225 protein-coding genes and 2 riboswitches (1 of these 227 only partly in view) are annotated in these 225,768 nt (G+C 68.7%); of the genes, 128 read left to right on the forward strand and 97 right to left on the reverse strand.

Annotated elements, in window-relative coordinates:
- Positions 1 to 326 precede the first annotated feature (326 nt).
- Together DL990_RS23755 and eccCa are read right to left on the reverse strand one after the other, a co-directional pair.
- On the reverse strand, positions 327 to 923 hold the full coding sequence (locus DL990_RS23755) for a serine hydrolase (protein ID WP_233620547.1): 597 nt from the start codon (positions 921 to 923) through the stop codon (positions 327 to 329).
- 166 nt (positions 924 to 1,089) lie between these two features.
- The gene (gene eccCa / locus DL990_RS23760) at positions 1,090 to 5,031 is read right to left on the reverse strand and encodes a type VII secretion protein EccCa (protein ID WP_125799950.1); all 3,942 of its coding nucleotides are present in this window, start codon (positions 5,029 to 5,031) and stop codon (positions 1,090 to 1,092) included.
- 156 nt (positions 5,032 to 5,187) lie between these two features.
- Between eccCa and DL990_RS23765 the strand changes: the two genes are divergently transcribed.
- The 6 genes from DL990_RS23765 to eccD are packed head-to-tail and all read left to right on the forward strand — an operon-like array spanning position 5,188 to position 10,613.
- Positions 5,188 to 5,967, forward strand: coding sequence for a WXG100 family type VII secretion target (locus DL990_RS23765; protein ID WP_125799951.1), 780 nt, complete (start codon positions 5,188 to 5,190; stop codon positions 5,965 to 5,967).
- Between the two features lie 21 nt (positions 5,968 to 5,988).
- Positions 5,989 to 7,032 (forward strand): hypothetical protein, encoded by a 1,044-nt coding sequence (locus tag DL990_RS23770; protein ID WP_125789669.1) that lies wholly within the window; start codon positions 5,989 to 5,991, stop codon positions 7,030 to 7,032.
- Between the two features lie 17 nt (positions 7,033 to 7,049).
- On the forward strand, positions 7,050 to 8,399 hold the full coding sequence (locus tag DL990_RS23775) for a WXG100 family type VII secretion target (RefSeq protein ID WP_125799952.1): 1,350 nt from the start codon (positions 7,050 to 7,052) through the stop codon (positions 8,397 to 8,399).
- A gap of 5 nt (positions 8,400 to 8,404) precedes the next feature.
- Positions 8,405 to 8,914, forward strand: a complete 510-nt coding sequence (locus DL990_RS23780) for a hypothetical protein (RefSeq protein ID WP_125789667.1) — start codon at positions 8,405 to 8,407, stop codon at positions 8,912 to 8,914.
- On the forward strand, positions 8,911 to 9,240 hold the full coding sequence (locus tag DL990_RS23785) for a YbaB/EbfC family nucleoid-associated protein (RefSeq protein ID WP_199746568.1): 330 nt from the start codon (positions 8,911 to 8,913) through the stop codon (positions 9,238 to 9,240). Before DL990_RS23780 ends, DL990_RS23785 begins: the two co-directional genes overlap by 4 nt.
- Positions 9,237 to 10,613 carry a type VII secretion integral membrane protein EccD gene (gene eccD / locus DL990_RS23790; protein ID WP_125799953.1) on the forward strand — a complete coding sequence of 459 codons (1,377 nt, stop codon included), beginning with the start codon at positions 9,237 to 9,239 and terminating at the stop codon, positions 10,611 to 10,613. Before DL990_RS23785 ends, eccD begins: the two co-directional genes overlap by 4 nt.
- Positions 10,614 to 10,759: 146 nt before the next feature.
- Here eccD and DL990_RS23795 read toward each other — a convergent pair whose 3' ends face one another.
- Positions 10,760 to 11,833: a type VII secretion protein EccE gene (locus DL990_RS23795; protein ID WP_125799954.1), complete on the reverse strand. Its 1,074-nt coding sequence runs from the start codon at positions 11,831 to 11,833 to the stop codon at positions 10,760 to 10,762.
- A gap of 147 nt (positions 11,834 to 11,980) precedes the next feature.
- Here DL990_RS23795 and eccB point away from each other — a divergent pair, with 147 nt between their 5' ends.
- From eccB to DL990_RS23810, 3 genes are read left to right on the forward strand one after another with little or no spacing between them, the layout of a single operon-like run.
- Complete coding sequence (gene eccB, locus DL990_RS23800; protein WP_125799955.1) at positions 11,981 to 13,405, forward strand: type VII secretion protein EccB; 1,425 nt, start codon at positions 11,981 to 11,983, stop codon at positions 13,403 to 13,405.
- Between the two features lie 14 nt (positions 13,406 to 13,419).
- Positions 13,420 to 14,142 carry a response regulator transcription factor gene (locus tag DL990_RS23805; RefSeq protein ID WP_233611672.1) on the forward strand — a complete coding sequence of 241 codons (723 nt, stop codon included), beginning with the start codon at positions 13,420 to 13,422 and terminating at the stop codon, positions 14,140 to 14,142.
- Between the two features lie 29 nt (positions 14,143 to 14,171).
- Positions 14,172 to 14,795 (forward strand): response regulator transcription factor, encoded by a 624-nt coding sequence (locus DL990_RS23810; RefSeq protein ID WP_125789682.1) that lies wholly within the window; start codon positions 14,172 to 14,174, stop codon positions 14,793 to 14,795.
- Between the two features lie 81 nt (positions 14,796 to 14,876).
- Here the strand turns inward: DL990_RS23810 and DL990_RS23815 are convergent, their stop codons facing one another.
- A complete protein-coding gene (locus DL990_RS23815) occupies positions 14,877 to 15,773 on the reverse strand; it encodes an SMP-30/gluconolactonase/LRE family protein (protein ID WP_125789662.1) in 897 nt (298 codons plus the stop codon).
- A gap of 68 nt (positions 15,774 to 15,841) precedes the next feature.
- On the opposite strand from DL990_RS23815, the gene DL990_RS23820 reads away from it, so the two are divergent.
- Positions 15,842 to 16,330, forward strand: coding sequence for an Lrp/AsnC family transcriptional regulator (locus DL990_RS23820; RefSeq protein WP_125799956.1), 489 nt, complete (start codon positions 15,842 to 15,844; stop codon positions 16,328 to 16,330).
- On the opposite strand, the gene DL990_RS23825 is transcribed toward DL990_RS23820, so the two are convergent.
- Positions 16,278 to 17,072, reverse strand: a complete 795-nt coding sequence (locus tag DL990_RS23825; protein WP_125800232.1) for a carbon-nitrogen hydrolase family protein — start codon at positions 17,070 to 17,072, stop codon at positions 16,278 to 16,280. The genes DL990_RS23820 and DL990_RS23825 overlap by 53 nt on opposite strands.
- A gap of 84 nt (positions 17,073 to 17,156) precedes the next feature.
- Between DL990_RS23825 and hisD the strand changes: the two genes are divergently transcribed.
- From hisD to hisB, 3 genes are read left to right on the forward strand one after another with little or no spacing between them, the layout of a single operon-like run.
- Positions 17,157 to 18,482, forward strand: coding sequence for a histidinol dehydrogenase (gene hisD / locus DL990_RS23830; RefSeq protein WP_125799957.1), 1,326 nt, complete (start codon positions 17,157 to 17,159; stop codon positions 18,480 to 18,482).
- Positions 18,479 to 19,579, forward strand: a complete 1,101-nt coding sequence (locus DL990_RS23835) for a histidinol-phosphate transaminase (protein ID WP_125799958.1) — start codon at positions 18,479 to 18,481, stop codon at positions 19,577 to 19,579. The genes hisD and DL990_RS23835 overlap by 4 nt, the downstream gene beginning before the upstream one ends.
- The gene (hisB, locus tag DL990_RS23840; RefSeq protein WP_007029930.1) at positions 19,576 to 20,175 is read left to right on the forward strand and encodes an imidazoleglycerol-phosphate dehydratase HisB; all 600 of its coding nucleotides are present in this window, start codon (positions 19,576 to 19,578) and stop codon (positions 20,173 to 20,175) included. Before DL990_RS23835 ends, hisB begins: the two co-directional genes overlap by 4 nt.
- Here the strand turns inward: hisB and DL990_RS23845 are convergent.
- From DL990_RS23845 to DL990_RS23855, 3 genes are read right to left on the reverse strand one after another with little or no spacing between them, the layout of a single operon-like run.
- Positions 20,172 to 20,786, reverse strand: coding sequence for a dihydrofolate reductase family protein (locus DL990_RS23845; RefSeq protein WP_125789658.1), 615 nt, complete (start codon positions 20,784 to 20,786; stop codon positions 20,172 to 20,174). The genes hisB and DL990_RS23845 overlap by 4 nt on opposite strands.
- Positions 20,786 to 21,256 (reverse strand): SRPBCC domain-containing protein, encoded by a 471-nt coding sequence (locus tag DL990_RS23850; protein WP_233620548.1) that lies wholly within the window; start codon positions 21,254 to 21,256, stop codon positions 20,786 to 20,788. The genes DL990_RS23845 and DL990_RS23850 overlap by 1 nt, the downstream gene beginning before the upstream one ends.
- A 2-nt stretch (positions 21,257 to 21,258) precedes the next feature.
- Positions 21,259 to 21,597 (reverse strand): helix-turn-helix transcriptional regulator, encoded by a 339-nt coding sequence (locus DL990_RS23855; protein ID WP_125799959.1) that lies wholly within the window; start codon positions 21,595 to 21,597, stop codon positions 21,259 to 21,261.
- An 87-nt stretch (positions 21,598 to 21,684) separates the two neighbouring features.
- Here DL990_RS23855 and DL990_RS41525 point away from each other — a divergent pair, with 87 nt between their 5' ends.
- A complete protein-coding gene (locus tag DL990_RS41525) occupies positions 21,685 to 21,840 on the forward strand; it encodes a hypothetical protein (RefSeq protein ID WP_016335988.1) in 156 nt (51 codons plus the stop codon).
- Positions 21,841 to 21,895: 55 nt separating this feature from the next.
- A complete protein-coding gene (locus DL990_RS23860) occupies positions 21,896 to 22,450 on the forward strand; it encodes an NADAR family protein (RefSeq protein ID WP_233599298.1) in 555 nt (184 codons plus the stop codon).
- A gap of 118 nt (positions 22,451 to 22,568) precedes the next feature.
- On the opposite strand, the gene DL990_RS23865 is transcribed toward DL990_RS23860, so the two are convergent.
- Positions 22,569 to 24,749: an MMPL family transporter gene (locus tag DL990_RS23865; RefSeq protein ID WP_125799960.1), complete on the reverse strand. Its 2,181-nt coding sequence runs from the start codon at positions 24,747 to 24,749 to the stop codon at positions 22,569 to 22,571.
- Between the two features lie 160 nt (positions 24,750 to 24,909).
- On the opposite strand from DL990_RS23865, the gene DL990_RS23870 reads away from it, so the two are divergent.
- Positions 24,910 to 25,479 (forward strand): TetR/AcrR family transcriptional regulator, encoded by a 570-nt coding sequence (locus DL990_RS23870; RefSeq protein WP_125799961.1) that lies wholly within the window; start codon positions 24,910 to 24,912, stop codon positions 25,477 to 25,479.
- Positions 25,480 to 25,525: 46 nt separating this feature from the next.
- Positions 25,526 to 26,398, forward strand: coding sequence for a hypothetical protein (locus tag DL990_RS23875; protein ID WP_125789653.1), 873 nt, complete (start codon positions 25,526 to 25,528; stop codon positions 26,396 to 26,398).
- On the opposite strand, the gene DL990_RS23880 is transcribed toward DL990_RS23875, so the two are convergent.
- Positions 26,395 to 26,943 carry an RNA 2'-phosphotransferase gene (locus tag DL990_RS23880; protein ID WP_125799962.1) on the reverse strand — a complete coding sequence of 183 codons (549 nt, stop codon included), beginning with the start codon at positions 26,941 to 26,943 and terminating at the stop codon, positions 26,395 to 26,397. The genes DL990_RS23875 and DL990_RS23880 overlap by 4 nt on opposite strands.
- A gap of 46 nt (positions 26,944 to 26,989) precedes the next feature.
- A complete protein-coding gene (soxR, locus tag DL990_RS23885; protein ID WP_125789651.1) occupies positions 26,990 to 27,451 on the reverse strand; it encodes a redox-sensitive transcriptional activator SoxR in 462 nt (153 codons plus the stop codon).
- A 52-nt stretch (positions 27,452 to 27,503) separates the two neighbouring features.
- Here soxR and DL990_RS23890 point away from each other — a divergent pair, with 52 nt between their 5' ends.
- The 3 genes from DL990_RS23890 to DL990_RS23900 are packed head-to-tail and all read left to right on the forward strand — an operon-like array spanning position 27,504 to position 29,518.
- On the forward strand, positions 27,504 to 28,196 hold the full coding sequence (locus DL990_RS23890; protein ID WP_125789650.1) for a transketolase: 693 nt from the start codon (positions 27,504 to 27,506) through the stop codon (positions 28,194 to 28,196).
- A gap of 4 nt (positions 28,197 to 28,200) precedes the next feature.
- A complete protein-coding gene (locus DL990_RS23895; protein ID WP_125799963.1) occupies positions 28,201 to 29,091 on the forward strand; it encodes a transketolase family protein in 891 nt (296 codons plus the stop codon).
- A 10-nt stretch (positions 29,092 to 29,101) separates the two neighbouring features.
- Positions 29,102 to 29,518, forward strand: a complete 417-nt coding sequence (locus DL990_RS23900) for an NUDIX hydrolase (protein WP_125789648.1) — start codon at positions 29,102 to 29,104, stop codon at positions 29,516 to 29,518.
- Positions 29,519 to 29,531: 13 nt separating this feature from the next.
- Here DL990_RS23900 and DL990_RS23905 read toward each other — a convergent pair whose 3' ends face one another.
- Together DL990_RS23905 and DL990_RS23910 are read right to left on the reverse strand one after the other, a co-directional pair.
- Positions 29,532 to 30,704 carry an acyl-CoA dehydrogenase family protein gene (locus DL990_RS23905; protein ID WP_125799964.1) on the reverse strand — a complete coding sequence of 391 codons (1,173 nt, stop codon included), beginning with the start codon at positions 30,702 to 30,704 and terminating at the stop codon, positions 29,532 to 29,534.
- Positions 30,705 to 30,776: 72 nt separating this feature from the next.
- Complete coding sequence (locus DL990_RS23910) at positions 30,777 to 30,956, reverse strand: hypothetical protein (protein WP_125789646.1); 180 nt, start codon at positions 30,954 to 30,956, stop codon at positions 30,777 to 30,779.
- A 135-nt stretch (positions 30,957 to 31,091) separates the two neighbouring features.
- Between DL990_RS23910 and hisH the strand changes: the two genes are divergently transcribed.
- The 3 genes from hisH to DL990_RS23925 all read left to right on the forward strand — a co-directional run bounded on the left by hisH (position 31,092) and on the right by DL990_RS23925 (position 32,894).
- On the forward strand, positions 31,092 to 31,715 hold the full coding sequence (gene hisH / locus DL990_RS23915; RefSeq protein ID WP_125789679.1) for an imidazole glycerol phosphate synthase subunit HisH: 624 nt from the start codon (positions 31,092 to 31,094) through the stop codon (positions 31,713 to 31,715).
- A 9-nt stretch (positions 31,716 to 31,724) separates the two neighbouring features.
- A complete protein-coding gene (priA, locus tag DL990_RS23920) occupies positions 31,725 to 32,462 on the forward strand; it encodes a bifunctional 1-(5-phosphoribosyl)-5-((5-phosphoribosylamino)methylideneamino)imidazole-4-carboxamide isomerase/phosphoribosylanthranilate isomerase PriA (protein WP_007029948.1) in 738 nt (245 codons plus the stop codon).
- A 78-nt stretch (positions 32,463 to 32,540) separates the two neighbouring features.
- Positions 32,541 to 32,894 carry a DUF1330 domain-containing protein gene (locus DL990_RS23925; protein WP_125789645.1) on the forward strand — a complete coding sequence of 118 codons (354 nt, stop codon included), beginning with the start codon at positions 32,541 to 32,543 and terminating at the stop codon, positions 32,892 to 32,894.
- A 195-nt stretch (positions 32,895 to 33,089) separates the two neighbouring features.
- Here DL990_RS23925 and DL990_RS23930 read toward each other — a convergent pair whose 3' ends face one another.
- From DL990_RS23930 to DL990_RS23965, 8 genes are read right to left on the reverse strand one after another with little or no spacing between them, the layout of a single operon-like run.
- On the reverse strand, positions 33,090 to 33,476 hold the full coding sequence (locus tag DL990_RS23930) for a PPOX class F420-dependent oxidoreductase (protein WP_125799965.1): 387 nt from the start codon (positions 33,474 to 33,476) through the stop codon (positions 33,090 to 33,092).
- A gap of 9 nt (positions 33,477 to 33,485) precedes the next feature.
- The gene (locus tag DL990_RS23935; protein ID WP_125799966.1) at positions 33,486 to 34,220 is read right to left on the reverse strand and encodes an ABC transporter permease; all 735 of its coding nucleotides are present in this window, start codon (positions 34,218 to 34,220) and stop codon (positions 33,486 to 33,488) included.
- Positions 34,217 to 34,939, reverse strand: coding sequence for an ABC transporter ATP-binding protein (locus DL990_RS23940; protein ID WP_125789642.1), 723 nt, complete (start codon positions 34,937 to 34,939; stop codon positions 34,217 to 34,219). Before DL990_RS23940 ends, DL990_RS23935 begins: the two co-directional genes overlap by 4 nt.
- Positions 34,940 to 34,988: 49 nt before the next feature.
- Entirely contained in the window at positions 34,989 to 35,549 is a 561-nt protein-coding gene (locus tag DL990_RS23945; RefSeq protein ID WP_125799967.1) for a putative glycolipid-binding domain-containing protein, read from the reverse strand.
- Positions 35,546 to 36,469, reverse strand: coding sequence for an NADP-dependent oxidoreductase (locus DL990_RS23950; protein WP_125789640.1), 924 nt, complete (start codon positions 36,467 to 36,469; stop codon positions 35,546 to 35,548). Before DL990_RS23950 ends, DL990_RS23945 begins: the two co-directional genes overlap by 4 nt.
- Positions 36,470 to 36,497: 28 nt before the next feature.
- Positions 36,498 to 37,496, reverse strand: a complete 999-nt coding sequence (locus DL990_RS23955) for a hypothetical protein (protein WP_125799968.1) — start codon at positions 37,494 to 37,496, stop codon at positions 36,498 to 36,500.
- The gene (locus tag DL990_RS23960) at positions 37,493 to 38,002 is read right to left on the reverse strand and encodes an RNA polymerase sigma factor (protein WP_125799969.1); all 510 of its coding nucleotides are present in this window, start codon (positions 38,000 to 38,002) and stop codon (positions 37,493 to 37,495) included. Before DL990_RS23960 ends, DL990_RS23955 begins: the two co-directional genes overlap by 4 nt.
- A 27-nt stretch (positions 38,003 to 38,029) precedes the next feature.
- On the reverse strand, positions 38,030 to 38,656 hold the full coding sequence (locus DL990_RS23965; protein ID WP_125789637.1) for a TetR family transcriptional regulator: 627 nt from the start codon (positions 38,654 to 38,656) through the stop codon (positions 38,030 to 38,032).
- 39 nt (positions 38,657 to 38,695) lie between these two features.
- Here DL990_RS23965 and hisF point away from each other — a divergent pair, with 39 nt between their 5' ends.
- The 5 genes from hisF to DL990_RS23990 all read left to right on the forward strand — a co-directional run bounded on the left by hisF (position 38,696) and on the right by DL990_RS23990 (position 41,951).
- Positions 38,696 to 39,469 (forward strand): imidazole glycerol phosphate synthase subunit HisF, encoded by a 774-nt coding sequence (gene hisF / locus DL990_RS23970; RefSeq protein ID WP_125789636.1) that lies wholly within the window; start codon positions 38,696 to 38,698, stop codon positions 39,467 to 39,469.
- Entirely contained in the window at positions 39,466 to 39,855 is a 390-nt protein-coding gene (locus DL990_RS23975; RefSeq protein ID WP_125789635.1) for a hypothetical protein, read from the forward strand. Before hisF ends, DL990_RS23975 begins: the two co-directional genes overlap by 4 nt.
- Positions 39,845 to 40,201: a phosphoribosyl-AMP cyclohydrolase gene (hisI, locus tag DL990_RS23980; RefSeq protein ID WP_125799970.1), complete on the forward strand. Its 357-nt coding sequence runs from the start codon at positions 39,845 to 39,847 to the stop codon at positions 40,199 to 40,201. Before DL990_RS23975 ends, hisI begins: the two co-directional genes overlap by 11 nt.
- A gap of 139 nt (positions 40,202 to 40,340) precedes the next feature.
- A complete protein-coding gene (locus DL990_RS23985) occupies positions 40,341 to 40,991 on the forward strand; it encodes a hypothetical protein (protein WP_125799971.1) in 651 nt (216 codons plus the stop codon).
- A gap of 93 nt (positions 40,992 to 41,084) precedes the next feature.
- Entirely contained in the window at positions 41,085 to 41,951 is an 867-nt protein-coding gene (locus tag DL990_RS23990; RefSeq protein WP_125799972.1) for a DUF3592 domain-containing protein, read from the forward strand.
- A gap of 85 nt (positions 41,952 to 42,036) precedes the next feature.
- Here the strand turns inward: DL990_RS23990 and DL990_RS23995 are convergent, their stop codons facing one another.
- Positions 42,037 to 42,642 carry a TetR family transcriptional regulator gene (locus tag DL990_RS23995; protein WP_125789631.1) on the reverse strand — a complete coding sequence of 202 codons (606 nt, stop codon included), beginning with the start codon at positions 42,640 to 42,642 and terminating at the stop codon, positions 42,037 to 42,039.
- A 95-nt stretch (positions 42,643 to 42,737) separates the two neighbouring features.
- On the opposite strand from DL990_RS23995, the gene DL990_RS24000 reads away from it, so the two are divergent.
- The 5 genes from DL990_RS24000 (at position 42,738) to trpA (ending at position 47,884) form a co-directional block, all read left to right on the forward strand.
- Entirely contained in the window at positions 42,738 to 44,300 is a 1,563-nt protein-coding gene (locus DL990_RS24000; RefSeq protein ID WP_125789630.1) for an anthranilate synthase component I, read from the forward strand.
- Positions 44,293 to 44,868 (forward strand): Trp biosynthesis-associated membrane protein, encoded by a 576-nt coding sequence (locus tag DL990_RS24005; protein ID WP_125799973.1) that lies wholly within the window; start codon positions 44,293 to 44,295, stop codon positions 44,866 to 44,868. Before DL990_RS24000 ends, DL990_RS24005 begins: the two co-directional genes overlap by 8 nt.
- A gap of 192 nt (positions 44,869 to 45,060) precedes the next feature.
- Complete coding sequence (gene trpC, locus DL990_RS24010; RefSeq protein WP_020630310.1) at positions 45,061 to 45,870, forward strand: indole-3-glycerol phosphate synthase TrpC; 810 nt, start codon at positions 45,061 to 45,063, stop codon at positions 45,868 to 45,870.
- A complete protein-coding gene (gene trpB / locus DL990_RS24015) occupies positions 45,867 to 47,096 on the forward strand; it encodes a tryptophan synthase subunit beta (RefSeq protein ID WP_125789628.1) in 1,230 nt (409 codons plus the stop codon). The genes trpC and trpB overlap by 4 nt, the downstream gene beginning before the upstream one ends.
- On the forward strand, positions 47,093 to 47,884 hold the full coding sequence (gene trpA, locus DL990_RS24020) for a tryptophan synthase subunit alpha (RefSeq protein ID WP_125789627.1): 792 nt from the start codon (positions 47,093 to 47,095) through the stop codon (positions 47,882 to 47,884). Before trpB ends, trpA begins: the two co-directional genes overlap by 4 nt.
- Positions 47,885 to 48,118: 234 nt before the next feature.
- On the opposite strand, the gene DL990_RS24025 is transcribed toward trpA, so the two are convergent.
- Entirely contained in the window at positions 48,119 to 49,492 is a 1,374-nt protein-coding gene (locus tag DL990_RS24025) for a glutamine synthetase family protein (protein ID WP_125799974.1), read from the reverse strand.
- A gap of 96 nt (positions 49,493 to 49,588) precedes the next feature.
- On the opposite strand from DL990_RS24025, the gene DL990_RS24030 reads away from it, so the two are divergent.
- The 3 genes from DL990_RS24030 to lgt are packed head-to-tail and all read left to right on the forward strand — an operon-like array spanning position 49,589 to position 52,949.
- Positions 49,589 to 50,731, forward strand: coding sequence for an amidohydrolase family protein (locus tag DL990_RS24030; protein WP_125799975.1), 1,143 nt, complete (start codon positions 49,589 to 49,591; stop codon positions 50,729 to 50,731).
- The gene (locus DL990_RS24035; protein ID WP_199746570.1) at positions 50,728 to 51,897 is read left to right on the forward strand and encodes a M20 family metallopeptidase; all 1,170 of its coding nucleotides are present in this window, start codon (positions 50,728 to 50,730) and stop codon (positions 51,895 to 51,897) included. The genes DL990_RS24030 and DL990_RS24035 overlap by 4 nt, the downstream gene beginning before the upstream one ends.
- A 29-nt stretch (positions 51,898 to 51,926) precedes the next feature.
- A complete protein-coding gene (gene lgt / locus DL990_RS24040) occupies positions 51,927 to 52,949 on the forward strand; it encodes a prolipoprotein diacylglyceryl transferase (RefSeq protein WP_199746571.1) in 1,023 nt (340 codons plus the stop codon).
- 147 nt (positions 52,950 to 53,096) lie between these two features.
- Here the strand turns inward: lgt and DL990_RS24045 are convergent, their stop codons facing one another.
- From DL990_RS24045 to DL990_RS24055, 3 genes are all read right to left on the reverse strand, one after another.
- Positions 53,097 to 54,161 (reverse strand): diacylglycerol kinase, encoded by a 1,065-nt coding sequence (locus tag DL990_RS24045; protein WP_125799977.1) that lies wholly within the window; start codon positions 54,159 to 54,161, stop codon positions 53,097 to 53,099.
- An 11-nt stretch (positions 54,162 to 54,172) separates the two neighbouring features.
- Positions 54,173 to 54,958, reverse strand: a complete 786-nt coding sequence (locus DL990_RS24050; protein ID WP_125799978.1) for an SDR family oxidoreductase — start codon at positions 54,956 to 54,958, stop codon at positions 54,173 to 54,175.
- 66 nt (positions 54,959 to 55,024) lie between these two features.
- The gene (locus tag DL990_RS24055) at positions 55,025 to 56,788 is read right to left on the reverse strand and encodes a hypothetical protein (protein WP_125799979.1); all 1,764 of its coding nucleotides are present in this window, start codon (positions 56,786 to 56,788) and stop codon (positions 55,025 to 55,027) included.
- 392 nt (positions 56,789 to 57,180) lie between these two features.
- Between DL990_RS24055 and gltB the strand changes: the two genes are divergently transcribed.
- The 5 genes from gltB to DL990_RS24080 all read left to right on the forward strand — a co-directional run bounded on the left by gltB (position 57,181) and on the right by DL990_RS24080 (position 67,654).
- A complete protein-coding gene (gene gltB, locus DL990_RS24060; RefSeq protein WP_125799980.1) occupies positions 57,181 to 61,749 on the forward strand; it encodes a glutamate synthase large subunit in 4,569 nt (1,522 codons plus the stop codon).
- On the forward strand, positions 61,742 to 63,250 hold the full coding sequence (locus DL990_RS24065) for a glutamate synthase subunit beta (protein ID WP_125799981.1): 1,509 nt from the start codon (positions 61,742 to 61,744) through the stop codon (positions 63,248 to 63,250). The genes gltB and DL990_RS24065 overlap by 8 nt, the downstream gene beginning before the upstream one ends.
- A 481-nt stretch (positions 63,251 to 63,731) precedes the next feature.
- Complete coding sequence (locus DL990_RS24070) at positions 63,732 to 65,123, forward strand: alpha/beta hydrolase (protein ID WP_199746572.1); 1,392 nt, start codon at positions 63,732 to 63,734, stop codon at positions 65,121 to 65,123.
- 128 nt (positions 65,124 to 65,251) lie between these two features.
- Entirely contained in the window at positions 65,252 to 66,184 is a 933-nt protein-coding gene (locus tag DL990_RS24075) for a serine protease (protein ID WP_125789618.1), read from the forward strand.
- A 78-nt stretch (positions 66,185 to 66,262) separates the two neighbouring features.
- Positions 66,263 to 67,654, forward strand: coding sequence for a class II 3-deoxy-7-phosphoheptulonate synthase (locus DL990_RS24080; RefSeq protein ID WP_199746573.1), 1,392 nt, complete (start codon positions 66,263 to 66,265; stop codon positions 67,652 to 67,654).
- Positions 67,655 to 67,726: 72 nt separating this feature from the next.
- Here the strand turns inward: DL990_RS24080 and DL990_RS24085 are convergent, their stop codons facing one another.
- The gene (locus DL990_RS24085) at positions 67,727 to 69,031 is read right to left on the reverse strand and encodes a wax ester/triacylglycerol synthase family O-acyltransferase (RefSeq protein WP_199746574.1); all 1,305 of its coding nucleotides are present in this window, start codon (positions 69,029 to 69,031) and stop codon (positions 67,727 to 67,729) included.
- 221 nt (positions 69,032 to 69,252) lie between these two features.
- Between DL990_RS24085 and DL990_RS24090 the strand changes: the two genes are divergently transcribed.
- Complete coding sequence (locus DL990_RS24090) at positions 69,253 to 69,762, forward strand: DinB family protein (protein ID WP_125789617.1); 510 nt, start codon at positions 69,253 to 69,255, stop codon at positions 69,760 to 69,762.
- On the opposite strand, the gene DL990_RS24095 is transcribed toward DL990_RS24090, so the two are convergent.
- Entirely contained in the window at positions 69,749 to 70,534 is a 786-nt protein-coding gene (locus DL990_RS24095) for a DUF1295 domain-containing protein (RefSeq protein ID WP_125789616.1), read from the reverse strand. The two genes, DL990_RS24090 and DL990_RS24095, sit on opposite strands and share 14 nt — an antisense overlap.
- Positions 70,534 to 71,805: a cyclopropane-fatty-acyl-phospholipid synthase family protein gene (locus DL990_RS24100; protein WP_125789615.1), complete on the reverse strand. Its 1,272-nt coding sequence runs from the start codon at positions 71,803 to 71,805 to the stop codon at positions 70,534 to 70,536. Before DL990_RS24100 ends, DL990_RS24095 begins: the two co-directional genes overlap by 1 nt.
- Positions 71,806 to 71,892: 87 nt before the next feature.
- On the opposite strand from DL990_RS24100, the gene DL990_RS24105 reads away from it, so the two are divergent.
- The 11 genes from DL990_RS24105 to DL990_RS24155 all read left to right on the forward strand — a co-directional run bounded on the left by DL990_RS24105 (position 71,893) and on the right by DL990_RS24155 (position 81,020).
- Positions 71,893 to 73,170, forward strand: coding sequence for an NAD(P)/FAD-dependent oxidoreductase (locus tag DL990_RS24105; RefSeq protein ID WP_233599296.1), 1,278 nt, complete (start codon positions 71,893 to 71,895; stop codon positions 73,168 to 73,170).
- A gap of 5 nt (positions 73,171 to 73,175) precedes the next feature.
- Positions 73,176 to 73,904 (forward strand): DUF1365 domain-containing protein, encoded by a 729-nt coding sequence (locus tag DL990_RS24110; RefSeq protein ID WP_199746599.1) that lies wholly within the window; start codon positions 73,176 to 73,178, stop codon positions 73,902 to 73,904.
- Positions 73,897 to 74,505 carry an ECF RNA polymerase sigma factor SigK gene (gene sigK / locus DL990_RS24115; protein ID WP_125789613.1) on the forward strand — a complete coding sequence of 203 codons (609 nt, stop codon included), beginning with the start codon at positions 73,897 to 73,899 and terminating at the stop codon, positions 74,503 to 74,505. The genes DL990_RS24110 and sigK (DL990_RS24115) overlap by 8 nt, the downstream gene beginning before the upstream one ends.
- On the forward strand, positions 74,502 to 75,272 hold the full coding sequence (locus DL990_RS24120; RefSeq protein WP_125799982.1) for an anti-sigma factor domain-containing protein: 771 nt from the start codon (positions 74,502 to 74,504) through the stop codon (positions 75,270 to 75,272). Before sigK (DL990_RS24115) ends, DL990_RS24120 begins: the two co-directional genes overlap by 4 nt.
- Positions 75,273 to 75,522: 250 nt before the next feature.
- A complete protein-coding gene (gene ftsZ / locus DL990_RS24125; RefSeq protein ID WP_125789611.1) occupies positions 75,523 to 76,848 on the forward strand; it encodes a cell division protein FtsZ in 1,326 nt (441 codons plus the stop codon).
- A gap of 74 nt (positions 76,849 to 76,922) precedes the next feature.
- Positions 76,923 to 77,630 carry a peptidoglycan editing factor PgeF gene (gene pgeF / locus DL990_RS24130; RefSeq protein ID WP_125799983.1) on the forward strand — a complete coding sequence of 236 codons (708 nt, stop codon included), beginning with the start codon at positions 76,923 to 76,925 and terminating at the stop codon, positions 77,628 to 77,630.
- Positions 77,627 to 78,358: a YggS family pyridoxal phosphate-dependent enzyme gene (locus DL990_RS24135; RefSeq protein WP_125799984.1), complete on the forward strand. Its 732-nt coding sequence runs from the start codon at positions 77,627 to 77,629 to the stop codon at positions 78,356 to 78,358. Before pgeF ends, DL990_RS24135 begins: the two co-directional genes overlap by 4 nt.
- A gap of 82 nt (positions 78,359 to 78,440) precedes the next feature.
- On the forward strand, positions 78,441 to 79,055 hold the full coding sequence (locus tag DL990_RS24140; RefSeq protein WP_125789608.1) for a cell division protein SepF: 615 nt from the start codon (positions 78,441 to 78,443) through the stop codon (positions 79,053 to 79,055).
- Positions 79,056 to 79,169: 114 nt separating this feature from the next.
- Positions 79,170 to 79,445, forward strand: a complete 276-nt coding sequence (locus DL990_RS24145) for a YggT family protein (protein WP_005155180.1) — start codon at positions 79,170 to 79,172, stop codon at positions 79,443 to 79,445.
- Between the two features lie 54 nt (positions 79,446 to 79,499).
- The gene (locus DL990_RS24150; protein WP_034319194.1) at positions 79,500 to 80,360 is read left to right on the forward strand and encodes a DivIVA domain-containing protein; all 861 of its coding nucleotides are present in this window, start codon (positions 79,500 to 79,502) and stop codon (positions 80,358 to 80,360) included.
- Between the two features lie 93 nt (positions 80,361 to 80,453).
- Complete coding sequence (locus DL990_RS24155; RefSeq protein ID WP_125799985.1) at positions 80,454 to 81,020, forward strand: hypothetical protein; 567 nt, start codon at positions 80,454 to 80,456, stop codon at positions 81,018 to 81,020.
- Here DL990_RS24155 and DL990_RS24160 read toward each other — a convergent pair.
- Positions 81,017 to 82,825 (reverse strand): FUSC family protein, encoded by a 1,809-nt coding sequence (locus DL990_RS24160; protein WP_125799986.1) that lies wholly within the window; start codon positions 82,823 to 82,825, stop codon positions 81,017 to 81,019. The genes DL990_RS24155 and DL990_RS24160 overlap by 4 nt on opposite strands.
- A 248-nt stretch (positions 82,826 to 83,073) precedes the next feature.
- On the opposite strand from DL990_RS24160, the gene DL990_RS24165 reads away from it, so the two are divergent.
- Entirely contained in the window at positions 83,074 to 84,330 is a 1,257-nt protein-coding gene (locus DL990_RS24165) for an HNH endonuclease signature motif containing protein (RefSeq protein ID WP_125799987.1), read from the forward strand.
- Positions 84,331 to 84,371: 41 nt separating this feature from the next.
- On the opposite strand, the gene DL990_RS24170 is transcribed toward DL990_RS24165, so the two are convergent.
- The gene (locus DL990_RS24170; RefSeq protein ID WP_199746576.1) at positions 84,372 to 84,923 is read right to left on the reverse strand and encodes a hypothetical protein; all 552 of its coding nucleotides are present in this window, start codon (positions 84,921 to 84,923) and stop codon (positions 84,372 to 84,374) included.
- A gap of 292 nt (positions 84,924 to 85,215) precedes the next feature.
- Here DL990_RS24170 and ileS point away from each other — a divergent pair, with 292 nt between their 5' ends.
- From ileS to DL990_RS24215, 9 genes are all read left to right on the forward strand, one after another.
- On the forward strand, positions 85,216 to 88,377 hold the full coding sequence (gene ileS / locus DL990_RS24175) for an isoleucine--tRNA ligase (RefSeq protein WP_125788620.1): 3,162 nt from the start codon (positions 85,216 to 85,218) through the stop codon (positions 88,375 to 88,377).
- A gap of 207 nt (positions 88,378 to 88,584) precedes the next feature.
- Positions 88,585 to 90,189 carry a penicillin-binding transpeptidase domain-containing protein gene (locus DL990_RS24180; protein WP_125799988.1) on the forward strand — a complete coding sequence of 535 codons (1,605 nt, stop codon included), beginning with the start codon at positions 88,585 to 88,587 and terminating at the stop codon, positions 90,187 to 90,189.
- 43 nt (positions 90,190 to 90,232) lie between these two features.
- Positions 90,233 to 90,916 carry a helix-turn-helix transcriptional regulator gene (locus DL990_RS24185; RefSeq protein ID WP_125788618.1) on the forward strand — a complete coding sequence of 228 codons (684 nt, stop codon included), beginning with the start codon at positions 90,233 to 90,235 and terminating at the stop codon, positions 90,914 to 90,916.
- A gap of 111 nt (positions 90,917 to 91,027) precedes the next feature.
- A complete protein-coding gene (locus tag DL990_RS24190; protein WP_125799989.1) occupies positions 91,028 to 92,506 on the forward strand; it encodes a potassium/proton antiporter in 1,479 nt (492 codons plus the stop codon).
- 131 nt (positions 92,507 to 92,637) lie between these two features.
- Positions 92,638 to 93,321 (forward strand): M23 family metallopeptidase, encoded by a 684-nt coding sequence (locus DL990_RS24195; RefSeq protein WP_125799990.1) that lies wholly within the window; start codon positions 92,638 to 92,640, stop codon positions 93,319 to 93,321.
- A 161-nt stretch (positions 93,322 to 93,482) separates the two neighbouring features.
- A riboswitch (SAM riboswitch) is annotated at positions 93,483 to 93,597 on the forward strand.
- 32 nt (positions 93,598 to 93,629) lie between these two features.
- Positions 93,630 to 95,003, forward strand: coding sequence for an aminotransferase class V-fold PLP-dependent enzyme (locus tag DL990_RS24200; RefSeq protein WP_125799991.1), 1,374 nt, complete (start codon positions 93,630 to 93,632; stop codon positions 95,001 to 95,003).
- 19 nt (positions 95,004 to 95,022) lie between these two features.
- Positions 95,023 to 95,619 carry a hypothetical protein gene (locus tag DL990_RS24205; RefSeq protein WP_125788614.1) on the forward strand — a complete coding sequence of 199 codons (597 nt, stop codon included), beginning with the start codon at positions 95,023 to 95,025 and terminating at the stop codon, positions 95,617 to 95,619.
- 24 nt (positions 95,620 to 95,643) lie between these two features.
- Positions 95,644 to 96,207: a signal peptidase II gene (lspA, locus tag DL990_RS24210; RefSeq protein ID WP_034319164.1), complete on the forward strand. Its 564-nt coding sequence runs from the start codon at positions 95,644 to 95,646 to the stop codon at positions 96,205 to 96,207.
- Complete coding sequence (locus DL990_RS24215; RefSeq protein WP_125788613.1) at positions 96,204 to 97,130, forward strand: RluA family pseudouridine synthase; 927 nt, start codon at positions 96,204 to 96,206, stop codon at positions 97,128 to 97,130. Before lspA ends, DL990_RS24215 begins: the two co-directional genes overlap by 4 nt.
- A gap of 123 nt (positions 97,131 to 97,253) precedes the next feature.
- Here DL990_RS24215 and DL990_RS24220 read toward each other — a convergent pair whose 3' ends face one another.
- Positions 97,254 to 98,282 (reverse strand): AsnC family protein, encoded by a 1,029-nt coding sequence (locus DL990_RS24220; protein WP_125799992.1) that lies wholly within the window; start codon positions 98,280 to 98,282, stop codon positions 97,254 to 97,256.
- Positions 98,283 to 98,416: 134 nt separating this feature from the next.
- Here DL990_RS24220 and DL990_RS24225 point away from each other — a divergent pair, with 134 nt between their 5' ends.
- The 4 genes from DL990_RS24225 (at position 98,417) to DL990_RS24240 (ending at position 104,196) form a co-directional block, all read left to right on the forward strand.
- Positions 98,417 to 101,740 (forward strand): DUF885 family protein, encoded by a 3,324-nt coding sequence (locus DL990_RS24225; RefSeq protein ID WP_125799993.1) that lies wholly within the window; start codon positions 98,417 to 98,419, stop codon positions 101,738 to 101,740.
- Positions 101,741 to 101,777: 37 nt separating this feature from the next.
- On the forward strand, positions 101,778 to 102,818 hold the full coding sequence (locus DL990_RS24230) for an LLM class F420-dependent oxidoreductase (protein WP_125788610.1): 1,041 nt from the start codon (positions 101,778 to 101,780) through the stop codon (positions 102,816 to 102,818).
- 202 nt (positions 102,819 to 103,020) lie between these two features.
- The gene (locus DL990_RS24235; RefSeq protein WP_125788609.1) at positions 103,021 to 103,977 is read left to right on the forward strand and encodes a Ppx/GppA phosphatase family protein; all 957 of its coding nucleotides are present in this window, start codon (positions 103,021 to 103,023) and stop codon (positions 103,975 to 103,977) included.
- Between the two features lie 39 nt (positions 103,978 to 104,016).
- Positions 104,017 to 104,196: a hypothetical protein gene (locus DL990_RS24240; RefSeq protein ID WP_125788608.1), complete on the forward strand. Its 180-nt coding sequence runs from the start codon at positions 104,017 to 104,019 to the stop codon at positions 104,194 to 104,196.
- A 94-nt stretch (positions 104,197 to 104,290) separates the two neighbouring features.
- Here the strand turns inward: DL990_RS24240 and DL990_RS24245 are convergent, their stop codons facing one another.
- Genes DL990_RS24245 through DL990_RS24255 form a run of 3 tightly spaced genes read right to left on the reverse strand, consistent with a single transcriptional unit; the run spans position 104,291 to position 107,990 of the window.
- On the reverse strand, positions 104,291 to 106,651 hold the full coding sequence (locus DL990_RS24245; protein WP_199746577.1) for a glycoside hydrolase family 65 protein: 2,361 nt from the start codon (positions 106,649 to 106,651) through the stop codon (positions 104,291 to 104,293).
- Positions 106,648 to 107,382 carry an HAD family phosphatase gene (locus DL990_RS24250; protein WP_125799994.1) on the reverse strand — a complete coding sequence of 245 codons (735 nt, stop codon included), beginning with the start codon at positions 107,380 to 107,382 and terminating at the stop codon, positions 106,648 to 106,650. The genes DL990_RS24245 and DL990_RS24250 overlap by 4 nt, the downstream gene beginning before the upstream one ends.
- A 44-nt stretch (positions 107,383 to 107,426) precedes the next feature.
- Entirely contained in the window at positions 107,427 to 107,990 is a 564-nt protein-coding gene (locus DL990_RS24255) for a TetR/AcrR family transcriptional regulator (protein ID WP_233599176.1), read from the reverse strand.
- A 71-nt stretch (positions 107,991 to 108,061) separates the two neighbouring features.
- Between DL990_RS24255 and DL990_RS24260 the strand changes: the two genes are divergently transcribed.
- On the forward strand, positions 108,062 to 108,568 hold the full coding sequence (locus tag DL990_RS24260) for a PaaI family thioesterase (protein ID WP_125799995.1): 507 nt from the start codon (positions 108,062 to 108,064) through the stop codon (positions 108,566 to 108,568).
- On the opposite strand, the gene DL990_RS24265 is transcribed toward DL990_RS24260, so the two are convergent.
- The 3 genes from DL990_RS24265 to DL990_RS24275 all read right to left on the reverse strand — a co-directional run bounded on the left by DL990_RS24265 (position 108,565) and on the right by DL990_RS24275 (position 111,111).
- A complete protein-coding gene (locus DL990_RS24265; protein ID WP_125788604.1) occupies positions 108,565 to 108,918 on the reverse strand; it encodes a nuclear transport factor 2 family protein in 354 nt (117 codons plus the stop codon). The genes DL990_RS24260 and DL990_RS24265 overlap by 4 nt on opposite strands.
- 53 nt (positions 108,919 to 108,971) lie before the next feature.
- Positions 108,972 to 110,174: an ROK family protein gene (locus DL990_RS24270; protein WP_125788603.1), complete on the reverse strand. Its 1,203-nt coding sequence runs from the start codon at positions 110,172 to 110,174 to the stop codon at positions 108,972 to 108,974.
- 208 nt (positions 110,175 to 110,382) lie between these two features.
- A complete protein-coding gene (locus DL990_RS24275) occupies positions 110,383 to 111,111 on the reverse strand; it encodes a zf-HC2 domain-containing protein (RefSeq protein WP_125788602.1) in 729 nt (242 codons plus the stop codon).
- A 58-nt stretch (positions 111,112 to 111,169) separates the two neighbouring features.
- Between DL990_RS24275 and sigC the strand changes: the two genes are divergently transcribed.
- From sigC to DL990_RS24300, 5 genes are all read left to right on the forward strand, one after another.
- Positions 111,170 to 111,739, forward strand: a complete 570-nt coding sequence (sigC, locus tag DL990_RS24280) for an RNA polymerase sigma factor SigC (protein WP_125788601.1) — start codon at positions 111,170 to 111,172, stop codon at positions 111,737 to 111,739.
- A gap of 179 nt (positions 111,740 to 111,918) precedes the next feature.
- The gene (locus DL990_RS24285) at positions 111,919 to 114,165 is read left to right on the forward strand and encodes a xanthine dehydrogenase family protein molybdopterin-binding subunit (RefSeq protein ID WP_125799996.1); all 2,247 of its coding nucleotides are present in this window, start codon (positions 111,919 to 111,921) and stop codon (positions 114,163 to 114,165) included.
- 26 nt (positions 114,166 to 114,191) lie between these two features.
- Positions 114,192 to 114,647, forward strand: a complete 456-nt coding sequence (locus tag DL990_RS24290) for a (2Fe-2S)-binding protein (protein WP_016335901.1) — start codon at positions 114,192 to 114,194, stop codon at positions 114,645 to 114,647.
- 140 nt (positions 114,648 to 114,787) lie between these two features.
- Entirely contained in the window at positions 114,788 to 116,029 is a 1,242-nt protein-coding gene (locus DL990_RS24295) for a CdaR family transcriptional regulator (protein WP_125799997.1), read from the forward strand.
- A gap of 9 nt (positions 116,030 to 116,038) precedes the next feature.
- Positions 116,039 to 116,851, forward strand: a complete 813-nt coding sequence (locus tag DL990_RS24300) for an aldo/keto reductase (RefSeq protein ID WP_125799998.1) — start codon at positions 116,039 to 116,041, stop codon at positions 116,849 to 116,851.
- On the opposite strand, the gene DL990_RS24305 is transcribed toward DL990_RS24300, so the two are convergent.
- The 5 genes from DL990_RS24305 to DL990_RS24325 all read right to left on the reverse strand — a co-directional run bounded on the left by DL990_RS24305 (position 116,811) and on the right by DL990_RS24325 (position 121,579).
- Entirely contained in the window at positions 116,811 to 117,734 is a 924-nt protein-coding gene (locus tag DL990_RS24305) for a TIGR03564 family F420-dependent LLM class oxidoreductase (protein ID WP_125788596.1), read from the reverse strand. The genes DL990_RS24300 and DL990_RS24305 overlap by 41 nt on opposite strands.
- Before the next feature lie 12 nt (positions 117,735 to 117,746).
- Complete coding sequence (locus DL990_RS24310; RefSeq protein WP_125788595.1) at positions 117,747 to 118,418, reverse strand: TetR/AcrR family transcriptional regulator; 672 nt, start codon at positions 118,416 to 118,418, stop codon at positions 117,747 to 117,749.
- A 57-nt stretch (positions 118,419 to 118,475) separates the two neighbouring features.
- A complete protein-coding gene (locus tag DL990_RS24315) occupies positions 118,476 to 119,234 on the reverse strand; it encodes a class I SAM-dependent methyltransferase (RefSeq protein WP_125799999.1) in 759 nt (252 codons plus the stop codon).
- A 343-nt stretch (positions 119,235 to 119,577) separates the two neighbouring features.
- Positions 119,578 to 120,612 (reverse strand): L-glyceraldehyde 3-phosphate reductase, encoded by a 1,035-nt coding sequence (gene mgrA, locus DL990_RS24320; RefSeq protein ID WP_125800000.1) that lies wholly within the window; start codon positions 120,610 to 120,612, stop codon positions 119,578 to 119,580.
- Positions 120,613 to 120,622: 10 nt separating this feature from the next.
- Positions 120,623 to 121,579, reverse strand: coding sequence for a YafY family protein (locus tag DL990_RS24325; RefSeq protein WP_233599174.1), 957 nt, complete (start codon positions 121,577 to 121,579; stop codon positions 120,623 to 120,625).
- A 62-nt stretch (positions 121,580 to 121,641) separates the two neighbouring features.
- Between DL990_RS24325 and DL990_RS24330 the strand changes: the two genes are divergently transcribed.
- The 3 genes from DL990_RS24330 to DL990_RS24340 are packed head-to-tail and all read left to right on the forward strand — an operon-like array spanning position 121,642 to position 125,330.
- A complete protein-coding gene (locus DL990_RS24330) occupies positions 121,642 to 123,081 on the forward strand; it encodes an MFS transporter (RefSeq protein WP_125800001.1) in 1,440 nt (479 codons plus the stop codon).
- Between the two features lie 21 nt (positions 123,082 to 123,102).
- Complete coding sequence (locus DL990_RS24335) at positions 123,103 to 123,984, forward strand: MoxR family ATPase (RefSeq protein ID WP_125788591.1); 882 nt, start codon at positions 123,103 to 123,105, stop codon at positions 123,982 to 123,984.
- Positions 123,981 to 125,330 (forward strand): VWA domain-containing protein, encoded by a 1,350-nt coding sequence (locus DL990_RS24340; RefSeq protein WP_125800002.1) that lies wholly within the window; start codon positions 123,981 to 123,983, stop codon positions 125,328 to 125,330. Before DL990_RS24335 ends, DL990_RS24340 begins: the two co-directional genes overlap by 4 nt.
- 20 nt (positions 125,331 to 125,350) lie before the next feature.
- Here the strand turns inward: DL990_RS24340 and DL990_RS24345 are convergent, their stop codons facing one another.
- Positions 125,351 to 126,178 (reverse strand): lytic transglycosylase domain-containing protein, encoded by an 828-nt coding sequence (locus tag DL990_RS24345; RefSeq protein WP_125788589.1) that lies wholly within the window; start codon positions 126,176 to 126,178, stop codon positions 125,351 to 125,353.
- Between the two features lie 275 nt (positions 126,179 to 126,453).
- Here DL990_RS24345 and DL990_RS41295 point away from each other — a divergent pair, with 275 nt between their 5' ends.
- Both DL990_RS41295 and DL990_RS24360 read left to right on the forward strand, forming a co-directional pair.
- A complete protein-coding gene (locus tag DL990_RS41295) occupies positions 126,454 to 128,157 on the forward strand; it encodes a cellulase family glycosylhydrolase (protein WP_158632651.1) in 1,704 nt (567 codons plus the stop codon).
- A gap of 13 nt (positions 128,158 to 128,170) precedes the next feature.
- Positions 128,171 to 128,743, forward strand: coding sequence for a hypothetical protein (locus tag DL990_RS24360; protein WP_233620549.1), 573 nt, complete (start codon positions 128,171 to 128,173; stop codon positions 128,741 to 128,743).
- On the opposite strand, the gene add is transcribed toward DL990_RS24360, so the two are convergent.
- Positions 128,700 to 129,674, reverse strand: coding sequence for an adenosine deaminase (gene add / locus DL990_RS24365; protein ID WP_125800003.1), 975 nt, complete (start codon positions 129,672 to 129,674; stop codon positions 128,700 to 128,702). The two genes, DL990_RS24360 and add, sit on opposite strands and share 44 nt — an antisense overlap.
- A gap of 162 nt (positions 129,675 to 129,836) precedes the next feature.
- On the opposite strand from add, the gene DL990_RS24370 reads away from it, so the two are divergent.
- The gene (locus DL990_RS24370) at positions 129,837 to 130,055 is read left to right on the forward strand and encodes an antitoxin (RefSeq protein ID WP_125788586.1); all 219 of its coding nucleotides are present in this window, start codon (positions 129,837 to 129,839) and stop codon (positions 130,053 to 130,055) included.
- On the opposite strand, the gene recQ is transcribed toward DL990_RS24370, so the two are convergent.
- The 3 genes from recQ to DL990_RS24385 are packed head-to-tail and all read right to left on the reverse strand — an operon-like array spanning position 130,052 to position 133,109.
- The gene (recQ, locus tag DL990_RS24375; RefSeq protein WP_125800004.1) at positions 130,052 to 131,884 is read right to left on the reverse strand and encodes a DNA helicase RecQ; all 1,833 of its coding nucleotides are present in this window, start codon (positions 131,882 to 131,884) and stop codon (positions 130,052 to 130,054) included. The genes DL990_RS24370 and recQ overlap by 4 nt on opposite strands.
- Before the next feature lie 48 nt (positions 131,885 to 131,932).
- A complete protein-coding gene (locus tag DL990_RS24380) occupies positions 131,933 to 132,730 on the reverse strand; it encodes an SMI1/KNR4 family protein (RefSeq protein WP_233620550.1) in 798 nt (265 codons plus the stop codon).
- A 31-nt stretch (positions 132,731 to 132,761) separates the two neighbouring features.
- On the reverse strand, positions 132,762 to 133,109 hold the full coding sequence (locus DL990_RS24385; protein WP_125788583.1) for a helix-turn-helix transcriptional regulator: 348 nt from the start codon (positions 133,107 to 133,109) through the stop codon (positions 132,762 to 132,764).
- Between the two features lie 98 nt (positions 133,110 to 133,207).
- Here DL990_RS24385 and DL990_RS24390 point away from each other — a divergent pair, with 98 nt between their 5' ends.
- Entirely contained in the window at positions 133,208 to 133,720 is a 513-nt protein-coding gene (locus DL990_RS24390) for a DUF664 domain-containing protein (protein WP_125788582.1), read from the forward strand.
- Positions 133,721 to 133,777: 57 nt separating this feature from the next.
- The gene (locus DL990_RS24395) at positions 133,778 to 134,341 is read left to right on the forward strand and encodes a hypothetical protein (protein WP_233620551.1); all 564 of its coding nucleotides are present in this window, start codon (positions 133,778 to 133,780) and stop codon (positions 134,339 to 134,341) included.
- A gap of 112 nt (positions 134,342 to 134,453) precedes the next feature.
- On the opposite strand, the gene DL990_RS24400 is transcribed toward DL990_RS24395, so the two are convergent.
- A complete protein-coding gene (locus tag DL990_RS24400; protein ID WP_125800239.1) occupies positions 134,454 to 135,326 on the reverse strand; it encodes a hypothetical protein in 873 nt (290 codons plus the stop codon).
- Positions 135,327 to 135,589: 263 nt separating this feature from the next.
- On the opposite strand from DL990_RS24400, the gene DL990_RS24405 reads away from it, so the two are divergent.
- The gene (locus DL990_RS24405; RefSeq protein ID WP_125788581.1) at positions 135,590 to 136,540 is read left to right on the forward strand and encodes a hypothetical protein; all 951 of its coding nucleotides are present in this window, start codon (positions 135,590 to 135,592) and stop codon (positions 136,538 to 136,540) included.
- On the opposite strand, the gene DL990_RS24410 is transcribed toward DL990_RS24405, so the two are convergent.
- The 5 genes from DL990_RS24410 to DL990_RS24430 form a co-directional block, all read right to left on the reverse strand.
- Positions 136,530 to 137,156 carry a TetR/AcrR family transcriptional regulator gene (locus tag DL990_RS24410; protein ID WP_125788580.1) on the reverse strand — a complete coding sequence of 209 codons (627 nt, stop codon included), beginning with the start codon at positions 137,154 to 137,156 and terminating at the stop codon, positions 136,530 to 136,532. The two genes, DL990_RS24405 and DL990_RS24410, sit on opposite strands and share 11 nt — an antisense overlap.
- A gap of 93 nt (positions 137,157 to 137,249) precedes the next feature.
- A complete protein-coding gene (locus DL990_RS24415) occupies positions 137,250 to 137,558 on the reverse strand; it encodes a cupin domain-containing protein (protein WP_125800006.1) in 309 nt (102 codons plus the stop codon).
- 36 nt (positions 137,559 to 137,594) lie between these two features.
- Positions 137,595 to 138,623 (reverse strand): polyprenyl synthetase family protein, encoded by a 1,029-nt coding sequence (locus DL990_RS24420; RefSeq protein WP_233620553.1) that lies wholly within the window; start codon positions 138,621 to 138,623, stop codon positions 137,595 to 137,597.
- Positions 138,624 to 138,707: 84 nt separating this feature from the next.
- Positions 138,708 to 139,151, reverse strand: a complete 444-nt coding sequence (locus tag DL990_RS24425; protein WP_125800008.1) for a single-stranded DNA-binding protein — start codon at positions 139,149 to 139,151, stop codon at positions 138,708 to 138,710.
- 188 nt (positions 139,152 to 139,339) lie between these two features.
- On the reverse strand, positions 139,340 to 139,732 hold the full coding sequence (locus DL990_RS24430; RefSeq protein WP_125800009.1) for an NUDIX domain-containing protein: 393 nt from the start codon (positions 139,730 to 139,732) through the stop codon (positions 139,340 to 139,342).
- 79 nt (positions 139,733 to 139,811) lie between these two features.
- Between DL990_RS24430 and DL990_RS24435 the strand changes: the two genes are divergently transcribed.
- Positions 139,812 to 140,969: an epoxide hydrolase family protein gene (locus DL990_RS24435; RefSeq protein WP_125788575.1), complete on the forward strand. Its 1,158-nt coding sequence runs from the start codon at positions 139,812 to 139,814 to the stop codon at positions 140,967 to 140,969.
- Here the strand turns inward: DL990_RS24435 and DL990_RS24440 are convergent.
- Entirely contained in the window at positions 140,962 to 142,008 is a 1,047-nt protein-coding gene (locus DL990_RS24440; RefSeq protein ID WP_125800010.1) for a winged helix DNA-binding domain-containing protein, read from the reverse strand. The two genes, DL990_RS24435 and DL990_RS24440, sit on opposite strands and share 8 nt — an antisense overlap.
- Positions 142,005 to 142,991 carry a cation diffusion facilitator family transporter gene (locus DL990_RS24445; protein WP_199746578.1) on the reverse strand — a complete coding sequence of 329 codons (987 nt, stop codon included), beginning with the start codon at positions 142,989 to 142,991 and terminating at the stop codon, positions 142,005 to 142,007. The genes DL990_RS24440 and DL990_RS24445 overlap by 4 nt, the downstream gene beginning before the upstream one ends.
- A gap of 75 nt (positions 142,992 to 143,066) precedes the next feature.
- On the opposite strand from DL990_RS24445, the gene DL990_RS24450 reads away from it, so the two are divergent.
- The 3 genes from DL990_RS24450 to DL990_RS24460 are packed head-to-tail and all read left to right on the forward strand — an operon-like array spanning position 143,067 to position 144,468.
- Entirely contained in the window at positions 143,067 to 143,438 is a 372-nt protein-coding gene (locus tag DL990_RS24450; RefSeq protein WP_007030039.1) for a metalloregulator ArsR/SmtB family transcription factor, read from the forward strand.
- 19 nt (positions 143,439 to 143,457) lie between these two features.
- Entirely contained in the window at positions 143,458 to 143,832 is a 375-nt protein-coding gene (locus DL990_RS24455; protein ID WP_125800011.1) for a DUF6153 family protein, read from the forward strand.
- 48 nt (positions 143,833 to 143,880) lie between these two features.
- Positions 143,881 to 144,468 (forward strand): DUF305 domain-containing protein, encoded by a 588-nt coding sequence (locus tag DL990_RS24460; protein ID WP_125800012.1) that lies wholly within the window; start codon positions 143,881 to 143,883, stop codon positions 144,466 to 144,468.
- Between the two features lie 19 nt (positions 144,469 to 144,487).
- Here DL990_RS24460 and DL990_RS24465 read toward each other — a convergent pair whose 3' ends face one another.
- Positions 144,488 to 144,868, reverse strand: coding sequence for a MerR family transcriptional regulator (locus tag DL990_RS24465; RefSeq protein WP_125800013.1), 381 nt, complete (start codon positions 144,866 to 144,868; stop codon positions 144,488 to 144,490).
- A gap of 28 nt (positions 144,869 to 144,896) precedes the next feature.
- Here DL990_RS24465 and DL990_RS24470 point away from each other — a divergent pair, with 28 nt between their 5' ends.
- Both DL990_RS24470 and DL990_RS24475 read left to right on the forward strand, forming a co-directional pair.
- Positions 144,897 to 145,610, forward strand: a complete 714-nt coding sequence (locus DL990_RS24470; protein WP_125800014.1) for a methyltransferase domain-containing protein — start codon at positions 144,897 to 144,899, stop codon at positions 145,608 to 145,610.
- Positions 145,611 to 146,221: 611 nt separating this feature from the next.
- Complete coding sequence (locus DL990_RS24475) at positions 146,222 to 147,442, forward strand: DUF222 domain-containing protein (RefSeq protein WP_370451374.1); 1,221 nt, start codon at positions 146,222 to 146,224, stop codon at positions 147,440 to 147,442.
- 600 nt (positions 147,443 to 148,042) lie between these two features.
- Here the strand turns inward: DL990_RS24475 and DL990_RS24480 are convergent.
- The 3 genes from DL990_RS24480 to DL990_RS24485 form a co-directional block, all read right to left on the reverse strand.
- Positions 148,043 to 149,116 (reverse strand): SagB/ThcOx family dehydrogenase, encoded by a 1,074-nt coding sequence (locus tag DL990_RS24480; RefSeq protein ID WP_125788569.1) that lies wholly within the window; start codon positions 149,114 to 149,116, stop codon positions 148,043 to 148,045.
- A 53-nt stretch (positions 149,117 to 149,169) separates the two neighbouring features.
- Entirely contained in the window at positions 149,170 to 149,292 is a 123-nt protein-coding gene (locus DL990_RS42195; RefSeq protein ID WP_255431388.1) for a hypothetical protein, read from the reverse strand.
- Positions 149,293 to 149,373: 81 nt separating this feature from the next.
- Positions 149,374 to 152,286 (reverse strand): BTAD domain-containing putative transcriptional regulator, encoded by a 2,913-nt coding sequence (locus tag DL990_RS24485; protein WP_125800015.1) that lies wholly within the window; start codon positions 152,284 to 152,286, stop codon positions 149,374 to 149,376.
- Positions 152,287 to 152,716: 430 nt separating this feature from the next.
- Here DL990_RS24485 and DL990_RS24490 point away from each other — a divergent pair, with 430 nt between their 5' ends.
- Both DL990_RS24490 and DL990_RS24495 read left to right on the forward strand, forming a co-directional pair.
- Positions 152,717 to 152,995 (forward strand): YggT family protein, encoded by a 279-nt coding sequence (locus DL990_RS24490; protein WP_125788567.1) that lies wholly within the window; start codon positions 152,717 to 152,719, stop codon positions 152,993 to 152,995.
- Between the two features lie 58 nt (positions 152,996 to 153,053).
- A complete protein-coding gene (locus tag DL990_RS24495; RefSeq protein WP_125788566.1) occupies positions 153,054 to 153,983 on the forward strand; it encodes a Ku protein in 930 nt (309 codons plus the stop codon).
- Here DL990_RS24495 and DL990_RS24500 read toward each other — a convergent pair.
- Both DL990_RS24500 and DL990_RS24505 read right to left on the reverse strand, forming a co-directional pair.
- On the reverse strand, positions 153,970 to 154,617 hold the full coding sequence (locus tag DL990_RS24500) for a B3/4 domain-containing protein (RefSeq protein ID WP_125800016.1): 648 nt from the start codon (positions 154,615 to 154,617) through the stop codon (positions 153,970 to 153,972). The two genes, DL990_RS24495 and DL990_RS24500, sit on opposite strands and share 14 nt — an antisense overlap.
- 11 nt (positions 154,618 to 154,628) lie before the next feature.
- Entirely contained in the window at positions 154,629 to 155,240 is a 612-nt protein-coding gene (locus tag DL990_RS24505; RefSeq protein ID WP_125800017.1) for a LysE family translocator, read from the reverse strand.
- Positions 155,241 to 155,389: 149 nt separating this feature from the next.
- Here DL990_RS24505 and DL990_RS24510 point away from each other — a divergent pair, with 149 nt between their 5' ends.
- Complete coding sequence (locus DL990_RS24510; RefSeq protein ID WP_125788623.1) at positions 155,390 to 155,890, forward strand: ATP-binding protein; 501 nt, start codon at positions 155,390 to 155,392, stop codon at positions 155,888 to 155,890.
- 178 nt (positions 155,891 to 156,068) lie between these two features.
- Complete coding sequence (locus DL990_RS24515) at positions 156,069 to 156,275, forward strand: CsbD family protein (protein ID WP_125800018.1); 207 nt, start codon at positions 156,069 to 156,071, stop codon at positions 156,273 to 156,275.
- Between the two features lie 48 nt (positions 156,276 to 156,323).
- Here DL990_RS24515 and DL990_RS24520 read toward each other — a convergent pair whose 3' ends face one another.
- Positions 156,324 to 157,430 carry a cytochrome P450 gene (locus DL990_RS24520; protein WP_125800019.1) on the reverse strand — a complete coding sequence of 369 codons (1,107 nt, stop codon included), beginning with the start codon at positions 157,428 to 157,430 and terminating at the stop codon, positions 156,324 to 156,326.
- Positions 157,431 to 157,517: 87 nt separating this feature from the next.
- On the opposite strand from DL990_RS24520, the gene DL990_RS24525 reads away from it, so the two are divergent.
- The 3 genes from DL990_RS24525 (at position 157,518) to DL990_RS24535 (ending at position 159,399) form a co-directional block, all read left to right on the forward strand.
- Positions 157,518 to 157,973, forward strand: coding sequence for a MarR family winged helix-turn-helix transcriptional regulator (locus DL990_RS24525; protein WP_125788561.1), 456 nt, complete (start codon positions 157,518 to 157,520; stop codon positions 157,971 to 157,973).
- Between the two features lie 116 nt (positions 157,974 to 158,089).
- Positions 158,090 to 158,686 (forward strand): ECF RNA polymerase sigma factor SigK, encoded by a 597-nt coding sequence (gene sigK, locus DL990_RS24530; protein WP_125788560.1) that lies wholly within the window; start codon positions 158,090 to 158,092, stop codon positions 158,684 to 158,686.
- The gene (locus DL990_RS24535) at positions 158,683 to 159,399 is read left to right on the forward strand and encodes an anti-sigma factor domain-containing protein (RefSeq protein WP_125800020.1); all 717 of its coding nucleotides are present in this window, start codon (positions 158,683 to 158,685) and stop codon (positions 159,397 to 159,399) included. The genes sigK (DL990_RS24530) and DL990_RS24535 overlap by 4 nt, the downstream gene beginning before the upstream one ends.
- A 74-nt stretch (positions 159,400 to 159,473) precedes the next feature.
- Here the strand turns inward: DL990_RS24535 and DL990_RS24540 are convergent, their stop codons facing one another.
- From DL990_RS24540 to DL990_RS24555, 5 genes are read right to left on the reverse strand one after another with little or no spacing between them, the layout of a single operon-like run.
- The gene (locus DL990_RS24540) at positions 159,474 to 160,040 is read right to left on the reverse strand and encodes an alkaline shock response membrane anchor protein AmaP (protein WP_125800021.1); all 567 of its coding nucleotides are present in this window, start codon (positions 160,038 to 160,040) and stop codon (positions 159,474 to 159,476) included.
- Positions 160,037 to 160,564: a DUF6286 domain-containing protein gene (locus tag DL990_RS24545; RefSeq protein ID WP_125800022.1), complete on the reverse strand. Its 528-nt coding sequence runs from the start codon at positions 160,562 to 160,564 to the stop codon at positions 160,037 to 160,039. Before DL990_RS24545 ends, DL990_RS24540 begins: the two co-directional genes overlap by 4 nt.
- On the reverse strand, positions 160,561 to 160,947 hold the full coding sequence (locus DL990_RS24550) for an Asp23/Gls24 family envelope stress response protein (RefSeq protein WP_125800023.1): 387 nt from the start codon (positions 160,945 to 160,947) through the stop codon (positions 160,561 to 160,563). Before DL990_RS24550 ends, DL990_RS24545 begins: the two co-directional genes overlap by 4 nt.
- A 5-nt stretch (positions 160,948 to 160,952) precedes the next feature.
- The gene (locus DL990_RS41530; RefSeq protein WP_037321503.1) at positions 160,953 to 161,129 is read right to left on the reverse strand and encodes a hypothetical protein; all 177 of its coding nucleotides are present in this window, start codon (positions 161,127 to 161,129) and stop codon (positions 160,953 to 160,955) included.
- Positions 161,130 to 161,169: 40 nt separating this feature from the next.
- Positions 161,170 to 161,634: an Asp23/Gls24 family envelope stress response protein gene (locus tag DL990_RS24555; RefSeq protein ID WP_125788555.1), complete on the reverse strand. Its 465-nt coding sequence runs from the start codon at positions 161,632 to 161,634 to the stop codon at positions 161,170 to 161,172.
- 211 nt (positions 161,635 to 161,845) lie between these two features.
- On the opposite strand from DL990_RS24555, the gene DL990_RS24560 reads away from it, so the two are divergent.
- Positions 161,846 to 163,051 carry an alkaline phosphatase gene (locus tag DL990_RS24560; RefSeq protein WP_125800024.1) on the forward strand — a complete coding sequence of 402 codons (1,206 nt, stop codon included), beginning with the start codon at positions 161,846 to 161,848 and terminating at the stop codon, positions 163,049 to 163,051.
- 17 nt (positions 163,052 to 163,068) lie between these two features.
- Here the strand turns inward: DL990_RS24560 and DL990_RS24565 are convergent, their stop codons facing one another.
- Entirely contained in the window at positions 163,069 to 164,628 is a 1,560-nt protein-coding gene (locus DL990_RS24565) for an MFS transporter (RefSeq protein WP_233620554.1), read from the reverse strand.
- Positions 164,629 to 165,078: 450 nt separating this feature from the next.
- The gene (locus DL990_RS24570; RefSeq protein WP_125800025.1) at positions 165,079 to 165,441 is read right to left on the reverse strand and encodes a hypothetical protein; all 363 of its coding nucleotides are present in this window, start codon (positions 165,439 to 165,441) and stop codon (positions 165,079 to 165,081) included.
- A 155-nt stretch (positions 165,442 to 165,596) separates the two neighbouring features.
- Between DL990_RS24570 and DL990_RS24575 the strand changes: the two genes are divergently transcribed.
- Positions 165,597 to 166,001: a hypothetical protein gene (locus DL990_RS24575; RefSeq protein ID WP_125800026.1), complete on the forward strand. Its 405-nt coding sequence runs from the start codon at positions 165,597 to 165,599 to the stop codon at positions 165,999 to 166,001.
- Positions 166,002 to 166,016: 15 nt separating this feature from the next.
- Here the strand turns inward: DL990_RS24575 and DL990_RS24580 are convergent, their stop codons facing one another.
- Entirely contained in the window at positions 166,017 to 166,640 is a 624-nt protein-coding gene (locus DL990_RS24580) for a TMEM175 family protein (RefSeq protein WP_125800027.1), read from the reverse strand.
- A gap of 17 nt (positions 166,641 to 166,657) precedes the next feature.
- Positions 166,658 to 167,182 (reverse strand): DUF6790 family protein, encoded by a 525-nt coding sequence (locus DL990_RS24585; protein WP_125800028.1) that lies wholly within the window; start codon positions 167,180 to 167,182, stop codon positions 166,658 to 166,660.
- A 56-nt stretch (positions 167,183 to 167,238) separates the two neighbouring features.
- On the opposite strand from DL990_RS24585, the gene DL990_RS24590 reads away from it, so the two are divergent.
- Positions 167,239 to 167,658, forward strand: a complete 420-nt coding sequence (locus tag DL990_RS24590) for a MarR family winged helix-turn-helix transcriptional regulator (protein WP_125800029.1) — start codon at positions 167,239 to 167,241, stop codon at positions 167,656 to 167,658.
- A gap of 11 nt (positions 167,659 to 167,669) precedes the next feature.
- On the opposite strand, the gene DL990_RS24595 is transcribed toward DL990_RS24590, so the two are convergent.
- A complete protein-coding gene (locus tag DL990_RS24595) occupies positions 167,670 to 168,920 on the reverse strand; it encodes a LuxR C-terminal-related transcriptional regulator (protein WP_125800030.1) in 1,251 nt (416 codons plus the stop codon).
- A gap of 151 nt (positions 168,921 to 169,071) precedes the next feature.
- Here DL990_RS24595 and DL990_RS24600 point away from each other — a divergent pair, with 151 nt between their 5' ends.
- Together DL990_RS24600 and DL990_RS24605 are read left to right on the forward strand one after the other, a co-directional pair.
- The gene (locus DL990_RS24600) at positions 169,072 to 170,157 is read left to right on the forward strand and encodes an S-(hydroxymethyl)mycothiol dehydrogenase (protein WP_125800031.1); all 1,086 of its coding nucleotides are present in this window, start codon (positions 169,072 to 169,074) and stop codon (positions 170,155 to 170,157) included.
- A complete protein-coding gene (locus tag DL990_RS24605) occupies positions 170,154 to 170,786 on the forward strand; it encodes an MBL fold metallo-hydrolase (RefSeq protein WP_125800032.1) in 633 nt (210 codons plus the stop codon). The genes DL990_RS24600 and DL990_RS24605 overlap by 4 nt, the downstream gene beginning before the upstream one ends.
- Positions 170,787 to 170,795: 9 nt before the next feature.
- Here DL990_RS24605 and DL990_RS24610 read toward each other — a convergent pair whose 3' ends face one another.
- The 4 genes from DL990_RS24610 to DL990_RS24625 form a co-directional block, all read right to left on the reverse strand.
- Entirely contained in the window at positions 170,796 to 171,773 is a 978-nt protein-coding gene (locus tag DL990_RS24610) for a teichoic acid biosynthesis protein C (protein WP_125788545.1), read from the reverse strand.
- Positions 171,774 to 171,871: 98 nt separating this feature from the next.
- Positions 171,872 to 173,590, reverse strand: coding sequence for an ABC transporter ATP-binding protein (locus DL990_RS24615; RefSeq protein WP_125788544.1), 1,719 nt, complete (start codon positions 173,588 to 173,590; stop codon positions 171,872 to 171,874).
- A complete protein-coding gene (locus DL990_RS24620; RefSeq protein ID WP_199746579.1) occupies positions 173,587 to 175,329 on the reverse strand; it encodes an ABC transporter ATP-binding protein in 1,743 nt (580 codons plus the stop codon). The genes DL990_RS24615 and DL990_RS24620 overlap by 4 nt, the downstream gene beginning before the upstream one ends.
- A gap of 27 nt (positions 175,330 to 175,356) precedes the next feature.
- Positions 175,357 to 176,472: a serine hydrolase gene (locus DL990_RS24625; protein ID WP_233599167.1), complete on the reverse strand. Its 1,116-nt coding sequence runs from the start codon at positions 176,470 to 176,472 to the stop codon at positions 175,357 to 175,359.
- Between the two features lie 109 nt (positions 176,473 to 176,581).
- Between DL990_RS24625 and DL990_RS24630 the strand changes: the two genes are divergently transcribed.
- The 5 genes from DL990_RS24630 (at position 176,582) to DL990_RS24650 (ending at position 182,783) form a co-directional block, all read left to right on the forward strand.
- Positions 176,582 to 177,235: a TetR/AcrR family transcriptional regulator gene (locus DL990_RS24630; protein WP_125788542.1), complete on the forward strand. Its 654-nt coding sequence runs from the start codon at positions 176,582 to 176,584 to the stop codon at positions 177,233 to 177,235.
- A 239-nt stretch (positions 177,236 to 177,474) separates the two neighbouring features.
- Positions 177,475 to 178,632 carry an oxygenase MpaB family protein gene (locus DL990_RS24635; RefSeq protein ID WP_125800033.1) on the forward strand — a complete coding sequence of 386 codons (1,158 nt, stop codon included), beginning with the start codon at positions 177,475 to 177,477 and terminating at the stop codon, positions 178,630 to 178,632.
- A gap of 129 nt (positions 178,633 to 178,761) precedes the next feature.
- Positions 178,762 to 180,798 carry a DNA ligase D gene (gene ligD, locus DL990_RS24640; protein WP_125800034.1) on the forward strand — a complete coding sequence of 679 codons (2,037 nt, stop codon included), beginning with the start codon at positions 178,762 to 178,764 and terminating at the stop codon, positions 180,796 to 180,798.
- Between the two features lie 140 nt (positions 180,799 to 180,938).
- Complete coding sequence (locus DL990_RS24645) at positions 180,939 to 181,940, forward strand: ferritin-like domain-containing protein (RefSeq protein WP_125800035.1); 1,002 nt, start codon at positions 180,939 to 180,941, stop codon at positions 181,938 to 181,940.
- 171 nt (positions 181,941 to 182,111) lie between these two features.
- On the forward strand, positions 182,112 to 182,783 hold the full coding sequence (locus DL990_RS24650) for a fasciclin domain-containing protein (protein WP_125800036.1): 672 nt from the start codon (positions 182,112 to 182,114) through the stop codon (positions 182,781 to 182,783).
- A gap of 208 nt (positions 182,784 to 182,991) precedes the next feature.
- Here the strand turns inward: DL990_RS24650 and DL990_RS24655 are convergent, their stop codons facing one another.
- From DL990_RS24655 to DL990_RS24675, 5 genes are read right to left on the reverse strand one after another with little or no spacing between them, the layout of a single operon-like run.
- Complete coding sequence (locus DL990_RS24655; protein WP_125789103.1) at positions 182,992 to 183,213, reverse strand: hypothetical protein; 222 nt, start codon at positions 183,211 to 183,213, stop codon at positions 182,992 to 182,994.
- 58 nt (positions 183,214 to 183,271) lie between these two features.
- Positions 183,272 to 184,690 carry an ABC transporter ATP-binding protein gene (locus tag DL990_RS24660; protein ID WP_125800037.1) on the reverse strand — a complete coding sequence of 473 codons (1,419 nt, stop codon included), beginning with the start codon at positions 184,688 to 184,690 and terminating at the stop codon, positions 183,272 to 183,274.
- Positions 184,687 to 185,472, reverse strand: coding sequence for an ABC transporter permease (locus DL990_RS24665; protein ID WP_125800038.1), 786 nt, complete (start codon positions 185,470 to 185,472; stop codon positions 184,687 to 184,689). Before DL990_RS24665 ends, DL990_RS24660 begins: the two co-directional genes overlap by 4 nt.
- Positions 185,466 to 186,407 (reverse strand): ABC transporter permease, encoded by a 942-nt coding sequence (locus tag DL990_RS24670; protein ID WP_125800039.1) that lies wholly within the window; start codon positions 186,405 to 186,407, stop codon positions 185,466 to 185,468. Before DL990_RS24670 ends, DL990_RS24665 begins: the two co-directional genes overlap by 7 nt.
- A gap of 1 nt (position 186,408) precedes the next feature.
- Complete coding sequence (locus DL990_RS24675) at positions 186,409 to 187,917, reverse strand: ABC transporter substrate-binding protein (protein WP_125800040.1); 1,509 nt, start codon at positions 187,915 to 187,917, stop codon at positions 186,409 to 186,411.
- Positions 187,918 to 188,000: 83 nt separating this feature from the next.
- Positions 188,001 to 188,115: riboswitch (cobalamin riboswitch) on the reverse strand.
- A gap of 57 nt (positions 188,116 to 188,172) precedes the next feature.
- Between DL990_RS24675 and DL990_RS24680 the strand changes: the two genes are divergently transcribed.
- From DL990_RS24680 to DL990_RS24710, 7 genes are all read left to right on the forward strand, one after another.
- Positions 188,173 to 188,916, forward strand: coding sequence for a trans-aconitate 2-methyltransferase (locus DL990_RS24680; protein WP_125800041.1), 744 nt, complete (start codon positions 188,173 to 188,175; stop codon positions 188,914 to 188,916).
- A 292-nt stretch (positions 188,917 to 189,208) separates the two neighbouring features.
- On the forward strand, positions 189,209 to 189,691 hold the full coding sequence (locus DL990_RS41300; protein ID WP_158632652.1) for a hypothetical protein: 483 nt from the start codon (positions 189,209 to 189,211) through the stop codon (positions 189,689 to 189,691).
- A gap of 519 nt (positions 189,692 to 190,210) precedes the next feature.
- A complete protein-coding gene (locus tag DL990_RS24690) occupies positions 190,211 to 190,411 on the forward strand; it encodes a hypothetical protein (protein WP_125800042.1) in 201 nt (66 codons plus the stop codon).
- Positions 190,412 to 190,586: 175 nt separating this feature from the next.
- Entirely contained in the window at positions 190,587 to 191,228 is a 642-nt protein-coding gene (locus DL990_RS24695) for a hypothetical protein (RefSeq protein WP_125789109.1), read from the forward strand.
- A complete protein-coding gene (locus tag DL990_RS24700; protein WP_125800043.1) occupies positions 191,225 to 192,427 on the forward strand; it encodes a hypothetical protein in 1,203 nt (400 codons plus the stop codon). Before DL990_RS24695 ends, DL990_RS24700 begins: the two co-directional genes overlap by 4 nt.
- A gap of 75 nt (positions 192,428 to 192,502) precedes the next feature.
- Positions 192,503 to 193,192: a Crp/Fnr family transcriptional regulator gene (locus tag DL990_RS24705; RefSeq protein ID WP_125789111.1), complete on the forward strand. Its 690-nt coding sequence runs from the start codon at positions 192,503 to 192,505 to the stop codon at positions 193,190 to 193,192.
- A 129-nt stretch (positions 193,193 to 193,321) separates the two neighbouring features.
- A complete protein-coding gene (locus DL990_RS24710) occupies positions 193,322 to 193,624 on the forward strand; it encodes a hypothetical protein (RefSeq protein WP_125789112.1) in 303 nt (100 codons plus the stop codon).
- Positions 193,625 to 193,757: 133 nt separating this feature from the next.
- Here the strand turns inward: DL990_RS24710 and DL990_RS41920 are convergent, their stop codons facing one another.
- The 3 genes from DL990_RS41920 to DL990_RS24725 are packed head-to-tail and all read right to left on the reverse strand — an operon-like array spanning position 193,758 to position 195,565.
- Positions 193,758 to 194,105, reverse strand: a complete 348-nt coding sequence (locus DL990_RS41920; protein ID WP_233620555.1) for a hypothetical protein — start codon at positions 194,103 to 194,105, stop codon at positions 193,758 to 193,760.
- A gap of 13 nt (positions 194,106 to 194,118) precedes the next feature.
- Positions 194,119 to 194,700: a dihydrofolate reductase family protein gene (locus DL990_RS24720; RefSeq protein ID WP_125789114.1), complete on the reverse strand. Its 582-nt coding sequence runs from the start codon at positions 194,698 to 194,700 to the stop codon at positions 194,119 to 194,121.
- Between the two features lie 40 nt (positions 194,701 to 194,740).
- Complete coding sequence (locus DL990_RS24725) at positions 194,741 to 195,565, reverse strand: MBL fold metallo-hydrolase (protein ID WP_125800044.1); 825 nt, start codon at positions 195,563 to 195,565, stop codon at positions 194,741 to 194,743.
- A gap of 160 nt (positions 195,566 to 195,725) precedes the next feature.
- Between DL990_RS24725 and DL990_RS24730 the strand changes: the two genes are divergently transcribed.
- Positions 195,726 to 196,310 (forward strand): dihydrofolate reductase family protein, encoded by a 585-nt coding sequence (locus DL990_RS24730; RefSeq protein ID WP_125789115.1) that lies wholly within the window; start codon positions 195,726 to 195,728, stop codon positions 196,308 to 196,310.
- 15 nt (positions 196,311 to 196,325) lie between these two features.
- On the opposite strand, the gene DL990_RS24735 is transcribed toward DL990_RS24730, so the two are convergent.
- The 4 genes from DL990_RS24735 to DL990_RS24750 all read right to left on the reverse strand — a co-directional run bounded on the left by DL990_RS24735 (position 196,326) and on the right by DL990_RS24750 (position 200,079).
- Positions 196,326 to 197,333 carry an RNA polymerase subunit sigma-70 gene (locus tag DL990_RS24735; protein WP_125800045.1) on the reverse strand — a complete coding sequence of 336 codons (1,008 nt, stop codon included), beginning with the start codon at positions 197,331 to 197,333 and terminating at the stop codon, positions 196,326 to 196,328.
- Between the two features lie 173 nt (positions 197,334 to 197,506).
- Positions 197,507 to 197,926 (reverse strand): Lsr2 family protein, encoded by a 420-nt coding sequence (locus DL990_RS24740; RefSeq protein ID WP_125789117.1) that lies wholly within the window; start codon positions 197,924 to 197,926, stop codon positions 197,507 to 197,509.
- A gap of 129 nt (positions 197,927 to 198,055) precedes the next feature.
- Positions 198,056 to 199,345 (reverse strand): hypothetical protein, encoded by a 1,290-nt coding sequence (locus DL990_RS24745; protein WP_125789118.1) that lies wholly within the window; start codon positions 199,343 to 199,345, stop codon positions 198,056 to 198,058.
- Between the two features lie 287 nt (positions 199,346 to 199,632).
- Entirely contained in the window at positions 199,633 to 200,079 is a 447-nt protein-coding gene (locus DL990_RS24750) for an STAS domain-containing protein (protein WP_233599231.1), read from the reverse strand.
- Between the two features lie 498 nt (positions 200,080 to 200,577).
- On the opposite strand from DL990_RS24750, the gene DL990_RS24755 reads away from it, so the two are divergent.
- From DL990_RS24755 to DL990_RS42320, 3 genes are all read left to right on the forward strand, one after another.
- A complete protein-coding gene (locus DL990_RS24755; protein WP_125789119.1) occupies positions 200,578 to 201,060 on the forward strand; it encodes a DUF5994 family protein in 483 nt (160 codons plus the stop codon).
- A gap of 91 nt (positions 201,061 to 201,151) precedes the next feature.
- On the forward strand, positions 201,152 to 202,063 hold the full coding sequence (locus tag DL990_RS24760; RefSeq protein ID WP_125789120.1) for a universal stress protein: 912 nt from the start codon (positions 201,152 to 201,154) through the stop codon (positions 202,061 to 202,063).
- A 216-nt stretch (positions 202,064 to 202,279) separates the two neighbouring features.
- Positions 202,280 to 203,605: a hypothetical protein gene (locus DL990_RS42320; protein WP_125789121.1), complete on the forward strand. Its 1,326-nt coding sequence runs from the start codon at positions 202,280 to 202,282 to the stop codon at positions 203,603 to 203,605.
- A gap of 877 nt (positions 203,606 to 204,482) precedes the next feature.
- Here the strand turns inward: DL990_RS42320 and DL990_RS24770 are convergent.
- Positions 204,483 to 205,331, reverse strand: coding sequence for a hypothetical protein (locus DL990_RS24770; RefSeq protein ID WP_125800046.1), 849 nt, complete (start codon positions 205,329 to 205,331; stop codon positions 204,483 to 204,485).
- 53 nt (positions 205,332 to 205,384) lie between these two features.
- Positions 205,385 to 206,146 (reverse strand): hypothetical protein, encoded by a 762-nt coding sequence (locus DL990_RS24775; protein WP_233620556.1) that lies wholly within the window; start codon positions 206,144 to 206,146, stop codon positions 205,385 to 205,387.
- A 798-nt stretch (positions 206,147 to 206,944) separates the two neighbouring features.
- On the opposite strand from DL990_RS24775, the gene DL990_RS24780 reads away from it, so the two are divergent.
- The 5 genes from DL990_RS24780 (at position 206,945) to DL990_RS24800 (ending at position 213,544) form a co-directional block, all read left to right on the forward strand.
- Entirely contained in the window at positions 206,945 to 208,114 is a 1,170-nt protein-coding gene (locus tag DL990_RS24780; protein WP_125800047.1) for a DUF418 domain-containing protein, read from the forward strand.
- A 13-nt stretch (positions 208,115 to 208,127) separates the two neighbouring features.
- Positions 208,128 to 209,321 carry a sensor histidine kinase gene (locus tag DL990_RS24785; RefSeq protein ID WP_158632653.1) on the forward strand — a complete coding sequence of 398 codons (1,194 nt, stop codon included), beginning with the start codon at positions 208,128 to 208,130 and terminating at the stop codon, positions 209,319 to 209,321.
- Complete coding sequence (locus DL990_RS24790; RefSeq protein ID WP_125800049.1) at positions 209,318 to 209,968, forward strand: response regulator transcription factor; 651 nt, start codon at positions 209,318 to 209,320, stop codon at positions 209,966 to 209,968. The genes DL990_RS24785 and DL990_RS24790 overlap by 4 nt, the downstream gene beginning before the upstream one ends.
- A 104-nt stretch (positions 209,969 to 210,072) precedes the next feature.
- On the forward strand, positions 210,073 to 212,541 hold the full coding sequence (locus tag DL990_RS24795; RefSeq protein WP_125800050.1) for an ABC transporter permease subunit: 2,469 nt from the start codon (positions 210,073 to 210,075) through the stop codon (positions 212,539 to 212,541).
- Positions 212,542 to 212,569: 28 nt separating this feature from the next.
- Entirely contained in the window at positions 212,570 to 213,544 is a 975-nt protein-coding gene (locus DL990_RS24800; RefSeq protein WP_125800051.1) for a glycine betaine ABC transporter substrate-binding protein, read from the forward strand.
- A 301-nt stretch (positions 213,545 to 213,845) separates the two neighbouring features.
- Here the strand turns inward: DL990_RS24800 and DL990_RS24805 are convergent, their stop codons facing one another.
- Positions 213,846 to 215,183, reverse strand: a complete 1,338-nt coding sequence (locus DL990_RS24805) for a serine hydrolase (protein ID WP_125800052.1) — start codon at positions 215,181 to 215,183, stop codon at positions 213,846 to 213,848.
- A gap of 494 nt (positions 215,184 to 215,677) precedes the next feature.
- Here DL990_RS24805 and DL990_RS24810 point away from each other — a divergent pair, with 494 nt between their 5' ends.
- From DL990_RS24810 to DL990_RS24820, 3 genes are read left to right on the forward strand one after another with little or no spacing between them, the layout of a single operon-like run.
- Positions 215,678 to 216,004 (forward strand): PadR family transcriptional regulator, encoded by a 327-nt coding sequence (locus tag DL990_RS24810; protein WP_125789131.1) that lies wholly within the window; start codon positions 215,678 to 215,680, stop codon positions 216,002 to 216,004.
- Positions 216,001 to 216,357 carry a DUF1048 domain-containing protein gene (locus DL990_RS24815; RefSeq protein WP_125800053.1) on the forward strand — a complete coding sequence of 119 codons (357 nt, stop codon included), beginning with the start codon at positions 216,001 to 216,003 and terminating at the stop codon, positions 216,355 to 216,357. Before DL990_RS24810 ends, DL990_RS24815 begins: the two co-directional genes overlap by 4 nt.
- A 1-nt stretch (position 216,358) precedes the next feature.
- Positions 216,359 to 216,673 carry a DUF1048 domain-containing protein gene (locus DL990_RS24820; protein WP_125789133.1) on the forward strand — a complete coding sequence of 105 codons (315 nt, stop codon included), beginning with the start codon at positions 216,359 to 216,361 and terminating at the stop codon, positions 216,671 to 216,673.
- On the opposite strand, the gene DL990_RS42450 is transcribed toward DL990_RS24820, so the two are convergent.
- The 3 genes from DL990_RS42450 to DL990_RS24835 are packed head-to-tail and all read right to left on the reverse strand — an operon-like array spanning position 216,612 to position 218,731.
- Positions 216,612 to 216,803: a DUF6653 family protein gene (locus tag DL990_RS42450; protein WP_125800054.1), complete on the reverse strand. Its 192-nt coding sequence runs from the start codon at positions 216,801 to 216,803 to the stop codon at positions 216,612 to 216,614. The two genes, DL990_RS24820 and DL990_RS42450, sit on opposite strands and share 62 nt — an antisense overlap.
- 51 nt (positions 216,804 to 216,854) lie before the next feature.
- Positions 216,855 to 218,123: a glycosyltransferase gene (locus DL990_RS24830; protein WP_125800055.1), complete on the reverse strand. Its 1,269-nt coding sequence runs from the start codon at positions 218,121 to 218,123 to the stop codon at positions 216,855 to 216,857.
- Positions 218,120 to 218,731, reverse strand: coding sequence for a TetR/AcrR family transcriptional regulator (locus tag DL990_RS24835; RefSeq protein WP_125800056.1), 612 nt, complete (start codon positions 218,729 to 218,731; stop codon positions 218,120 to 218,122). Before DL990_RS24835 ends, DL990_RS24830 begins: the two co-directional genes overlap by 4 nt.
- Before the next feature lie 714 nt (positions 218,732 to 219,445).
- Between DL990_RS24835 and DL990_RS24840 the strand changes: the two genes are divergently transcribed.
- The gene (locus DL990_RS24840; RefSeq protein WP_125789137.1) at positions 219,446 to 221,425 is read left to right on the forward strand and encodes an amino acid transporter; all 1,980 of its coding nucleotides are present in this window, start codon (positions 219,446 to 219,448) and stop codon (positions 221,423 to 221,425) included.
- Positions 221,426 to 221,533: 108 nt separating this feature from the next.
- The gene (phoU, locus tag DL990_RS24845) at positions 221,534 to 222,217 is read left to right on the forward strand and encodes a phosphate signaling complex protein PhoU (RefSeq protein ID WP_125800057.1); all 684 of its coding nucleotides are present in this window, start codon (positions 221,534 to 221,536) and stop codon (positions 222,215 to 222,217) included.
- Positions 222,218 to 222,470: 253 nt separating this feature from the next.
- Here the strand turns inward: phoU and DL990_RS24850 are convergent, their stop codons facing one another.
- Both DL990_RS24850 and DL990_RS24855 read right to left on the reverse strand, forming a co-directional pair.
- Complete coding sequence (locus tag DL990_RS24850; RefSeq protein WP_199746581.1) at positions 222,471 to 224,270, reverse strand: APC family permease; 1,800 nt, start codon at positions 224,268 to 224,270, stop codon at positions 222,471 to 222,473.
- A complete protein-coding gene (locus DL990_RS24855) occupies positions 224,267 to 224,695 on the reverse strand; it encodes a hypothetical protein (protein WP_125800059.1) in 429 nt (142 codons plus the stop codon). The genes DL990_RS24850 and DL990_RS24855 overlap by 4 nt, the downstream gene beginning before the upstream one ends.
- 289 nt (positions 224,696 to 224,984) lie before the next feature.
- Between DL990_RS24855 and DL990_RS42200 the strand changes: the two genes are divergently transcribed.
- Both DL990_RS42200 and DL990_RS24860 read left to right on the forward strand, forming a co-directional pair.
- Positions 224,985 to 225,107 (forward strand): hypothetical protein, encoded by a 123-nt coding sequence (locus tag DL990_RS42200; protein WP_255431389.1) that lies wholly within the window; start codon positions 224,985 to 224,987, stop codon positions 225,105 to 225,107.
- Positions 225,107 to 225,768: the 5' portion of an ABC transporter ATP-binding protein gene (locus DL990_RS24860; RefSeq protein WP_125800060.1), read on the forward strand. The gene runs 100 nt beyond the window's last position; the window shows 662 of its 762 coding nt (coding positions 1–662); its start codon is at positions 225,107 to 225,109; the stop codon falls past the right edge of the window. The genes DL990_RS42200 and DL990_RS24860 overlap by 1 nt, the downstream gene beginning before the upstream one ends.

The raw sequence follows: 225,768 nt of genomic DNA on the forward strand, positions 1-225,768 counted from the left end.
ATCGCACGCACCTGACGCCCCTGCGCCCGCCGGAGCACGACTTCCTCGTCGTAAGCGGCATCGAGAAGACGAGCGGCTTTCGGATTGAAAGCAAAGGATGTGGTCATGACCAAGATCATACTCGAACACAAGTTCGAATTCCACTGGTTGATGACTCAGGGATGGAGTGCGTCAAATATATTGGGAGATAAGGAAAAATGACGCTCCGGACTTGGTTCGTCTTAGCTCTCAAGCTAAGCAGAAGTCACCTCGCCACAGGAACGGCATCCGAAACAGCGCGCACGAGTTCCTCGACCCGTTGTCCCCAACGGGAAACGATGACGAGATCACGATCGGGGTCGATCCAGAGCAGATGCTGATCGGCGTTGCCGCGGGCGAACCGGCCGGTCGCCGGCGGAGATCCGGAGTCCGCCTCCCCAGTGGGCACCACCGCTGACCACCGGGACGGTCTCGCCGTCGATGGTCGTCATCGAGTCGCGGTAGCCGTGCCAGGACCACGTACTGGACGCGCCGAGCGGGCCGAGGACGTGCTCGTCGAGCACCGCGGGCAGCGGGCGGGCGAAAAGGTGGGTGAGGGCCAAACAGAGCAGGTTGACACGAACGTCGTTGTACTCCCAGCGCGAACCCGGCGTGCCTCCGCGGCGACGACCGTCCAGCCAGGCTGGTTTGCCCCAGAGCTCACCGTCCCATTCACTGGTCTGTTGCAGCAGGTGATGCCAGGTGATCGTGCTCTCGGCCAGCTCCGGCAGGTCGAGAGTGTCGGCCACGGGCCGGTGCGGGTCGGAGATCAGCCCCTTGTCGAAGGCGATCCCGGCGACGGTCGATACGACGCTTTTGGTGATGCTGAAGGCCATTTCCGGCGTGTCGGAGGCGCCCCAGGCGGCGATGCGCTCGATCGCTCCACTGGTCCGGATGCCGGCCACAGCGGCCCCAGCACCTCACGGTGTGAACGCTCCTTCACCTGGCTCGCCCGGTACGCGCGCATGTCGTCGATGCCCGGCGTGACGCGCTCGCGCTGGGCCGCGGCGGCGGCGTGGACAGCGGACAGATCCAGTGCCATGGGCCCAACCATCCCGACAGGCGGACCCCTTAGTCCTCCACAGGCTTCGTCCAGGCCACCTGAACCAGCCCCGTCCCATGCCGCCGCGAGACCAGCACACCCCGCCCGGCAGGCTGCGGCCCCGGTTTGACCTCTCCGAGCAGCGCCCCTTCGTCCCGCGACCCGGACATCACCAAGCCTGGGGAGCCCAGCTCACGGATCCGTTGCAGCACAGGCTCGAACAGCGAACGCCCGGCCCCGCCGCTCCCGCGCGCGATGACGAGGTGGAGCCCGATGTCCCGTGCCTGCGGCAGGAATTCCAGGAGCGGCAGCAACGGGTTCCGGCCCACGGTGGCGACCATTTCATAGTCGTCGACGAGCACGAACAGCTCCGGGCCCCGCCACCAAGACCGGTTTCGCAGCTGTTCCGGCGTGACGTCCGCGCCGGGGAGCCGGTTTCGCATGGCCTGCTGACACTGCTCGATCAGCCCGGTCAGCACGGTTTCGGAGCCCGCGTAGCCGAGCAGGTGCGACTCCGGCACCGCACCCAGCATCCCTCGCCGATAATCGGCGACGACGATCGCGGCCTCGTCCGCCGAGTACTTCGACACGATGCCCTGCGCGATCGCGCGCAGGAGCGAGCTCTTGCCGGATTCCACGTCACCGAAGGCCAGGAAGTGCGGTTCGGTGGCGAAGTCGAGGTACACCGGCCGCAGATTCGATTCCGCGATGCCGAGCGTGACCTGCTTGCGTGGCCCGGCCTCGAGCGAGTCGAGCGGGACCTCCGGGGGCAGCAGTCGTACGGACGGCGCCGGTTTTCCCTTCCAGGCGGCGGAAATCCGGCGGTTCAGATCCAGGCCACCGGCACCGACGGTATCCGGCCGCTGATCCGAGTCGATCCGCGGCAGTGCCGCGAGGAAATGCAGTTTGTCCGCGGTCAGCCCGCGCCCCGGCCGGTCGGCGGGGACGTTCTGCGCGATCTTGCGGTCGATCAGCGAGTCCGCGGGTTCGCCGAGCCGCAGTTCGAATTTGGTGCCGATCGCGTCGCGCAGGGGCGCCCGCATGCCCATCCACTGGTTGATCGAGACGACGACGTGGATGCCGAAGCCGAGCCCGCGCGACGCCAGGCTGGTGATCTGTTCCTCCAGCTGTTCGTATTCCTGGCGGATCGTGGTCCAGTTGTCCACGAACAGGAAGACGTCGCCGAATTCGCGGCCTTCCGTGCTCTCCCGGAACTCCGAACGCCGCTGGCGGAACGTCGTGATCGACTCGATCCCGTTGGCGGAGAAGAACTCCTCGCGCTGTTCGAGCAGGGTCGTCAGTTCCGCCACCACGCGGCGGCAACGCTGGGCGTCGCGCCTGGTCGCGTAGCCGGACACGTGGGGCAGCCCGGCGATCGGCGCCAGCGCGCCACCGCCCATGTCCAGCACGAACAGCTGGACCTCTTCCGGAGTATGGGTGAGCGCGAGCATCGCGGCGATGTCACGCATCAGCGTGCTCTTGCCGCTCTGCGGTGCCCCGACGATCAGCGCGTGCCCGGCGGCACCGGAGAAATCTGCCCACAGCATGTCGCGCCGCTGTTCGAAGGGCTTGTCCACCAAGGCGACCGGGATCATCAGCTTGCCGTTGCCGCCCCAGCCCAGCGGGCACAGACCGCGTGCCGGATCTTCGCCGAGCGGCGGCAGCAGCTGATCCAAGGTCGGCGGTTCGGCCAGCGGCGGAAGCCAGATCTGGTGTGCCTCCGGGCCTTTGCCTTCGAGCCGCGAGATCATCGCGCCGATGATCGTCTCGCCGGTGCCCTTTTCGACCGGCTCCTCGGCCTCGACGGTCACCGGGATCTCCACCGGCGCCAGCGTGAACGGCATCAGGCCGAGACTCTGGCCGTCCTTGCGCACGATCTTGCTGCGCGGCGGCAGTTCCCCCGAGACGTACGCGGCCTTGAGCCGGATGAGGGTGTCGTTGTCGGACTTCAGATACGCCGAACCCGGCACGGGCGGCAGCTGATAGGCGTCCGCGACGCCCAGCACCGCGCGGCTTTCCGACGCGGAGAAGGTCCGCAGACCGATCCGGTACGACAGATGCGAATCGAGCCCGCGAAGCCGTCCCTCCTCCAGCCGCTGCGAAGCCAGCAGCAGGTGGATCCCGAGACTCCGCCCCAGCCGTCCGATCGCGACGAACAGGTCGATGAACTCCGGCCGCGAAGACAGCAGCTCGCTGAATTCGTCGATGATCACCAGCAGCGACGGCAGCGGCCGCAGGTTGGCACCGGATTCCCTGGCCTTTTCGTAGTCCCGCACCGACGCGTAGTTCCCGGCCGCGTGCAGGAGTTCCTGACGCCGCAACAGTTCGCCGTTCAGCGCGTCCGCCATGCGGTCGACCAGCGCGAGATCGTCGGACAGGTTGGTGATGACGGCACAGGTGTGCGGCAGCCCGGTCATCCCGGCGAAGGTCGCGCCACCCTTGAAGTCGATCAGCGCGAGGTTCAGCTTCTCCGACGAATGCGTGACGGCGAGCGCGGTGACCAGTGTCCGCAGAAGCTCGCTCTTGCCGGATCCGGTCGCGCCGATGACCAGCCCGTGCGGCCCCATCCCGCCTTCTGCCGATTCCTTCAGGTCGAGGTCGACCGGCCTGCCATCGGGGTTGACGCCCAGCGGGATCCGCAGCCGGTCGCGCGCGGATCGCGGCGCCCAGGTGACGGCCGTGTCGGTGTCGCGCGGGTCGCCGATGCCGAGCAGCCCGGCCAGCCCGAACGTCGCCGACATCGGCGCCTCGCTGACCACCGCCGCCCCTTGGAACAGCGGAGTCAGCATCCGTGCCAGCGCCTCGGCGGCCCCGCGGTCCAAGGTGTCCGGCATGCCGAGGAAACCGAGCCGCTGCTCCGTGCCGTCACCGACGACCATCCCGAGCTGCTCCGGGCTCATGTGCAGGCTCAGCAGCCGTTCCGACGACACGGATCGCGGCTGCTCGGTGCCGATGTCCACCACGGTGACGCCGAGCCTGCCCTCTTCGGCGACGAGCCGCGAGTCGCCGAGGGTGTGCCCGCCGTCCACGATGACGACGATCTGGGGCAGGTCCAGCCGGGAATCCGGCCGCCGGGTGAACGCGGGCCGGTCGCCGAGGTCGGGGCCGAGGAGGTCGGCGAGTTTTCCGGAGTCGGCGTCGACGAGCCGTCGCGGACCGGCGGCGTCGGCGGCGGTGGAGGCCACGTGCGGCAGCCACTTCGCCCATTCCCAGTCGTGCAGCCGGTCGTCGTTGACGCAGAGCGCGATCCGCAGGTCGCCGGGAGAGTGGAAGGTCGCGAGCTGGGTCAGCAGCGCCCGCGCGGTCCCGAGCGTGTCCGGCCGGCGGCCGGACAGGCTGACCTGCGCGAACGACCGCAGCGAGACCGCGACCGGGAGTCCGTCGACCGTCGAATAGGTCCGGATGAAGTGCTTGAGGTTCGTCGAGCACACCGGGTCGAGGTCTTCCAGCGGCACGGTCTGCGGCGCCTTCAACGGCGTCGCGAGCCGCTGCGGGCCCGTCCCGACGCGCACCTGCCCGAACTGCGGGTCGGACCGGCGGCGATCCCACAGCTTCCCCGTCTCGATGTACGCCCACAGATCGGCGGGGTCGGGCTGCAACGCCGCCATCGCCGCACGCTGGTTGTCCGCGATCTCCCGCACCTGGCCGCGAAGGCCGGTCAGATACCGCTGGTAGTCCCGGCGTTCCTCGTTGATCTGCGCCTTCTTCTGCGCACCGCCGCGGCCGAGCGACATCACGACCATGCCCACCATCGCGGTGAGGAACAAGGCGCCGAAGATGTAGGTCATCACCCCGCCGTCGCGTCCGATGTAGACGAACGACATGGCGCCCATGCCCAGCATCATCGGCATGAACATCAGCAGCTGCATGGCTCCGCCGGACGAGCCCTTCGGCAGCATCGGCGGGGACTGCAGGACGATTTCACCGGGCTGCTCGCCCAGGGCCGGCAGGCGGTCGCGAGTGGCGCTCATCAGGGTCTTTCTGGCCGCTTGTGGGTAATCCTGCCGATCATTCTGGCCACTCGTGCCGCCCTCGCGGTGGGTACTTTTGCCGTCCGCTCGCGTCTGGTGGCGAACTTACGCTGCTCGAACAGTCGCAGACGTGGGGGAAACGAGAGAAGGAGAGCCATGGTCGGCACGGGCGAGTACCGGGCGGAGCCCGAGGCCATGCGCTCGGCGGTCGGGAACCTCGGCGGCATCATCATGCAGGGCATCAATGTCGTCGGCGACCTCGAACGCACCGTCCTGCAGCCGATGTCGTTCGCCACCTTCGGCAGCGCGGTGGCCGCGGCCAACACGGCCATGCAGAGCCAGCAGGTGGTCGCGGTCCGCACCCTCCTGCAACTGCTGCAGCAGATCAACGGCTTCATCAAGAGCAGTGCCGACGCCTACCAGGCCGCGGACGAGGCGGTCGCGGGCGGCTACGGCGGCCGTCCCGGCGGCGGCGCCGGATCGACGTCGTCGTCGATCTGGGGGAATTCGCACGCCTCCGAACTGGCGACGCTGGCCATCAACGACAGCGCCGGCGGCGAGGGCGAGCCGTCTTCGGTCGGCAACGTGCTGCGCTACCTGGGGGACGCGCGGCTGGGGCAGCTCGGCGACCACCCGATCACCGACACGCGGTTCCACGGCGTCTCGGACTTCAACGACTGGCTGGCCGGCGACGCCGACAACCAGGCACGGGTCGGGGTCATCGAGGTCTACGCCGGTACGGCGCGCAACTTCGGCGACGTACCCGGCGGGGTGCACAGCGGTGACGTCGTCGTGGTCGAACCGCTCCTGTTCTCCGATCGCAAGCCGATCATCGCCATCGCCGGAGAGGGCGGGCTGCTCTACAACCACGGAATCGTCGAAGCGGACATCAACGGCCTGGCGAAGGTCAGTGTCTACCGCCCGGCTTCCGTCTGACTTCCGGCCTGAGGAGCGACCATGCTGACTTATCCGAATTCCAGCGCGATGGACGCCACGGCGTCCTCGGGCGGGCCGATCACCATCCTGCCGCAGATCCTCACCGGGCAGCCGGAGCAGATCGCCAAGCACGTACTCGAGGTGCTCAAGAAGGCCAACGAGTTCCTCACCATGTACAACGAGGTGACGAAGGCCGCCGAGCAGCTGGGCAAGATCTGGTCCGGCGGCGCGTCGGACTCCGCGCTGAAGAAGATCACCGACTCCCTGAACTCGCTGACCAAGATCATCCAGGTCGTGCAGAAGGGCGCCGAACTGCTCGGCGTCGCCGGGACGCTGATCAAGACCGCGCAGACCGCCTACAAAGCGGTGGTGTCGGCGGTGAACCCGACGGTCGCCGGTCTGATGTCGAATCCGTGGACCTACGGCGCCGCTGTCGCGCTTTCCACCGCCACCAGTGCTTCGCTGCGCGCGTTCATCACCGCGATCGGCGCGCTGCTGAAGGCGCTCGGCGTGGTCGACCTCGCCAACCAGATCACCCAGATCGCCACCATCATCGGCGAAGTCCAGAAGCTGTTCGGGCACAACGACGCCGGTGACAACGGCGCCGCGGGCAACTCGGCGGTCTCGGGCACCCCGATCACCAACCCGCAGGCACCGGGCTCGGTCGCCAGCGGTTCGGGACAGGCCGCCGTCGGTGGCTCCGGCGGAGGCGCTTCCGGCGGTGGCACGACGCCGGGCGAGACGCCGCCGTTCACCCAGTACCGGCCGCCCGCGCTGGGCGGCAACGGTTCCCAGGGCAACTGGCCGGGTGGCGCGGACGCCTGGATCCCGGTGGACAGACCCTCCGGTGGGGGCGCGGGTTCCGGAGGCTCGTACCCGGGGGCGGGCGCGGGCTCTGGGAACACGGTCACCATCACCACCGACCTGAGCACCGGCAAGTCCACCGTGCAGGCGCCGGGCGGGCAGGACATCGATATCGACATCGACATGAACTACGGCGGCAAGCACTTCGAGCAGCACATCGATATCGATGCGGGAGCTGACTCACCGGCGAAGGGCAGGTAGCCGTGTGGGGGAGCGGTGTGGTCGACGCGTCGGGCGTCGTCAGCTCGATCCTGTCGAATTACCGGCGGCTCGTGGTCGAGTACCAGCGGCGGGTCACCGGTGATCCCGCCGCGCTGAACGCGGCGAGCCAGCGGTGCGGCGAGCGGGCGTCGACGGTTTCGGGCCGGGCGGAGGAGATCGGCAAGGCGGCCAAGGCGCTCAACGCGTCCTGGGAAGGTGACGCGTACGTCGCGTTCTCCACCTCCGCCGCGAACTTGAGCCAGGAACTCGGCGAGCTCGGCACGAAACTGGGCGACCAGTCGAACCGGCTGCGGGGAGGCGCGCAGGCCCTGCAGGGCGCGAAGTCCTGTGTGGACTCGATCCTCGCGCAGTTCGACCAGTACGCCGCGCAGCTCACCAGTCAGGCGCGGACGGCGAACGCGAACGCGGTCAACGCGTTCATCTCCGCCGCCCGGCAGCTCGGCGAACGCGCCGCGCAGGCGGCACAGGAGATCGCGGACGAACTGAGCGAGGAACTCGCGCGGCTGTTCCCGCCGGAGGGCACCGGCCGGATCGAGCACGAACTGGGCAAATGGGGCCGCGGCCCGTTGTACTGGCTCAACGGAGACGCGCTCGACGGCCGCAGGCGCCCGCGCTCGCATCCGTCGTGGTTCGGCAATTCCGGCTGGAAGAAGCTCACCTGGGACGGTCTCGAAGGCACGCGCGCCCCGCGCGCGGGTGACACGCCCTTCGGCAGGCCGAAGCCGGAAGGCCTGCGCGACAAGGCTTGGGGCAACACCGAGATCACCTACGCCAAGTGGAAGCAGGAGCAGGACGGCTTCACGCCGGGGTGGGACGCCAAGGTCTCCTCGCAGGGCTGGGACTTCAAGGCGTCCGGGCACGCCGAATTGGCCGCGTTCAAGGAAGAACTCGAACGCAAGGGTGAATGGGGCGTCGCTTCGGGCAGCGCCAAGGGGACCGCGTTCGTCGGCGGTGAGGTGAACGGTTCCCTCCAGGCGGGCGCGCACGGTGTCGGCGTGCACGCCAACGCTTTCGTCGGCGGCAAGATCGAAGGCGAGCTCGCGGCCGACGTGGCCGGGGTGGGCGTCGGCGCGAGCGGCACCCTCCAATATGGACTCGGCGCGCAGCTCGACGGCCAGGCCGTTTACGACGCGGGACACATCAAGGTCGACTTCAAGGCCGGTGTCGCGCTCGGTCTCGGCGCCGGGATCGGCGCGAAGATCGACATCGACCTGCCGAAGATCGCGGACACCGTCGGCGAGTACGGCGGCGCGGCCGTCGACGCGGTGAGCGGCGCGGCGGGCGAGGCGGCGGACGCCGTCGGCGAGGCATGGGACGACGCGATCACCTACGTGGGCACGTGGTGAGCGGGATGAGCACGGAGGAACGGGTTTCCCTCCCGCTCGGCTTCGACATCCCCGAGGGCTGGGTGCCCGTCGAGCCGGCGTCCGTCGGCGCCGACGGCGCGGTCTTCGTGGCGGTGCACTCCGCGACGGACGGCGAGTTCACCCCCAACATCACCCTGAGCGTCGGGCAACGGCCGGACCAGGCGCGGATCACCGACATCGCCGACGAGGCCGTCGAACGCCTCGGCCGGTCGATGGCCGCCCTCGAAGTGGTGCGGCGCAAGGAGATCGGCACTCCGGTCGCGCCGGGGGTGACGCAGGTGCTGCGCATCCGCACCGGCGAAGGACAGGATCTAGTACAGACGCAGGTGCAGCTGACCGTGCCGGGGGCGAGCCCGGCCGAGCGGCTGATCCTCCAGATCGCCTGCACCGCGACACCCGAGGCGGCCCGCGGCCTCGGCGACGACTTCCGGCGGTTCGTGGGCAGCGTCCACGTCCGGCGGGATTCCACCGCAGATGAAGGAGAAGACTCGTGACCACCGACCCCTACGCCATGCCGGACATGGACGAGTTGCTGGACCAGGTCCGCAAGCAGACCGAAGAGGTGCAGCGCATCCAGCGTTCGGTCGAGGCGATGGAGGTCAAGGCGCACTCGCGGCAGAACGAAGTCACCGTCGTGCTGCGCGGAGACGGCCGCTTCACCTCGATCGACATCGACCCGCGCGCACTGCGTCAGTACGACGCGCGCAACATCTCGGAGATCGTGCTGGAGGCGGTCAACAACGGGCTCCAGAAGCTGGCCGAGGCCAGCAACGCCAAATTCGCGCCCGTCATCGAGTCCGCCAAGTCGATCGAAGCATGACGGCCGCGATCGCGGGCTCCACCCGGCGCGTCACGGTGGTGACACCGCGGGCGCGTGTCGACGTGGCGCTGCCGCAGCAGAGCACGTTCGCCGAACTCGTCCCGCAGCTCGTGCGGCTCGCGGGTGCTTCGGGGCAGGCGTCGGCCGAGCATCCCGGATGGGTGCTCTCCCGGCTCGGCGGCGCTCCGCTCGCGCTCGGGCTCACGGTCGCCGCGGCGCAAGTGCGCGACGGGGAAGTCCTCCACCTGACCCCGCGGGAACGCCCGCGGGGTCCGCTGCTGTTCGACGACGTCGTCGATTCGATCGCCGGCGTCGCCGAGTCGGGTACCGGGCGGTGGGGTCCCTCGGTGGCGCGCAAGGCGGGCATCGTCGCGTCCGTGGTGCTGCTGCTCGCCGGTGGACTGCTGGTGCAGGCGGCGGCGTCCGGCAGTGTGCTGGCGCCGATCGGCACCGGACTGCTCGCGCTGGTACTGGTGCTGGGCGGGGGCGCGTTGAGCCGAGCGTACGGCGACGCGGAGGCCGGCGCGGCCGGCGCGCTCGCCGGGGTCGGCGCGGCGTTGCTGGCCGGGATGTCGATCCTGCCGCCGCATCCGCTGTTCTCGCTGTCGGCCGGACCGCTGGCGGCCGGGCTCGCGGTGGTGACCGTCTATGGCGTGATCGCGGCCGTTTCGGTGGCGGACCGGCTGCCGTGGTTCGTCGCGGTGACCGTGTCGGCCGGGCTCGGCGCGATCACCACAGCCATCGTCCTGCTGGCCGACGTCCGCCCGGTTTCGGCGGCCGCCGTGGTCGCCGTCGTGGCGACGGCGCCGGCCGCGGTCGCGCCGATGATGGCGCTGCGGCTCGGCAGGCTGCCGCTGCCCAGGGTGCCCGACGACATGGACGCGTTCCGTGCCGACGAGGACCCTTCGCTCGGCGAGGACATGGTCGGCGGGACGACTTACGCGCAGGCGCTGCTGACTGGGCTGCTCGTCGCGCTCGGACTCGTCGTGGTCTCGGCTTCGGTGGTCCTGTCGTCTTCCGGCGGGGCTTGGGAAGCGGGCTTGTGCGCGCTGCTGGGTCTGGCGCTGATGCTGCGCTCGCGCGCCTTCGCTGGCCGTTCGCAGCGGGTGGTGCTCATCGGATTCGGCGCGGCGGCCTTGGCGGCGGCCGGTTTCTGGCTCGCCGCGAGCGGGCCGCGTTCGTTCGTCTTCGCCGCGGGCTGTGCCGTCGTCGTCGCGGCGGGCGTCTGTCTCACCTACGCGACGCGTGTCGCGAAGGGACGTCGTTCTCCTTACTGGGCAAGGACTCTCGACATCGTGGAGTTCCTGGTGCTGCTCTCGCTGATCCCGTTCGTCGGCATGATCGCGGGCGTCTACGAGGCCGTACGAGGCTGATCTCTTCTCCGCATTTCGGCACCTGGTTGCGATCCTTGCGCGCGCAAGGATCGCAACCAGGTGCCGAAATGCGGTGTGCGCGTTACGTCCGTGGGGACTCCTTCCCTACCCTCAGAGAAGAAAGGAGTCCTCCACGGACCGTCCCCTCAGTTCTCCAGCGCCAGCGGCAGGGTCCGCCGGACCGCCGCCGCGTGCCGTCCGTGCAGCGGGATCACCGCGACCCCGCTCGGCCGCACGGTCTCCGCCCCCGGTCGTCCGCCGACCCGGATGGTCACTTCGGACTTCTCCCGTCCGCCAGGTGTCCGGTGGAGCGTGTACGAAGTCGCGGTGAACGCCGATCCGGGGACGTGAAGATCCAGCGTCCGCGCGAGATTCCGCTCGGACCGTGGCCGGTAACAGACCTGCGACGCGCCGCCCCAGTCCCAGGAACGCCAGCCGTTCACCGGCGCGCCCTGGCCGTGGCCGAGCGCGACGCGCAGTTCTTCCGCCACTTCACCGGCTTCGAGCACGGTGCTCTCGAATCCGGCTTCGGCCAGCGCGCCCATCAGTCTCAACGCCGCGCAGGCGGTGCTCCGCAGTGCGCCGAGTTCCCCGCCGCCGCGGGCGAGCGCCGCGATCGGCGCGTTCTCGGGCCGGTACCGGACGGTGAGCCAGCGGACGCGGAGCACGGACTGTCCATTGGGGACGGTCCAGGTCAGCAGTTGCGCGCTGGACAAAGGGATCCCGGTCCCCGCGAAGGCCTCGCGCAGGATGGCGACGAGGGTGTCCGGCCCGGGTGCCATGGCGCCGGGGGTGAGCCGCACGATGGCGCTCCAGCCGTCGCTGACCTCGGCGACACCGAAGCGGTTGCCCGCGCGGTCGACGTGCTGGCGTACCCGGGCGGGACCGGCGAGCCGGTGCAGCGGATCGGGGATCTCGTTCTTGTCCCGGCGTTTCAGCCGGTAGCCGGCCCAGGTGAGCAGCCAGCCCGCGAGGTGACGTCCGGCGAAGCGGACTGACGTCGCCAGCACGAGGAGGCCGGCGACGGAGGTGATGCTGATCTGTGCCGCCGGGAGGATCCCGTCCATGGTGAAGGCCAGGAGGATCGCGATCCCGGCGATCTCCCAGAGCGCCGCCTGCAGCGGGCGGATCGGCAGCAGCCAGGGCAGCGGCGCCGCGCCCGCGACACCGCGCGCTGGAGCCTGGTCCGGGACCGGGCGGGCCGGGGCTTCAACCGACAAGGAATTCCCCTCCTCCGTGCACGCGCCCGACGGTAGCCGCGCCCCGCGCGGGGGAGGGGCGTAAAAAATACCCTCACCGCGAACCGGGCCCAGACCTAACGTGAGCACCCTCGAACGGGTGGGCACGAACGGCGGGGGACGGGGAGCGTGTGGACGCAGCGGGACCAGATCCAGGCCTACCAATTCCTCCGCAGGAGACTGGTTTCGGCACTCGTCTCGGCTGACGCCAACCATCCGGTCGCCCCGAGCCGCAGGCTGGTCATCGGAACCCTGTGCGGCCTCGGCGTCGCGCTGCTGGTCACCGCGGTGTTCGGCGTGATCGGCCTGCTGAACCCCTCCGGCGGCAAGGACTGGCTGGCGGGCGGCAAGGTGATCGTCGAGGAGAGCACCGGCGCGCGCTACATCCTCGGCCAGGACGGCGCGCTGCATCCAGTGCTCAATTACGCCTCCGCGCGGTTGATGGCCGGCGGCAACGGCGAGGCCACCGTGACCGTCCCTTCCGACAAGCTCGCGAAGGCACCGCGCGGTTCGCAGATCGGCATTCCGGGCGCGCCCGATTCGCTGCCCGCGGCGGCCGCGCTGGTGAACACCCCGTGGACGAGCTGCACGCGGACCACCCAGGACGCGCCGGCGTCGGCCGAACCGGAGACGACGGTGCTCCTCGGCGCGCCCGCCGCCGGGGTCGACCTGCCGAGGGACCAGGCCGTCGTGGTCCGCGTCCCCGAGGGGGAGCGTTACCTCGTGACGGCGGGACGCCGCTACAAGCTCACCCCGGAAGCCGCCACGGCGTTGCAGTTCGACACCTACCCGGCGATCGCGGTGTCGTCCCGGTGGATCGGCACCGTCGCCGCCGGACGCGATCTGGCCTACCGCGCGGTCGAAGACGCCGGACGGCCCGGCCCGAAGGTCGGCGGCACCGAGACGAAGGTCGGTTCGGTACTCGGCGTCGTCGACGCGATGGCGACACCGGGCGACGCGACGTCGTACTACGTCGTCCACGCCGAAGGACTCGAACCGATCGGCCAGACCCAGGCGAGCCTGCTGATCAACACGCCGCAGAACGCGGACGCCTACACCGGCGTCCCGGCGCCCGTCGCGGTGCGCGCGGCCGACGTCGCCTCGGTGCCGAAGGTCGGCACGGCGAGGGCCGGCGGGGCCGATCCCGCGGAGTATCCGGACCGGATCCCGCGAAAAGCGCCCGTTACCGGACAGTCCGTGACGTTATGCGCGCAGGGTTCTCGAATCGTTATCTCCGCACAGGTCCCGTTGCCGCAAGGTGCGAAGGCGATCCCGGTGACGGCGCGGACGGACGCGTTGGTCGCCGACGCGGTTTTCGTGCCTCCGTCGGGAGGCGCGGTGGTGGCGGAATCCGGTTCCGGCACGGTTTACGTCGTGACCGACACGGGCTTGAAGTACCCGGTGGCGAGCAGTGAGGCACTCGCTTCCCTCGGATACGGCCAGGCCGAACGGCAGCCGGTTCCGAATGGATTACTGGCGCTGGTGCCACGCGGACCCGCGCTGGATCCGGCGCAGGCGGGCCGTGCGGTGTCCGCGGCAGGTGGGACGGGGTGAGCGGGAACGTGCAGATGACTGAAGACAGGCCGGAGACCGACCGGGTCGACGTCGCGGTGATCGAAGACCATCCGTTGTACCGGCACGCCGTGGTCCGGGTCCTCACCGAAGCCGAAGGGATCGAACTGGGCGCGGTGGTCGATTCGGTCGCCAGGTTCCACGTCCATCCGCAGCCGCCAGGCAGCGTGGTGCTGCTCGACCTCGGCCTGCCGGGGATCGCCGGCGCGGCGGCCGTGCTCCAGGTGTGCGAACTGGGGCATCACGTGCTCGTGGTGTCCGCGCAGGCGGAACCCGAGCAGGTGCTCGGCGCGATCGCCGCCGGTGCCAAGGGATTCCTGTCCAAGGACGTCGACGTCGACGAGCTGCTGATCGCGATCAGGACGGTCGCGCAGGGCCGTGCCTACGTTTCCGCGGTGGTGGCCGGAATGATCATCAAGGACAACGCCGACCGTCCCGTGCCTGCTCCGGACGTCGCGCTTTCCGCGCGCGAGAAGCAGGTCCTGCGGCTGGTCGCGGCGGGCGAACGCGACGTCGACATCGCCCGCATCCTCGGTATCGGAGTCCGGACGGTTCGCGGTTATCTGGACCGGATCCGTGACAAACTCGGAGAGAGAAGGCGGGCCGGTCTGGTCCGCAAGGCCATCCAGCTCGGGCTCGCGTCTCCGCCGGAGGTGCCCGGCCCGTCTCGGCCGGTCGTGCCCCGCGCCGACGCGGGCGGATTCGAAGGACGCCGGTGAACGCAGACGAGCAGCAGCCGAAACGCATCATGCCGATCAACGTCGGGGTGATCGAAGATCATCCGCTGTACCGGGACGCCGTCGCGCGTGTCCTCACCGAAGCGCCCGACATCGAGCTGGGCGCCGTCGCCGACTCCGTCGCGCGGTTCGCCGTCCAGGAGCAGGCTCCCGGCAGCGTCGTCGTCCTCGACCTCAAGCTGCGCGGTGTCCAGGACGCCGCCGCGGTACTCGAGGTGGGACAGATGGGGCACAAGGTGCTCGTGGTGTCCGCACACGCCGAGCAGCCCGAGGTGCTGGGCGCGATGCAGGCCGGTGCCAAGGGCTTCCTGTCCAAGGACGTCGACGGCGACGAACTCCTGCGCGCCATCCGCACCATCGCCGACGACAACGCGTACGTGTCGCCGACGCTGGCCGGAATGATCATCCAGGACAGCGAGGACCGCCACGCCGGGCCCAAGATCGTCCTGTCCGAACGGGAGAAGCAGGTCCTGCGGCTGGTCGCGGCCGGCGAACGGGACGTCGACGTGGCCGAGATCCTGAACATCAGCGTGCGGACGGTGCGGTCCTACCTCGACCGGATCCGGGACAAGACCGGGGAACGACGGCGGGCCGGGTTCGTGCGGGTGGCGATCCGGGAAGGGCTGCTGCGGTAGGTGGCCGGTCCAGTGGGTCGTGAGTGGCGATTCGGGTTCTAACCCGAATCGCCACTCACGACCCACTGGACCACACGGCCACTAGAGCCGCGGGCCGGAGAAGTTCACCCGCAGCGTGTAGACCGAACTGGACGCGGTGATGAACAGATCGTTCCGCCGCGGTCCGCCGAAGGTCAGATTCGAACAGACCTCCGGCACCCGCAGCTTCCCGATCCGCGTGCCGTCGGGCGCGAAGCAGTGCAGGCCGTCGTGCGCGGCGGCCCAGACCCGGCCCGCGGCGTCCAGGCGCACGCCGTCGAAACCACCGGCGTCGCAGGTCGCGAAGACCTCGCCGCCGGAGAGCCGCCCGTCTGCCACCGAGAAAACCCTGATGTGGCTGGGGTTCTGGCGCGTGTCCACGATGTAGAGCCGCGATTCGTCCCACGAGAACGCGAGCCCGTTCGGACGCGAGAAATCGTCCGCGACGATCCGCACGGAACCGTCCACCGGGTCGGCGCGGTAGACGTGGCAGGCGCCGATCTCGCTTTCCGCCTGATGGCCTTCGTAGTCGCTGTCGATCCCGTAACTGGGGTCGGTGAACCAGATCGCGCCGTCGGAGGACTCGACGACGTCGTTCGGGCTGTTGAACCTCTTGCCCTGATAGGTCTCCGCGAGGACGGTGGTCGTGCCGTCGTGTTCGGTGCGTGTCACCCGGCGGTTGCCCTGTTCACAGCTGACGAGCCTGCCCTGGCGGTCGACGGTGTGCCCGTTGTGGAATCCGGCGGGCTCCCGGAACACGCCGACCGCACCCGTGGTCTCGTCCCATCGGAGGACGCGGTCGTTCGGGATGTCGCTGAACACCAGGTACCGGCCCGCCGGGAAGTAGGCGGGCCCCTCGGTCCACCGGCAGCCCGTGTGCAGACGCCGCATCCACTCGTCGCCGTTGACGCGGGCGAACCGCTCGTCGAGGACTTCGAAGTGTGCCTTGACCATGTCCATGAAAACCCCAGTACTCCGAATGAGATATCGCGGTCATCATGAACCGCTGAACCTGATACGGTCAACCCATGGATGACGTGGATCGCATACTGCTCACGGAGTTGCAGCAGGACGCGACTCAGGCGTACGCCGCGCTCGGCAAGGCGGTCGGGCTGTCGGCGGGCGCCGCGCACGAGCGGGTCCGCAAACTACGCGAACAGGGCGTCATCCGGCGCACGACCGTCGACGTCGATCCGGCGGCGGTCGGTCGCGGGGTGATGGCGTTCGTGCTGATCGAGGCGGGCTCGTGGATGGGCGACTCGCCGACCAAGGCCGCGCTGGAGGCGTTGCCGGAGGTCGTGGAGGCGCACATCATCGCGGGCCCGGCCTCGCTGCTGGTGAAGGTGCGCACGCCGACCACGGAGGAACTCCAGGCATCACTACGCAGGCTGTACGCCATCGAGGGCGTCACCGGGACGCAGACGATCGTCGTGCTCGAATCCTTCTTCGAACGCTCCGTGAACGCTAGAGGCGACGGTTCGCCAGAACGCCCGTCGCCGCCCGCGCCTTCCCGCTGACCGCGGGATCCAGTTCGACGACCACCAGTTCCGGCCCGGGGCCCAGCTGCGTGTGGACGCGGCCGAACCCGTCGGACACGGTGGAGTAGCCGATGCCGGTCGGCGCCTTCGGGTTCACCGGCGTGGAGGTCGTGGCCGGATCGGCCTGCCCGCAGCCGAGGACCCAGCAGCCGGAGTCGAGCGCGCGGGCGCGCACCAGCACTTCCCACTGCTCGCGTTTGCCCTCGCCCGCGCCCCAGGACGTCGGCACGAGGACGATGTCGGCGCCGTCGTCGGCCAGCTTCCGGAACAGCTCCGGGAAGCGGATGTCGTAACAGGTCGCGAGGCCGAACGTGACCCCGTCGACCTCGAAGGTGGCGGGCGCGGTGCCGGGGACGACCGTGTCGGATTCGGCGAACCCGAAGGCGTCGTACAGATGGATCTTGTCGTAACCGAAGTGCTGTCCGGCGCCGGTGACCAGCAGGGTGTTGCTCACGCGCCCGTCGGGCGACGGCGTGAACATGCCCGCGACGACCACCACACCGTGCTCGTCGGCGATGGACGCCACAGTGGACGCCCACGGTCCGTCCAAAGGTTGCGCCACCGGTCCGAGCGGGATACCGAAGCGCGCCATCGCCGCTTCGGGGAACACCACGATCCGCGCGCCGTCGGCCGCCGCGGCCGCCACGCCTTCGCGAATCGGCTTCAGGTTCGTTTCGGGATCCTCGGCGGCCGTGAGCTGGCACAACCCGATTCGCGGCACGGCCGCCTCCCTCATCGTGGGATCGCTGGTCACCACCCCAGTGTGCCTGCTCGCGGCGATCGGGCCACCTCGTACCCTTGACCCATGCTGAACCGTACCGACCTGCGTGGACAGGTCCCGTCCGTTGCCGAACTCAGGAGCACGCTCCCGCGTGCCGAGTACGACGTGGACGCGGCGCTGCATCACGTACGGCCGGTGGTCGAGGCGGTCCGCGATCGCGGCGTCGAGGCGGTTCTCGAGTACACCGAGAAGTTCGACAAGGTCCGTCCCGGCGGTGTGCGTGTCGCCGCCGCGGAGCTCACCAGCGCGCTCGAGAACCTGGATCCGGCGGTCCGGGAGGCGCTGGAGGAGTCGATCGTCCGCGCACGGAAGGTCCACGGTGATCAGCGCCGTCAGGACGTCACGACCGAGGTCGTCGACGGCGGCACCGTCACCGAGCGCTGGATCCCGGTGGAGCGCGTCGGGCTGTACGCGCCGGGCGGGCTGGCCGTGTACCCCTCGACCGTGGTGATGAACGTCGTCCCGGCGCAGATCGCCGGCGTCGGCACGCTCGTGCTGTGCTCGCCGCCGCAGGCCGCGTTCGGCGGGCTCCCGCACCCGACGATCCTGGCCGCGGCCGAGCTGCTCGGCGTCGACGAGGTGTGGGCCGTCGGTGGCGCGCAGGCCGTCGCGTTGCTCGCGTACGGCGGCACCGACACCGACGGCACGACGCTGGAGCCGGTCGACATCGTCACCGGGCCGGGCAACATCTACCTCACCGCGGCGAAGCGCATGCTGCGCGGCATCATCGGCATCGACTCGGAGGCAGGCCCGACCGAGATCGCGATCCCCGCCGACGAGACCGCCGACCCGGTGCACGTCGCCGCCGACCTGATCAGCCAGGCCGAGCACGACCCGCTCGCCGCGAGCGTGCTGGTCACCACGTCCGAGGGGCTCGCGGACGCCGTCGACAAGGAACTGACCGGCCGCGTGGCCGCGACCAAGCACTCCGAGCGGGTGACTGAGGCCTTGAGCGGCAAGCAGTCCGGCATCATCCTCGTGTCCACCATGGACGACGGGATCCGCGTCGTCGACGCGTATGCCGCGGAACACCTGGAGATCCAGACCGCGGACGCGCGTTCGGTGGCGGCCCGCGTGCGCAACGCGGGCGCGATCTTCGTCGGTGCGTACGCGCCCGTCTCGCTCGGCGACTACTGCGCCGGGTCGAACCACGTCCTGCCCACCGGTGGGTTCGCGCGGCACTCGTCCGGCCTTTCGGTGCAGAGCTTCCTCAAGGGCGTGCACGTCGTCGACTACAGCCAGGACGCGCTGCGCGAGATCGCCGGTCGCGTCGTCGCGCTGGCGAACGCCGAAGACCTGCCCGCGCACGGCGAGGCCATCACGGCGCGGTTCGAAGGGGAGCGGGCATGAGCATCGGCGAGGAGATCACGCTCGACGCGCTCCCGTTGCGGGAGGACCTGCGGGGCAAGACCCCGTACGGCGCGCCGCAGCTCGACGTGCCGATCCGGCTCAACACCAACGAAAACCCGTACCCGCCGCCGGACGCGCTGGTGGCCGACGTCGCCGAGGTCGTCCGCGCCGAAGCCGCTTCGCTGCACCGTTACCCGGATCGCGACGCCGTCGCGCTGCGCCAGGACCTCGCGGACTACCTCGCGGTGTCCACCGGCGTGCTGGTGTCGGAGTCGAACGTGTGGGCCGCCAACGGATCCAACGAGATCCTCCAGCAGATCCTGCAGGCCTTCGGCGGCCCCGGCCGCTCGGCGCTGGGCTTCGAACCCTCGTACTCGATGCACCCGATCATCTCGGCAGGCACCCGCACCGACTGGCTGCCGGTGCCGCGCCGCGACGATTTCACGCTCGACACCGAGAAGGCGGCCGCGCTGGTGCGGGAACGCCGTCCGGACATCGTCTTCGTGACCAGCCCGAACAACCCGACCGGCGGGTCGATCCCGTTCGGGGAGCTGCGCGGCCTGCTCGAAGCGGCGCCGGGCATCGTGGTGGTCGACGAGGCGTACGCGGAGTTCTCGTCGCAGCCGAGCGCCATCGAGCTTCTCGAGGAGTACCCGGCGAAGCTGATCGTGTCGCGCACGATGAGCAAGGCGTTCGCCTTCGCGGGCGGACGGCTCGGGTATCTCGCGGCCGCGCCCGCGATCGTCGACGCGCTGCAGCTGGTGCGGCTGCCGTACCACCTCTCGAAGCTCACGCAGGCCGCCGCACGGGCCGCGCTGCGGCACGCGGACGCCACGCTCGCCTCGGTCGCCAAACTCGCGGCCGAACGCGACCGGGTGGTGGAAGCGTTGCTGGGCTTGGGATTCACGCCGGTCCCGAGCGACGCGAACTTCGTCCTCTTCGGACGGTTCACGGACGCGCCCGCGACCTGGAAGTCCTATTTGGACAACGGCGTGCTGATCAGGGACGTCGGCATCGAGGGGCACCTGCGGGTGACCATCGGGACGCCGGAAGAGAACGACGCCTTTCTCGAGGCCAGCAAGGAGGTGCCGCGATGAGTCGCGTCGGCAAGGTGGATCGCACCACCAAGGAATCGTCCATTTCGGTCCAGCTCGACCTGGACGGCACGGGACAGGTGGAGATCGACACCGGTGTCCCGTTCTACGACCACATGCTCACCGCGTTCGGCGTGCACGGCTCGCTCGACCTCAAGGTGCAGGCGACCGGTGACGTACACATCGACGCGCACCACACCGTCGAGGACACCGCGATCGTGCTCGGCCAGGCGCTGCGGCAGGCGCTCGGCGACAAGAGCGGGATCCGCCGCTTCGGCGACGCGTGGATCCCGATGGACGAAACCCTCGCGCACGCCGCGATCGACGTCTCCGGACGCCCGTACTGCGTGCACCTCGGCGAGCCGGAGCAGTTCAACAGCTTCACCATCGGCGGGAACTACCCGTTCGTGCTGACGCGGCACGTGTTCGACTCGCTGTCGTTCCACGCGCAGATCGCGTTGCACGTGCGGGTGCTGCACGGCCGCGACCCGCACCACATCGCGGAGGCCGAGTACAAGGCCGTCGCGCGTGCACTGCGTGCCGCCACCGAGCCGGACCCGCGGGCGGGCGGCATCCCGTCCACGAAGGGCGTCCTCTAGTCCTGTCGCAATTCGTCACCTGGATGCGCGAATGTCGCATTCAGGTGACGAATTGCGTTGTAGGTGTTGAGGAGTACGCCGGACGGGGTCGCGGTGGTGCCGGCGAACTCCAAGGTCTGTGCCGGGGTTCCGGCCGCGAAGAAGCGCTTGCCCGTGCCCAAAAGGAGCGGGTAGACGGCCAGCACGACTTCGTCCGCGAGGCCGTGTTCGAGCAGTATCGACGTCAGCGTGGAGCTGCCCGAGAGGACGAGGTCCGGGCCGTCTTGAGCCTTGATCCGGTGGACGTCCTCGGCGATGTCCGGGCCGAGCCCTTCGAACGGCCCCCATTTCAGGCTTTCCGGCCGGTGGGTGACGACGTACTTCGTCGCCGCCTTGAGCCGGTCCGCGAGCGGATCGCTCGGCGCATCCGGCCAGTACTCCGACCAGAGGTCGTAGGTGCGACGGCCGAGCAGCAGGTCGAAGCTTTCGGTGTGCGCGGCCATGATGGCTTCGCGGCCTTCGGGCGTCCGATACGGCATGTTCCAGCCGCTGTACGGGAAGTCGTTCTCGTCGGCGGAGTGCTGGATCACGCCGTCGAGCGTGACGTGTTCGATGATCTTGAGCTTTCTCATCACGCCTCCAGTAGTGCGTCGAGCTGGGGCATCGCGGCGCGGAAGCCTTCTTCCATCCCCGGGATCGTCTTCTCCATGGCTTCGACGCTGGAAAACCGGGTCACGTGGATCAGGCGTGATCCGGTCGGCGTCGTCTCGAAAGTGAACGTCATCGAGGACGGCATGTCCTCGTCCGCGGCGTTGTCTTCACCGTCTTCCGCCTCGAACGAGTCGATGGGGTGCACCGCGGTGAACTTCCACGAGTTGGCCCATTTCTCCCCGTTCGGCCCGGACAGGAAGTACTCGGCGCGGCCGCCGACCCGGAAATCGTGATGGGTGAAGGTGGCGGGCGCGAAAGGTGGCCCCCAAAAACGCTCGAGTTGCCGTGGATCGGCCCAAGCCTCCCAAAGGCGTTTTCGGGGAACGGGGAAGTCCGCCACGAGGGTGAGGCTGAGCTGTTCGGGATCTTTGGTGACCGAGGTGATCGGCATCGTCAGTTTCCTTCCCGCAGGACATCGTCGAGCTGCGCCACACGCCGGCGCCAAAGGACTTCGTAGGAGTCGAGAAGTTCACCGGCGCGCTGGAGCCGCGTGCGGTCGGTCGAGACCAGCTGCTCACGACCGTTGGCACGTTTGCGCACGAGACCCGCGCGCTCCAGTACCGCGACGTGCTTTTGCACGGCGGCGAAACTCATCTCGTACCGCGCGGCGAGATCGGACACCGACGGCGCCTCCGCGATCGCCCGCGCCAGGATGTCGCGGCGCGTGCCGTCGGCCAAGGCGCGGAAGAGCTGGTTGAGCGACTCCTCGCTCTCCTTCAGAAGTACAACCATGTGGTTGTACGTTAGCCGCGTCCGGTCGTGAGGGCAAGGCCCGGCCCGGCGCGGTCGCGGTGGCGGACGTGTGGCAGGGTGGCGGTCGTGAGTAACACGACCATCGCTGTGCTGCTGTTCGCGCTCGGCGGCTTCCTGATCGGCGGCGTCTACGCGACCTGGAAGAGCGTCAAGTTCATGGCCGTCGTGCTGGGGATCGGCGCGCTGCTGGCCATCGGCGGCGCCATCGCCTGGCTCGCCTGAGCTCGGCCCGGTAATTCGGCTGCGCGCCGCGACGACGGCGAGCATGCTGTCCGGCATGTCCGGAAACCCGCGCTCGGTCGCCGAGGTCGTCCGGCTCCAGCGATCGGGGAGCCGCGTCAAGTTCCTGTTCTTCTGGGGCCATCGGCCCCGGCGTCACGGCACGATCGGGCCGGAATGCTTCAGCCAGTGGTGGCCCGCCCGGTTCACCGCCGACGGCGAAACCTTCTCGACGGCCGAGCATTACATGATGTGGCGCAAAGCCGTTCTGTTCGACGACGCCGAGGGCGCGGCGCGAATCCTCGGCGCCCGGCATCCGCGTGAGGCCAAGGCGCTGGGCCGCGAAGTGCGGGGATTCGTGCAGGGCCGCTGGGAAGACGAACGCTACGGCATCGTCCTCGACGGAACGATCGCGAAGTTCGGGCAGCACCCGGACCTGCGCGACTTCCTGCTGGGAACCAAGAACCGTGTGCTGGTCGAGGCCAGTCCGCTCGACGCCATCTGGGGGATCGGGCTCGCCACTGACCATCCGCAGGTCGAGAACGCGGAACGCTGGCGCGGCCTGAACCTGCTCGGCTTCGCGCTGGGAGAGGCCCGCGCGGCGCTCGCTTGAGTTCGTGAAGGGGGCCTTCACGTACTTATTGAGGGGTAAGGCGAAGGTGGCAGGTTGCGAAAGCCACTTTCGCAACGTTGAAGGTTGCGAAAGTGGCTTTCGCAACCTTCAACGGCGGCTACTTCGAGGCGTCGACCAGCTCTCGCTCGTCAGGAGCGTCCAGCTGCTTCGCGAGCTTCTCGCCTTCGACGTCGACGTCCGGCAGCACCCGGTCCAGCCACTTCGGCAGCCACCAGGCACCGCGTCCGAGCAGGGACATCAGCGCCGGCACGATGGTCATCCGGATCACGAACGCGTCGACGAGGACCCCGAAGGCCAGCGCGAACCCGATCGACTGGATCAGCGAAGACTCCGCGAGGACGAATCCGGCGAACACGCTGATCATGATCAGCGCGGCGGCGACCACGACGCGGGAGCCGTGCCGGAAGCCGGTGACCATCGCCTGCTGCGGGTCGGCGCCGTGGACGTATTCCTCCCGCATCCGCGTCACCAGGAATACCTGGTAGTCCATCGCGAGCCCGAACAGCACACCGATCAGCAGGATCGGCAGCATGCTCATGATCGGCCCGGTCGTCTTCACCCCGAGCAGGTCGGTGAGCCAGCCCCACTGGAACACCGCCACCACGGCACCGAACGTCGCGACCACGGAGCCGAGGAAGCCCAGCGTCGCCTTCAGCGGGACCACGATCGACCGGAACACCAGCATCAGCAACAGGAACGCGAGTCCGACGATCAGCGCGAGATAGGGCAGCATCGCGTCGGCGAGTTTCTCCGAGACGTCGATGTTGGCCGCGGTCTGGCCGGTCACCGCCAGCGACGCGCCGGTGGCCGTGCCCAGTTTCGGGTTCAGGCCGCGGATGTCGCTGACGAGGTCTTCGGTCGCGGTGCTGCTCGGGCCGCTCTTCGGGATGACGGTCAGCAGCGCCAGGTCACCGGCTCGGTTGACCTTCGGCGGCGTGACGATCGGGCGTTCGGGGAGGCCGCCGATATCCGCGGCCGCCTGCTGGAGCGCGGCCTGGCGGTCGGTGCTGCCCGCGAGGTCGACGACGATCACGAGCGGCCCGTTCGCGCCTTCGCCGAAGCTACGGGCGACGGTGTCGTAGGCCTTGCGCTGGGTGGTGTCCGGCGCGGCGGTGCTGTCGTTCGGCAGGCCGAGCTGCATGCTCGCGGCCGGGACGGCGACGATCGCGAGCCCGGCGATCGCGGCGATCAGCACCGGGATCCGGTGCCGGGCCACGAAACGTGCCCAGCGCTCGCCGTGTGTCGTCGCGTTTTCCTTGCGGCGCAAGCGGATCTTGCCGCCCGCCAGTTTGCCGCCCGCGAAGCCGAGGATGGCGGGCAGCAGGGTCAGCGCGATGACGACCGCGATGGCGACGGTGATCGCCGCGGCGATGCCCATCTCGCCGAGGAACGGGATGCCGACGACGGTCAGGCCCGCCAGCGCGATGATCACGGTCAGCCCGGCGAACACCACCGCGGAGCCCGCCGTACCGGTGGCGCGTCCGGCGGCTTCCTCCGGATCTCGGCCGATCGTCAGTTCGTGCCGATAACGGGAAACGATGAAGAGCGCGTAGTCGATGCCGACGGCGAGGCCGATCATCAGCGCGAGCACCGGCGTGTTCGTGTTCAGTTCGAGGAAACCGGACGCCGTCGTGATACCCGCCATGCCGATGCCGACGCTGATCAGCGCGGTCAGCAGCGGGATCCCGGCCGCGAGCAGCGAGCCGAAGGTGATGATCAGGACGACGGCGGCGACCGCGACACCGAGGCCTTCGGTGGCGTTCGTGGCGGGCATCGCCTGGACGGCGTCACCGCCGAACTCCACCGTGTACCCGGCGGCCTTGGCGGAATCCGCCGCGGCCATCAGGCCGTCGCGGTCGGCGTCGGTGAGCTCGAAGCCCGGCACGCGGTAGCTGACCTGGGCCAGTGCCACGTGCTTGTCGGGCGAAATCGCCTGCTGCTGCAGCGGGTCGATCACGCCGGCGACCTTCGGCGCGTCCTTGAGTCCGGTGACGAGACGCGCGATCGCCGCCTGTCCGCCGGCGTCGGTGATGTCACCGGGCGTCGAGATGACGACACGTGCGGTCGCGCCGCCGGCGGCGGCTTCGGGGAATCGGTCGGCGAGCTGGTCGATCGCCTTCTGCGACTCGGTGCCGGGGATGGTCACCGAGTTCGAAAGCTGGCCGGACAGGGTCAGCGCACCCGCGCCGAGGGCCACCAGGAGGACGGCCCACACCGCCGTCACCAGTGCCCGGCGCCGGAACGAGAACCGGCCCAGTCGGTACAGGAAGCTGGCCACGAAAGTCTCCCGTTCACTCGTTCAGGTTCATTCCAAGCTAGCCGATCGGCTAGGGCGCTACAAGCCGATCGGCAAGTGTGTGACTAGCCGCACGGCTAGTACTCGTTTGGCTCGGCGGGCTCGCTTGACGTAACCTCCGACGGCTGAACGAGGAGGGAACATGGACGTCGTCCAGGCGGAGGACACCCGCACGCGGCTACTGCGCACGGCGTTGGGGTTGTTCACCGAACACGGCGTGGAAGGCACCTCGCTGCAGATGATCGCGGACGCCCTGGGGGTCACCAAGGCGGCCGTCTACTACCACTTCAAGACGAAGGCGGAGATCACCGAATCCGTCGCCGAACCCGTGCTGCGCGAGCTGGAGGGCATCGTCGACGACGCCCGCGCCCAGCGCACGCGCGGCGCGCAGATCGACCATCTGCTGGACGGCTTCGTCGACCTCGTGGTGCGCCACCGGGCGTTGGTCGCCCTGTTCTCCAGCGACCCCGGCATCGCGCGGGCGATCGAAAAATCCGTCCACCGCTCGGAAAGCTTCAAGAACCGGCTGCTGGAGATCCTGGTCGGCCCGGAGCCGGACGTGCTGGGGATGGTCACGGCGCAGGTGCTCCTTGCCGGTATCGCCCTCGCCGGCGGCTCGCCGGAGGTCGCCTCCCTCGACGACGAGACGCTGCGCGAAACGCTCCTCAGCGTCGGCCGCAAGCTCTACAACCGCCCGCGCCGCCGCTCGTGACCGATGTGTTCAAGACAGCAGCCGCGATCCGCGCGACGCTGTCGGCATGAACATCGATCTGAAGACGGCGGCCACGTTCATGGCCACCCAGGCGCGGCTGCTGGACAGGCGGCGTTTCGAGGTCCTCTTCCGCGATGGCGACCCGGCGGCGGCGCTCGCCGCGCTGGAGGGGTACCGCAATCCCGACGGCGGCTACGGCCACGGGCTCGAACCCGACTGCCGCTCGGCGACCAGCCAGCCCGGTGGCGCGCTGCACGCTTTCGAAGTCTTCGCCGACATCGGCCCGGCGACCAGTCCGCGCGCGGCCGAACTCTGCGACTGGCTCGCCTCGATCTCCCTGCCCGACGGCGGGATCCCGTTCGCGTTGCCGATGCCGGATCCCTTCGGCAGCGCGCCGTTCTGGGCGAGCGCGGATCCGTCGGTCTCCTCGCTGCAGATCACCGCGATCGTCGCGGTCACCGCGCTGCGCGTCGCGGCGCACGATCCCGCGGTCGCCGCGCATCCCTGGCTCGCGAAGGCCACGCGCTACTGCATCGAGGAGATCGAGAAGCTTGACGAGGCGCCGCACGCGCTCGTGCTCGCCTTCGCGATGAAGCTGGTGGACGCGCTCGGCGACACGCGACTGGTCGGGAAACTCGGCCGGTTCGTCCCGGACGACGGCGTGCTCGCCGTCGGCGGCGGGATCGAGGGTGAGGCCATGCGCCCGCTCGACTTCGCGCCGGAACCCGGCAGCCTGGCGCGGAAGCTCTTCCGGTCCGACGTCGTCGAAGCGGACCTGCGGCGGGTGGCGGGCGGGCAGCACGACGACGGCGGCTGGCGGGTCGACTACACGAGCTATTCGCCCGCCGCCGCGCTGGAGTGGAACGGGATGTTCACCGTGGGCACGCTGGGGCTCCTGCGGGCCAACGGCCTGGTCTAGGGGAGACGGCGCAGGAACTCCGGCGGAACGGCGGCGGTGAGCCAGACGCCGTTCGCGCTCACCTGGAATTCGTGTCCGGCGGCGGACATCCGCCGTGCGTCCACGGCGAGCAGGACCGGGGCGCCGCGCCGCGCCCCGACGGTCCGCGCGGTGTCCACGGTCGCCGAGAGGTGCACGGCATGCCGCTTCATCGGCCGGAGTCCCTCGTACATGATCGCGTCGAGGAACCGGGAAACCGTGCCGTGATAGAGCACGTCCGGCGGGATGGCGGCGGGCAGCGCGAGGTCGACGGCGACGCTGTGCCCCTGGCTGGCGCGGATCCGCAGGCCGTCGTCATCGAAGGCGAAGCGTCGTTTGTCGTTGCCCTCGACCACTTCGTCGAGCTCGGCGCGGGTGAGGTTCAAGCCGTTGCGCCGCAAGGCGGCCAAGAGCGTGTCGACTTCGACCCAGCCGTCGGGGGTCAGGGTGATCCCGATGTCGCCGGGAGCGTGCCGAAGATGCCGTGAGAGCCGTTTCGAGGCTCGGATGAGGTGTTTCTTGTCCATTTCGCGTCCCAGTGACGCATATCCGGCCCCCGCGTGGCAACGGAATTCAGATGCCGCCCTCGGAGGCCGGGCGCAGTTTCCCCGCGCCGGGGCCGAATCGGGACATCTGGTCGTCGGCGTTGTACAGCCCGCAGCTGCGCAGGGAAAGGCACCCACAGCCGACGCAACCGGTCAGCCTGTCGCGCAGGCGCTGCAAAGCGTCGATCCGCGCGTCGAGTTCGTCCTGCCATCCTCGCGAGAGGCGGGCCCAGTCGGCTTTGGTGGGGGCGTGGTCCCTGGGTAGGGTCTCCAGTGCCGCGCTGATGTCGTCCAGGCTGAGGCCGACCCGCTGCGCGGCACGGATGAAGGCGATCCGGCGCAGTACCGAACGCGGATACCGTCGTTGGTTGCCCGCCGAACGCTCCGAGCTGATCAGCCCTTTGTCCTCGTAGAAACGCAAAGCCGTATGGGGCACGCCGCTGCGGTCGGCGACCTGCCCGATGCTCAGGTGTTCAGCCAGTCTCGTCACGTCGCCAGGCTAGCCTTGACTTCGACCTAAGTCGAGGTTGCAACCTCGGTTCATGACCACTGACACCAAGACCGGCTACGAGGATCTGCCGAGGCTGATCTCGTTGATGACCGGGGACGAGAAGCACCAGGCGGCCGCGGAGTCCACTGTGGACGTCTTGTGGGTGCTCTACGACCGTGTGCTCGACATCACCCCGGAGACCCTCCGTGACCCGGGCCGGGACCGCTTCCTGCTGTCGAAGGGGCACGGCCCGATGGCCTACTACGCCGTGCTGACGAAGAAGGGCTTCATCCGGGAGGACGAACTCGCCGACTGGACTTCGGCCGAGTCCCGGCTCGGCCACCATCCCGATCGGGCGCGGCTTCCCGGAGCCGAGATCTCCAGCGGTTCGCTCGGACACGGGCTCCCGCTGGCCATCGGTACCGTGTTCGGCCTGCGCGCCAAGGGATTCCGCGACGCCAAGGTCGTCACCCTCGTCGGCGACGCGGAACTCGACGAGGGCTCCAACGCCGAGGCCATCGCGATCGCGGGCCGCATCGGCATGCCACAGCTGACCGCCGTCGTCATCGACAACTCCTCGGCCACGCACGGCTGGCCCGGCGGGCTCGCGCGCCGGTTCGAGGTCGAGGGCTGGACCACCCGTACCGTCGACGGCCGCGATCACGAAGCGCTCTACGAAGCCTTCACCACACCCCATCCGGACCGGCCGCTCGCCGTGGTCGCGACCGTCGAGCGAAAGGCCTGAACCCGTGGACATGCGCGAAACGTTCCTCCACGCCACCGCCGAGGTCCTCGACACCGATCCGAACGTCGCTGTCGTGCTCGCCGACATCTCCGCGGCGCAACTCGCCTTCGCCGCCCGGAAACATCCCGACCGGGTGCTCAACGTCGGCATCCGCGAACAGCTGATGATGAGCACCGCGGGCGGGCTGGCGCTGGCCGGGATGCGCCCGATCGTCCACACCTTCTCGTCCTTCCTCGTCGAGCGGGCGTTCGAACAGGTCAAACTGGACCTCGGGCATCAGGACGTCGGCGCCGTGCTTGTGTCCTCGGGCGCGTCCTACGACATGCCGACCGCCGGGCGGACGCATCAGGCGCCCGGCGACGTCGCCCTCATCGACACGCTGCCTGGCTGGACCGTGCACGTGCCGGGGCATCCCGAGGAAGCCCGGCGGCTGCTGCTCGAGTCCATCCCCGGCAACGGGCGGGTGTACCTCCGGCTTTCCGCGCAGGAGAACGAGAAACCGCATCTGGGCGCGGGCATGCAAACGCTGCGGGAAGGCGGCCGGGGTGTGGTGGTGGCCGTCGGGCCGATGCTCGACAGGGCACTGGAAGCGACCGCCGATCTCGACCTGACCGTGCTCTACACCTCGACCGTCCGGCCGTTCGACGCCGCCGGGCTGCGCTCGGCCGTCGAGGCCACGGGGAGCACCGACATCGTGCTGATCGAGCCGTACCTCGCGGGGACATCGGCGCACGCGGTGTCGGACGCTTTGCCCGAAACGTCGCATCGGCTGCTCTCACTCGGCGTCCGGCGCGACGCGGAGGTGCGGATCTACGGCGAAATGGCCGATCACGACCTCGCGCACGGCCTCGACGCCGGCTCGATCACCTTGTCCGTCAAGGAATTCCTCCGCTAGCGTCAGCAGGATGACGAAGATCCGCGCGCTCGCGCTCGGGGTGATCCGCCGCGGCGAAGACCTTCTCGTGTTCGAAGGCCGCGACCACGCCAAAGGCGAGACCTACCACCGCCCGCTCGGCGGCGGGATCGAGTTCGGGGAGACCGCCGCCGAGGCGCTGCACCGCGAATTCCAGGAGGAACTCGCGGCGGAGCTGACCTCGGTCGAGCAGATCGCCGTGCTGGAGAACGTGCACGTCTACGAAGGCAGGCCAGGGCACGAGATCGTGTTCCTGTTCACCGCCGACTTGACGGACAAGGCGTTCTACGAGCGCGACGAAGTCGGCGTGGTGCTCGACGACGGCGCGCGCGTGCACTGGCTGCCGATGGCCGACGTGGCGAGCGGCAAGGCGATCCTGTACCCGGCCGGACTCGCGGAACTCCTCTGAACAGGCGCGGAGGTCAGCGGAAGGCGGCGAGCCCGGTGACCGACTGGCCGAGCGAGAGCGCGTGCATCTCTTCGGTGCCCTCGTAGGTCAGCACGGTTTCGAGGTTCGACATATGCCGCATCACCGGGTACTCCAGCGAGATCCCGTTGGCGCCGAGCATGGCGCGCGCGGTCCTCGCGACCTCCAAGGCGGAGCGGACGTTGGCGAGCTTGCCGAAGCTGACGTGGTTGTGGTGCAGCGTGCCGGCGTCCTTGAGCCGCCCGATCCGCAGCGCGACCAGTCCGGCGCGGTTGACCTCGACGACGAGGTCGGCGAGCTTGCGCTGGGTGAGCTGGAACCCGGCCAGCGGCTTGCCGAACTGTTCCCGGCTCAGCGTGTACTCCAGCGCGGATTCGTAGCAGGAACGAGCGGCGCCGACGACACCGAACAGGATCCCGTAGCGCGCTTCGTTCAGACAGGACAGCGGCCCGCGCAGCCCCCGGACCTCGGGGAACGCCGCCGACTCCGGCAGGCGGACGCCGTCGAGCACGAGCTCCGCGGTCAGCGAGGCCCGCAACGACAGCTTGTGCTTGACCTCGTTCGCGGTGAAGCCCGGCGTGTCCGTGGGGACGACGAAACCGCGCACGCCTTCGTCGGTCTGCGCCCAGACGACCGCGACGTCGGCCACGGTCCCGTTGGTGATCCACATCTTCGTACCGCTCAGCATCCAGTCCGAGCCGTCGCGCACGGCGCGCGTCCGCATGCTGCCGGGGTCGCTGCCCGCGTCCGGCTCGGTCAGGCCGAAGCAGCCGAGCGCCTCGCCCGCGGCCATCCGCGGCAGCCATTCCTGCCTGTGCTCCTCGGTGCCCCATTTGTGGATCGCGTACATCGCCAGCGAACCCTGCACCGAGACGAAGCTGCGCAGCCCGGAGTCGACGGCCTCCAGTTCGCGGCAGGCGATGCCGTAGGCGACGGCGCTGGTCCCGGCGCAGCCGTAACCCTCCAGATGCATGCCGAGCAGCCCGAGCTGCCCGAATCCCTTGGCGAGGTCGGCGGCGGGCAGGGCGCCCGTCTCGTACCACTCGGCGACGTTCGGCAAGAGCTGGTCCTGCGCGTAGGCGCGCACGGCGTCACGCATGGCCCGGTCCTCGGCGGAGAGCTCGGCGTCGAGATCGAGGAAGTCGCGCGGATCCGGGCTGCTGCTCATGCGGTCACTCCTGGTCGGCTCGGTGGGGCGTCTTCTCAAAAAGAAAACCACACACCTGACCGGAGTCGAGTGTCAGCGATCCCGCCATCCGGTGGTCTTCGTCACCTGAACCGATGCGGTGACCGTCCGGGTGGGGGCGGAGCGCCGCTTCTGCGCCGGGATCAGCAGCTCCGCGAAGGTAGGAAAAGGCACACTTTCGATGTCTTCGCGCCAAGCGCGAAGCAGGCAGGTCAGGTCGTCGGCGTCCTGCATCGTTCCTCCATCCGTGCAGGGCGGTCCAGCGCCGACCCTTCACTCGGAGTCGCTATTACCCAGAAGAGTGAAGGTCGAAACGGGGAATCCGCGGAAAAACCGGTCCGCTAACCTGGACGGGTGGCTAATCCTCGCGTGGTGATCCTGGACTACGGGTCCGGCAACCTCCGGTCCGCCGAACGCGCCGTCCAGCGCGCCGGCGCCGACGTCGAGGTCACCGCCGACCCCCATGCCGCGCTCGAGGCCGACGGCCTGGTCGTTCCCGGTGTCGGCGCCTTCTCCGCCTGCATGGAGGGGCTTCGCTCGGTGTCGGGGGAGAAGATCATCGGCAAGCGCCTCGCCGGCGGCCGTCCGGTGCTGGGCATCTGCGTCGGCATGCAGATCCTGTTCGAACGCGGGGTCGAACACGGCGTCGAGGCCGAGGGTGCCGGTGAGTGGCCGGGCACGGTCGACAAACTGGAGGCCGACGTCCTGCCGCATATGGGCTGGAACACCGTCCGCGCCCCGGAGGACTCGCAACTGTTCGCCGGTCTCGACGCGGACACGCGCTTCTACTTCGTGCACTCCTACGCCGCGCGGACCTGGGAACTGGACTCCGGCCTCGCCGGGCAGCAACCCAAGGTGACCTGGGCGAACCACGGTCAGGACTTCGTCGCCGCGGTCGAGAACGGGCCGCTGTGGGCGACGCAGTTCCACCCGGAGAAGTCCGGGGACGCCGGGGCGCACCTGCTGCGCAACTGGCTGAACGCCCTCGCTTAGAGTGGGCGCGTGACTTTCACGCTCCTTCCCGCCGTTGATGTGGCCGATGGCCAGGCCGTGCGACTCGTCCAGGGCGAGGCCGGCACCGAAACCTCCTATGGCAGCCCGCTGGAGGCGGCGCTCGCCTGGCAGCGTGACGGTGCGGAGTGGATCCATCTGGTGGACCTCGACGCCGCCTTCGGCAAGGGCTCCAACCGTGAACTGCTCGCCGACGTCGTGGCGAAGCTGGACGTCCAGGTGGAGCTGTCCGGGGGCATCCGCGACGACGCCTCGCTGGAGGCCGCGCTGGCCACCGGCGCCCGCCGGGTCAACCTCGGCACCGCGGCGCTCGAGGACCCGGAGTGGACCGCGAAGGTCGTCTCCTCCTACGGCGACCGCGTCGCCATCGGGCTGGACGTGCGGATCACCGAGGCCGGGCACCGGCTGTCCGCCCGCGGCTGGACGCAGGACGGCGGCGACCTCTGGGAGGTCCTCGACCGGCTCGACCGCGACGGCGCGCAGCGCTACGTCGTCACCGACGTGAGCAAGGACGGCACCCTCCAGGGCCCGAACATCGACCTGCTCCGCGAAGTCGCCGCCCGCACCGACGCGCCGGTCATCGCCTCCGGCGGCGTGTCCAGTGTGGACGATCTCCGCGCGCTGGCCGCGCTGGCCCGCGACGGTGTCGAGGGCTCCATCGTCGGCAAGGCGCTCTACGCCGGCGCCTTCACGCTGCCCGAGGCGCTCGCCGCCGTCGCGGAGTTCTGAGCTTTACCTCCCGGGTAATCGACGCCACCCGCTCGTTCGGTCAGGATTCCTTCCAAGACACCAAACCTGGAGGGAATCATGACCGCCTACGGACTCGCCCACCTGCGCCCCGCCGCCGTGCTGGCCGAAGAGGTCTTCGAGTACATGGAACGGATCCAGGCCACGCTCGATCCTTTCGGCGGCCGGTTCCTCGTGCACGGAGCCGAGGTGCAGGTCGTCGAGGGGGAGTGGCCCGGGGCGTTGGTGATGATCGAGTTCCCGAGCCTCGACGCCGCTCGGGAGTGGTACGACTCGCCCGCGTACCGGGAGATCCTGCACCTGCGCGCGGACCACATCCCCGGCGACCTGATCCTGGTGGAGGGGTGCGGACCGGACCACGACTCGGCGGCGATGGCGGCGGGACTGCGGGCGTTGCAGGCGCAGGCCTCGTGAGCCACAACGATGCCGCGTGAAGGCCCCCTTCCCTCGACCCAGCCGAGGAAACTCGACCTTCACACCTTCCCCACGTACGTGAAGGGCCCCTTTGAGGCGTTGAAGGTCTCAAAGGGGCCCTTCACGACACAAGAGCTCGACGCCAGGCCCATCGAAAGACCGAAGGAGCCGTCCTTACCACTCACGAAACCGAGGTCATTCCGCCAGCTTGATCGCGATTCCCACGGTCCGGTCCTTCGGCCCCCGCAGCCTGCTGAAGAACATCGTCACCCGCCCGGTGATGCCGTACTTGCGTGCGATCACCTTGCGCACGCGTTCGGTTTCGTCGAGGTCCAGCAGCCGCGCCTCGCCCGGGACGATGTCGCCGTGGGTGTTGTTGCCGCGGAAGTCGCAGGCCTGGATCTCGACGCGGCCACTGTTGCGGATGCGCTTGACCTTGCCCGCTTTCCGCTCGGACCAGAGCACCAGTTCGCCGCTGTCGCCCGCCGCCCAGACCGGGGTCGGTACCGGGGTGCCGTTCTTGCGGAAGGTGGTCAGGACGACGTACTTCTCGGCGGCGATCCGCTCGAACTCCGATCCCATGCGGGAAGTCTAGGGCGTCCGGCGTCGCAACGTCGCCGCGCCGAGGACCAGCGCGGCCAGGGCGCACGCCCCGACGATGATCAGGTTCCGGATCAGCGTCGCGTCCACGGTGCCCGAGGTGGTGACCCGCGTCAGCGCTTCGACGGCGTACGAAAGCGGCATGACGTCCGAGAGCCAGTTCAGCAGCCGGCCCATCTGGCCGCGCGGCACGAACAGTCCGCACAGCAGGATCTGCGGCAGGACGAACAGCGGCATGAACTGCACCGCCTGGAATTCCGTCCGCGCGAACGCGCTCACGAACAGGCCGAGCGCCATCCCGAGGAGCGCGTCGAGGACGGCGATGAGCAGCAGCATCCCGATCGACCCCGCGATGTCGAGGCCCAGCCAGGCGAGCGAGATCCCGGCCGCGAGGCCGACTTGGACGATCGCGATCGAACCGAACGCGATCGCGTAGCCGAAAAGCAGGTCCAGCCTGCCGATCGGCAGAGTCATCAGCCGTTCCAGGGTGGCCGTGGTGCGCTCGCGCAGGGTGGTGATCGAGGTGATCAGGAACATGATCAGGAACGGGAAGACGCCGAGCAGCGCCGGGGCGACGCGGCTGAACACCGCTTCGGAGTTGAAGACGAACCGCAGCAGCACCATCAGCAGCGACGGGACGACGATCAACATCGCGACGGTGCGCGGATCGTGCCGTAGCTGCAGGAGGATGCGGCGGGCCGTGGCGAGCGTCAGCGTGGGGCTCACGAGGTCATCTCCGTCTCCCGGACGAGCCGCAGGAACGCCTGCTCCAGATCGGTCGTCCTGGTGCGTTCGCGCAGGCCGGCCGGGGTGTCGTCGGCGAGGATCCGGCCTTCGCGCATGAGCAGCAGACGGTCGCATCGCGCCGCCTCGTCCATGACGTGGCTGGACACGAGAAGTGTCGCCCCGCCGTCGGCGAGACGGCGGAAGAGCGCCCAGAGTTCGTCGCGGAGCACGGGATCGAGGCCGACGGTGGGTTCGTCGAGGACGAGCAGTTCGGGTTTCCCGAGCAGTGCGACGGCGAGGTTGGCGCGGTTGTGCTGGCCGCCCGACAGTGAGCCGACCAGCTTGCCCGCGTGGTCGGCCAGTCCGACTTCGGCGATCACCCTGTCCACATCGGACATCGGCGCGCGAAGGACGGATGCGAAGTAGCGCAACGCTTCCGCGATGGTGAGGTCGGCGTAGATGGCCGGGTTCTGGGTGGCGTAGCCGATGAGCCGCCGTAGCGGCGGGCTGCCCGCGGGATGGCCGAGCACGGTGACCTCGCCGCCGTCGACGATCTGCACGCCGACGATCGAACGCATCAGCGTCGTCTTGCCGCAGCCGCTCGGCCCCAGTAAGCCGGTGATGCGGCCACGCGGCGTCTGGAACGCGATGTCCTTGACGACCTCGCGGCCGCCGCGGACGACCCTCAGTCCCGTCACGGAGATCGCTGAATTAGCCATGTGATTAATTCTGCGCCCGTTGAGAAGCGCGAGTCAAGGGGCGCGTGTTTCAGGACTGCCTGACGGCGATGCCCGGGTAGTCGACGACGAGCAGGTGTTCGTCGTAGCGCAGTACGCAGGAGAAATCGAAAACCGGTGCCGTATAGGCGAATTCGCGGTCGGCGATCCGCTCGTAGCGCTGTTCGAGCCGTTCCACGGCGAGGTCGTCCGCCCGGACGTACACGGCGGGTGCCTCGGCGGCGGCGTGCGGCGCGAGGCCGAGCCGGTGCACCGGCAGCGTGTTCGTCATCGACGAGGACTCGAGGTCCACGTCGAAACAGCCGTCGAGACGTGGGTCCGGGACGCCGTCCACCCGCCATCGCCCGTCGCCGCCGGATTCGAGCACCGTGCGCCGGCTGCCGGTCGCCGACCGGCCCGAGATCTCGGCTCGCCGGGTGTGCCAAGCGGTGTCGACGGCGATCGAGTACTCGACGAACCAGGATTTCCCGTCCTCGACCGCCGTCGTCGCCCCGCCGATTCTCCAGCCGCCTTCGTGTCCCTGGAAGAACGAGACCTCGAAGCCGGTCCTCGAATCCCGGTGCAGCCAGCTCGCCGCCGCGGGAAGGCTCACGGCACCAGGACGAGCTTGCCCCGGACGTGCCCCGCTTCGCTCTCGTCCTGGGCCGCGGCCGCTTCGGCGAGCGGGTAGACCCTGGCGATCGGCAGGTCGAGCTTGCCTTCGGCGGCCAGCGCTGCCCCTTCGTCCAGCGCGCCGGGGACCTGCTCGGCCGGGGAACCGGAGGTGAAGCGGACGCCGTGGTCGGCCGCGTCCGGCGCGGCGATGGTGACGACGCGCTTCGGGCCGCCGGTCAGTTCGACGAGGGTGGCGAGCGAGCCGCGTCCGGAGGCGTCGAGGGACGCGTCGATGCCCTGTGGCGCGACGTCGCGTACGCGTTCTGCGAGCCCTTCGCCGTACTGCACCGGGACGGCGCCCAGCGAACGCAGGTAGTCGTGGTTCGCTTCGCTCGCGGTGCCGACGACAGTGAGCCCGCGCGCGACCGCGAGCTGGACGGCGATGGTGCCGACACCGCCCGCCGCGCCGTCGATGAGCAGCGTCTCGCCCTCCTGGAGATCCAGCAGGTTGAGGGCGCGATAAGCGGTACCGACGACCACGGGCAACGCCGCGGCGAGTTCCCAGGACAGCGCCTCCGGCTTGCGGGTCAGGCCCGCCGGATCCGCGAGGACGTACTCCGCGTACCCGCCGATACCCCTGCCGAGGACCTCGTCACCGGCCGCGAAATCGGAAACCCCCTCGCCGACCGCGTCGATCACGCCCGAGATGTCCCCGCCGGGGACGGCGGGGAACTTCGCGGGATACAACTCGGCCATCAGCCCTGACCGGATCTTCCAGTCCATCGGGTTCACGCCCGCGGCCCGGACGGCGACCCTGACCTGGCCGGGGCCGGGTTCGGGAAGCTCACGTTCGAGGACGCGCAGGACCCCGGAGTCGCCGTATTCGGTGAACGCGATGGAGCGGTAGGTGTCCGTCATGCCGTCGACAACCGCCGCCCGCCCGTCACTATTCCGGCGGCTTCCCGAACCAGCTGTAGTCGCCGGGGATGATCTGCAGGCCCTCGGCGATGTCGGCCAGCGTGGCCCGGTCCCGTTTGCCCGACACGGTGAGCCAGCGCCCGCCTTCGACCTGGAGGGCAACCGTTTCGTCCAGTTGCTCGAGCCGCCCGTTCCGCGCGGGGAGGGCGAAACCGTCGAGGCCCCGGATCTTGAGCGGCACGGGCGCGGCGTCGCCCACGTCCGGTCGTTCGCCGCCGAGCCTCGCCGTGACGATCGCCGGAGCGGTGGGCTGCCCGGCACGGGTGGCTTCGAGTTCGGTGATGCCACCGTCGACCATCATGGGCAGGTTCACCCCGGACAGCTCCAGATCGGCGGGCAACCTGCCGAACCGCAGTTCGCCCGAAACCCGGGCACGGCCGTCCCTGACCATCTCGTCCGCGATCCGCTGACCGACGCCGCGTGGGTCCCGCACATCGTGCAGGGTCAGGTTCAGCACGTACGCGTTGTCGGGTGACCAGGTCAGCATCGTCGCGTCGCCGTCGACCTCCGAGACCATGCCGACCCGGCCGTGCACGATGATCTGGTTCGGGGCGGGGGCGATCGTCCACGGCCCGCGCCGCTCGTCCAGCGGAGTGGTGGTCAGCTTGATCTGGCCTGCCTCGCCGCCGTTCCACATCCTGGTCTGAGGCGCGGGATAGGGCTTCGCGGAGCGGCTCATCTCCGTGAAACCGCCGGGCAGCCAACCCGGTCTGTACGGCAGCACCGACCAGTCCGCGTCGCGCGGCGAGGCGGGTGTGACCGCGGTGTAGGCCCGCAGGCTCAACGGCACGCCGAGCGCGATGATCGCGACCGCGGCCGCGACCAGTGCCAAGGCCATCTTCGGCCTGCTTCGCGGCCGTTGGGCCAGCACCTCGCGGATCTCGGCCCCGTCGGGCGCCCGCGCCGCCAGCTGTTCGAGGCTCTCCCGGACCAGATCTTCGGTGCGTTCTTCACTCAGTCGGGTCATTTGCGGGCTCCCGTGGGCTGAACGGACGAGGACGGACCGGTTTCCCGCAGCGTCGCGAGCGCGCGCGAAATCTGGCTGCGCACGGTCGACGTCGTGCAGCGGAGTACCGCGCCGATCTCCTCGTCGGAATAGTTCTCGTAGTAGCGGAGCACGATCGCGGCGCGTTGTTTGCGCGGGAGCTTCGCGAGCCTGTCCAGCATCGCGTCGCGTTCGTCGTACATGACGGCGTGATCGGAGACCGGCGGGCTGACGAGGTCGAGGACCTCGGGTGACGACGGCACCACCCGGCGGACCGCCAGCCGCCTCCGCCACGAGAGGTACTCGTTGGTCACCATCCGGCGGACGTACGTCGGCGGCGAGTCGATCTTCGGCCAGCGTTGCTGGGCGCGCAGCAGTACCTCCTGCACGATGTCCTGCGCCAGGTACGGATCGTCGGTCAGGACGGTCGCGTAGCGCAGGAGCCCGTCCAGGCGATCCGCGACGAACTCGTCGAAGGTCGCAGGCACATGTCCCCCTCAGCCGGTGGTCTCCCTCTAGTGACGCGCGAGACCACCTGGCTGATGCATCGGGGGCCGAACTTTCTCGGCGCCGGGGGTCAGGTAGTACTGCGCGACCGGCGCCAGCATCGCGACGACCTCATCCTCCGACGCGGCGACCAGCGGCGGGAGCCCGATGACGTAACGCAGCAGCGCGAAGCCGATCATCTGCGAGGCGATCCCGGCGACCCGGACTTTCGGCACGCCGCGCGCCTCGGCGACCCGCGCGAGCACCGCCCGCTCCAGGAACTGCCGCATCATGGTCGCGACCTGTTCGTTGGTGGTCGCGGACCGGATCATCGCCAGGAACGGCGCGCGGCCCTCCGGCGCCTGCCAGAGGCCGAGGAACGCGCGGACGAGACGCTCACCGATCTCGTCTTCGGGGCCGTCGAGGATCCGGGGGACCAGTTCGCCGGGGTCGACCGGCAGGTTCATCGACGCGGCGAAGAGCCGTTGCTTGGTACCGAAGAAGTGGTGCAGCAGCGCCGCGTTGACCCCGGCGTCGGCCGCGATGCCGCGGACGGTCGCCCCGTCGTAGCCCAGTTCGGCGAACCTGCGCCGTGCCGCGTCGAGGATCTCCTCCCGCGTCTCGGTCTGTCCCGGCCGCCGCCCCGCTTGTGCCATCCCGCGAGCTTAGAACGGCTCTTGACTACGCTTGTCCCCATGTCAGTCGCAGTCAGGGTCATCCCGTGTCTCGACGTCGACGCGGGCCGTGTGGTGAAGGGCGTCAACTTCGCCGACCTGCGCGACGCCGGCGACCCCGTCGAACTCGCCCGTCTGTACGACGCCGAGGGCGCGGACGAGCTCACGTTCCTCGACGTCACGGCGTCCTCCGGGGACCGTGAGACCACCTTCGACGTCGTCCGCCGGACCGCGGAGCAGGTGTTCATCCCGCTCACCGTCGGTGGCGGCGTGCGCACGAACGACGACGTCAACCGGCTGCTGCGCACCGGCGCGGACAAGGTGAGCATCAACACCGCCGCCATCGCGCGGCCGGAGTTCCTGCGCGAGGCGTCCCGCCGGTTCGGCGCGCAGTGCGTCGTGCTGTCGGTGGACGCGCGCCGGGTGCCCGAGGGCACCGAGCCGACACCGTCCGGATTCGAGGTGACCACGCACGGCGGGCGCCGCGGCACCGGGATCGACGCCGTCGAGTGGGCCGCGCGCGGGGAAGAACTGGGCGTCGGCGAGATCCTGCTCAACTCGATGGACGCCGACGGCACCAAGAACGGTTTCGATCTCGAACTCCTGCGCCAGGTGCGCCGCGCGGTCCGCGTCCCGGTGATCGCCAGCGGCGGCGCCGGCGCGCTCGAGCACTTCCTGCCCGCCGTCGAGGCCGGTGCGGACGCGGTGCTCGCGGCCAGCGTGTTCCACTTCGGACAGTTGAAGATCGGCGAGGTCAAGGGCGCGCTGCGCGCCGGGGGAGTCGTGGTCCGGTGATGCCGACCAAGTGGAAGGCCGCCACCGAGGTCAAGGTCGTCTGCGCGCTGCTGATCGGGCTCGCTCTCGCCTACCTCGCGATGGCCGGGATCCTCATGTTCGCGCCGTACTCGTCCGCGCGGACGTTCCTGCTGCCGGGGACGTCGCTGGTCCTCGGCGGGCTCGTCGTGGCGGGGCTCGTGCTGAGGATGTCTTCGGCGCGGTTCGCCGGTTTCGGCGTCAGCTTCCTGTTCGCGTTGCTGCACGCGCTTTCCATGCTGGCGGCGGAGCTCTCCTGGGTGAAGATAGTGTCCGGGATCCTCTTCGCCGGTTACGTCTACTCGGCGGTCCTGCTCAACTCGATGCCGGTGAAACGGCACCTTCTCGGAGCCACGAATGACGCTTGACCCCGCCCTCTCCGACCGCTTGAAGCGCAACGCCGACGGGCTGATCGCCGCCGTCGTCGTCGAACACTCCACATCGGACGTGCTGATGCTGGCGTGGATGAACGACGAGGCGCTGGAACGCACTCTCACGACGCGGCGCGGAACCTACTACTCGCGCAGCCGCAACGAACTGTGGGCCAAGGGCGAGACCTCCGGCCACATCCAGCACGTGCGCGAGGTGCGGATCGACTGCGACGGCGATACCGTCCTCCTGCGCGTCGACCAGACCGGCCCGGCCTGTCACACCGGCACGCACACCTGCTTCGACACCGACGAACGGCTGCTGCTGGCCGACGAGAGCGAGTAGAGGCCGTCGCGCTGATCGCGGGCCGACCTCCTGCTCACTTGCACGCTTCGCGCGGCCTTTCGGTTGCCTCTTTCTGCAGTGGTCATGGTCGCGCTTTCCGAGTTGGTGAATGCCGCTTTCCTGGCCATACACTCGGCAGATGGAACTGGGGCGTGAAGAAGACGACCGCCGTGACCGAACCGGTTTGAGACGGTGGCGCGGATCGCGCTCCCACGGAGTGACGCTGTGGTCCTCCTCTTCGGCCACGTCCGGCGAGGTGGACGCCGAAGAGGCGTTCCCGGTCCGAGATCCGTTCACCGCGCTGCAGGCGCGGTCGGCTCGTGCCGCCGCGGTCGGTTTCGCCGGAGTCGTTCTGCTCGGTGTCGGAGTCTTCGTGCAGAGTCTGCTCCCCGTTCTCACTGATGAGGCGTACACGATCTTCGATTTCCCCAGCGTGTTGGCGCTCCTCGCCGGCGGGAGTTCGATCGTGTACGCCTTTTGTTCCTTGATCATCTGGCGAAGTCGGTATCGGGCTGTGCGGTCGACGGGGTGGAGAGACGGCATGGGGACCGTCGCGGGCCTGGCCGGCGGCCTTTACCTGGTGGCCGCACTGCCCGACGGAGCCAGGGCCCTATTACAGGTCCGCACTTCGCCGAAACGGGTGGCCGAGTACCAGGGCCTCGCCGCGAAACCGATCAAGGTCGGCGGTTCCGGGAACCGGTTGATCGTGCTGCTGCCAGCCGGCTACTGGGACTACAAGGATCGCGTGATCCGGGTCTTGGCCGTCCGGGGCGGCGCTTCCGGGCCCTGATGACTCGCACGCTCGGCCGAGGTCCGCGGTTGCCTCGATGCGACAGTGAACTCGTTATCCGGGAAAGCCGCTGTTCCCGGCTATTCTCACCGGATGAAACCGGGGGCAGGGAAGAGAAGATCGGTCAAGGGCGACCGCCCGAGAAGACGCCCGCGCGTCGCCGGGCGGCCTCGGTCCACTTCGGACGATGATGTCGCCGAAGACTTCGCCGCGCCGACGATCCACGACGACGTGGCCGTCCCCCTGATCGGGAAACTGTCGCACTTCAAGGTGCGCGCGCTGGCGTTCACCGTGCTGTGGCTGGCTTTCTTCGTCGCCTGCCAGATGGGTACCGACCAGCTACGGCAGGAATCCGTGAAGCTGGCGAGTACCGGCATCCACGTGAAGGGCACGGTACAAAAGGTCGAGGGGTACACCGAACCGGACAGCGTCAAGATCACGCTCACCTATCCCGCCGGTTCGGAGCCGCGCACGATCGCGATGCCTGTCTCGGCGAAGCACGGGTACAAGATCGGGGACAAGGTCTCGTTGGCCTACGCGTCAGGGGATCCCAAGAAGGTCGTCGTGTTCGAAGGGCGGGTGGTCTTCAACAATCCGTTCGAGTTGCTGACGCCGCTGTCCTTCTCTGCCTTTTTGGGCATTCCGACTTGCCTGTACGCCGCCTGGCTCTGGCGGAGCCGGTATCGCTCGGCCTTGAAGACCGGCTTGCGCGAGGCCGCGGCGACCGTGCGGCCCGGCTGGCTGTTCCCCAAGATCGACGTCTATCTCGAGCACGACTACAAGCTGCTCCAGACACGACGGTCCCTGCGGATCGCGCCCCGATTCACGGGGCTCGAGAAGGTGCCCGTCTTCATCGGCGGCGAGGAAACGGACATGATCGTGATCTTCCCGCGCGGACGGTTCTTCAAGGACCGGCTCCACACCGTCCCCGCCAAGGAGATCGAGCCGGACACGGACTGATCGGTCCGCGAGTTCCGCCTCCGACTCACGCGTGACTGGATGGCCGACACGCGTGATCCGGCGGCCGGCACGCGCTCGGCAGGGCTCAGTCGATCTTCCCGGTCAGGTAGCGCTGCATCGTCGGCGCGATCGCGGTCACCAGCGGCTCGATCTCGCTCGAAGCCATCGGCTCGAACTTCGCGACGTACCGGACCATGCCCATGCCGACCAGCTGGGACGCGCACAGGGTCGTCCGCAGTTCGATGTCGCCCGAGCCGATGTCGCCGATCACCTTGGTGAAGAAGTTCTGGAAGAACCCGCGCAGCACCTGTGCCGCCTGCTCGTGTCCGGCGACGCTGCGGACGAGGGCCTGGAACACGTCGCCGCCCGCGCCGTCCCATCGGGTGAGGAAGGTCCGCACGATCCGCTGCCCGAACTCCTCGTCGGGGCCGTCGGTCAGTTCGGCGAGCAGTTCGCGCGGGTCGAAGGGGAGCTCCAGGATGGCTTGCCCGAAGAGGCCTTCCTTGCTGCCGAACCAGTGGTTGACCATCGCCGCGTCCACCCCGGCCCGGGTCGCGATCGCGCGTACGGTCGCGCCGTCGAAGCCGCTCTCCCCGAACACCACACGCGCCGCCTCGATCAGCGCGGTGCGGGTGTCCTGTCCGCCGGGCCGCCGTCCCCGGCGTCGAGCGGTAGTGTCTTCTCCAGCCATGGCGTCATCATGAACGGACCCGCCGCAAAATTCAACAATACTTGAATTTTGCCCCCGGTCCAGGACCCGCCGACCGTTGCAGCACAATGAGCGGCATGGTCAGCGCCGCAAACGCCAGCCCGTCGGGGCTCGGCTCGGTCAGCCCTTCGCGCGACGAGTTCCGCGCACTCGCCGAGGGCCGTCGCGTCATCCCCGTTGTCCGCCGCGTGCTCGCCGACGGTGAGACCCCCATCGGGGTCTACCGCAAGCTCGCCGCCGACCGGCCGGGGACGTTCCTCTTCGAATCGGCGGAGAACGGCGCTTCCTGGAGCCGATGGTCGTTCATCGGCGTCGACAGCCCCGCCGCGCTGACCGTGCGTGACGGCAAGGCGGTCTGGACGGGCACCCCGCCGGTCGGCCTGCCGACCGAAGGCGACCCGCTCACCGTGCTGCGCGAGACCGTCGCCGCGCTCCACACCGAGCAGCTGCCCGGGATGCCGCCGCTCACCGGCGGCATGGTCGGCTACATCGGCTATGACGCCGTCCGCTGGCTCGAACGGCTCCCCGAACTCGCCGAGCGCGACCTCGACATCCCCGAGCTCACCATGCTCCTGGCGACCGACCTGGCCGCCTTCGACCATCACGAGGGCACCGTCACGCTGATCGCCAACGCGGTCAACTGGGACGACTCGCCCGAGCGTGTCGACGCGGCGTACGACGACGCCGTCGCGCGTTTGAACGCGATGACCAAGCAGTTGCACGTCGCGGCCCCGGCCACAGCCGCCGTCTTCGACCGGCCCGCGCCCGAATTCACGCGCCGCCGCTCCAAGCCGGACTTCCACGCGGCCGTCGAGAAGGCCGTCGAGGCGATCAAGGCGGGCGAAGCGTTCCAAATCGTGCCGTCGCAACGATTCGAGATCGAGACCCAGGCCGACGCGCTCGACGTCTACCGCGTCCTGCGCACGTCCAATCCGAGCCCGTACATGTACCTGCTGCGCCTCGACGGGTTCGACATCGTCGGGTCCAGCCCGGAGTCGCTGGTCACCGTCCGGGACGGCCGGGCGACCACGCATCCGATCGCGGGCACCCGCTGGCGCGGCGCCGACCCGGAGGAGGACGCGCAGCTGGCCAAGGACCTGCTGGCGGATGAGAAGGAACGCGCCGAGCATCTGATGCTCGTCGATCTCGGCCGCAACGACCTCGGCAAGGTCTGCAAGCCCGGCACCGTGCGCGTCGTCGACTTCTTCGACGTCGAGCGCTACAGCCACGTCATGCACATCGTCTCCACGGTCACCGGCGAACTCCTCGACGACAAGACGGCCTTCGACGCGGTCACCGCCTGTTTCCCGGCAGGGACGCTCTCGGGCGCGCCGAAGGTCCGCGCGATGCAGCTGATCGAGGAGCTGGAGCCGACCCGCAGGGCGCTCTACGGCGGCGTCGTCGGGTATCTCGACTTCGCCGGGGATGCCGACACCGCGATCGCGATCCGTACCGCGCTGATGAAGGACGGCACCGCGTACGTCCAGGCGGGCGGGGGAGTCGTCGCGGACTCGGTGGCCGACTACGAGGACAACGAGTCGCTCAACAAGGCCCGCACCGTGCTCTCCGCCGTCGCGGCGGCGCAGACGATGATCGCCGCGGACGAACTCGACCCGGCGGGTGACAGCACTCGTGTCTGAGGCCCCGGAAGGCACCGTTCTGCCGTCGAAGAAGGCCAAGCGTCCACTGTGGATCGCCGTGGTGGGCCTGCTGCTGGGCGCGGTCGCGCTGTGGGGTTCTTCGCAGCTCGTGTGGTTCGCGGAGTTCCGCGACGGCGCCGTGCGCGGCACGGTGCTGTACACGGAAACCGGTTCACAACGTGCGGTCGCGCTGATTCCGCTCGCATTGCTGGCGCTCGCCGGCACGGCGGGGCTGATCGCCACCGGCGGCTGGCCACGCCGGGTGCTCGGAGTGGTACTCGCCGTGGCCGGTGTCGCCGCGGTGTGGATCGGCGTGGTGGGCGGTTCCTTCAGCGGATTCGCCGACGGCCTCCCGGTCGCCCAGCTGCTGGGAGCCCGCGGTCTCGCGATCCTGGGGGGAATTCTCGTGACGGCGGGCGGGTTGGCAGCCATCAAGGGCGCGGGCCGGATGCCTCGCCTCGGCGCGAAGTACTCGGCGCCGGGGGCGAAGAAGAAGGCCGCCAAGGATCCGGAGACCGAGCTGTGGGAGGCGCTGTCCGAAGGCGAAGATCCCACCGCGACCCGGTGATGGCCGCGGAAAACGCGAGTTTTCGAGATCTACGCCGCGAAAGATGACACGGTTGGCATTCGGAGCAACGGACATACCCGGAACCAGGCCGTATCCGTGCGGGGGTTAGCATCGTTTCGGCGGGAAGGGGAAGGTTTTTGTGAGCGACCTTGCGAAGGAATCCGTGAGTACGACGGCCGGTGAGGGACTCCGGTGAGCGTGCTCGAAGACATCGTCGCCGGCGTCCGTGCCGATCTCGCCGAGCGCGAGGCGGTTCTGCCGTTCGACGAACTGAAGAAGCGCGCGACCCAGGTCGCGCCCCCACGTGACGTGCTCGCGGCCCTGCGCGAGTCCGGTATCGGCGTCATCGCCGAGGTGAAGCGGCGCAGCCCGTCCAAGGGCGATCTGGCCGAGATCCCGGATCCGGCCGCGCTGGCGAAGGACTACGCCGACGGCGGCGCCCGGGTGATCAGCGTGCTGACCGAGCAGCGGCGGTTCGGCGGTTCGCTCGCCGACCTCGACGCGGTCCGCGCGGCGGTGGACATCCCGGTGCTGCGCAAGGACTTCATCGTCAGCCCGTACCAGGTCCACGAGGCGCGGCTGCACGGCGCGGACATGGTCCTGCTGATCGTGGCGGCGCTGGAGCAGAACGCCTTGATCGCGTTGCTGGACCGGGTGGAATCCCTCGGGATGACCGCGCTGGTCGAGATCCACAACGCCGAAGAGGCCGACAAGGCCCTCGAAGCCGGCGCGAAGGTGATCGGCGTCAACGCCCGCAACCTGCACACCCTCGAGGTCGATCGTGACGTCTTCTCGCGGCTGGCCCCCGGCCTGCCGATGGACGTCTTCAAGATCGCCGAGTCGGGTGTCCGCGGTCCCGGCGACCTGATGTCCTACGCGGGTCACGGCGCCGACGCCGTCCTCGTGGGCGAAGGGCTCGTCGCTTCGGGCGACCCGAAGGGCGCGCTGGTCAAGCTCGTCACCGCCGGATCGCACCCTGCCTGCCCGAGGCCTTCTCGATGACCACTGAGTACCACGAAGAACCCCACGGCAAGCACGATCCGGACGACCGGGGCTACTACGGCCCGTACGGCGGCCGGTTCATGCCAGAGGCTCTCATCGGCGTCGTCGACGAGGTCGCTGCCGAGTACGACAAGGCGCGGAACGACCCGGACTTCGTCAACGAGTTCCGGCGTCTGCTGCGTGATTACGCCGGTCGTCCGTCGCTGCTCACCGAGGCCAAGCGCTTCGGTGAGCACGCCGGCGGCGCCCGGATCTTCCTCAAGCGCGAGGATCTGAACCACACCGGTTCGCACAAGATCAACAACGTGCTCGGCCAGGCGCTGCTCACCAAGCGGATGGGCAAGAAGCGGGTCATCGCCGAGACCGGGGCCGGTCAGCACGGCGTGGCCACCGCCACCGCCTGCGCGCTGCTGGACCTGGAATGCATCGTCTACATGGGCGAGGTCGACACCGAGCGGCAGGCGCTGAACGTCGCCCGCATGAAGCTGCTCGGCGCCGAGGTCATCCCGGTGAAGACCGGTTCGCGCACGCTCAAGGACGCGATCAACGAGGCGCTGCGCGACTGGGTCGCCAACGCCGACACCACGCATTACCTGTTCGGCACTGCGGCGGGCCCGTACCCGTTCCCGATGATGGTGCGGAACTTCCACAAGATCATCGGCGAGGAGGCCCGCGTCCAGATCCTGGAGCAGGCCGGACGCCTGCCGGACGCCGTCGCGGCCTGCGTCGGCGGCGGATCCAACGCGATCGGCATCTTCCACGGCTTCATCGACGACCCGGCAGTCCGGCTCGTCGGCCTCGAGCCCGGCGGTGAGGGCATCGAGGGCAACCGCCACGGCGCCACCCTGACCAAGGGCACACCGGGCAGCCTGCACGGCGCGATGACGTACCTGCTGCAGGACGAAGACGGCCAGACCGTCGAGTCGCACTCGATCTCCGCGGGCCTCGACTACCCGGGCGTCGGCCCGGAGCACTCGTGGCTCAAGGACAGCGGCCGCGCCGAGTACCGGCCGGTGACCGACGCCGAGGCGATGGACGCCTTCAAGCTGCTTTCGCGCACCGAGGGCATCATCCCGGCGATCGAGTCGGCGCACGCGCTGGCGGGTGCGCTGGTGCTCGGCCGCGAACTCGGCCCCGAGGGCTTGATCATCGTGAACCTGTCCGGTCGTGGCGACAAGGACATGGACACGGCCGCGAAGTACTTCGGCCTGGTGGAGAACGCATGAGCGGGTTGTCCGAACTCTTCGCGGCGACGCGCGCGGAGGGGCGTGGAGCGCTGATCGGGTACCTCCCGGCGGGCTTCCCGACGGTCGACGGGTCGAAGGACCTGCTGGCCGCGGTGGTCGACGGCGGTGCCGACCTGGTCGAGGTGGGCGTGCCCTACTCGGACCCGGTCATGGACGGCCCGACCATCCAGGCCGCGTCGGTGAGCGCCCTTTCCGGCGGCTTCAAGCTCAAGCACCTGTTCGAGGTCGTCGAGTCGGTGTCGTCGCGCGGCGGCAAGGCCGTCGTGATGACGTACTGGAACCCGGTGCACCGCTACGGCGTCGACCGCTTCGCGCGGGACCTCGCCGCCGCGGGCGGGCTCGGCATGATCACCCCGGACCTGATCCCGGACGAGGCCGACGAGTGGATGGCCGCCTCCGAGCAGCATGGGCTGGACCGCATCTTCCTGGTCGCGCCGTCCTCCTCGGAGGAGCGGATCGCGAAGACCGTCGAGGCCGCTTCGGGCTTCGTGTACGCCACCGCGGTGATGGGCGTGACAGGCGCCCGTGACCAGGTCGGCGTGCACGCCGAGGACCTGGTCGCGCGGACTCGCGCGCATACGGACCTGCCGATCGGTGTCGGGCTCGGCGTCCGTTCCGGCGAGCAGGCGGCGCAGGTCGCCGGTTTCGCCGACGGTGTCATCGTCGGCTCGGCGCTGGTGACCGCCGCCGCGAGCGGACTGGACGCGGTTCGCGAGCTTTCGGCCGAACTGGCCGCGGGTGTACGGAAGACCGTCACCCCCGCTTAAGTCCTCACGGTCGTCGTGAGCGGCGATTCGGGTTCTCTTGAGGGGTGACGCAAAGGTGCCGGGTCGCGGGGATTCGCTCGCGGCCGTGGGACACCCGACGTTGCGAAAGCCACTTTCGCAACGTTGAACGTTGCGAAAGTGGCTTTCGCAACCCGCCACCTTTGCCTTACCCCTCAATAACCCGAATCGCCACTCACGACCGCCTGGACCGGCCGCTCACCGGAATTCCCCGGTTCAGTGCCGCCAGCGCTGCGCTGAGGTGATCTCCTCCGGGGTCGCGAGCGCGAACCGCTCGATCTCCGCCCGCCGCACGTCCACGAGCGTCGTCGCGAGCGGCGCGCCGAACGCGGCCGCCAGCTTCTTGTCCGCCTCGAAGGCCATGACGGCTTCCTCCAACCGCTGAGGCAGCCGCTCGATCCCGCGCGCGGCGCGTTCGGCCTCGGTCAGCGTTCCCGGATCGACGTCCACCGGCTCCGGCAGTGCCGCCTCCTCGTCGACGCCCGCCAGCCCGGCGAACAGCAGGGCGGCCGCCAGCAGATACGGATTCGCGGTCAGATCGAAGCATTTGATCTCGAGGTTCGCCGCCGAGTCCCGGTTCCCGGCGACCCCGCGCACGAGCCGCAGCGGTGTCTCCCGGTTTTCCAGTCCCCACGCGGTGTACACGCCCGCCCAGTGATGCGGCTCCAGCCTCAGATAGCTGACGACCGACGGTGCCCCGATCGCGAGCAGCGCGGGCAGCCGCCGCAGGATGCCCGCGCTGAACGACTCCGCGACCGGTGTCAGCCCGAAAACCCTTTCCCCGCCGGAGAAAAGGTTCCGTGCGCCGTCCAAGACGCTCAGATGCACGTGGCCGCCGTTGCCGACGCCGGCGGGCGCGAACTTCGGGGTGAAGGACGCCTTCAGCCCGTGCCGGTGGCTGAGCGCGCGGATCGTTTCCTTCGTCAGGACGGCGATGTCGGCCGCGCGTACCGGATCGGCCGCGGCGACGGACAGTTCGAACTGGCCGTCGGCGTATTCGGGGTGGATCTGTTCCACCCCGGCGCCCTGCTGGTCCAAAGTGGACACCAGGGCGCGGAGATAGTCCGCGTGCTCGGAAAGCCTCGCGTAGCCGTACGCCGGGCCCGCGGTGGCCGACGTCGGATCGTCCGTGGCGTCGGCGCCGGTGATCACCCATTCGATCTCGAAACTCATCCGTGCCCGATACCCGCGTGCGGCGAGCCGGTCCACCGCCGTCGTCAGCAGGGCACGAGGATCCTGCGGATGTGGCTCGCCCTCCTGGTCGAGTTTCGTCACCGGCGCCCAGGCCCAGCCGGGTTGCCCGGCGAGCACGGTCAGCGCGTCGAGGTCCGGATGCAGCCGCAGGTCACCGACCGGGCCGAGGGAAGGCTCACCGCCGATGATGACGTCGTCCGAGCCGAAGAAGTCGAAGGACTTCGAAGCGCCGACACCCCACGCGGCCGCCGACGGCAGTTTCCGCAACGGGACCGCCTTGACCCGCGCGATCCCGGCGTTGTCCACGAAGGTCAGCGCCACGAGTTCGACACCTCGCGACCGGAGCTCCGCGGTGAGGGCGGTCGCGCGGGCGGTCAGTGCTTCCCGGTTCACCATGGTTCCTCATCCTGGCCCCATTCCGGGCCCCTTGCCACGCCCGGATCCGGTCATAGGGTGGGGCCGCACTCGCCGACCACGAGAAGGGACGCGCTCATGCCGGGAACCCCGATCCTGCCGTTCGTCGCCCGGACGACGCTGGTGGACCACCACTGCCACGGCGTCGTCACCGGCGATCTCGGCCGGATCGAGTTCGAACAACTGCTCACCGAGGCCGACACCGTCTCGTCGCTGGGCACGACGTTGTTCGACTCGCTGATCGGGCTCGCGGTCCGGGCCCGCTGCGCGCCCGTGCTCGACCTGCCGCCGCACGTCCCGGCCGAGGTCTATCTGGCCCGCCGCGCCGAACTGGGCGCCACCGAGGTCAACGCGCGGTTCCTGCGCGCCACCGGCACGACCGAATTCCTGCTCGACGGCGGCTTCCTGCCGGACACGCTGACCACGACCGAGCAGTTCGCGGCCCTGTCCGGCGCCCGCGCGCGGGACATCGTCCGGCTCGAACAGGTCGCCGAAGCGGTGATCGGATCCACCACCGCGGCCGGATTCGCCTCGGCCTTCGCCGGGGAACTGGCGAAACGCGCCACGACGGCCGTCGGGTTCAAGTCCATTGCCGCCTACCGGGTCGGCCTCGACCTGTCGGGGGAGCGGCCGACGGACACCGAAGTCGCCGAAGCGGCCGGCCGCTGGCTCGCGCGGATCGAGGCGGGCGAACCGGTCCGGCTCGCGGACGAGGTGCTGCACCGGTTCCTGATCTGGACCGGCGTCGACCTGGCCCTGCCGATCCAGTTCCACGTGGGCTTCGGCGACTCCGATGTCGACCTGCACCGCTGCGATCCGCTGCTGCTCACCGGGCTGCTGCGGGCCACCCGGTCACGCGGGGTGCCGATCATGCTGCTGCACAACTATCCCTTCCACCGGAACGCCGCGTATCTGGCGCAGGTGTTCGAGCACGTGTTCATCGACGTGGGACTCGCGACGCACAACGCCGGTCATCGTGCGCCCGCGATCATCGCGGAGACAATGGAGATCGTGCCGTTCGGGAAGCTGCTGTTCTCCACGGACGCGTTCGGGCTGGCCGAGCTGTACCACCTCGGCACCGCGCTGTTCCGGCAGGGACTGTCGGATTTCCTGTACGCGGGGCTCACCGCGGACGTACTGTCCGAAGTGGACGCGCATCGGATAGCGGCGCTGGTGGGGCACCGCAACGCCGAACGGGTTTACGGGCTGGAGGGGACATGACGGAACTGGACGAACTGCAGGACCGCTGGGAGGCCGCCGTCGAGGCGGAGCTGCCCTCCGCGATCGAGCTGCGGCACCGGGTGCACGCCGATCCCCGCGCGTCGGGGGACGAAGAAGACACCGCACGGATGCTCGTCGAGGCGCTCGGTGCCGACGAAGGAGTCCGGGTCGCCAAGACCGGACGCGCGGTGCTGTTCCCGGGCACCGGGCCGGGACCGGCCGTGGCGCTGCGTACCGAACTGGACGCGCTGCCGGTCACCGAGCGCACCGGGGTCCCGTGGGCTTCGGAGACGCCGTTGATGCACGCGTGCGGGCACGACGTGCACATGGCCGCGCTCGTCGCCACTTGCCGCGCGGCGGCCGTCGTCGGGGTACCTCGGCCGCTGCTGGCGCTCCTGCAGCCGCGTGAGGAGACGTCGCCGTCCGGCGCGCTGGACATCGTCGAATCCGGCGTGCTCACCGAGTACGGCGTCGAGGCCGTCATCGGCGCGCACGTCCAGCCCCGGCTCGCGGCGGGAGTGGTGTCGGTGGTGCCGGGGCCGGTCAACGCCTCCACCGACGAGTTCGAGGTCGTCGTCCGCGGCCAGGGCGGGCACGCCGGATACCCGCACCTCCTGCGGGATCCGATCCTCGCGCTCAGCCAGATCGTGGTGAGCCTGCAGCAGCTCGCGAGCCGCCGGGTCGACCCGGTGTTCGGCGCGGTCTGCTCGGTCGGCCGGATCGCGGCGGGGGCGACCGCGAACGTCGTGCCGAACGAGGCCCGCCTGTCCGGTTCGCTGCGGCTGATGCGCACCGACGACCGCGATCTCGCGCTGGAGGGGCTCGCCGAGGTCGTCCACGGCACCGCGAAGGCACACGGTTGCCGGGCGGAGCTCGAAATCAGCCCGTGCGAACCCGTACTGCACAACGACGCCGGGCTCACCCAGCACGCGCACCGTCGGCTCGTCCGCGCCGGGGCGGGCGTCGACACCGATTTCCGGTCGTTCGGCGCCGACGACTTCGCGCACTACTGCGGGACGACGCGCGGGCTGATGATGTTCGTCGGCCTCGGCGACACCGCGGGCGCGCCGAGCCTGCACGACGAACTGTTCCTGCCGCCGGACACCGCGGTCGGCCACGTCGCGTCCGCGCTGATCGCGGGCTATTTGGCCGCCGTCGAGGGCTGACGCCCCCAAGAAGTCGATGAAGCGCTACGGTGGCCGACGTGAATACCGCCTCGGCAGCGTTCCTCGCGACCATCCCCAGTCCCGACCAGGGCGTCTGGCATATCGGGCCGGTCCCGATCCGTGCCTACGCGCTCTGCATCATCGCCGGCATCATCGTGGCGATCTGGCTGGGCGAGCGGCGCTGGGTGAACCGCGGCGGCACGAAGGGCACCGTCATCGACGTCGCCGTCTTCGCCGTGCCGTTCGGCCTGGTCGGCGGGCGGTTGTACCACGTCATCACCGACAACCAGCTGTACTTCGGCGAGGGCAAGAACCCGATCAACGCGCTGAAGATCTGGGACGGCGGCCTCGGCATCTGGGGCGCCATCGCGACCGGCGTCGTCGGCGCGCTGATCGCCTGCCGCCGACGGGGCATCCCGCTGCCCGCGATGGCCGACGCGCTCGCGCCCGGGATCGTGATCGCACAGGCCATCGGGCGGCTCGGCAACTACTTCAACCAGGAACTCTACGGCGCGCACACCGATCTGCCGTGGGGACTGGAGATCTACCAGCGCTACAACCCGACCAACCCGGACGACTTCCTGAACGGCATCGCGATCGGGCACGTCCCGCTGCCGGACAGCCCGGTGCACCCGACGTTCCTCTACGAACTGATCTGGAACCTCGGTGTCGCGCTGCTGATCATCTGGGCGGACAAGAAGTTCCGCCTCGGCCACGGCCGCGTGTTCGCGCTCTACGTCGCCGGGTACACCGCCGGCCGGTTCTGGATCGAGATGATGCGGACCGACACCGCGAACCACATCCTCGGCCTGCGGGTGAACGTGTGGACCTCGATCCTGCTGTTCGTCGCGGCGGTCGCGTACTTCGTCCTGGCCGCCAAGCGAGGGCCGAGGGAGGCGCCGGAAACGCTGTGGAGCAAGGACGTGCCACGGGAAGAGGCTTCTCCGGAGCCTTCCGAAGAACATGCCGACGTGGCCGCGGCTCCGGACACCGTCCGGGACTCGGCCGCCGACAAGGCGACCGAGGATCCGAAGCCCGAGGCGGAGAAGTAGCGCTCCGCTCTCGCCGTCGAAGTACGTGAAGGCCCCCTTCCCTCGGCTCAGCCGAGGAAACTCGACCTTCACGCCTCGCCCGACCAGCCCCAGCCCCAGCCCCCAAGTCCGTGAAGGCCCCCTTCACGGACCTCACGGCCCAGCACGTCAGGGGGAGACCAGGCCCCGTCCCGTCACCAAGGGCAGGTCCAGCGCCGTCAGCAGCCCCGGCGGAGCCGCCACCACCGCCGGGATCGCGTTCACCAGCCGCATCGCGGTCGCCTTCAGCCCGGCCGTGTTGTGGTCGCCGTCGGTGCCGACCAGGCGCAGGTCCACCACGTAGTTCGGCTCTCCGGTCACCTGGACGCGGTAGCAGCCCTGCCCGGTCGGCTGCGGCCAGTCCGGCCCGAGGTCGCCGCGCAGGCGCGTGACGTGCTCCAGCACGCACACCGCCCGCCCGCCGCGCATGCCGCGCACTTCGAACCGCAGCGCCGCCGCAGTCCCCTCTTTGATCGTCCCCGAAGCGATCTCGAACGTCTCCGGGGCCGGAAGTCGGTCGTAGACCTCCTCGACGGAGTCGAGTTCGACGTCGAGTCCCGCCGCGAGCTGCCGCACGACACTGCCCCAGGCCAGCGACAGCACGCCGGGCTGCAACAACAGCGGCAGGTCGTCCATCTCGCGGCCGAAGCCCATGATGTCGAACAGAACCTTGCCGTTGTCGTACGTGGAGTAGTCGAGGATCTCCAGGCAGCGCACCTCGTCGATCCGTTCGCACACGCCGGTGAGCACGAGCGGTAGCCAGTCGTTGGCGAAACCTGGGTCGACACCGTTGACCCACAGCGAAGCGCCGCCTTCGCGGGCTGCCTCCCGGATCGGCTCGATCATCTCCGGGGGGACGACGCCTTCGGGGTACTGGAGGAACACCGGGCTGCTGGACACCACGTTGATACCCGCGCGCAGGAAGCGTTTCAGGTCCTCGACGGCCTCTACGAGCCGGTCGTCGGCCATCGCCGTGTAGACGACACAGTCCGGCTTCAGCGCGATGAGCGCGTCCGCGTCGGTCGTCGCGGAGACACCGAGCGGGCGGTCGAGTCCGGCCAGCTCCCCGGCGTCCACGCCGGCCTTGTCCTCGCTCGAGACCCAGACCCCGGCGAGTTCGAGGTCGGGGCGGGCGTCGATCCCGGCCAGCGCGTGGCGGCCGACGTTCCCGGTACTCCACTGGACCACGCGCACGGCGTCGCCTCCTACAGATCGGGCAAGCCCAGTTCCAGGTTCGGGGCCTGCAATCCACCATCGACTTCGATGATCTTGCCGGTGACGTACCGGCCCGCCCGCGACGCCAGGAACACGACGGTGGCCGCGATGTCCTCGGCCTCGCCGATCCGGCGCAGGGGAGTGGCGGCCTCCATCCGGCCACGGAGTTCGTCGTTGCCCACCACCACTTCGAGCGCGGAGGTGGCCACCGAGCCGACCGAGATCCCGTTCACCCGCACCTTCGGCGCGAGGTCGGCCGCCGCGAGGCGGGTGTAGTGCGCCAGCGCGGCCTTCGCCGTCCCGTACGCGGCGAAGCCCCGGCCGGTCACGCGGCCCATGACCGACGAGATGTTGACGACCGATCCGCCCGACTCCAGTAAGGACGGTGCCGCCGCGACGGTCAGCGCGTGCGCGGTGGAGACGTTGAAGCGAAAGGCTTCTTCGAGGAACTCGGCGGTGGTTTCCAGCAGTGGCCGGGGATAAGTGCCACCGACGTTGTTGACCACCAGGTCGAGCCGCCCGAACTCCGCCGTCGCGATCCTCGCCAGTTCGCCCGCGGCGGCCGGGTCGCTCAGGTCGGCGGGCGCCACGTGGGCGCGTCGGCCGGTGGCGGCGACCAGGGCCGCGACGTCGTCGAGCTGGGTTTCGGTGCGGGACGAGATCACTACGTCGGCGCCGGCTTCGGCGAGCGCCACGGCCGTCGCCGCGCCGATCCCGCGGCCGGCGCCGGTGACCACGGCGACCTGGTCGGTGAGCCGGAAACGGTCCAGGATCATGCGCGGAACTGTAACACGTTCTAGTGTGTCGGGCCCTGCTTCGCCGGGAAGAGGGCCCGACGCGAGCTAGCCGTTCACGATGAACACGTGCCGTCGCGGAGTGCTGGCACTGCCGTCCGCGTTGGTCGAGGTCACCTCGATGTTGTGGTAGCCGGCCTTGTCCGGAGTGAGCGAAATCGTCGCCGTCCCGTTCTGCGCGAGTACCGGGACGGCCTCGCCGTAGTCCACTGTGTACACGAAGCCCGTGACGCCCGGCCGCGTCGACGTGAAGGTGAAGTCGCCGGGCACGCCGACGCCGCCGCCCGGCCGGTCCGCCGGATACGTGGAGCTGGAGACGGTCGGTGTGCCGTTCCCGAGTTCCACCATTCCGTCCCAGCGCTCGGACGTCCAGCCTTCACGGGTCCGGCCCGAAACGGTCAGAGAGGCCCAAGGCCGGGCCGGGGTGACCGTGACCGTCGCCGCGCCGTCCGGTCCGGCGGGAACGACGACATCACCGGCCGCGCCGAAGTTGTAGACGTACTCGACGACGCCGGGCATCGCGCCGGGGGTGAAGTCGAGCCGCACCGGTTCGCCCGCGTTGACGTCGACGACATCGAATCGGACACCCGGCTTCGAAGACCGGGCCGAGAAGCCGTAGTGCGTGCCCGGGCCGAAGTTGCTCGCCCGGTCGACCGGCCACACCCTGAAGGCGTCGAACGGCTCCGCCGGCGTGTACTGGACGGTGGCCACGCCGCCGGGGCGGTCCGCCGGGACGTAACCGTTGCCGGTGGCGAAGCCGATGACGTCCTGATCGCCCTTGGCGTCGATCGTGAACTTGCCGGGGACCCCCACGAAGCCGTGGGGCGCGCCGTCGTTCGGGTAGTCCGTGGACGTCACGACCGGTCCGGTGGAGGGGGCCACCCGGTCCGCGATGAAGGAACAGGGCGCACTGGCGGGGCCGGTCAGCCCACTGTCGACACTGTCGACACCCTGCATCGTCCATTGGTACACGCGGCCGTCGGTGACGAAATCGGCAGGGAGCCGGAACAAGGCGTGGTGCGGTGCCGTGGTGGCGGAGTCCGGACCCAGTTCCCGCCGGTTCGCGGGATCGTCGACGGGCCAGATCGTCACCTTGGCGGCGACCGGGGACCGGTCCGGATCGTCCACTACGCCGGTGATCTGGACGGGGTTGTCCGGCGTGTACACCGGGTCCGTGCCACAGGGTCGGTGGCCGACCATCAGGTTCGCCGGGGCCGACGGAGGCCGGTTGTAGTCGAGGTGGAGCTGTAGACGGTTCGCGACGCGCCTGCCGTAGGACGGGTCGAACCGGCGATCGTCCGGCATCCGCAGGGTGAAGGTCACCGACTCCGCGCCCGCGGCGAGCGCGGCCGAGACGGCCTGCGCCGCGTCCCATTCGACGCGGTCACTCAGGCAGCCTGCCGGTGCGCCGGGCCCTGGGAGCTTGACGCGTTCCTTCGGCTGACGCAACCAGGTCGGTGCCGTCGCCGGGTCGGTGACCCACATTTCGGTCGCGCGCGGCTTGGCGCAGTCGTTGGCGGCGGTCTCGGTCGCGTAGGCCTCCGCGTGTCCGACAACGGCGCCCCGGTACGGGCGTAGGTCGAAGGTGAAGTACGCCTTCGAAGCGTGGAACCCGCGGTCCTGCCACGCGCCCACCGGAACGTCCTTCCCGGTGGTGGTGAAGGTCTTCGTCGGCGACGACACGTCTGTGTGGACACCCTGAGACGACTCGGAGGTCTCGGTGGTGGCCGATGCGGGCATGGCCGTGAGCAGTGCGGAGAACGCCACTGTGGCGGCTCCGAGCAGGACGGGTCTTCGAGCGATTTTGATCAACGATCCCCCTGGTGAAGTGATGATTCCACCGGCTTGTCGATCAAGGGGGCGGGCAAGTTACCGCGACGGGCGGAATTGGGCCGGACGGCTCAGCCGGGCTCCAGGATGCGGAAGCCGTCCGGAGTGACTAGGGTCGCGTCACCGCGTCTCGTGACATCCCGGAACAAGACATATACTTAGCGGAACGAACTACTGTGACCTCATCAGGAACTGTGTCGTTCCGGGCGTCCATATCGTTACCCATCGAGGGGCTTTCGCGCCCACCGAACTGATGCCGACGTGTTTCACAGGTGTTAAAGTCGCGCTAACGAACGGGCCATCGTCGTCCCGTGCGCATTCCCCCGGCCGGCCCCGTCCGGCCGCTGAGCACAGACGACGAAGGAGGTCCCTTCATGATCTTCTCCGCCATTCCAGGCAAACAGGGCCTTTACGATCCCGAATCCGAACAGGACTCCTGCGGTGTGGCCATGGTGGCCGACGTCCGCGGGCGGCGCTCGCACGGCATCGTCACCGACGGCCTGTCCGCGCTGACGAACCTCGACCACCGTGGTGCCGCCGGCGCGGAGCCGACCAGTGGCGACGGCGCGGGCATCCTGGTGCAGCTCCCCGACGAGCTGCTGCGCGCGGAAGTGGACTTCATCCTGCCCGAGGCGGACGCCGACGGTCACCAGACCTACGCGACCGGGATCGGTTTCCTGCCCTCGGACGGCGAGGAGCGGAACAAGGCCGTCGCCCTGATCGAGCGGATCGCCACCGAAGAGGGCCTCGACGTCCTCGGCTGGCGCGAGGTCCCGGTGTACGCCGATCGTGCCGACATCGGCCCGACGGCGCGTTCGGTGATGCCGCATTTCACGATGCTGTTCGTCGCCGCCCACGAGACCGGCGGCCGACACCCCGGCGGCCTCGAACTGGACCGCCTCGCCTTCTGTCTCCGCAAACGCGTCGAGAACGAGAGCGTGACCGCGGGCTGCGGCACCTACTTCCCGTCGCTGTCCTCGCGGACCATCGTCTACAAGGGAATGCTGACCCCCGAGCAGCTCCCGCTCTTCTTCGCCGACCTGACCGACACCCGGCTCACCAGCGCGATCGCGCTCGTGCACTCCCGGTTCTCCACCAACACCTTCCCGTCGTGGCCGCTGGCGCATCCGTTCCGGTTCGTCGCGCACAACGGCGAGATCAACACCATCCGGGGCAACCGCAACCGCATGCGCGCCCGTGAGGCGCTGCTCGAATCGGACCTCATCCCCGGCGATCTGACCAGGCTGTACCCGATCTGCTCGGCCGACGCGTCGGACTCCGCCTCGTTCGACGAGGTGCTGGAGCTGCTGCACCTCGGCGGGCGGTCGCTGCCGCACGCGGTGCTGATGATGATCCCCGAGGCGTGGGAGAACCACACAGGGATGGACGCACAGCGTCGTGCGTTCTACCGGTTCCACGCGAGCCTCATGGAGCCGTGGGACGGACCGGCCTGCGTCACCTTCACCGACGGCACGCTCGTCGGCGCGGTGCTCGACCGCAACGGCCTGCGTCCCGCCCGCTGGTGGCGCACCGCCGACGACCGTGTCGTCCTGGCCAGTGAGGCCGGGGTGCTCGACGTGGCCCCCGAGGACGTCGTGGCCAAGGGGCGTCTCAAGCCCGGCCGCATGTTCCTGGTGGACACCGAGGCGGGCCGGATCGTCGACGACGAAGAGGTCAAGTCGGAGCTGGCGAAGCAACTCCCGTACGAGGGCTGGCTGCACGCCGGTCTGCTGCAGATCGCCGACCTGCCCGACCGCGACCACATCGTGCAGAGCCACGATTCCGTGCTGCGGCGCCAGCTTTCCTTCGGCTACACCGAAGAAGAGCTGAAGATCCTGCTCGCGCCGATGGTGGTCAAGGCGGCCGAGCCGATCGGTTCGATGGGGTCCGACACCCCGCCCGCCGTGCTGTCGCAGCGTTCGCGGCTGCTCTACGACTACTTCAAGCAGAACTTCGCGCAGGTCACCAACCCGCCGCTGGACGCGATCCGCGAAGAGCTCGTCACCTCGATGAGCCGGATCATGGGCCCCGAGCGGAACCTGCTCGCCCCCGGTCCGGCCTCCTGCCGTCACGTGCAGCTGCCGTATCCGGTGATCGACAACGACGAACTCGCCAAGCTGATCCACATCAACGACGACGGCGACCTCCCCGGCTTCGCGTGCAGTGTCCTTTCCGGACTGTACGAAGTGGACGGTGGGGCCGACGCGCTGGCGTCCGCGATCGAACGGGTCCGGCGTGAGGCCTCCGAAGCGATCGCGGCGGGCGCGCGCACGCTCGTGCTGTCCGACCGTGACTCCGACCATCGCATGGCGCCGATCCCGTCGCTGCTGCTGGTCTCCGCGGTCCACCATCATCTGGTGCGTACCAAGGAAAGGCTCCGCGTCGCGTTGGTCGTCGAGACCGGCGATGCCCGCGAGGTTCACCACATCGCGTTGCTGCTCGGATACGGCGCCGCCGCGGTGAACCCGTACCTGGCCTTCGAGACCATCGAGGACATGATCTCGACCGGCGGCATCACCGGGATCGAGCCCGCCACCGCGCTCCGCAACTACGTCAAGGCGCTCGTGAAGGGCGTCCTGAAGATCATGTCCAAGATGGGCATCTCGACCGTCGGCGCGTACACCGCGGCGCAGGTCTTCGAATCCTTCGGCCTCGCCCAGGATCTTCTCGACGAGTACTTCACCGGGACGTCGTCGAAGCTCGGCGGTGTCGGCCTGAGCGTGCTTGCCGAAGAGGTCGCCGTCCGTCATCGCCGCGCGTACCCGGACAACCCGACCGACCGGGTCCACCGCGGACTCGAGACCGGCGGCGAGTACGCGTACCGCCGCGAGGGCGAGCTGCACCTGTTCACCCCCGAGACCGTCTTCCTGTTGCAGCACGCGACGAAGACCGGCCGGGAAGAGGTGTACAAGCAGTATTCCGACGAGGTGCACCGTCTCTACCGCGAGGGCGGCGCGCTGCGCGGGCTGTTCTCTTTCCGCGCGGGTACCCGCGAACCCGTCCCGCTGGACGAGGTCGAGCCCGTCGAGGCGATCTTCAAACGTTTCAACACCGGCGCGATGTCCTACGGCTCGATTTCGGCCGAGGCACACGAAACGCTCGCCATCGCGATGAACCGCATCGGCGGCCGCTCCAACACCGGTGAGGGCGGGGAAGACCCCGAACGGCTCTACGATCCGGCGCGGCGCAGCGCGATCAAGCAGGTCGCGAGCGGCCGGTTCGGTGTCACGAGCGAGTACCTTGTCAACGCCGACGACATCCAGATCAAGATGGCGCAGGGCGCGAAGCCGGGTGAGGGCGGGCAGTTGCCGCCGAACAAGGTCTACCCGTGGATCGCGCGCACGCGGCACTCGACGCCCGGCGTCGGGCTGATCTCGCCGCCGCCGCACCACGACATCTACTCGATCGAGGATCTCGCCCAGCTGATCCACGATCTCAAGAACGCCAACGAGAACGCCCGCATCCACGTGAAGCTGGTTTCCTCGCTCGGCGTCGGCACGGTCGCGGCGGGTGTGTCGAAGGCGCACGCCGACGTCGTGCTGATCTCCGGCCACGACGGCGGCACCGGCGCCTCCCCGATGAACTCGCTCAAACACGCGGGGACACCGTGGGAGATCGGGCTCGCCGAGACGCAGCAGACGTTGCTGCTCAACGGTTTGCGCGACCGGATCACCGTGCAGGTCGACGGCGCGATGAAGACCGGCAAGGACGTCGTCATCGCCGCGCTGCTCGGCGCGGAGGAGTACGGCTTCGCGACGGCGCCGCTGATCGTCGAAGGCTGCGTCATGATGCGCGTCTGCCACCTCGACACCTGCCCGGTCGGCGTCGCGACCCAGAGCCCGGAGTTGCGCAAGCGGTACACCGGCCAGGCCGACCACGTCGTCAACTACTTCCGCTTCGTCGCCGAAGAGGTCCGGGAAACGTTGGCGGCACTGGGTTTCCGCACCCTCGACGAGGCGATCGGGCACGCCGAGATGCTCAACACCGACGACGCGATCGAGCACTGGAAGGCCTCCGGCCTCGACCTCTCGCCGATCTTCGAGATGCCGACCGAGACTCCGTACGGCGGGGCGAAGCGGCGCACGCGGACGCAGGACCACGGCCTGGAGCACGCGCTCGACCGGACGCTGATCCAGCTCGCCGAGGCGGCGCTGGAGGACGCGCATCCGGTGCGGCTCGAACTGCCGGTGCGGAACGTGAACCGGACCGTCGGCACACTGCTCGGCTCCGAGATCACCCGCCGCTACGGCGGTGAGGGCCTGCCGGAGGACACGATCCACGTGATGCTGACCGGTTCCGCCGGACAGTCGCTCGGGGCGTTCCTGCCGCGCGGCATCACGCTCGACATGGTCGGCGACGCGAACGACTACGTCGGCAAGGGCCTTTCCGGCGGGCGGATCATCGTGCGCCCGCATCCAGACGCGAAGTTCGCCGCGGAAGGCCAGACCATCGCCGGGAACACCCTTGCTTACGGCGCCACCGGCGGCGAGATGTTCCTGCGCGGCCAGGTCGGCGAACGGTTCTGCGTGCGCAACTCCGGTGCCGTGGTCGTCGCCGAGGGCGTCGGCGACCACGCCTTCGAGTACATGACCGGCGGGCAGGCCGTGGTGCTCGGCCCGACCGGGCGCAACCTCGCGGCGGGGATGTCCGGCGGCGAGGCCTACGTGCTCGACCTCGACCGGGGCAAGGTCAACGAGGAAATGGTCGACCTGCTGGCCCCGTCCTCGGAAGATCTCGCCTGGCTCAAGAAGACCGTGCAGAAGCACTACGACCTCACACGCTCGGCCGTGGCCGCGTCGCTGCTCGGCGACTGGCCCCGTCGCTCGGCGGCGTTCACCAAGGTGATGCCCCGCGACTACCAGCGTGTCCTTGACGCGGCGAAGGCGGCGCGTGCCGCGGGCCGCGACGTCGACGAAGCGATCATGGAGGCCGCTCGTGGCTGATCCGACGGGTTTCCTGAAATACGAACGCGAAGAGCCGAAGAAGAAGTCCAAAGACGACCGTCTCGCCACCTGGGGCGAGGTGTACGCCGACGTGGAGCCCGCCGAGCGCAACGAACAGGTGCGCGAACAGGCGACGCGGTGCATGGACTGCGGCATCCCGTTCTGTCATTCCAGTGGTTCCGGCTGCCCGCTGGGCAACCTGATCCCGGAGTGGAACGACCTGGTGCGCCGCGGCGACTGGGCCGCGGCGAGCGACCGGCTCCACGCGACCAACAACTTCCCCGAGTTCACCGGGAAGCTGTGTCCCGCGCCGTGCGAGGCGGGCTGTGTCCTGTCGGTCTCGCCGCTGTCCGGCGGCCCGGTGGCGATCAAACGCGTCGAGCAGACGATCGCCGACCAGTCCTGGGAAGCGGGCTACGTGCAGCCGCAGATCTCGGAGGTCTCGTCGGGTCAGCGGGTCGCGGTCGTCGGCTCCGGCCCGGCCGGGCTCGCCGCCGCGCAGCAGCTGACCCGCGCCGGCCACGAGGTGACCGTCTACGAACGGGACGACCGGCTCGGCGGCCTGCTGCGGTACGGCATCCCCGAGTTCAAGATGGAGAAGAAGGTCCTCGACCGGCGGCTCGCGCAACTCCGCAAGGAGGGCACGAAGTTCGTCACCGGCTGCGAGGTCGGCGTCGATCTGACCGTCGAGGAACTCCGCGCGGGCTACGACGCGGTGGTGCTCGCCGTGGGCGCGCTGCGCGGCCGCGACGACACGACCACGCCCGGTCGCGAGCTGTCCGGGATCCACCTGGCGATGGAACATCTGGTCCCGGCGAACAAGTACGTCGAGGGCGACGGCCCGTCGGCGGTGGACGCGGCAGGCAAGCACGTGGTCATCATCGGCGGCGGTGACACCGGGGCCGACTCGTACGGCACCGCGACCCGTCAGGGCGCGCTTTCGGTGACCCAGCTGGATCAGTACCCGACGCCACCGTCCACAAGGGACGACGAGCGGTCGCCGTGGCCGACCTGGCCGTACATCCTGCGCACGTACCCCGCGCACGAAGAGGCGGGCGAGCGCAAGTTCGCCGTCGCGGTCACCCGGTTCATCGGAGACGACGACGGCAACGTGCGCGCGGTCGAGATCCGGCAGGTCCGCGTGGTCAAGGACCCCGAGACCGGCAAGCGCATGGTGACCCCGGTCAACGACGAGGTCGAGGAACTGCCCGCCGACCTCGTGCTGCTCGCGATCGGATTCGAGGGTGTCGAGCACATGCCGCTGCTCGACGGGCTCGGGCTGTCGCTGACCAAACGCGGCACGCTCTCGTGCGGCGTGGACTGGCAGACCTCCTCGCCTGGCGTCTTCGTCTGCGGCGACGCGCACCGCGGTGCCTCGCTGGTGGTGTGGGCCATCGCCGAGGGGCGCTCGGTGGCGAGCGCGGTGGACGCCTACCTCACCGGCGCGTCGGACCTGCCCGCTCCGGTGCACCCGACGGCGCTGCCGCTCGCGGTGGTCTGAGCCCGGACAGCGTCGGGGCTCGTGAGTGGTAAGGACGGTTCTCTTGAGGGGTAAGTCGAACGTGTTGTGGCGCGGGGTCGGTGTCGCTCCCGCGTAGGCGTTCTCCTGGTAGTGAGGCCTCGTTGCCTACTTTGACGGTAGTGAAGGAGTCTTTCGCTACCGTCGGATGTGATCCCTGGTGACAGTGGGACGGCTGTGACCTCGGCGGCCTGGGGACGTAACTCGGGAGTGCGGAGTCTGAACACGCGAGTTACGACTCTGAACACGCGAGATCAGGGTCTGAGCACGCGAGTGCGGTGTCGCGTCACCCAGCCACCGTCTCGCCCCGAGACACGCCACGTTTGCCTTACCCCTCAATAACCGTCCTTACCACTCACGAGCCCCAAGACCAACGTAAGGCACGCCCCCACCCAAGGTGGAGGTCCGGGATCAGGCCACGGTCCGACGCGGTAGGGCGGCCGGTCAGGCCAAGCTTTTCCGCATGAGAAAAACGTTGGCGATACTGGCTTTCCTGCCACTGACCATGGCCGTCCCGGTGACCGCCGAAGCGGCTCCGGCACCGAAGTGGACGTCACCGTGCCCGGACTACGGCATGACGCCCTCACCGACCGCGGGCCTCGAATGCGCGAAACTCGAGGTGCCGCTGGACTACGCCGACCCCGGCGGGCGCACCATCGAACTCACCGTCTCCCGTAAGGCGAGCACCTCGTCGAAACGCCGTGGCGTGCTGCTGATGAACCCCGGCGGCCCGGGGAGCCCCGGCCTGGCGATGCCCGCGCAACTCGCGCAGCGACAGGGCCAGTCCGGCTTGCTCGACAGTTACGACGTCATCGGTTTCGATCCGCGCGGCACCACCTACAGCACGCCGGTGACGTGCGACCTCACCGAAGAACAGCGGTTCATCCTCACCGGCCCGTACGCGGACGGCCCGCGTGACGTCGCCGAGAAGGCGGCGAAGTCCCGTGTGGTGGCGAAGCAATGCGCCGAGTCGAAGACGGCGGATCTCCTGCCGCGGATGACCACCGCCAACACCGCGCGCGATATGGACCGGATCCGCGAGGCGCTGGGTGAGCGGAAGATCTCCTATTACGGCGTCTCGTACGGGAGTTATCTCGGTGCTGCCTACGCCTCGATGTTCCCGGCGCGCACCGACCGGATCGTGCTGGACAGCCTTACCGGCCCGAACGGCCTGGACGTCCGGGCGCACCAACGCTTCGCGGAAGGTTTCGACGACCGTTTCGGCGACTTCACGGCTTGGGCGGCGGTGCGGGACGACGTCTACCACCTCGGGCGGACACAGGCCGAGGTGACGGCGAAGTTCTTCGAGCTGGTGGAAAAGCGCCCGGGAATCCGAAGCGACACTTGGGGAGCCCTGTACGACGACGCGAACTTCCCCGGTCTCGCCGAGCAATGGTCCGCACCGGCGGTGAAGGCCCAGGGCGGTCCGCTCGACGGTGACAACCACGCCGCGCTCCAGCTCCAGGTGCTGTGCAACGACTCAGACTGGCCGGAAAGCGTGCGGTACTACCAAAAGGCGGTCGAACGGGCCCGCGTGACGCATCCGATGTTCGGTCCGGCCGCGGCGAACATCACGCCCTGCGCGTTCTGGCCGGTGGAGCGCCGCGAGCCTTCGGTGAGGATCCACGACCGCGGACCGTCGAACATCCTGCTGGTGCAGAACCTCCGCGACCCGGCGACGCCGCTGGTCGGCGCCCGCGAAATGCGGTCGGCGCTGGGCGCGCGGGCGAAGTTCGTCACCGTCGACGCCGGCGGGCACGGCGTCTTCACCAAGGAGAACGCCTGCGGGAACGACACCGTCGTCCGCTATCTGCGGGACGGCGTCCTCCCGGCCGCCGATTCGCACTGCCGCTAGGCCGATTGGCCGATATGTCGCCACGGATGCGGCCGAACGGGCGCTTGTACGCCTGGTAGCAGGACAAATACTTTCGAAATGTCGTGCAAGTCATACGGCAATTCACCGGTGGTGAAAGGTGGTACGCCATGCAGAGGACGGCTTCCCGGACGGGGATCCTGGCGGCGCTCATGGGGCTCGCGGTGACGGCGCTGACCGCGGTCGCGAGTCCCGCTCACGCCGGACCGGTCCATCATCAGGCAGCGGCCGACGCGCAGGCGGTGGCGGCCTACTGGACGCCCGAGCGGATGCGGTCGGCGGTGCCGATCGAGCAGCTGGTCCAGGCCCCGCCCCTTTCGCTCAAGGACGTCGCGAAGGGGGAGAGCACGATCATCCAGAGCATCCCCAACGGTGGCGGCGCGTGGACGGGGGCGGGCAAGGTCGTGCAGACCGCCGGCCGGGTGTTCTTCACCATGGGCGGGCGGAACGCGTCGTGCTCCGGTGACGCGGTCACCAGCGCGAACGGCAGTGTCGTGATCACCGCCGGGCACTGTGTGAAGTACCAGGGCGCCTGGCACACCAACTGGACCTTCGCGCCCGGCTACAACAACGGCAACACGCCCTACGGCACCTGGGCGGCGAAGAGCACGCTGACCACTCCGCAGTGGGAAGCGAGCGAGGACATGAACTACGACATCGGCGCGGCCGTGGTCAACCCGCTCAACGGGCAGAAGCTGACCGACGTCGTCGGCGCGCAGGGGATCGCGTTCAACCAGGCGCGCAACCAGTCGATGTACACCTTCGGATACCCGGCGGCGGCGCCGTACGACGGCTCGAAGCTGATCTACTGCAGCGGGAGCACGTTCACCGACTTCCTGCTCACCAAGGACCACGGGATGAACTGCAACATGACCGGTGGTTCGAGCGGCGGCCCGTGGTTCCTCAACTTCAGCGAGGCGACCGGCGCGGGCGTCCAGGCCTCGGTGAACAGCTTCGGCTACAACTTCCTGCCCGGCTACATGTTCGGCCCGTACTTCGGCACGGACGCGCAGAACCTCTACAACAAGGCGCAGGCCGCCTGATCAACCCGCCGCCCGTCCACCTTTTGGGACTTTCGTCCCGGTGGGCGGGCGGCTTTCGGCGCGGCATATCCTGGTCCGGTGAACTGGACAGTGGACGTTCCCGTCGACACGCTCCCCGAACTGCCTCCTCTGCCTCCCGAGCTGCGTGATCGGCTCGACGACGCGCTTTCCCGGCCCGCCGCGCAGCAGCCCGAATGGCCGGACGCCGAGCTGACGAAGCGCGTCCGCGGCGTGCTGGAGAGTGTGCCGCCGATCACCGTCCCCGCCGAGATCGACCGGCTCTCCGACCGGCTCGCCATGGTCGCCCGCGGCGAGGCGTTCCTGCTGCAGGGCGGTGACTGCGCGGAGACGTTCGAGTCGAACACCGAGCCGCACATCCGCGCCAACCTGCGCACCCTGCTGCAGATGGCCGTCGTCCTCACCTACGGCGCGAGCCTGCCGGTGGTGAAGGTCGGCCGGATCGCGGGCCAGTACGCGAAGCCGCGTTCGGCGTCCACCGACGCGCTCGGCCTGCCGGTGTACCGCGGCGACATCATCAACTCGCTCGTCGCCAAGCCCGAACTCCGCGTGCCCGACCCGGGCCGGATGATCCGCGCCTACGCCAACGCGGGCGCCGCGATGAACCTCGTCCGCGCGCTCACCGGCGCCGGCATGGCGGACCTGCACCAGGTGCACGACTGGAACAAGGACTTCGTGAAGTCCTCGCCCGCCAGCGAGCGCTACGAGGCGCTGGCCGCGGAGATCGACCGCGGCCTGCGGTTCATGTCGGCCTGCGGCGTCACCGACGCGTCGCTCCAGTCCACCGAGATCTTCGCCAGCCACGAGGCGCTCCTGCTGGACTACGAGCGCTCCATGCTGCGGATGGACCGCGCGGACGCGGCGAACCCCAAGCTGTACAACCTGTCCTCGCACTTCCTGTGGGTTGGCGAGCGGACCAGGCAGCTCGACGGCGCGCACATCGCCTTCGCCGAACTGCTGGCCAACCCGATCGGCCTCAAGATCGGCCCGACGACCACGCCCGAACAGGCCGTCGAGTACGTCCGCCGCCTCGACCCGCGCAACGAGCCCGGCAGGCTGACGCTGATCGCCCGGATGGGCAACGGCAAGGTCCGCGAGGTGCTGCCCGCGATCGTCGAGAAGGTCGAGGCGTCCGGGCACAAGGTCATCTGGCAGTGCGACCCGATGCACGGCAACACGCACGAGGCTTCGACGGGCTACAAGACCCGGCACTTCGACCGGATCGTGGACGAGGTGCAGGGCTTCTTCGAGGTGCACCGCAAGCTCGGCACCTACCCGGGCGGCATCCACGTCGAGCTCACCGGTGAGGACGTCACCGAATGCCTCGGCGGCGCGCAGGAGATCTCGGATCTGGACCTCTCGGGCCGGTACGAGACCGCGTGCGACCCGCGCCTGAACACGCAGCAGTCGCTGGAGCTGGCGTTCCTGGTCGCGGAGATGCTGCGCGGCTGACGCCTCTCTCGACTGACATGAAAGGCCCCTTCATTGCAAATTTTGCAATGAAGGGGCCTTTCATTGCACGCGCTAGGCGGTGTCCAGCAGCCTCGCGGCCGACTTGAGCACCCCGTCCCGCAGCGAACCCACGTCCGAAACCGCCGCCCCGTTCGCCTGAAGTCCGATGTGGACGGAGTCGCGGTAGGTCGCCACCGCGATCCCGATCGCCTGCCGCGGCGCCAGCGGCACGAACGGGTACACGCCGTCGAGTTTCGTGCCGTCGAGGGTGAGCCGGTTGGGCGGCACCGGCACCGTGGTGATCACGAGGTCGAACAGCAGCGGCGCGGCCAGTCCGGCGGCCTTGCTGCCGAGCCGGTGCAGCATCGGCGGCATCCGGTCGGCGAGCAGCGGGAACGCACCGGGGCCCCGGGCCGGGCCCGCGGCCTTGTTCCGGCTCATCTCGCGCTGGACGGCCAGCAGCCGCTCCAGCGGGTCGTCGAGGCCGACCGGCAGGTCGCAGAGGTAGCCGGACAGCTTGTTCCCGCCGAGTTGCTCGGCGGATCGTCCGCGCACGCTGACCGGGATGAGCGCCCGCAGCGTCCGGTCGTCGGCGCGCTGGCCGCGGTTGATCATCCATTCGCGCAGCGCGCCGCTGAGGATCGCCAGCACGACGTCGTTGGCCGTCCCGCCGTGGGCCCGGCGGATCCGCCGGATCTCGGTGGTGTCCAGCCGGACGAGGCCGAGCCGTCGTTCGGTCGACGGCGGCGCGCTGATCGGCGACAGCGGCGAGCGGGTCGCGCGGACGACCGAAGAGGCGATCCCGGCCTGGGCCAGTGTCGAGCCGACGGCTTCCTTGACGGCGTCCACAGGGGAGCGAGGCGTGGGCGGTCCGGAGCCGCTGTGCGGACGCCTCGTCGCGCGTGGGACCTCGTCGAGCAGGCCCGCGGCGACGGCGTACGCGCCCGCCCCGTCGGTGAGCGCGTGGTGCAGTTTCAGCAGCAACGCGAACTCGCCGTCCGGCAGGCCGGTGACGAGATGCAGGTCCCACAAGGGTTTTCCGGTGTCGAGCGGCCGTCCCATCCAGCGCGACGCGTAGGCGGAGAGCGGGTCCGGTTCGTACAGGGAGCTCAGGTGGTGATGTGAAATATGTTCACTGGCAACGAAATCCGGGTCCTCGGCCCAGGTGGCGGCGCCGGGCGGGAACAGCGCGGCGCGAGGGCGCTGACGCAGCTTCGGAAGCCGTGCCGCCCGCTCGGCGAGCAGCGTGGTCAGCTTACGCGCGTGCACCTGCCCGTGCGGGCGGAAGGTGGCCACCGCGCCCATGTGCATAGGTGTCGTTTCGCTTTCCAGGCAAAGGAAAGCGACATCGAGTGCGCTCAGCTGAGGGCCTGACATCAGTGACCTTTCTCGGTTCTCCGGCGATGGGTACAACTGCATCAGCCTGACATGACGGGCGGGTGGTCGTCATGTTTCCTCGGCGCTAATTACCGCTGGTTTCACTCGAACGATGGGATGGCGTTCGGACATGGACCACGGCTCTGCGACAGATGGTGGACAGTGCGTCCCGGGGTAACTCGTTAGCGGATCATCGGAGGAAACCGGCAGACTGCACCACCATGACCGACGAACCGAAGCGTCCCGAACCGCCGCTCACCGGCGACGAGCGCACCCAGCTGAACGGCTTCCTCGACTTCCTCCGCGCCACGGTCGTGTGGAAGTGCTCGGGCCTCACCGACGAGCAGGCCCGGCGGCCGCTCGTCCCCAGTGAACTCACCACCGTCGCCGGTCTGCTCGGGCACCTGACCCTCGTCGAGCAGTACTGGTTCACCGTCGTGCTCAAGGGACAGGAAGATGTCTGGAAGGAGGCGCTGGAGGTCGATCCGGACGCCGAATTCCGGGTCGCCATGCAGACCCCGATCGACCAGTTGATCGCCGCCTACGAGGCCGAGTGCGAACGCAGCCGCAAGGTCGTCGCCGGGATGGGGCTGGACGACGTGGTCCCCTTCCGCGACGATCGCCAGGTCAACGTCCGGTTCGTGGTCGCGCACATGATCGAGGAGACCGGCAGGCACGCCGGCCACCTCGACCTGTTGCGCGAGCTGACCGACGGTCTCACCGGGGAGTGACGCCGCGAGGGGGCAGCGGGAAGAATCCGCTGGTCCGCTCGACGTACGTGGCGTATCCCGGCCGGGAACGCCGCAAACCCTTCTCCAGCAAAGGCTTTCCGGTGCCCTTGGCCAGGGTGTACGTCATCGCGATCGGCGACAGGATCGTCGCCGCCCCCACCCAGCTCGAGCACGCCAGCAGGTACAGGCCCCACCACACGCACGCGTCACCGAAGTAGTTGGGATGCCGCGTGTAGCGCCACAGCCCGCTGTCGAGCACCTTGCCCTTGTTGTCCGGGTCGGCCTTGAAGCGGCGCAGCTGCTCGTCGCCGATCGTCTCGAACGCGAAGCCGATCAGCCACACCGCGACACCGAGCCACGCCGCCGGCCCGAACGAGTCGCCGTACATCGCGAACTGGACCGGCAGCGAGACGAACCAGAGCACCACGGCCTGGAGCAGGTACACGCGGACGAAGAGCTTGAGCGCCGGATTCTCCCCGGCGTTCTCCGCCATCCGCACGTAACGCGGGTCTTCGGGCAGTTTGTGGTTGCGCAGGTGGAGGTGGACGCCGAGGCGTACACCCCAGATCGTGGTCAGCAGCGCGGCGACCACGCGCAGCGCCACCGGCCCGTCCCCGAGCGGGGCCGCCACCAGCGCGACGAGCGCGAAGCCCGGCCCCCAGAACGTGTCGACGGTGTCGTACCGCTTGCGCCACCGCGCGACGGCGAAGGTGACGACGAAGGCCATCAGAGTCGCGCCCGCCGTCACCGCGAGGGTGCCGCCGAGGGGCATCAGGACCACTCCCGGGTGGCAGGCATCGCGCTCAAGCCCTCGTCGGACGGGCGGACCGCGAGGATCTGGTCGACACCCATCCGGTTCTCCTCGAACGCGAGCGCCCCGCCGACCAGGTACAGCCGCCAGACCCGCGCACCGGACTCACCGATCAGCGCGACGACGTCGTCCCAGTTGCCTTCCAGGGTCTTCTCCCATGCTCGGACCGTACGCACGTAGTGCTCGCGCAGGGCGTGGACGTCGCGGATCTCGAACCCTGCGGCCTCCAGACGCCCGAGCGTGCGGCTCAACGGCCGCATCGTCATGTCGGGGGCGATATAGCGCTCGATGAACGCGCCGCCGCCGGGCGCCACGGCGCCGCGGGACATCTGCTGCAGGACCAGCCGTCCGGTGGGCTTGAGCATCCGGAACAGCGTCCGCGTGTACTCGGGGTAGTTCTCCTCGCCGACGTGTTCACCCATCTCGATGGACGCGACCGCGTCGAACGGTTCGCTTGCCAGCTCGCGATAGTCCTGACGGCGGACCTCGACGCGATCCTCCAGATCGTGCTGGACGAGGCGGCCGCGGACGTGCTGCAGCTGTTCCGCCGACAGGGTGATCCCGACGGCATGGACCCCGTGGTGTTTCGCCGCGTGGACCAGGAGCGAGCCCCAGCCGCAGCCGACGTCGAGCAGCCGCATCCCCGGGCGCAGGCCGAGCTTGCGGCAGATCAGTTCGAGTTTGTCCCATTGGGCCTGCTCGACGCCGTAGCCGTCCTCGTCGGAGGTCCAGTATCCGGACGAGTAGGCCATCGATTCGTCGAGCAGCAGCTGGTAGAAGGCGTTGCCCAGGTCGTAGTGGTGCGCGATCGCGGACTTGTCGCGGAGCAGCGTGTGCAGTTTCCCGGACAGCCGGGCCTCCTCGGCGGGCGGTTCGGGCGGAGGCCCGACGACGCCGAGGCGTACCGCGATCCGCAGCGCCTCGGCCCATTCGCGCGGGCCCAGCCTGGCGCCGCGCAGGGCACCCGATCGGGTCAGCGCCCAGATCCGGCGGAATCCGTCGGCGAGGTCGCCTTCGACATCGAGATCACCGGAGACGTAGGCCCTCGCCAGCCCCAATTCGCCGGGGGCGTAGAGGAGACGGCGGAGCGCACGCCGGTTTCGGAGTACCACGGTCGGGGCATCCGGCGGACCGGCGCGTACGCCATCCCAGGTACGGAGACCGACCGGCAGGGAGCAACCGAGGAGCCGCTCGACGAACGGGGCTAGGCGGGACGCGGGACTGTTCGGCATAGTCGTCATTCGCTCCCGGACCGGAAAGGGATGGGTCGGATGTGGCACCGGTTCACGCGATCCAATCCTCGCCCGATCCGGCTCCGAATGCCTCACGTGCACACCAAGGGTCAACGCATCGGAGTCATCGGCAGCGGCGTCGCCGGTCTCACGGCGGCCTATCTGCTCCAACGCCGCTACGAAGTGCTGCTGTTCGAAGCCGACGACAGGCTGGGCGGGCACGCGCACACCCACGACGTCCCGAGCGCGCACGGCGGCACCGTCGGCGTCGACTCCGGGTTCATCGTGCACAACGAGCGCACGTATCCGAACCTGCTCCGCCTGTTCGCCGAACTGGGCGTCGCCACCCGCGACGCGGAGATGTCGATGAGCATCCGCTGCGACGGCTGCGGCCTCCAATACGCCGGGGCGAAGGGTATGAAGGGCCTGTTCGCCCAGCCGCGCAACGTCACCCGGGGGCGCTATCTGCGGATGCTCGCCGACGTCAAGCGCTTCCATCGGCACGCGAAGCGCGTCCTCGAAGCGCCCGAGGCCGGAGACGTCACGCTCGGCGCGTTCCTCGCGATCGGCGGGTACTCGAAGTACTTCGTCGACCACTTCATGCTCCCGGTCGTCTCGACCGTCTGGTCGGCCGACCGGACCGACACGCTCCGCTACCCGGCGCGCTATCTGTTCGAGTTCCTGCGCAACCACGGGATGCTGTCGGTCGGCGGGTCCCCGCGCTGGCGCACCGTCGACGGCGGCTCCCGCGAATACGTCGAGCGGGCCGCCAAGCAGCTGACCGCCGTGCACCTGTCGACGCCGGTCCGCTCGGTCAAACGCACCGCGCGGGGGATCGAGGTCCGCGACGACGCCGACACGCGGCACAAGCTCGACAAAGTCGTCCTGGCCACGCACGCGGACCAGGCGCTGAAGCTGCTCGCGTCGCCGACCGAGGCCGAACGTGCCGTCCTCGGCTCGTTCCGGTACTCCAGCAACGAAGCGTGGTTGCACACCGACACCGGCGTGCTCCCGACGGCGGAATCGGCGCGGGCGGGCTGGAACTACGCCACTCCGTTCTGCGGCGCCGGCCACGGCGCGGTCCAGGTGTCCTACGACATGAACCGCCTGATGCGGCTCGACGAGCCGACCGGCTACGTCGTCACGCTCAACCCACGCACCGCCCCCGACACCGGTTCGGTGCTGGCCAAGATGACCTACGAACACCCCGTCTACACGCCGGAATCCGTGGCCGCCCAGCGTCGTCTTCCCGAACTCGGCGACGACATGGTCACCTTCGCCGGGGCGTATCACGGCTGGGGGTTCCACGAGGACGGCTGCGCTTCCGGTGTCCGCGCGGCCGAGAACTTCGGGGTGCGCTGGTGACCGTCATGGCCGTGCTCTACGACTCCACGGTGGCGCATGTCCGGCGCCTCGATCCGCCGCTCTCGTTCGCCCATCGCGTCTATCTGTGGTTCGTCGACCTCGACGTGCCGCCGAAGCTGCCGTGGTGGCTGCGCCCCTTCGCCCGCTTCGACTCACGAGACCACTTCGCGCCCGAGGACGCCTCCAGCATCCGGTCCAAATTGGACCGTTGGCTCGCGGCTCGCGACGTCGACCTCGACGGCGGCCGGGTGCTGATGCTCGCCGGCGCGCGGATGTTCGGCCACAACTTCAACCCCATCACCTTGTACTGGTGCCACCGGCCCGACGGGGAACTCGAATGCGTGGTCGCCGAGGTCCACAACACCTACGGCGGTCGGCACGCGTACCTCCTGCGCCCCGACGAGTCCGGGAACGCCTTCGCGGACAAGGAGTTCTACGTCTCGCCGTTCCAGTCGATGGACGGCGAGTACCGGATGGAGGTGCCAAGGCCGGAGTCACTGCTCTCGGTCAAGATCGCCCTCCGCCAGGACGGGAAGACGCCGCTGACGGCGTCGCTGCGCGGGGTGCGGCGACCGGCCACCGCCAAGTGGCTGGCGCATATGCTGCTCACCCGTCCGCTCATGCCGCACCGGGTCTCCGCGCTGATCCGGCGGCACGGGGTCACACTGTGGTTGAAGAAGGCGCCGATCACCCGGCGGACGCCGCAGACGGCCGGAGGCACCCTTGATGGATGAATCGGCACGCCCGCGCCGGATGGCGCCCGTCCCCGGGGACGGCGAACCGGCCGGTCCGACGGCCGAGGATCTGCTCGTCCGGGTCGCGAAGGGCGACGAGCGGGCCTTCGACGCCTTGTACGACAAACTCGCCGGCCCGGTCCTCGGACTGGTGCGGCGGATCCTGCGTGACTCCGCGCAGTCGGAAGAGGTCACCCAGGAGGTCATGGTGGAGCTGTGGCGCACGGCCACGCGCTATTCCCCGGAGCGGGGGAGCGCGCTGAACTGGGCCATGACGCTCGCGCACCGCCGTGCCGTCGACCGCGTCCGCTCGGCACGCGCGAGTTCGGATCGCGAGGTCAAGGCGACCTTCGAGGCCGCCCGCGCCCGGCCCTTCGACGAGGTGGCCGAGGCCGTCGCGGCCCGCTGGGAACGGTCGCAGGTGCGCCGCTGTCTCACGACCTTGACCGAGCTGCAACGGGAATCCGTGCTGCTCGCCTACTACCAGGGCTATACCTATCGCGAGGTCTCAGAAGTGCTCCAGACTCCGCACGGGACCATCAAGACCCGGCTCCGGGACGGCCTGATCAGGCTCCGGGACTGTTTGGGGGTGACGGCATGACGATGCCCGAAATGCACACGCTCACCGGCGCATACGCCGTCGACGCGCTGTCCGAAGTGGAGCGTGCCCAGTTCCAGCGGCACCTTGCGGAGTGCGCTTCGTGCGCTCAAGAGGTCCTCGAATTGCAGATGACCGCGACCCGCCTCGGTGCCGCGCTGGCCGAAGACCCGCCGCCCGAACTCAAGCGCCGGGTGCTCGCGGAGGCGATGGCGACCAGGCAGCAGCCGCCGAAGACGCGCTTCGAGACCGGGGAGCGCGTCAAGGGCCGCCGCCGCGCCCCTCGCTGGGCGATCGCGGCCGCCGCGGCGGCGATCGTCGGGCTGGCGGGCACCGCCGTGTTCGGCGGCATCGCCTACGACAACCACACCCAGCTGACCGCCGCGCGTGAACAGGCGGCGCAGTACGCGGCGCGGTACGCGCCCGTCGCCGAGGTGCTTTCGGCGGCCGATCTCCGGACCGGGCACGCCGAAGCGACCGGCGGGGGCGGCGGGACCGTGATGATGTCGCGCTCGAAGGACAAACTCGTCTTCATGGCGGCACAGCTGCCGAAGAACGAACCGGGCCGGACGTATCAGGCGTGGCTGATGTTCCCGGGCACCGCGCCCAAGCCCGCCGGGCTCATTCCCGGTGGTCAGGACGGTGCGCTGCTGGTCGCCGACGAACTCGGCGGGGCCGAGAAGTTCGCGCTCAGCGTCGAACAGGACGGCGGATCACCGACCGGAACGCCGTCGAAGGACGTCGTCTTGGTCATGTCCATGCCCACTTGATCTCCGCTCTTACCAGGCCGCCGTTCGCCGCCGCGACCGGGCCTCGCTCTTGCGCCCGCGAACATGTTGTGGCAAAACACCTTTGCGACACACGGCGTGGCTACTGGATTCGAGCCAGCCTGGTGCATACCGTCCTGCTTCAACGTCGGCAGTTGACATAACTCTCAATCTGAACTTCAGCTCGAGGGTTCGGCCCAGGCTCAGCGACCGGCGGGCAGCACGAGCACACACGATCAGGAAGGCGGCTCCGATGACGCCCCCGCACAACTACCTTGCGGTGATCAAGGTCGTCGGTATCGGCGGCGGCGGAGTGAACGCCGTGAACCGCATGATCGAGGTCGGCCTCAAGGGCGTCGAGTTCATCGCGGTGAACACCGACGCGCAGGCACTGCTCATGTCCGACGCCGACGTCAAGCTCGACATCGGCCGGGAACTGACCCGCGGCCTCGGTGCCGGCGCCGCCCCCGAAGTGGGGCAGAAGGCCGCCGAGGACCACCGCGAAGAGATCGAAGAGGTCATCAAGGGCGCCGACATGGTGTTCGTGACCGCGGGTGAAGGCGGTGGCACCGGCACCGGTGGCGCGCCCGTCGTCGCCCAGATCGCCCGCAAACTCGGCGCGCTGACCATCGGCGTCGTCACCCGCCCGTTCACCTTCGAGGGCAAGCGCCGCAGCAAGCAGGCCGAAGACGGCATCCAGCAGCTGCGCAACGAATGCGACACCCTCATCGTCATCCCGAACGACCGGCTGCTCCAGCTGGGCGACATCGGCGTCTCGCTGATGGACGCCTTCCGCTCGGCGGACGAGGTGCTGCTTTCGGGTGTCCAGGGCATCACCGACCTGATCACCACGCCGGGTCTGATCAACCTGGACTTCGCCGACGTCAAGAGCGTCATGTCCGGTGCGGGTTCCGCGCTGATGGGCATCGGCTCGGCGCGCGGTGAAGGCCGGGCGATCCAGGCCGCGGAGAAGGCGATCAACTCGCCGCTGCTGGAAGCGTCGATGGACGGGGCCCACGGCGCACTGCTGTCGATCGCGGGCGGGTCGGACCTCGGCCTGTTCGAGATCAACGAAGCGGCGTCGCTGGTGCAGGAATCCGCGCACCCCGACGCCAACATCATCTTCGGGACGATCATCGACGACTCGCTCGGCGACGAGGTCCGGGTCACCGTGATCGCGGCCGGTTTCGACGCCGGCACCCCGACCCACAAGAAGCTCGACCCGTCGACCTTCGGCTCCCGCTCCAACTCGTCGACCGCGTCCGCGCAGGCCGGCCAGGTCAACGGCGGCGGGGCGACTCCGGTGCAAAGCCCGCCTTCGGGTGCCACGCCGGTGCCGTCGACCGGTTCGAACGGCTACCCGGTCGCGCCGCCGCGCACGCACACGCCGATGCCGTCCTCCCGCAACGAAGGCAACGGCTCGCTGAGCGGCGGACTTCCGCAGCCCGGCGGCGGCTCGCGCGGCTACTCGCCGATCGGGTCGAACTCGACCCACGGCAGCCTGCCCGGCCGCGCCACCCCGGTGCACGACGACCCTTCGGACGACGAGGTCGACGTGCCGCCGTTCATGCGGCGCTAGTTCGCCAGTACGTTCCGTGAAGGCCTCCTTGACTACAGTCGAGGGGGCCTTCACTCAGGTCTAGGAGGAAACGCGTGCGCGTACGGCGGATTGTCACGACAAGGGCGGGCGGGGCCTCCCGGCCGCCTTTCGACACCTTCAACCTCGGTGATCACGTCGGTGACGACGCGGGTGACGTCTACGCCAACCGCAAACGTCTCGCCACCGAACTCGGCCTCGCCGAGGACAGGCTGGCGTGGATGGAACAGGTCCACGGCCGCACCGCCACCGTCGTCGACGGTTCCGAAACCTCCGCCGCCGAAGCGACCGACGCACTCGTGACGGCCGAGCCCGGTCTCGCGCTCGTGGTGCTCGTCGCCGACTGCGTTCCCCTGATGCTCGCCGACGTCGAAGCCGGTGTCGTCGCCGCCGTCCACGCGGGCCGCGTCGGCGCCAGGGTCGGCGTCGTCCCCGCCGCGATCGAGGCGATGCGTTCGCTCGGCGCCGAACCGGCCAGGATCGAAGGGCTGCTCGGCCCCGCTATTTGCGGCGACTGCTACGAAGTCCCCGTCGCCATGGCCGCCGACGTCGAAAAACACGTGCCGGGCAGTGCCTGCAAAACCCGCAAGGGCACGCCGGGGCTCGACCTGCGCGCCGGTCTCTGGCGGCAACTGGCCGACCTCGGCGTCGGCAAGATCGGCGTGGATCCGCGCTGCACCAACGAAGACAAGACACTCTTCAGCTTCCGCCGCGACGGCACCACCGGCCGGATCGCGGGGATCACCTGGCTGGACGCGTCGTGAGTGACACCCGTCGGGAGGAATTGGCCGCGTCCCTTGCCGAAGTGGAAGAGCGGATCGGTGCCGCGTGCAGGGCCGCCGGCCGGACGCGCGACGAGGTCAAGCTGCTCGCGGTCACCAAGACCTTCCCGGCGCTCGACGCCGCGCTGCTCGCCGACCTCGGCGCGCTCGACGTCGCCGAGAACCGCGATCAGGAGGCGGGCGCGAAGGCCGAAGAGGTCGCCGGTCTCCGTCCCGACGCCCGGATCCGCTGGCATATGGTCGGCAGCCTTCAGCGGAACAAGGCCAAATCGGTCGTGCGCTGGGCGGACGAGATCCAGTCCGTCGACTCCGGACGCCTCGCCGACGCGCTCGCGAAGGCGACCAGGTCGGCCCTCGATTCCGGGCAACGCGAGCACCCGTTGGACGTCCTCATTCAAGTAAGTCTCGATGACGATCCGAACCGCGGGGGCATTCGGTTGAGCGAGTTACGCCAATTGGCGGAGCGGATAGCCCATGTGGGTGATCTTCGCCTCCGAGGGCTTATGGCCGTGGCTCCGCTGGGTATTGATCCCGCTGAGGCGTTCGAGGAACTCGCTCGCGCGTCGGAGAGTCTTCGGGAAGAGCACCCAAAAGCCCGTGAGATCTCCGCCGGAATGAGCAATGATCTCGAGCAGGCTATCGCGCACGGCTCGACCTGTGTGCGTGTCGGAACCGCGTTGCTCGGTGGACGCGGTTTAGCCTCGCCCTAGGGAATACCGTCTCGTCGTTACGGGGAGTGGCGGCGAGGGCGGGGGAGTACGGTGCGGGACGCGGCTAAGGCTAGGGAGAGGCATGAGCGCGCTGCAGAAGCTGAAGGCCTACTTCGGGATGGTGCCCGCGGACGAAGACGGCTATGACGTCGAGGATGACTACCGGCGAGGCTACGCCTCAAAGGAATACGCCGACGATGAGTACGACTACGACGATGAGCCGCCGGCCCGGTCACGGGGTGGACGTTACCGGGACGTCGATGACACTTATGACGAGCCCGCGCCGCGGCCTCGGTCACGCTCCGTGCCCAGCCCGGAGCCTGCGGTCCACGGGGCATTGGCGATCGACCGCCAGCCGGAACCGGTCGCGCGGCTGCGGCCGGTCACCGAGCCGGTCCGGGCCGCGGTGCGTGACCCGTTGAGCCGGATCACGACGCTGCACCCGACGAGCTACGCCGAAGCGCGGGCGATCGGGGAGCACTACCGGGAGGGCATCCCGGTGATCATGAACCTCACGGAGATGGAGAACGCGGACGCGAAGCGTCTCGTCGACTTCGCCGCGGGGCTCGCTTTCGCGTTGCGCGGATCGATGGACAAGGTCACCAACAAGGTGTTCCTTCTCTCACCGCCCGATGTGGACGTCACCGCGGAGGACCGTCGGCGGATTGCCGAAGGCGGATTATTCCTGCGCGGCTGATCACCCGGTGACCGCTGAACGCAGCCGGATGTGATTTTGTCGACTCATCGGCATCTGGAGCCCGTCAACTGCGTGTTTTGACGCGAGGCATGGCAGAGTGGTTACGTGAATGCTGTGTTGCTGGTCGTCTGGTACGTGCTGTTCGCTTTCTGGCTCCTGCTGACGGCACGGATCGTCGTCGAGCTCGTGCGTGCTTTCGCTCGCGAGTGGCGTCCTGCCGGAGGGGTTGCGGTAACGCTCGAGACCATCTACACAGTGACCGACCCACCGGTTCGTCTGTTCAGACGAATCATCCCGACCGTACGAATCGGCGGCGTCGGACTGGACTTATCGATTATGGTGCTGCTGTTGGTTGTGTTCTTCGCGATGCAGCTGGCAACGCCAGGGTGATTTTCGGGGAAGCCCCGGTGGACCTGCAGGCCATGGAGTGCGTGAGGTGATCTGATGTCGTTGACCCCCGCTGACGTGCATAACGTCGCGTTCAGCAAGCCGCCCATTGGCAAAAGGGGCTACAACGAGGACGAGGTGGACGCGTTCCTCGACCTGGTGGAGACCGAGCTTGCCCGGTTGATCGAGGACAACAACGAGCTGCGGCAGCAGGTCGAGCAGCTCGACAACGAGCTCGAGACCACCCGTGGTGAGCTCGAGAACGCCAAGGCCGGTGCCGTCGGCCCGCCGCCACAGGTACGCGACGAGCCGTCGCGCCGCCTGGCGCCGGTGCCGCCGCCGCAGTCGGCGATGGAGCAGACCCAGGCCCATTCGATGGTGCCGGACAACGGGGAGCCCAACGTCCAGGCCGCGAAGGTGCTCGGGCTGGCACAGGAAATGGCCGACCGGCTCACCGCCGAGGCCAAGACCGAGTCGGACGGCATGCTCGCCGAAGCCCGGACCAAGTCCGAGCAGCTGCTGTCGGACGCGCGATCCAAGTCGGACTCGATGGTGAACGAGGCACGCACGCGTGCCGAGACCATGCTGAACGACGCGCGAACCCGTGCCGAGACCTTGGAGCGCCAGGCGCGCGACAAGGCGACGACCATGGAGCGCGAAGCTCAGCGCAAGTACACCGAGACCATGAACAACATGAACGCGGAGAAGGGCTCGCTGGGCAAGAAGATCGAAGAGCTGCGCACGATCGAGCGGGAGTACCGCACGAGGCTGCGCGGGTTCCTCGAGTCCCAGCTGCGTGAGCTCGACGACCGCGGTTCGGCCGCTCCCGCCTCGGCGTCCTCGTCGAACTCGGGGCAGTCGTCGTCCTCCGGTGGCGGACAGGGTTACTCGTTCGGTCCTCGGGCCGAAGCGGGCTGATCTCTGCCCGGTTTGTTTCTACACAGTGGAACGGCCTCGGCACTCTCCGGAGGGTCGGGGCCGTTTCGCTTGGCTCCCGTGTTGTAATTCACCGTGCTCTACATCGTCCTGGTACTGGTACTGGCGGCTCTGGGGCTGCTCGTCGCGGCGCTCATCACCGCGAACTCCCTGTGGGCTTGGATCTCCATCGGTCTCTCCGTCGTCGCGGGGTTGCTGCTCCTCTTCGACCTGTTGCGCCGCCGGAAGAAGCGTGCGGCCGATGCCCCCGCCGAAGAAGCGGCGGAAGACTCGGCCGAAGACGCCTCTGACGACGAGTCCGCCGAGGTTGACGAAAAGAAACCCGAGGACGTCGAGCAGACCGTCTTGATGCCGGCCGCCGGTGAGCTGGGAGACGCTGAAGAGGCTGAGGAGCCGCAGCGCACCGGTGACCCCGGCGAGGAGGACAGCGACCCCGAGGACGTGGCGGTCGTCTCCGAACTCGAGACCGAGGTCGTCGTCGTCGACGAGTACCCGCGCTATCACGTGACGTCGTGCACGTGGCTCGAAACACGGGACACGATCCCGCTCGGTATCGGCGAGGCGCGGCAGCTCGGGTTCACCCCGTGCGCGCTGTGCACACCCGACGCCGAGATCGCCGGGCAGCACCGCGAAAAGGCTTAGAGCTTCTGAGCCGCTTCGCCGACCGCCACGACGTCGGCGGCGATCATGTCGAGCACCATCGGCTGTTCCTCGTCCGCGTCCCGTGGCACCCGGATCTCCGCCGCCTCTTCCGTCCCGAGCGTGCGGGCGGCTTCGTCGACAGCGTCCGCCGCTCCGGCTGATCCCGGCCGCAGCAAGAGCGATGACGCGGTGACGGACAGGCCGCGCAAGGCTTCGGCGGCGTTCTCCAGCGCGTCCCGCTGGCCGGGTGCGGGTTCCTTCGTGCCCGGCTCCGCGGAGCGCAGGCCGTGGTGTGCGACGGCGACGGCACGGAACTCGCGGCCGAGCGTCCGCGGGTCGACGTCCTCGCCGCGCAGTTTCCGCCCCACCGAGCCGAGCAGCGCGCGAGTGGCGCCGACCGCGCTCTCGAACCGTTCCACCGGGCCGGGTTTCGGCACGCCGGGGATCGCGGCGAAACCGAACAGCAGGGCGATGGCACCGGCGAGGACCATCAGAAGCAAGTACTCGACGAGGACGTAACGCGGGTCGAGATGTCTGGTGGTCGCGTTCATGCCGACCGACATCAGGACCATGCAGCCGTTGAACACCGCCGGCCGGGTCCGCATGAACGAGAACCCGCCGAGCAGTGCGACGAGCCCGATCGGCAGCAGAAACCCTTGCGGCAGAAGCCAAAGAACGAGCGTGAGCACGACAGCGCCGCCGAGAGAGCCGCCGATCCGCTGCCAGGCCTTGCCGAGACTGTCCCGCCATTCCGGTTGCATGATGGCGAAAGTGCCGAGCAGGAACGACACGGTGAGCGGGTCGCCGGGCCGGAAACTCGCGACCACCAGTGCCAGCCCGACGCCGAGCCCGCAGCGGAGCGCGTGCCGGAACTGCGCCGACTGCCAGGAAAACGCGCCGCTCAGCTCGATCCGGCGTAACTCCTTCCGGAGTCCTTTCGGAACGTCCACACGCGACTCGTCGCGTTCGACCGCCGCGGCCCGGATGGTTTCGAGAGCGTCCCAGAGCCTTTCGACGAGCCTCGCCGTGGCGTCGGGAAGTCCGACGGGTTCCTTGCGCCGCAACGGTTCGACCTCGTCCGGTGCCGTCGTGTTCCGGACGGCCTCGGCGAGTCTGGCGGCTTCTTCCTTGGCGGCGCTGAGCGTTTCGCCGATTTCTTCGCTGTTCAGTCGTTTCCGCCGGGTCTCCAGCAACCCGGCGACCGCGCGATACCGGAACATGCCGCCGAGAACTCTGCCGGTCCAGCGGCGGGGCCGATCCGCGAGCCAGAGCCTCGCCGCCCGTTCCTGCGTTTCGGACGAACCCGTCGCGAGCGCGTCGGCCAGCGCGTCACGGGTCGGTTTGGCCGGATCCTTCGCGCCCATCAAGACCCGCAACAGCACCACGACCCCCACCGCGAGCGCGGGCGCACCCAAGATTTGCCCCGCCGACGCCGTCCCCGTCAACTGGAAGCCGTACCCGAACAGCGACGCCATCCCGAGCCCGAGGCCGACCGTCACGAACCGCGCCCCGAGTACCGGCAACAGCCCGGCGACGACCACGATCACCACCAGCAGCCCGATCGCCGCCCACTGCGACACCGCCCCCAGCAACCGCGGCACGCCGACCGCGAGGATCAGCGAGGGCGCGAACCACGCCAACAGCCGCAGATCCGCCCAAAGCGGCCCGCCGACCGCCGCCATGAGACAGAAGAGCGCGGTGAGGGCCGCCAGAACGGCCGCGTTGCCCAGCCCCAGCAGGAACCCCAGCCCACTGACCCCGCCGAGGACCACCAGCAGGACGACGAGGAGTCCGGGCCCTCTCACGGGGCCTCGAAGATCGACATATCCGTCAACCTAGAGGCGACGGCGGGGATGGCAACTCGGGCCCTGGGTGTGGGGGTGGGTGGTCGTGAGTGCAATTCGTGTTCTGAGGCTATCTAGTGTTTGTGGCGCCTTCGTGTCCTTAAGTGCTTCGCCGCTTTAACGCTCCTTCGCGACTGCTATTTCAGCTATTTTCGTCGTTGGGCCGTTCGAGCTAGCACAGATGTTCGATTCGGAGTAATGTCAGTGCCGTGACCAGCGACGATGCAGCTCAGAGGACGTCCACCGAGTGGTGGCGCGTCGATACCGCGACGCTGCATGCCCGCAAACAAGAACTCGAAATCATCAAGCGACGGGCCGATGCGGAACAGAACGCGATCCTCGCGGAAATCAATTCCCGCGGCGTGCGCGGATGCAGCGGTCATTCGACGTTGGCGGCGCTGATCTTCGAGGACTTCCACGTGACGGACAAGGAAGCCACTGCCCGCGCGAACCGCGTCTTGGCCCTGCATCCCGGCGTCGAAGTCGGTGGCGGCACCGTGCCACCCCTCGCGCCGCTGACAGCCGCGGCCGCCGCCGAAGGCGCGATCGGCGGCTCGCAGATCGACGCCATCATCCGCACCCTCGCGCGCATCCCCTCAACTGTGCCCGAAGAGGACGTGCGGGCCGGGGAGAAGATCCTGGTCGACCTGGCTCGTCACGCCGGGCCGCGGCAGATCGCCCGCGCCGGACGCCGCCTGCTGGACGAACTCGACCCCGACGGCAAAGAGCCCCGTAACGAGGATCCGAAGGACGTCCGTCCGGAAATGCGGTTCGTCAAACACCGCGATGGCACCCTCGGCCTGAAAGCCACCCTCGACCTCGAAACCTACGCCCGCCTCAAATCCGATTTGGATCCCATGGCCAAACCCCACAAAGCCATCGACGGCATCCGGGACTCCCGCACCCAAGACGAACGCTACGGCGACGCCTTCACCGACTACGTCCGACTCAAAACCACCAGCCGCAACCTCCCCGGCCAAGCAGGCGAGGCCACCCACATCCTGGTCACTATGTCCTACGACGACTTGATCCGGGACATCGGCGAAGCCCACCTCGACCACGTCGGGCCCATCAGCGCTACCGACGCCCGCATCCTCGCCTGCGACGCCCGTGTGCGACCCGGCGTCCTCGGCACCGCAGGCGAACCCTTGGACATCGGCCGATCCAAACGCACCGTCTCACTCGCCCAGAAATACGCGTTGACGATCCGCGACGGTGGCTGCGCCTTCCCCGGCTGCGACATGCCCGTCCCCCGCTGCACCGCCCACCACATTGTTTTCTGGCGACACCACGGCGAAACGAAGATCGACAACCTCGTACTCCTGTGCACCAAACACCACCGGCTCATCCACCACAGCACATGGAAAGTCCAGATCGCCCAAGACGGACTACCCGAATTCACCCCGCCCGCCTACCTCGACCCCACCGGGACACCAAGGAGGAACACCATGCACCTCAGGATCTAGGCCGACCTGTCGACCGTATAACGACCTACACGTCCGCGCTCTCAGAAAGCTGCGAGGTGGATTTGTCGCGCCGTGTTCCACGGGACGCGGTCGACCGCGACAAGATCGGTGAAGGCGAGGACCGATTCGTCGAGTCGTTGGAAGATCAGCCCGCCCTCGTGCGTCTCCTCCAGTTCACCCGCGACCAGCGCCAGTGGTCGTGCTCCGATCCGGAAGTGAACTTCGGCCAGGAAATGCCGCTCGTGGAAGACGGCGACGTGATCGACCGGACCGGTGGGTAACTCGGGAAAGGACCGCCAGCGATAGATCCCGTTCCAATGGCCGTCGTCGGACGCTTTGTCCGGCGATTGGCCGTGGAGGCCGAAGCCATCGTCGTCTTGACAGGTGTCGATCTCCACCGCGCTGCCGTCATCCAGCCAAGCTTGAAGCCAGTACAGCTGAAGGCAGGGAACGTCGGGGTCGGCGAATTGCGGGCCGGTTCCCGCCACATCTTCCCGCAGTGCCATCTCCACGCCGGTCCACCTGTCGACCCGCTTGCCGTGCAGTGCGGTGAAGGTCCGTGTCTGTCCGGCCAGCCAGTCGTCTCGCGTCATGTCCGCAGTATCGATAAGCCCACCCCGGACAACCCGGTTGCCCCCGCGCGCTACCCTTGAATCAACTGGCACCGATCCGGCCATCACCGGGGAGCCTCCGGAAGAACAGGGCCAAGGCCCTCAGTAGAACCGGACGGGTACGGCCCGTCACAGCCGTCGAATGAGCGGCCCAGCCGGAACACCACCGGCCGGGCAAGCGGGGTGGTACCGCGGAACGCGCCGGAAACGGCCGTCTCGTCCCCGTGTGGGCGCGAGCCCGTACGAGAGAGACGAACCGCGAGGAGCACCGAAGATGTATCCCAAGGCACAGATGGACGGCGAGACCGGCGTCCCGTCCCAGCCTTCGTTCCCCGAGTCGGAAAAGCGCGTCCTCGCGTACTGGGAATCCGATCGGACCTTCCAGGCTTCGATCGACGCCCGCGACCCCGGCGTCAACGGTTCGAACGAGTACGTCTTCTACGACGGCCCGCCGTTCGCCAACGGTCTCCCGCACTATGGTCACCTGCTCACCGGGTACGTGAAGGACCTGGTGCCGCGTTACCAGACGATGAAGGGTAAGCGCGTCGAGCGCCGCTTCGGCTGGGACACCCACGGCCTGCCCGCCGAACTCGAGGCCATGCGCCAGCTCGGGATCACCGAGAAGTCCGAGATCGACGCGATGGGCATCGACGTCTTCAACGAGGCCTGCCGCGAGTCCGTGCTGCGCTACACCGGCGAATGGCAGGACTACGTCACCCGCCAGGCCCGCTGGGTCGACTTCGACAACGACTACAAAACGCTCGACCTGTCCTACATGGAATCGGTCATCTGGGCGTTCAAGCAGCTGTGGGACAAGGGCCTGGTCTACGAGGGCTACCGGGTCCTGCCCTACTGCTGGCGCGACGAGACACCGCTGTCCAACCATGAGCTGCGCATGGACGACGACGTCTACGCCAGCCGCCAGGACCCGGCCGTCACGGTCGGTTTCCGCTTGGAGGGCAACGACAACGAGCTCGACGGCACGTACCTCCTGATCTGGACGACGACCCCGTGGACGCTGCCGTCCAACCTCGCGACCGCGGTGCACCCCGACGTGCGCTACGTCGTGGTGGAATCCGGCGGCAAGCGGTTCCTGCTCGCCGAAGCACGTGTCGCCTCGTATGCTCGCGAGCTCGGCGAAGAGCCGGCCGTCGTCGGGCACTACACCGGCACCGAACTGCTCGGAACCCGTTACGCCCCACCGTTCCCGTTTTTCACCGGACACGAGAACGCGCACCGCGTACTGTCCGCGGACTACGTCACCACCGAGGACGGCACCGGTGTCGTCCACATCGCGCCCGCCTACGGTGAAGAGGACAAGGCCGTCACCGACGCGGCAGGCATCGTGCCGGTCACCCCGGTCGACGCGCAGGGCAAGTTCGACGCCACCGTCTCGGACTACGCGGGCCAGCAGGTGTTCGACGCCAACCCGAACATCATCAAGGATCTCAAGAACGGCACCGGATCCGCCGGCCGTCAGGGCGCGGTGCTGCTGCGCCACGAGACCTACGAGCACCCGTATCCGCACTGCTGGCGCTGCCGCAACCCGCTGATCTACCGCGCCGTCTCGTCGTGGTTCGTCGCGGTGACCGAGTTCAAGGACCGGATGATCGAGCTGAACCAGCAGATCACCTGGTACCCGGAGAACGTCAAGGACGGCCAGTTCGGCAAGTGGCTGGAGAACGCCCGCGACTGGTCGGTCTCCCGCAACCGGTACTTCGGCACGCCGATCCCGGTGTGGCAGTCGGACGACCCGGCGTACCCGCGCACGGACGTCTACGGCTCGCTCGACGAACTCGAACGCGACTTCGGCGTGCGGCTGGAGAACTTGCACCGGCCGTTCATCGACGAGCTGACCCGGCCCAACCCGGACGACCCGACCGGGAAGTCCACCATGCGCCGGATCGAGGACGTGTTCGACGTCTGGTTCGACTCGGGTTCGATGCCGTACGCGCAGGTGCATTACCCGTTCGAGAACACCGAGTGGTTCGAGCACCACTACCCGGGCGACTTCATCGTCGAGTACATCGGCCAGACCCGCGGCTGGTTCTACCTGCTGCATGTGCTGGCGACCGCGCTGTTCGACCGGCCGGCGTTCCGCACCTGCGTCTCGCACGGGATCGTGCTCGGCTCGGACGGCCAGAAGATGTCCAAGTCGCTGCGCAACTACCCGGACGTCAACGAGGTCTTCGACCGCGACGGCTCCGACGCGATGCGCTGGTATTTGATGGCGAGCCCGATCCTGCGCGGCGGGAACCTGGTCGTCACCGACAAGGGCATCCGCGACGCCGTCCGCCAGGCCGTGCTGCCGCTGTGGAACTCGTACTACTTCCTCGCGCTCTACGCGAACGCCGAGGGCGTGGAAGGTCAGTGGCGCACGGATTCGAAGCACGTCCTCGACCGGTATGTGCTGGCGAAGACACACGAACTGGTGACCGACGTCGAGCACGCGCTCGACACCTACGACGTCGCCGGCGCCTGCTCGACCGTCCGTGACTTCCTCGAAGTGCTGACGAACTGGTACGTGCGCCGGTCGCGCGACCGGTTCTGGGCAGGCGAGCAGGACGCGATCGACACCCTGCACACCGTGCTGGAGGTGACGTCGCGGGTGGTGGCGCCGCTGCTGCCGCTGACCACCGAGGTCGTCTGGCGCGGGCTGACCGGCGGCCGCTCGGTGCACCTGACCGACTGGCCGAACGCGCTCGACCTGCCCGCCGACGCGGCGCTGGTGACAGCGATGGACCGGGTCCGCCAGGTGGCGTCGTCGGCGCTTTCGCTGCGGAAGTCGAACAAGCTGCGGGTGCGGCTGCCGCTGGCCAAGCTGGTCGTCGCCGCGCACGAGGCCGGCTCGCTGCGCGAGTTCACCGACATCCTGCGCGACGAGGTCAACGTCAAGTCCGTCGAGCTGACCACGGACGTCGCCGCGCACGGCGGTTTCGAGGTCGCGGTGAACGCGCGTGCCGCCGGACCGCGGCTGGGCAAGGACGTCCAGACGGTGATCAAGGCCGTCAAGGCAGGCGAGTGGACGACGTCGGAGAGCGGTGCCGTCGTGGCCGCCGGGATCGAACTCGTCGAAGGCGAGTACGACCGGCGTCTGGTCGCCAAGGGCGGCGGCGCGGCGGCGGAACTGCCGGGTGGCGCCGGGCTGGTGCTGCTCGACACCGAGGTGACCGGCGAACTGGCGGCCGAGGGGCTCGCCCGCGACCTGGTCCGGGTCGTGCAGCAGGCTCGCCGTGACGCCGGGCTCGACGTCGCCGACCGGATCGCGCTGACGGTCGACGCGCCGGAAGACGTGGTCACGGCCGCGAAGACGCACGAGGAGTTCATCGCTTCGGAGACGCTGGCGACTTCGGTGGCCTACGGCGCCGTCGCCGACGGCTCCGCCGGGACGGTCGGGGAGGGCACCAAGGTGACCGTGGCGGTCGCCAAGGCCTGACTCTCGCAAGTGACATGAAAGGCCCCTTCATTGCAAATTTTGCAATGAAGGGGCCTTTCATTGCATCCGGGAGGTCCCGATCGCCGGGATCACGAATCGGATTCGGAACAGCCGCTTTCCCGCCCGAAGGCAGCCTTGCCCCTGGGGAAATCGGCAGGCTGGCCCGAGGCGCGCGAGGGGCGCGCCGCACTGGGGGAGAGCGAATCCATGAGTCCTGCCCGGAAAAGAGGGATCCTGATCGGCGCCGTGCTGGCGGTCGTCGCCATCGTGGTGGCCGCGGTGGTGTTGCTGGTCAAGGAGGATCAGGCGCCCGCGGCCGACAGCGGACCAGGGGAGTCGGCCGCGAACGTGCAGGAGAGCCCGGCGCAGGTCGCCGCCCGGTTCCTGCGGCTGTTCGACCTCGGTGACCTGAGCACGGCCCCGGTCGACGATCCGGCGGCGGCCACGGCCGCGCTGACGGGGACGCGCAACACGCTCAACGGGGCGTCCGTCAAGACGTCACTCGGCGAGGTCCCGACGACGCCGGGCGAGGCGACCTCGACGTCGGCCACCTTCCACGCCGCGTGGACCTTCGCGGGCAACAGTGTCTGGAAGTACGAAGGCAAGCTGGACCTGGTGCGCAACGGCGGGAAATGGGTGGTCCGCTGGGCGATGTCGGCGATCCACCCGAAGCTCGAAGCCGGGCAGCGGCTTTCCGTCGCTCCGGTTTCGGCCAAACCGGTCGTGGCCGACCGGGACGGCAAGGCCCTCGTCGGCGGTGACTCGGCCGGTGTCGCGCCGATCCTGCAGGGGGCGCTGTCCAAGGTCGCCTCCGAGCAGAACGGCGGCACCGGGACTCCGGCCACCGTCACGGTGTCGCGCGTCGACGCCTCCGGCAAACCGGTCGAAACGCTCTTCGGACAGGCTGCCGAGACCGAAAAACCGCTGGTCTCGACGTTGAGCGTGGCGTCACAGGCCGCCGCGCAGAAAGCCGTCGACGGCTTCGGCGGATCGGCGATCATCGTCGCGATGAAGACGTCGGGCGAACTGCTGGCGATCGCGCAGAACGCCGCCGCCGGGAACCAGCCGAAGGCGCTCAGCGGTCTCTACGCGCCGGGTTCGGCCTTCAAGATCGCCACGGCGGCCGCGGCGTTGCAGCAGGGCGGGGTTTCCGCCGACTCGCCGGTGGCCTGCCCGGGCAGCGAGCAGATCGGCACCCGCACGCTCAAGAACGACAACGGGTTCGACCTGGGGACGGTGTCGCTGAAGACGGCGTTCGCCGCGTCGTGCAACACGACCTTCGGGCGGCTCGCCGGACAACTGCCCGCGGACGGCCTCGCGAAGGCCGCGAGCCAGTTCGGCCTCAACGCCGACTTCGAGATCCCGGGGCTGGCCACCGAGACCGGCAAGGTGGAGTCGTCCGGTAGCGGCGACGAGCAGGTCGAGGCCGGGATCGGTCAGGGAAGGGTGCAGGTCAGCCCGCTGGGCGCGGCGCTCATGGCCGCGACGGTCGCCACGGGGAAACCGGTGGTGCCGAAGCTGTGGCAGGGGCTGGAGACCAAGGTCAACGCCGGTTACCAGGCTCCGTCCGCCGGGGTGTTGAACCAGGTCCGCGCGATGATGCGCGAGGTCTGCACGACAGGGACCGCGAAGGCGTTGAAGGGCAGCGGCGCGGTCTTCGGCAAGACGGGGACGGCGCAGTTCGGTTCGGGTGCCGACGCCAACGGCTGGTTCGTCGGCTACCGCGGGGACATCGCCTTCGCCGTCATGCTCGAGGGTGCCAACGACTCCAAGCCCGCGGTGCAGCTGGCGGCGAAGTTCCTGGCCGGCTGACGTTTCGGCCCTCGCCGAAGCGTGGGTCTTCTACGGTGAACGCATGGAAACGATCGCACTGGCCGAGGTCGCGGCCGTGCTCGCCGATCCGAGTCGCGCGTCGATGTGCCTCGCGCTGCTCGACGGGCGCGCCTGGACGGTGACGGAGCTGGCAGGCGCGGCCGAGGTGGCCGCGTCGACGGCGAGCGAGCACGTGACGAAGCTGACCGAGGCCGGGTTCGTCGTGCGGGTGAAACAGGGACGGCACAGTTACGTCCGGATAGCCGACCCCCGGGTGGCGGAGCTGATCGAGCATCTGGCGCAGCATGCCGAGCACCGCCCGGTGAAGGGATTGCGTTCGTCGGTGCGGGTGAAACGGCTGGAGTTCGCCCGGACCTGCTACGACCACCTCGCCGGGAGGGTCGGCGTCGCGCTGCGGGACGGGATGCTCGCCGGCGGGCTGATCGACGAAGCCGACGGCCTGACGCTGACCGGTCGCGGACGCGAGGTGCTCGGCGGGCTCGGGGTGGAGATCGCCGACGGCCGCCGCCCGATACTGCGCGACTGTCTGGATTGGACGGTCCGGCGTGATCATTTGGCGGGCCGGGCCCCCGCGGCGCTACTGTCTCACGCAGTGAGTGCCGGCTGGTTGTCCCGTGAGGGCAACCGCGCGGTGAAAGTCCTGCCCGCGGCGGAGAAACCGTTCGCGGACCTCGGTGTCGACCTGGTGGCCCTGCGCAGTCCCTAGTGGACAGTCTGTAACACAGGCTATCCGGACGCTTTTCGGCCGGTACACGAACGAGTGACGACCACCGCCTCACTATTCTGGAGCCCTCACGGCGGCCGGACGGGAGGCGACATGGAGCAGCTCCCGCTCATTCTCGGTACCGGTGGTGCGGTGCTCCTCGTCGCCGTGATCGCCGTCCGGGTGTCGATCCGGGTCGGCCTTCCCTCGCTGCTGCTGTACCTGGGGATGGGGGTCCTGCTCGGCGAAGCCGGGTTCGGCATCCAGTACGACAACCCCGAGCTCACCCAGTCACTCGGCCTCGCCGCGCTGGTGATGATCCTTTCCGAGGGTGGCCTCACCACCCGCTGGACGGCCGTGAAACCGTCGCTGGGCATCGGAATCGCACTGTCCACAGTGGCCGTCGTGGTGAGTATCGCGGTCACCGGCGCGGCCCTGCACTGGTTGCTGGGCCTGGACTGGCGGATGGCGTTGCTGTGGGGCGCGGTGCTGGCCTCGACCGACGCCGCCGCGGTCTTCTCCGTGCTGAGATCGGCGGGGATCGGCAAACGGCTGGTCGGCGCGCTGGAGATCGAGTCGGGGATCAACGACGCCCCGGCCTACATCGCCGTCGTCGTGCTGGCCGAGGGCGCGACCGTCGACTGGTCGCTGCCGCTGCTGGTGGTCTACGAACTGGCCGCCGGCCTGGTGATCGGCCTCGCGTTCGGCTGGGGTGGGGCGTTCGCGCTGCGCCGGGCGGCGCTTCCCGCCACCGGTCTGTACCCGCTGGCCACGGTCGCGGTCTGCGTCGTGGCGTACTCGAGCGGTCAGCTCGCCCACGCGTCGGGCCTGCTCGCCACCTACGTCGCGGCACTGGTGCTGGGGAACTCGAAGCTGCCGCACCGGTCGGACACGCTGTCCTTCGCCGAGGGGCTCGGCTGGCTCGCGCAGATCGGGCTGTTCGTGCTGCTCGGCCTGTTCGCCTCGCCGAGCAGGATCCTCGAAAGCCTGGTCCAGGGCCTGGTCGCGGGCGCGGTCGTGTTGTTGCTCGCCCGTCCGTTGTCGGTGGTGCTCTCGGCACTGCCGTTCAAGATCCCTTGGCGAGAACAGGTGTTCCTGTCCTGGGCGGGCTTGCGCGGGGCGGTCCCGATCGTGCTCGCGCTGATCCCCCTGTCGTCGGGGGTGCCCGGCGCGCAGGAGCTGGTCGACGCGGTGTTCGTGCTGGTCATCGTGCTGACGCTGCTCCAGGGCGCGACGCTGACCCCGCTCGCGCGCGTGCTCGGACTCGCCCAGCACACCGAAGCGCACGAGATCGACGTCGACTCCGCCCCGCTCGACGAGATGGGCGCGGAACTCCTGCAGGTCCGGATCAACGCCGGATCCAAGATGCACGGCGTCTACCTGGCCGAACTACGGCTGCCCATCGGGGCGACGATCAGCCTCCTCGTCCGCGACGGCGCCGGCTTCACGCCCAACAAGAACACCCGGCTCCAGGAACGGGATCAGTTACTCGTCGTGACCACCGCCGAAGTCCGTGACGCGGCCGAGCGGCGCCTGCGGGCCGTCGACCGCGCCGGACGCCTCGCCAGGTGGAAGGGCGAATCCGGCCAGTAGGTCACGGCCCGGCACCAGCTGTTCGTCGGTTGATCTCAGATAATTCTTCCCTTGCGTCCTCCTTTTGGATTACTTTCCCGGCAATCGACTCCATCGAATGGGTGAGTGTCGCGGGGTAAGGAGTACGCAAGGTGACGAAACTTCCTGTGCGGTTCGCCGGTCTGGGGGTCGCCGCGGCACTCGTCGGGGTGGTTCTCACCGCCCCGGTGGCGACAGCGGCCGGCGCGTTTCCCGTGTTCGGGCTGCCCTTCGAAACAGGCCAGTCGGTCTACTCGGCGGGGATCCACTCGGACAACGGGACCTCCGGCGTGAAGAACGCCATCGACTTCAGCCCCGGCGACCGGACCGTTCGCGCCCCGCTGGCGGGCACGGTCCGGATCCAGCACTGCGACGGCGGCGACTGGGTGACCGTCGACCACGACGGCGGCTGGCGGACCGGGTACTACCACCTGGAAGGCATCGCGGTCACCGACGGCCAGAAGGTCGCCCCTGGCGACGCACTCGGCCGGACCGGTAACGCGCTGCCCTGCGGTGGCAGCAGCACCGGCGCCCACGTGCACTTCACCCTGTGGACGCTGCCCGCGGCCGCCCCGCAGGGCGGCGACTCGCGCGACTTCGGCGTCGGCGCGGGCAACTGGAACGGCATGTCCTACGACGAGGTCTCCACCAAGGTCGCGGCGGCCTACGGCGAGGCCGTCGACGGCAAGACCTTCGGCGGCTGGCAGTTCACCGCGGGCACCGATCAGTACTCGGGGACCGCGACCGAGGTGTCCTCCCGCGCGATCGTCCCGCTGCCCGGCCGATTCCGCGCCTGACCTGCCGCAATTCGGCACCTGGTTGCGATGGTCCGGGCCGCGAACCAGCGCGATCAGGTGCCGAATTGCGGGTTTCCTCGCTTGCGGAGCACGTGAGCGGCGTCTCAAGATGCGGACGAGGGGTGGCTCGATCGCCTGCCCGTCCGCTAACTTCGTCCGTAGGTCACGAGTGTCAGCGTCAAGCCCCGGCTAGCTGACCGGCAACCCTCCTTCCGCGGTGGGGTGCCCCGGGTGAGGACCTGGCTCGTCGCGTGGTGCGACGGGCAAGCGCGGGATCCTCGTCGGGTCCCCTGGCCCGGAGGATGACGATGACTCTCGCTCTCGAACGCACGAACACTCCCGCCGCTGTCGCGGAAACCGTTGCCACACACGAAATCCCGACGGTCGCGTGTGCCGAGCTGCGGGTCCCGCTGGTGACCGGCGGCGGCAATGACCATATCGGATACGCCAACCTCGACCACGCGGCGAGCGCCCCTTGTCTGGACAAGGTGCGGGCCGCCGTCGACGAATTCCTGCCCTGGTACGCCAGCGTGCACCGCGGCGCCGGGTTCGCTTCGCAGATCTCCACCAAGCTTTACGAGCGCACGCGCGGAATCCTGCGGGACTTCGTCGACGCGCGGTCGACCGACGCCGTCGTGTTCACCCGCAACACCACCGATTCCTTCAACCTTCTCGCGCGCAGCCTGCCGAAGCACACGTCGGTCGTCGTGTTCGACACCGATCACCACGCCGCGCTGCTGCCGTGGCGGGGCCCGAACGTCCGCCGGATCCAGACCCCTCGCACCCGTCTCGCCGCGGTGTCCGCTGTGGACGAAGCACTCGCGGACTGCCCGCAGGGGCCGCGGCTGGTGGTCATCACCGGCGCGTCCAACGTGACCGGGGAACTGTTGCCGGTCAAGGAGATCGCCGCGGTCGCGCGGCGGCACGGCGCCCGGATCGCGCTCGACGCGGCGCAGCTCGCCCCGCATCGGAAGATCTCGGTGCGTGAACTGGACGTCGACTACGTCGCGCTGTCTGGCCACAAGTTGTACGCGCCTTTCGGTGCCGGAGCGCTGATCGGCCGCGCCGACTGGCTGCGCGCCGCCCAGCCGTACCTCGCCGGTGGCGGTGCGACGAAGCTCGTCAACCGTGACTCCGAAAACCTCGGTGTGGTCTGGAATTCCGGCCCCGAGCGGCACGAAGCCGGTTCTCCCAACACCGTCGGCGTCTACGCGCTCGGTGTCGCCTGCGAGACACTGGCCGGGAACTGGGACGCGATCGTCGCCCACGAGGACGAACTGCTGGCGCGGCTGCGTCGCGGTCTCGCCGCGGTTCCCGGATTCGCCGAACTGCGGCTGTTCGACGCGCCGGTCGACAGGGTCGGCACGCTCAGCTTCGTCGTCGACGGGTTCGACCCGGGCTGGCTCGCCGCGGTCCTTTCGGCGGAGTACGGCATCGGCGTGCGGGACGGCGCGTTCTGCGCGCACATCGCCACCAAACGGCTGATCTCCGCCGCCGGTTCGACCGGGCAGCAGGCCGTCCGGGTCAGCCTCGGCCTCGGCAGCACCACCGAACACGTGGACCGGCTCGTGCTGGCGCTGCGCCAGATCGTCGCCCGCGGCGCCCGCTGGCAGTACGAGAAGCCCGAGGGCCGCTGGGTGCCGGAGAACGATCCGCGGGAACTGCCCCCGTTCTGCGCCTGACCCACTAGCCTCACCCCGCATGGGGAACGAGCGACCACGTTATTGGTTTCCGCTGGCGTTGCTGGGATTCGCCCAGCTGGCGGTGGTGGCCCTGTCCGTCGGCGCGCGCCGGTCCGAGGGATGGTTCGCCTATGCGCCGTACGCGAACGGCGGCATGTTCGGATCCGTCCACGGCGGGGAGACGAGCCGTGAGGCCCTGACCGCGGTTTCGGTCGTCGGCATGGGCAGGATGGACAACTGGCTGTTCGCCGTCCTCGCGGTCTACCTCGGCACGGTGCTGTTCTACGCGTTCCGGGCGAAGACCGTTCGGTGGTGGAAGGTCGCCGGGATCGCGCTCGGCGGGCTGGTCGCCATCGTGCTGGCGGATCTGGTCGGCTACTGGGAACTCGACATGGACGGCGACGCGCGGAGCGCGGTTCTGCTGACGCTCGGCCTGGTCGGGCTCGCCTGGCTGGAGCGCAGCGTGCTGGTGCTCGTCGTGGCCGCGGCGTTCGTGCTCTGCGCGGTCGTGCTCGCGCGAGGGCAGCTCGCGTTGGTGCTGTCGTCGCTGGTCGCGCTCGCCGGCGCGTTCGCGGCCCTGCTGAGCAGGCCGAAGACAGCCGCCGAGGAGGCCTGAGCAGGCTCAGTGGACAATGGGAGAGTGAGTACAGAGCCCGAAACCGCGCCACCGTCGCCGCCGCTGCCCAAGAAGCGCGTCGCCGTGGTGTTCGCCGTCGCCGCGGTGCTGTGGGGGATCGACCTCCTCACCAAGCAGATCGCCGTGTCCACGCTCGAGGGCAAGCAGCCGGTCGAGTTCCTCGGCGGGCTGGTGTACTTCCAGCTGGTACGCAACCCCGGCGCCGCCTTCTCGATGGCGACCGGGCTCACCTGGGTGCTCGCGCTGGTCGCGATCGCCGTCGTGATCGCCATCGTCTGGCTGTCCCGGCGGCTGCGCTCGGTGGGCTGGGCGATCGGTCTCGGCCTGGTGCTGGCCGGTGCGCTCGGCAACCTCACCGACCGGATCTTCCGCGCGCCGGGCCCGCTGCAGGGACACGTGGTCGACATGATCTCCGCGTTCGCGCCGAACGGGCAGGGCTGGGCGATCTTCAACGTCGCCGACTCCGCGATCTGTGTCGGCGGCGTGCTCATCGTGATCCTTTCCTTGCTGGGCAAGGACTACGACGGAACATCCACAAAAGACAAGAAGAAAGCGGCGAGCGAATGAGCGCGCGGATGTTGCCCGTTCCCGATGGGCTCGACGGCATGCGCGTCGACGCGGGGCTGGCGAAACTGCTGGGACTTTCCCGCACGATCGTGGCGGAACTGGCCGAATCCGGCGAGATCCTGCTCGACGGCAGGCAGGCCGGGAAGTCGGACCGGCTGACCGCAGGCGGGCTGCTCGAAGTGACGCTGCCCGATCCGGCCTCGCCCATCGAGGTCGTCGTGGAACCCGTCGAAGGCATGAAGATCCTGCACGACGATGACGACATCGTGGTGATCTCGAAGCCGGTCGGCGTCGCCGTGCACCCGAGCCCCGGCTGGACCGGGCCGACCGTCGTCGGCGGGCTCGCCGCCGCCGGGCTGCGGATCGCGACCTCGGGCGCCGCCGAACGCCAGGGCGTCGTGCACCGGCTGGACGCCGGCACCACCGGCGTGATGGTCGTGGCGAAGAGCGAGCACGCGTACACCGTGCTGAAGCGGGCGTTCAAGGAACGCACCGTCGACAAGGGCTACCACGCCATCGTGCAGGGCCACCCCGATCCGACGCGCGGCACCATCGACGCGCCGATCGACCGGCACCCCCGGCACGACTACAAGTTCGCGGTCGTCCAGGGCGGGCGGCCCAGCGTCACGCACTACGAGGTCGTCGAGGCCTTCCGCGCCGCGTCGCTGGCGCAGATCAAACTGGAGACCGGCCGCACGCACCAGATCCGCGTGCACTTCTCGGCGCTCAAGCACCCGTGCGTCGGCGACCTGACCTACGGCGCCGACCCGGTGCTGGCGCGTAAACTCGGGCTTTCCCGGCAATGGCTGCACGCGAAGACGCTCGGCTTCGCCCACCCGTCCGACGGGCGCTGGGTCGAGTTCGAATCGGAGTACCCGGACGACCTCGCCACCGCGCTGCGGATCCTGCAGGACGAAAACTAGCCACGATGTGACCGGTGGGGCCGTGGGCCGGGTGGCGCGAAGGGCGAGTTCCCTCGGCTGAGCCGCGTGAAGGGGGCCTTCACGCGCAGCCGTTGTGACGTGTGGGGATTCTGTGACGGGGGATCAGTCGTCGATGGACCAGGTCAGCGTGCGCTCGTCCGGCTCCGGCCGGGGTGACCAGCGCACGGCGACCACGCGGGTGGCGTCCGGCAGCACGTAGACGGTGTGCCCGCCGAGGGTCTCACCGGGCCGGACGCCGATCTTGTGCGGCGGCCGCGAGGTCAGCGAGACCGGCGCCTTCGCGATCGGCTTGCCGTCGGCGGTGAGCAGTTCGAGGTAGTTGTCCGGAAGCGACACGAACGGGATGTTCCCGCGGTTGGTGATCTCGGTGTGCACGACGACCGATCGTTCGCCGGCCTCCAGCGAGTAGCCCGCCGCGCTGAACAGGTAGTCCGCCGGGTCCTGGACCTCGAGCAACTGGACGGTGAGCTGTTCGCCCTCCAGGCCCTGGGTCTCCATCACGTCACCGGTCCGGCCCTTCTTGCCCTCCGGGGCCGCCTGCGGGGTGACCTGCTGTTCGTCGCCGCGGGCCCAGGACGCGGTCTGCGGCACGCCCCAGGTGCTCATCACCGGGTCGGCGGGCGCCATCGGGGGCGGGGCGAACTGCTGCTGCGGCGGGGCGGGTGGCCGCGGCGGCGGCGCCATCGGCTGGCGCACCGGGGCCGACGGCGGGCCGGGATAGCGCCCCGACGGCGTGCCATGGACGTTGTACGCGCCCGACGGCGTGCCGTGCACGTTGTACGCACCGGACGGCGTCCCCTGGACGTTGTACGGCCCCGAGGACGTGCCATGGATGTTGTGCGGCCCGGAGTGACCGGGCGGGCGCTGGGGCTGTGGTTGTTGAGGCTGCGGGGGCTGCGGGGGCTGCTGAGCCCAGGAGGGCGGCGCCCCGGCGATGGCGGCCCGTAGCCCGTTCGGGTCGCTCTCGACGCCGACGAGCAGCGGCAATCCGCTGCCGGAGAGGGCGACCAGGCGGTACGCGACCTCGCGCGGATCCATCCCGACCTTGGCCGCGAGTTCGTGTACGGCCGCCTTGCCCAGGTCCGCGAGGGCGGCGAGCAAGCGGATGTCCACGGGATCGGTCACGGCCACGTCCGGGAACGCTACCGCCTCGCCTCCGGCGCCGCGGGAAGAGGCCGTCCGAGTGCCGCAAAACCCGGCTTCGGTAGGTCGCGGTCTCCATTAGGGTCGGGGATACCGCCTCCACCGATCACTGGGGAAGAAACATGAGCGAAGTCTCCGCCCTCGCCGACGAGTTCGTCGAAGCCCTCTTCGACGCCGAGCCGGTCATGCCCGCTTTGCAGGGCTTCCGCCCGGAATCGACCGGGCTCACCGATCTCGGCGAGGCCGCGGGAGACGCCTTCCGCGCGCAGCTGGCCGGGCTCGCCGAGCGGGCCGAGGCGCTCACCACCGAGGGGCTGAGCGCGGAGGAGAAGACCACCCGTGACGTCCTGATCGCGATGGCGCGGGCGAGGATCGCACTGCTGGACTCGCGGTTCGTCGAGTTCACCGTCAGCGACCTGTTCATCTCGCCCGCCGCCGAGGTGCTCACCGTGCTGCCGATGATGTCGGTCGGGACGGGCGCGCAGGCGGAGGCGCACCTCGGGCGCATCGCCGCGATCCCCGAGTACCTGCGGCAGGCCGCGCAGCGGCATCGTGACGGCGTCGCCCGCGGCCTGGTCCCGGTCGCGTACCTCGTCGACGCCGCGGTCGCGTACCTCGACCGGCACCTCGCCGATCCGTCGGCCGATCCGCTGCTGCGCCAGCCCGCGCCGGACGAAGACTTCGAGACCCGCCGCGCCGACCTGTTGCGTGACGTCGTCCGGCCCGCGATCGCCGAGTACCGCGAGGTGCTCGCGAAGGAGATCGCGCCGCACGGCCGTCCCGAGGACAAGCCCGGCGTCTGCTGGCTGCCCGACGGCGAGCGGATCTACGCCCTGCTCGCCGAGATGCACACGACGACCGTCCGCACCCCGCGTGAGCTGCACCAGACCGGGCTCGACGTGATCGCGAACCTGGCCGCCGAGTACCGCGAGTACGGCTCCCGGGTCTTCGGCACCAGCGACCTGGCCGAGATCTTCACCAAGCTTCGCAGCGACCCGGCACTGCGGTGGTCCAGCGCCGACGAGATGCTCGACTCCGCCCGCGCGGCCATCACCAGGGCCGAGGCCGAGGCGCCGAAGTGGTTCGGCCGGATCCCGCCGCAGCCGTGGACGGTCGAGCCGGTCCCCGCCGAATCCGCGCCCGGCGCGCCCGCCGCGTACTACATGTGGCCCGCGGTCGACGGCTCCCGGCCGGGCATCTACTTCGCCAACACCCACAAGGCGGAGGAGCGGTTCCGGCACGCGGCCGAGGCGACGGCGTTCCACGAGGCCATCCCCGGCCACCACTTCCAGCTGAGCCTCGCGCAGGGACTCACCGAGCTCCCGCTGCTGCGCCGCATCGGCGACTTCACCGCGTACGCCGAGGGCTGGGGCCTGTACACCGAGCGCCTCGCCGACGAGATGGGCCTGTACTCCGACGACGTCGCGAAGCTCGGCATGCTGACCATGGACTCGATGCGCGCCGGACGGCTCGTCGTCGACACCGGGCTGCACGCGCTGGGCTGGAGCCGCCGCCAGGCCATCGACTTCCTCACCGAGAACACGCCGATGGCGCTGGTGGAGATCGAGTCCGAAGTGGACCGATACATCGCGTTCCCAGGGCAGGCGCTGTCGTACATGGTGGGACGGCTGGAGATCCAGCGCATCCGCGCGCGGGCCGAGCTGACGCTGGGCAGCCGGTTCGACATCAAGGCCTTCCACGACGTCGTGCTCGGCGGCGGGGCGCTGCCGCTTTCGGTGCTGGACGGGGTGGTCCGCGACTGGATCGCCGGGCACGGCGACACCCCGAACGGTCTCGCCGACGAGCTGATGGAGCTGAAGTTCGAGGAGCTCCCGCTGTGGCGGTCCCTGCTCGGGCTGCCCGGCGACCACGGCGCGCTGCCCGATCCGAGCGCGGAGGCCGCGGCCGCGCAGCGCGCGTCGGCGGCCGACATCGCCGAGCGGGCCGAAGCCCTTGTCACCGAAGGACTTTCCCCGGCCGAGGCGGTCACCCGCGAGGTCGTGATCCAGCAGGCGAAGGCGATGATCGACGTGATCGACGCCCGGGCCGCCGAGTTTTCGGTCAGCGACGGACTGGCCTCGCCCGCGCTGTTCATGCTCAACGAACTCGCGGTGCTGTCGCTGAACGACGAGGAAAAGGTCCGCGGCTACCTGAAGCGGCTGGACGGCATGGGCACCTACCTGGACGCCTTGATCGTGCGCCAGCGCGCTGCGGCGGCCGAAGGGCTGGTCCCGCCCGGGTTTCTCGTCGAAGGCGGGATCGCTTACGTGGAGCGCTATCTCGGTGACGAGGCGGGTGACCCGCTGGCGCTCACCGCGTCCGTTTCCGTGGAGGGCTACGAAACCGAACGGGATCGGCTGCTGGCCGAGGTCGTCCGGCCCGCCTACGCCCGGTATCGTGACTTCCTCGCCGACGAGCTGCGTCCCGTGGCGAAGCCCGAAACCGAGCCGGGTCTCTGCGCGCTCCCTGGCGGGCAGGAGAAGTACGCCGCGCTGATCCGGGCGCACACCTCCACCGAGCGCACCGCGCGGGATCTGCACGACACCGGGCTCGACATGATCGCGAAACTGGCCGACCAGTACCGCGAACTGGGCGACAAGATCTTCGGCACCAAGGATCTCGACGAGATCTTCGAGCGGCTGCGCACCGACCCGGCCCTGCGCTGGCGGGACGGCGACGAACTGCTCGACGCCGCGCGTGACGCCATCATCCGCGCCGAAGCCGTTGCCCCGCAGTGGTTCTCGACCGTCCCCGAGCAGCGGTGCCAGGTCGAGCCGGTCCCGCCGGCGGAGGCGCCCGGCGGCACGCTGGCGTACTACATCGAGGCGGCGCTCGACGGATCGCGGCCGGGCACCTACTACGCGAACACCCACGAGGCCGAGCAGCGCCCGAAGCACACGAGCGAGGCGATCGCCTTCCACGAAGCCGTTCCTGGGCACCACTTCCAGATCTGCATCGCGCACGAACTCGAAGGCCTGCCGATGTTGCGCGGCCACGCCGACGTCAACGCCTACGTCGAAGGCTGGGGTCTCTACTCGGAGCGCCTCGCCGACGAGATGGGCCTGTACTCCAGCGATCTGACCAGGTTCGGCATGCTCACCCAGGATTCGATGCGCGCCGGACGGCTGGTCGTCGACACCGGGATGCACGCGCTCGGCTGGAGCCGTCAGCAGGCCGTCGACTTCCTCGCCGAGAACACGCCCATGGCGAGGGTGGAGATCGAGGCCGAGATCGATCGCTACGCCGCCGTTCCCGGGCAGGCGCTGTCGTACATGGTGGGACGGCTGGAGATCGAGCGGATCCGTGCCGAGGCCGAGGCCGCGCTCGGCGACCGGTTCGACATCAAGGGCTTCCACGAGGTCGTGCTGAGCAACGGGATCCTGCCGCTGCGGGTGCTGGACGACGTCGTCAAGGAGTGGGTGGCCGCGCAGGACCCCTCGGTCTAAGCTAAGCGAACGCTCAGTAACTTGTGAGGAGATGTCGATGAGGATCGGGACCGCGATCAGCTACGCCGGTGGTTTCGCCGACAGCGTGGCGGACATCGTCGAGCTGGAGAAGGCCGGACTGGACATCGTCTTCGTCCCCGAGGCCTATTCGTTCGACGCGGTCAGCCAGCTCGGCTACGTCGCGGCGAAGACCGAGCGGGTCCAGATCGCGTCCGGCATCTTCCAGATCTACACGCGGACGCCGACGCTGACCGCGATGACCGCCGCCGGGCTCGACTTCGTCTCCGACGGCCGGTTCACCCTCGGCATCGGCGCGTCCGGTCCGCAGGTCATCGAAGGTTTCCACGGCGTGAAGTACGACGCGCCGCTCGGTCGCACGCGCGAGATCATCGACATCTGCCGTCAGGTGTGGCGGCGGGAGAAGGTGGTGCACTCCGGCACGCACTACTCGATCCCGCTGCCACCCGAGCAGGGCACGGGCCTCGGCAAACCGCTGAAGCTGATCAACCACCCGGTGCGCGAGCGGATCCCGATCCTGCTGGCCTCGATCGGCCCGAAGAACGTCGCGCTCACGGCCGAACTCGCCGAGGGCTGGGAGCCGATCTTCTTCCACCCGGAGAAGGCGGCCGACGTCTGGGGAGCGTCTCTGGCCGAGGGCAAGGCGAAGCGCGACCCGTCGCTGGGCGAGCTGGACACCTTCGTCGGCACCGCGCTGGCGATCGGCGACGACGTCGACGGGATGCTGGACCACCTGCGCGGCATGCTGGCGCTCTACATCGGCGGGATGGGCGCGCGCGGCAAGAACTTCTACAACAGTCTCGCTCAGCGGTACGGCTACGAGGCCGAAGCGAAGCTCATCCAGGACCTGTACCTGGACGGCAAGAAGGACGAAGCCGCCGCGGCGGTGCCGAAGGAGCTGATCAAGGCGATCTCGCTGATCGGGCCGGAGGGTTACGTCAAGGAGCGGCTGGCCGCCTTCCGTGAGGCCGGCGCGACCACCCTGGTCGTCAACCCGCTGCTGCCCGGCCGCGAAGCCCGTGTGGCGCAGGTTTCGAAGCTGCGCGAACTCATCGGCTAGGCACGCGGGGGAGGTGAACCTCTCACCTGTATCGATACGGTATACTTGACCTGCGCCGGTGTATCTTCTTCGTGGTCAAAAAGCGTCCTTCCGGTGGAAAGAGAACGTAAACCACGCCTGAACGGCGGGAAAATCCGCCATTATCAGGAGTGGAAGCGAGACCTCGGGGGAATACGTTCGCGATGAAGGTGAGGTGCCTCGCGTGCGCAAGCAGATCGGGGAACCGTCCGCCGCGGTCCTGGACGTCGGGTCGTTCAGTGCACGGCTGGTGGTTCTGGCCAAGGGTGGCTCGCCGCTCGATCCCGTGCTGAGCCACCAGACGCGACTGCGGCTCGACAGGGAACTCGACGACGGCGGGAGCCTGACCCGGCGCGGTATCGACGCCGTCTCGTCCGCGGTCGAGGCGGGGATGACCATGGCCGCCAAGCACAGCGTCGGGGACGTGTTCCCGCTGGCCACTTCTTCGATCCGCGACGCGGCCAACGTGAAGCAGGTCGTCCGCGACGTCGCGAAGGCCACCGGGGTCGAGCTGCGGTTCCTCACCGGCCGCCGCGAGGCCGAGCTGGCATACGTCGGCGCGCGCCGGTGGTACGGGGCTTCGGCCGGCGGTCTGCTGGTGCTCGACATCGGCGGCGGGACCGTCGAACTCGCCGCGGGAAGCGCCGAAGAAGCCGAGTTCGCGCACTCGCTGCCCCTCGGCGCGCGTTCGCTGACGCGGGACTGGTTCGCCACCGAATGCCCGTCGCCCAAGGTCGTGCGGGCGATGCGGGAGCACGTGCTCGACGAGGTCCGCGACGCGATGCAGGACGTTCTGCCGCAGATCCGCGACCATCGCGCTGTCGGCTGCTCCAAGGTGCTGCGGCAGCTCGCCCGGCTCGCCGGCGACCGGCCGTCCCGTGCCAGGGAACTGCACCTCGAGGACCTTCGCGCGTGGATCCCGAGGCTGGCGAAGCTGCCCGCGAAACGCCGCGCCGAACTGCCGGGCATCTCGCGGCAACGCTCGCATCAGGCACTCGCGGGCGCGATCGTCGCCGAGGCGCTGCTGACGCTTTCCGGTGGCCAGGTCGCCATCTGCCCGTGGTCCACCAGGGACGGACTGCTGCTCGGCATGCTCGACGGGCTCGTCACGCTGGAGGGCAAACCGGCGAAAGCCGCCTGAAAACTGGCGTTTCCGGCCGCGAGCGGGTACCCCGGACACATGAGGGAAAGCAAGAAGAACTTCGGGCAGGACGACGAAGAAGACCTCGACGACCTCCGCGGGATCCAGCCGAAGACCGACGTGCCGAGCGCGCCCAACCGTGACGTCGGCCCGCACGGCACGAAGGACGTCGACGGCGTGCCGGGCAGCGGCGAAGTGCCGATCGAACCCCCGGACTGACTTGGTGCCGCGCGTGCAATGAAGGGGCCTTTCATTGCAAAATTTGCGATGAAAGGCCCCTTCATTGCAACCGTGGCCGGACTGAGCGGCCCGGTCACCCGTCCTTCGGTCGCCTCCGTACCGGAGCGCGGCCCGCGGGCTGCATCGGCGTCGGACCCGGATCGACCACCGGGATCGGCAGCCGCACCGGCACGGCGGTCACCGTGAACGTCTCGCCGTGGTGTGCCAGTTCCAGCGGCTCCCCGGTGATCACGTGATACGTCGCGCCCTCGCCGTCGATTTCGACCTGGAACCGGGTGCCGCGGAAGGTCAGCCGGAACGCGATCCGCCGGAGTTGCGACGGTAGCCGCGGCGCGAAGGTCAGCCGTCCGCCGTGATCGCGCAGCCCGCCGAACCCGGCGACGGTGCCCTGCCACGCGCCCGCCAGCGAGGCCAGGTGCAGACCGTTGCGGACGTTGTTGTGCACGTCGTGCAGGTCCGTGAGCGCCGCTTCGGCGAGGTAGTCGTACGCCAGTTCCAGATGCCCGACCTCGGCGGCCACCACGGCCTGCGTTCCCGCCGACAGCGAGGAATCCCGCACCGTTCGAGCCTCGTAGTAGGCGAAGTCGCGCGCCTTTTGCTCCGGGGTGAAGGAATCCCCGCACAGGTGCAGCGCGAGTACCAGATCCGCCTGTTTGACGACTTGCTTGCGGTACAGGTCGAAATACGGGAAGTTCAGCAGGAGTGGGTAGAAGTCCAGGTCCGTGCTCTCGAAATCCCACTCGTCGTGCTCGAGGAACCCTTCGGACTGCGGATGGACGCCGAGGTCCCCGTCGTAGGGCACCAGCATCGCCTCGGCAGCCTTGCGCCACGAGGCGACTTCCTCCTCGCTGACGTCGAACCGCCGCGCAACGTCGTCGTGCTGGCCGACGATTTCGGCGGCGTAGAACAGGTTCCGGCGGGCCATCAGGTTCGTGTAGACGTTGTTGTCCGCCACCGCGGAGTACTCGTCCGGTCCGGTGACACCGTCGATCCGGAACCGGCCCTGCCGGTCGAAATGCCCCAGTGACGCCCACATCCGTGCGGTTTCGAGGAGCAGTTCCGCCCCGCAGGTCCGCATGAACTCGTCGTCGCCGGTGGCGTTGAGATACCGCACGACGGCGTCGGAGATGTCCGCGCTGACGTGGAACGCCGCGGTACCCGCCGGCCAGTACGCCGAACATTCTGCGCCGTTGATGGACCGCCAAGGGAACGCCGCGCCGTGCAAACCCAGCTGTGCGGCCCTTTCCCGGGCTTTGTCCAAAGTGGAGTGACGCCAGCGCAGTGCGTCGCGGGCGGCGTCCGGCATGCTGTAGGTGAGCACGGGCAGCACGAAGGTCTCGGTGTCCCAGAACGCGTGGCCATCGTAGCCCGGGCCGGTCAAACCCTTGCCCGCCAAGGCCCTCGTCTCGCCACGGGCCCCGGCCTGCAGGAGGTGGAAGAGCGCGAACCGTACGGCCTGCTGCAGTTCCGGGTCGCCCTCGATTTCGATGTCCGAGGTTTCCCAGAAGTCGTCGAGGAATTCCTTCTGCTCGGCGAGCAGGCCCTTCCAGCCGGTCTGCCGGGCCCCGGCCAGCGCGGCCTCGACCTGGGCTCGCACGGCCGGCACCGAACGTTGCGCGGACCAGCCGTAGGCGAGGTACTTGGTGATCCGCAGCCGTCCGCCCTTGGGCACGTCGACGGCGATGGTGAGCCGTGCCAAATCCTCTTCGGCCTCGATATGCGTGCGCACGCCGTCGGAGACGTCGATCTTGTGGTCCATCGCGGCGGCCATCCGCAACCCGGACTTCCGGGTCTGATGCACCAGCACCGCGTGGTACGCGTCCGCGTGGTGGTATTCCGAGACCAGCGGCGACTCCAGCGCCGCCGCGACCCGCGGGTCACGAGTGTCGGACTCGATCGGTTCGTTCGCCAGCAGATCCGACTGCGCCACCAGCTGGAGCTCGTCGTCGAGCGGTTCGACCTCGTACCGGATCGCGGCGACGGCACGCTGGGTGAAGGAGACCAGGCGTTCGGTCTTCACCCTGACCCGGCGGCCGGTCGGTGACGACCAGACGGTGTGGCGCGCGAGGGTGCCCTTCCGGAAGTCGAGCACGCGGTCGTGCTCCGTCGCCTGTCCGTACCGCATGTCGAGTGGTTCGTCCTCGACCAGCAGCCGGATGATCTTGCCATCGGTCACGTTGACGACGGTCTGCCCCTCTTCGGGGTAGCCGTAGCCGGTCTCCGCGTAGGGAAGATCGTGCTGCTCGTAGAAACCGTTCAGGTAGGTGCCCGGCAGGCCACGCGGCTCGGCCTCCTCCAGCGTCCCGCGCAGGCCGATGTGCCCATTGGACACCGCGAACGCCGATTCGGTGCGCTGCAACGCGTCGACGTCCATCCCGTGCCAGCGAAGCTCCCATGGCGAGACTTCGTAACCGCGGAAAAGCGATTCGGTCACTTGCGGTCCTCCAGGAGTTCGGCGAGGTCGTCCACCACGACGTCGGCACCGTGCGCGAGCAGTTCGCCCGCCTGATGCGCGCGGTTCACCCCGACCACGTAGCCGAAACCGCCTTCCTTGCCCGCCTGCACGCCCGCGAGGGCGTCCTCGAAGACGGCCGCGTTCTCCGGGGCGACACCGAACGCCTCGGCACCGGCGAGGAACGAATCGGGGGCGGGCTTGCCGCGCAGATTCCTTTCGGTGATCACGATCCCGTCGATCCGCGCTTCGACGAACCTGGTCAGGTCGGCGGCGTCGAGCACCTTCGCGCCATTGGCCGACGAGGTGACGACGCCGATGCGCAAGCCGGCCGCCTTCGCCGCTTCGAGGTATCGGACGGAACCGGGATACGGAGTGACCCCCTCTTCGTCGATGATCTTCAGGACCAGCTGGTTCTTGCGGTTCCCGACGCCGTTGACGGTGGCGGCGCCGATGCCGTCGTCCGGGCTTCCCTCGGGCAGCTCGATACCTCGCGAAGTGAGGAAGGTGCGGACGCCGTCGGCCCTCGGCATTCCGTCGACGTAGGCCGCGTAGTCGGCGTCGGTGAACGGGGAGAACGCGTCACCGTCGCGAGCGCGCAGGAATTCGTCGAACGTGCGTTTCCATGCTTCGCGATGCTGGGCCGCGGTGCCGGTCAGCACGCCGTCGAGGTCGAAGAGGCAGGCCGTGATGGAGCCGGGCAGACCGATCATGCCTCCGAACGCTACCCGCGCTCGCCGGTGCCCGCTCGGCTCTTTCAGGCGGCGCGGACCACGAGCGCGACGTGCCGCGCGGCCCGGTCCAGCGGTTCGGGGGACCGGCGGACCCGGCTGACCAGAAGGGCTCCTTCGAGGTTGTTCATGATGGCCGTGGCGACGTCTTCGGAGTCCTTCACACCACGTCCGCCGAGCAATTCGACCAGCAGCACATGCCAGGCGGCGAACGCGTCCTGGCACGCCTTGGTGATCGCGGGCGAGGCGTGGGCCATCTCCAGCGTGATCGTGGCGAGCGGGCAGCCGCCGCGGTAGTCGTCGGCGGCCAATGCCTCGCCCGCCTTGCGGTACCACCAGCTCACGGCGTCCTCGACGGTCTCGTTGCGCTCGAAGGCGCGGCGGACCGTCTTCGCCACGACGGCGGTGCCGAGTTCGATCGCGGCGACCGCGAGTTGTTCCTTGCCGCCGGGGAAATGGTGGTACGCCGACCCCCACGGGGTCCCGGCCTGCTCGACCAGCCGCCGCCACGAGGTCGCCTGGTAGCCCTCGCGGCGGAAGAGCGTCATCGCGGTCGAGATCATCCGCTCGCGGGTGGTGGTGTCGGACACGTCGCTCAGCATAGCCCTTGACTAGGACGACCGTCTTAGGAAAGCCTAGGACGATCGTCTTAGGAGGCAGGATGACCATCGACGTCACCGGGCAGACCAGGCAGAAGACCGTGACCTGGCAGGATCCGCTGCCCACCGCTCGGCTCGGCCGGGAGCTGTCCGGGCTCGACTACCTGACCGGTATCGCCGAGGGCCGGATCCCGCCACCGCCGATCTCGGCGCATTTCGGCATGCGCTGGGTGAGCGTGGCCGAAGGCGACGTCGTCCTCGCCGCGACACCGGACGAGTCGCTGTACAACCCGATCGGGACCGTGCACGGCGGCGTCGCGGCGACCCTGCTGGATTCGGCGGTGGCGTGCGCGGTGCACTCGACCCTGCCCGCCGGCGTCGGGTACACCTCTGTGGAGCTGAAGGTGAACTACCTGCGTGCCATTTCCGGTTCGGTGGGGGAGATCCGCGCGCACGGCTGGGTCGTGAAGGCCGGTTCGCGCGTCGCGTTCGCCGAGGGCGACATCCGCGACGGGCAGGGCAAGGTGCTCGCGACCGCGTCGAGCACCTGCCTGATCATCAAGCCCTAGAACATTTCGGCGGCGGGCGGAACCGGCTGCTTGACGTCCCAGTGCTCCACGATGAGCCCGTCCTCCACACGCACGATGTCGACGACGGCCGTGCCGAGCTCCTCGCCCGGCGGGACCACGTGCAGGTGCACGACGACGTGATCCTCGTCGGCGATCACGCGTTTCACGGAGACGTCGGCGCCGGCCATCGGTGAATTCCGCATCGCTTCGACGAAAGCGTCACGGCCGGAGGGGAAACCCGGGCTGTGCGTGACGAAATCCGCGTGCACGTTCGCGCCCGCCGCGGCGAAGTCCTTGCGTACGAACAGGTTCTCGAAACAGTCGAGGACGATCTTCTTGGCTGTGGTCATGCGGACATCGTTCCGCGCGGGTCCGCCGCCGTCGATTACCGCTGAGGTAAGGCCTAGGCCGCGCCGACCTTGCGTTCGAAGACCAGGCCTTCGGCGGCGCGCAACCCGACGCTGATCGCGCCGGTCAGCACCCCGTCGTCGCCCAGTTCGCCCTGGACCACCGCGGGCACCAGGGGAGTGAACGAGCGCAGCGCGCGGTCGATCGGGTCGAGCAGCAGATCGGCCGCGGTGCCGATCCCGCCGCCGAGCACGATCAGTTCGGGGTCGATCACTGCCGCCACCGACGCCACGGTGTACGCGAGCCTGTCCGCCTCCGCCTCGACGGCGCGCAGGGCGAGTTCGTCGCCGTCGCGGGCGAGCCGGAAGACCTCGCGGGCCGATTTCGCCGTGCCGAGGCCGAGTTCGCGTGCGCCGCGGACGACGGACTGTGCCGCCGTCGCCTCTTCGAGGTGGCCGCGGACCGGCGGGGCGTCCTCGCCTTCGCCCGGCGCGTCCGACTGCCCGTACGGCAGGTATCCGATTTCGCCGGCCGCGCCCGTCGCGCCGCGGAAGACCTGGCCGTCGACCATCACGCCCATACCGACACCGGTGCCGATGGTGATGCAGCCGAACACCGACGCCCCGCGCGCGGCACCGCGTTCCCATTCGCCGACGGCGGTGAGGTTCGCGTCGTTCTCGACCATGAGGTCCGGGCCGAGGGCGGCTTCTAGTTCGTCGAGCAGACCGGCCTTGCCCCAGCCGGGCAGGTTCGGCGCGTGCCGGAAGCAGCGCTTCGCCGGATCCGCGACGCCGGGTGAGCCGAGGACCCGCACGACGATGTCGGTCTGGCTGAGCCCCGCTTCGCGCACCGTCGCCGCCGCGAGGGCGCCCACCGCGCTGACGAGCGCGGTGCCCGAACGAGACGTGTTCCGCTCGTCACGGCGGGCGACCACGGTGTGGCCGAGATCCGAGACGGCGACCCGGAGATGTTCGCGTCCGATGTCGACCCCCAGCACGTACCCGGCCGTGGGATCCGCTTCGTAGAGGACGGCGGACCGGCCGGTGCCGGTCGAGGTGTGCCCGGTCGCCCTGGCGAGACCGGCCGCTTCGAGCGCCAGTAACGCTTGGCTCACCGTGGGTTTCGAAAGACCGGTGTCCTTGGCGACTTGGGGTCGCGTCGCCGGGCCGCTGCGGCGCAGGAGGTCCAGTACGGCGCGCTGATTGATCTTCCGCATCCCGGCGGGGGTGCCGACGGGCGGATTTTCTGCGCCAACCACGAGCTTCGCCTCCTGTCGAACCAAGGTGTTCCACCAAAGTTATCCGGGTCCGGCCCGAAATGGGCAAGAAGGTTTACATTCGGTGGTTCCCGGTGACGATAAACGTGCCGGCGCCGCGAATCGCGCACGCCGCGCGCGAAAACCCGGTGATTCACCCGGTATCCGGGCATGCGCTCCCAGTGACCGATAATGGTCTAGACCAGAAGGTTCACGCCACGTGGCGGCTCGCGGGACGCCGGAATCCCCTGTGCTGACGGGGCCGCTCGGGGATTTCGCCGGTCTCGTGGTCCGTTTCCGCGAGGTGGGAACCCGAACCGTCGGCCGTCGTCGCCGGACTGGGCCGGTTGCGCAGACGGTGCTGGCGGTTCACCACGTAGAGCAAAAGCAGTCCGGCGACGACCAGGCCGTGGGTGAGCACGCGTCCGGCGGTGACCTGTCCGGTGACGAGGTCGCCCGCCGACAACGCCAGGAGGAGCGCGACGAAACCGGTCAGCGCCGGTAGTTGCCCGGCCGCCGCCTTCGTGCGAACGGCCGCCCAGCCGAGTCCGACACCGACGGCCAGGTTCCACGCGCTGCTTTCGTGGGAAAGGTGCCCGACCAGGGATTCCGTGCCGTGTCCCGCACCGTGGTCGTCGACGCCCAGCAGCTGGGCGAAGGCGAGACCGAGCTGCGCGATCGCGACCATGCCGAGCGCGATCCTGGCGGGCCAGCCCTCCCTCGGCGGGGCGGGGGTGCGCTCGAGGATGACGGCGGTGAGGTCCGGGACCGGCGGAGCGGGCCGCAGCAGCATCGTGCGGTGCAGCCGCTCGGCGCGCGAGAGCCACGACCGGCAGGCGGCGCAGCCCGTCACATGCCGATCGACCACCTCGGGCGGGGCGGGTTCGGTTTCGCCGTCGAGCCGGGCCGACAGGGCCTCGCGGCAGGTCTCGCACTTCACGTCTCACTTGTCGGGCGCGGGCCTGCCCGGGTTCCCGGGACGCTGCTACGTTTCTCGTATGGCCGGGCCGCGCAACCACGACGACGAGCGGGTGACCGCGCTCGCCCTCGCCGCCGCCCGCGGTGACCGGCGGGCTCTCGAGGACTGGGTGCGGGCCACCCAGGCGGACGTCTGGCGCTTCGTGGCGCACCTCGCCGACGTCAGCGCCGCCGACGATCTCACCCAGGAGACGTACCTGCGCGCGTTCGGCAGCCTGCGCCGGTTCGCTGGCCGGTCCTCTTCGCGGACCTGGCTCCTGTCGATCGCGCGCCGGGTGGTCGTCGACCGCATCCGGGCGGCATCGGCGCGTCCGAAGCTCGCCGATGTCGACTGGGAAGCCACCGCCGAGCGTCGCGGCGCTCGTCAGGCGGAGGGTGTCGCGGGGTTCGAAGACCTCGTGGAGCTGCGGATGCTGCTCGACGGGCTCGACCCGGAGCGGCGCGAGGTCCTCGTCCTCACCCAGGTGCTGGGCCTCTCGTACGCCGAGGCGGCCGAGATCTGCGGTTGCCCGGTCGGCACCGTGCGCTCGCGTATCGCGCGTGCCCGCGAAGACCTGCTCGAAGCGGGCCGGGAGCGCGACTCCATCTAGTGCTCGCTGTGGCGCGCCACACATTTGGGGCACTTCGCTGTCACCGCGTCACACAGATGGGCTGACTCGACTACTCCGCGTTGACTAGGCCGAATGCCGATGCCTAGCGTGTCGCCATCCGACCCCAGGCCGCGCGAGGGTCCCCGCCTTCTCCGCGTGCTCTCGAAGGGATCTTCCCGATGGCCAGTCCCACCACTGGAACCCCAGGCGAGACTCAGGACCCCGGCGGTCTCGGCCGCCGCCGGTTCCTGAGCTTCCTCGTCGCGGCGCCCACGCTCACGATCGCCACGAAGATCGGCATCGACGGCTTCGCGCCCGAAGAGGCCGAAGCCGTCATCCCGACTCCGCCCGGTCCTGCCGAGATCCTCGACCTCGGCGACGTCCTCATCCTTTCGAACGCCCCCACCGCCAACCTTCTCGTCCTCGAAGTCCGCGAAGACGGCAGCGTCCGGCTGGAACTGCCCCGGACCGAGGTCGGCCAGGGCATCACCACGGCCAACGCGATGCTGGTCGCCGAGGAGATGGACCTGCCGCTCGACCGCGTCGACGTCGTGCTCTCCGACGCCCGCTCCGAACTGCTGTTCAACCAGCTGACCGGCGGTTCCAACACGATGCGCTCGCTCTACACCCCGGTGCGGACCGCGGCGGCCGCCGCCCGCGCCCGGCTGGTGGCGACGGCGGCTCGGCAGTGGGGGGCCAAGGCCGATCGTCTGTCCACAAGGGATGGTGCGGTGATCGCGCCCGACGGCCGCCGCGCGGACTACGGCGCGCTGTCCAAGCCCGCCGCCCGTGCCGATCTGGGGAAGCTCACGGCGACCCCGAAGGCGGAGTCCGCGCACCGGCTCGTCGGCACGCCGCAATCGCGCAAGGACGCGCGCGCGATGGTCACCGGGCAGCTGAAGTACACGCTCGACCTGGACATCCCCGGTGCGAAACCGGCGATGGTCCGCCGCCCGCCGACGATCAACGGCACGGTCGAGAAGGTCAACAACGAGGCCGCCGTGCGCGCGATGCCCGGCATCATCGACATCGCCGTGATCAAGACCGGGGTCGCGGTGCTGGCGGAGACCTTCGGCCAGGCACTCGACGGCAAGAACGCCCTCGACGTCACCTGGAACGCCGGCACCGTCGACGGCGAGAACAACGCGACGATCAAGAAGAAGCTGCAAGCCGCGGCGCTGCCGTTCGTCGTGCCGCCGCTGCTGACCCAGTACGTCGACGGCGAATTCGACTTCGCCTTCGCCAGCCACGCGCCGCTGGAGACCAACTCTGCGGTCGCCGACGTCCGCGAGGACAGCGCGACCATCTGGTCCGGGATGAAGGTCCCGATCCTCGCGAAGCAGAACATCGCGCAGGAACTCGGACTGCCGGAGAACAAGGTCACCGTGCACGTCCAGCAGGCGGGCGGATCGTTCGGCCGCCGCCTGTTCTCCGACGGAGCGATCGAAGCCGCGCGGATCTCGAAGGCGATGAAGCGGCCGGTGCGGCTGATGTGGAGCCGTATCGACGACATGCGCCACGGCCGCGCGCGGGCCGCGAGCCACCACAAGATCCGCGCCACCTTCGCCCTCGGTCAGGTGCTCACCTTCGAGCACCGCGTCGCCAGCGTGGAAACCGACTGGAGCCACGGACTCGGCGAGGTTTTGACCGCTTTCGCCGCGGAACTGCCGGTCGGCGGGAACCTGAGCTTCGCGCAGACGGTGTTCCTGCTGACGGTGAAGTCGCCGTACAACTTCGGCGTCACCACGCAGCTGCTCAACGAGGTCCCGGTGGACTTCCACACCGGTGCCTGGCGGTCGGTGTACTCCGCGAGCACGCGCGGCGCGGAAGAGATCATGGTCGACGAGATCGCCGCGAAACTCGGCAAGGACCCGGTCGAGTTCCGGCGCGAGTTCATCAAGAACGACCGGCAGCGCGCGGTGCTGGACAAGGTCGCCGAACTCGGCGAGTGGGGCAAGAAGATGCCCAAGGGGTTCGCGCAGGGTGTCGCCGTGCACGGCGAGTACAAGTCGTACACCGCCTGCCTCGTCGAGATGGACGCCCGTGACCCGAAGAAACCGCGCGTCACCAAGGCGACCATCGCGGTCGACGTCGGCAAGCCGATCAACCCGCGCGGCATCGAGGCGCAGATGCTCGGCGGCCTGACCGACGGCATCGCCACGACGCTGACCGCGGGTCTGCACATCGACAAGGGCCTGCCGCTGGAGGGCAGCTACTCGCAGTTCCACTACGCGCGGCAGAAGAACTCGCCGACGGACGTCAAGATCCACGTGATGCCGGAGACGGGCGAGATCGGCGGCGCGGGGGAGCTCGGCGTGCCGGCGCCGGTCGGCGCGATCGGGAACGCCTACGCGCGGGCCACCGGGATCAAACCGCGCAGCTTCCCGATCAACTTCCCGGTCGACTTCGAACCCTTCCCCCGCTGACTTTCCTTCCCCGCCAAGGAGTTTCGATGCCCAACTACACCTTCACGGTGAACGGGAAGACCGTCACCGTCGACGCGCCCGCGGATCTGCCCATGCTGTGGGCCCTGCGGGACAAACTCGGCGTCCGCGGCCCGAAGTACGGCTGCGGGATCAACGTCTGCAAGGCCTGCACCAGCCACCTCGACGGCGAGGCGTTCAATCCGTGCGTGACGCCGGTGTCCGACTGCTCTGGCAAGGAGGTCACCACCATCGAAGGCCTCGCCGACGGCGATGACCTGCACCCGGTGCAGGAGGCCTGGCTGGAGCAGGACGTCGCGCAGTGCGGCTACTGTCAGCCGGGGCAGATCATGGCCGCGGTGGCGCTGCTGAAGAAGACGAAAAACCCGACCGACGCCGAGATCGACGCGATCCAGAACGTTTGCCGGTGCGGCACCTACTTCCGGATCCGCGAAGCCATCAAGAGCGCGGCCGCGAAGATGTGAAATCCCGCCGGTGCGGCGGGGATCCCGATTTTCCGCCGCACCGGCGGAGCCTTCCGGCTTCGACAGGCCACCTCCGGGCAAGTCGTGTTAGATGACGTCCCCAGGGATTCGACGAGGAGTCCCTGCCCCGGAGGACGTCCATGCACTACCGAACTGTGCTCCGCGAAGGCTCGGCCGCCGTCGTCGCCGAATTGGCCTTCGAGGTCGAAAAACAGCTGCCTCAGCTGATCGAGAGCACCGTCGCGCAGATCCGTGCCGAGATGCCGGTGTACCGCGACGCGCAGTTCGTCACCCTCGCCGAACTGCGGACCTCGGTGCGGAACAACCTCGAGTTCGTCATGCGGACCCTGCGCGGCACCGAGGAACCCGACCTCACGCAGGCGCGGGCGACCGGGCGCGCGCGGGCGTTGCAGGGCGCGCCGCTGCCGGAACTGCTGCGGGCCTACCGGATCGGGCTCACCGAGGTGTGGAACCGGTTCGTCGAACTGACCGCTTCGGGCGAGCATCAGGACCTCCACGGCCTCGTCGCCGCGACGTCGGCCATCTGGGCGCTGATCGACGACTACGCCGAGGCGCTGACGACGACGTATCGCGACACCACGGCCGAAGTCATGCTGGCGCACCAAAGCAGACGCTCCGCGTTGGTCGAGGCGTTGTTCGCCGGCGGCGCGGCCACCGAGGGCACGCTGTGGGACATCGCGCGCGTGCTGGAACTCTCGCTCGACGGGACCTATGTGGTCGTCGCGGCGGAGACCCCGCGCGTCGGACACGAACCGTTGCCCCAGATCGAAAACCGGCTCCGCGACCGGCATCACGCGTCCGCCTGGCGGCTCACGCCGGACCTGCAGGTCGGGGTCGTGTCGATGCGGGACCCGTCGGCGTCGCAGCTGATCGTCGAGTTGCTGCGGGAGAACCAGATCGGCCGGATCGGGGTCAGCCCGGTGTTCACCGGCCTCGGGAACACCTCCCGCGCGCTGCACCTCGCCAGGGTCGCGCTCTCCAGCATGCTGCCGGGGACGACGGGAATGGTGCAGTTCAACGAATCCCCGCTCGCCGGCCTCGTCGCCAGTGCGCCGGAGGCGTCGGTCCAGCTCGCGCACCACGTGCTGCGGCCGATCCTCGACCTGCCCGGTGACGACCGGAACGTGCTGCTGCTGACGTTGCGCGCGTGGTTCGAATGCCAGGGCTCCACGAAACTGACGTCGGAGCGGATGTTCTGTCACCCCAACACGATCCGGCATCGACTGAAGCGGATTTCCGAGGAACTGGGCCGTTCGCTGACGGACCCGGCCGACATCGCCGAGCTGGGTGCTGCCCTGCGTGCGCTCCACATGTTCCCGGACACCTCTCATCTGCCCTCGCCGAGGGATCCGCTGCGCTAGGTTTCCCGGATGAACGAATTCGCCATCGGCGGAGATCTGACCGTGCACCGCCTCGGTTTCGGCGCCATGCGCCTGCCGACCGAAGCAGGCCCCGCGCGTGAGGCGTCCATCGCCTTGGCGCGAAGGGCCGTGGAGCTGGGCATCACCCTGATCGACACCGCGCATCTGTACGGCGGCGGTGCCAACGAGGAACTCCTTGCGGAAGCGCTGTACCCGTACCCGGACGATCTGGTGGTCACCACCAAGGTCGGCGTCGTGCGGACCGGGGACGACTGGAAGTACGACGCGCGGCCGGAATCGCTGCGGGTGCAGGTCGACGAGGGGCTGCGACGGTTGCGCGTCGAACGGATCGAGCTGCTGCAGCTGCACCGTCTCGATCCGGAGACCCCGCTGGCCGATCAGCTCGGCGCGCTGCGGGACCTGCGGGACGAGGGCAAGATCGGCCGGATCGGGCTGTCCGAGGTCACCGTCGACGAACTCGCGCGGGCACGCGAGATCGTCGACATCGCCAGCGTGCAGAACCGCTACAGCCTCTCGGACCGCTCGTACGAAGCGGTGCTGGACGCGTGCGAGGCGGCCGGGATCGCTTTCCTGCCTTGGCGTCCGGTGCTCGGCGCCGCGTCGGAGGCCGGTTCCGGGCTCACCGCCGTCGCCGCGGAGCTGGGGGTGACCACGGCGCAGGTCGGGCTCGCCTGGCTGCTCGCCAGGTCGCCGGTGATCCTGCCGATCCCGGGGACGGCGAACATCGCGCACCTGGAGGAGAACTTCGCCGCGGCGGAGGTCAAACTGACGGCCGGGCACCTGGAGCGCTTGGGGGGCTGAGCAGTTCCCGGGTCCGCGCTTGCTCTTCGGGCGTCCCCACCGGCATCAGGATCAGCTCCGTCGCACCGGCCTCTTCGAGTTCGCGGATCCGTGCCCGGACGAACTCCTCGTCGCCGGCGAGTACCGTCCCGCCAGGGCCGTCGACCCGGTCGCGGGTGAAAATCGCTTGGTACGCCGGGATGTTCGCCGCCATGCCGTAGTTCTCGGCGACCCAGTTCCGCGGCCCGTCGGGGTTGTGGGTGACGGAGATCAGCTGCCCGGTGATGACGCGCGGTGCCGTACGCCCGGCCTCCGTCGCCGCTTTCGTCAGCGTCGGGACGATGTACTCCGCCAGCGAGCGCGGCCCGGCCCAGGTGGACACCACGCCGTCGGAGTAGGCGCCGCTGACCTTCAGCGACAGCGGGCTCAGCGCGCCGACGACGACCGAAGGTGGCTCGGCGCCGGGCGCCTCGATGGTGCCGACAGCGGTCAGCGTCTCGCCGTGCACGTCGGCCTTTTCGTGGTGTAGTAACGGGTAGAGCGCCTGAAGGTACTCGCGCAGATGCCGGACAGGGCGGTCGAAGGAGTAGCCGTACTGGTCTTCGATGATCGGCCGGTGGCTCAGCCCGACGCCGAGCGAGACCGGCGCGCCCGTGGCGGCTTGTAGCGTCAAAGCCTGCGCCGCCAAGGAAATCGGGTGCCTCGGGTAGGTGGGGAGCACCGAAGTGCCCAGCGCGAGGCCGGGGGCGGCCGCGCCCAGCGCCGTCAACGCGGTGAGGGCGTCCCAGCCGCCGCGCTGTGCGAGCCAGATCGCGTCGTAGCCCAGCCTGGCGGCTTCTTTCGCTTGCGCGACGACGTCGCCGAAGGGGACACCGATTTCGTCGAGGAGGATTCCGGTCCGCATGCGCGGCTCCCGTCAGTAGGCGCGCCGGAGGTTGGCGCGGTCGATTTCCGCGGTCGCGCGGAAGAGGGCGATGGCGCCCGGTGCCGCCGCGCGTACCTTCGCGGCGGGCGGAGTGGCCGTCGGCTGGAAGGCGTGGGCGACGGTGTCGGCCAGCAGGTCGGCGGCGGCTTCGGGATCCGCCGCCGGGGCGAGCAGGAAGCCGTGCAGGACGGCCAGATAAGCCTTCGCCAGGTCTTCGACCTCGATGTCGATGCGGATCAGGCCGTGCTCGGCTTGCAGTTTCAGGTAGTCCAGGAACGCCTCGTGGTGCCGGGGGTCCTGGTTTTCGTGGAGCTTCGCCGCGAGCTTGCCCAGTACGCCGGAGTCGGCGAGGTAGGGCGCGTGGAGCAGGGGCCTGCGCACGACGTTGAGGAACTGGGTGCGGGTCATCCGGTGCAGCAGGGTGAGGTCGGGATCGTCCTCGATCGCCTGTGCCAGGTTCTCGATGGACCGCGCCGCCTCGCGCAGCATCACCGCGAGGAACAGCTGTTCCCGGGTTTTCCAGTGCAGGTAAAGGGTTCCCTTGCCGACGTCGGCATGCTCGGCGACGTCCTCCACGGTCACCCGCCGGTAGCCGTGCCGCAGGAGCAGGTCCGCGGCGGCGTCGAGAATACGTTCGGCGCGTTCCTGCCGGTCCTCGGTCACGCCGCTAGTTTATGACTGATTTTGAAATTTGGTCAAGCGGCGGGCGGTGGAGAGTGGTTACTCGAAGGTGTGGCCGGGTTTGACGGCCTCCACGAGCACCCGCCGCGAGTGCGCGACGAACTTCCCGTCGGTCTCGATCATCCGATGGAGTTCCGCGAGCCGGTCGCGGTACTTCTCCACCTCGAACCCCGGCACGATCCAGATCACCTTCCGCAGGAAGTGCACCACCGCGGCGAGGTCGAAGAACTCCATCCGGAGTTTCGCCGGTTCGAGCCGCTCCACCCGCAGCCCGACGGCGTCCGCCTCGGTGCGCAGCACCTCGGGGGTCCAGCCGCCGTAATCCTGCGGGCCGAGGAAGAACTCCTTCAGTTCGCGGACGGTTCCGGCGCCGATCTGTTGCGACAGGAAGATCCCGCCCGGCCGCAGGACGCGCGCGATCTCCCGCCACGGGTTCGCGATCGGATGGCGGCTGCTCACCACGTCGAAGGACTCGTCGGGGAAGGGCAAAGGTGCGTCGTACTCGGCCTCGACCACTTCGGCGCCCAAGGGCGCGAGGGTCTTCCTGGCGACCTCGACGTTCGGCGGCCAGCCTTCGGTCGCGGCGAGGACCGGCGGCGGTTTCGGGATGCCCGCGAGCACCTCACCGCCGCCGGTCTGCAGGTCGAGTCCGGCGGACGCCGCCGCCATCCGCTCACCGAGCAGCCGCGAGTATCCCCACGGCGGCCGTTCCTCCGTAGCCCGGCCTTCGAACCACGAGAAGTCCCAGCCTTCGACCGGGACGGCCTCTCCCTCGGCGAGCAGCTCTTCGAAAGTCATGCCCGCAGTTTCGGCTCCCTGGCCGGGTGGGGCAACGCGATTACGGGTGTCATCGAGGGGTAAGGCAAAGGTGGCGTGATCGAGTCGACGGGGGAGTGGGGTCGCCAAGGAGTCTGGCACGCTCTTGACCGTCCATAAGGGACGGCGACCAGGCAGAGATGTCAATTTGGGTACTTTGCGTGGGGGGTCGTGAGTGGCGATTCGGGTTCTAACCCGAATCGCCACTCACGACCACCACCTCAGGTGTCTCTTGTGGACACTCAAGGCGCGGCAGGCTCCCTTGAAGCCATCGAAGGAGCCCTTCATTGAAGGCGCAGCTACGCCATTTTTGCCTTACCTCTTGTCATCCGGCGTCGGTCGAGCGCTTCCAGAGGTTGATGTCGGCCTCGGTGGCGTAGCGGTCGATCTCGGCCAGCTCTTCGTTGGTGAAGTGCAGGTTCTTCAGCGCGCCGACGTTGTCCTCCAGCTGGGCGACGCTGCTCGCGCCGATCAGCACCGACGTCATCCGCGGGTCACGCAGGCCCCACGCGAGCGCGAGCTGCGCCAGCGTCTGCCCGCGTCGCTCGGCGATCTCGTTCAGTGCCCGGATCTTGCCGACGGTGTTCTCGGTGATCGTGTCCGGGTTGAGTGACTTCCCTTGCGCCGCACGGGAATTCTCGGGAACGCCGTCGAGGTAGCGGCTGGTCAGCAGTCCCTGCGCCAGTGGCGAGAAGGCGATGCAGCCCGCACCTTCGGCTTCGAGCGTGTCGAGCAGTTTGTCGCCTTCGAGCCAGCGGTTGAACATCGAGTACGACGGCTGGTGGATCAGCAGCGGAGTGCCCAGTTCGCGCAGGAGCCGCGCGGCCTCGGCGGTCTTCTCCGACGAGTACGACGAGATGCCGACGTACAGAGCGCGTCCGGAGCGGACGGCGGTGTCGAGCGCACCGACGGTCTCTTCGAGCGGCGTCTCGGGGTCGAACCGGTGCGAGTAGAAGATGTCGACGTAGTCCAGGCCCATCCGGCCGAGTGACTGGTCCAAAGAGGACAGCAGGTACTTGCGCGAACCCCATTCCCCGTACGGGCCCGGCCACATGTCGTAGCCCGCCTTGGTCGAGACGACCAGTTCGTCACGGTACGGCTTGAAGTCCGAAGCCAGCAGCCTGCCGAAGTTCTCCTCGGCCGAACCGTAGGGCGGGCCGTAGTTGTTGGCGAGGTCGAAGTGGGTGATGCCCAGATCGAACGCGCGCCGCGCGATGTCCCGCTGCGTGCCGAGCGGCTTGTCGTTGCCGAAGTTGTGCCACAGGCCCAGCGAGATCGCGGGCAGCTTCAGGCCGCTGCGCCCGGTACGGCGGTAGGGGATGCTCTCGTATCGGCCCTCGGCCGCGACATAGGTGCTCACGGGCCCGATGCTAGCCGCCGGAGGCGCGGGAGAAGAGGGTGGCGACGGCGCCCAGGTGATCTTTGAACGCCGCAGGTCCCTCGACCTCGAAGGGCACCCCGATGGCGGCGAGGATCAGGACGGGCCAGTCGAAGGTGTCGACGTTCATCGTCAGACGGCAGGACGTCTCGTCGATCGCTTCGAGCGCGCCACCGATATAGCGCACGGCCGCCTCGACCCGTGCCTTCGGTGCCTCGACCCGGACCACCAGTTCGTACGTGGTCGGCCTGGCCTTGATCTGGGCCTCGACGAACTTGACCGCGTCCCCGCCGGGGATCTCCCGTGGCCGGTAGCGGGCGCCGGTGGTGCGCGGCTCACTGAGCCGGTCGACACGGAAAGTGCGCCAATCCACCCGGTCGAGGTCCCACGCCACCAGGTACCAGCGCCGTCCGAGCGAGACGAGCCGGTGCGGCTCGACCAGCCGCGCGGACTCCTCGCCGCCGCGTGCGGCGTAGTCGAACTTCAGCCGCTCGTCGTCCCGGCACGCCTGCGCGATCACCGTCAGGCTGGCCGCGTTGACCCGGGGACCCGTGACGGCCGCCGGCGTCGTGTACGCCTGGAGCGCGTCGACACGTCTGCGCAGCCGGGGCGGCATCACCTGGACGACCTTCGTCAGCGCCCGGACCGAGGTCTCCTCGATGCCCTCCACCGAACCGCCCGCCGCCGTCCGCAGGCCGACCGCGATCGCCACGGCCTCCTCGTCGTCCAGCAGCAGCGGCGGCATGACCGTGCCCGACCGCAACTGGTAGCCGCCCGCGACGCCGCGGCTCGCGTTGACCGGATAGCCCAGCTCGCGGAGGCGTTCGACGTCACGCCGCAGCGTCCGCTCGCTCACCTCGAGCTTGTCGCTCAGTTCGATCCCCGACCAGAAGCGGTGTGTCTGCAGCAGCGACAGCAGCCGCAGCATCCGCGCACTCGTATTCGCCATGAATCCAGGTTCGCTCCGATTCCGGTCAGAAAGTGGCCGGAATTGACTTTAGCGTTGTTCCCATGACGATGACACTGGACACCCCGAGCGGTGTGACCACGGAAAACGTGGAGAAGTCCTACCGCTGGCGCTGGCCCGCGCTGTTCGTGATCCTGACCGGTTCGGTGATGGAACTGCTCGACATGACGGTCACGAGCATCGCCGGACCGGTCATGCGGGCCTCGCTCGTCGGCGGCACGGCGATGATCCAGTGGCTCGGCGTCGCCTACACCCTCGCGATGGTGTCCGGCCTGCTCACCGGCGGACGGCTCGGCGACATCTTCGGCCGCAAGCGCATGTTCCTGATCGGCGCGATCGGCTTCGTCGTCGGCTCGTTGTTCTGCGCGATCGCGGTGAGCCCCGAGATGATCATCACCGCCAGGGTGGTGCAGGGTCTGTTCGGCGCCGCGATGATCCCGCAGGGCCTCGGCATGATGAAGGAGATGTTCACCGGAAAGGAGCTTCAGTCCGCGTTCGGCATGTTCGGCCCGGTGATGGGGCTCGCCGCGGTCGGCGGTCCGATCCTCGCGGGCTGGCTGGTCGACGCCGATCTCTTCGGGACCGGCTGGCGGATGATCTTCCTGATCAACCTGCCGATCGGCGCGCTGGCGGTACTCGCCGCGATCAAGTTCCTTCCCGAGTCCAGGCCCGGTGGTTCGCTCAAACTCGACATCCCCGGCGCGCTGCTCGCCACGACCGGTGCACTGCTGATCGTCTTCCCGCTGGTACAGGGTCGTGAGTACGGCTGGCCGCTGTGGACGTTCGCGATGATGGCCGCCGCGATCGTGGTGTTCGGTGTCTTCGCCTGGTTCGAGAAGCGCAAGAGCGGTCGCGGTGGTGACCCGCTGGTCGAACCCAGCCTGTTCCGCAAGCGCAGCTTCCTCGCCGGGATGGCGACCGGGACGATCTACTTCGCGGCGTTCTCCGGCTTCGGGCTCGTCTTCACGCTGTACCTGCAGATCGGGCTCGGTTTCTCGCCGCTCAAGGCCGGGCTGACCGGGGTGCCGATGTCGCTGGGGATGATCGTCGGGATGGGTCTGGTGCAGGTGGTGCGCAAGCACGGCCGCAAGGTGCTGCACACCGGCGCGCTGATCATGACCGCGGGCGTGGTCGCGCTGCTGCTGCTCCTCGGCCCGGAAACCGGTCCGTGGCTGATCGCCCCCGCGTTGCTGGTGGTCGGGATCGGATCCGGGCTGATCATGGGGCCGTACTTCGAGATCGCACTGTCCGGAGTGGAGCCGTCGGAGGCCGGATCGGCGTCGGGCGCGCTGACCTCGCTCCAGCAGGTCGGCGGCGCGCTGGGGATGGCGCTGCTGGGCACGGTGTTCTTCGACGCCGGGACCGCCGACCCGACCGACGCCGCGCAGCGGACGTTCTGGGTGGTCGCGGTGATGGTGATGCTCACGTTCGCGGTCGGGTTCCTGCTGCCCAAGCGGATCCGCGACGTAGAGTCGGCCGGGTAGGCGATCGAGCTGGGAGGCCGCGTGGCTGGGACCGGGTACTTCACATCCGTCGAAGACGTGACGGCGAAGCTCGCCGACACCGGCTACCTGGCCTCCGCGGCCGTCGCCACCACGGTGTTCCTCGCGGACGCCCTCGGTAAGCCGTTGCTGATCGAGGGCCCCGCGGGCGTCGGCAAGACCGAGCTGGCGAAGGCGGTCGCGCAGGCGAGCGGCTCCCGGCTCGTGCGGTTGCAGTGCTACGAAGGCGTCGACGAGTCGCGTGCGCTGTACGAGTGGAACCACGCGAAGCAGCTTCTCCGGATCACCGCCGGCAAGGACGAGACGTGGGACGAAGCCCGCAACGACATCTTCGGTGAAGAGTTCCTGCTGGCCAGGCCGCTGCTGACGGCGATCAAGGGCGACGAGCCGACCGTCCTGCTCATCGACGAGACCGACAAGGCCGACGTCGAGATCGAGGGCCTGCTGCTGGAGGTGCTCGGCGACTTCCAGATCACCGTCCCGGAACTCGGCACGATCACCGCCGGGCGCCGGCCGTTCGTGGTGCTGACCTCCAACGCGACGCGCGAACTTTCCGAGGCGCTGCGCCGCCGGTGCCTGTTCCTGCACATCGATTTCCCCGACGCGGCACTGGAACAGCGCATCGTGCGGCTCAAGGTGCCTGGCGTCGACGACGCGCTCGCCGCGTCCTTGGTCAAGGTCATCACCGCGCTGCGGGCGATGGAACTGCGGAAGGCGCCGTCGGTCGCGGAGACCATCGACTGGGCCCGCACGCTGCTGGCGCTCGGCGCGGACAGCCTCGGCGAGGACGTCGTCCGCGCGAGTCTCGGCGTGATCCTCAAACACCAGGAAGACGTCGTGAAGGCGGACGCGCGGCTGGAGCTCGGCAAGGTCCTCGACTCGTGAGCGGCGTGCCGGGCAGGCTCGTCGAGTTCGTGGAAGCGTTGCGGGAACACGGGATCCCGGCGGGTCCGAGTGAGACGGTCGACGCCGCCGCGGCACTCGAAGTGCTGGGCCTGGCTTCCCGCGAGCAGATGCGGGAAGGGCTCGCGGCGGCGCTCGTCCGGCGCGGCGGCCAGCGCGCGGTGTTCGACGCGACGTTCGACGTCTACTTCCCGCTCGGCGTCGGCGCGCCCTCGCAGGACCCGGTCGAAGACCTGGCCGCGCTGCGGGACCGGCTCGCCGCCGCGCTCGCGGCGAACGATCAGACGGAACTGACGCAACTGTCCGGGCTCGCCGTCGACATGCTGGGGGAGTACGGCGGCACGTCGGGCTCCGGCGGCTGGTCGGCGCACCAGACCCTGGAACGGCTCCAGCCGCAGACCCTCGTGGTCCGCGTGCTCGAAGCGATCCGTGCGGGCGCTTCCAACGATTTCACTGACAGGCTGGACCGCGACGACGTCCGGCGGCGGGTCGAGGGCTTCCGTGGACTGGTGCGGACCGAAGCACGCCGCAGGGTGGCGGAAGTCCGTGGCAGGGAACGGGTTTCGCGGCACGCCGTCCCGCCCGCGGCCGACCGCGTCGACTTCCTGCTCGCCAGCCGCGCGCAACTCGCCGAACTCCGCCGTGTCGTGCAGCCCCTGTCCCGCAAGCTCGCCACCCGGCTGGCCGCCCGGCGACGGCGGCACGCGCGCGGGCAGATCGACCTGCGCCGGACGCTGCGACGCTCGCTGTCCACCGGCGGTGTCCCGATGCGTCCGTCGTACCGGCGGCACCGGCCAGGGAGGCCGGAAATCGTGCTGCTGTGCGACATGTCGGGCTCGGTTGCCGGTTTCGCGAACTTCACCATGCTGCTGGTGCAGGCCTTGCGCGACCAGTTCAGCAAGGTGCGGGTGTTCGCGTTCATCGACGCGTGCGACGAGATCACCCACCTCGTCGACACCGGTGCCGCCGATCCGGAGGACCTCGGCGCGCGCATCCTCGCCGACGCGGAACTGACCCGCTGGGACGGGCACAGCGATTACGGGCACGCGCTCGGCGAGTTCGTCGAGCGGTACTCGGATGCCGTGGGGCCCAAGACGTCCATGCTCATCCTCGGGGACGCCAGGACCAACGGAGGCGACCCGAACCTGGCGGCGGTTCGCGGGATCGCCGCGGCCGCGAGGCATACCTACTGGCTCAATCCCGAGCGGACGGCGTTGTGGTCCACCGGTGACTCCGAGGCGCACGCCTACGCGGAGGTCGTCGAGATGCACGAATGCCGGAACGTGCACCAGCTGACCAAGTTGGTGACGCGCCTCTTGCCCGCGTAGGGCCTCACGCAATTGGTCACCTAGTTGCGCGGGGTTACCGCGGCCTTCCCGTAGGCGTCGGCGTTGCTGAACACTTCCTGCCCGTACGCGGCGGAGTTGTTGTAGGTCAGCACCGCGGTCCACCATCCGGCGGGTTTGCCGAGGTCGCCGCCCCGGGCGCACAGGTACCGGGCGGTCGTCATCGCGGCGTCGTCGATGTTCTGCGGATCCGGCGCGGCGCCGTCACCGCTCGCACGGACGCCGTACCGCTTCCAGGTGGCGGGCAGGAACTGCATCGGCCCGACCGCGCGATCCCATTTCGGGTCGCCGTCGAGGGCGCCCTTGTCGGTGTCGACGACCGCCAGCACGCCGGGGGAGCCGTCGAGCGGGATGCCGATGATCGGCGGCGTCACGACGCCGTCCTCGCCGGCGCGGGAGCCGTCGTGCCGGGCGTGCTGGGATTCGGTCCGGCCGATCCCGGCGATGGTCGCCCAGGTGATTCCGCAGCGTGGCGTGGTCTTCGCGGTCTTCTCGGCGGCGTTCACGTACGCCCGCAGCGCGCGCGAAGGAATGTCCGTGTTCTCCGACACCTTCGCGATCCAGGCGTCCTTCGCGGGCTCCGCGGGCAGCGGTCCGGCGTCGCCGGGGATCGCCGAACGCGGGGCGGGTTTGAGCGCGGGGACGACGAATTCCGGTTTGACCGGCACCGGCTCGCGGTCGGTGAGGCTGACCACGACCCATACGACGCCCGCCACCAAGGCGCCCACGACCAGCAGCGCGAGCATCACGCAGCCGCGCGGGCCGCGCCTCTTGGGCGGTGGTTGCCACTGGTCCATGAGGTCCAGTGCCGAAGGGGACGAAGCGGTCACCGGTTCCACGGTACGTGACTGTTGTGGAGAACTTGTGTAGCCCGCCTTCCCGGGTGAGCCTGCCCACGACCCGCGATTCGTCACCTACTTGCGCTCTCACGCCTGCGCGACTACCGCAAGTAGGTGACGAATTGCGGGGTGCGATCGCCCCCTTTGCCCGGTTGACAGCGGTTCGGCCGGATGGCGAGACTGGTCCGCGTTAGGAAAGTTTCCTAACAAGGGCTCGCCGCGCCCCTGCCCACGGAACGCAACGATGCTTCTGAAGGAGGCACAAAGTGGTACGCCCAAGATGGCGGGCGGCGCTGGTCACGGTGCTCGCGGCCGCTTCGGTCCCGATCTCCGCCCAGGCCGCTTCCGCGGCTCCCGTCCGCTACGAGTCCGAGAACGCGACGGTCTCCCGCGGCGTGGTCGAATCCAATCACCAGGGCTTCACCGGATCCGGCTTCGTCAACTACGACAACGTCACCGGCAGCTACGTCGAGTACACCGTCAACGCGGCGCAGGCGGGACAGCACACGCTGACCTTCCGCTACGCCAACGGCACCACCGCCAACCGTCCGCTCGACATCACCGTCAACGGCGCCATCGCCGTCGACGACCTCGGGTTCGCCGGCACCGGCGCGTGGACGACCTGGCGCACCGTCACCACCACGGTGAACCTCGCGGCGGGCGGCAACAGGATCCGCACGACCGCCGTCACGTCGAACGGCGGGCCCAACGCGGATTCGCTTTCGGTCGAGGGCAGTGGTGGTTCCAACGACACCGAAGCGCCCTCGGCGCCGGGCTCGCCCACCACGTCGAACGTGACCTGCGGCAGCGCGACCCTGAGCTGGCAGGCGTCGGCGGACAACGTCGGGGTCGCCGGGTACCGCGTCCTCCGGAGTGGTCAAACCGTCGCCACGACGGCGAATTCGCCCGCGACGGTGACCGGTCTCTCCGCGTCGACGTCGTACTCGTTCACGGTGGTCGCCTACGACGCGGCGGGGAACACGTCCGCTCCGAGCAACGCCGTCTCCGTCACCACTCCCACGTGCGGCACCGGGACACCGGTGTCGATCAACGGAAAGCTCCACGTCTGCGGCGTCAAACTGTGCAACCAGTACGGCAAGCCCATCCAGCTGCGAGGGATGAGCACGCACGGGATCCAGTGGTACAGCCAATGCGTGAAGACCGCTTCGCTGGACGCGCTGGCCAACGACTGGAAGGCCGACATCCTGCGTGTCGCCATGTACATCCAGGACGGCGGTTACGAAAGCAACCCGCGCAAGTTCACCGACATGATGCACAGCTACATCGAAGAAGCGACGAAACGCGGGATGTACGTCCTCGTCGACTGGCACCAGCTCGACCCCGGTGACCCGAACGCGAACACCCACCTCGCGAAGACGTTCTTCGCCGAGATCGCCCAGCGGCACAAGGACAAGGTCAACATCATCTACGACGTCGCGAACGAGCCGAACGGCGTCAGCTGGGCGGACGTGAAGCGGTACGCCGAAGAGGTCATCCCGGTGATCCGGACCCAGGACCCGGACAGCGTCGTCTTCCTCGGCACGCACGGATGGTCGACCTTCGGCATCTCCGACGGCCGCGACGAGAACGACATCCTCGACAACCCGGTCAACGCCACCAACATCATGTACACGTTCCACTTCTACGCGGCATCGCACCAGGACGAGCACTACGACGCGCTGGCGCGGACCGCGGACCGGATCCCGGTGTTCGTCACGGAATTCGGCACCCAGACCTACACGGGTGACGGCGGGAACGACTTCACGTACTCGCAGAAGTACCTTGATCTGCTGGCCGCCAAGAAGATCGGCTGGACGAACTGGAACTTCTCCGACGACTTCCGTTCCGGTGCCGTGTTCAAGACCGGAACCTGCGCCGGGAACTCCTTCACCGGCACTTCGATGCTGAAGCCGGCCGGTGTCTGGGTGTGGGACCGCATCCGCACGCCGGACGACTTCCCGACCGGCTGAGCCAGGACGCCTCGTGCCCGCTGTCCTCACCGGGCACGAGGCGTTCCCCCGGCATGGCAGACTCCGCCGGATGAACGCGTGGCTCACCAGCCTCATCGCCGTGGCCGGGACCCTGCTCGGCTCGACGTCGACCTTCTTGTTCCAGCGGCTCAACACCGCTCGCGCCGACCGATTCACCCGAGAAGAACGACTCCGCCAGGACCGGACGGAAGCCTGTGCCGACTTCGCGGGCGCGATCACCGGGCTCAGGCGCGGCGCGGTCAGTCTGTGGCTCTTGCGACAGCGAGCCACCGCCACCGACGAGGACGTGCGCGCCGCGTTCACCGAATCCGACGTTCTCGGTGCCGCGGCCGACCACGCCCGCTTCCGGGTGGCGCTGCTCACCGGCGATCCGGAGCTGGTGGCGCTCGCCGATGTCGCCTTCGAACACTGTGCCGCGATCAGGGAAGCGGCCGACCCTGCCGGACTGGCCGGTCACGAAGAGCGGTGCCAGCGGGCGCTCGATGCCTTCATCGACGCCGCGGGGGCCCAGGTGCGAGGCGTCAGGCCAGCCAGGCGTCGATCTCTTGGTGGATCGAAAGCTTGAGCTCGGCCGGCGCGAAGGACGCGTCGACGGACGCCCTGGCGAGGCCCGCGAGCGCGAGGTCGTCGTAGGCGAACGCCTCGCGAGTGCGCAGGAACTCGTCGGTCAGTGTCGTCCCCGTGATCGACGGGACATCGGTGCTGAGCGTGACCACGAGCCCGGCGTCGACCAACCGGGGGAGCGGGTGCTCCTCGAACGACGGCACGAGCCCGAGCGTCACGTTCGACGACGGGCAGACCTCCAGCGCGATACCGCGTTCCCGCACCTCGGCGACCAGCGCGACATCCTCCAGGATCCGGATGCCGTGGCCGATCCGCTCGCTGTGGCCGACCTCGAGTGCCTCGCGGATGCTGGCCGGTCCGGCGTCCTCGCCCGCGTGGTGTATCAGGCGCAGTCCGGCCTCGTCGGCCTCGTCGCAGATCCCGGCGAACGGCGCCAGCGGATACTTCTCCTCCCCGGCGAGGCCGATCGCGAACACCCCGTCCGGGGCGTACCGGCGCGCCAGGTCGAGGGTGAGCCGGGCGCGTTCGACCGACCGGCGGCGTGAGTGGTCCAGGAGCATCCGCCAGTGGAGCCCGTATTCGGCCGCCCCCGCCGAGAGTCCTTTGAGGACGGACGCCAGTGGCATGTCCGGCTCGCCCAGTCGTTCGCCGTGCGAAGCCGCCGTGAAGGTGACTTCGGCGTAGCGGACCCCGTCCGCGACCTGGTCCTCGCAGAACTCGCGCGCCACCCGTTCGAAGTCCTCCGGCCTCCGCAGGCAGGACCGCAGCAGCCCGTTGTAGTCACCGAACGCGCGGAACCCGTCGAACACGGGTTGTTCCGCGGGTACGGTGACGCCGTTCGCCTCACCGAGGTCACGGAGCGTGTCCGGCCGGATCGTGCTTTCGAGGTGGACGTGCAGATGGGCCTTGGGCAGCAGCGAAAGATCCCGCATGGGCTCGAACCTAGTGGCCTCGGCCCGCGTCGCGCGCCCCGTTTTCCGTGCTCCGACCGGCGCGGATATCCGAAATGAGTGATTCGGCGCGCTTCGGGGAACCCAGTGACCACTACCGGTCGTTGAGCAGGACACCAGACGACCCCGAGGAAAGGGACCACAGTGCCTCTACTGCGGAAGTTGACCGCCCTGGCCGGCACCGCCGGGGCCGTGCGCGCCTACGTGCGGAAGAACCCGGAGAAGGTCTCGAAGGTCGTGAACAAGGCCGCGACCTTCGTCGACCACAAGACGAAGGGCAAGTACCACAGCCAGATCGACGGCGCGGTACGCAAGGTCGACGGGATGGCCGGACGGCCACCGCGCCGGCCGTACGAGCACTAGGCCTCGGCGAGCGTCTCGAGGATCTGCTCGCCGTACTTGGCGAGCTTGTTCTCGCCGACGCCGCTGACCGAACCCAGCTCCTGCAGCGTGGCGGGCCGTTTGGTGGCGATCTGGCGCAGGGTCGCGTCGTGGAAGATCACGTACGCGGGCACTCCCTGCTCCTTCGCCGCCGCGGCTCGCCACGACCGCAGCAGTTCGAACACCGGCGCCGCCTCGGCGGGCATGTCGGCTGCCGCGGCCTTCTTCGCGCTGGACCGGGCCGCGGCCTTGGCCGCCCGCTCCGGCTCACGCCGCAGCTGGACCTTCCGCTGCCCGTTCAGTACCTCGGCACTGCCCTCGGTCAGCACGAGCGAGCCGTAGTCGCCCTCGACCGCCGCGAGCCCCTGCGCCAGCAGCTGCCGCACCACGGCCCGCCACTCGGGCTCCTTCAGCTCCGTGCCGATCCCGAACACCTTCAGTGAGTCGTGCCGATGCTGCGTCACCTTCGGCGTCGACTTGCCGAGCAGGATGTCGATGATCTGGCCCGCGCCGAACTTCTGCCGTCGCTCGTTCTGCAGCCGGACGATGGTGGAGAGGAGTTTCTGCGCCGGGATCGTGCCGTCCCAGGTCTCCGGCGGCGCCAGGCAGGTGTCGCAGTTGCCGCACGGCTCGCTCTGCTGCCCGAAGTAGTTCAGCACCTGCACTCGACGGCATTCGACCGTCTCGCACAGCGCCAGCATCGCGTTGAGGTGGGCGCTCAGCTGCCGCTTGTGCGCCTCGGACCCCTCCGACATGTCGATCATCTTGCGCTGCTGGACGACGTCCTGGAGGCCGTACGCCAGCCACGCCGTCGACGGCAGCCCGTCACGACCGGCGCGACCGGTCTCCTGGTAGTAGCCCTCGACGGACTTCGGCAGGTCCAGGTGCGCGACGAACCGTACGTCCGGTTTGTCGATGCCCATGCCGAACGCGATCGTCGCGACGACGATCAGCCCGTCCTCGCGCAGGAACCGCGACTGGTGCTTCGCGCGCGTCCGCGCGTCCAGCCCGGCGTGATAGGGCACCGCCGGAATCCCGTTCTCGACCAGGAAGTCCGCGGTCTTCTCCACCGAGTTCCGCGACAGGCAGTAGACGATGCCCGCGTCGCCCTTGTGCTCGGTGCGCAGCAGCTCCAGCAGCTGCCGCTGCGGCGAGTTCTTGCCGACGATCCGGTACTGGATGTTCGGCCGGTCGAAGCTCGCGACGAAATGCCGCGCGTCCTCCAGATTGAGCCGGGACGCGATCTCGGCGTGCGTGGTCCTGGTCGCGGTGGCGGTGAGCGCGATCCTCGGCACGTCCGGCCAGCGCTCGTGCACCGCGGACAGCATCAGGTAGTCGGGCCGGAAATCGTGCCCCCACTGGGAGACGCAGTGCGCCTCGTCGATCGCGAACAGCGAGATCTTGCCGCGATCGAGCAGCCGCACGGTGGATTCGACCGAAAGCCGCTCCGGTGCCAGGTACAGCAGGTCCAGTTCGCCGGCGACGAAGGCGGCCTCGACCCTGTTCCGCTCGGCGTAGTCCTGCGTCGAGTTCAGGAAACCCGCGCGCACGCCGAGGTTGCGCAACGCGTCGACCTGGTCCTGCATCAACGCGATCAGCGGTGAGATCACCACCCCGACGCCCGGCCGGACCAGCGCGGGGATCTGGTAGCACAGTGACTTCCCGCCGCCGGTGGGCATGAGGACGAGCGCGTCACCGCCTGCGATGACGTGTTCGACGATGGCGTGCTGGTCGCCGCGGAAGTCGTCGTAGCCGAAGACGCGGTTCAGCGTTTCCAGGGCTTCCGAGGTACCGATGTCGGGGGCTGCCACCCGGACGATTCTAGGGGCGGGGTCCGACAGTCCACGCGCCCGCGCACCTCAGCGCGGGAACTCCCAGTCCAGCGCCCGGTTCGCGGTGACGACCGGTCGGTAGCCGCCGACGACCGGCCCGCCGGTCTCCAGCGCCGTCGCGGTCTGCTCCAGCAGTTCGGTCAGGGTCGCGGGCAAGCGGTCGAAGCTCACCGACCCCTCGTGGTTCCAGTCGCCGAGCCGCCCGGTGCCGGTGCGCTGGTCGAGGAAGAGCCCGTCACCACCGCCGTCGACGGCGACCGGCACGAACCGTCCGTGCCACCAGGAACCGACGTTGCCGTCCAGCCCGCTCGAGATCAGCACATCGCACATGACCTTCGCTTGGCTCGCGACGGTTTCCGTGGACGCGAGGTGGTGGAACGGGGGTAAAGCGAAGCTCTCGCCGATGCCCGAGACGCCGTCGTGCCGCACCAGGAAGGCGACGAGTTCGGCGGGGAGAGCGACGCCGGTCTTCCGTTGGGTCTCGGCGATCCGCGCGATCGTCGAGGGCGGCCGGAGGGTCTTCGCCGTCGTCGGCGCGTTGGCTTTGAGCCACCGTTCGACGCGGTCCCAGGCGGCGTTCACCCGCCGGGTGGTCGCCTCGGGGACCGTGGCGAGTTCGGCAGGGCCCTGACCCGGACGGCAACCGCTGTCGACGGTCAACGTCGGCCGGGTCGTGGGCACGGGTGGTGCGGCGGTCGAGTAGGAGGGCGTGCGTGGTGTCGTCGGCGGGGCCGGGTACGACTGCGCTCCCATGTCCCGCCCACCGCGCTCCGTGACCGCGAAGACGAGCCCCAGCACGATGACGACGCTCGCGACGGCGATCACAACGGCCCGCCTCCACCCCTTGAGCATGGGCCTAGTCGTTCCCTTCGGCGGCCTTCCGTCGCTCGCGGCGGCCACGGGCGATCTCGGTGGCGAGCGCGTCGAGCGGCCCGGTCCAGAAGCGCCGGTACTGCTCCAGCCAGCCGTCGATCTCCTTGAGCGGGCCGGGATCCACCGAGTACAGCCGCCGCGCGCCCTCGGCGCGGACGGTGGTGAAGCCGTTCTCGCGCAGGACGCGCAGATGCTGGGAGACCGCGGGCTGCGAGATCCCGAACTCGGCGCGCACCACCGTGGTCACGTCGCCGGAGCTCTGTTCCCCGCCCGCGAGCAGTTCCAGGATCCGGCGGCGCACCGGATCCCCCAGGACGTCGAACGCGTGCATCCGGCAACTATCACGGCCTGGGCTTATATAAGTCAAGGTTGCAAGGCAGGGGTCACCTCGCGGTGTCATTGTGGAGGGAGACGCAGGAAGGGGATTCGATGAAACTGGCCGAAGTGGTGGCCGACGGGTTCGGCCGCGTCCAGGAGGTCGTGCACGCCGCCGTCGAGGGGTTGGACGCCGACCAGCTGACCGAGAGCCCGGCTCCGGGCGCGAACACGATCGCCTGGCTGGTCTGGCATCTGACCAGGGTGCAGGACGATCACATCGCCGACCTGATGGACACCGAGCAGATCTGGACAGCGCGGGACTGGGTGGGCCGTTTCGAACTGCCCTTCCCGGCGTCGGACACCGGATACGGGCATCGTCCCGAGGACGTCGAGGCGGTCCGCGTCGACTCCGCCGAACTGCTGACCGGTTACCACGACGCGGTGCACGAAGCGACGACGGCTTGGGCCGCGGGCCTCGCCGAAGCCGACCTCGACCGTATCGTCGACGAAGCGTGGGATCCGCCCGTCACTCTCGGGGTTCGCCTGGTCAGCGTGCTTTCCGACGATCTCCAGCACGCCGGGCAGGCCGCGTACGTCCGAGGGCTCGTACTCCGCGATACGTAGGCGAGGTGCCGCTCCACGACGGACGACAGGAGCTCAGCCCGCGGAAACACTGGGCACATGAGTACTTCCACAGTGCGGCGACCGCCGGTGACGCTCACCCCGCGGTGGCGGAAACTCGCCCTCGTCGTCCATGTCGTTTCGTCACTCGGCTGGCTCGGGATCACCATGGTGAACGCGGTCCTGACCTTCACCTCCGTGTTCACCGACGACGCCCGCCGCCAGCACGGGGCCATCCTGATGATGGACCAGATCGGCGGCTACCTGCTGCTGCCGGTCAGCCTGATCGCCCTGATCAGCGGGATCGTGCTCAGCGTCGGCACGAAATGGGGACTGATCCGGTACAAGTGGGTCGCGATCAAACTGGTGCTGACCCTGGCCGCCGCCGGGCTGACGCTGTTCTCCCTGCTGCCGGGTATCCGGGAACTGGCGGTGGCTGCCGAGTCCACTATGGACGGTGCGTTCGTGGAAGCGGGACGCCGGGTTGACGGGTTCTACCCGATCATCGTGTCCACGACGATGTACGTGACCATGACCGTGCTGTCGGTCTACAAGCCCGGTGGCAAGACACCCTATGGACGCCGGGTGGCCGCGACGCGGGTTCGAGAACGTCAGCCTGCGTAGGCCGTGTCCCGTAACTCGAGCCTCCGGAAGTCCGTGAAGGCCTCCTTGCCTACCGTGAAGGTAGTGAAGGAGGCCTTCACGGACCCCCGACACGTCACATTTGCCTTACCCCTCACTCGAACTCCTCGAGCGCTTCCTCGACCCGCTCGGCTTCGGCGCGCAGATCGTCCAAGACGGTCTGCGCGGCCGCGGTCTCGCTGTTCGCGCTCTCTTCCTCGAGTTCGGCGTCAGCGAGCCGCCGCCGGAGGTCGTTCGCCTTCTCGGTGGCCTTTTCGGACCGGCGTTCGGCGCGGGAGAGGTCGATCTCGGCCTGTTTGCGGGCCCTCGCGAGATCGGCCGCCTCGCGCCGGAGCCGGTTGAACTCCGCTATCCGCTTCTCTTCGCGTTCGGCCTCTTCGCGGGCCTTGGCGATGCGCTCCCGGTCGGCCTTCTCGGCGGCCTCCCGTTTCGCCTTCCGCCGATCGTCCAAATGCGACACGGTGGCGGGCTTTTCCCGCTCCGGGGCGGGTTTGCGCTTCGGTTGCGGGGTGAACCCACTGGTCAGCCACTGGTCGCCCGAGCTGTCCGCGCCGCTGCTCAGCCGCCCGGCCAGCGCGAGTGCCGCCACCTCGGGATCGGCCACGACGGCCTCGAGGGTCGCTTCGACTTCGCGGGTGACGGGCTCGCTCATCGACCGTTCGTCCCGCAGGATCCGGTTCACCAGTTCCTGACGCCGCCGGGCCAGCTTGCGCAGGTCCGCGCCGGCCAGGGCCGAATGCGCCTTTCGCAGATCGTCGCCGAGCCTGGCCAGCTCCGCGAGCTCGGGGGAGCCCGCCCGGCGATTGAGGATCGTGGCCGCGAGCGTGGGCTTCCGTAACGCGCGGATCCGTTCGGCCAAGGCGGCTTCCCCCGCCGCTTTTGCCTCTTTCGCCCGCTGGTTGCGCACCGACACGAACTCGGCCGGATCGCCGGCGTAGAGCTCATCCGCGACCTGGTCGAAGTCCATCGTCCTCCGCAGGGTCAGTGGCCGGTCAAGGCCGATCAGGTGGCCATGCTGCCGCATTCGTCCGACGATGATCCCACGAGACCGCGGAGCTTTCACCTTTTCGGTGGTATTCGGTCACGCTCCACTTTCGGCCTACCCGGTGGAACACGGATTACCCGGGGCCGGTCGGCCCAAGGACAGATCGGCATTTTGGAGGTGGTGCGCCCTCTCCGGCGCAACAACGATGAGCGGCAGGGGGAAGCCATCTGCCGCTGGAGGCACGAATGTCCGTCACCGAACGCGCTCCCGTTTCACCGCAGGCGCATTTTCTCGGCTCCGGTCCGTATCCGGAACATCGGTGGCGGGTGGTGCTCTGGTCCGTCCTCGCCGGATTCGCGCTGACGGTGATCTGGTCGGCGCCCTTTGTGGACAGTGTGATCGGCGACAGCGTCGCCAACACCCTCCTCGGTCACGACGCCAAGGAGACCCCGATCGGCGGAGTGCTGGCCGGGACGTTCTTCGCGTTCGTCTCCGGGCTCGCCGGAACGTTCACCGCGTGCAATATCGCCGCTTTCGGCGCCGTCGCGCCGCTTGTCGGCGGAGGAGCCGCCGGGCGGCCGAAGTTCGGCGACACCTTGAAGCCGCTGGGCTGGATCGCGGCGGGAATGCTGACGGTCTCCGTGGTGTACGGCGTCGTCGTCGCGCTCGTCGGCACGAGGATGCCGCAGTTCTCGACAGTTTCGTCGCCGGGCGGGCTCACCCCGCGGAACATCCAGTCGATGATCGTCTACGGCGTGATCGGGATCGTGTTCATCGTGCTGGGCCTGGCGTCCGTCGGGCTCGTCCGCAACCCGATCGGCGGCCTCACCCGCCGGTTCCCGCCCGCGCCGCTCGTGCTGATGGGCGCGCTCATCGGCGGATTCCTGATCGGCAGGCCGTTCCCGCTGTTCCGGATGATGTTCCGCAGCGCAGCCGAAAGCCACAACGTCTTCTACGGCGCCGCCGCTTTCTCCCTCCAGTCGGTCGGCAACATCCTGGTGATGGCGTTGTTGTTCCTGCTGCTCACCCACGGCACGGGCGGACGGCTTCAGCGATGGATGCTCGCGAAACCCACCAGGATCGCCGTGGTGACCGGTGCCGCGTTGCTGGTCGCCGGCACTTTCACGTTGCTGTACTGGGATCTGCGGGTGCTGGGCCGGACCGGCGTCATCTGGTATCCGACCATCAAGTGGTGAACAGCCGCGCCAGCAGCTGTTCGACCGATTCCTGAAGGCACCTCGCCGCGTCTTCCCGGCCGGCGAGGTGTTTCAGCAGGCCTTGCTGGAACAGCCCGTCGAAGAGCGCGTACGTCGTCGACGGGGCGAAATCCGCCGGCTTCCCGAGAAGTTCCGCATAGCGGGAGACGACCCGCCAGATCATCAGTTCGAGTGTCTCGTCGATGGCGAGGACCTCGGCCTGGAACAACTTCTCGAACAGGCTCTGGTTACGCAGGTCGTACCAGAGCCGGTGCAGCCGGGCGTTTTCCCGCAGCGTGGCCGCCGTCGCGGCACCGAAGGTCCGCTTCAGTTCTTCGGCCGTTTCCGCGGTCTCGACCATCCGGTCGTACCGGGTGACGCATTCGGCCTTGTACTGCTTGACGCAGTAGGTGATCAGCTCGGCCTTGTTCCGGAAGTAATAGTGCAGCACCCCGTGGGAGAACTCGGAGTTCTGCGCGATCTCCCGCAGGCTCGTGCGCGCGTAGCCCAATTCGGACAACGTGACCAGCGCCGACATCGCCAGCTGCGCGCGTCGCTGATCGAACCTGTCCACCCGGCGGGTTTCGTCACCGCTGCGGTCCGCCACGTCGGTCACAGTTCCCGGTTCCCGTCGCCTCGGGTGCCCGCCGGACACGAGCACGTCGTCGGATTCTAGCCCGGGAAAGGGTTTTCTTGCGCCCGACAGAATTCATTCGAGCCACTCGGTGATGAAATGGTCGCTCTCGTGGATGTGGACGGCTTCGTAGGTTTCCGGGCCGATCACGGCGAACTTGTGCGGGGTGTCCGCGGGCACGACCAGGACGTCGCCCGCACCGCCTTCACGTTCGGCGTCGCCGATGGTGAAGCTGGCCCGGCCGCGGATGATGACGAACGTTTCCCGGTACGGGTGCTGGTGCAGCCTCGGTCCGGAACCGTCGACGTCGGTCCGTTCGCGGATGATCGAGATTCCGGAGCCGATGTCGCGGCCTTCGACGTTTCCCAGGTTGTCGGTGGTCATTACGCCACCTTAAACCTGGTCACACCCTTCACAGGCCTATTCGCCGCGGTCGACCACGAACGCCGAAAGACCGACGAGCAGCGCTCTCGCCGGCCGGTCGGGGAGGCCGAGCGCGAGGTCCGTCGCCTTGGCGGCGTATCCGTGGGCTTCGGCGAGGGCGCGGTCGACACCGGCGGAGCCGCGCAGGAGCCCGAGTGCCTCCTGGCGGACCGCCGGATCGGAAACCGGCCCGTGGCCGATGATCTCGCGCAACCGCGCTGCACCTGGCCCCTCGTCGTCGAGCGCGTGCAGCATCGGCAGGGTGACGATGCCTTCGCGGAGGTCGGTGCCCGCGGACTTGCCGAGGTCGGTGGTGGACGCGGAGATGTCGAGGACGTCGTCGGAGATCTGGAACGCGACGCCGATCAGTTCGCCGTACTGGCCCAACGTTTCGATGGTCCGCTCATCCGCACCCGACACCTGGGCGCCGAGCCGTCCCGCCATCGCGATCAGCGAGGCGGATTTGTCGGCCATCACCTGGATGTGGTGCTCGTAGGGCGCGTGACGGCCACAGTCTTCGAACGGTCCCGTCGTCTCCAGGAACTGCCCGCGGACGAGCCTGCCGAACGTCTGCGCCTGCGAACGCAACGCGTAGTCGCCGAGCCCGGCACCGACACGTGCCGCGCAGGCGAGCACGTAATCGCCGATCAGGACGGCCTTCTTGTTTCCCCACAACGAGTTCGCACTGGTCACCCCATGCCGCATCGGCGCCTCGTCCATGACGTCGTCGTGGTAGAGCGTCGCGACGTGGACGAGCTCGGCGAGTACGGCCGCCGAGATCGCATCGCCTCGTCCGTCGCCGAACGCCGCTCCGGCCAGCGCCATCAACGGCCGCAGCCGTTTTCCGCCCGCGCGCACGAGATGGGTGGCGGCTTCGGTGAGATCCGGCTGCCCGGGACTGCGTAACACCTCCTGAAGTCTGTCTTCGACCAGGGACAACCCGGTGCGGAGTTCGGCGGCGAACTCCGCGTGCCGCTCGTCGGCCGGGTCCAGCCCGATTTCGGTGAGGATCGTGGTCGTGGTCACGACCTCCAGCATCCGAGCCGGACGGCCGCGACCGCATGCCGCCGGAGAGGGAGATCGTTCCCTCCCGGGAGGGAAACCGCCGGGTCAGAAGGGCGGTTCCGGACTTCCGGCGGTCACCGGCGTTCGTTCCCACGCGCCGTCCGACGGGGTGCCTCCCGAACTTCGGCCCGCCTTGTTCACCTTCGCCGTGGCATAACGCAGCGACGGGCCGATCTCGTCGACGTCGAGCTCCACCACCGTGCGTTTCTCGCCTTCCTTCGTCTCGAACGATCGCTGTTTCAACCTGCCCTGCACGATCACCCTGGCCCCCCTGGTGAGTGATTCGGTCAGGTTCTCCGCGGCCTGTTTCCACAATGAGCAGCGCAGGAACAGCGGGTCGCCGTCGCGCCATTCCCCGCTCGCGCGGTCCAGTACGCGCGGCGTCGACGCGACCGTGAAGTTCGCGACCGCCGCCCCCGAGGGGGTGAACCTCAACTCCGGGTCGGTCGTCAGGTTTCCGATCACCGTGAGCACGGTTTCTCCGGCCATGGGACTTTCTCCTCGCTTCCGCGCGCGGGCCCGGCCGGGCCCGCTGTCGCCTGGGAAGAGGAGACCACCGGGGTACGACAGTTTCCGGCGGTCCGCGGTGGCCGGATGTCAGGAAAGGGTCGTTCAGGACGAAAAGTGTCCTGAACGACCCTTTCATGTCATCACAGTGACCGTCGCATGTGGACGGATCAGTCCTTGAGCGCGTGCCGGAAGTGTTCGGCGAGGTCGAGCGCGACGGCTTCTTCCCGCGTGTACCAGACGTGGGCGTCGTGTTCCTCGGGATCGAGCACGACGTCTCGCGGCTCGTCTTCGGCGAGCGTGTACACCGTGGCGTGGATCCGCATCGGCTTGCCCGTGACGTCGTCCCAGCTGCGGGCACCGCGTTCCCCGGTGACGCGAACGGTCAGCCCGGTCTCCTCGGCGAACTCGCGGACCACGGTCTCGGCGGGCCGCTCGCCCGGCTCGACGGTGCCGCCCGGCAGCTCCCAGTGGCCGCCGAGGAAGGACCCCGGCCGCCGCCGGATGAACAGGATCTTCCCGTCGCGGATGAGCCTGCCGTAGGCCAAGTACTTGTCCGTCACGAGCGCATCTTCCCGTACTCGGGAAGCCCGGTCCGATTGAGGACCGAACCTGTCCGCAATGCCTCGTAACGTGGGCATCATGGAAAACACCGAGATCCGCGCCTTCCGCCTCGACGTCCCTCAGGAGCAGCTGGACGAACTGCACGCGAAGATCGACAGCGCGCGCTGGCCCGCTCCGCTCCCCGGCGACGGCTGGGACACCGGAGTGCCGGTGGCATGGCTGCGCGGACTCGCCGAGTATTGGCGCCACGGTTACGACTGGCGCGCCGCCGAACGCGAGATCAACGGCCACCCGCAGTTCACCACGGTCATCGACGGGCAGCGGATCCACTTCCTGCACGTCCGCTCGCCCGAAGCCGACGCGACGCCGCTGATCCTCACGCACGGCTGGCCGGGTTCGGTGGTGGAGTTCCTCGACGTCATCGGTCCGCTCACCGACCCGAAGGCGTACGGGGGTGACCCGGCGGACGCGTTCCACCTCGTGATCCCGTCGCTGCCCGGTTTCGGTTTTTCGGGTCCTGTCTCGGATTCCGGCTGGACCATGCCGCGGATCGGCCGCACATGGGCGGAGCTGATGCGACGGCTCGGGTATGAACGCTACGGCGTGCAGGGCGGCGACCTCGGCGCTTCCGTGTCGCCGGAGGTGGCGAGGTTCGCGCCGGACAAGGTGATCGGCGTGCACGTCAACGGCGGACTGACGCCGATGCCCCCGATGTCGTTGTCGGAGGAGGAACTCGCTTCGCTCACCGACGTCGAACGCGACCGCGTGAAGCGGATCGGCGCGTTCATGCAGGAGGAGTTCGGGTACATCGCGATCCAGTCGACGCGGCCGCAGACCCTCGGCTATGGGCTCGTGGACTCGCCGGTCGCGCAGCTGGCCTGGATCATGGACAAGTTCCGGGAGTGGACGCATCCGCGCCCGACGCTGCCGGAGGAGATCATCGGCCGGGACCGGTTGCTGACCAACGTCATGTTCACCTGGCTCACCGGTACGGCGGCTTCGTCCGCGTACGTCGGCTACGCGCAGGCGGAAACCTGGGGAGCCGTCGAGAAGAACTCCGGCGTGCCGACGGCGGCGTTGATCTTCGCGCACGACGTCGGGATCCGGCGGTACTCGGAGGACGCGCACACGATCGTGCGGTGGACCGATGTCGATCGCGGCGGGCACTTCGCGGCGTTGGAGGAGCCCGAGATCCTGGTCGGGGACGTGCGGGAGTTCTTCCGCTCCCTCAAATGACGAGGACGGCGGCTTCCCCGAGGAAGCGGCCGTAATCGTCCACTTCGGACTCCAGCCCGACGATGGCGGACCGCGGAAGCGTGGCGAAGGGCTCGACGACGACCTTCGTCCGCTTCGCGGTCCGCTTGGTGTGCCAGATTCCGGCGATCCGGCCGTCGACCAGTACGGTCGGCGCGATCATCCCGCCGCCGGAATTGACGCGCTTCGCCTCGGCCGGGTCGAGGAGAAGTTCGCGGTCCCGGTAGCCCAGCAGGTAGGTGTCGAAGGCGCCGAGCAGGCGCGGGGGACACGGTGGAGCGGAGAGGCCGGTCTCGGGCAGCGCGAAGCCGTGGCCGGCGGGCACGAGATCCAGCGCGGCGAAAGCCTTGCGGCACAGGCCGAGCGGGAGACCGGACCAGGTGCCGAAGTCCTCGGCGGTCGCGACGCCATACGCGGTCAGGTACCGGTGGGCGAGTTCCGCGTGCGGTTCGTCCGGTGTGTGGTCCTCGGTGGCCCATTCGTCGAGGAGTACGTACGTCGGCTCCGTTCCGTCGTCCTGACCTCGGCAGAGCAGACCGCGATTCGCCGCGTACGCCAGGAGATGGGCCGGAGCCTGGGATCCCGCGTCGAGCGCGATGCCGTCGGCGGCCAAGCCGTCCAGGATCTCCTGCCGGGTGAGTGCCTTGCCCGGCAAGAGATCCTGGAGCTTTGCGAGTGCGCGTTCGCAGAGTTCGCCGGTGAGCCCCAGTTGCGTGCGGCGGCCTTGCCCCGCCTGGACGTTACGCGGACCGAACAGCCGGTTCAGCCAGCGGAGATCCGCCGTCGGCACCAAATGGAGCGTCTTGCGCATCAGCCAGGTGCGCGCCACCGCGCGGGATCCGTCGACGTCCGGCGCGCTCAGTCCCCGGCTGCGGGCCCGGATCGCGAGCCGGGCGGCGGGAGTCGACTGCGCCTGGATCGCGGCGACCGACCTGGCCACGGCGAGCACGTCCGCGGCCGGGGCGGCCAGCAGTTGTGCGTGGGCGCGGACGGCGCGGATGTCGTTGTCGGACAGCGTCACCCGTTGACGATCTCATGGGCGTTCGCCGGTTCGGTGTGCACGACCGCTTCCGCGAGCCGCGGGAGGACTTCGCGCAGCCGCCGCTCGACCTGATGGGCGAGGTGGTGTGCCTCGGTGACGCTCAGCCCGGACTCGACCGAAACCGCCAGTTCCGCGCGCAGGCTGTGACCGATCCAGCGCATCCGCAGGTCCCGGGTGCCGAGTACCCCGGGCACCTCGGCGGCCGCGCGTTCGGCGCGATCGACGTCGGCCGGGGCGACGGCGTCCATCAGGCGGCGGAAGACCTCCTTGGCCGCGTCGCGCAGGACGAACAGGATCGCGACCGTGATGGCGAGGCCGATGATCGGGTCGGCCAGTGGGAAACCGAACGCGACACCGGCCGCACCGAGCACGACCGCGAGGGAGGTGAAGCCGTCCGTACGCGCGTGCAGCCCGTCGGCGACCAGCGCGGCGGATCCGATCTCTCGGCCGACGGTGATCCGGTACCTGGCCACGAGTTCGTTGCCCGCGAAACCGATGACCCCCGCCGCGGCGACCACCCACAGATGCTGGACCGGGCGTGGATCGAGCAGTCGCTGGATCGACTCGTACCCGGCGAGGAAGGCCGACGCGGCGATGAGCAGGACGACGAGCACGCCGGCAAGGTCTTCGGCGCGCCCCAGTCCGTAGGTGTAACGGCGGGTGGCGGCGCGGCGGCCGAGCAGGAAAGCGATGCCGAGCGGGACCGCGGTCAGCGCGTCGGCGAAGTTGTGGATCGTGTCGCCGAGCAGAGCCACCGATCCGGTGATCAGCACGAGCACGAGTTGGGCGACGGCGGTGACGAACAGGGCGATGAACGACCAGATCAGCGTCCGGACGCCGCGTTTGCTGGTCTCCAGCGCGGTGTCGACGCGATCGGCGCTGTCGTGGCTGTGCGGGGTCAGCAAGTGGCGGAGGCGGCTCTTCCCCTGCCCGTGGCCGTGACTGTGTCCATGGCCGGTCATTCCTCACCTCACTGTTCTGATACCTGCGCAGTCATGCAGGTACGCAGACAGAAGGGTAGCGGCTATCCTCCTGACATGCACGAGTCGGTCCCGGATTTCGAGATGCCCACCGAGGAGCAGGTCCACCTGGCCGCGGAGACGTTCCGGCTGCTCGCGGATCCGACCCGGATCAAGGTGCTCTGGGCGCTCCTGCAGGGCGAGTCCTCGGTCGCCTGTCTCGCGGAACTGGCGGGCGCGGCGCCGACGGCGGTCAGCCAGCATCTCGCGAAACTGCGGCTCGCCGGACTGGTCAAGGGCCGCCGCGAGGGGACGTTCGTCTACTACTCGGCGGCCAACGACCACGTCCGCGGCCTGCTCGCGCAGGCGTTGTTCCACGCCGACCACATCGATCGCGACATCCCGGCACTGCATTCGGCGGGAAAACCCCACCGTCCGGCGGCGCGCTGAATCCGGCTACGGTGGAACCGTGACCCAGTCCTCGTACCCGGCCGCCCTGCGGTGGCTGCTGTTGTGCGTGGTGGCGCTGGGGCTGGTCGGCATGCATCACGTGGTCGCCGAGTCCGGCCACGGTGCGGGGCACTCGGCCGTCGCGATGGCGGATCCATGTTGCGCGGACACGCCTTCGCACGACGATGGCGGACACAAAGGACTGCATCTGTGCCTCGCGGTACTCGCCGCGGCCGTGCTGCTGATCGTCACCTGGCTGCTCGTCCGGAATGGACGGACGGCGGGGGTGACCTGGAAGTCACGCCGGGGCGGCGGTTCGGCGTCGGGCCGTGATCCTCCGCGCTGGAGACCGGTTCCCGAGAGATTGTCCTTCCTTTGCGTGTTGCGGGTGTGACAGGCGGGTTCGTCCCGCCCTGCCCGAAACCGAGTTGAGGAAAGAACCATGACCAGCAGGAAACTGGCCGGGGCGGCCCTCGCCGCCCTGGCCTCCTTCGCCGTGCTCACCGGATGCGCGAGCTCCGACACGGCGTCCACCGGGCACGACATGTCCACGGTGAAGGCGCCGGATCCCCAGCAGGCCGGCCACAACCAGGCCGACGTCACGTTCGCGCAAGGGATGATCCCGCATCACGAACAGGCGCTCGCGATGGCGAAACTCGTCGACGGCCGCACTCGCAACGCGAAGGTCGTCGACCTCGCCGCGCGGATCCAGAAGGCGCAGGATCCGGAGATCCAGCAGCTGAACGGATTGCTGAAAGGCTGGGGAGTGGCACCGTCGGGCGAGCACTCCGGGCACGGCTCGGCGTCCGGCATGATGACCGAGGAAGATCTCACGAAACTCGGCCAAGCCAAAGACGCCGCCTTCGACAAGCAGTGGCTGGAGATGATGGTCGAACATCACGAAGGCGCGCTCGAGATGGCGAAGACCGCGCTGCAACAGGGCAGCAACGCCGAGGTGAAGGCGTTGGCGCAGAAGGTGATCGACGGTCAGCAGGCCGAGATCACCGAGATGCGCGCACTGCTCGGCTGAGCCGGGACGGTGGCGCGGGTCAACAGGCCCGCGCCACCGCCTCCCGAAAGTGCGGGCACTGGGTGAAGTCTTCGTGTTCGCATCCGAGAGCGCAGTCGACGATCGCGAGCGACGCCCGCGCGGCGGCGATACGTCGCTCGAGTTCTTCTTTGTGCTGTCTGAGGACCGCTTCGCGTTCGCCGGGCTTCAGGAACATCTCACGGATGCCGTCGAGGCTCAGTCCCGCCTCCTTCGAGCGCAGGATGATCGCTATCCGGCACAGATCGCCGTCGTCGTACCGCCGCCGATCACCCGCCCGCGCCGGCTTGAGCAGGCCGACGGATTCCCAATGGCGCAGGACATGCGTCGCCAGGCCGAAGCGCTCCGCGACCTCGCCGACGCTCAAGGTGCTTGACTTCATGTCGCCATTAAGTCGGACGATCCCCGGTATGTCCATGTTGCAGCGGCTCGACGCCGCCGATGCCCTGCCGGGAGCCGCCGAACTGCGGGCCCGGACCTACGAACTGCTCCGGCTCGAGCCCGGTTCCGCGGTGCTCGACGTCGGCTGCGGTGCCGGCCTGGCCGTATCCGAGTTGTCTTCCTGGGGATTCCGTGCGCTCGGCGTCGATCTCTCGACCGAGATGGTCGGAGAGGCCTGTCGTCGATCGCCTTCGTCTGAGTTTCTGGTCGGTGACGCTTACTCGCTGCCAGTCGACGGAGGGTTCGCGGGATACCGGGCGGACAAGGTGTTCCATGAACTGGCCGAGCCCGAGCGCGCTTTGGCGGAGGCGCGCCGAGTTCTGGCTCCGGGCGGGCGGATCGTGTTGTCAGGACCCGATTGGGAGGCGCTGATGATCGATTCCGCCTATCCGGCACTGACGCGCGAGATCGTGCGCGCCCGGACTTCGGTGATCGCCGCACCCCGGATCGCGCGCGGGTTTCGACGGTTGCTGGCCGGATGCGGGTTTCGTGAGGTTTCGGTGGAGGGGGTCGTCGGTTTCCTTGGCGGGGCTTCGTTCTTTCGCGGGTTGGTGGAGGTGGCCGTCCGGGTGGGCGCGGTTTCTGTTGAGGAGGGGGAGGTTTGGCTGGCGGAACAGGTTGATGGTGGGGGTTTTGTTGCTGTGCCGCAGTTTTTGGCCAGTGGTCGCGCTGTGGCTCTGTAGTTGGCCGGTTTGTGTGGTTGCCGGAAAACGGTAGCACCCGTGGTGCCTGTGAACCGGGCGTGGGAAGGTCCCCCTGCGTACGGGACTTCCCGGCCCTCGCCCTCGCCTTGGGGCGAGTTGCGGCGCTACTGCTGAGCCGGTTTGTGTCGTGGCCGGGAAACGGCGACGCTCGCGGGGCGGGATGTCGGGAGATCTCCTTTGCGTTCGGGACTTCCTGGCCTTGGGTGAGTTGCGGCGCTACTATCGGGCCGGTTTGTGTCGTGGCCGGAAAACGGCGACGCTCGCGGCACCTGTGAACCGGACGCTGGAAGATCCCCTGCGTACGGGACTTCCCGGCCCCCGCCATTGGGCGAGTAGCGGTACTTCTACCGGGTCGGTTTGTGTCGTTGCCGGAAAACGGCAACACCCGCAGCACCCAGGGGCCAGATGTCGGGATATCTCCTTGTACACGGGACTTCCCGGCCCTGGCCCCCATCGTTGGGCGAGTTGCGACGCTACTACCGAGCCAGCTTGTGTCATTGCCGGAAATCGGCAATGAGCTCGTCCCGTGAGGTTCGGAAACTGTCGGTGGTCGGTTGTACGTTCTGTGTGTGGATACTTCTGACGCCGTTGTGGCGCTACTCAAGGAAATGACCGAGTCGGATGTGTTGGGGGAGGTTAATGGTTCGCTGGATTCGTTGGGGGATAAGGATGTGGTGGATGTCGCGGTGGCGGCGTCGGTGGGGATCGCACGGTTGGAGGCGGTGCGGTTCCGTGCTATCGGACAGTTGGGGCGGCATCGTGGTGGGGTGGCGAGTGTGGTGCAGGAGGTGGCGTTCGCGTTGTCTGTTGTGGACCGTCATGCGGGCACTCTGGTTTCCACCGCGGAGGCGTTGACCACCCGGTTGCCGCGGACGCTCGGGTTGATGGACCGTGGGGTGGTGGATGGGTTCGGGGCGGCGAAAGTGGCGGCGGCGACGTCGTGGCTCTCCGACGAAGACGCCCGGGCCGCAGACGTGTTGTTGGAAGACCGGTTGGAGGGGAAGAACTCCGAGCAGGTCCGGAAGGCGGCGAGTCATGCGGCGATGACGGTGGATCGGGAGGGTGCTTCTCGCCGGGCTGAGCATTCTCGGGCGGGCCGCCGCCTCACGGTGCGCCACGGCGAGGCAGGGGTGGCGTCGATCGAGGTCGAGGACGGGCCGGTGGAGAAGGTCGCCGCCGCCTACACGCGGATCGATCGGGAGGCACGCGCCCTCAAGACCGGCGACGAGCCTCGCACCCTGGACCAGCTCCGTGCCGACGTCGCCCTCGACCTCCTGCTCAGTGGTCAGGGCGGCAAGAGCGAGCGGGCGGAGGTATTCCTCTATATGGATCTGAACACTTACCTCGGTGTGAACGAGGATCCGGCGGAGTTGGCTGGGCATGGGTGTATTCCGGCGTCGGTGGCGCGGGAGATCGCTGGTGGGCCGGATACGGTGTTGCGGCGGATCATCACGGATCCGTTGTCGGGGCAGGTGCTGGATTTGGGGCGGGATCGGTATCGGCCGACGGCGGGGGTGGGTGAGTTCGTGCGGGTGCGGGATCGTGAGTGCCGAAGACCCGGCTGCCACCGTCCCGCCCAAGCCTGCGACCTCGACCATGTCGTGCCATGGCAGTTCGGCGGCCACACCAACGCCGATGAACTGATCGACCTGTGCCGCCGCGACCACCGACTCAAAGACGAACCCGGCTGGATTTACCGGCTTGCCGCGGACGGCACTCTCACCGTCACCACCCCGACAGGGCAGCGTTACGACAGTTCGCCTCCACCGCTGCACGAACCCCGGACGGCCGACGAGCCACCACCGTTCTGAACCATCGCCGGAAAACGGCAACGGCCTCCTCCGGCAAGACCCTCACCTGCGGGGTGCCTCACCAAGGCCCATCCGCGCCGCCGCACTCTTCGGCGCAGGAACGCTTTCTGGGTGTTGCCGGATGCTTCGCTAAGGCAGCTTCTCCACCCACGACTATGACTTGCCGTTGCCCGTGCTGCCACGGTCCCTCCGCTAGCCGAGGAACCTCCGCCGAGTTCTGGGACGTCGCCGGAAAATGGCGACGGTCTGGGCCCGTGCCGTGGCCGTTCTATGGCAACGGTGAGGCGGTCGAGCTCGCTCAAAGGCGAACTCGGCTGGACTATCGGCTTGCCTCGGACGGCACTTTCACGGCGACCACGCCAGCGAGCAGAGTCGCGAGGGTTCGCCCCCGCTTGGTTGGCGAACCCCACCTTCTGAGCCATCGTCGGAAACGGCGACGACCAGGCGTGGGCTTCGGCGAGTTGTCGTTCGCAGGCGCCTTGGTCCCTTTGTGCCGTGGCTGTTTTTCGGCAACGACGAGACCGCCGGCACAAAGACGAACCCGGCCGCAGCACCCCAACTCACTGCGGCGCACTGCAAAGCAAAGCAAACGAGCGACCCTCAAGCGCGGGTACCGAGCACCGACATCCCCAGCACCAGTTCGTTCGCCGGATCGCAGCCGAGGAGGTCCTCGACCAGTTCGTCGCGGAGCGCCGCGGTGAACGTGACGTTCAGGCCGAGCGCGGTCGCCAGCAGGTACACGGTCTGGCTGAGGTGGCCGACGTCCATCAGCAGTACCCGGTAGGTGCGGCTCACCGGGTACTTCCACTGGTTTCGCTCGATGACGCTCGTGTAGATCAAAAGCGCGCCGGCGTTGCCGGTCCAGTGCTGGTCGCCGGCGAGTGCGATCAGTTGGTCGTCGTCGATCTTGCCGTCCAGTGGCGTGAGGCCGTGCCGGAAACCGTCGTAGTGGTAGACGGCCCGATCGAGGCCTTCGACATTTCTCGCGTAGACGTACACCTCTGTCGGGTGCCTCGCTCCGCCGGACGGGCTCGTCTTGAAGACGTTGCCGGTGGCGGGGATGTCGGGATGCGTTTCCGGTCTCGTCGGCCGGGCGGCGGTGAGAAGTGCGCTCAAATCGCGCAGCCGCAAGGGTTCTTCGCCGAACTCGCGGACGCTTCTGCGCTGGTTCAGTGCGTCGCCGAGTCCGATCGCGTTCAGTTCTTCCGTTGACGGTTCGGGCAGCGCTATCGTCTCGTACTCGCCCGAAGGTCGCACCGGAGAAGGCGGAGGGCTGGCCTTCGCCTTCTCCAGCAAGGATTTCGCCGTCATTTCGCTGGTCGTGAACTCGGTCTCGCGCAACGAGCGGGTGCCATAGTGAAAAGCCCTCGCGGACGTTCCCCAAGGGCCCCAATCCCGAAGGATCTCTTCTTCCCGCTGGTGCCGGGTGGAACCTTTGACCACCAGCACGTCGTACCGGATCATCGCGCGCGCGATACGGACGAGCCTTTCCCCGATCTCGGGATTCTCGTCCGCCGCGCGGACCGATTCCGGTTCTCGCCAAGAACCGAACCAGCGCAGGACGCGTTCGGTTCCTTCGGCGAGTTTGAGCTGGCGATGTCCGAGGTGGTCGTCCCAGACGACGTCACCATCGGACCAATAGAGCGTTCCGCAAGAGGAAACCCTTACCAGCATCGAATGTCTTGCGCCCCAGTCCCCAGTAATACTTTCCGAATACGTCAGGTCATTCAGCGTCGCGAGCGGAAAGGAGGCCCGCCGTTCGGCGGCGGCTCGAACCCACCCCAGGTGCTCTGTGCCTTGTACTCCGCTTCGAGCTCGTACAAGAACTCGTCGTCATCTTCCTCGTGCATGCCGTCGATCCTCTCCGTGAGCGGTTACTCCGGTCAAGCGAATATACCTACGCCAACAGAGTACCGGAGCGGAACGACTAATTACGCCGAGTAATCAGTCAGGTGCTGTTTGAGTTCGCGCACCTCTGACGACTCGGAAATGCCGAGATCGGTGTACAAGCGCAATGCGAAGCGGCGATGACGTTCCGCATTCAGTCGCTTACCGAGAATGTCGAACGCCGCCGCCATCTCCTTGTGGGCGATGGGCAGCATGCTGCGATTACCGGTCGATTCGAGCACTTCCACCGCGGTGGTGAACTGGGCGACCGCGAGTGCGGCATCGCCGAGTGCACGCGAATTGATACCGAGAGCGAGATAGCATTCCGCCTCGAGATCGGGTGATTCGTTCTCTTGCGCGAGTCTCAGCGCCTCGTCGAGTTCCTCGGCGGCTTCGGGATAGCGCCTGTTCTCGGTGTGGATCAGCCCGATCCGGTGCCTGGCGCGGGCTTCGATGAGCACGCTGCCGTGGGCGTGGGCGGTCTCGCGGACCCAGCCGAGGTGTTCGATCGCCTCGTCCGACTCGCCTTTGAGCCAGTGGGTGACCCCCGAGTTGCCCCTGGCCCGGCACTGCATCCGGACGTCGCCGGTGGTCGCGGCCAGTGCGAACACCTCGTTGAACAGCCGGTTCGCTTCGGTGAACTCGTTGAGCCGCCACAGGGTCAGCGCGTACATGTGCAGGGCCTGGTACTCGAGGACCACGTTCCCGGTGACCCGCGCGGCGGACAGGGCGAGGGTCTCCAGCTCCCTGGCCTGCCGGTAGTAGCCGCGGTTGTCGAAATAGCGCCACACCGCCGAGCAGAACGGCACGAGGTCCGAATAGTGCTGGTGGTTGTTCATCGCGACGGCCACCGGCAGCACGTTCTGCCATTGGGCGTCCATCCAGTGCGCGGCCTGGTCGTAGTCCGCGAAGGACTGTCCGTACTCGCTCTTCGGGACCTCGAGGCCGCCCGGCTCCTCTTCGGAATCCGGGTCGATGAAGTCCATCGCGGCCGCGACGGTGCTGCGGTAGTAGTCGAACAGCCGCCGCATCATCGCCTCGCGCTGGTGTTCGGGCTCCTCGGCGAGCAGGAGTTCGCGACCGTAGCTGCGGAGGAGGTCGTGCATCTCGTACCGGTCCATCGACGGCTGGCGCAGGAGGTTCACGTCGACGAGGCGTTCGGCGAGGCGGCGGGCCTTCCCGAGGTCCACTTCGGCCAGCGCCGCTGTCGAATGGAGGTCGAAAGCGGCACCGGGATGGTGGCTCAGCCGGCGGAACACCCGGCGTTCGGTTTCGCTCAAGTTCAGATAGGACACCCGGAAAGCGCCCGCGACGTCGCGTTCCCCCGCGGTGAGTTCGCCGAACCGGTTCCGCTCGTCGCGCAGCTGCCTGGCGACGAAGTCGAGCGTCCACGAGGCCCGCGCGCGCAGCCTGCTCGCCGTGACCGCCAGCGCGAGCGGAAGGTCGCCGCACAGGCTCGCCACCTGGTCGGCCGCGTCCGGGGATTCCCGCTTCAGCCGGGCGGGGCCGACGATCCGGCCGAGCAGGTCCACCGCGTCGGCCCGGGTGAACGGTTCGAGGGACAGCAGTTCGGCGCCGTCGAGGTCCACGAGCCGGGTGCGGCTGGTGATCAGCACGCAGCAACTCGCCGAACCGGGCAGCAGCGGGTTCACCTGCGTCGCCCCGATGGCGTTGTCCAGCACCAGGAGCACGCGTTTGCCGGCGAGACAACTGCGGAACAACGCCGCGCGCTGCTCGGTCCCGGCGGGGATGTCCGAACCCTGGATGCCGAACGATCGCAACAGTGCTTCGAGCGCGGACCCCGGGTCGACCGGATCACCCGCCGGCGAGAAGCCTTCGAGGTTCACGAACAGCTGCCCGTCGGGGAACAACGGGGCGAGCCGGTGCGCTGCGTGGACGGCCAGCGCGGTCTTGCCGACACCGGGCATCCCGTCGATCGCGATCAGCCGCGGCCCCGAGGAGGAGCCGTCCTGGCCGATTTCGAGAACGCTCCGCAGTTCCGCGGCGCGGCCGCCGAACGCGGGGAGGTCCGCGGGAAGCTGCGCGGGGCGGGGAAAGAGCGCCTTCTGCGCGTCCGCGTTCTCACGCCGCCCGACGGTGTCCATCCCGGCCCGGAGCCCGCCGACGCCATACCGGACGAGGGCGCCGTCCTCCATCAGTTCGGCGTCGGCGCGCAGGATCTGCTGGTGCAGCGCGCTCAGTTCGGCGCTCGGGTCGACGCCGAGCTCCTCGGCGAGCGCGATCCTGGTCCGGTCGAACGTCCGGAGCGCGTCGGCGCCGCGGCCCGCCCGGTAGAGCGCCAGCATGGTGAGGCACTGGAGGGTTTCGCGGGTGGGATGCCAGGCGGCGAGGTCGAGGGCCTCGCGGGCCGCCGCCTCCGTCTCGCCGAGCCGGAGCCTGGCGCCGATCAGGAGCTCGCAGGCGGCGAGGCGTTCTTCGTCGAGCCGTCGAGCCGTCTGCTCGATGGCCTCGCCTTCGAGTCCGTCGAAGGCCGGGCCGCGCCAGAGCGAGAGCGCGTCCGCGAGTTTGACGGCCGCCTGCGAGATCAGCCCGGCCGCCAGGAGTTCGGCGCCCTGGTTGTAGTCCGCTTCGAAGCGGACCGAGTCGAGCGAGGCGCTGCTGAGGGCGACGCGGTACGCCGAGCCGGTGGTGACCACGGCGGACCGGGCCACGCCGAGGTCGTGCCGCAGCCGCGCGATCGCGTTGCTGACCTGGCGGACGGCGGTCTTCGGCGGATTTTCCGGCCACATCGTGCCGATCAGGTACGACACCGGGACGAGCCTGCCCGCATTGATCAGCAGGGCGGCGAGAAGACGCTGCTCACGGCGCCCGCCGAGCCGGACGGGGACGCCGTCGACCTCGGCTTCGAGCGGGCCGAGAACGGAGAAGCCGAGTTGGGAGCTGTGGGCGGCGGTCCGGGGAGATCCCGCCGAATCGGGTAAACGATCAGCGGTCATATGCGACTATGTCGTCCGAGACCGTGAGCGTGCTCACGCACTACCTCCAGTCCGTTCGCCGGCTGATCGGCACCCTAGCCCACCGCTTCGGCCTCCAGCCAGGTCGGCGCGGGGGCACGCCGTACGGCATTCGGCCTAACGGGCGCGCGCTCGGCTGCCCTGGAACCGGTTCGATTCTACGCCCGGCGGCCCCTGAACTGCGCGGATGCCCGGCGGTGGAGAGCCGATGTAATTCCGATGCAGGGCCTTGGAAAGCTGAAGACATCAGCTGGCGGGTCGGCGCGACGGGGCAGCGCGCCGAACCGTATGTAGGGGCTCCGCGGCGGTTGGCCTTCGAACTGGGGGTGGCCAACCGCCCTGGTAGCCCTTTCCCGTCACAGGTTGCTCCCAGCTGAGCGCGGCACACTGGAACAAAGAGGAGTGTGCCGTCATGAGTGCTCTTGGCTATCTTGTGGGCGTCCTGCTCACCCTGTTCCTGATCGTGCTCGTCGTCCGGATGGTGCTGGACTGGACCGTCAACCTCGCCACCCGTCCGCCGGCCTGGTCCTTCCGGGCGCGCGGGATCGCCCATCGGCTGACCGAGCCCGTGCTGGCGCCGGTCCGCCGTGTTCTCCCGCCGGTGCGGGCCGGCGGGGTGGCGTTCGATCTCGCCTTCACCCTGGTGTTCCTCGGGGTCGTTCTCCTGCAGTCCCTCGCTTTCAGCCTCTGACCAGGTGTGATCCGCCGCCGTCGCGGGTACCAGGTGGCGGGAGGAGAGGAGTGTGCCCATGCGCCCGGTCTGGAGCGGTTCGCTTTCACTCGGTCTGGTGACGGTGCCGATCCGGTTGTACAGCGCGGTCGAGGACCACACGGTGCACTTCCGCCAGTTCCAGCGCGGCACCGAAGACCGCATCCGGTACCGGCGGGTGAACGAGCGCACCGGCAAGGAAGTCGGCTACGACGACATCGTCAAGGGTTACGAGCTCGACAGCGGTGACTACGTGGTCGTCGAACCCGAGGAACTCGACGAGATCGCTCCCGGGCGGTCGAAGTCGCTCGACATCGAGAGTTTCGTCGAGCTGGACGCCATCGACCCGATGTTCTTCGACAAGACGTATTGGCTCGCGCCCGCGAAGGACGAGTTCGAACGCCCGTACGCGCTTCTGCTCGAGGCGATGAGTTCGTCGGGCAAGGCCGGGATCGCGAAGTTCGTCATGCGTGGCCGCGAGTACCTGGCCCTGGTCCGTTCCGGCGACGGCGTCATGGTGCTCAACACCCTGCATTTCGCCGCCGACCTGCGGGATCCCGCCGAGCAGTTGCCGGATCTCCCCAGCAAGGCGAGGGCGCGCGGCAAGGAACTCGACATGGCCGTCAACCTGATCGACGCGATGAGCGGCGACTGGCGGCCCGAGGAGTACCGCGACACCTACACCGACCGTGTGCGTGAGCTGATCAAGGCCAAGAAGAAGGGCGACACCATCACGCCCGCCACCGAACCCGGTGAGCCGACGAAGGTCGTCGACCTGTTCGAGGCGCTTTCGAAGAGCGTGGAGAGCGGGAAGGCCAAGAAGAAGTCCGGGGCGAAGAAGCCTCCAGCGAAGCAAGATCTCTCTTCGTTGTCGAAGGCGGACCTGGAGAAGCTGGCTCGGGAACGGGACATCAAGGGACGGTCGAAGATGACACGGGCCGGCCTGGAGAAGGCGCTCAAGGCCTCGTGACGATGCCCGCCGTCGCCAGTTCGCCTGCGATGGCCTCGATCAGCAGCCGGACGTCCTCGGCCGCGGTCGGGTGCAGCCCTTCGGAAACGATCAGCACTTCGGACGTCGTCGCGGAGACCGCCGAGTGCCCGCTCTGCCGGTTCGTCCACCGCCTCGCGTGGGCTTGACCGTCCTCGTCCGCGAAGATCACCTCGCCGGGGTTCGGCTGTTCGACCGTGCCGGCGAAGGTCACGTACTTCTCGTCGCCTCGCGCGTGGCGGACCTCCAGCGAGCCGCTGATCTTCGCGACGTCCAGCACCGCGACGGGAATGGCGTAGGCGACCGAAACCGCGTTGCAGAGGTCGATCACCGGATGGATCCGGGGGAGCGAGCCTTCTTTCCGCAGCCGGCGCAGCAGGGACTCCGACGCGCAGCGGTACTGCGTCGGCTTCAAGCCCATCCTGGCGAACGCCCGCCGCCAGGCTTGGATCTCGGGGAACTCCGATTCCGGGCCATCAGCCAGCCGTCGTGTCGCTCGTTCGACGAACCTCTCCAGGTCGACCGGCATTTCCGGGGTGATACCGCCCGCCTGGAGGGTGCCGACGGCGAGGCCGGGGTGAGCGGCGTGGATCTCGGGGTGGTGCTGGAGTCGCATGCTGGACCTGTCTACTGGGTGGTGAACGCGAGTTTGACGCCGAGCGCGGCGAAGGAACCGGCGAAGATCCGCCGAAGCCAGGCGAGCACGCGCGGCCGGGAGAGAACGTGGTGCCGCACGCCGGCGGCGAGGATGCCGTACACGCTGAACACCACGAACGTCGCCAGCATGAACACCCCGCTCAGCAGCAGCATCCGGGGGATCGAACCGGGTTCGCCCGCCGGGACGAATTGGGGCAGGAACGCGAAGAAGAACAGTGTCAGCTTCGGGTTCAGGACGTTGATCAGCACGCCGGAGGTGATCGTCCGCAGGGCTGACACGGGTTCGGGATCGCCCTCCACGACGATCGCTTCCCGGTCCCTCAGCGTCGCCCAAGCCATGTAGAGCAGGTACGCCACGCCGAGGTACTTGAGGATCTCGAACGCCAGCGCGCTCGCGTGCAGCAGTGCCGCGAGACCGGTGATCGCGGCGACCATATGCGGGATGATGCCGAGGGTGCAGGCGGTCGCGGCGATGACGCTCGCGCGTCTGCCGCGGGCCAGTCCGGCGGAAAGCGTGTAGACCACGCCGGTGCCGGGCGTGGCGACCACGACCAGCGTGGTGATCAGGAAGGCGATGCTCACGCCGATCACTGTGGGCGGTCTTTGGCCCCGTGAACAGAGCCAAAGCCTGCCCGGTCCACTGGACCAAAGGCTTGCGTGAGGCGGCGTGAAGGCTTCACCGGATGGGGTGGCATGATGCACGCTCGCACGTCGACGAGGAAGGCCTTGGTTTGAGCGCGCGCACTTCCCAGATGGACGACCTCCGGCTGGTGGCACAACCGAATGCCGTGTTGTGCTCCGAGCTTTTCGTCCGTCTCATCTTGTCGGACTGGTCCTTGCGGCCGTTGCTCGATCAGGCGAAGACCGCCGCCGCCAGATTGGTGGGCGCGCTCGTCGACGTTGCCGACCCGAAGGAGCCGCCGTTCCTGACGCTCAGACTGCGGTTGCGCTCGGACGTCCTGGTCATCGAGGTCGACCACGACGTGGACGGGCTTCCCGCGCCCACGCCCGCGCCTGGTGAGCGGACCGGGGTGGCGCCGGGCAAGACCGGCGGCGTGACCACGTGGTGCGAGCTGCCGCTGCCCGGTGGCCTGTCCGCCGGACAGGTCCAGCTGCCGCGGCGGGGCGACCGCCGTACCCTGGTGGACGAGCCTGTCTCCGGCGCGCCCGTCGGCGCCGACCCCGAAGTCCTGGAACGGCTTTTGACGCGGCTGAGTGGCTGGTCGGGCTGACTGGCACGAAGCGCGCCGCCACGCCGGTCCTGGAGATCGAGTACGAACACGCCGGTGCGGCCGTGGCCGCACTGCTCCCGTGAGAGCGATCACCCGTCCGTGCGCATGACGATCTGGATCTTCGCTTGTCCTACCGGGTAGGCGCACGATCCGGGCGCCACGGACGGAGGAGGACCCGATGTCGTTGGGCGACAAGATCAGTAACAAGGCCGAAGAGCTCGGCGGTAAGGCCAAGGAGACCGCCGGCGACGCCACCGGCAACGACGAACTGCGCGCGGAGGGCCAGGCGGACCAGGCGAAGGCCGGTCTCAAGGGCGCCGTCGAAAACGTGAAGGACGCCGTCGGCGACGCGGCGGACAAGCTCCGCGACACCTTCAAGAAGTAGCGGCTCTCGCGGGCCGGGGCGGCGGTTTTCCGCGCCCCGGCCCGCTTTTCAGCCGTGCAGCAGCACCGGCAGGCTGGTGAGCCGCGTGCCCTGGATGCCGCCGAGGAACGTCTGCCGGAGTTCGGCGTGGGGCACGGCGAGCCGGGCTCGGGGGAAGTCCGTGCGCAGGACCGTCGCGACCGCCCGCAGTTCGAGCTGCGCGAGCTGGGCGCCGACGCAGAAATGCGGGCCCGCGCCGAAGGTCAGATCCGGACCGGGTTCCCTGGCCGGGGCGGTGTTGATGCCCTGGATGTCGACGAGCACCGGCGCTTTGGCGGGGAGCCGGATCCCGGCGAGGTCGATCTCCGTGGTCGTGAACCGCCAGAGGGTGAACGGGGCGGGCGGATGCTCCCGGAGGGTTTCGCGAACCAGAGCGCCCTCGGGGGCGGCGTCCCCGTCGAGTAGCCGTGAGATCAGGAAACCGATCGAAGCGTCGGTGGTCAGCTGCCCGGCGAAGATCAACGCGAACAGGTGATACCGCAGATCGTCTTCGGACGTCTCGGGCGGGAGGTTGTCGCGCAGTTCCTTCGCGAGCCCGTTCCGGTTCGGCGTCAGCCCCTCGGCGGCGAGGTCCGCGATCGCGGCGATGGCCTTGCCCTGGGCTCCCGGTGCGGGGTCGGACATGCGGCGGCAGGCATCGACGGCGGCGTCGAGCAACCGGAGCGGGATTCCGAGCAGGTCGAGCAGCACGGTGAGCGGGAAACGGGTGGAGAACCCGTCCATGAGGTCGACGTTTCCGTCGCCGAGTTCCGTCAGCAGCGCGTGCGCGATCTTGTGGATCCGGTCCGACTGAGCTTGGATCCGTTTGGCGCTCAGGAGAGGAGCGTGTGCTCGCCGCAAGAGCGTGTGGTCCGGGCCGTCCAGTGTGGTGAGTGACGGCTGTTCGGCGGCGGTTTGTTCGAGTCCGGTCCACCCCTCGGGGGCCAGCGCGGGATCTTTGGTGATGCGCGGGTCCGACAAGACCGCACGGGCCAGCTTCTCGTCGGTCACGATCCAGGCGCTTCCGCCCTCGGGGGCGGCCACTTCGACGAGAGGGCCGGCGGCTCGCAGCGCGGGCCGGACGGGATCGGGCTCGGTGATGCCGCGGGTCTTCGCGGCGAACGGATCGGGGAGCACGGGAACTCCTTCATGAGAAAGTAGCTTCACGATGAAGGTATATTTGCGACCGGTAGGTTGTCAAAGCACCTGAGTCGAGGAGGGCTGATGGAGGATCGCGTCACGTCGTTGCTGGACGGCCTCCGGAGCTTCGGGGCGAATTACACCGAGTTCACCCGGCGTTTCGCGAACTGGCTCGGCCTGCACGCCACCGACGCCGCCGCGCTGGTGGAGATCCTCTACGCCGAAGACACCGGCTCGCCGCTGTCCCCGGCCCGGCTCGGCGAACGCATCTCGCTGACCTCCGGCGCGACCACGAACCTGCTGAACCGCCTGGAGAAGCTCGGCTACGTGGTGCGCACCCGGGAGAACACCGACCGGCGGGTGGTGACCTTGCGCAGCGGCCCCGACATCCAAGGTCCCGCGCGGGAGTTCTTCGGCCCGTTCAGTGCCGGGCTCGCGGCGCTGGTCGCGGAGTACCCGGCGGAGGAGATCGAACGGTTCGAGGGCTTTCTGCGGCATCTGCGGTCCACAATGGACAAGGTGCTCGAAGAGCAGGGGTAAGACCCCATTCGAGTGTTCTCACCCACTCGACCAGTCCGCGACGCCCTCGGTGCCGAATCCCTCCCTGACGCCACGGAACCGCGTAGCCGGGCGTCGGGTGAGGTGGAGGCAGCTTGATGGTCGAGGGTGTACGGACGAGTCCGCGTGGAAGCGGCGGCACCGGGACGGAGCCTGCCGAAACGAGCCTGATGCAACGGGTCGCGGCAGGAGACGAACAGGCGTTCGCCGACCTGTACGACGTCGTCGCGGGACCGGTGTGGGGAGTGGTGAACAGGGTCGTCCGCAACGGCACGTTCGCCGAAGAGGTCACCCAAGAGGTCCTGGTGGAGGTGTGGCGGACGGCGGCGCGGTTCAAACCGGGCAAGGGGAGCACGCTGGCCTGGGTGCTCACCATCGCGCACCGGCGGGCGGTGGACCGGGTGCGTTCGCATCAGGCCTCGCTCGACCGGGACGACCGCGCGGGCAGACTCGATTTCCGGCGCCCGTTCGACGAGGTCGCCGAATCGACGATCAGTAATCTCGAGCAGCAACGGGTGCGCCAATGCCTGACCGCGCTGACCGACCTGCAACGGGAATCGGTGGTGCTGGCCTACTACAACGGTTACACCTACCCGGAAGTCGCGGAAGTGCTCAAGACCGCGCCCGGCACGGTGAAGACCCGCATCCGCGACGGCCTGATCCGGCTGCGTGACTGCTTGGGGGTCGGGCAATGACGGCGGAACTGCACACGCTGACCGGGGCCTACGCCCTGGACGCCGTCCCGGAGGAGGAGGCCGCGGCGTTCAAGCGGCACCTGCGGGGTTGTCCCTCGTGCGGCCAGGAAGTCCGGGAGCTCCGGGAGACCGCGGCGCGGTTGGGGGCGGCGATCGGCATCGCGCCACCGGCGAGGCTGCGGGAGGCGACGCTCACGCAGGTCGCCGGAACCCGTCAATGGCCTCCACTGGTCGCTGTCGCACGTCGAGACGGGCCTTTGAAGACGAGGATCGCCCTTTGGGGTGCCGCGGCGGCCGCCGCCGGAGCGCTGGTGTTCGGCCTGGTCACCACGAACACCGAGCCGGGGACCGATCCCGCGCAACAGCGGCTCGCCTCGGTGAACGCGGTGCTCACCGCCCCCGACGCCTTGACGGCCAAGGGGGCCGAACCCGGGACGACCACGGTGGTGACTTCGCGGAGCCACGGCAAGATCGTCGTGCTGGCGGGTGATCTGCCGCCGCTGGCTCCGGGCAAGGCGTACCAGGTCTGGCTTCTCGGCGCGAGCGGCGTGCATTCGGCCGGGCTGCTGGCGCAGGACGGTCCACATCGGACTCTTCCGGTCCTCGCCGAGCTGCCCGGCGGGATCGACAGGGTCGGCATCACCGCGGAACCCGCCGGAGGTTCGCGGACACCGTCCACCCCCGCCGTCGCGATGATCCCCCTCGGGACGTGACCGGAGGGGGATCATGCGTGATCAGAGGCGTAACTCGCGTGATCAGAGGCGTAACTCGCGTGATTGGGGGCGGATCACTGGATGCGGGAGCCGGCCTTCGCGGAGAAGCGGAACTCGATGGTCGTCGGGAGCTCGTCGAGATCGAGTGCCTGGCGCAGCCTCGGCAGGCCCTCAGTGGTGATCCGCTCGCGGATGGCGGCCAGGTCGCCGTCCTGTTCGGCGCTCAGCACCGCGGCCAGCACCGGCGCGTCTTGGGTGCCGCCGAGCGTGGCGTGCGCGGCGTGGACGCCGGGGTAGGTCGCGACCTCCGCGGTGAACGGGTCGACCGCGGTGCTCGCGGCCAGCGTGGTCTGGCCGGTGTCCTGGCCGAAGCGCCAGGTGTGGGACTTCGGTTTGCGGACGGGCTGCGCGATGAGCCACCGCAGCACCAGCAGGCCGACGACCACCGCGCCACCGGCGACGGCGTACCAGACCCATCCGGGTGGCGTCGCCGTACCGGGGACGAGCGTGGCGCCGGGGTCGAGCGGCGGGATCCGGCCGAAATGGGTGCCGACGGCGAACACGCCACCGGCGAGCAGCACGAGCCCGGTCAGCACCAGCAGGGTGCGGTTCAGCCGGGCGGGACGGTTGAGGTCGGTCATGACGTGCTCCTGGTGGCCTTGACCCGGACCCGCACGGCCGGGACGGTGGCCGGGCCGATCTGGGCGAGACGGTGCTCGATGGCGGCGCGGACGGGGTCGGCGAGTCCCGCGGTGTTCGTCCTGCCGGTGGTCACCACCGAGACGATCCCGCGCCGCTTGACCTTCAGCTTCGCCGCCGAAACACCGTCCACAGTGGACGCGGCGGTGCGCAGGGTCGACCGGTAGCTGCGCCGTGAGGCGCCGGAGTCCGGGTCGCCTTCGAGTGGCAGCACGGTCGGCTTCCCCGGGACGATCGCGCTCACGAGGAGCACCAGGCCGAGCAGCGCGACCACACCGCCGGCGATCGCCGGCAGCGGATCACTCCACCGGAGTCCGTGCAGCGCGGACGCGACGGCGTCGTAGCGGATCCACGGGTTCTCCCCGAGGATCGTCTGCACCGCGACGGTGGCGGCGAGGACACATCCGGCGAGCACCACGAGTGCGACGAGCACGGCCGGGACGCTGCGGCGGGGGCGCCGTTTCATCGGACCCTCCTCGTTTCGGTCTCGGTGGAATGCAAGGCCGTCACGGTGATGTCGACCCGGGTGACGGTCAGGCCCGAGAGCTCGCCGACGCGGCGGATCAGATGCTCTCGCGCGGTTTCGGTGGTGGCGCGGACCGAAAGCGGGTACTTCACCGAGAGCCGGACGTCCAAAGTGGTCGCCGAGCCGGTGACCTGCGCGCTCACCTTGGCGCCCTGGTCGAGGTCTTCGCCGCCGACGGCGATCCCGAGCACCCGGGAGGCCGCGCCGCCGATGCCGTCGAGTTCGGTGATCGCCCGCGCGGCGATCCGCTCGACTGCACCGCCGGCGACGGTCAGGCCGCCGCGCCCGTCCGTTTCCGGCGCGGCGGCGGTCATGGTCGTCATGGCGATCAGCCCCTGTCGCGGCCGGCCAGGGCCGAAAGGTCGAGCTTGCCGTCGAGGAACCGGCCGACCAGCAGGCCGAGGGCGGCGAGGACGAGCACGACGAGGAAGGCGCCGAAGCCGCCGAACGCGCCGGCCACGCCGAGCACGAGACCGGTCAACAGGCCGAGATGGGTGGCGTTCATGAACGTTCTCCTTGCTGTAGGGCGCGGACGGCGCCGGTGGTCACTGGACGCGGCCGGATTCGGTGGTCTCGTCGGCGTCGTCGTCGCCCGGGATGTGCACGTCGGACACGTTGATGTTGACCTCGACGACCTCGAGCCCGGTCATCTGCTCGACCGCGCCGATCACGTTGCGGCGCACCGATTTGGCGAGATCCGCGATCGCGACGCCGTATTCGACGACGATCTGCAGGTCGACCGCGGCCTGGCGTTCGCCGACCTCGACGGAGACACCCTGCCCGGCGGACGCGGTGGCGCCCGGGATGCGCTCGCGCAGCGCGTTGAACGCCCGCACGGCGCCGCCGCCGAGCGCGTGGACACCGGTGATCTCGCGGGTCGCGAGGCCCGCGACCTTCTGCACGACGGTGTCGGCGATCGTGGTCACGCCCTGCGTGGAGACCAGGGCGCTGTTCTCGGTGGGGGCGGCGGAGTTCGAGTTCGGCTTGGCCGTGGTGGCGGTGTTCGTCATCGCGCTCTCCTGAAGTTCGGTTTCCGTTGCCTGCGGTGGAAGTTCTTCACTTCCACACTCCATAGACCCAGCGGCGCGAAGATCGTCACGACCCGATCGTGTGGTCTGGATCTCACCCTCCGTGGGTATGGCTTGGTCGCGCGGCTGAAGGGACCTCTGGTCTTCGCGGGGCATCTCTCTTAGGAAAGGTTCCTAACTAACTGGAGGCGATGTGCGCGGACGTGGACTGGCGGCGGCGACGGTTCTGGTGGTCCTGTGCGGCGGCTCGGCCGCCGTCGCGGAGACGACGGCGGCGCGGACGGCGCGCAACATCATCTACATCCAGGGCGACGGCCTCGGGCTTGGCCAGCGCGACCTGCTCCGCCTGGCGCTCAAGGGCAAGCACGGCAAGCTGGCGATGGACGGGCTCGCGGCCACCGGTCTCGTGCGGACGTCGTCCGACGATCCCGACGAGATCGTGACCGACTCGGCCGCGGCGGCCACCGCCCTCGCGACCGGGCACAAGACGCGTAACGGCGCCGTCGGCGTGGACGCCCACGGCCGACCGCTGGAAACGATCCTCGAACGGGCGAAGCGGGCGGGGAAGTCGACCGGCCTGGTCACCACCGCGCAGGTGACAGGCGCCTCGCCGGCGGCCTTCGCGGCGCACGTGCCCAGCAGGGACTCGCAGAGCGACATCGCGAAGCAGTACATCGAGAACAGCCGCCCGGACGTCCTGCTCGGCGGCGGCGAGGACTGGTGGTATCCGAAGTGGAACCCCGGGCTGTGGCCGGACAAGCCGGGGGAGGAGAGCCGCAGTCCTTACGGCAACCTCGTCGAACGCGCGCAGCGAACCGGCTACACCTACGTGCGTGACGGCGACGAACTGCGGAATACGCGGGCGAACCGGATCCTCGGCCTGTTCGCGAACGAGGACATGGTCGATTACGGCCCGGACGGCGTCGGGAAGTACGCGCCGCGGGTGCCGCTCCAGCAGATGGCGCGCAAGGCGCTGGACACCCTGTCGAAGAACCCGCGCGGCTTCTTCCTCTTCCTCGAAGAAGAGGGAACCGACGGGATGTCGCATGAGAACAACGCGCACGGCGTGATCGACGCGGGCCGCGCGCTCGACGCCACCGTCGCCGAGGTGATGCGGTTCGTCCGCACGCACCCCGACACGCTGGTGATCATCGGCGGCGACCACGAGACCGGCGGACTGTCCATCGAGAACCACGACCCCTCCGACACCGATCCGGATCAGGACGGTCCGTTCGACGTGCCGGGCTCGAAGCTCAAGTTCACTGTGGACTGGACGACCCACGACCACACCGGCTCCGACACCCCGGTCACCGCCGAAGGCCCCGGCGCCACCCGTCTCGGCGGCACGGTCGAGAACACCGACGTGCACTGGGTGATGCGGGCGGCGAGCGGCCTTTGAGCGGGGATCCCTGACGGTCAGCCGGCCCGCACCGATGCCGGTGTCGCCGATTCGATCGGGTCCTTCTTCTTTCCGGTGGCAGGCAACGTGGCCATGAGTACGGCCGCGCCGAGGAGGGTGGCGACCGCGATCCAGCCCGCGCCGACGTGCATGGCATGAATGAACGCGTCGTCGGCGGCCCGCGCAAGCGTGGGCCGGTCGACGGCGGTGGCGACGTGGCGGGCCTGTTCGGCGGACACCCGCGCCTGATCCCGCACCGGGCCGGGTGCGTCCGCCAGCGAAGGTTCGATCGCCCGCCGGTACACGACCGACATGATCGTGCCGCCGACCGCGATTCCGAGCACGCTGCCGGTTTGCCGCACCGTGTTGGTGACGGCGGACCCCGCACCGGCCTGGTCCAACGGCAGGTCGCCGATCAACGCGGCCGTGACGGGGCCGATCACCATGCCGATCGAGAGACCCTGAACGAGCAACAGGATTTCGATCCAGACGAGTGGGGTGTGCAGCCCGAGGAACCCGTATCCGGCCATCGTCAGCGCGGCCATGGTCAGCGCGGGCACGGTGACAAGGCGTAGCGACAGGCGGCGGACCAGGCGGGTGGCGAGGGGTGCCCCGGCGAGCGCGCCGAGAGCGGTCGGGACATTGGCCAGACCCGCTTTCATCGGTGAGAATCCGAGCGCGCCTTGGAGGTAGAAGGCGTTGTAGAAGGTGATCGCGGCCACGGCGAAGAGCAGTAATCCGAGGGCCACATTGCCGCCGCCGAACGCGCGTCGCGCGAGCAGCCTCGGGTCGAAGCCGGGCACCTTGGCTCGCAGTTCGACGAGTACGAAAACGGCCAGCAGAACCAGACCGAGAACGATCGGCGCCCAGACGTCGGCACGACTCCACGCGGTCACCTGCCCCGCCCGGATCAGCCCGTAGGACAATGCCACGAGTCCGCCGGCCGACAGCACCATTCCGGCGGGGTCCAACGGCCGCGGAGTGGGGCTGCGGAAATTCGGAACCAGCACGGCGAGCCCGGCGTACGCAAGCACCGAGACCGGGACATTGATCAAAAAGACCGAGCCCCACCGGAAATGATCGAGCAGGAACCCCGCCAGCACCGGGCCCGCGGCCATTCCGACACCGGCCGACGTCGAGAAAACGCCGATCGCGGCAGCGCGGGCGGGGCCGGTGAAGGTCCACATGAGGATGGCCAGCATGGCGGGCGTGATCAGCGCGCTGCCCACCCCCATCACAGCCCGGGCCGCGATCAGCTGGCCCGAATCGCTCGCGTACGCCGCCCACAGCGAGGATCCGGCGAAGACCGCCAACCCGCTGGAAAACACCGTCCGGTGACCGAAACGATCGCCCAAAGCGCCCGCGGTGAACATCAAGGTGGCGAAGGCCAGCGTGTACGAACCGGTGGCCCATTGCAGTTCACCGGGATCGGCCCCCAGCCCGCGGACCGGGTCCGCGAGGGTTTCCAGCGTCGTACTCAGGACGGTGTTGTCCAGCCAAATCAGCAGCGAACACAACATGAGAACGGCGAGAATCAACCGCTGCCTGAATTTCGGCAGCGTCGCAGGCGTGGTCAATGAGCACCTTCGGATATCGATCGGCGGGAACTCGAGCGACCATAAGCAAACTCCGCGACGCTGTCAAATATGGTTTTTATTGGCGATACTGTTGCGGTTGAATGAATTGTATGCCCTCGGCTGGGTTTGCGGAATGAACAATTCTGTGCCCTCGGGATGATTTGTCATTTGAGGGATTTCATGCCTTCGTGAGTGCGGTATCCAGGCACGCGAGTCACGCCTTGCTTCACGACCGGCCGCCGAGGTCACAGCCGTCCCACTGTCACCAGGGATCACATCTGACGGTAGCGAAAGCCTCCTTCACTACCGTCAGAGTAGGCAAGGAGGCCTTCACTACCAGGAGAACGCGTACGCAGGAGCGACACCTGGCCCCCGCCACGACACGTTCGACTTACCCCTCAATAACCAGGTAGGGGCGCCCTGTGGCGCCGGTCCGGTCCCTCCGGTTCGTCAGGCGACGAGACGCCGTTCCTGTGGATCGAAGCAGACCAGCTCCAGTGCGAGGGCACGCTCGACGGCGAATCTCGCGGCTTGCTCGTACTTGCTGTAGACCATGCCGAAGTAGAACAGTGGGCCGCTGGCGTTGTTGATCAGTGGTCCGTCCGACCAAGGGACGTCGTCTTCGTCGTCCTCGGCGTCTGGGTCGAGATCGGGCCAGCGAGCCACCAATGCGCCGATGTAGTGCTGGATCAATATGGTCGGTGGAGTGCGTAGTCCTCCCATGTGCTCGCTGTGGAGGGTATCGAAGGTTGTGTGTGCGGCTTTGTGGTCGGCGGGACGGGGTCCTTCCCAGACGGCGAGGTGGTAGCTCATGGGCAGAGTGTCCTCGACAGGTCCGACAGTTCGGACGGAGGCGACTTCTGCTAGGTGGTGCCCGGCGACTCGGTGCTCACCGGGGCAACGTTTGTGACGGACCGCACCGGTCATCGCGTTGACCTCTAGCCTGGTCGAGGTCCGACCATGAGGCCATGACCCTCGAAGCAGACGAAATGCTCCTGTTCCGGAACGCCATGCGGATCACCGACGGCCACCTGGAGCAGTTCACCGCCGCCGTGCGCGAAGCCGTCGACTTCGTCGAGCGCAACGCGCCGCAGGTGATGGTGCAGACGTTCGTGGACGCTGATCGCATGCTGGCCTACAGCTATCAGATGTACGCCGATTCGGACGCGGTTCTCGAACACTGGCGGATCTCCGAGAACCACATCAACGCCGTGTCGGAGCACTGCACGGTGGTGGACTTCCAGGTGCACGGCTCACCGGACGAACGAGTGCTGGAGGGGATGCGGGGGATGATCGACGACGGCACCGCTGTCGTCACGCCACGGATCGCGGGCTTCGTGCGCCCCCTGCCGGACCCGCACGGCACGACATGACTCGTACGCGTCGGTTCACGGTTCGCGGTCCTGGACGCGGCGGGCGATGGCGAGTGCGATCGGCGCCACGAGCCAGCACAGATACGCGCCGGTGTCCTCGGTCAGGAACGAGACGGGAATGGAAACCCCGAACACCGCGGCCAAGCAGATGCTCCGCGTCAGGCTTTGGGTGAAGACCCGGGGCGGGCCGTCGGTCCGGTACAGGTGTTCGCGCCGGATCTCCCGGATGATCAGCGCGAACGACGCGGAGGCCAGCACCTGGACGATCGCGTAGAGGCTGAACCGGAGCGGGAAGGCTCCCTCGGCGGTGATCACCCGCGTCGCGAACGGCATCAGGACCTGCATGAACAGCCATCCCAGGGTGAGGCTGATCAGCCGGCCGTTCAGTGAGCGGACATAGCGGAAGATCTCGTGGTGGGCGCGCCAGTGGGCGGAGATCACCACGAAGCTGAGCGCGAAGGCGACGTACTCCTTGCCGTGGGCCGAGATCGAGCTCAGCATGGCGGCGGTGGTGTCGCCGTGGGGGATCGGGAGATCCAATGCCAGCAAGGTGAGCGCGATCGCGATCACCGCGTCGACGAAGATGGTGAGCCGCTCGGCGGCGGCCTTCCCGATCGCGTGGCCGGTCTGTGTCGTCATGGTGGGCTCCCGCGGTCTCAGGCGGCGATTTCCGCGGCCGGTCGTGGGAGGGCCGCGAGTCGCCGGGATCGCACGGCGAGGACGATCATGACCGCGGGGATCAGGAGGTCGTTGACGAGGACTCCGCCGGTGTTGCCGGGGGAGTGGTCGCCGCCCGCGAACCATTGGTAGACGTGGCCGATCGCGGCTCCCCAGAGGAACATCCCGCCGCCGATGCCGATGGTGATGCGTTCACGCGCGGACGCCGAGGCGGCCCGGAAACCCATGACGGCCAGTGCGAGGTTGGCGAAGGCGATCTCGAACATGAAGGGCGTCCGGTCGAAGCCGATCGCCGTGGCCATGACATCCGGGAAGGCGAGGAAAGCGATCGTCATCCACAGGCTGCCGCAGCCGAAGGCGCCGATGGCCCACCAGCGCTGCCAGATCTCGAGCCGTTCCTCGGGTGATGTCGCGTGGCGGGCGCGGAGGAAGGCTCCGGCGGCGGGCACGACGATCCAGACCAGCGGGAAGGCGGATTGGGCGAAGTAAGAGAAGTTGTCCATGACATCAGTCTTACCTAGTTAATATTAACCAGTCAACACTCTGGTATGGTGAGGTCGTGGATGACGGACTCGCAGACCTGCTGCACCGCGTGGTCATGCTGATGGGCGAAGCGGCCCGTCGGCGCGCCGATGACTCCGGTGGTTTGACCTACAGCCAGGTACGGCTTCTGGGCACGCTCGAGGACATCGAGCCGACGACGCAGCACCGGCTCGCTCAGGCGCTGTCGGTCTCCGACCCGGCGATCAGCCGGGCCTTGCGGCCGCTCGAAACGGACGGTCTGGTGCGGATCACCGTCGACCCCGAACACGCGCGGCGGCGGCTGGTCCGGCTCACCGATCTCGGCCGGAAAGCCTTCCATGCCGCGGGAAAGCCGCTCTACGACGAGTTCCGCGAGGGACTCATCGCCGCCGGCTTTCCTTACGAGCGCTACCTCGAAGACACCCTTCGGCTGGCGGAAATCCTCGCGCCCGACTGAGTCCGCTGGACTCAGAGGTTGGTGATTCCGGCGCTCAGTGCCAGGGCCGCGGCTTCACCGCGTGAGGTCACGTCCAGCTTCTTCAGCAGGCCGGTGACATGGAACTTGACCGTGCTTTCGGTGATCCCGAGTGCGTCGGCGATGGACTTGTTGCGCTGCCCCCGGGCGACCAGCCGCAGCACTTCGAGTTCGCGGCGGTTGAGATTCGACGGCAGCGTCTCGTCGGTCCGGCCCGCGGCCGGTTCGAAGGGGACGCTGATGGCGACGTGGCTTCCCCAATCGGGGAGGGCGTCGATCCGGACGGTGGCGCCGAGGGTTTTCGCGCGTCCGTCGAGTTGCAGGCGCAGGCCGGCGCTGTCGAGGCTGCCCGGTCCTTGATCGCGGATGTCGAGGTGCAGTGCGGTGCTGTCGGTCGACCAGGCGACCCGGAGGCGGGTCAGCTCGGGTTGGCTGGTGAAGGCCAGCACCGCCGTGCAGGTCATCGCGCGGGCGGCGTGGGCGATCTCGCCGGGTATGGGCCGCCCGTTCTTCGGCGGGGCGACGAAGTCCAGTCGCGCGTCGTGGTGGCGCAGCATTTGCCGGATTTCCCGCCGCAGCCTGCCGAACGCGGTGTGCGCGGGTTCTTCGGACTGTGCGAGATCGGTTTTCTGGGCCGACCGGAGCGCCACCAGCGCGGCCGAGGCGGAGTCGGTCGCGGCGAGCCGGGCGCGGTGGTCGTCCAGCCGGGAGGACCGCAGTGTGGTGAGGATCGTGACGAGCGCGGTTTCGTGCGCGGCGGCCATTTCGGCGATCGTCCTGGCGCGTTCGCTGGAGGCCGCGCGGGATTCGGCGAGGTAGTCGGGGCTGGCCTGCGTCACCTGCTGGCGGATCGAGGTCGCGACGACGCCGAAGACCTCGGCCAGTGAAGCGGGATACGGGAAGCGGGTCCGGCTCGACCGGGGGACGAGCGCGAGCAGGGTGCCGATCGGGTCCTGCACGGCCCAGACGGTCCGGGTGGCGCCGCCGAGAGAGGCCGTCGTGGTCAGCTGATGGCCGGGCGGCACGCTCGCCTTGAGCGCTTCGAGTTCGGCGATGGTGATCTTGTCGGTGATCTCCCTGGCGCCGGTGACTTTGCGCGGCCGCCCGGTGCACTCCCGGGTGAAGATGACCAGAGCCTGATGCGGCCAGCGGTCGGCGAGGAAGCGCGAGAACCGGTCGGCGATTTCACGCAACGGGCCTTCGATGACGTCGCGCAGTGCGGTCAGGTCGGCGGAGTCGGGCATCCAGCGAGCCTAGCCGCCGGATTACCTGGTCGAAAGGACAGGATCCACTGGACCGATGACCAGGTCGCTTCCGAGGCTTACGGGCTTAGCCTCACGTGAAGCATGCGTCGACGCGCATGCCTGTGTTGCCGAACGGCGGAGGAAACAGGGAATGTCACAGCAGGTGCGCGGAGTGATCGCCAGGTCCCGGAACGCTCCGGTGGAGCTGACGGACATCGTGATCCCGGATCCGGGCCCCGGCGAGGTCGTCGTGTCGATCGCGGCCTGCGGGGTCTGTCACACCGATCTGACCTACCGCGACGGCGGCATCAACGACGAGTTCCCGTTCCTGCTCGGTCACGAGGCCGCGGGCACCGTGGAGAGCGTCGGCGACGGCGTGGAATCCGTACGACCCGGGGATTTCGTCGTCCTCAACTGGCGCGCGGTGTGCGGGCAGTGCCGGGCCTGCAAGCGCGGACGCCCGCAGTACTGCTTCGACACCTTCAACGCGACACAGAAGATGACGCTGACCGACGGCACCGAGCTGACCCCGGCGCTGGGCATCGGCGCGTTCGCGGACAAGACGCTCGTCCACGCCGGACAGTGCACCAAGGTCGACCCCGCCGCGGACCCGGCCGTGGCGGGCCTGCTCGGCTGCGGCGTGATGGCCGGACTCGGCGCGGCGGTCAACACCGGCGCCGTCGGCCGCGGGGATTCGGTCGCGGTCATCGGCTGTGGTGGAGTCGGCGACGCCGCCGTCGTCGGGGCCCGGCTGGCCGGGGCGGGCACGATCATCGCGGTCGACCGGGACGAGCGGAAGCTCGAGTGGGCCCGTGAGCTCGGCGCGACCCACACCGTCAACGCCTCCGGCACCGACACGGTCACCGCGATCCAGGAACTGACCGGTGGTTTCGGCGCCGACGTCGTCATCGACGCGGTCGGCCGCCCGGAGACGTGGAAGGCCGCCTTCTACGCACGTGACCTGGCGGGCACGGTGGTCCTGGTCGGCGTTCCGACGCCGGACATGCGCCTGGAGATGCCGCTGATCGACTTCTTCTCCCGCGGTGGCGCGCTGAAGTCGTCCTGGTACGGCGATTGCCTGCCGGAGCGGGACTTCCCGATGCTGATCGACCTGTACCTGCAGGGCCGGTTGCCGCTGGAGCGGTTCGTGACCGAGCGGATCCCGCTCGACGGGGTCGAGAAGGCCTTCGACGCCATGCACGCCGGCGAGGTCCTGCGTTCGGTGGTGATCCTGTGAGCGGGAACCTGAGGATCGAACGCGTCGTCACCGCCGGGGTCTTCGAACTCGACGGCGGGAGCTGGGACGTCGACAACAACGTCTGGCTCGTCGGGGACGACGACGAGGTCGTGATCGTGGACGCCGCGCACGACGAGAAGACCATCACCGAGGCCGTGGGCGGCCGTGACGTGGTCGCCGTCGTCTGCACCCACGGGCACAACGACCACGTCACCGTCGCTCCGATGCTGAGCGAACACCTGGATGCCCCGGTCGTGCTGCATCCGGGCGATCGGGAGCTGTGGGAGATGACCCACCCCGGCCGCCGTTTCCGGCACATCGAGGACGGTGAGCGGATCGCCGTCGCCGGCACGGAACTCAAGGTCATCCACACACCAGGGCATTCACCCGGATCGGTGTGCCTGCACCTTCCCGAGGCCAAAGCGCTCTTCTCCGGGGACACGCTCTTCGCGGGCGGTCCCGGCGCGACGGGGCGCTCGTTCTCCGACTTCCCGACGATCATTTCCTCGATCAGGGAACGGCTTTTCGCCTTGCCCGAGGACACGAAGGTCCACACTGGACACGGCGACCCCACCACCATCGGTACCGAAGCGCCCCATCTGGCCGAGTGGATCGCCCGCGGACACTGAGTCCCGGCCTCAGTCGATGAGGACGTTCTTGTAGAACAGGTTCGCGTAGCGGTTGATATTGTCCATGCTGCTGCGCGAACCGAAACCCATGTACAATCGGGTTTCCCCGGCCAGGCTCCGGTAGATCCCGAGTCCCTCCGGCTCGCGGAACACCAGCGACTGCCCCGCCTTGGTCAGCGCGCGGCTCTTCACCGTGCCGGTGTTCATGTCGATGCACGTGACGTAGGAATTGATGTCGGCGGGATCCGCGTGGCCGGTACCGTCCAATGTGTACAGATACTGGCCGTAGATGGTGTACCCCTGGAACGTCACCGTCTCGCTGGACAGTGCGGGCTGCGGGAAGTGCACCAGCGGCGCGCTGAAGTTGCCTGCCGCGGCGGACGCCAGCGGGTACACGCTGATGTGCATCCTGCCGCCTTCCTTGCGGCGCACCGCGATCCGCTTGTTGATCGGATCGGTGGCACAGGTGATCGTGTCGCTGCCGGTGAGGAACTTCTTCACCGACGGCGTGCCACCGTTGACGAACTTGAACCTGGCCAGCGCCGTCCCGCGACCGGCACCGGTGGGTCCGTCCGAGTCGCATTCCATCCAGATGTAGGAGTCGGTGCCCACCGGTTCGACGCCGATCGAGACACCGTGCCCGGCGTTGTTGAGATGCATCGAGCCCTGGATCTCGCCGGAGAAGTTGACCTGCGTGATGCACAGGTCGTCCCCGGTCCCGCCGTTGCGGGCGTTCACGATGAAGATGCGCACGTTCTGGTTGTCGAAGGCGAAGCCCTGCATCACGTGGTGCGACTCGTGCAGGATCTTGCTGCGGAACTCGTCGTAGGACGGCTCGGTGAGGTCGAAACGCTTGGACACCGGCATCGCGGTGATCGCGGCCGAAGCCGGTCCGGCGAACATCGCGCCGGAGCCGAGCAGTGCCGTCGTCGCGGCGAGTCCGCCGCCCATGCGCAGCAGTGAACGTCGAGAAACTTGCTCGGACATGAGCGCTCACCTTCGTCGAGTTTCGAGGTCCGATCGAAACTTCTTCAAGCTCGTACAAGATTCGTACAATGCGGCCGCGAACCCGGGCACGCCGCTCTCTAGTCCCCGCTCAAAGCCGGTGCCAGGGAAGCAGTCCAGAAGTCGGCGTAGCGGCCGCCGCGGCGGAGCAGCTCGTCATGGCGGCCTTCTTCCACGATCCGGCCGCCGTCGAGGAAGGCGATGCGATCGGCGCCCCGGACCGTCCGCATCCGATGCGCGACCAGCACGACCGTCCTGCCCGCCATCAGGCGTTCGATGCCCTCGTGGACTGCGGTCTCGTTCACCGGATCCAGCGCGGAGGTCACTTCGTCCAGAAGCACGATCGGCGCGTCCTTCAGCAGAGCACGTGCGATCGAGACGCGCTGACGTTCGCCTCCCGACAGCAGCGTGCCACCCTCGCCGACGATCGCCGCCCAGCCGCCGGGCAGCCGCTCGATCACCTCGTCCAGCCGTGCGGCGCTCGCGGCCGCCCGCAGTTCGGCCTCGGTGGCGTCGGGACGGCCCAGTCGTACGTTCTCCTCGATCGTGCCGTCGAAAAGGTAGACGTCCTGGAAGACGATGGCGATCCTCGCCATCAACTCCTCGGTGGCGACGGAGCGCAGGTCCACGCCGCCCACGCGCACCGCGCCCGCGTCCACGTCGTGGAAGCGCGCGAGCAACTGCAGCAGTGTGCTCTTGCCCGCGCCCGAGGGGCCGACCACGGCGAGTCGCTGCCCCTCGGGCACGGACAACGACAGGTCGTCGAACACCGTGCGATCGCCATGCCGGAAGGTGACGGACTCCAGATCCAGGCCGTGACCCACCGGCCGGATCGGGTCGGCTGCCTCGGGCAGGGGCTCGGTGCGCAGGACCGCGTCGAGCCTGGCCAGTTCGGAGCGCGCGGAGCGGAGTTTGCCGCCGATGTCGGCCAGCGACAGGACAGGATCGGCGCCGCGGGCGGCCAGCACCAGGATCGTCAGCACCTCCGCGACACCGATGCTCCCGCCGAGCGCGAGGTAGGTGCCCAGAAGCAGCAACACGGTGAACATCGCCTGCACCACGAGCGTCAAGCCGATCATGCCGGGCAAAACTGACAGCACGGTACGGCGGGACGCGCGCTGAAGTCCTTGCAGCGCCTCATCGAGCAACGCGAAACGGTGGGCGCTCCGGCCGCCGGCGCGCAGCACCGGCTGAGCCTGAAGGAACTCGATGACGCGGCCGGTGGCCTCGGTGTCACGTTCGTGGCGGTCGGCATCGTGCCCGGCCACCGAGCGACCGGTCCGGAGCTGGATCGCCACCACAAGGGGAACGGCGAGGAGCGCGACCAGCCCCAGCTGCCAGTTGAAGGCGAGCATCACGCCGATGATCGTCACGGGGGTGACGAAGGCGGAGATGTAGGGCCCCAGCAGATGCGCGATCACGCCCATCGTCTCCAGCACGCCCTTGCCCGCCAGGACGGACAGCTCCCCGACGCGGCCGGTGCTGTACCAGCCGAGGGGCAGCCGGGCCAGATGATCGCCGAGGCGGTGGTACATCCCCCGCAGCAACGTGGTTCCGGCGCGGAAGCCGAACAGATCGCTGACATAGCGCAGCACCGCGTAGATCGCGACCGCGCCGCCGAACATGATCAGCCAGGGCACCGCGTCCGCGGGATTGTTGCCGAACAGGGCCGTCAGCACGGGAACCAGCAGTGCGTAGGACACGCCCTCGACGACCGCGGTCATCGTCATCAAGGCCACGGTGCGACGCACTGGCCGGGCGTAGTCCTGGCCGAGGACGTGCAGCAGGGTGGGGATCATCGGTACTCCTCGGATTGCCAGAAGGCGGCGAACTTTCCGTTCCGTGCCAGCAGGTCGGCGGGTCTGCCCTGTTCGACGATCGACCCGTCGTCCAGCATCACGACGGTGTCGGCGCCCGCGATCGTCTCCAGGCGGTGGGCGATGAGCAGGATCGTGCGATCGCTCTCCAGCGTCGTCAACGCCCGCCGTACCGCCTGCTCGGTCTGCGGGTCGGCGAAGGCGGTCGCCTCGTCCAGCACCAGGACGGGGGTGGCGGCGAGCAGGGCCCTGGCAAGCGCGATCCGCTGGGCCTCGCCACCCGACAGTCCGGCTTCCCGCCCCAGCACCGTGTCGTAGCCGTGTGGCAGCTCGAGAATCCGATCATGGATGTTCGCCATCCGGGCTGCATGGACCACGTCGTCGAGATCGGCGTGCGGTACGGCGAGCGCGATGTTGTCCGCGACGGAGGCTCGCAGCAGGCGAACGTCCTGGAAGACGAAGGAGACCATCCGGTAGAGGTCATGGCTGCCGAGCTCACGCAGATCGACGCCGCCCAGGGTGACCGAACCGTGGGCCGGGTCGAAGAAACGCGGCAGCAACTGGACCAATGTGGACTTGCCGCTGCCCGAGGGCCCGACGATCGCGGTGACCGTGCCCGGTTCGAGGACCAGGTCGATCCCGCGCAGCACCTCGCGATCGGCCTCGTAGCCGAAGCGGACATCACGCAGTTCCACCCGGTGGCCCCGAGGCGCGATCGGATGCGCGGGCTCCGGCAGCGGTGCGACCTCGAGCACGGTCCTGATCCGGCCGATCGCGCGCTTGGCGGCCTGCAGATCGTCGAAACTGTGGGCGATCAGTGCCGCCACCGGGGCGGTCAAACCCAGTCCCAGCAACAGGAACGGCAGCAGGTCGGCCGGGGGCAGGCCACCGGTCGTGATCAGCACGGTGCCGCCGATCAGGACGACCAGCAGCACGAACGGGGGTGACAGCACCAGCTGCATGCCGGCCGCGAGCACGGAAAGGCCGCGTACGAAGCCGTGGTAAACGCCGACGAAGTCGTCGGTGGCCGTGCGGAACCGGCGGTGGGCGCGCCCGGCGCCGCCGAACGCCTTGACCACCGAGATGCCCTGCACGAACTCGACGACGGAATCGGCGATCCGCCCCATGGCCGCGTCGAACCGCTTCTCCTGTTTCAGCCGGGCCGGGGTCATCATCAGCGGGATGTGCGCCAGCGCCAGCGCCACCGGGATCAGCGTGATCAGCGTGAGCCGCCAGTCGATGGTGAACAGGTAGACCAGCGAGACCAGCGGCACCACGAACGCGGCGACGAGCTCGCCGGGGGCGTGGGCGATGAACGGGTGCACGGCACTGACGTCCTCGCCGACCACCTTGGCCAGCTCACCGGTCCGGCGCCGGGAGAACCAGCCGATCGGCACGCGTCCCAGCCGCGCGGCCAGATGACGGCGAAGGGTCAATTGCACCCGGCCGTCGAGAAGGTGCCCGATTCCGGACGACGCCGCGGTGAACAGCAGCCGGACGAGCAGGCCGACGGCACCGGCGATCGCGGCGAACCAGACCCGATCGTGATCGATCGGGCCAGGGACGAGCAGCGCGCGCCCCAGTTCGACGACCGCCAGCAGCGGCGCCAGTCCCGCGACCGCGCCGATCACCTGCAGGAAGACAACGGCGCCGAAGCTCCATCTGTAAGGGCGCAACAGTCCGGCCATGGACTGTCCCGCCGCGAAATCGGTCGTAGTCATCGCTCTCCTGATTTCGTGGCGGGCCGGTCAGCCGCACATCGCCGTGTCGTACAGCGCCGCGAGCGCGTCGTTGATGGGATGGGGCAGCGGAGTGCCCGTGGCGTCGAACCTGTTCCACCGCTGCATGTTCACCGCGACGGCCAGCCGCCGCTTGCCGTCGGCGCTGGTCATGGCCAGTGAGCCGGCACCCCAGACGGTGCCGCCATGCCCCCAGAAGGTGCCGGTGGGCGTCTCCATCGGGTACAGGCCCAGCCCGTAGTCGATGATCTTGCTTTCCTGGGAGACGACGCGGACGGTGCGCCGCATTTCCGCCAGCGACGACGGGCTGACGATCTCCCCGGCGAACAGCAGGCCGAAGAACCGGTTGAGATCCGAGACGGTCGAGATCAGCGATGCCGACGGCCCCACATAGGACATGTCGAAGACGCTGAAGTCGCGCGGCGGCTCGTACCTGCCGAACCACGCCTCGTAGATCCGCGACTGCGGGCCGTCGAACCGCGGTCCATCGGGAAACTCCGTGTCGCGCAGGCCGGCGCGTTCGATGACGTTCTTGGTGATGCACTTTTCGGCCGTGGCGCCGGTTACGTGCTCCAGGAGTTGGCCGAGAAGCAGATAGTTGGTGTTGGAGTACAACCCCGGAGTGTCGCCTGGCGCGGAGAAAGCCGGTGCGGCGACGCCCTTCTCGATCAGCTCGATGGTGTCGAACCGGGTGTGCCGGTGATCCTCCAGGCTCTGCGGCGTGGTTTCGGCGAGGGCCGGGAACGCCTTGAGCGAGGGGTAGACATACGGAAGGTATTCGGCGAAGCCACTGGTGTGGTTGATCAACATCCTGATCGTGATCGCGTCGCCGCGGCTCCCGGGAACCAGCCTCGGGAGGTAGCGGCCGATCGGCGCGTCGAGTCCGATCTGACCGTCTTCGACCAGCTGCAGCACGGCGGCGGCGGTGAAGGTCTTGGTGATGCTGCCGACGCGATGCCGCATGTCGGTGGTGACAGGGCGGCCGGTGGCGAGGTCGGCGACCCCGGCGGCGCCGCACCAGACCTCGTCGCCGTCACGCACCTCCGCAAACAGGCCAGGCATCCCGGCGCGGTGGACATTCTCGATGGCGATGGTCAGCTTCGCGGAGTCCAGCGGTTTCCTCACGACATACGTCCTTTCGTCTTCCCCGAGTCCGTCTCGTGCCACCATTATGCACGCAGTGCGTGCAACACCAAGTGCATAAGTTAAGCTGGGGCTCGACGAGAGGGGTGAGATGACAGGCAGAAGGCGCTGGTCGACCGAGGACATCCTGGACGCGGCGGCGGAGTTGCTGCGCACGGGCGACACCGAGTCCTTCAGTGTGCGCAAGCTCGCGGCAGTGCTCGGGACCGATTCGTCCAGCCTGTACCGGCACTTCCGCAGCAAGACCGAACTGCTGCGCGCGGTAGCCGACCGGATCCTCCTGTCCGCTATGGACGGTTACCGGCCCGAAGGCGACTGGAAGCAGCGCATCACGACCCTGGCCCTGCGCGTGCGGGAGGCCTTCGGTCAGCACCCGCAGCTCGCCGCGGTCTGGGGACGCTACGCCTCAGGCGGCACCGGTTCCCGCCTCGTCATGGAAGAAGTGCTGCAGGCGTTACGCGAATCGGGGTTGCCCGACGCGGAAATCCCGGCGCGCTACCACCGGATCGCGGTTCTCATCGCGGCGTTGATCGCCTCGGAGGCCGGGGTCAGCACCCTCACTCCCGAAGAGTACGAACAGGGAATGGAACTGTTCCGCGTCGCGGTACTCGGCGCCGATCCCGAACGCTTTCCCGCACTGGCCCATTTCGCCCGCGACGTCCGCCCTCTCGGCGAGGACCGCCTCGCCGTGTTCGAAGAGATCCTCGCCGTCCAACTCGCCCACATCGAGGCCGCGATCGGCTGAGAGGCGGACGGGCTGGTCACCTCGGTGCCGCACGCTATTGGACGCGACCCTGCCGATCAGACGGGCCGGGACGATCGCCTGCCGGAGGGAGGGCCTGAGCACTATCGTGGCGCCCATTTTCGCGGAGCATCGACGGCTGCGCGGAGTGACGCACAGCGAGCGCGGCCGCAATCAGATCGAGTGCGAGCTTTCCCCTGACGGCGCTAGCGGGGCATTCCGGCGTGAACAAGGCTGATCCGATGTCGGAAACGCTCGAGCCGCCGAGGCTGTCGGCCCTGGAAAGACTGAAGTATCAAGGCGATCCGCTCGCCGATGCCGTCGTCGCCGAGTTGGTGGCCGACGAGCGGACGAGCGCGGTGAACGAGGTCCTGGCGCAGTTCAGGGACAACGACCAACCCATTCCGGAGAACCTGCCGGAATCGGTGCGCCGGTACCTGATCGAGACCGACACACCGCCGGGTTGGGCGGATCTCGAGCGGGTCGCGGCGGCGTACGAGTTCTTCGTCGACGACGGTATGCACGTCGCTTCGGTGCTGTCGTTCGGGGCGATGGTGAACTGCTATGCCCAGCCACGGCCGTCTCGCGTCCTGTCACTGACCCACCGGCTCAACCAGCCGCACCGACGGCTGTCGGAGACCTCCCAATTCGTGCTGAACCTCATGGGCCCCGACCCGTTCGGTTCCGGTGGCGCCTTCGTGCCCACGATCCAGAAGACCCGGCTGATCCACGCGGCCGTCCGGTACTTCATCACCAGATCCGGTGAGTGGGACGTCGAGGCGGAGGGTGTCCCGCTGTGCCAGCAGGACATGCTGGGAGCACTGCTGATCTTCTCGGTGCAGGTCATCGACGGGATGCGGCGGATGGGCGTCACGGTGACCGACCGCGAAGCCGAGGATTACTACTACGTCTGGCGAGTGACGGGCGCGATGCTCGGCATTCCCGCCGAAGCGATGCCCGAAACACTGCGAGAGGCCCAAGAACTGAACGCCGGACTCGTCGAGGCGAGCTACGGTCCCTCCGTCGAAGGCACCGAACTGACCCGCAACCTCTTACGACTGTACGAAGACATGGTGCCCGGCAAGGCCTTCGACGGAGTGGTCGCCGCGATGGTCCGCCAGGTCGTCACCGAAGAGGTCGCCGACTGGCTCGAGGTGCCGCGCTCACGCGGCTGGGGTCGCGCCGTCGGCGCGGGCGTACGGGCCATGCGACTGCTGGAACGATCCGAGGATCACAGCCGGGTGGCCACGGCGGTGCTCGACAAGGCAGGCGATCTCCTGCTCGGCGGCAGCGTCCGCACCCTCACCGACGGACAGTCCACCGCCCTGACCATCCCGGCGGCCCTCCGCGAGAAATGGCTCGCCGCGGGCGTCTGCCCCGTCGCACCTCAGCGGACCTGACGCTCTCACGCAGGGCGGCTGTCACGGCCGCCACCTGCGCAGACCCGGCATTGTTAGGCTGTTCGGGTTACCGTCTTTTCAGGCCGCCGGACGAGCGGGGTCCGGCAGGCCCGACGACGGGAGCTGGTGATGGCGCGGACGGCGGGCGGCCGTGGTGGCACCGAGGTCCCCGCCTGGGTGGAGCCGATGCTGGCCAAACCGGACGGCGGCCGGCTGCGGGAAGGCCCCGAGTGGGCCTACGAGTACAAACTCGACGGCTATCGGGCGTGCATGCGGATATCGCCCGCCGGTACGACGGTGCTGACCAGCCGCAACGGTATCGACTTCACCGCCGAGTTCGCCGGTCTCGGCGGCGTCCTCGCCGAAGCCCTGGAGGGCAGGGCCGCGGTGCTGGACGGCGAGATCGTCGTCTACAACGAGGCCGGGGAGATCGACTTCGGGGCGTTGCAGGAGCGCCGTGGCCGCTTCCAGACCCACGGAACGAGCCGCCGCGGCGAGCCTTTCGACGATGTCCCGGTGCGGTATCTCGCCTTCGACCTGCTGCAGCTGGGTACGGAGAAGTTGCTGAACGAGCCCTATGACGAGCGCCGCCTGCTGCTGACCGGGCTGCCGATGCCCGATCCCTACCGGATCTCCACGGTGCGCGGCTTCACCTTCACCGAACTCGCCGCGGACCGCCGCACCCCGGCGCATCTGCTCGAGCACGTCGTCTCCAGCGGCCACGAAGGACTGGTCGCCAAACACCGCACCTCGGTCTACAACCCCGGCCGCCGCAGCGACGCCTGGCTCAAACACCCGCTCACCCGGACCACCGAGGTCGTCATCTGTGGTTACCGGCCCGGTCAGGGCCGTATCACCGGGCGCATGGGCGGACTTCTGCTCGGTGCCCACGATCCAGGCACCGGCGACCTCGTCTACATCGGTGACGTCGGGACGGGGTTCAGCGAGGCCGAACGCTCCCGGTTGCAAACCCGGTTGGACGCACTGGCACGGCGGAGCCATCCGTTCGCCGTCACCCCGCCGCGCGAGGACACCGTGCGGGCGCGCTGGGTGGACCCGGTGCTGGTGGGCGAGGTCGAATACCGGCACTTCACCCGCGGCGCCGGCCGCCTCCGCCACACGGCCTGGCGAGGTCTCCGGCAGGACAAGGAACCTCGCGAGGTTCTCAAGCCTCAGCAGCCCGGGCCCCGTGGCGCCGAGCCGGCCCGGATCGCCACCGAAGCGCCCGGCACCGGGGAACCACCCGAGGCACCCGTGCGGCTCGGCCCGAAGATCACCGTGCAGGCGGGAGAACGCCGCCTCACTTTGTCGAACCTGGACAAGGTGCTCTACCCGGACGGGTTCACCAAAGGCGAGGTCATCAACTACTACTCCCGCATCGCCCCCGTCCTGCTGCCGCACCTGTCCGGGCGGCCGATCACGTTCATCCGCTTTCCCGACGGCGTCGAAGGTGAGCAGTTCTTCGAGAAGAACGTCCCGCACGGCGCACCGGCCTGGCTTCCCACGGTGAGGCTGGCCCGCTCCGGCTCCCGCGGCGCCGGTGAAGCGGTCACGTACGCGCTGCTCGACGAACTCGGCGCCTTGGTGTGGGCGGCCAACCTGGCCGCCCTCGAACTTCACATTCCACAATGGACTGTCGACGCCGACGGAGCCCGTCGTCCGCCGGACCGGCTGGTGTTCGACCTCGACCCCGGGCCGGGCACCTCGATCGTGCATTGTTGCCGTGTCGCGGAACGGCTTCACGACGCTCTGACCGCCGACGGGCTGACGCCGTTCGCGAAGACGTCCGGGTCGAAGGGTATGCAGCTCTACTGCGCCGTTTCCACCGGCGATCCCGCCGCGCCCTCGGCCTACGCGAAGAAACTCGCGCAACGCCTCGCACGCGAGACCCCGGACGACGTGACCGCCGTGATGGCCAAGGCCCAGCGGACCGGGCGGGTGTTCATCGACTGGTCACAGAACAATCCGGCGAAGACCACGGTCGCCCCGTACTCACTCCGCGGTCGCGACCAGCCCACCGTCTCCACCCCGGTCAGCTGGGACGAGGTCCGCTCCTGCCGGCGTCCGGCGCAGCTGGTGTTCACCGCGGACGACGTCCTCGACCGCGTCGGCGAGCAGGGAGACCTGTTCGCCGGCCTCGACCCGGCCCGAGCCGATCTTCCCTGACACGGGGCCCTGGCCGATCACGAAGTAGCGGCGGATCCGGGTGAGCCGACCAAGCCGCCGCGGCCGCGGGAACGAAAGCAGGCTGTCCTCGAAGGTCAGCACCTGTCCGTCGTCGTCGACGGGCGGGAAGGAGATCGCCTGTGTTCGGCAAACGCTATGCCGCCTCGATGATCAACCGTAGTGCGGAGAACGAACAGGACCGCCGCCGTTTTCTGCGCGCGGCCGGAGTGACCGGTCTGGGTGTCGTCGGCGCGGGGGCGCTCGGTGGTGTCGCCGGTCCCGCCGCGGCGGCGATGACCGCCCGGCCCGCTGTCAAGGAGACCGCAGCCGCCCAGATCAGTGATGGCGCGGTGCTCAATTTCGCGTTGAACCTCGAGTATCTGGAGGCCGAGTTCTACCTGCACGCCGTCACCGGCAACGGATTGGCGGATTCGCTCACCACCGGTACCGGCACCCGCGGCGGGGTGACCGGCGGGCGGGCGGTGCGGTTCAAGACCAAGGCCGCGCGCCAGTACGCGCAGGAGATCGCCGGAGACGAGAAGGCGCATGTGGCGTTTCTGCGTACCGCGCTCGGATCCGCGGCGGTCAGCCGCCCGGCGATCGACCTGCAGGCAAGTTTCACCGCGGCGGCTCAGGCCGCCGGCCTGGTCCGTAAAGGACAGAGCTTCGACGCGTTCGCCTGCGAGGAGAACTTCCTGCTCGCCGCCTACCTCTTCGAAGACGTCGGCGTCACCGCCTACAAAGGAGCCGCGCCACTGATCAGCAACAAGACCTACCTTGAGGCCGCTGCCGGGATCCTGGCCGTCGAGGCCTACCATGCCGCCAACATCCGTACCGCCCTTTACCAGCACAGCGGCGGCATTCTCGGCCTCGGGCTGCTCGGCCGGGATCTGCGCGAAGCCAGCGTGAAGCTTTCCAACGCCCGCGACAGTCTCGACGGCACCAGCGATCTCGACCAGGGCGTTGTCGACCGCGAGGGCCGGGCGAACATCGTGCCCACCGATGCCAACGGTATCGCCTTCAGCCGTACGCCAGGCCAGGTTCTCAACATCGTCTACCTCACCCCCAAGGCCGCCACCTCGGGCGGATTCTTCCCCAAGGGTGTCAACGGCGACGTCAACACCAGCGACGCCAACGGCTGAGCGGGCCGTGCGGGGGCCGGGCGGGACGACTGGTCTTGCCCGGCCCACTGCCGTCACTCGAACGTGTCATCCGGGCCACCTGTCGGCCGGGCGGTTCGCACCGAATACCCCACAAGAAGCGGGCCCGCGCCGAGGGGCTCATTCATCCGCAGAACAAATGGAGTTGTTTTCGTGAGCAAGCTTCGTGTCGCAGGAATCGGTTTCACCGCGATCGCCGCGCTGGCGTTGTCCGCCTGCAACGGCAATGACAACGCCTCGTCGGGCGGTTCCCCGGCGCCCGCCCCCTCCAGCGCGGCCCCGATGTCCAGCTCCGGTACGGCCGGTTCGCCCGACGGCGTGACCACGAACGCCGATGTGTTCGGCCCGGCGTGTTCGCAGTTGCCGCAGGGCAGCGCGCCGGGTTCGCTGGACTCGATGGGCCCGCAGCCCGTCGCCAGCGCCGCGTCGACCAACCCGCTGCTGACCAAGCTGGTCGCCGCGGTCAAGGCCACCAACCTGGTCGACACCCTCAACAGCCAGCAGGCCATCACCGTCTTCGCCCCGGCGGACCCGGCCTTCGCCGCACTCGGTGACGCCAAGTTCGCCGAACTGGCGGGCAAGCCGGACCAGCTCGCCCCGATCCTGCAGTACCACGTCGTCGGGAAGCGTTACGACGCCAAGGGCCTCGCCACCACCGGTTCGGTCGACAGCCTCAACACCTCCGGTGGCCCGGTCAAGATCGAAGGCACCGGCGAGAACATGACCGTCAACGGCGCCAAGATCCTGTGCGGCAACATCCCCACCAAGAACGCGACCGTCTTCGTCATCGACAAGGTGCTGACCCCCGGCACCAACAAGAACTGATCCTTCGTCCGGGCCACATCGAATACTCCCGTTACGGGTGGCCCGGTCATGGTGGCCGCCGCGGCTTCTTCGACCCCCGAGCCGCGGCGGCCATTCCTTGTGTCCACAGTGGCCGGTGAGGGGCATGACCCGGTCGTGCGGCGGATTTCGGGCCTCCGCCGCCGGGGGCGCCGATGCGGCGGCGTCCCGCCGGTCGTCGTCGTGGCCTTCACTCCATGGCCACGGCGGCGGCCGGCCTCCGTTCGTCGCGGTCGCTCATCGCGCAGCTGACCCGGAAGCCCAAGACCCATACCTGGCGCTTCGAGACCGAACCCGCCGCCGGCCGCACCGAACTGGCCGCGGGTACCGCGATCGAGCCGTTCGTCACCGAGGTGACGAACCATCCCGGTGTCCACGCCGCGCACGCGACGCTCGCGGGGACCCGTGACACACCGGCTGCCGGTGACCGTCGAATTCCGCTCTTCCGCCAAGGCGGGAGCGCGCGCCCTTTAGTGGGTGACCACGCTCGTGGAAAAGCGTCCATCGGTGATGACGAGCGTGCGATCCACGAACGGAGCCAAGGTTTCGTCGTGGCTGATCATGAGCAGCGCGGTGCCGTGCCGGGTCGCCGCGGCGGCGAGGACGTCGAGCAGCCGGGTGCGGTTGGCCGCGTCGAGAGCCGAGGTCACCTCGTCGCAGACGAGGACTCTCGGGTGGGCCATGAGCGCGCGGGCCACGGCACAGCGCTGGAGCTGTCCGCCGGAAAGCAGGCCGGGGCGGGGGCCGGGTGGGCCGAGCGGCTCGACGCCGAGGGAACGCAGGAGCTCCTCCGCTTCGAGCCGGGCGTCCGCGCGGCTGAGGCCGCGGAGGAGGCGGCCGGTGTCGGCCACTTGGTCGAGTACGCCTCGGAATTCGTCGAAAGAGGCGCGGCTGTCCTGGTGGACGTAGTGGACCGCGCGGAGTTGCGCGCGATCGCGACGACGGGCCAGGCGAGGAAGACGGACGCCGTCGACTTCGATCGTGCCCGCGGCCGGTGGGGTCAAACCCGCCAGTGCGCGGCCGAGCGTCGTTTTGCCCGCGCCCGAGGCACCGGTGAGTGTGGTGCGGCTGCCCGCCGCCAGCTCCAGGTCGACGTCCTCGACGAGCGTCGTCCGCCCGGCCCGCACCGTGAGCCCGCGGACGACGAGCACCGGGGACGTCGGCGACGCGGCCGAAGATCCCTCGAAACGTCCGTGTTCGGGAACGGCGGGGGACGGCACCAACCGGTGGTCGCGGAGTTCGTCGTCGTCGTCGGCGAGGGCACGCGCCAGTGTGAGGTCATGGGTCAGGATCAGCATCGCCGTCCCGGCACGGGAAAGCGCCGCGAGGCGGGTGGTGAGGGCGGTCCTGTTCGCCGCGTCGAGACCGCTGGTCGGTTCGTCGAGGACGAGCACACGGGGCCTGGTCACGAGGGTGGTGGCGAGGGCCATGCGCTGCTGCTGCCCGCCGGACAGCTGGTGCGGGAACCGGCGCCACAGATCCGGTTCGAGTCCCGCTTCCGCCAAGGCGGAGCGGGCCGCCGCCAGCCGCGCGGCGCGGCCATCGTGGTGAAGCGCGGCGAGTTCGGCCAGCACCGGACCGCAGCGGCGGACCGGGTCCAGCACCGCAGACGGCTGCTGCGGCAGGTGACCGATCACCCCTGCCCGCGCCCGCCGCAGTTCGGACGCGGGCCGGTCCAGCAGCGGGAATCCCGCGAGGCGGACCGAGCCGGACAGCTCGATCCCCGGGCGGGCTCGTCCGGTCGCGGCGAGGCCCAGTGTGGTCTTTCCCGCGCCGGACGCGCCGAGCACGACGAGGACGCGGCCGGGTTCGAGGGCCAGTGAGACGTCCTCCAGCAGAACGGTTTCCCCGGCGCGGGCGGACAGTCCGGCGATCTCCAGTACGGTCACGGGATCATCCGCCGGGTGGCGAGCAGCCGGTCGGTGACGAGGTTGGTGCCGACGCACAGAGCCATCAGCAGCGCGGCGGGCACCAGGACCACCGCGGGGGCGGTGTAGAGGGCTTCGCTGTTGCGTTCGATGACCACGGCCCAGTCCGGGGAGTCGGCCGGCAGGCCGAGCCCGAGGAAGTTCGCCGATGCCAGCAGATAGAGCACGACGCCGAGCCGTGTGCCGGCGTCGGTCGCGACCGGACCGGTGACGTGCCGGGCGACGTATCCGAGCTGGATGCGCCACCACGATCGTCCTTGCAGGGTCAGGGCTTCCACGGCGGTTCGGCAGCCCGGCGCCAGTGCCGCGGCCCGCACCACGCGGGTGATCGCCGGTAGCTGAAGGACGGCGACGGCCGGGACGAGCACGCCGGGCCCGCGGTGTCCGGTCGCGGCGAGCACCATGAGGACCAGCAACGAGGGGAAGGCCAGCACGAGGTCGAGTGATCGCATCACGGTCTCGTCGGCCAGCCGTCCGCGCCCGGCCGCGGCGAGACCGAGCGGTACCCCGACGAGGTAGGCGAGCAGGAGCGCGGTGACCGTCATGCCGATCACGGGAAGGCCACCCGCGAGGATCACGGTGAGCGTGTCGCGGCCGAGGACGTCGGTGCCGAGCGGATGGGCGGTGTCCGGTGCCTGCCACGGTGCCCCGACGGACACAACGGGGCCCGCGATCACCGGCCCGGCCACCGCGAGCAGGAGCGGCACCGCGAGCAGCGGCCAGCCGAGGGCTCTGCTCACCACGTGACCAGCTCCCGGCGTGGGGTCAGCCGGTGCGCGACGAGGTCGGCGACGAGGTTCCCGAGCACGACCACACCGGCGAACACCAGCACGTATCCCTGCACCTGCGGGATGTCCCGGTTCTGCACGGCTTCGACGAAACCCGTGCCGAGGCCGGTGATCGCGAACAGGGACTCGACGATCACCGTGCCGGTCAGCAGCCCTTCGACGGCGCGGGCGAGTTGCTGCACGGCGGGGGCCGCGGCGGCGGGCAGGAGGTGCCGCAGCACCACGGTGCGTTCGGGCAGGCCGAGCAGCCGCAGATGCTCGGCCACCTGCCCCCGGGTCTGCTCGGCGATCCCGATCCGGAGCTGCCGGGCGACATCGCACAGTTGCCTGCCGACGAGCACGATCACCGGCAGCACGAGCACCTCGGGGCGCGCGGCGAGGTCCGTTCCGGCCGCGGTGGCCGGGAGCAACCCGGTGTAGACGGCGAATCCCGCGACCAGCAGCAGGCCGAGGACGAACTCCGGTATCGAATGCAGGAACAGCGTGACGGCGGTGAGCACCCGGTCGATCCGCGTCCCTTCGCGGAGTCCGCAGGTGACCCCGATGACGAGCGCGAGCGGTACGAGCACGAGCAGGGTCGCTCCGGCGAGCACCGCGGTGGCGGCGAAGCGGCGGACGATCTCGTCGGTCACCGGGGCGCCGGTCACGAGCGACCGGCCGAGATCGCCGGTGACCAGTCCCGAAAGCCAGTTCCCGAACCGGTCGAGGAGCGGCTGGTCGAGGGCGAGCCGTTGGCGTACGGTCGCCACCTGCTCGTCGGTGGCCTGTTCGCCGAGCACGACCGAGGCCGCGTCGCCGGGGAGCAACGCGGTCACGGCGAATGTCGCGATCAGCACGACCATCGCCTGCAGCACGGCGAAACCCAGCCGCCGCACGGTGTGACCCGGCACGTCAGGACAGCCGGGCGCGGTCGAACCTCGCCCACTCGAAGGTGTTCGGCGGTGCGGTCACCAACCCGGAAACCCGCTTCGACACGGCGATCGTCCAGGTGCTGAACCCCCAGGCGAGCAGGCCGCCGGAGTCGTGCACGATCCGCTGGGCGTCGCCGAACAGCGCGAGCCTGGCGGCTTCGTCCGGGGTGGCCGCGGCGCGGTCCATGAGGGCGTCGAATTCCGGTGAGCCGAATCCGTTGACGTTGTTGGAGCCGCCGGTGCGGAAGCGCTGGTTGAGGAACGTCGCCACCGGCAGGGTGGCCGTGCGGGTGAGCGCGGCGACCCCCTTGGTCTTGATCTCGCCGAAGTAGGTGCTCGACGCGCGTGTGTTCGGCGTGACGGTGAGCCCGATTTCCTTGAGCTGCTGGGAAATCAGCGTGGCCGCGGCGGCGAAGCCCGGGTCGACGTCGCTGGTTTCGACGGCGAAGGCGAGCCCCTCGGCTCCTGCCTCCCGCACGAGCGCCCTGGCCAGTTCCACGTCGCGCCGACGTTGCGGGATGCCGGCGGCGTACCCGCGGAGCCCTTTGCCGAACAGGTCGTTGCCGATTTCGCCGCGACCGGCCAGCGCGACCCGGTTCAACGCCTCCCGGTCCACTCCGGACAGTACGGCGCGCAGCAACCTCGGGTCGGTGAACGGCGGCTGCGTCAGGCGCAGGATCAGGCCCTGCATCGTCGTTCCCTTGGCTTCGAGCAGCGAGACACGCCCGTCGCCGGTCAGCCGGGCTGCGGTACCGGCCGCGAGATCGTGGGCGTAGTCGACCTGCCCGGACAGCAAGGCGTTGACGCGCGCGGTTTCGTCGTTGACCGGGACGAACTCCAGCTCGTCGATACTCGGTGCGCCGTCCCAATAGGACTCGTTCTTGCGGAACACCGCCGGGCCGCCGGGAGTGAACGAGACGAAGCGGAACGGGCCGGACCCGATCGGCGCCGTGAAGCCCGTCGTCCCGGCAGGCACGATCTCCGCGCCCGGCGCGCCCCACCCCGACGGGAATTCGAAGTCGGGAGCGGTTAGCGTCAGTTCGAGTTCGGTGGGCGACAACGCCTTGCTGCGGGCGAAGTCCACCTTCGCGAAGTATTGCCGGGACGAGGAAGCCAGGGCGGGATCGGCGATCCGCCGGAAGGTGTAGAGCACGTCGTCCGCGGTGACCGGACGCCCGTCGTGGAAGGCCGCCTGCCGCAGCCTGATCCGCCAGCGCGTACCGGAACCGTCACTTTCCCAGGACTCGGCCAGCCGCGGCCGCAACGAGGTGTCGGCGTTGTAGGCGACCAGCGTGTCGAAGAGCGCTTTGGCCCGCGCCTGGTCGACGAAAAGCGAAACCTGTGCCGGATCCAGGGTTTCCTTCGACCCGCCCGCGGCGAACGCGACCTTCAGCCGTCCCGCGTCCGCGGGTGCGGTCCCGCAGGCGGCCAAGGGCGTGAGCGCGGCCAAAGCGAGCAGGCGCCGACGAGTGAGCGGATGACGCGTCATAGGGACCTCCGGGACATCGAGCACTGTCCCGGGCGCGCGGCCGCACGTGAACGGGACCCCGCTCCGTACTCCACGACAGTTGGGGCTGGCAGCACTCGGCGGGCAGTCCGGCTCACGGCACAGGCCGTTCACGGTTGCGGGTCAGCGCCGGATTCACACCGGCTTCCCCCGACGGGCACCTTCTTACGTTGTGACGCACACGGTAACCCATGATCGAGGTGTGCTACACAGGATGAAGATCACGAGGGGAGCGCGGTGGACCAGGGACTCGCGGCAAGCTGGGTGCGACGGTGGGATGTCCAGCAGGAACGCTACATCGCCGACCGCGAAGAACGCTTCGACGTCCTGATCGATGTCGTCGAGCACGTCTGCCGCGACGTCGCCGAGCCGCTGGTGCTCGACCTCGGCTGTGGTCCGGGTTCGCTGGCCACCAGGCTCGCCCGGCGGCTACCGCGAGCGCGAGTCGTCGGCATCGACAACGATCCGTTCCTGCTCGGCCTAGCCGAGGCCACCCGGCCTGCGCACGCGGCCATCGAGTACCTCCAGGCCGACCTCGCCGAACGCGGGTGGCTGAAGTGGCGGCCGATCGACGCCGCGGTCTCGACGACCGCCCTGCACTGGCTGCGTCCCGAGCGGCTCGCCGAGACCTACCGTGACCTCGCCGGCGCGTTGAGGGAAGGCGGGGCGCTCGTCAACGGCGACCACTTCTACGACGCACAACCCGGCATCCGAGACCTCACCGAAACCGTCAAGAACCGTCGTGCCGCGCGGGCCGGAGTCGAGTCCCACGAAGACTGGAAAAGCTGGTGGGCCGCGGTCGCCGCCGATCCCGCGCTGGGGGAGCGGTTCACCGCGGCCGAGTTGCGGGGTATCTCGACCGGCTACGGCAACCGGCTCAGCCCGCAGGAGCACACGAGACTGCTCAGGGAGGCGGGCTTCGCGGAAGCGGCCCCGGTGTGGCAGTTCGGCGACGACTACGTCCTGGCGGCGCTGCGCTGACCCCGCCGGACGGCACGCCGAGCTGCCTGGTGGTCGGTCCGTGAAGGCCTCCTTGAGGGACTCTGGGTCCCTCAAGGAGGCCTTCACGGACGGGTGAGCGTTCCTCGTCCGGCGGTGCATAGTGGTCCGGATGTGTCCCGTGTGGACAGTCGAGGTGTGGTCGTCTCGTTGCCCTGTTCAGGAATGCGGGCTTCGACCTCATGAGTGAGGGCCCTTACCTATTGCCTTCGGGCTGGCCAGTGCCGCCAACGGCGTAGAAGCTGTGCGGGGACTGCCTGCCGAAGGGAAGACTGTGTCGAAGCGATTCCGGGAGCCCGTGGCGTCCGCTCTCGGGTTGCGTCTGGTCCGGGGCCGCATGGTGGCAGGCGTGGTGCGCCGGATGGCCACCATGCCGGACGTCGCCCCTTACCTGCGAGACTCCTCTCGTCCGGTGGCGGTCCGGCTCATCGGAGAGGTGCTCTCGCGATGCCTCGACGCACTCATGCCGGGCAGCGCGCTCGGCGGAGGAAAGGACGCGTTGCGCTCACTCCCCGGCGAACCGGCCGCGGTCAGGACCGTGGTCGCCCGGGTGCTGGGCAGGCTCGCCTGGGAGCAGCTTTCCAGGCTCATCGAACCGCTCGACACCACCTCGCAAGCGGTGCGCGACGCGGCGGAGGGCTGGCCGAATTCGGTGTGGTGCGCAGTCACATCCAGAACGGCGAGGACGGCGCGTTCACCGTCACCGCTGTCACGGTCGATGGCGAGTTGTCGCCGGGCAGCGACGCCCGTCTGCTGAGTGAAGGCCACGCGACGGTGACCGCGCTGAATTCGGTCGCCGAAGACCCTGACCTGGACTGGTGATCACCCGCATGCCTTCTGACGACCGGGGAAACGTCATATCCGCCGCAGCGCTCGCCTTGCTGGAGAGCGACTCGCGCCTCGAACGGAAGATCGACGAAGCGACGGCCGAACTCGCGCGACAGGACGATCGGCGCGGTAGCGCCGGCCTTCCAAGGCCGCCGAAGGGGCCGCGCTGACGCGAACAAACCACTGCTCGGGTCCATCGCCGATCAAGGCGGCCGGATCATCCTCGACTTCATCTCCTGTGTCATGACCGTTCATCGTCCCGGAGAAATACGTGGTAATCGGTTGCCACTCGTTCGGCGCGGTCGTTCCAAGCTGAGCCCGTGCCGGCTCGGGAGAAGCTTCCGGAACTTCATCCGGTCGAGCGCGAGGCCATGTTCACGTCTCGGGGTGTAGCAGTGGCATCACTGGGAACGACTCCCTTACGACCTGGCCCAAGGAGGATCTTGTAGTGCAACAGATCGAGAGCTTCGTCCACGACGATCTGAACGATTTGGCTTTGAGGATCGAGAAGTGCGCGAAAGACCTGCGCGAAGAGAAGAAGAAACCGGTTCGTGTTTCGTCGATGACGTTGACCAACGTCTTCGTCCCCCGAGGACACGAGGATGCCGGGCTGACGTACTCCGCGCTCGTTTGCTTCGACATCGGTTGAGACGGACCAGAAGCCCCGCACGCGTGAGTGGGGCTCCCGGTCCTTAGTCTGGAGGCGGTTTTGTGGTGGCGGAGTGATCGGGCGGTTGTGCGTACCGTGACGCACAAGAAGTCGCTTCGCTCCGCGTTCTTCGGTTCAATCGCGCTCGACCGCGAACCTGAGGGACTGGAGCTGCATGAGCGACAAGGACGACCGCCCCTTCACCGTGGGTGGCGACTTCTCGGTGAAGGGCTCCAACTTCGCCGGCCGGGATCAACACATCGGTGACACCGTCGGTGGCGACAAAGTCGGCCGCGACAAGGTCACGAACACGAAGGTCCGGTTCGGACTCGGCGTCCTCGCCCTGGCACTGGTGGGTGGTGGTGGGTACATCGTCAGTCAGGAACTCGGCTCGTCACCCACCGACGTGGTGTATCAGGAAGGGCTCGACGGCGCACTCAACACGGTGAGCGCGATCAGACAGGCGGAGATCGATCTCAACGCCGCTGACTGGTGCGTGCTGGCATCCGCGAAGTCCGGAGACACCTGCCGGGACGTCATCGCTTCCGCCTTCACCCGGAACCCGGAGATGCGTGCCGAGATCAACGATGTGGTGATCGGCGGAGTCGCCGGCTCGAACAACGCCGCGCAGGTGAACGTGTCACACCGCGGCGCCAAGGTCGGTGTACTCCCCATGCGCTGGGACGGCAAGCGGTGGGAGATCGACCCTGGCGCCTATCTCCTGGCTGTCAACAATGGCGGTGTGGTCATGACGGCTGTGCTGAACGCCCACCAGTGCGGCGCCTTCCTCGGAACGACCACGGGGTGCAAGAAATGAGCGAGTATCCGTTTCCCGCCACGATCGTGGTCGTGGACCTGCGATCGTTCAGCAAACTGAGGAACCCCGACCAGATCGCCGCTCGGCGACAGCTCTACGGCTTGCTCGCGGACGCGTTCACCGCGGGAGGGGTCGACTGGAAGCTGTGCGCGCACGAAGATCGTGGTGACGGCGTGCTGGTGATCGTGCCGACCGAGACTCCGAGAGCGGTGCTGCTCGGGCCCGTCCTCGCAGAGTTCGCGCATCGCGTGGAATCGGCGGAGAGGCTCTCTTCTGGCTGGGCTTGCCAAGTACGGGTGGCGGTCCAGGCAGGCGAGGTGCATCAGGATGAGAACGGTTTCGTCGGCTCGGACGTGAACCATGCCTTTCGGCTCGTGGACTCCGACGTACTTCGCGAAGCGTTGTCCACCACCGACCGAAGGTGTGCCGTCCTAGTCTCGGACGTGCTGTACCAGGCGACCGTCCGCCACGGTTACGACCAAATCGACCCCAATGCCTTCCATTGCACGGTGGTGCACGTAAAGGACGTCACAGCCACGGCATGGCTGTCGATTCCCGGCGACGACGCCGCCGCACGTGATGTGGCGGCGCGGCAACGCGGCCCCCAGCGATCGGACGCGCAGAACGCCGTCGGCGGGAACGTGACCATCACTGACTCGAACGTCTCCGGCAGAGACCAACACATCGGCGACAAGGTGGCCGGCGCCAAGGTCGGCCGCGACCTCATCAACAACCAGACGTTCGTAGAACAAGTACGCCGCCACCCGCGCGCCGCCATCCTGATCCTGCTCTTGCTCCTCCTCGGTGTCGGCTGGGTTGGTTACGCGTTGCTCAGCGCGGACGACGGAGGCGCGGCCATGCCGGACAACAACTCGTCCTCACCGGACGCCGGTCAACCGCTGCGCGATCCCGGCATTCTCGTTGGCAGCTGGCGATCATCGGACGACACGGGAACAAAGGTGTACAGCGGAAATGGAGGAAGCTGCGAAGGATTCTACTACCACCAAGGTAGGGTCCTTGACATCGGCGGCCAGATGACCTGCCGTATTTCGAGTCAGCCCGACGTCAATGGACGCTACACTTTTCAAGTTACCCAGAAACCCAATCAAGCCAGTTATAAAATCACGTTCGACTCGCCTGATCAGGCAACGATATACGGTTCCGACGGCGCGCCGATCTACCGACTCAGCAGGTTCTGATCACCTCGTTACGTTTAGCCCTGCGACGACGATGTAGTCAGCGACCTCGCAAGCCGGACGGAACGAGACACGAGCGTGACAGCGATTTCGCAGTTGGCCATCGTGACCTCCGGGCACCGCGTCGGCAGTTTCTGGCGAAGGCTCGACGATGCCGAACGTGAAGCCCTGGTCTCCAAGGCCGTCCTGCGCCGATATGAAGTCGGCGCCACGCTGATCCGGGCCGGCGATCCGGACAATTGGGTCGCTGTGCTTCACAGCGGACGAGTCCGGCTGTTGGCAGCTGACGGGAAAACGCCCATCGCGCCACGGTTCGCCGGAGACATTGTGGGCGAACAGGCTGTGCTGGATCGCGAAGTGAGGTCTGCGACAGTCCAAGCGGAGACACCGGTGCGCGCGCTCATCATCGACGGCAGCGCGTTCGACCGCTACCTGGCACAACGTCCCCGCGTGCTCCGCGTCCTTTGCGCCGTAGTGTCCGAGCGCCTGCGCGAGTCGGATCGGAACATCGTCGGCCAGAACGACGATGCTTTCACGAAGATCGTCGAAATGCTGTTGCGTTATGTCGATGATTTCGATCCGGCCTACAGTGATCGGCTCAGGTTCGCCATCGGATCCCAGGCCGCGTTGGGTGAGTCATTGGGGTTGTCGCGAGAATCGGTGGTGCGCGCCCTCAAAACACTTCGAGAAGATAAAGTCATCACGACCGACCGTGGTGTGATCACTATCAAGGACGTCGACGAGTTACGCGCTCGGACCAGTCGATAACAAAGAGGGCCGGTCTGCCACATGTGACGCACATGCACAAGCCGATGAAGCGCCTTCAATGGTTACCTCGACACGATCCGGTCGAGTATCACATATGTCCAGAACGGACTGGGCAGCGAAGGAGAAATCATGCTCTGGCGTTTGACGGCCTGCGCCGTGATCATCGCGGTGGTCGCGGGTGGGTGCGGGGTATTCGGCGGTAAGCACAAGGTCGGCGAGTGCGTCCGTACCACTGTCGGCGTCGGCGGCACCGACATCAAGCCGGCGGAATGCCCCACGAGTGGGAACGTGATGGACAACCTCGGCGACCCGATCTACAAGATCACCCACGTCGGAGGCTACGAGGAGAGTTGCCCCGAGGACGACAAATACGGGATCCAGCTGAAACACGAGCCGGACGACGCCGTCTACTGCCTCGCGATCGCGCGCTGACGTGGGAAGACCTTCGAATCTCACGACCGGCGCGATGCTCCTGACATTCCTTGTCGTCCTGACATCGTGTGGCGGGGATACGGGCCAAGGCGCTACCACGGCCACGACGAAGTTCGTGGTGGTCGGTGTTTCGTCAGCGCATCGGGCGGGACAGGCCGGCCAGGACCTGCTTCGCTGCCCGCCCACCCGACGAGGCCACGTCGGGTGAGTGAGGGCCTATCGAGCCGATAGTCGCCGGCGAGGTGAACGGGGCCGAGGTGTCGGCACAACGTCGGCAAAGAAGGTCCGCGGTGAGCCGGGTGACGATCTCCTCGTCGGTGAGCCCGAACAGGCTGAGAAGACCCGCGCCGCTGACGAACCCAGCGTGACCTGCGACTTCGGCGCACGACGGGGACTCCTCGGTGTCGACGTCGTCCGGGACGTGGCGGTGCTGACGCTCCGGCGTCCCGAGAAGCTCAACCGGCGTCTCCCGGTTCGTCATCGGCAACCCGTGCCTAGCTTCGATCGGGCCCCTTCGCCGTGCCGGCAGGCCGGTACCGCACGTTGACTTCCGAGCTGGGGTCGCCGTCACCGACCTGGTGCAGGTGAATGGGCGCGCGGCCCGGGTTGTGGTAGAGCCGGATGCCCTCGCCGAGCAGGACCGGTGCGATGTGCAGGTCGATCTCGTCGATCAGTCCCAGGTCGAGTAGCTGAGCGCCGATGGTCGGGGACAACACTTCGAGGTTCTTGCCGCCGGCGGCTTCGAGTCCGAGCCGTACCGCCTCCGCGGGGTCACAGTCGAGGAAGGTGACTCCCTCGGCGGGTGCCGCGTCTTCGGGGTGGTGGGTGAGCACGAAGATCGGCCCGTCCCAGTCGCCGCCGTACGGGCGGCCACCACTCGCGGCGGCCATGTCCCAGCCGTCTCGACCTCCCAGCACGGCGCCCGTGGTCGTGACGTATTCGCCTTCCAGGCCCGGGCGGTTCGTCCCGGTCATCCAGTCCATCGCGTGGTCCGGGCCCGCCACGAAGCCGTCCAGCGACATCGTGAAGTGCCAGAGCACCTTTCCCGCCGCGGTCTGCGGTTCGGTGTCGTTCATCCGTAGGCTCCTCGGCTTGGTTGCGGCAGCGGGACGTTCGTCAGCCGCGTTCGGTTCTCCCGGCGAAGCGTCGGCGTTGTCCTTCGTGGATGTCGCTCACCCATTCCCAGCCGGGCTCGGCCGCCGGGCCGATTCGCGGGTCATCGGGGTCACGGCCGTCACGCAGGGCGTGCACGTACGCCCGATCCTGGCGCATCCTCGCGCGTACCCGATCACCTCTGCCGACGGAACCATGCCCGGGGACGACGACCTCGACGTCGTCTGCCACACCTTCGAGCAGCCGCAGCCCGACGAGGTACTCCTCGATCGGGTCATTGGTGTCGTGCACGTCGTCGAGCATCGGAATGAAGACATCCGAGAGCATGTCGCCGGCGACGAGAACGCCGCGTTCTTCGATCAACAGTGCCGCGTGGCCCGGGGCATGCGCCGGATGCTCGATGATCCGGACTTCAGGACCATCCCAAGGAATCCGCGCGGTCTCGGCGGGCAGACCCGTGATGAGACCGTACAGGTCCAGCGGTGTCACCTCGGCGATTTCCGGCGGCAACCCCTCGGCGGCGCGGGCCTTCCAATCCGCCTTCGACCGCACATCTCGCATATGAGCCGCACAACGGGCTGTACCGAAACGAGGCACGTCGCCAAGATCAGCGTGCCACAGCACGTGATCCCAATCAGGATGGGTCGAGAATCCCGCCACGACGGGCTCGCCCAACTCCCGAAGGTCGTTCGCGAGACAGGTCATCTCATCGCCCGTTATCCCGGGGTCGATGAGCAGCACGCCGCCATTGCCCCGCACGACAACGGTGTTGTTCCGAAGCAACTCGCTCTGATGGACCAGCACTCCCTCGGCAACCTGGGTCAGCATGAGGCTCCTTCCGCGGCCTGCGGCTTGATGTCGTTCATTCGTAGTCTCCCGCCTTGCGTCCGAGTCGACGGACTGCGCCCCGACAGGCGACACGCACCGATCAGGTTTTCGCGCCGCGTTCGTCTATACGTGTGAGATCGACTCACAGGAGGCTGACGCCATGCGGAAACTGACCTTCGGCATGAATGTGACCCTGGACGGCTACATCGCCGCGCCCGGCGACGACCTCGGCTGGAGCGGGGGTGAGGGACCGGACTCGTCGCCGAGCGACGAGCTGTTCCAGTGGTGGTCCGACCGGGTGGCGGCGACGGGACTGGCGCTGTACGGGCGCAAGTTGTGGGAGGCGATGAGTTCCCACTGGCCGACCGCCGACCGGCAGCCCGGCGCCACACCGGCGGAGATCGAGTTCGCCCGCCGCTGGCGGGACATGCCGAAGGCGGTGTTCTCCTCGACGATCGACAAGGTCGATTGGAACACCCGCCTGGTCACCGGCGACGCGGTCACCGGGATCACCCGGCTCATGGCCGAGGACGGCGGCCCGATGGACATCGGCGGCGCGACGCTCGCCGGGGCGGCCATGCGGGCCGGGCTGATCGACGAGTACCTGCTGGTCACCGTGCCGGTCTTGGTGGGCGGAGGCACGCCGTTCTTCACCGCGTTGGACAGCTGGGTGAAGCTGACCCTGGTGGAGACGCGGACGTTTCCCGGCGGCGTGGTGCTGACCCGATACGAGACGAGGCACTGATGGGGCCGGGTTCGATCACAGTGCCGGGAGCGGGTCCAGCCATGGTTTGCCGGTGGCGTCGAAGCCGGTGAGCTCGGCGATCTTCCCGTCGACGATGCGCAGCACCGCGATGGCGAACAGCCGGTACTCCGTGTCTTCGGGGGCGCGGAGGTACAGCGCGGCGGCCGGCATGCGGTTGACCGTCGTGCCGATACCGCGCCAGTCGTCACGGCCGCGCTCGAAGAGCCCACCGGAGACCCAGCCGTCCACCGCGTCCTTGGCCGTCATGGTCACGGGGCCCAGCTCGGGCAGCATCGCGAAGCGCAGGTCGTCGCGCAGCAGGGACATCAGCCCGTCGAGGTCGTTGCGCTCATGGGCGTCGATGTACGCCTTCACCACGCCGCGCTCGTCATGCGACAGCTCGTGAGGGGCGGGGCTCCTCCAGTCGAGGCGACGGTCGGGCAGCTGCTCGCGCATCGTCACGCGGGCTCGCTGCAGTGCGCTGGTCACCGATGCGACGGTCAGCTCGAGGGCGTCGGCGACCTTCGACGCGGGCCAGCCGAGGACGTCGCGCAGGATGAACACCGCCCGCTGCCGCGGCGGCAGATGCTGGACGGCGACGATGAACGCCAGCTCGATCGTCTCCCGCGACACCACCGATTCCTGCGGGTCCTCGGGGAGCATCCGGTCGGGGTACGGCTGCAGGCGCGGCACCTCGGAGCCGGAGTCCGACAGCCCGGACGGCACGGGTGTGCGGTCATTGCGCTTCTGAAGGAAGTCGAGGCAGGCGTTCGTCGCGATCCGGTACAGCCAGGTCCGCAGTGCGGCGTGGCCCTTGAACGACTTCCGCTTGTTCCACGCTCGCAGGAACGTCTCCTGCGTCATGTCCTGGGCGTCGTCGTAGTTCGCGAGCATCCGGTAGCAGTGCACCTGCAGCTCACGCCGGTGGCGTTCGGTGATGAGCGCGAACCGCGCGGTATCGCCTGAGCGGGCCAGCGCGATGAACGTGGCCTCGTCAGCGCCCAGCGGGCCGGCGTCGGTCATGGTCGTCAATCCTTCCACCGGTGCGAGGGGGTCACCAGAACTGACGACGTGGCGGAGGATTTCTGATCGGTGGAAGAGCCCCGAATAGCGCGCGGCGCGGCAATTCCCGCGACGCGCCCTTGAGGTCCTGTCCGGTCTATCGGGGAAAGGACGTCAAGGGCGCGATCGGCGATTCAGGACTTCTTGCGAGGTGCACGCTTGCGCTTGACGGGAGCCTCTTCGGCGACCGGTTCGGCGGGGGCCGACTCGGCGTTGTCGAACGCTTCGTAGATCTCGTTGGGAATGCGACCGCGCTCGGCGATCGCGTAACCGTTGGCCGACGCCCAGGCGCGGACCTGCTGGTTGCGTTCGCGGTCGGTGGGCTTCGCCGCGCCACCGGCCACGGTGGACTGTCCGGTTGCGACCTTCACCTTGCGCCCGCCGACTCGCCTGCTGGCGTCGATGAAGCGCTCGAGCTCTTCGCGCAGGGCGCCGGCGTTGTCATCGGAGAGATCGATCTCGTAGGTGACGCCGTCGAGCGCGAAGGGCACGGTCTGGGTGGCTTCGCCACCGTCGATGTCGTCGACGATCTGGACGGATACCTTTTGTGCCATCGAAAGTGCCTTCCGCTAGGTCATGCCACGCCATCTCGGATTGGCGCAGTGCCAATGAGCCTAGGCGTAGGGGGCGTCGCGTGATCGGCGGGACGCCCGGACGACGCCCGCCGGTCGCACGACTGAGCCTTACTTGCCGATTTTCGATTCCAGCGTACGGCGTCGAGCGGTCACCTCGTCGGGGTCGTCCCCGAGGACCAGCAGTTGCAAGGTGCTTTGCCGGCGCGGACTGTCCGTGTGACCGGTGTCATGACCGGCCACGATGAGCAGGCCACCGGCGGCCAACGCCGGGCGTATCCCGGCGAGCAGGTCGGTGAGTGGGCCGGCGACGGTCAGCTTCACGGATTCGGCGGGGAGGTCGAGGGCGTCGGGGCGGACGGACTGCATCGCCAGCAACGGGATCGAGCCACTGGTGATCCGGAAGTTCAGGTCGAGCACGACCTGCTGGCCGTCCCGGGTTTCGGCGCAGTCGAGGCTGCACAGGCCGCGGTAGCCGACATCGGCCGCGCGCTGGGTGATCGCCAGGCATTCGGCGAGCAGTTCGGCGGGAGGAGTGGTGACCGCGCCGAATCGGCCGCCGGCATAGACCCCGATCGCGTCGACGCGTTGTTCCGTCACAGCCAGCAGGCGAGCCCGCGCGTCCGCTGCCACATAGAACTGCAGGCCCCAGTTACGCAGGATCTGCAAGTACTCCTCGACGACGAACTCGTTGAGCACGTCGGTGAACGCCGGCAGCGTGATCTGCTCGTGGGCCTGGTGCAGATAGACATCAAGGCTGCCGCCGTGCGCGTCGTTGGTCGCGGCCTTGAGCACCCACGACTTCTCCGCCGGTGCCGCCTCCGCGAGTTGCCCGCGGGTCACGACGCTCCGGTGCGCTTGGAAACGTGGATCGACCAATGTGGTGATGCTGGCTTTGTTGTTCAAATAGCCGACGAGTTGCGCGCTTTTGAGCGCGCGTTCGTCCGGGCACAGCGCGGTCGGCTGCGGGTACTCCATCGACATCAGCAGGCCATCGGATATCGCCTCGGTCACGCGGGCGGCGAATTCCCTTTCATTTCGGAACTCGCGCAAATCCGTGCCGACAGGCAGGCCGCTGTCACGCAGGTGTGCCAGCAAATCCGGGTCCGTGCCACCGGCGCTGCAGATCACCGGCATGTCGGCCGCGACGGCGATCGGTCGCGCGGAGACCACGTCGCGGGTGTGGCGGTGCCTGTTCACGGGTTCGGCCGCGGCCAGTTCGGGGCGCGCGCAAACGGCGATGCCCGGACCGTATACATCGGTGAGAGAACGAGGAGCGCTGACGGCATGCGGCAGAACGACTGGGACGCTGATGGAGGATCTCCTGTGGAGTGAGTCGGACCGGTCAGAACCGGCTGTGGCATGCGAGGAGAACCGAGAAGGGAAGGCAGCGTTGATCACTCGACTGCCGCGAGCAGCGGCAGGGAGCTTGCCAGGACCGGCGCCGTGGACAGTGTCACGCCTGCCGCCTGCCACCATGCTACGTCCTGACCTGGTGTATTGGCAGGCGCGGTTGGCGAAAAGCGGCCTTGATCCGGCGTGCCTCGTTCAGCGCGCGGTCACGCCGGCGGCCGCCTGGAGGCAGATCTTCATCGGAGCGTGACGGAAGTTTCGTCTTCCGGCCGAGTCTTTCCTCTCTTTCACCTGTCTCCAGGTGGGGCCGACCGGGTTTGTGGACGGCCTCGAAGTTACCCGGATGGAGAGCCGTCGTCGGTCCCTGCCGGTGTGGCGATGGCTGCTGAGCGTGAGCCGTGGACGGTCAGTTCTTCGTGCAGCCCGGTGATCTGCAGTGGCCGGAAGACGGCGCGCGTGGTGGCGACCAGCCGGAAGTCGGTGTGCGGGGCGGCTTGCCGGTGGGCGGCCAGCAGGACCTCCAACCCGGCGGAGTTCAGGAACCGGACGAGACTCAAGTCCACGATCAACCGTCGCGGCCGTCGGTTCAACGCCGCCTCGATCGCTCGGCGTGCCGTGGGCGCGGTGTGCAGGTCCAGGTCGCCGTCCACGACGAGTACCAGGGTCCGGCCGAGTTGCTCCATCGTCACGGCCAAGGGGGAAGAACGGCGTGCCGGAGGCTCGTGTCCGCCGGTGGGGACCTCGATGACCGCGCGAACCACGCCGAGGCCTGTCCTGGTCACCGGGGGCGCACCGAGTGTCGTGCGATCCGGTCGCGGGCGACGCGACCGTCGTAGGTCGAGCGTAATGATCTTCACGATCCGGGCTCCAGACTGGCCGGCCGTCGCTGAAGCTCGCCGCACGGGAAGAGGCAGGCGCACGGGGCCAAGGGACAGATGCGACCGTTGATGGGCGGTCGTCGTGAGGGCGGTGTCTGGGCACTCCGGCGCTGGCGTCGGGATTCTACCGCATATTCGGGTAAAACGCCTCGTTCAGGGGTTACGCTGACGGTATCGGCCGTCCGGAACCGGCGGAACGGTCACTGTCCTCAATGGACGATGTCTGTTTTCCTGCGCCGATTTCCGTGCTGAACCCGGAGCGGGTGAATTATCGCCGGTTTGCGACGGGATTTCCTCTGTACAATAAAAGTACCGAGAGTATTTCGCGCGTCGGAGAACGACCGATGTCACCTTCGGTTCTTCATCGATTCCGGTCTTCGTGGCCGGAGACCGGAGCCGAATATGCATGCCGACCCTCTCATCCTGGACGCCGCTGAACGGTTGAGGATCAAGCCTCGCAACTCGGAGAGCGGTCGCGTCGATGGTGCCTGGTGGCCGCGGTCGCGTGACTTGACGGTCGAGGTGCCCGAGCTCGCCGCGTCGCTCGACGGCCGGATCGGCCCGGTGTGGCGGGTGGCGTTCCCGCCGTCGGCCTGGGCGGTCACGGTCCGTGAGCTGATCTGGCACGGGCGGCTGGTCAAGCTGGAGGGAATCGGCTCCCAGAACGTTCACATCGTGCACGTGACCGGCGGGAACATGCAGCGGCTCACGTTGCTGGTCGTCCCGCCGGAGGCGGACGCGGCTGCTGCCGAGGGAGTGCTGATGGCGGCCTCCGGGCAGAACAACGTGGCCGGTCCGGAGGCGCTCCTTGACGAGTTCGGCGCGCGGCCGGTCCCGGAGAACGCCCTCGCCCGTTGGGAATCCGAAGGTGGTCGTGGCGATTGACCCGAGCCTGCGAAGGCAGGCCCATCGTCGAACGAGCCCTTGGACAGCGAGGGAAGCGAGAACTCGGCTAGACAGAGCATGAGGAGTGAAAATGCCGGTTGGCACAGAGAGGTCCATCGTCGCTGGGGTCGACGGGTCACGGTCCGCGAGGACCGCCGCGCTCTGGGCGGCGGACGAGGCCGCGAAACGTGGGCTGCCCTTGCGGCTCGTCCACGTGTTCACGATCCCGGTCGTGAAGATGCCGGGCGTGATCCCCTCTTTCGACGGGGTCCGTGAGGGTTTCGAGAGCCGCGGTCGAGCATGGATTCTCGAGGTGAAGGAAGCAGTGTTCGCCAGGCATGCTGATCTCGTCGTCGAGACCGCGGTCCGCGAGTGGCACCCGGCGGCCGCCCTGATCCAGGAGTCGGCGAGGGCGACGGCGGTCGTGCTCGGGTCACGAGGACTCGGCGGTTTCACCGGGATGCTGGTGGGCTCCACCGCGGTCGCGCTCGCCCATCACGGCCATTGCCCGGTCGTCGTGGCCCGAGGTCGGCGACCGGACGATGCCGCACCGGAAGCGGGGCCGGTCGTCGTGGGCACGGACGGTTCGCCGATCAGCGAGGCGGCCCTCGGGTTCGCGTTCGACGAAGCGAAGCTGTGGAACGCTCGCCTGACGGTCGTGCGGACCTGGTCGGAACTGGTCGACCACGGCGCGATCCGGCCTCAGTTCCTCGCCGTCGATCCGGCCGAGATCGAGGCCGCCGACCGGAAATCGACCGAGGAGCAGGTGGCTCCTTGGCGGGAGAAGTGTCCGGACGTTCCGGTCGAAATCGTCGTCCGCAAGGGAAGGCCTGTCCGCGCGTTGCTCGAAATCGGTGCGGGCGCACGGCTTCTCGTCGTCGGCAGCCGGGGCCGCGGTGGATTCGAGGGCATGCTCCTCGGGTCGACCAGTCAGGCGCTGATCGCCCACGCCGAGTGTCCCGTCGCCGTCATCCGGGGAGATCACCTCAACGCGGAACTGTGAAGTCGGCGGGAGACCTGCCACGTACGGGTGACCGACCACCGTTTGCCTTGCCAGGCCCGGTGAAAGAGCGAATGGTCGGTCAGGTCGAGGGTGTTGGTCGATCCGGTGCCCTCAGGTATGCGGCACCGGGCAGTGACCCCAGACCCCCGGTCATCACACCACCTCGCAGGTCCGTGGCAGCAGTCCCGGATCCCTTTCACAGGTGGAAGGTTGATCATGAGATCGACAGCACGTATCAGCACGGCAGGCCGGGCCGGCCGGGCACTGATCGGTGTGGGCACGGCGGCAGGTTTCGCTCTTCTGGTGCCCTCGCAGGCGTGGGCGCTCCCTCCGGGGTGTACCCAAAGCGGCGCCAACTTCACCTGCACCGCCGGGATTCCCGCCGGTCAGGTGCTGGACGGCACCGCGGGGAACAACATCATCACCGTCACCGGCGGTGCCGTGAACGGCACCGTGAACGGTCTTGCCGGTAACGACACGATCAAGGTCACCGGCGTCGCCGGTGCCGCGGGCACCAACGGCCCGCCGGGAGCCGACGGCACCGCGGGTACTCCCGCGGGCGACGCGGGTGGCAACGGCGGCGCGGGCAACGTCGGCGGTGCCGGTGTGGGGAGCACCGGTGTCATCGACGGCGGCGCCGGTACCGACAGCATCACCGTCACCGGTGGTGCCGGTGGTGCCGGAGGAAACGGCGGCCAGGGCGGGACGGGATTCGCCAGCGGCGCGGGCGGTGCCGGTGGCAACGGCGGCGTCGGCGGGATCGGTGGTGCCGGCAACGCCGGGAACGTCACCGGTGGCGCGGGCAGCGACACCGCGACCTTCACCGCGGGCAGGGGCGGCAACGGCGGTCTCGGCGGTCCGGGTGGCAACAGTGGTCTCGTTGCCGGTGGCGCGGGCGCCGGAGGTATCGGTGGCGCGGGCGCGGCCGGTGGCGTCGGGAACTCCGGAACCTTCACCGGCGATCTCGGCGATCCCGGTCTCGACACGGTCACCGCCAACGGTGGTGCCGGTGGTACGGGAGCGGCCGGTGGCGTCGGCGGTTGCGGTCACGGCGGCGGCGCCGGTGGCGTCGGTGGTGCCGGGGGCGCGGGTGGTACCGGGAATTCCGGGACCATCACCGGCGGTGCCGGTATCGACACGCTGAAGGCCAACGGCGGGCTCGGCGGCAACGGTGGCGTCGGCGGCAAGGGCGGCAACGGTCTCGCCGCCGTCCAGCCTGGCGGTGCCGGCGGTGTCGGCGGCGCGGGAGGTGCCGGCGGGATCGGAAGTTCGGGCACTCTGACGGGCGGAACCGGTGTCGACATCATCACCGCGACCGGCGGCAAGGGCGGCAACGGCGCCGGCGGCGGTAACGGCGGCACGGGCTGCAGTGGCCCCGGCGGTCCTGGTGGCATCGGCGGTGCCGCGGGTGCCGGCGGTCTCGGGAACTCCGGAACCATCAACGACGGGGCGGACACCATCGCCACCCCGGCCGGTACCAGCGGCCTCGCGGGCGGTAGCGGCGTCGCCGGAATCAACAACGGCGGCATCTGCACCTGCTGACCATCAGGCTCGCGGTATCGACGTGCGGCGGCACGATTTCCGGTAGCAGCAGGAGATCGTGCCGCCGCATTCGACAATGCCGGGAAACAGCAGTCCGAAGTGGACAGCTCCGCGCGTCACAACCGACAATCACCCTTGCCATGTAAGGAAAGGTGGCGGTTCTACGCGGAGAAAGCAACTGTGTGACATCGATGCTCGGTCGCGTCCTGAGCCGGTGAACGCGACGGTAAGTGCTGACGGCCACCTGTCTCGGTCTCACCGTGGCTGTGCCGTCACCGCTCCAGACCGTGGCGGGTCGTACCCGAACCCGTGGCGTCAGGAGCTTCGTTGTGGACAGTGCCGCCTGGCGGGCATGTCGATTTCGATGAATACGCGGCGTGTTCGCTGAGGCTCTCTTGAGGGGTAGGGCAAAGGTGGCAGGTTGCGAAAGCCACTTTGGCAACGTTCAACGTTGCGAAAGTGGCTTTCGCAACGTCGGGGCAGGGGTGCGGTAGCGAAGAAGGGCGCCTTCGCTACTCCGGTGCCTTCGCGGAACCCATGGTCGCGATGTGTCGCGAAAGCCACTTTCGCGACGCCTGAGGTCCCGAAAGTGGCTTTCGCGACACCTGGGTGCACCACGGCCGCGAGCGAATCCCCGCCACCCGCGAGACCTTTGCCTTACCCCTCAATACCTCGCATTGGACTGTGAGGTCCGTCTGTCAGGTGATGGCTGGGTGCAGTTGCGCAACGCCGATACCTCTGTGTCGTCGCCTGTGGGCGGACGGCATCGACACCAGCTCATGGGGGCGTCGTTGAACACGGTGGCACCGAAGGCTTTCACGTGACAAGCCCCAGCGGGGGAGTCCGCTGGGGCTTGCCGTGGGACGGCGCCGTTCGATCAGCCGGTGCAGTTGGGCACGGCAGGGGTGCTTCCGACGCAGTTGTTGGGGGTGTTGGCGGTGATGGGCGCGTTGTCGGTGGTCATGGTGCCGTTGATCCGGTAGACGCCGCCCGCGGTGAGCAGAGCGTGGTTCGCGGTCACGGCGGTCTGGGTGATGGTCGTCGCGGTCGAGTCGACCGCGGCGATACCGCCTCCTTGCGCGCCGCTGTTGCCGCTGACGAGCATCGGGGTTCCGGAGACGCCGGTGGTGGTCAGCGTGCCGCGGAGACCGTTGTAGATGCCGCCTCCCTGAAGGAGCGCGGTGTTCCCGAGAACATTGCTTCGGGTGAACGACGCGGCGGGTGCCGTGCCGGACGGGGTGTCGGCGTTGGCGAGGCCGCCGCCGGCGAGGGTGGCGTAGTTGCCGCTCAGGCTGCTGCGGGTGAGCGTCACGGCGCCGCGGTTGAGGATGCCGCCTCCGTTGCCGACCACGCTGCCGTTGGTGAAGGCGACCGAGGTGGTCAGGGTGAGGTTGCCGGTCGGGCCGACTTCGGCGATCCGGAAGGGGAGCAGCGCGGTGCGCGTGATGGTCGCCGGGCCGAGCAGTTCGATCGGTGTGGTGATGACCGGCAGCCCGTTGGCGAGTCCGCCGTGCGGCGCGGTCAGTGTGTAGGTGCAGCCGCCTGCCAGCGTCAGGGTGTCGCTGTCGACCGTGGAGTTGGCGAGGTTGATGGCGTCGACGAGGGCGTTCTCGCCGCACGCCACGGGAATGGTCGTCGCCTGCGCGAGGGGAGCCAGCGCGAGCATGCTCCCGCTCAGGATGGTCGCGCCGACGACGGCCCGCAGAATACCGCGGTTTCTTCGCATCACATCTTCTTTCCTGGAGACGATTCCGCTGGGGTTCAAGAACGAAACGGCGGTCATCCGACGCATCCGGGAACGGGAGAGGGACTGCCGGTGCAGTTGGTCGCGGTGTTGGCGGTCACCGTGGAGGTGTTCAGCGTCGCCGAACCCGCCACGTAGTAGATCCCGCCGGGATTCACCGTCGCGGCGTTGGTGCCGACTACACTGCTGGTGAGCGTGAGCGTGCCGTTCACACTGGCGATTCCGCCGCCCTGGCCCGCGGTGTTGCCGTTGACCGTGCTGCTGGTGAACGTCGCCGCAGACGGGGTCCCGGTGCTGTACAAGGCGCCACCTCGGCCGTTGGCGGTGTTGCCGGACAACGCGCCACCGGTGAGGGTCACCGCGCCGAAACTGAGGATGCCGCCGCCGTCGTCAGTGCCCGCGGCAGCCGCATGGCCATTGCTGATGGTGACCGCTTTGAGCGTGATGCCGCCGGTGGGTGCCACCTGGCCGATGCGGAAAGCGGCCGCCGCCGGCGCACGGGTGATGGTGTTGGCGTTGCCCTCGAAGGTGATGGGCGTGGTGATGACCGGCAGGCCGGCCGGACCGTGGACGCCGTCGTCACCATGGGCGGAGGTGAGGGTGTAAGTACACCCGGGGGTCAAGGTCACGGTGCCGCCACCGGCCGCGTTGGCCGCGTCGACCGCGGAGACCAGCGCCGCCTCGTCGCAGGGAACGGATTCCGCACGGGCCTGAGCCGAGGCGGGGAGGAGAACAGCCGATCCGGCAACCAGAACCAAGGCGCCGGCAAGGGTGGAAAACGTGCGATTGTGTCGCATTTCGACTTTCTTGGATCCGAGACCGATGGTGGAGGAGCAAGAAGCTCAAACGTCCCGCTGAAAGCGGTCACCGGCGGTCGATGAACAACCAGCCTGGACCCTACACTGAACGGTCGTGAATAGACAGGTCGGCATTATCGCGGACGGTTCAGTGGAACTTAGGCGTAAAAAGGTTTCCGAGCGAGCGTGGTGGGTACGCCCGGGCGTCGTGATACGGAAACCGTGCGATTTAATGCCGAATTCTTCGAAACGGGGCGGTGTGCCGAATGATCCGGCTATCGCGTTGGCTGGGTCTCTTTCTTCGGTAATACGGCGGCCTGCTCGCCGAAGGTCGCTGGCGCTCTCGGCGAGACCGGTGTTGTGCGTCGGCGATGAGGTCGCGGATCCGGCTCGCGTGGTCGATGCCGTTGATTTCGGGTGACGGTGGCGGCTCCGGGGTTCCGGCAGGTGGGTCCAGGTGAGGTGGGCCCAGTTCGCTCAGGAACCATGAGATCGTGGGTTGCCCGCGGGTCCAAGCGACCACGCGCCTGGTTTTCGAAGGTGGGGTACAGGCCGTAGCACGGCACCATCGGCAGGGGGACGATGACGAGGTCTTGCCAGAGCAGGCGTTCGCCGGGGGCGAGGGCGAAGTCCCTGTCGGCAGGTGAGGCGGCAGGGCCCGCGGATTCGCCGTCCGGCGGGATGCGGTCGTAAACGAGCGCATCAATCGATCGGTTGATACGCCGGGCCCGCGGTTGATCCGGAAATCCGTCGTTCCGTCGATGTTCGGCGATGAGCCTGGCCAGCACGCTGATGCGCATGTCGTCAAGTGAAGCAAGTGCCGGCCCAGTCGCCCTTCGCGAGCGGGCGCTCGCGCCGGATCTCGCTCGTGGGTTGATGCTCGCGTTGGTCGCGCTGGCGAACTCTGTGCTCTACCTTTATGGCCGCCCGTACGGTGCGCGACAGCACATCGTCGAGCACGACCTGCTCGACCGGGTGGTCAGCCTGCTCAACGTGGTTTTCGTGGAGGTACGAGGCTATCCGATGTTCGCCGCGCTGTTCGCTTATGGCGTCGTGCAAATGGTGCGGCGACAGCAGGCAACGGGCATCCCGGACCACGACATCGACCGGGTGCTGCGGCGACGGTTCCGCTGGCTGATCGTGTTCGGGTTCGTCCATGCGGTACTGCTGTTCCCCGGTGACGTGCTCGGTCTGTACGGGGTGCTGGGATTCGCGCTGCTGGCGATGCTGCGGGTCAAGGACCGGACGTTGCTCACCATCGCCGCGGGCTGGCTGGTGGTGGTCGCCTTGGTACAGGGGATCGCCTACGTGACCCCGCAGGGCAGCGGACAACGTTCCTTCTTCTGGTCTTTCGCGGTCAGCGACCCGGCCATCGCCCTCGCCCTGCATCCGGTGGAATGGGTGATGACACCGCTGGGACTGCTCGGCGTCGGCAGCGCCGTCCTGATCGGTGTCTGGGCGGCGCGGCGCGGGGTGCTCACCGAGCCGGAACGGCACCGCACACTGCTGGTCCGCACCGCGATCGGCGGACTCGTCCTGGCGGTGGCCGGTGGCTTGCCGATGGGTCTCGCGGTCGGCGGCTTCTGGACCCCGTCGTCCGGTCTGGTCATGTGGGCGTGTTCGGCCGCGCATTCGGTCACCGGGGTGGCGGGCGGTCTTGGCTATGCGGCGCTGATCGGCTTGCTCGCGTCGCGGTTCCGGGACCGGAGTGGCCCGGTGATCCTGGCGATAACCGCGTGCGGGCAGCGCTCGCTCAGCTGCTATCTGTTCCAGTCGGTGGTTTTCGTCGCGCTGCTGATGCCCTACACCTTGGGCCTCGGCGGCACTTTGGGATCGGCCGGAGTCGCCTTGCTGGCCTTGGGAACCTGGCTGGTATCGGTGCTGCTCGCCGACCAGATGCGGCGGGCGGGCAAGCGCGGACCCGCGGAGGTTCTGCTCCGGCGGCTGACCTATCGGAACTCCCGCTGACAAGATGGGCAGGGTGACGTCGACGGAAGAACGGCTGGAACGACGATGGAACCGGGCGTGGGCGCTCGCTCCCTACGGACTGCTCGGGCTCGCGACCGTCCTTTCCCTGGTCTTCGATCCGGCCACCTGGCCGGACCGACTGGTCACCCTGGCCATCGTCGCGGCGCTGAGCGGGTGGCACGGCTGGTTCATCGTCGCGCATCCGCAGTGGTGGGAACGTCAGACCTTGGCGATGATCGTGTACTTCGCCGGGTTGCTGGCAGGCACCGTGGTTCTCGCGCTCCGCGGCGACAGCTTCCAGTTGTTCGTCCCAGTGTGTTATGTGCTCGCGTTCGTCGCCCTGCCCGGCTGGCTCGCCTACGCCGGGGTGGTGCTCGCGAATGTCCCATGGCTGGTGCTGTCGGGCACCGAGCTCTGGCCGACATTGCTCGACCTCGCGATGGTGACACCGCTGGCCGCGTTGATCGGCTGGGCGATCCGGGCGATGGAACGGGAGGCGATCCGGCGCCGGAAGGCGAACAGCAGGCTCGTCGCCATGGCGGCCGAGAACGCCGAATTGCACGCGAAACTGCTGGCGCGGGCCAAAGACACCGGCACCGCGGAGGAACGCGCCCGGATCGCCAGGGAAATCCACGACACCGTCGCTCAGGGATTGACCGGGATCGTCACTCAGTTGGAGGTCGCCGAGGAACTGGCCCCGGCCGAGGGGCCGCTGCGCGGCCGGATCGGCACCGCCCGGCAGCTGGCCCGCTCTAGCCTGGTGGAGGTCCGCCGTTCGATCGAGGCACTGCGGCCGGGCCCTCTGCACGACGCCAGGCTCGGAGACGCGGTGGCCGCCGCGGTCGCGACATGGCTGGAGCAGTACGGCGTACCCGCGACTTTCGTCATGACCGGTACACCGCGACCGATACATTCCGAGATCGAGGTGATGGTCCTGCGGGCGGCGCAGGAAACCCTTTCGAACGTCGGCAGGCACGCGCTGGCGAGCAGGGTCGACATCACCCTGTCCTACATGGAGGACGTGATAATCCTGGACGTCCGCGACGACGGCACCGGCTTCGACACCCGGGCTTCATCCGCCGGATTCGGGCTCACCGCCCTCCGCGAGCGGGCACGGCTGCTGTCCGGCACGGTGGACATCGAGTCGGCACCCGGTGCGGGGACGGCGGTCAGCGTCAGCGTTCCGATGATCGAGGTGGCCCGATGACGTCCGTACGGCTGGTGATCGTCGACGACCACCCGGTGGTGCGGGACGGCTTGCGAGGCATGCTCGGCACCCAGCCGGACCTCGAGATCGTCGGCGAGGCCGCGAGCGGCGTCGAGGCACTGACCGTGGTGGCCGCCACCAGACCGGACGTGGTGCTGACCGACCTGCGCATGCCCGCCCCGAGCGGCGCCGCGTTGATCCGGCTGCTCAGGGAACGCGTTCCGGCCACCCGGGTACTGGTGCTGACCACGCACGACACCGACTCCGACGTGTTGCCCGCCGTCGAGGCGGGGGCGATCGGCTATCTGCTCAAGGACGTGCCACGCGAGGAGCTGTTCCGCGCGGTGCGTGCCGCGGCTCGCAACGAGAGCGTGCTTTCCCCGTCGGTGGTCGCGCTGCTCCTGAACCGGGTCCGGCCGCAAAAGCCGGTGACCGAAGCCAAACTGAGCGCGCGGGAACGCGAAGTCCTCGCCCTGATCGCACGCGGCAAGATCAACCGGGAGGCCGCGGCCGAGCTGCACATCAGCGAGGCCACCGTCAAAACGCACCTGCTGCACATCTACGCCAAACTCGAGGTCCCAGACCGGGCCTCCGCGGTCGCCGCCGCGTATCAGCGGGGAATTCTGCGGTCGGACCGTGACGCCTGAAAGCTGCCAAGCCAGTTTGGGCCGAGCTGTGGACAGGAGGCCCGTGGACATGTTGGGCTGAGACCCGGCCGAACCTGACGTGGTCGGCCATTTTCCATCCTGCGATGTCGAGGAGCGGCGCCCTGAGCCTGTGGGAGTACCTCCGAGAGAACTGGATCGACGTCGTGAACGACGCGATCCTGCACGTGGATCTCACCCTGGCGGCGATGGCACTGGCCGTGCTGGTCGGCATGACGATCGGCCTGCTCACCTACCGGCGGCGGTGGCTGGGCGCGATGGCGACCACGACGACGGCGGCGTTCCTGACCGTCCCGTCGATCGCGCTGCTGGGCATCCTGATCGGCCCGTTCGGGCTGGGGTTGACGAATGTCCTGTGCGCACTGGTGCTCTACGCACTTCTGCCGATCACGCGCAACACGATCGTCGGGCTGCGTGGCGTCGATCCGGCCGTGGTGGACGCGGCGCGTGGTATGGGGTTCGGTCGCGTGCGGCTGCTGTTTCGCGTGCGGCTGCCGCTCGCCTGGCCGGTGATCCTTTCCGGCATCCGGGTCTCGACGCAGATCACGATCGGTATCGCCGCCATCGGCGCGTATGTCAAGGGCCCCGGCCTCGGCAACGAGATCTTCGACGGGCTCGGCCGGTTCGGCTCGGTCAACTCGCTGAACCAGGTGCTCACCGGAACGCTCGGGATCATGGTGCTGGCGCTGCTGTTCGACCTGGCCTTCGTGGTGGTCGGCAAGCTGACCACACGGCGACGTCCCCTTGCCCGCCGAGCGGTGGCTCCGGCGACGTCGGGGGGAGCGGCCGGAATGGGTGGTGAGACGATCGAGCTGCGGGACGTCAGCAAGCACTACCCCGGGCGAGCGGTACCGGCGGTCGAAAGCCTGACGATGCGAATCCCTGCGGGTGAGATCGTCGTGCTGACCGGTCCGTCGGGGTGCGGCAAGACGACGACCATGCGGATGATCAACCGGCTCGTCGAGCCCACCGCGGGCGTCGTCACGATCGGTGGCACCGATGTGTCGGCGCTCGACCTCGACGAACACCGCCGCAACACCGGCTACGTCATCCAGCAGGTCGGGCTATTCCCGCATCTGCGGGTGGACGCCAACATCGGCGTGGTGCCGCGGGTACTCGGCTGGACTCGACGACGCATCGCCGGCCGCGTGCGCGACCTGCTCGACGTCGTCGGCCTGACCCGCGAGCACGGCATCCGGTACCCGCGTGAGCTTTCCGGTGGTCAGCAGCAGCGCGTCGGTGTGGCACGGGCGATGGCCGCGGACCCGCCGGTCATGCTGATGGACGAGCCGTTCGGCTCCACCGACCCGATCACGCGCGCCCGGCTGCAGGACGAATTCCTTCGCCTGCAACGGGAAGTGCGCAAGACGATCGTGTTCGTCACGCACGACTTCGACGAGGCGCTGAAGGTCGGCGACCGGATCGCCGTACTGCGGCCGCGGTCGGTGATCGCTCAGTACGACACGCCCCAGGCGATCCTCGCCGCGCCGGCGGACGACTACGTCGCGAGCTTCGTCGGCTCGAAGCGGAACCTGAAGCGGCTCGCGCTGATCCGGGTGGGTGACCTGGGACTCCGGCCGGCGTCAGGGCCGGACGGCCTTCCTCCGGTCCGGCCCGACGCCACCCTGCGGGACGTGCTGGACGTGATGGTGCGGACCGGCAGCACCGAGGTAGTAGTCACCGAGGACGGCACCGCGCGGCCGCTGGGGGTGTGCGACGTGCCCAGCCTCGTCGCGGCGCTCCGACCCACCGGCGAGGCGCCCGCGCCCGCGATCGCGGACACAGCGGAGGCGCCTGGGCCGGGCGCGGACACCACGGTGCCCGCGCGGCCTCGTCGGCGACGGCTCGGGCTGCTGGTGCGCCCGGTCCTGCTGACCATCGCCTTGCTGGCGCTCTTCATGATCGTGCGCGCGCACCCGATCGACTCGATCGAACAGCGTTTTCTCAACGCCGGCGAGATCTTCACCGAACTGGGCGCGCACCTGCGGCTCACCCTGATCTCGACGGCGTGCACGATCGCCATCGCGCTCCCGCTCGGCATCCTGCTCACCCGCGCCGGCGCCCGCTGGGCCCGGCCCATCGGCCTGGGGCTGGGCAACCTCGGCCAGGCGATCCCGTCGATCGGGCTCGTCGTGCTGCTCGCGCTCTGGATCGGCACGGGCACCGCGACGGCGGTGACGGCGCTCGTCGTCTACGCGACCTTGCCGGTGCTGCGCAACACGATCGTCGGGCTCGACGACGTCGACCCGGCCCTCGTCGACGCCGCGCGCGGCATGGGCATGGGCAAGACGGCCGTCCTGTGGCGGATAGAACTGCCGCTGGCCGTCCCGGTGATTCTCGCCGGGATCCGGACCGCGCTGGTGCTCACCGTCGCGAGCGCGACGCTGGCGACCTTCATCGACGGCGGCGGTCTCGGCGGAGGGCTTGTCGCCGGGATCGGCCTGGACCGCCCGATCCTGAGCCTCACCTTCGGCATCATCGTCGCCGCACTGGCGCTCTTCGTCGACTGGCTGGGGCTGGTCGCCGAGGAGTTCCTGCACCCGCGCGGCAGGTAGCTCGACCGACTTCAAGGAGGACCGATCCATGCGGATGCTTCAGCGCACGACCGCCGCCGTGTTCGCGCTCGCCGCGGCAACGGCGCTCGCGGCAGGCTGCACGATCGGCAAGGACGAGACCGGCGCCCAGGTGGGCGCGGGTTCCATCACGAAGATCGACGCGCTGAACGGCGCCCAGATCCGCGTCAGCTCCAAGGAGTTCGACGAGCAACTGCTGCTCGGCCAGATCGCCCTCGTCGCACTGCAGGCGGCAGGGGCGAGCCCGCAGGACAAGACCAACATCACCGGCTCGAGCAACGTCCGCCGGGCACTCACCAGCGGCGCGGTCGACCTGTACTGGGAATACACCGGCACCGCCTGGATCAGCTACCTGAACCAGACGAAGCCGATCAGCGATCCGCAGGCGCAGTACGAAGCGGTCAAACAGGCCGACACCGCCAACGGCGTCACCTGGTGGGCACGTTCGCCTGCCAACGACACCTACGCCCTCGCCGGCAACCCGGCGACACTGGCCCGGACCGGCGTCAAGACGCTGTCCGACTACGCGGCCCTGGTGAAGCGGGACCCGGCCGCGGCATCGACTTGTATGGGCCCGGAGTTCAAGAGCCGGGACGACGGGTTCCCCGGCCTGGCGAAGACCTACGGGTTCGCCTTGCCCGACCCGCACGTGCACCTGCTCAACGACGCCGTCGTCTACCCGAGCATCGGCAAGGGCGACCCCTGTGGCTTCGGCTCGGTCGCCTCCACCGACGGGCGTGTGGCCGCGCAGAATCTCACCGTGCTCGAGGACGACAAGCACTTCTTCCCGACGTACAACCCCGCGATCGCGATCGCTACTCCGCTCGCCCAGAAATACCCGCAGCTGGAGCAGGTCTTCACGCCGATCGCCGCGAAGCTCGACACCGCGACGCTCACGGACCTGAACAAGAAGGTCAGCGTCGACGGCCAGAAACCCGCCACGGTCGCCCGCGACTGGCTCAAGGCGGCGGGCTTCATCAGCTGAACCGCCTGTCGCCGCAGCGGGCGGAAAGGTTCGCCGTATTCGCGCAGGTAGTTCCTGGAGTGCCCAAGGACCGGAGGCCGCTGGGTGGTCGTGAGCCGGGTAGCGGCCGGCCGGCCCTGCACACCTTCCCCAGTACATGAAGGCCCCCTTCCTTGCGCCAGGCGCAAGGATGGGGGCCTTCATGTACTTCACGCGAGCAAACCCGCGGGCCACGCGTAGGTAACCCTTGGCGTAGGACGAGTGATGCGCGTTGAAATGCTTGTCGAATTTGGCATCGGACTCGTAATCGCCCAGCTTCCCGTCATCCGAGGCAGGCGCGGACGGCTTTGGCCAGATTCGCCGCCCTGGGGTCGTCGGGCCGGAAGTTCCAGAGGTTGGTGACGTAGCCGAAGCCGACACCGGCGTCGGGGTCCGCGAAGCCGATCGAGCCGCCGGAGCCAGGGTGGCCGAACGATCCTGGTCCGGTCATCGGCATCGGCGGGCATGCCCGGTGGAAGCCGAGTGACATGTAAAAGGAGCGGTCGGCCGGGATGTCCAGCCCTGGTGGCAGTCCGTGCATCGAAGTCTTGTCGGTCTGGACGGCGGTCATTGTCTTGACCGTCGCCCGGTTCAGCAGGCGGACCCCGTCGACGGTGCTCACCGTGGCCGCGTACATCCGGGCCACCGATCGGGCGTCGGCGAGCATGTTCGCGGCCGGGAATTCCGCGGCACGCCAGGCTCGGGAGGTGAAGTAGTCGGTCGTGGGGTCGAGGGCGCCGCCCAGTTCACCCGCTCGGGCTTGCACGGAGCCAGGCTCCCAGAGCGCTTTGACCCACCTGGTGACGGTGTCCGCGTCCAGTCCGGTCAGTGCGATCATGCCGGCGATCAATTCTTCCAGGGTGAACGGTGCGGCGTAGTGGAGCTTGGCCACTCGGTGCTCGTGTTTCTCGGGAAGCCCGATCCAGGCGCTGAGCCCGAGCGGGCGGGCGACCTCGTCGGCGAAGAACGTGCCGAGTGACTTGCCGGTGATCCGGCGAACGACTTCCCCGACCAGGAATCCGTACGTGACGCTGTGGTAGACGTGTTCGGTTCCCGGTTTCCACAGCGGTTTCTGTGCCTCGAGTGCTCGGATGACCGGGTGCCAGGCGCATGCCTGCTCGAAGGTGAGCGGGCCGTCGACGATCGGAAGGCCTGCCTGGTGCGACAGCAGCCAGCGCACCGGGATCTCTTCCTTGCCCGCGTTGCCGAATTCCGGCCAGTAGCGGGCGACAGGGGCGTCCAGGTCCAGTTCGCCGCGCTGGGCCAGCATGTGCGCGCAGATGGCGGTGGCGCCCTTCGTGGTGGACGCGACCTGGACGATGGTGTTCTTGCGCCACGGCCGGTTCGCCTCGCGGTCGGCGAGGCCGCCCCACAGGTTGACGACCTGGCGGCCGCCAACGTAGACGCTGCACGCCGCGCCGACCTCACCGGGGCTTTCCTTGAAGTTCCTGCGGAAGACGTCGGCGACCTTGCCCCAGCCGTGCTCGACGCCGTTGCCGTCGTGGCCGTCCTCGGCCGCGCCGGCCTGCCCGGGGAGGCCGACGAGCGCGCCTGTGGTCAGTGCTCCGGCCAAGACCGTCCTGCGTCGAACCTGTCCCCGCTCGGATGTTCCGTCCACCATGTCGCAACCCCTTCTGGTGAATGCCTGAGCTCGGATGACTTGCGGGGATCACGATCACCGAGTGCGCTGACGCGGTGCTGACACCGCCCTGACACGGGCCGAACGCCGGGTGCCTGGCACGTGCCGGGGTTACTCTGACCAAAGTGACCATCGAGCGGTCGCTGCTGTCGCGGGTCTCCTACCGCGACCTGGAGATCACCGGCTCCGGGATGCGCGGCGTCATTCTCAGCACGCCCACCGGTTCCAGGTCGATGCCGTCGGGCACCACCTTGTCTCCGAACGACTTGCGCAGCCCGGTCACCGTGATCGCCGATCGTGCTCGTGTACTGGTCACGTCCCCTCTCTTCTTCGTGGCGCTGTCGGCCACGGATGAAAGGAGAGTGCGAGCGGCTGGTTTCACCATGGCTTCATCGCGGTGTCGCGCGCCGAAGTACTCTGTGATACTTTGTACTGGTACTCGGTGGCACTGGGTACTGGATGTCGAAAGGGGCACGATGGACGATCTGACCGAGATGCTGAAGGGCACGCTCGAGGGTTGTGTGCTGCAGATCGTCGGCGGTGAGGAGACCTACGGGTATGCCATCACGCGTCGCTTGAACGAACTCGGCTTCGTCGACGTCGTCGAAGGGACGGTGTACACCATCCTGCTGAGACTGGAAAAGAACGGGCTGGTCCAGGTGACGAAACGGCCGTCCGAGCAGGGGCCGCCGCGCAAGTTCTACGCGCTCAACGACGCGGGGCGTGAAGAACTCGCGAGGTTCTGGGCGAAATGGGAGTACGTCAGTTCGCGGATCGACAAGCTCAAGGAGGGCGGGAAATGAACTTCTGGGAGACCATCACCGGTAGCGATCTCACCAGGGAATGGAAGGCGTTCGAAGCCCGGGCCCAGGCCTTGCCCGCCGACCACCGATCGGCGTGGGAAACGATCACGGGGCATCTTTCTGCCTATTCGGACTTCAGCGGACGGAACCTGACGCCGATTCTCGACGCCGCTTTGGGGCTGCTCGAGGAAACGGCGGCGGACGGGCAGAGCGTGCACGACGTGCTGGGCGACGACATCGAGGGCTTCTGCGCGGCGCTGGCCGGGGGAGAACGCGGCCGTGGCTATCGCGACCGCTGGCGCGAGCAGCTGAACAGGAACGTCGCCAGGAAACTGAAGCAGCTGGGAGGCTGACATGGGCATCCAGGACATCATCGAGGGCAAGAAGCAGTGGCGCGCGCACGTGGCACGGGTCAAGGCGCTCCCGCCGGACTATCGGATCGTCTACCAGGAGATGCAGAAGTACCTTTTCAAGGTGGGACCGGTCGACCTCGCCGACGGGCCACTGCTCCCCGGGATCGTGGACTTCTTCGAGGAGGGTGCCGCGTCCGGCAAGGGAGTACTGGAACTCATCGGCGACGACGTCGCCGCCTTCTGCGACGACCTGATCAAGGACTCGCCCACCTACGCGGACCTCTATCAGGAGTCCATCGGCGGGGCGGGGAAGTAGGGCGAAGTTTCGGCCGGCTCACGTTCCCAGCTGTCCGGCTCCAGATGGCGAGCGGCATCAGCGGGATCGCTGCGAAGCGGGCCCATGCGCTCCAGGGATTCGCGTGGCGGCGCCAGGCTTCGTCGTCCATGCGGAATGGTCTTCGCTACCGCATCGGTGAGTTCCACGGTGCCTTTCCTTGTCAGGTCAGGGTTTCGAGTAGGTCGACAGCGGCGGAGACACCGTTCTCCGCACGGATATCGAGTCCGAGCCGTTCCGCCCGCTGACGCATCTCGGTGTCGCTGGTGGCTTGTCGCAGTGCGGCGGCGAGCCGGTCCGCGCTGAGGTGCTGTTGACGTATCGACGGTGGTGCGACTCCTGCGGCGTGCATCCGATCCGCCCAGTACGGCTGGTCGGCGACGAAGGGGCACACCACCTGAGGTCTGCCCGCGGCCAGCGCGGCACCCGTTGTTCCGCCGCCCCCGTGATGCACGACCGCGCTCATCCTCGGGAACAGCCAGTCGTGCGGGGCGTGGTCGATCACCAGCACGTCGTCGCTGCCGGCGTCGGCGGCGATACCGCCCCATCCGGTGGCGAGTATCGCGCGGACGCCGGCCTGGCGGACCGCTTCGTCGACCACCACGCGGGTGCGGTGTGAATCCCTGCCCGCCATGCTGCCGAATCCGATGTAGACCGGAGCCGGGCCCGCGTCGAGAAAGTCCCGCAGCCGGTCGGGCGGTACCCAGCCGGCTGCGGCGGGGAGGTACCAGAAACCGGTGGTGTGCACCGAATCCGGCCAATCACGGGCGGCGACGGAGACGTGCGGACTGAATGCCTGCAGGACCAGCCGGTCCTGGCCGTTCGCGTCGTGCAGGACATCATGGCTTCCCCGGCGGCGCGGGAGTCCGAGCTCCTCGGTGCGCCAGGCGGAGGCGATGCCGGAGAAGCTGCGCAGAATCGCGGCCACCGCGAGATACGTGGCGTGGTTGAAGATCTTCGGCAGCCGCGGCAAGGGCAGCAACGGACACGGGAACTCGGTGGTGGGGACCCAGCCGGGTTGCAGCGCGGTGAGCACCGCGGGCGCAGCGAGCATCTCGGCCGCGTGGTGAGCGGGCAGTCCGGGCGTGTGCACGACGACGTCCGCACGGGATACCTTCGCCGCGACTCCGACGTCGTGCAGGACGATGGCCATCAACGGTTTGATCCGCCGCGCTGTCCGGACGGCGGTGATCTTCCCGCGGAGGCCCCGGTATCCGCCCTCGATGGCCTCCTGCACCACTGGGTCGTCCATCAACCGGTTCGGTCCCTCGTCCAGCGGCGCGAACTCGATGTCGTGTTCCACCGCGGTGTCGGCGAACGACTCCGGTGCGGCCAGTACCGCCTCGTGTCCGCGATCGCGCAGGGCGACCGCGAGCGCGAGCATCGGCTGGACGTCGCCTCGGGTGCCGTGGGTGACCAGCAGCGCTCTCACTTCGAGCGCTCCTGGTCCTCGACGGCGGTGAACGCGGTCAGCCAGCGGTCATCGGCGAACAAGCCGTTGGTCAGCATCTCCAGCCCCGCCCTGCCGCCGCGGACCGCCGTCGCGGTCTCCGCCGGATCCCCGCCGAGCAAGCGTCCGACGTGATCTCCGAGTACGAGTGGCGCCAGCAGCCAGGACACATAGACGACGGTGCGGGCGAACGAGTCGTCCGACGGGCACACCCAGCCTTCCTGCTCGCCGTCGGCGAGCCACGCTTCGGTGTGCTCCACGATCTCGGTGAACAACGCCGAGGCCTCGCTGGTTCCGTCCAGGAAGGCGCGTGCCAGATAGCGTCGCACAGGAGTCGCGGCCTGTAGCACCTCCGCCAGCGCCTCGGAGCCGACGGCCCCGCCGGCCCGGATCCCCTCGAGCACATGCTCGTCACACGCCTGCCGCAACCCGTCCTTCGAACCGAAATGATGCAGCACCAAACCCGGAGACACGCCGGCATCCGCGGCTACCGCGCGGACCGAGGTCCCGGCGACGCCATCGGCACCGAACCTCGCCAACGCCGCGTCCCGGATCCGGGCCCGGGCGGTCAAATCCTCGATTGAACGCATGTTCACAGCATTGAACGTTTGTTCAGCCCGGTCAAAAGCTCCGGAAAGTCTTGATGCGGTTTTGACGGTGCGGCACCCTTCGGCAGTTCAGGCATTGGTCGAACGGATCGGCCCCGCCGGCTGGTAAGCCGACCGGCGGGGCCGAGGAGTCATGTGCCGTGCTGATCGTTGTTCACACTGGTATTCCCCCCCGTTTCAACGGGTGGGCTCGCGTCGGGATCGTGGGAGCCGGTGGAACGGAGCAATGCCCTGGGGTGCGATGGTTTCAGTGGCCGGCCAGATCCATCGTGAACAGCAGCAGCCCGAAGAAGAGCTGGAGTGCGGCGATGCAGACGCCTGCGATGACAAGGCCACTTCGCCGTAGGGGAGCAGCCAGCCGAGCAGGCTGAGCACGAGGCAGATGGGACCGAGCAAGCCTTTGATCCCGGGGCGGTCGCCTGCTGACAATCGACGAGTCACAGTGCCCGGATTCCGTTCGGTTCGTCCGGCGTACACGCTACCTCCGAACTCGACCCGTCCGGTGATCAAAGGCATGGTCTGGCCGTCGCCGCGAACGTCGGACCCGCTTGTCACGCGACACTTACGTTTTCTTTACGGTCGGCTCGGTGATTCTTCGCGCTGGATCGTTAGTGTCCGCGTCGGTGTGCGGCCATCACGAGTGGCGTGCCAGGTTCGCCTCGTGGGAGGCGTACGTGCGATTTGGGGAGACACGGCATGACCGAGGTTCCAGAACACGCGGTGCCGGCACGGGTGGACAGCCCGGTCCGGCAAGCGGCACCGTCGGGCAAGGTGGGCCGGTGGCTGATGGAGCACCGGGTCCAGCCGGTGGGGCCGGAGAGCCATGAGGAGCACGCCACGCCGCAGTCGTGGTGGAAGGTCATGTGTCTCACGGGCGTGGATTACTTCTCCACGTTGTCCTATCTGCCCGGGATCGCCGCGCTGGCGGCGGGCGCACTGTCGCCATTGGCGACGTTGCTGATCGTCGCGCTCACCCTGCTCGGCATGCTGCCGATGTACCGGCGGGTGGCGAAGGAGAGCCCGCACGGTCAGGGTTCGGTCGCGATGCTGGAGAATCTGCTGCCGTTCTGGCGCGGCAAGATCTTCGTCTTGGTATTGCTGGGTTTCGTGGCGACCTCGTGGATCATCACCATCACTCTGTCCTCGGCCGATGCCACCGTGCACGCGCTGGAGAACCCGATCGCGCCGTCGTTCCTCCACGGACATGAAGTCCTGATCACGGTGATCCTGCTACTGATCCTCGGCGGGGTGTTCCTGCTCGGATTCAGCGAGGCGGTCGGGGTCGCGATCCCGCTGGTCGCGATCTTCCTGGTGTTGAACGCGGTGGTCGTGGTCGCCGGGATCGGTGAGGTGCTGACCGAACCCGCCGCGTTCGACCGCTGGCTGGACGCGCTGACCTCCGGCGGCGGTGGGATCGGCGGGGTCATCGGACCGGCGATTCTGGCGTTCCCGTTGCTGGTGCTCGGATTGTCCGGTTTCGAGACCGGGGTGAGCATGATGCCGCTGGTGGCGGCGAAGGGCGAGAACGCCGAGCAGAAACTCGCGAACCGGATCCGCAACACCCGCAAGCTGCTCACCGCGGCCGCGCTGATCATGTCGGTGTACCTGATCGCGACCAGTTTCGTCACCACGATCCTGATCCCCGCGGAACAGTTCAAACCGGGCGGCGAAGCGAACGGCCGGGCGCTGGCGTACCTGGCGCATGAGCTGATGGGCGACTGGGTCGGCACCGCCTACGACATCAGCAGCATCCTGATCCTGTGGTTCGCCGGGGCTTCGGCGATGGCCGGTTTGATCAACATCGTGCCGCGGTATCTGCCCGCCTACGGGATGGCGCCGGACTGGGCCAGGGCCGTGCGGCCGGTGGTGCTGGTCTACACCGCGATCTGTGTCCTGGTCACGATCATCTTCAACGCGGACGTCAACGCACAGGCCGGGGCGTACGCCACCGGGATCCTCGCGATGATGGTGTCCGCGTCGGTGGCCGTGGCGATCTCCGCGGCGAAGAGGCGTCAGCGCAAGGCAGCGATCGCGTTCGCCGTGCTGACCCTGATCCTGATCTACGCGCTGGTGGAGAACGTCATCGAGAAGCCCGACGGCCTCACGATCTCCGCGTTCTTCATTCTCGGGATCATCGTGGTGTCGCTGATCTCGCGGGTCACCCGCACCACGGAACTGCGGGTGGAGCACATCGAGTTCGACGAGCCGGCGCGCCGGTTCGTCACCGAGTCGATCGCGCACGATGGCGCGCTGACCATCATCGCGAACCGGCGCCAGGCCGGGGACGCCGACGAATACCGGGCGAAGGAAGCGGAACAGCGCGGTCTGAACCCGGTGCCGGGCGCCGCCGACGTCCTGTTCCTCGAGGTCGACGTCATCGACCCGTCCGGGTTCAGCGACGTGCTGAAGATCCGCGGTGTCGAGATCGAGGGTTTCCGTGTCCTGCGGGTGGAAAGCCCGGCCGCGCCGAACGCGATCGCGGCTGTCCTGCTCGCGCTGCGCGACGCCACCGGTGTGCGGCCGCAGTGCCATTTCGAGTGGAGCGAGGGCAACCCGCTCGGGCATCTGTTCCGCTACCTGATCCTCGGCCGCGGCGACACCGCCCCGGTGGTCCGCGAAATCATCCGCACCAGCGAACGCGACCCGGCCCGGCGGCCGGGAATCCACGTCGGCTGACATCAGGCGTCAACGCGAGGTCGTCATCGGGGCCGTCGGCGTTCTGTTCGCGTGAAAAAAGGCCGCACAGCGCCGGGAAACGGGTCCTGGCGCGTGAAGATCGGGTGTATGCGCACCTCGTATCACGAGCGACTCGACCGGCTCGTCGCCCGGCTGCTCCGGACGTCGCGGGTGGTCGCGGACATGATGGACCGTGCCGGAACCGCCCTGTTCGAGGCGGACGGCGAGCTGGCGCGCGAGGTCATCGCCGAGAGCGCCGCCCTGGAACGGGCCAAGGTCGAGGCAGAGGGGCACGCACACGCGATCTTGGCCCTGCAATCCCCGGTGGCGACCGATCTGCGGGTCGTGCTCGCGGCCATCCACGCCGTCGGCGACCTCGACCGGATGGGACGTCTGGCGATTCATGTCGCCGAAGCCGTCCAGCGCAGGTATCCGGACCGGGTGGTGCCGCAGGTGCTGATGCCGCGGTTCGTCGAAATGGGCCGGATAGCGGTGTGGCTGGCGGTGATGGCGGGCCAGGCCGTCGAGAGCCGTGACGCCGTGTTGGCCCGGACGCTGATCAGCGTCGACGACGACATGGACGACTTGCACCGCACGCTCTTCACGGTGATCGATTACCAGGACTGGGCCTACGGAACGGTGAAAGCGGTCGACGCGGCTTTGCTGAGCCGGTACTACGAACGGTTCGCCGATCACGCGGTCTCGCTGGCAAGGCAGACCACGTTCGTCGTCACCGGTCGTCCGAAGTGGACGGATTCCGTGCCGGTTCAGTGCGGCGTGCGGATCGCGTAGTCGAAGTCCTCGACGTGTTGACAGAGCGTCCTCACACGGTGGCGGAGCTACGGCGAACGTTGCGGGACGAGCGTGTCAGTGCCGATACCCGGCTTGGCCCAGGCCGGAGAACGCGTGGCTGATCCGGTTTTACGGATTCCTTCTGTGGGTCCTCAGGCGGGCGGGTGGCGGTCCAGCCAATGCTGCAGCGCACGCAGGCCGAACGCGATGACGAGGAAGAGACCGATCAGGCCGGTGCTGAACACCAGGCCGGTCACCGGGCGCTCAACCGGAAGCGCATGCGGCAGACGACGGCGTCCGAGTGGCGGCGCAGTGCGCGGGCGAGCACGGCTCCGCGCTGATTCTGCAGGATCCGCTGCCACCAGTGCTCCGGTTCGACCTCCGCGATCAGCACGAAGACGTGCCGGTCGCCGACGGTGCGGAGGTGCTCCACCAGCGGCTCGCCGAGACGGCGGCGTTCGGCGTGGAGCTGGACCAGTGTCACTTCGGGATGCCACTTCTCCCAGGCTGCCACGAAGTCCTGCGCCGACTGTTCGTCGCCGGGGTGGGTGACGTGCACGGCCTCGACGTGGTCGCCGAGTGACAGCGCGGCGGCGAGCGCGTCACGGGTCAGGCGGGAGACAGTGTGGACGGGGACGATCACGAGCGAACGGTGCGGCCGTGGGGGAGTGGGTGTCAGGCCGAGTCCGAGCCGATCGCCGATGCGGCGGTAGCTGCGCTCGACCCATTCCATGGCCGCCACCAGCAGCGGCAGCGCGACCACGATCAGCCAGCCGCCTTCGCTGAACTTCGTTGTCGTCACCACGATCGCGGCGACGCCGGTGAGTAGCGCGCCGAAGCCGTTGAGCGTGGCCTTGCCCCGCCAGCCGGACGGGCGGGTGCGCCGCCAGTGCCGGACCATCCCGGACTGGGAGAGCGTGAACCCGACGAACACCCCGATCGCGAACAGCGGGACCAGGGTGTTCATGTCGCCGTTGGTGATGATGAGCAGGAGCGCGGCGGTGATGGCGAGGAAACCGACGCCGTAGCGATACACCTGGCGTTCCGCGCGCAGGGCGAACACGTGCGGCAGCTTGTTGTGTTTGGCGAGCAGCTGGGCCAGCACGGGCAATCCGCCGAAGGAGGTGTTCGCGGCCAAAGCGAGCAGCACCACGGTCGAGAACTGCACCAGGTAGAAGCCGACGCCGTCGCCCAAGGACGCGGTGGTCAACTGCGAGAGCACGGTGACGCCGTCCACCGGATGGATGGCGAACTTCCCGATGAGCACGGCGATCCCGAGCAGCACCTCGCCGAGCAGGCCGCCCAGCGCGATCTCCGCGTGCTGCGCGCGCCGTACTCGGGGTTTGCGGAACGACGGCACCGCGTTCGCGATCGCCTCGACTCCGGTCAGCGCCGCGCATCCGTTCGCGAAAGCCTTCAGCAGCAACAGAACCCCGACCGCTTGCAGGTTCTGCGCGTGTTCCGGGGCCGCGATCTGCGCGGCCGGACCGGAACGGAACAGCCCGGCGACGATCACGGTCAGGATCGCGCCGACGTAGATCACGGTGGGTACGACGAACACCCGGGCGCTTTCGGCGATGCCGCGCAGGTTCACCGCGGTGACCAAGGCCAGGACGCCGAGGCACAGCCACAGCGTGTACGGCAGGAGACCGGGGAACGCCGAGGTCAGCGCGGCCACCCCGGCCGCCACCGAGACCGCGACGTTGAGCACGTAGTCGACGATCAGCGATGCCGCGGCCACCAGCGAGGCACGGCGCCCGAGGTAGGTCCGGCTGACCCCGTAGGCGCCGCCGCCGTCGGGGAACGCCGCGATCACCTGACGGTAGGACAGCGTCAAAACACCCAGCAGCACCGCGATCGCGAGCGTGACCGGCAAGGTGAAGCCCAGACCCGCGCCGCCGGCGACGGCCAGCACGATCACGATGGCCTCGGGCCCGTAGGCGACCGAGGCCATCGCGTCCAAGGACAGCGCAGCGAGTCCGCCGACGACGGAAAGACGGTGCCGTTCGGAGCGGTCGGTACCGCTCTCGGGGCGAGCGAGTGTGGTTGTCACGCCGTCAGCGTGGGGTTCTGCTCCTCGTCGGCGCGACGGCGTTGACAGGTTCTTGATACCGATTCCGGTGAACCCGACACCACGCTGACGCGCCGGAGATCCGGGTCACCGCCGCGCCGGACGTCCCGTGACAAGAACGCGAAACCGGTGGCGCCCAGGGCATTGAGCGCGAACACGAGAGCGTCGTGCCCGGACGGATGCCCCAGTACCAGCCAGGAGTGCAGGACCCAGCAGATCACCGCGGTGGCGAAGGCGGCTCGTGCGGTGCTGAACAAGGCGACGGCGTCGATCACCGCGACCATCAGGAGCACGGAAACGAACGGCTGAGGTGAAACGCTGCCCGCCTGTGCGAGAAAGGCCGCGGCGAGAGCGCCGGCGAAACCCAGGGAACAGCTGATCAAGGCGGAGACCGGTCTCCGGCGCACGGTACGCATCCCGATAGCTGAACCTGTCGACGACACCGGCTGAAGAGTCGCTTACGGGCTTCGCATATCGAACGGTCGGGTCTTGACGTCACCACTACGTCAGGCGTCGTACGTGCTTGCGCGATCACTAGTCAGTGCTACTGTGTACTGGTAGTCAGTGTTGCTTAGTAGCGCAAGCAGGCGCGTCCGGTGGGGAAGCGCGTTGCTGGTCCGGGTCGAGCGCAGAACGACTCGACCGGCTCGGTGAAGGGGGTACACGCCGATCCGCGAGATCGTCGGGGACGACCCGGTGGAGTTCGTCGAGACGTTCGCGCAGAACTACGGAGTGGGGCGGTGGATCGCCCGGGAGCGGGAGCGGCTCTCCAAGGGCATCGATCGCGCCGTCACGAGAGCAGAAGGGGGAAACGTCTGATGGCGACCCAAGCCCAGGCGATCCAGGTGCGAGGCCTGGAAAAGTCGTACAAGACGCTGCACGTCCTGCGAGGTGTGGACTTCGACGTGGCGCGGGGAAGCATCTTCGCCCTGCTCGGCTCCAATGGGGCGGGCAAGACCACGGTCGTGAGAATCCTGTCCACTTTGCTCAAAGCGGACGCGGGGACGGCGAGTGTCGATGGTTTCGACGTCGCCACGCGATCGGCGGAGGTCCGGGAGGTCATCAGCCTCACCGGGCAGTTCGCCGCCGTCGACGAGATCCTCACCGGCCGCGAGAACCTTGTTCTGGTAGCCCGGCTTCGGCACCTGAAGCAGCCGGGCAAGATCGCGGACGACCTGCTGGAGCGCTTTTCGCTGACCGTCGCGGCCGGGAGGAAGGTGTCGACCTATTCGGGCGGCATGCGCCGCCGCCTGGACATCGCCATGAGCCTCATCGGGAACCCGCCGGTGATCTTCCTGGACGAGCCGACCACCGGGCTCGACCCCGAGGCCCGCATAGAGGTGTGGGCCTCGGTGAAGGAACTCGCCGCGAACGGCACGACGGTGCTGCTGACGACGCAGTACCTGGAGGAGGCCGAACAGCTCGCCGACCGGATCGCGATCCTCCACAAAGGACTGATCATCGTCGACGGCACCCTCGC

Source organism: Amycolatopsis sp. WAC 01416 (genome assembly GCF_003947485.1).
In the GTDB taxonomy this organism is placed as follows: Bacteria; Actinomycetota; Actinomycetes; order Mycobacteriales; family Pseudonocardiaceae; genus Amycolatopsis.

Coding starts and splice junctions, on each gene's coding strand:
- ileS (WP_125788620.1), top strand. CDS start 85,216: ATGTATCCCAAGGCACAGATGGACGGCGAGACCGGCGTCCCGTCCCAG.
- DL990_RS24775 (WP_233620556.1), bottom strand. CDS start 206,146: ATGCGACACAATCGCACGTTTTCCACCCTTGCCGGCGCCTTGGTTCTG.
- DL990_RS24490 (WP_125788567.1), top strand. CDS start 152,717: ATGAGTGCTCTTGGCTATCTTGTGGGCGTCCTGCTCACCCTGTTCCTG.
- DL990_RS24575 (WP_125800026.1), top strand. CDS start 165,597: ATGACCCTCGAAGCAGACGAAATGCTCCTGTTCCGGAACGCCATGCGG.
- DL990_RS41920 (WP_233620555.1), bottom strand. CDS start 194,105: ATGACGAACCGGGAGACGCCGGTTGAGCTTCTCGGGACGCCGGAGCGT.
- hisB (WP_007029930.1), top strand. CDS start 19,576: ATGAGTCGCGTCGGCAAGGTGGATCGCACCACCAAGGAATCGTCCATT.
- DL990_RS24610 (WP_125788545.1), bottom strand. CDS start 171,773: ATGTCCGAGCAAGTTTCTCGACGTTCACTGCTGCGCATGGGCGGCGGA.
- DL990_RS24305 (WP_125788596.1), bottom strand. CDS start 117,734: ATGCGGACCGGAATCCTCCTCGACGAAATCGGTGTCCCCTTCGGCGAC.
- DL990_RS24285 (WP_125799996.1), top strand. CDS start 111,919: ATGGCCAGTCCCACCACTGGAACCCCAGGCGAGACTCAGGACCCCGGC.
- DL990_RS24700 (WP_125800043.1), top strand. CDS start 191,225: ATGAGCGAGTATCCGTTTCCCGCCACGATCGTGGTCGTGGACCTGCGA.
- hisD (WP_125799957.1), top strand. CDS start 17,157: ATGCTGAACCGTACCGACCTGCGTGGACAGGTCCCGTCCGTTGCCGAA.
- DL990_RS24500 (WP_125800016.1), bottom strand. CDS start 154,617: ATGCGACTCCAGCACCACCCCGAGATCCACGCCGCTCACCCCGGCCTC.
- DL990_RS23870 (WP_125799961.1), top strand. CDS start 24,910: ATGGACGTCGTCCAGGCGGAGGACACCCGCACGCGGCTACTGCGCACG.
- DL990_RS24395 (WP_233620551.1), top strand. CDS start 133,778: ATGAGTACTTCCACAGTGCGGCGACCGCCGGTGACGCTCACCCCGCGG.
- sigK (WP_125788560.1), top strand. CDS start 158,090: ATGGTCGAGGGTGTACGGACGAGTCCGCGTGGAAGCGGCGGCACCGGG.
- DL990_RS23860 (WP_233599298.1), top strand. CDS start 21,896: ATGTCCGGAAACCCGCGCTCGGTCGCCGAGGTCGTCCGGCTCCAGCGA.
- DL990_RS24555 (WP_125788555.1), bottom strand. CDS start 161,634: ATGACGAACACCGCCACCACGGCCAAGCCGAACTCGAACTCCGCCGCC.
- DL990_RS23930 (WP_125799965.1), bottom strand. CDS start 33,476: ATGGGATCGGAGTTCGAGCGGATCGCCGCCGAGAAGTACGTCGTCCTG.
- DL990_RS24100 (WP_125789615.1), bottom strand. CDS start 71,805: ATGCCGAACAGTCCCGCGTCCCGCCTAGCCCCGTTCGTCGAGCGGCTC.
- sigC (WP_125788601.1), top strand. CDS start 111,170: ATGGCCGGGCCGCGCAACCACGACGACGAGCGGGTGACCGCGCTCGCC.
- DL990_RS23875 (WP_125789653.1), top strand. CDS start 25,526: ATGAACATCGATCTGAAGACGGCGGCCACGTTCATGGCCACCCAGGCG.
- DL990_RS24515 (WP_125800018.1), top strand. CDS start 156,069: ATGTCGTTGGGCGACAAGATCAGTAACAAGGCCGAAGAGCTCGGCGGT.
- DL990_RS24085 (WP_199746574.1), bottom strand. CDS start 69,031: ATGTCAGGCCCTCAGCTGAGCGCACTCGATGTCGCTTTCCTTTGCCTG.
- DL990_RS24185 (WP_125788618.1), top strand. CDS start 90,233: ATGGAAACGATCGCACTGGCCGAGGTCGCGGCCGTGCTCGCCGATCCG.
- DL990_RS24460 (WP_125800012.1), top strand. CDS start 143,881: ATGACCAGCAGGAAACTGGCCGGGGCGGCCCTCGCCGCCCTGGCCTCC.
- DL990_RS24835 (WP_125800056.1), bottom strand. CDS start 218,731: ATGCGTTCAATCGAGGATTTGACCGCCCGGGCCCGGATCCGGGACGCG.
- DL990_RS24030 (WP_125799975.1), top strand. CDS start 49,589: ATGCCGGGAACCCCGATCCTGCCGTTCGTCGCCCGGACGACGCTGGTG.
- DL990_RS24405 (WP_125788581.1), top strand. CDS start 135,590: ATGTCCGTCACCGAACGCGCTCCCGTTTCACCGCAGGCGCATTTTCTC.
- DL990_RS24630 (WP_125788542.1), top strand. CDS start 176,582: ATGACAGGCAGAAGGCGCTGGTCGACCGAGGACATCCTGGACGCGGCG.
- DL990_RS23995 (WP_125789631.1), bottom strand. CDS start 42,642: ATGGCTGGAGAAGACACTACCGCTCGACGCCGGGGACGGCGGCCCGGC.
- DL990_RS24090 (WP_125789617.1), top strand. CDS start 69,253: ATGACCGACGAACCGAAGCGTCCCGAACCGCCGCTCACCGGCGACGAG.
- DL990_RS23905 (WP_125799964.1), bottom strand. CDS start 30,704: ATGAGCAGCAGCCCGGATCCGCGCGACTTCCTCGATCTCGACGCCGAG.
- DL990_RS24615 (WP_125788544.1), bottom strand. CDS start 173,590: ATGATCCCCACCCTGCTGCACGTCCTCGGCCAGGACTACGCCCGGCCA.
- DL990_RS24485 (WP_125800015.1), bottom strand. CDS start 152,286: ATGACCGCTGATCGTTTACCCGATTCGGCGGGATCTCCCCGGACCGCC.
- DL990_RS24465 (WP_125800013.1), bottom strand. CDS start 144,868: ATGAAGTCAAGCACCTTGAGCGTCGGCGAGGTCGCGGAGCGCTTCGGC.
- DL990_RS24315 (WP_125799999.1), bottom strand. CDS start 119,234: ATGACTTTCGAAGAGCTGCTCGCCGAGGGAGAGGCCGTCCCGGTCGAA.
- DL990_RS23890 (WP_125789650.1), top strand. CDS start 27,504: ATGACCACTGACACCAAGACCGGCTACGAGGATCTGCCGAGGCTGATC.
- DL990_RS24225 (WP_125799993.1), top strand. CDS start 98,417: ATGAGCGAAGTCTCCGCCCTCGCCGACGAGTTCGTCGAAGCCCTCTTC.
- DL990_RS23765 (WP_125799951.1), top strand. CDS start 5,188: ATGGTCGGCACGGGCGAGTACCGGGCGGAGCCCGAGGCCATGCGCTCG.
- DL990_RS23925 (WP_125789645.1), top strand. CDS start 32,541: ATGACCGCCTACGGACTCGCCCACCTGCGCCCCGCCGCCGTGCTGGCC.
- DL990_RS24385 (WP_125788583.1), bottom strand. CDS start 133,109: ATGCACGCGTTCGACGTCCTGGGGGATCCGGTGCGCCGCCGGATCCTG.
- DL990_RS24240 (WP_125788608.1), top strand. CDS start 104,017: ATGAGGGAAAGCAAGAAGAACTTCGGGCAGGACGACGAAGAAGACCTC.
- DL990_RS24050 (WP_125799978.1), bottom strand. CDS start 54,958: ATGATCCTGGACCGTTTCCGGCTCACCGACCAGGTCGCCGTGGTCACC.
- DL990_RS23815 (WP_125789662.1), bottom strand. CDS start 15,773: ATGGACATGGTCAAGGCACACTTCGAAGTCCTCGACGAGCGGTTCGCC.
- DL990_RS24200 (WP_125799991.1), top strand. CDS start 93,630: ATGACTCTCGCTCTCGAACGCACGAACACTCCCGCCGCTGTCGCGGAA.
- DL990_RS24295 (WP_125799997.1), top strand. CDS start 114,788: ATGCACTACCGAACTGTGCTCCGCGAAGGCTCGGCCGCCGTCGTCGCC.
- DL990_RS42450 (WP_125800054.1), bottom strand. CDS start 216,803: ATGGACGACGAAGCCTGGCGCCGCCACGCGAATCCCTGGAGCGCATGG.
- DL990_RS24105 (WP_233599296.1), top strand. CDS start 71,893: ATGCCTCACGTGCACACCAAGGGTCAACGCATCGGAGTCATCGGCAGC.
- DL990_RS24760 (WP_125789120.1), top strand. CDS start 201,152: ATGCCGGTTGGCACAGAGAGGTCCATCGTCGCTGGGGTCGACGGGTCA.
- DL990_RS24820 (WP_125789133.1), top strand. CDS start 216,359: ATGGGCATCCAGGACATCATCGAGGGCAAGAAGCAGTGGCGCGCGCAC.
- DL990_RS24480 (WP_125788569.1), bottom strand. CDS start 149,116: ATGCTGGTAAGGGTTTCCTCTTGCGGAACGCTCTATTGGTCCGATGGT.
- DL990_RS24035 (WP_199746570.1), top strand. CDS start 50,728: ATGACGGAACTGGACGAACTGCAGGACCGCTGGGAGGCCGCCGTCGAG.
- DL990_RS24095 (WP_125789616.1), bottom strand. CDS start 70,534: ATGCCCCTCGGCGGCACCCTCGCGGTGACGGCGGGCGCGACTCTGATG.
- DL990_RS24620 (WP_199746579.1), bottom strand. CDS start 175,329: ATGACTACGACCGATTTCGCGGCGGGACAGTCCATGGCCGGACTGTTG.
- DL990_RS24300 (WP_125799998.1), top strand. CDS start 116,039: ATGAACGAATTCGCCATCGGCGGAGATCTGACCGTGCACCGCCTCGGT.
- DL990_RS24735 (WP_125800045.1), bottom strand. CDS start 197,333: ATGACCGACGCCGGCCCGCTGGGCGCTGACGAGGCCACGTTCATCGCG.
- DL990_RS24180 (WP_125799988.1), top strand. CDS start 88,585: ATGAGTCCTGCCCGGAAAAGAGGGATCCTGATCGGCGCCGTGCTGGCG.
- DL990_RS24795 (WP_125800050.1), top strand. CDS start 210,073: ATGTCGAGGAGCGGCGCCCTGAGCCTGTGGGAGTACCTCCGAGAGAAC.
- DL990_RS23950 (WP_125789640.1), bottom strand. CDS start 36,469: ATGACGGACACCTACCGCTCCATCGCGTTCACCGAATACGGCGACTCC.
- DL990_RS23820 (WP_125799956.1), top strand. CDS start 15,842: ATGGATGACGTGGATCGCATACTGCTCACGGAGTTGCAGCAGGACGCG.
- DL990_RS24535 (WP_125800020.1), top strand. CDS start 158,683: ATGACGGCGGAACTGCACACGCTGACCGGGGCCTACGCCCTGGACGCC.
- DL990_RS42320 (WP_125789121.1), top strand. CDS start 202,280: ATGAGATCGACAGCACGTATCAGCACGGCAGGCCGGGCCGGCCGGGCA.
- DL990_RS24445 (WP_199746578.1), bottom strand. CDS start 142,991: ATGACCGGCCATGGACACAGTCACGGCCACGGGCAGGGGAAGAGCCGC.
- DL990_RS24580 (WP_125800027.1), bottom strand. CDS start 166,640: ATGACGACACAGACCGGCCACGCGATCGGGAAGGCCGCCGCCGAGCGG.
- DL990_RS24720 (WP_125789114.1), bottom strand. CDS start 194,700: ATGAACGACACCGAACCGCAGACCGCGGCGGGAAAGGTGCTCTGGCAC.
- DL990_RS23835 (WP_125799958.1), top strand. CDS start 18,479: ATGAGCATCGGCGAGGAGATCACGCTCGACGCGCTCCCGTTGCGGGAG.
- DL990_RS23990 (WP_125799972.1), top strand. CDS start 41,085: ATGAAACCGGGGGCAGGGAAGAGAAGATCGGTCAAGGGCGACCGCCCG.
- eccCa (WP_125799950.1), bottom strand. CDS start 5,031: ATGAGCGCCACTCGCGACCGCCTGCCGGCCCTGGGCGAGCAGCCCGGT.
- DL990_RS24390 (WP_125788582.1), top strand. CDS start 133,208: ATGAAACTGGCCGAAGTGGTGGCCGACGGGTTCGGCCGCGTCCAGGAG.
- DL990_RS23845 (WP_125789658.1), bottom strand. CDS start 20,786: ATGAGAAAGCTCAAGATCATCGAACACGTCACGCTCGACGGCGTGATC.
- hisI (WP_125799970.1), top strand. CDS start 39,845: ATGACGCTTGACCCCGCCCTCTCCGACCGCTTGAAGCGCAACGCCGAC.
- DL990_RS24595 (WP_125800030.1), bottom strand. CDS start 168,920: ATGCCCGACTCCGCCGACCTGACCGCACTGCGCGACGTCATCGAAGGC.
- DL990_RS24540 (WP_125800021.1), bottom strand. CDS start 160,040: ATGACCGACCTCAACCGTCCCGCCCGGCTGAACCGCACCCTGCTGGTG.
- DL990_RS24425 (WP_125800008.1), bottom strand. CDS start 139,151: ATGGCCGGAGAAACCGTGCTCACGGTGATCGGAAACCTGACGACCGAC.
- phoU (WP_125800057.1), top strand. CDS start 221,534: ATGCGCACCTCGTATCACGAGCGACTCGACCGGCTCGTCGCCCGGCTG.
- DL990_RS42195 (WP_255431388.1), bottom strand. CDS start 149,292: ATGCACGAGGAAGATGACGACGAGTTCTTGTACGAGCTCGAAGCGGAG.
- DL990_RS24570 (WP_125800025.1), bottom strand. CDS start 165,441: ATGAGCTACCACCTCGCCGTCTGGGAAGGACCCCGTCCCGCCGACCAC.
- add (WP_125800003.1), bottom strand. CDS start 129,674: ATGCGGGATCTTTCGCTGCTGCCCAAGGCCCATCTGCACGTCCACCTC.
- DL990_RS23965 (WP_125789637.1), bottom strand. CDS start 38,656: ATGGCACAAGCGGGGCGGCGGCCGGGACAGACCGAGACGCGGGAGGAG.
- DL990_RS24585 (WP_125800028.1), bottom strand. CDS start 167,182: ATGGACAACTTCTCTTACTTCGCCCAATCCGCCTTCCCGCTGGTCTGG.
- DL990_RS24230 (WP_125788610.1), top strand. CDS start 101,778: ATGAGGATCGGGACCGCGATCAGCTACGCCGGTGGTTTCGCCGACAGC.
- ftsZ (WP_125789611.1), top strand. CDS start 75,523: ATGACGCCCCCGCACAACTACCTTGCGGTGATCAAGGTCGTCGGTATC.
- DL990_RS23810 (WP_125789682.1), top strand. CDS start 14,172: ATGCCGATCAACGTCGGGGTGATCGAAGATCATCCGCTGTACCGGGAC.
- DL990_RS24695 (WP_125789109.1), top strand. CDS start 190,587: ATGAGCGACAAGGACGACCGCCCCTTCACCGTGGGTGGCGACTTCTCG.
- eccD (WP_125799953.1), top strand. CDS start 9,237: ATGACGGCCGCGATCGCGGGCTCCACCCGGCGCGTCACGGTGGTGACA.
- DL990_RS24215 (WP_125788613.1), top strand. CDS start 96,204: ATGAGCGCGCGGATGTTGCCCGTTCCCGATGGGCTCGACGGCATGCGC.
- DL990_RS23940 (WP_125789642.1), bottom strand. CDS start 34,939: ATGGCTAATTCAGCGATCTCCGTGACGGGACTGAGGGTCGTCCGCGGC.
- DL990_RS24525 (WP_125788561.1), top strand. CDS start 157,518: ATGGAGGATCGCGTCACGTCGTTGCTGGACGGCCTCCGGAGCTTCGGG.
- DL990_RS24740 (WP_125789117.1), bottom strand. CDS start 197,926: ATGGCACAAAAGGTATCCGTCCAGATCGTCGACGACATCGACGGTGGC.
- DL990_RS24070 (WP_199746572.1), top strand. CDS start 63,732: ATGAGAAAAACGTTGGCGATACTGGCTTTCCTGCCACTGACCATGGCC.
- trpB (WP_125789628.1), top strand. CDS start 45,867: ATGACCACTGAGTACCACGAAGAACCCCACGGCAAGCACGATCCGGAC.
- DL990_RS23985 (WP_125799971.1), top strand. CDS start 40,341: ATGGAACTGGGGCGTGAAGAAGACGACCGCCGTGACCGAACCGGTTTG.
- DL990_RS24265 (WP_125788604.1), bottom strand. CDS start 108,918: ATGACCACAGCCAAGAAGATCGTCCTCGACTGTTTCGAGAACCTGTTC.
- gltB (WP_125799980.1), top strand. CDS start 57,181: ATGATCTTCTCCGCCATTCCAGGCAAACAGGGCCTTTACGATCCCGAA.
- DL990_RS24550 (WP_125800023.1), bottom strand. CDS start 160,947: ATGACGACCATGACCGCCGCCGCGCCGGAAACGGACGGGCGCGGCGGC.
- DL990_RS24075 (WP_125789618.1), top strand. CDS start 65,252: ATGCAGAGGACGGCTTCCCGGACGGGGATCCTGGCGGCGCTCATGGGG.
- DL990_RS24150 (WP_034319194.1), top strand. CDS start 79,500: ATGTCGTTGACCCCCGCTGACGTGCATAACGTCGCGTTCAGCAAGCCG.
- DL990_RS24140 (WP_125789608.1), top strand. CDS start 78,441: ATGAGCGCGCTGCAGAAGCTGAAGGCCTACTTCGGGATGGTGCCCGCG.
- DL990_RS24470 (WP_125800014.1), top strand. CDS start 144,897: ATGTCCATGTTGCAGCGGCTCGACGCCGCCGATGCCCTGCCGGGAGCC.
- DL990_RS24755 (WP_125789119.1), top strand. CDS start 200,578: ATGCATGCCGACCCTCTCATCCTGGACGCCGCTGAACGGTTGAGGATC.
- DL990_RS23770 (WP_125789669.1), top strand. CDS start 5,989: ATGCTGACTTATCCGAATTCCAGCGCGATGGACGCCACGGCGTCCTCG.
- DL990_RS24815 (WP_125800053.1), top strand. CDS start 216,001: ATGAACTTCTGGGAGACCATCACCGGTAGCGATCTCACCAGGGAATGG.
- sigK (WP_125789613.1), top strand. CDS start 73,897: ATGGATGAATCGGCACGCCCGCGCCGGATGGCGCCCGTCCCCGGGGAC.
- DL990_RS23955 (WP_125799968.1), bottom strand. CDS start 37,496: ATGACCCGACTGAGTGAAGAACGCACCGAAGATCTGGTCCGGGAGAGC.
- DL990_RS24000 (WP_125789630.1), top strand. CDS start 42,738: ATGGTCAGCGCCGCAAACGCCAGCCCGTCGGGGCTCGGCTCGGTCAGC.
- DL990_RS24770 (WP_125800046.1), bottom strand. CDS start 205,331: ATGCGAAGAAACCGCGGTATTCTGCGGGCCGTCGTCGGCGCGACCATC.
- DL990_RS24260 (WP_125799995.1), top strand. CDS start 108,062: ATGACCATCGACGTCACCGGGCAGACCAGGCAGAAGACCGTGACCTGG.
- DL990_RS24170 (WP_199746576.1), bottom strand. CDS start 84,923: ATGACGCGAGACGACTGGCTGGCCGGACAGACACGGACCTTCACCGCA.
- DL990_RS24495 (WP_125788566.1), top strand. CDS start 153,054: ATGCGCCCGGTCTGGAGCGGTTCGCTTTCACTCGGTCTGGTGACGGTG.
- DL990_RS24250 (WP_125799994.1), bottom strand. CDS start 107,382: ATGATCGGTCTGCCCGGCTCCATCACGGCCTGCCTCTTCGACCTCGAC.
- DL990_RS23910 (WP_125789646.1), bottom strand. CDS start 30,956: ATGCAGGACGCCGACGACCTGACCTGCCTGCTTCGCGCTTGGCGCGAA.
- DL990_RS24190 (WP_125799989.1), top strand. CDS start 91,028: ATGGAGCAGCTCCCGCTCATTCTCGGTACCGGTGGTGCGGTGCTCCTC.
- DL990_RS23880 (WP_125799962.1), bottom strand. CDS start 26,943: ATGGACAAGAAACACCTCATCCGAGCCTCGAAACGGCTCTCACGGCAT.
- DL990_RS24780 (WP_125800047.1), top strand. CDS start 206,945: ATGTCGTCAAGTGAAGCAAGTGCCGGCCCAGTCGCCCTTCGCGAGCGG.
- DL990_RS24450 (WP_007030039.1), top strand. CDS start 143,067: ATGCACGAGTCGGTCCCGGATTTCGAGATGCCCACCGAGGAGCAGGTC.
- DL990_RS23805 (WP_233611672.1), top strand. CDS start 13,420: ATGACTGAAGACAGGCCGGAGACCGACCGGGTCGACGTCGCGGTGATC.
- DL990_RS24800 (WP_125800051.1), top strand. CDS start 212,570: ATGCGGATGCTTCAGCGCACGACCGCCGCCGTGTTCGCGCTCGCCGCG.
- DL990_RS24545 (WP_125800022.1), bottom strand. CDS start 160,564: ATGAAACGGCGCCCCCGCCGCAGCGTCCCGGCCGTGCTCGTCGCACTC.
- DL990_RS24635 (WP_125800033.1), top strand. CDS start 177,475: ATGTCGGAAACGCTCGAGCCGCCGAGGCTGTCGGCCCTGGAAAGACTG.
- DL990_RS24600 (WP_125800031.1), top strand. CDS start 169,072: ATGTCACAGCAGGTGCGCGGAGTGATCGCCAGGTCCCGGAACGCTCCG.
- DL990_RS24120 (WP_125799982.1), top strand. CDS start 74,502: ATGACGATGCCCGAAATGCACACGCTCACCGGCGCATACGCCGTCGAC.
- DL990_RS23855 (WP_125799959.1), bottom strand. CDS start 21,597: ATGGTTGTACTTCTGAAGGAGAGCGAGGAGTCGCTCAACCAGCTCTTC.
- DL990_RS24810 (WP_125789131.1), top strand. CDS start 215,678: ATGGACGATCTGACCGAGATGCTGAAGGGCACGCTCGAGGGTTGTGTG.
- DL990_RS24205 (WP_125788614.1), top strand. CDS start 95,023: ATGGGGAACGAGCGACCACGTTATTGGTTTCCGCTGGCGTTGCTGGGA.
- DL990_RS24290 (WP_016335901.1), top strand. CDS start 114,192: ATGCCCAACTACACCTTCACGGTGAACGGGAAGACCGTCACCGTCGAC.
- hisF (WP_125789636.1), top strand. CDS start 38,696: ATGTCAGTCGCAGTCAGGGTCATCCCGTGTCTCGACGTCGACGCGGGC.
- DL990_RS24330 (WP_125800001.1), top strand. CDS start 121,642: ATGACGATGACACTGGACACCCCGAGCGGTGTGACCACGGAAAACGTG.
- DL990_RS24805 (WP_125800052.1), bottom strand. CDS start 215,183: ATGGTGGACGGAACATCCGAGCGGGGACAGGTTCGACGCAGGACGGTC.
- DL990_RS24790 (WP_125800049.1), top strand. CDS start 209,318: ATGACGTCCGTACGGCTGGTGATCGTCGACGACCACCCGGTGGTGCGG.
- DL990_RS23780 (WP_125789667.1), top strand. CDS start 8,405: ATGAGCACGGAGGAACGGGTTTCCCTCCCGCTCGGCTTCGACATCCCC.
- DL990_RS24025 (WP_125799974.1), bottom strand. CDS start 49,492: ATGGTGAACCGGGAAGCACTGACCGCCCGCGCGACCGCCCTCACCGCG.
- trpA (WP_125789627.1), top strand. CDS start 47,093: ATGAGCGGGTTGTCCGAACTCTTCGCGGCGACGCGCGCGGAGGGGCGT.
- DL990_RS24415 (WP_125800006.1), bottom strand. CDS start 137,558: ATGACCACCGACAACCTGGGAAACGTCGAAGGCCGCGACATCGGCTCC.
- DL990_RS23850 (WP_233620548.1), bottom strand. CDS start 21,256: ATGCCGATCACCTCGGTCACCAAAGATCCCGAACAGCTCAGCCTCACC.
- DL990_RS24710 (WP_125789112.1), top strand. CDS start 193,322: ATGCTCTGGCGTTTGACGGCCTGCGCCGTGATCATCGCGGTGGTCGCG.
- DL990_RS24730 (WP_125789115.1), top strand. CDS start 195,726: ATGCGGAAACTGACCTTCGGCATGAATGTGACCCTGGACGGCTACATC.
- DL990_RS23900 (WP_125789648.1), top strand. CDS start 29,102: ATGACGAAGATCCGCGCGCTCGCGCTCGGGGTGATCCGCCGCGGCGAA.
- DL990_RS24435 (WP_125788575.1), top strand. CDS start 139,812: ATGGAAAACACCGAGATCCGCGCCTTCCGCCTCGACGTCCCTCAGGAG.
- DL990_RS24325 (WP_233599174.1), bottom strand. CDS start 121,579: ATGGCGAATACGAGTGCGCGGATGCTGCGGCTGCTGTCGCTGCTGCAG.
- DL990_RS24840 (WP_125789137.1), top strand. CDS start 219,446: ATGACCGAGGTTCCAGAACACGCGGTGCCGGCACGGGTGGACAGCCCG.
- DL990_RS24400 (WP_125800239.1), bottom strand. CDS start 135,326: ATGGACTTCGACCAGGTCGCGGATGAGCTCTACGCCGGCGATCCGGCC.
- ligD (WP_125800034.1), top strand. CDS start 178,762: ATGGCGCGGACGGCGGGCGGCCGTGGTGGCACCGAGGTCCCCGCCTGG.
- DL990_RS24110 (WP_199746599.1), top strand. CDS start 73,176: ATGGCCGTGCTCTACGACTCCACGGTGGCGCATGTCCGGCGCCTCGAT.
- DL990_RS41530 (WP_037321503.1), bottom strand. CDS start 161,129: ATGAACGCCACCCATCTCGGCCTGTTGACCGGTCTCGTGCTCGGCGTG.
- DL990_RS24725 (WP_125800044.1), bottom strand. CDS start 195,565: ATGCTGACCCAGGTTGCCGAGGGAGTGCTGGTCCATCAGAGCGAGTTG.
- DL990_RS24675 (WP_125800040.1), bottom strand. CDS start 187,917: ATGACGCGTCATCCGCTCACTCGTCGGCGCCTGCTCGCTTTGGCCGCG.